Consider the following 230686-nt stretch of genomic DNA (forward strand, 5'->3'; position numbering starts at 1 on the left):
AACGTATGAAGAGTGGGTGAAAGAGAACCCGTTCGACCAGGGTGTCGGTTGGGCAGGTGAACCGTGGTCGCAACAGGAGATGGACGTATCGGATGAACTCGTCGACCAAGCTGCGCAGGAGTCAGATGTTGCCCTCATCATGATAGGTCGTACGGCAGGGGAAGACCGTGACAACACGGCTGACCCGGGCAGTTACTTATTGACGGATATCGAACACGCGATGATCGAGCGCGTGACGAAGCGCTTCAACAAGACGGTCGTCGTGTTGAACGTTGGGAACATCATCGACATGAAGTGGGCGAATGAGCCGAGTGCCATCCTCTATGCATGGCAAGGAGGGATGGAAGGAGGAAAAGGACTCGTCGACGTGCTTGTCGGAGACGTGAGTCCTTCCGGGAAACTGACGGATACGATTGCCCGATCCATCGAGGATTATCCGTCGACAAAGAACTTTGGTCACGCGGATAAAGGGATTTATCAGGAAGATATCTATGTCGGTTACCGCTACTTTGAAACGTTCGCGAAAGATGACGTCTTGTATCCGTTCGGATTTGGATTGTCTTATACGACATTCCATACTGAAGTGAAGCGTACGGCAGAAGTCGATGGCGTTTTAACGGTTGAGGTGGAAGTGACGAACACGGGTGAGTGTGACGGGAAAGAAGTCGTCCAACTCTACATCGAGAAGCCGCAAGGAAAACTCGGAAATCCGCTCCGGTCTTTAGTTGCGTTTGAGAAAACATTGCTTCTTGAACCGGGTGAGCGACAAGCTCTTTCGTTTAACGTCCGCATGACTGATTTTGCGAGCTACGACGACTCTGGCGTGACGGGTCATGAATCGAGCTTCGTTCTCGAATCAGGAACATATCGCTTATATGTCGGAACGGATGTGCGTTCGGCTACACTCGCTTTCGAAGTCGAGCAGCAGGAGCAACGCATCCTCGAGACGTTAAGCGAAAATATGGCACCTGTCCTTCCGTTCGAACGGATGAAGCCGATTCAGAGCGAAAAAGGATGGGAAGTAGGTTACGAATCAACACCGCTTCGCGCCGTTGACGTCGAGACACGTTATTTGGAAGAACGCCCTGAGACGAGAGTGTTCACGGGTGACCAAGGTATCAAATTGAGCGATGTGTATCATGGAAAGGCGTCACTTGACACATTCTTAGATCAATTGACAGATGAGAATTTGGCGACAATCGTTCGCGGACAAGGGATGAACTCACCGCGTGTCACGCCGGGGACGGCAGCGGCGTTCGGTGGTGTGTCCGATCGATTGAACGAGCTTGAGATTCCAGCTGCGTGTTGTGCCGATGGTCCATCAGGCATTCGCATGGATATCGGGACGAAGGCGTTCGCGCTTCCGAACGGCACACTCCTGGCTTCTACGTTCAACGTTGACCTCGTTGAAGACTTGTTCGAGATGACAGGGCTCGAGATGCGGAAAAACCGGGTCGACACGTTGCTCGGACCAGGGATGAACATTCATCGCAACCCGTTGAACGGTCGGAACTTTGAATACTTCTCGGAAGACCCGCATTTGACCGGGAAGATGGCGGTCGCTCAATTGAACGGGATGCATCGTGTCGGTGTGACAGGAACGCTCAAGCACTTCAGCGCCAACAACCAGGAGGCGCATCGTCACGATATCGATTCGGTCGTCTCGGAACGGGCGTTACGCGAGATTTATTTGAAAGGGTTCGAGATGGCCGTGAAAGAAGGACGCGCATCGTCAATCATGACGACATATGGTGCGGTCAACGGGATTTGGACGGCCGGATTATACGATCAAAACACGCGTATCTTACGTGACGAGTGGGGCTTTGAAGGCATCGTCATGACGGACTGGTGGGCAAAAGTGAACTTCCGTGAGGACGAGTCGGCCAACCGTCAAAACACAGCGGCGATGGTCCGCTCGCAAAATGACTTGTATATGGTCGTCGACCGTCCGGACCTCAACTCGTTCGAGGACAATACGATGGCATCGCTCGAAGAAGGAGAGGTCACACGAGGCGAATTGTTGCGGAGCGCACGCAACATTTGTTCATTCATCTTGAAATCACCGGCGATGGAGCGTCTTCTCGGAATTCATGACGGTTCGGTCGAGGTGCTCGGTTTTGAAGATGAGACGAATCAACAAGACGCTTTCGAGTTGGACTATCAGCATCTCGAAAACGGGGAACACGTCGATTTGTCAGGAATCGACACATCGACCGGAAGCACGCACGTCTTCGCCATCTCGGTCGACCAAACCGGGACGTATGACATCACGTTGACGGCCCGTTCGAACGCTGGGGAGTTGGCGCAGATGCCGGTGACGTTGTTTGCGAACAATATTCCGGGTGCGACGTTCACGTTTAACGGGACGGACGGAGAATGGGTGACGCAGACGAAGCAGGTCTTCTTCTTGAACCAGCATAATTATCTCCAGCTCTATTTCGCATTGAGCGGACTAGAAGTGAAGGACGTGTCTTTCACTCTGGCAGATGAATTCAGTATGAAGAACGGATAATGGATGCAAGGACGTCTCAATGAGGCGTCCTTTTTCGATTTACAAAAAGCATACACATCTGTATTCATTCTGAAAATGTATCTTTACAAAAGTCCGTTAGGCTACAGAAGTAGCAAACATTCGGGAGGGTTTACAGATGAAAAAGACAATGAAAAAGTTCGTTCCACTCGCAGTCGTTTCGACGCTTGCACTCGGGGGCATCGTTGGCGTTCAGCAACAAAACGAAGCAGAAGCAGCAAAGGATTCAAAGAATCATAAGGCGAAAAACGTCATTTTTATGATCGGGGACGGGATGGGCGTACCGTATATGACGGCACTTCGTTACATGAATGACAATGAAGAGACGGTAGAAATGGAACCGACTGCGTTCGATTCACATTTGGTGGGGATGCAATCGACATATCCTGAGGACGAAGAAGAAAACGTAACAGACTCGGCGGCAGCAGCGACAGCGATGAGTTCTGGTGTGAAGACATACAACAACGCGATCGCTGTGGATAACGACAAAACAGACGTGAAAACGGTACTTGAACAAGCGAAAGAGAACGGGATGTCGACAGGACTTGTCGCGACGTCGGAGATCACGCATGCGACACCGGCATCTTATGGCGCGCACGAAGAGCAACGTAAGAGTGAAAATGCCATCGCTAACGATTACTATGATGATTTGATTAATGGCGAACACAAAGTCGACGTCATGCTCGGAGGCGGAACGAAATTCTTTGAACGCTCGGACCGAAATATTGCGAAGCAGTTCCAAGAAGACGGCTACAGCTATGTCACGTCTGCAGAAGAAATGAAGCAAGACAACAACGAGCAAGTGCTTGGTCTTTTCGCGGAAGTGGGCATGGATAAAATGATTGACCGTGACGAGGAACAACCGAGTCTTGCGGACATGACGACTTCGGCTCTTGATCGCCTAAAAGGGAACGATGATGGGTTCTTCCTCATGGTAGAAGGAAGTCAAATCGACTGGGCCGGACATGATAACGATGTCGTCGGTGCGATGAGTGAGATGAAAGACTTTGAGCAAGCGTTTGAGGTCGTTCGTGATTTCGCTAAAGAGAACGGGGAAACGTTGGTCGTCGTAACAGCAGATCACTCGACAGGCGGTATTTCAATCGGAGCGGACGGAAATTACAACTGGGATCCGACACCGATTCAAGCAGCGAAACGTACACCGGACTTCATGGCAAAAGAAATCGAAGGTGGAGCGGACGTGGAAGCCGTCTTACGTGAGAACATCGATTTGGAATTGACGTCTGAAGAGATTGCTTCTGTGAAGAAAGCGGCTGAAACGAATGACGTGACAGAAATCGATAACGCCATCGAAAAAATCTTTGATCAACGTTCGGGAACGGGCTGGACGACGGACGGTCACACAGGTGACGACGTACCAGTATATGCGTTCGGACCACAACAAGAGAAATTCGTTGGCATGAGCGACAACACGGATCAGGCGAAACGGATCTTCAACTTGTTGAAGAATAAAGGGAAAATCAAATAAGTAAGAATATACGCTAAGACTACGTGGGATTTCCCGCGTAGTCTTTTTGAACGTATCATCTTTCATATGCTTCTAGAGATTTGATTGCATGTCGCAATACATCGACCTCTTCGTTTTCCCACCCTAATCGGTCTACTGCATTGATGAACTGTCGTGTTGCTTTAATAAGAGCAACTTTCAATTCTTCAATTGAAACGATATCGATTTCTGTATCCATTTGACCATCTTTCATAAATGATAATTCGAGTTCAGACAAAGATATTTTTTTGGCTGATATCGAAAGGGGACCATCCATAAATGGAAACGTATGAACAGATTTAAGTGGAGCGTGTAAAATTGCGCGACAGCTATCAATCCACCATTTTAATAGGACAGCAACGAAATCAGACCAACCGACTCCCGGGAAATAATCATATGTATCAATGACAAAGTTGATTTCACCAATAATTTGATTAGAGTATGTTAATGAATCAAGATCAATCTCAATGTAAATTTGATGACACATCATTGCTCACCTCATCAATTTTGAAAGATTACTACTAAGAACATCTTACTCGAGCGATAAGAAGTATGAAAGAATGAGCTGAACTTACAGAAAGAATCGTATGATAGACAGACAAGTAATGATTCAACCAACGAGGGGGGAAACGAATGAAACACGCAGTCATTTTTGATATGGACGGAACATTATTTCGAACAGATTTGATTTTAGAGTTGGCACTCAATGAAACGTTTGATTACTTACGACAAAATGGAGAATGGACAGGATCGACACCGATTGACGAATACCGGAACATCATGGGGGTACCATTACCTGTCGTATGGGAGACGTTGCTGTCGAAACAAACGGTAGAGATTCGGGAAGCGGCAGATGCCTATTTCTTAAGACGACTCATCAAAAACATTCAAAACGGGAATGATGCATTATATACCGGGGTACTCGAGTTGTTTGAACAATTGAATCATAGGGGTTATCCAGTCTTCATTGCGAGCAATGGCTTGGTTGCCTATTTACAAGCGATTGTAACGCACTATGAATTGAATCATTGGATTACCGAAACATACAGTATTCAGCAAATCGATACGTTGGATAAAGGGGATTTAGTGGCTGAAATCGTGAATAAGTATGAACTACAGGATGGCTTCGTAGTCGGAGACAGATTATCGGATATCATGGCTGCACGAGCGAACGGACTTACTTCAATCGGCTGTCGTTTTGACTTTGCGCAAGAAGCAGAATTAAAAGAAGCGGATTACGTCGTGAATCACTTGTCGGAAGTGCTAGACATCGTTTTAAAGGAGACGGTTTCGCTATAAGTGAATCGATTTCGAGTTTGGGTTCGTACGTAAAGTACTACAACAAATCGGAGGGATCATTATGCACACGCTCTACATGAAACAAAAAGTGTTCAGTCTACGCGGCCGCTTCACCATTAAAGATGCGGACGGACATGATCAATATTTCATCGAAGGTAGCTTTATGAAGTTTCCGAAGTCGTTTGAAATTAAAGACGTGAATGGTCAAACGGTCACAACCATAACGAAAAAGACATTCAGTTTTTTACCGAAGTTTTTTGTAGAAGTGGATGGTACGGATATGATGACCATCTCAAAAGAGTTTTCATTCTTTAAACCGAAGTATTCGATCGATGCGGCCGGAATCGATGTCCAAGGGGACTGGTGGGACATGGATTTTGACGTGACGAAAAATGGACAATCGATTGGAAGTGTTCAAAAGAAGTGGTTCTCATGGGGTGACAGTTATGAGATTCGTGTCGAAGAACCAGAGATGGAGCACCTTCTCATCTCAATCGTCGTAGCCATCGATTGTGCGAAAGCAGATCAAGCAGCGGCATCAAGTGCAGCAACATAAAGGGGAGTATCTAATGGAATTTTGGGACGTCTATAACGTGGACCGAGAAAAGACCGGTCGCACATGGCAACGGGGAAGTCGTTTGCCAGAAGGAGAGTATCACCTTGTGATTCACGTGTGTATCTTTAACGAGAAGGGCGAGATGTTGATTCAACAGCGTCAACCGTTCAAGGATGGATGGGCTAATATGTGGGATATCACAGTCGGTGGAAGTGCCACGGTAGGAGATACGAGCCAACAAGCCGCGATGCGGGAGCTCGAAGAAGAGATTGGGCTCAAGCTTGATCTATCTCAGACACGACCGCACTTGACCATCAACTTCGACGAAGGATTTGATGACATTTACCTCGTCGAAGCGGAAGTGGATTTGAATGAGCTGACGCTTCAAGAATCTGAAGTGCAGGCTGTGAAGTGGGCGGATGAGGCGACGATTCTCCAGATGATTCGACAGCATGAATTCATACCGTATCATACGCCGATGATACCGTTACTGTTTGCCATGCGAGGACAATGGGGAGGGATTGATCGTCATGCATACGTACAAGTGGATAAATGAACCGAAAAGTGTGAACGGATTTGAACCGCTCACTTTCCGCACTTTGCCAGATACGGACTTTTGGCGAAATACACATTACGGATTTAACCGCATGACGGCGCATGCACGACTAACAGACGTCAAAGCCAAACGATTTACATGTCGGGCGACAATCCAAATGGAACCGAGCCATACATATGACCAGGCCGGGATCGTCTTATATGTGAATGATGACCATTGGATCAAGACGTCTGTCGAGTACATTCCGGACGGACCGTCCCATCTTGGCGCAGTCGTCACCTCGTTTGGCTATTCGGATTGGTCGACACGTGATTTTTCAAATGAGATGATTCATCAACCATTGACGTTTGAAATCGTGTATACAGATGGAGATGTGGAAATTTTTGTTGAGTATGATGATGATACGCGTGAACAGCTTCGCATTGCCCATCTTCATGACGTATCGACGTTACGCATCGGGCCGTATGCGTGCAGTCCGGATGTGAATGCGACAGGTTTTGACGTGACATTTTCAAATTGGGAACTGCGTGAAGCATCGACATGAGTCGGTGCTTTTTTATGTCATTTTGATTTCACTTCCGAAAAGTGGTTGAAGTTGGGATGGATAAAATTTTATAATAGCGTTAACGAAAGCGCTTTCGGAAATCGCTTTCAAAAGAACGGACTGATATATTGCCATCACTTATCCTGAAGGAGGACACATGATGAAGAAATGGGTTGCACTCGCACTTGGAACAGGTCTCGTCTTGTCATTGCCACAAGAAGTACCTGCTGAAAAGAGCTCAAAAGCAGACGACGCCAAGTGGAAACTTGTCTGGTCAGATGAGTTTAGTAAGGCGGAAATCGATCATTCGAAATGGAACTTTGAAACGGGGAACTGGATTGTCGACAAAGACGGAAATCCGGTCGCTGCCGGTTGGGGAAACAACGAGAAGCAATTTTATACGGACAAGAACGAAAACGCTTTCATAAAAGATGGGAAGCTCGTCATCCGTGCAAAAAAAGAGCAAGCATCCGATCAATTCGGCACATATGATTACACGTCGGCGAAGTTGACGACGAAGGGCACGTTCAGTAAGACATACGGTCGTTACGAGATGCGAGCGAAACTTCCAACAGGAAAAGGGCTCTGGCCAGCATTTTGGATGCTACCGGAAGAGGACCGTTACGGTGGTTGGGCCGCATCTGGTGAGATCGACATCATGGAGTCATGGGGCAGTCAGCCGGACAAAGTCGCTGGCACGATTCACTACGGGGAAACATGGCCGAACAACAAGTACACGGGGAAAGACTATCACTTCGCAGAAGGTGACGGCATCGACAAATGGCATACATATGCGGTCGAGTGGGAGCCGGGTGAGATTCGTTGGTATGTAGATGGTCAACTCTACCAGACTCAAAATGACTGGTATGCGAAAGAAGCGAACAAAGCATCGAAATATAGCTACCCTGCGCCATTCGACCAAAATTTCTATTTGATTATGAACTTGGCGGTCGGTGGATGGTTTGATGGGGACGTCGATGAGACGACACCATTCCCGGCAGAGATGGAAGTCGATTACGTCCGCGTCTTTGACTTGAAGAATGGGAAGTATCGCGATGCTGTCGAGCCGACATATTCGGATGAAGAAGTCGTATTGCCAGAAGGGGCGAAGCAACCTTTAGAAGACGGGAACCTCGTCTATGATGAAGACTATACAGAACCGATTACAACGGTGACGAACGGTGCACAGGAGCTCAACCCGACGTATTGGAACTATGTGGCGCTTCCTGACTTTGGTGGTGTCGGTTCAGTCGATGTAATCGATTTGGCAGGATCACGTTTTGCCGACATTTCGATTGATCAGGCAGGAAGTCAGCCGTACTCGCATCAATTGATTCAAAACGTATCGCTCGGACAAGGCGGGCACTATAAAGTGACGTTTGACGCCAAAGCGGACGCGGCGCGTTCGATCGCCGTTAAAGTCGGTGGTGGTCCAGACCGAGGCTATGCGAAATATTCAGATGAAGGGTCCTTCGATTTGACGACAGACGTCCAAACGTACTCGATGACATTCGATATGACAGAAGAGACTGACCTTGCGGCACGTCTCGAGTTCAACGTCGGACTCAGTACGTCTGGTGTCCAAATCGGGAATGTCCGTGTCGAGCAGACACCTCGTGAGGCGTTCGATCCGAATGCGACAAAACCGATGCTTGGAGACGGGAACCATGTATATAATGGTACGTTCGACCAAGGTTCGATGGATCGTATAACGTATTGGACGTTCGACCCAGGCGTCACAAAAGGAACAGGAACAGTGGATCCGGTAGAGCGTCTCTTCCGTTTCGAAACAAATAAGAAAAAAGGAGCACCGGCCACATTGGTGCAAAAAGGCATTCAATTACAAGAAGGACATGAATACGTTCTCCGCTTCAAAGCACGGGCAGAACGTGTAGATGGTCTTCAAGTAGGGTTGAACGGAGCGAATGGAGATGCCTATCTCCCACTCCAGCGTGTCGCTCTATCTGAAGCATTCGATACGTATGAAATTCCGTTCACGATGGAAGCCGGAACGGACCTCATGAGTCAGCTTCAGTTCATTCTCGGTTCTGAAAAAGGCGTGATTGAGATTGACGACGTCGAATTGCGCGATGTCACGCCGGTTTATATCGACCCGTCTCCACTTAAAAACGGAGCATTCACAGAAGGTCTCACACACTGGGGCTCTTATGTACACTTTGACGCACAGGCTGCCGTCGAAGCGGTGAATGAGGCAGCACGTATCTCGATTGCGCAAGAAGGGAACGAGGCGTGGAGTGTCCTCATGGAGCAAGGCGGTCTTGAGTTACAACAAGATCAAACGTACGTCGTACAATTCGATGCATCTTCTACAATCGCTCGTTCATTTGAAGTGACATTAGAGAACGCCGGATACTATCGCTATTTGAGCGAAGTCGTTTCGGTCACACCGGAAACGAACACGTACACGTTCGAAGTGACGATGCCGGTGACGGATATGACAGGATTGAAGTTCTTGATGGGACGCACGGAAGGGTCACCACTCGGTGCTCATGACATCACGATTGATAACGTGAGTGTGACGTTGAAATAAGATGATACGTAAAACAGGAATTTCTCCTCGTGAGAAATTCCTGTTTTTTAACGTTTGCGACTAATCAATCGCGCTGTCCGTAAGATTGATGGCAGTAGTTTACGACGTTGTCGGAACGCGAGATAACGCCCTTCCCATGACGGTTTGAACTTTTGTTTAAACTGCCTTAATCCGCTGAACGGATAGATGTAGCTGATGTTTTCAAAAATATCGGCGGCAACGCGCTCTGGCCAATGGGAGAACGTCTGCTCACCGACGGCGGCAAGTGGTGCCACGCCGAGTCCGACGTGTTCATAACCTTGCGCACGCGCCCATTCGATGATGTGAAGGATCAACACTTCGATTGCTCCAGATGGCGCTTCATTTTTCGAACGCATCAAATCGATTGAGATGGCCTCGTTTCCTCGAAGTAACGAAATGAAGGCGACGACGACACCATCCGCATCTCGTAACAGAGCAATCGGATAACGTCTCAATGTTTCGTAGTCGAAGAATCCGAGAGAAAATCCTTTCTCATTTCGATTCCCAATCCATTCGTCTGAGATATCTTTTAACTCCTCTAATAACAGGAGGCTCGGTTCACAGACAATCTCGAACGTAATTCCTTTCTTCTTAAATTGATTGTAAAGGGAGCGCGTATTTGCACGCTTCTTGCCGGACAACGTGAAGGTCGATACGTCAATCGTCGCCTCTTCCCCAAGTTTGAAGAACGTGAAGCCGGCATCATGAAGGCGCGGCATCCAATTCGGTGTGATTTGATAAAATAAAGGAATATACCCGATCCGGTCCGCATCTTCAATGAAACGCGTTAACAGTTCAGTTGCGGCCTGTCGTTCACCTTGGATGTCTCCAAGAACAATTGCGTGGTTCCGCGCTGTCGCAAATAAGAGACACGCGTTTCCAGTCTCGTTCATATAGAAACGCTTATCTGCCATATGGGCCAAGTCAAAGCTACTCGATGTGTGCTGTGTTGATTGAAACTGTCTGATTCGATCTTCATCGTATGCTTCGCCAAGCGCCGGACGCTTCCAGCGGTCGAACAAGAGCAGGAGTGCACTTGCTACGAGCGACGTGAAGAGGAGTAGTAACACCGTCAACCAACCAGCCTGATGCGATGTGAAGAACAAGTCGTCGGTACCTGCGAAAGATTGCAACAAGAGGGCGTGAGAGCCTACATACAGCAAGACATAGAACAGGTTTCGAATGAGACGACCGGTCGTTAAAATCGAGCGGTATCGAACGTGACGTTTTCGCGTCAACCAGACGAAAGCTGCGAAACCGATGACGACGAATGTTTCGAATAAGTTCAAGCCTCGAGCGATGACCCCGATGGACGCCCAGATGAATGCCGTATTGAGTAACCAGAGCGTTCGCTTTGTCCGCACATACATGCCATATACGGACAGGAACATGAGAAGTCCGGCACTCAATAAGAAGAGCGTTCCAATCCACTCGAACCAACGATTCACTTCATAGAGTGGTGTCACGCTCGGGAGAAGTGTCTGGAACCAAATCAATAGACTGCTCATCAAGGCAATAAGACTCCCGGTCAAGCGCCCAATCTTCGCGAGTGTCCGAGAAACGATACGCCATACGACGGTCCCAATCTCATAAGAAGATCCGATGATCGGTCGATATTCGATTTGTTTGACGACCTGGTCCCCGAACGCGATGGCCGCGAGAAACAGTCCAATCAAAAAAGGAACGACGAAATAGACGAATCGGTAGATGATCAAAGATGAGAGGACAATGTCTTGATGAATCCCCAATTGTGTCATCCCGACAAGATATAGTAAATCGAACGTTCCGGCGCCCCCTGGGACGAGGGAGACGACACCGACGACCGTTGCGACGATAAATACTCCAAAGAGTTGCACGAACGAGGCCGACCCGTCGAGTAACGATAACGCGTAGATGGCGACGAGCCCTGCGGTGACCCATTCAGCAAGTGAAGTCAGCGTGTATCCGATCAAAGTGGACCAACCGACGTTTGATCGGCGTGAGGTGACGAACAAGTAAAACGGGAGCATCGCACTCACCGCGAGCAACACCGGCCAAATCCAAGGTTTCGTCCCGACGAGTGCACCTGCTGGAAAAATTCCGAGAAGCACACCGATGGAGAGGATAGAAAGACCGCTGATGAGTGTCGGTGTCATCCAACCGATGGCACGGAGTAGGCGTTTCGTATCTGTGTAAGGACGGTACAGGGAAGTACGAAGGGCAATCCCGATCACTCCACCGAATCCGAGCATCCCGTTCATCGAGTTCGTGATCCATGCCGTTTGGACGACTTTTCGCTTCGGTAATTGAATGTGTAACGAGCGGAGCAAAAAGTAATCGTAGCCGGTCATCGTCAAGACAGCGAATCCGCCAAATAGGATGAGTGTGAACTGCTCCCATCCGGTCAATTGCTTTAGCGTCGTGAAGGCGGTCGCGAGTGAGAGGTCTTTCAACTCTTGTCCGCTCTGGAATAAAATCAGTCCGATTAACGCTATAGGGACGAGCCATTTTAATTGTTTCCATGAAAAACGAGTGCGCATGAGATTTTCTCCTTATCTGTCATATGACTGACAGCGTCTTCTAACTAAATCGTACTATAGGATACGACTGAAATCTGTAAAACGTTTCAAAAGAGGGGATTGTAAGCGCAAGAAAGAGGACGAAAAGTTGATTTTATATTTGCTACAGTGAGAGTAAGAGAGGGGTGTGGACATGCTGACATTTGAAGAAAAGTGGGCGAAAGTGCTCGCTTGTGACGCAACGTATGATGGGTTATTTTATACGGCCGTGAAGACGACAGGAATCTATTGCCGACCCTCGTGCCGTTCCCGCAAACCGAAAAAAGAGAATGTTGATTTTTACATCACAAGACAAGAGGCAGAAACGAACGGCTTCCGACCGTGCAAGCGATGCCAGCCGGAAGTCGAGCATGCCCCACACCGAGCGCTCGTACAACAAGTGACCGTGTATTTGATGGAACATTATAAACAGCCGATTCGCCTCGAACAGATTGCCGAACATGTCCAATTGAGCCCGTTCCATTTGGAGCGAACATTTACCCAAGCGACAGGAGAGACGCCAAGGCAGCTATTGGAACGACTTCGCATCGACAAGGCAGCTTATTTATTACGAACGACCACGATGAGCAACCTGACAGTCTGCTATGAGGTCGGGTTTCAAACGCCATCGAATTTTTACCGTGTCTTCCGTCAAGTGAAAGGGTGCACACCGAATATGTATCGAAAAGGAGGAGGCATATGAACAATCTGCTACTAGACGTTCCACAACCGTTTGATTTTCATGAATGTCTCGTCTTTTTAAGTCGGTCCGAACAAGAAGTGCTCCATGTCACAACGGACAGGGTAGTTCAAAAGCTGATGCGAATTGGGGAACGTCTCATATTAGTGGAACTCCAAGGAGAGCAAGACCACATTCGTATCCTGTTCCCGGTCGATGACGTCTCGGATACGGAAACAGAAAACATTGAACGTGAAGTGCGTGACTGGTTAGACCTTGATCGTGACCTCACACCGTTCGAGGCGATGGGGGCAGAGGATGAATTGCTGGCTCCTTTGATTGAAGCGCATCGTGGGTTACGAATGATCGGTTTCCCAAATTTGTTCGAGGCACTCACATGGGCCATCATCGGGCAACAAATCACGTTATCCTTCGCCTATACAATCAAGCGGCGGTTCGTCGAACGATATGGTGAACAACGAGTCGTCGAGGGAAGAACGTACTGGACGTTCCCACGTGCGGAACGAGTCGCCCTGCTTGAGCCGGAAGCGTTACGAGAGCTTCAGTTTAGTCGAAGGAAAGCGGAGTATGTTATTGATATTGCACGGGAAATAACAGGTGGGACGTTATCAAAATCGGCGCTACAGTCGCAATCTTCATCTGATATTCGTCAACGCTTGCTTTCCATACGAGGTGTTGGGGCATGGACGGCGGACTATGTATTGATGAAGTGTTTTCAAGACGCATCCGCCTTTCCGGTCGCGGATGTCGGATTGCATCAAGCGATTCAACATCGGTTAGGGGCGCCTAAAAAGCCGACGATTGAAGAAGTGAAACGATACGGGGAGCGCTGGAAAGGTTGGGAAGGGTACGCGACATTCTATTTATGGAGGTCATTATATGGAGACGTATAAATTGGACATGGAGACGCCGGTTGGCGTGATCGAAATCGTTGGAACCGAGAAAGTCATCCAGTCGATCTTATTCGTCGAACGCGAAGTGGCGCAATTACCTGTACTGAATGTACCTGATGTGTTGCGACAGTGTAAGGAAGAACTCGATGCTTATTTTCGAGGGGAGAGGATGACGTTCACCTTTCCTATTGAACAAGTGGGCACGCCGTTTCAGCGGGATGTGTGGAGTACGTTACAGACAATTCCATTTGCGGAGACGGCATCATATCGTGAACTCGCCGAACGTGTGAAACGACCTGCGGCTGTCCGGGCAGTCGGGGCGACGAACGGACGCAACAAACTGAGTATTGTCGTGCCTTGTCATCGTGTCATCGGATCGAACGGTAAATTGACGGGGTATGCCGGTGGATTATGGCGAAAAGAATGGCTCTTACACCACGAGAAACAAGTCGCACATCAAACCCAGTAAAAAAACATTTCCCCCTCCAAATCTGCTACACTAAAGGAGGTCCTATCGTGACGTCGGAATCGACGAAGTTATAGGATGATTCCCGTCACTACTGGAGAAGGTTTTTGGAGGAATGTATGATTAAATTACTAGCAGATTCAACGTGTGACTTATCAGATGCAGTGCTTGAACAGTACAACATCGGGGTCGCGCCGTTGATCATTACGATGAACAATATGTCTTACCAGGACCGGGTGGATATCCAGCCGGATGATTTTTACGGAATGTTGGAAGCGCTCCCGGAATTCCCGACGACGGCGATGCCGAGTCCGGCGACATTTTTAAAGTTGATGGAAGATGCGGTCGCGGCCGGGCATGAAGAGATTCTATGTATCTGCATGTCGAGTGGCACGAGCGGCTCGTATCAGTCAGCGGTCATCGGGAAAGAGTACTTCGAAGAGGCGCATCCCGAATCAACAGTGAAAATCCATGTCGTCGATTCCCGATCGATGAGTCACGGCAGCGGCTGGCTATTGCTCAAGAGCGCGCAGATGCGTGAAGCCGGTGCGACGTTCGAAGAGCTCGTCGATTTCAACGAGACGTATAAGACGAAAGTGAAGCATTTCTTGTCCGTTGATGACTTGGACCATTTGATCAAGAGTGGGCGCATCTCGAACGCGAGTGCCATCATCGGAAAACTACTCATGGTGAAACCGATTATGAGCATGAAGAACGGGAAAGGTGCCATTGTTGCCAAAGAGCGAGGCACACGTAAAGTGTTGAAGCATTATACGGACGAGTTCGTGAAGCGCGTGAATCCGGACATCACGAATTTCGTAATCATCGGGTACACATCCGATCAACGGATTGCCGAGAACTTAAAAGCGAAGCTTGAAACCGAAACAGATTTCACAGGCGAGATTTACCTCATGCAGATGGGGGTCTCGGTCGGGACACACGTTGGTCTCGGAGCCATTTCGATGTTCTTCGTGGAGAAATAATAAAAGCCGTCTCATGTCGAGGCGGCTTATTTATGTGGCCAAAGATGCTCGATGATGGGAGTACTGTCGTTAAAATCGAGGCGGTAGACGTCTGGGTTACGCATCGTACGCCATGTTTCAAAGTCATATTTAGGATCAAGCCGTTGTAAGAGGAGCGAAAGCAGATTACCGTGAGTCACGAGTAGTATCGAGCCATGTTGAGACTGGACACGCTCGATCACTTGCATGATTCGCTGAGTCGCTTCCTCACCAGATTCAGCACCAGGCAACTTGAACGTCGGGTCGATGAACGACTGACGTAGCGGTGTCAGCCAGTCTTCGAGCGGTTCGTGAGACAAAATGCGCTCTCTCAGTAACGGTTCACGCTCGATTGGGAGTTGGTGGGCTTCGGCAAGAGGTGTGACCGAAGCGACCGCTCGGTTGTAGTCGCTTGAGAGTATCCGGTCAATCGGGATTTCACGAAAGAAATCACGGAGCAAGTGTGCTTGTTCGTGACCCGCTTCCGTGAGTGGTGCATCAGGTTCTTGACCGGAGGCCGAGCAGTGGCGAATCAGACAGAGTGTGGACATGTGGATTCTCCTTTTTGAAATGCTCAATTACCAGCAAGATAAGCGTGTCATCGAGTCATTATGACTTGTGATGTATTCAATCTCCTCGAATTCATGCAAAAAAGCATTTTCGTAGAGGGAGTTGAGCATCTCTTGGTCTTTACAGTATATCGTCACGTACTGACTGTCCGTTACAAGTAGCACAAACTCGCACGTGCTATGTAAAAAATCTTCGTACGTTATGATTTCCGAGGAAATATTGGGTTGGAACGCTTTGATATCAACAAAAATTAAATAGTGTTCATGTTGAGTGATCCGTTCATTGAGTTGTCGACCATTGATGACAGTCGACTTCGGAAACAACAAACAGTCAAGTTGTCCATCTTTCACAATATAGGATTCCTCATCAATCACTTTCCATTGATATTGATTAAGGGGGATAGGGGTCAATATATCTTGTAAAAAATGACCGTATTGATTGGGGATTGTAAAACTTAGACCGCGTCTCAACAGAACACCTCCTTCGTTCCGAAGAATCATGACAATTTCATAAAAAGTTTCAGCACAAAAAATCATACATAACCCTTATCATTCATCACAAAAGAGTTATAATCGGTATAACGATTATAAAATATATGATTGAGGAATGGGGATTCTTCGGTTGTATGACAAAAAATTCAGGGGATAAGGATGGGGTTTTCATGAGCAGTACGCAAACGAGAACAGACGTCATTTTAATTGGGGCAGGCATTATGAGCGCAACGCTCGGTTCACTCTTTAAAGAGCTTGTACCGGAGTGGAACATCAAAGTGTTCGAAAAGCTCGATGCAGCAGGGGAAGAAAGTTCAAACGAATGGAACAACGCAGGTACGGGACATGCCGCACTTTGCGAATTAAACTATACAACGGAGAACGCGGATGGGACGATTGATATTTCCAAAGCGGTCAACGTCAACGAGCAATTCCAAATCTCACGCCAGTTTTGGGCACATCTCGTCAAGCAAGGATTGATTGAAAATCCGGGTGCCTTCATTCGTTCTATTCCACATATGAGTATGGTCCAAGGGGAGAAGAATGTCGATTTCTTGAAACGCCGTTTGGAAGCGCTCACAACGAATCCGTTATTTGAAGGCATGGTCTTATCGGACGATCCGAATCAGCTAGGGGAATGGTTCCCGCTCATCATGGACGGACGGACATCGGACGAACCGATTGCCGCGACGAAAATCGATTCAGGGACGGACGTGAACTTCGGCGCGTTGACACGGATGTTGTTTGACCATCTCACATCAAACGGAGTCGAGGTCAACTACGGCCATAGCGTCGAGGACGTGAAGCGTCTCGATAACGGTCTTTGGGAAGTGAAAGTGAAAGACTTGTCTGCGAACAAGATTGAGACGCATACGGCACCGTTTCTCTTCATCGGAGGCGGTGGCGGAAGTTTACCACTCTTACAAAAGACAGGAATTCCAGAGTCGAAACAAATCGGTGGATTCCCGGTCAGCGGGCTCTTCCTCGTTTGTAAAAATCGTGAGGTCATCGAGCAACATCACGCCAAAGTTTACGGAAAGGCGAAAGTCGGGGCACCACCAATGTCGGTACCGCACCTCGACACACGCTTTATCGATGGACGGAAAGAGTTGCTGTTTGGACCGTTCGCCGGCTTCACACCGAAGTTCTTGAAAACAGGTTCGAATTTAGATTTGATTCGTTCGGTCAAACCGAACAATGTCATCACGATGCTTGCGGCAGGAGCAAAAGAGATGCCGCTCACGAAATATTTGATTGAGCAGGTACTCTTGTCTCACGATAAACGGATGGATGAACTTCGTGAATTCATCCCGAACGCCAAGAACGAAGATTGGGAAATCGTTGTGGCCGGGCAACGGGTTCAGGTCATCAAAGATACACCGCAAGGAAAAGGGACACTTCAGTTCGGAACAGAAGTCGTCAGCGCGGAAGATGGTTCCGTTGCGGCACTTCTTGGTGCTTCTCCAGGCGCATCGACAGCTGTTCATGTCATGTTGAAAGTGCTCGAGCAGTGCTTCCCGCAACAGTTACCGGAGTGGGAAGAGAAAATCAAAGAGATGGTTCCGTCATATGGCTTGAAACTTTCGGAACATCCGGACCTGTTCAAGACGATTCACGAATCGACAGCGGTCACGCTCGGTTTAGAAGAAAAGGACATGGTCCATAACTGAAGAGAATGAGGCGAGTATACAATCGTATGCTCGCTTTTTGTATAGAAAAAAGCGACCATCATTCGGTCGCTTACACCATTTTAAGAAACGTCTTCGCCTGTTGTTCGAGTGTAGCGGCTGAATCCGCTAATTTCTCGAACTCTCGGACCGTCTGTTCGAGTTGTCCAGAGCTATCTTTCACTTTGTGAGAGATGCGTCCGATGCTCGTGGACACGTCATCAATCCGTTTGACGATTCCTTCGATATTGTGATTCACTTCTGTGATCGAGAGGGACACTTTATTCGACAGATTACGCACTTCCGTGGCGACGACATCGAACCCGCGCCCATGCTCACCTGCTCGTGCCGCCTCGATGGCCGCATTGAGTGCGAGCAAATTCGTTTGGGCAGCGATTTCGCGAATCGTTTGGACGATGTCCGTGATCGTCTTTGCCTCTTGTTGGAGTGCAAGAAGGTGTTCCCTGTTTTGAATCGATTCTGCTTCAATTTGTTTCACATTTTCTAGCACATGTTCTCCGTCCTGCTTACCAACCTTAGACTGTGCGGATAAGTACTCTGATGTTTCTTGAAGGTTGTTTGCTAGATGGAGAACATCCTGTTGACGTGATGTGATATCAGCTGCAATCTTAGAGACACCAATGACACGTCTGTTCGTATCATCAAAAATAGGCATATAGGTGGCTTCTAACCAAACCGTTCGACCATCTGCAGCAAGACGTTCGATTTTGTCATGATAACTGACTCCTTGCATCAGTTTTCGCCAAAACAAGTCATACTGCGGACTGTTTGCAAACTCCGGCAAGCAAAGGTCACGATGGTGTCGTCCTATCAATTGAGTAACTTCATAGCCCATCGTTCTGGCGAAAATCTCGTTGACGTAGGCGACGCGTCTGTCTTCATTGAATCGGATGATGGCCAAATTATTCTCGATGGCTCGAATCACATGCGTGTCGGTGACATGGGTCGTACTAGAGTGCAGTTGCATCCTAACATCCTCCCTATATCGTGTGAGTTATTTGTATTAGGATACCCCATAATTGTAAAAAAAAGTATATTATTGTGACAGAACAAAAAAAGACCTCTTCCACGTGGAAGGGTCAAGGTGTGAGTGTCGCCATGCTTTCATGTAAGTATTCACCGATTTGACGTTCGATGTCGCTTTCTGAACGTTCAAGAGCGAGCGAGAGTTCTTTCACCAAAATGGTTTTGGCGTTCTCTAAAATTTTACGATCTTGTTCGTACAGCTTTTTGTTTGCCTGTAACGCCTCGATTTGACGACGGCTCAACGTATTCACGACTTGAGCGATCTCGTGACGGTTCCCTGAATGGACAACATTTAAAAATTCACGATTGCGATTGTTCGAATGCGGATTCCATTCAACGCCAGGCGAGCGGAACGACTCTAAAATCTCTAATGCTTCGTCTGCTTCGAGCAACGTCAACATCATCACATTGTCATTATCGACCGGGATGCTAATCTGCAACTTCTGTGAGTTGTTGATGGGGTGAAGCGTATAGTACGATTTCGTTTCTCCTGCGACCGTTTTGTCTGAAATGTCGTCGATTCGACATACGCCATGGGTCGAGTAGATGATTAAGTCTCCAGCTTTAAACAAGTCGATCACCTCTTCCTTATCTATAAGCATAGTCATTCAGAAGGTGAAATGTCAACTCGGTTGACGTTTGGTGCAAGGTGTGCATATAAAAATCGTGACGAGTGAACCCGACACGATTATAGTTTCCAGTCCATCCGTAGAATGGTTTTCAGTTGATTGAACGCCTCTTGTCCGATGCTTTCTTGGATGCGTTGCTCGAGTTGCGCTTTGAGCGCCTCATTCTGTTCATAACAAGTGTGACCGAGAGAGGTCAGCTCGATGCATTTGTCCTTTCGATTTTGCGGATGGTCCGTCACGAGGACAAGCGCCTTACCTTCTAGATTCTTAATCAGTTTATGAATCGCTTGCCGCGAGATATGGACGTCTCTTGTGACCTCGGCAATGGTCGTTTTGGCTTGATAAAGTGTAGCGAGAATATACCATTCAGAGTTTGAGATGTGGATGTCACTCTGCTCATTCCAGGATTGTTCACTTATGCGTCGAACTTGATCGTTTCGTTCTGTCAGTAAATCAAGTAGACGGGTTGACGTTGATGGAGTCAAATCAAGTCACTCCTCTTTCGTTTCCAGGTTTTAGACGTTCCTAACTATACAAAAGCAACTATACCCCGTCAACGTCAATCTAGAACAAAACGAGGCACAAGGCCCCGTTTTTTACTGGCAATCTTTATTTTTGAAATCGATGACCATCCGTCCCTGAATTTTCCCTTGTTCCATCTCTTCGAACACGTCTTGCACTTCGTGAAGGCAACGCTTGTGAACGAACGGGACGACGAGTCCTTCGGCTCCGAACTGGAAAGCCTCCTCTAAGTCTTTACGTGTCCCGACGAGCGAGCCGACAACTTCAATCCCATCGAGAACGAGACGTGGGATGTTCAAATCCATCGTTTCAGAAGGAAGACCAACAGCCACGACTTTCCCGCAGGCTCGAACGGCGTTGACCGCTGAATTGAAGGCGACTTTTGAGACGGCCGTGACGACTGCGGCGTGTGCTCCGCCGAACTTCTCTTGAACGATGTCTGCCGCATCTCCCTCGTTCGAAGGGTTGATTGTCAAATCGGCGCCGCTCTCTTTAGCGAGTTCGAGCTTGTCGTCGTTCAAATCGACAGCGATGACGTGTGCATTGAAGACATGTTTCGCATATTGGATAGCTAGGTTGCCGAGTCCACCACAACCGTAGATGACGACCGTCTCCCCAGGCTTCACGTCCGCGACTTTGATGGCCTTATACGTCGTGACGCCCGCGCATGTGATGCTTGAGGCTTGCGCAGGGTCCAAGCCTTCTGGCACTTTGACGGCATAATCGGCCACGACGATACTTTGCTCGGCCATGCCTCCGTCCACACTATAACCGGCATTTTGAACATTTCGGCAGAACGTCTCACGTCCCGTCGTACAATATTCGCAGCGACCACATGCATGGTACATCCAGGCGATACTGACACGGTCGCCGACTTTTAGACTTTTGACATCGTCCGCAATTTTAGACACAATCCCAATCCCTTCATGACCGAGCACGCGTCCTTGAACATCCCCGAAGTCACCGGCCGCGACGTGAAGGTCCGTGTGACACACGCCACAGTACTCGACATCGACGAGCGCTTCCCCGGATTGTAATGGACGAATTTCCTTTTCCACGACTTCAATGTTGGCTTTGCTTGCTGAATTGACAACGACTGCTTTCATGTTTGAACACACTCCTTGTGAGAAATTAGCGAATCTGCCTAAACAACATTCTGAATCACACCGTCAGAATAGCACAAAAAATGGAATGAAAGCGCTTTATTTTTGAATAGTAATTGTCTTAAACATGAACTTTTGTCACATGAAGATTTAGGGAAATAGAGATGAATGAAGCAAACGAAAGGAGTGTCAGTTACATGACGCGGACAGAGTTATTTCACACATACAAATCAAAAATTTTGCAGTTATCAGATTTAGAGGAAGAGACGTTAAAAAGCAAAGAATTCCTGTTAGACCGTGATGAAAAGAAACAACTCGACATCTATTACGCACCATTCGAATACATTAATCCAAATGCGAAAGTCGTCATCGCGGGAATCACGCCAGGCTTATATCAGATGCGTCAGTCGTTCGAGGCGATTCGCGACTTGAAGGATGCGACAGACGAAGAGGCGCTTCGAGCCGTCAAACAACGTGGCAGTTTTTCCGGTCCGATTCGAAAGAACTTGGTGACGATGCTGGATGATTTAGAGCTACATCATCACTTAGGGATTGAGTCCTCCCTCGATTTGTTCGAATCAGCAAATCATCTCGTACAAAACACGGCGGTCCTCCCTTATCCGGTCTTTTATAAGGGTAAAAACTATAACGGGTCGAGCCCGGATATGATTCGAACGGATCTGTTTCGACCGTACGTGGAAGGAACTTTCGCTGAAGAGATGGCCCATCTTCAAGATGCTCTCATCTTACCGATGGGCGTCAATGTGAGGCGAGCTGTGGAATTGTTGGTTAAGCGAGGGCTCTTGGATCAGGATCGCGTAGTGAGCGGGTTTCCGCACCCATCTGGTGGGAACGGTCATCGCCATCGCATCTTCGCCGAAAATCGAGACGCCATGAAGCGACACATCGCCGAATATTTCAAACGACATCCACTCTGAACCGCACTGCGGTTCTTTTCGTGTGAGCACATGACCTGACATCGACTCTTTACTTCGCTAAAATGATAAACGGTTGACTCACTCACGAGATGTAGAAAGGATGTCCGCCATGATCACATTGTCGTCCGTCCATAAACGTTATGGACAAGAGATGGCCGTTCGCGATGTATCGCTTCACATTCGAAAAGGAGAGATTTACGGCATCATCGGCGCAAGCGGTGCCGGGAAGTCGACGCTCCTTCGATTAATGAATGTGTTGGAGCGACCCGATCGTGGAAGTGTCACGGTCGATGGCGACCAGTTGACCGAGCTCTCCAATCGGGAACTCCGCAAGAAGCGACATCGGATCGGTATGATTTTTCAACAATTTAATCTAGTCGCGAATAAGACCGTCTTTGATAACGTCCTCGATTCACTGAAGCTTGCCAAGCGCCCGAAAGCGTCATGGGAAGCACGCGTGATGGAATGTCTCCAGTTTGTCGGACTTGAAACGTATCGCGATAAATATCCTTCCCAGTTGAGTGGAGGGCAGAAGCAACGGGTCGCCATCGCTCGTGCACTCGCAAGCGAACCGAGCGTGCTCCTATGCGATGAACCGACCTCTTCCCTTGACCCGAACACGACGGCAGAAGTGCTACGTGTCCTCCAGTCAGTCAATGAACAACTAGGCGTCACCATCGTCCTCGTCACGCATGAGATGGATGTCATTCGTCAAATCTGTCATCGCGTCACCGTCATGGCAGAAGGAGCCGTTCATGAGACGATTGAACAAGAGCCGACGGGTGTGGTCGCCATCGATCAGAATCCGAGTTGGTTCGTCGAACAGCTACGGAAGGAGGGCGAACCGAATGCCTGACATCTTGTTGCGCTATCAATCTGAGATTTGGCAGTCCATCGCCGAGACGTTCATCATGGTCGGGGTATCGATTCTCGCTGCGATTCTAGTTGGACTTCCGTTAGGTACGTGGCTTTATCTTTCGCGTAAAGGACAGCTGTTAGAGAACCAAGTCGTCTTCTCTGTGCTCAACTTAGTCGTGAACATCGTCCGGTCATTCCCGTTCTTGTTACTCGTCGTGTTTTTGATTCCATTTACACGACTCATCATCGGGACAGCCATCGGAACAGCGGCAGCGACGGTGCCACTTTCCATCATTGCCATCGCGCATTATGCGCGCCTCGTCGAACAATCGTTGATTGATGTTCCGCGCGGGGTTGTCGAAGCGGCGCTTTCGATGGGGGCGTCGGTGAAAGATATCATCTTTAAGTTTCTTTACGTCGAAGCCAGATCCGGTCTCGTGCTCGGATTGACGACATCCATCATCAGCTTTATCTCGTACTCGACGATCATGGGGGTCGTCGGGGGCGGTGGCATCGGTGACTTTGCCATCCGTTATGGGTATCAACAGTTCCAGACAGAACTCATGCTCTATATGATTCTCATCATGCTCGTCTTCGTACAGCTGATCCAGTTCACGGGCACGACCGTGGCACGAATTATCGACAAACGCTAAACAGAAAGTAGGAAATGAATATGAAAAAATTGATGGCACTTCTTGCCTCGCTCACACTCGTCCTCGCGGCATGTGGGAACGACACAGAAACACAAACAGAACAATCGAACGAACCACAGACGTTGAAAGTCGCGTCACTCATCCCACCGATGACAGATATGCTTGAAATTGCGAAAGAACAGCTCGCAGAAGAGAACATCGAACTCGAAATCGTCGTCCTCGGAGACAACGTCCAACCGAACTCGGCACTTGCGGCGAAAGAAGTCGATGCGAACTTCTTCCAACACGTCCCGTACATGGAAGAGTTCAACCGCAGCAATGATGCAAATCTCGTTCCAATCGAACCAATCTATTTCGCAAACTACGGCGTATACGCGAAAAACTATGACAACATGGAAGACATTCCGGAAGGCGCGACCATCGCCATCGCCAACGACGTATCGAACATCGACCGTTCTCTCTCACTTCTTGCACAACATGATGTAATTGAACTCGGAGAGAAAGAAGGCACGTACTATACACAAGCCGATATCACCTCGAATCCGAAAAACTTCAAGTTTGAAGAAGTCGACTTGTTGATGCTCGCTCGTGCATACGATGATGTCGATGCAGTCTTGATGACACCGGCCTACGCGGCACCGCTCGGTTTGACACCAAAGAGTGACGCACTTCTGACAGAAGGTGTCGAGAACGACTTCGCGATCACCCTCGTCGCACGTGAAGACAACCAGGATGACGAAGCAATCCAAAAACTCGGTGAGGCGCTCACGAGTGATGAAGTTCGTGCATTCTTAGAAGAAAACTATGCAGAAACGGCGATTCCGGCGTTTGAATAAAAAAGATTGAGCCTCGTCGGCTCAATCTTTTTTAGTACTCTTCGTATTCTCTTGGATCTTGGTCATCGATGCGACCATCCGGCTTCGTCAACGCATTGAGCGTCTCCATCTCTTCGTCGGTCAATTCAAAGTTGAAGACATCGAGGTTCTCTTTCTGATGCAACTCGCTAGATGAACGGGCGAGCGGAATCACACCGAGCTGGATATGCCAGCGCAAGATAACTTGAGAGACACTCTTGCCTTTTTGTTTGGCGAGTTCGGTGATCTTCTCGTCATGGATGACCGTACGGGCGCGACTGAGCGGGCTCCATGCCTCTGTGATGATGCCGCGTTCCTTATCGGCTTGCCGCTGCTCGACTTGCGAGAAGTACGGGTGTAACTCGATTTGGTTGATGACCGGTGTTTCTCCCGTTTCTTCAATCAAGCGGTCAAGATGTTCCGGCATGAAGTTCGATACCCCGATGGAGCGGATCCATCCGTTTTTCTTCGCCTGAATCAAGGCACGCCACGCCTCGACGTACTTGTCTTGTTTCGGATTTGGCCAATGCAAGAGGAACAAATCCCAATAGTCGAGGTTCGCCCGAAATAGGGACTCCCGAATCATCTCGAGTGCTTGGTCGTAGTCATAATATTGCGCGCGCAATTTTGATGTTAAGAAAAGTTGTTCGCGCGGGATGCCGGATTGGCGAACCGCCTCACCGACTGTACCTTCATTATCATAACGAATCGCCGAATCGATGAGTCGATATCCGTTTCGGATGGCGCACGTAATGGCGTCGACCCCTGCTTCACCTTTCAAACAAACTGTTCCGAGTCCAATGGCCGGAATCTCATAACCGTCATGTAGCTTGATTGTTGGAATACCCATCAAATGCCTCCCCATTCAAAATCCGTTCTCTTCTCCGGTATTCCACTTTCCTCGGAAATGAAACGTTTGAATGTGAGGTCAACGACGGAACGCTTTGATCAAACCTTCAGCCAAATCGAGGATACACACGACGATGATCGTGAACAAAATACTCCATACACCCCAGCGACTGATTGTTTCGATGTCGATATTCGTTTGTTCAGCAATCAAAGAGAGCGCTTCGGTCGAAATTAGATCAGGTTGCAGTAAAATGAGTGCCGTGACGACAATCCATACGATATTGAAGAGGGCGTTCCACAAGGCGAGCGGCTTCGTCCAGTGTCGAACGATCCATTTGTAAATGGCGATCGCGATGCCAAAAACGGCCAAGGCAATGACAAATGGGAAGAATTGATTCAAGACGGACGAATTGAGTAGTGGATAGGATTCGCCATCCGTGACGACGCGAATCAACTGTTCGGCGTTGACGTACAATACGACCATCAAAACGGTGACGACAACATCAAACAAGATTGAACCAAGAGAGATTGAGGTCGAACGAGGTTTTACTTTCTTGAGTTGTTCAGGTTTCCAACTCGAGAAGGGGACTTCGCCCTCAGGTACAGCCCGTTCGATGATGAAGAACGTGAGAGTAATCCAGAATAGCGTTTGAACGACAACATTGAAGATGGCAGCCCCGGTTTGAAGGAATGCTTGAATCAAGAATTGACTCCAAGACGTGTCGTCGATGGGATTGGTCAAATAACCGATGATGGAAAGAATGGTGACAACCGTGACGGCAATCGGTAAGACGATTTTGATGATGTTCACGTACTGTGTGAAGAAAGCTGGTCCGATGAGATGAAGGGGACGATTCGCATAACGAGCAGCGAGAACATGAGGGTCGCCGAGTTCGCGCAACGCTTCAAATAAGGCAGCTTCAGACGGGTCATTTCCAGTCATGTCATCGATGGTCGATTCCAATTCAAGGGCGACATCTTGCCGCATCGATTCAGGGATTCGAGAAGTGACTTCATCGATATACACATCACGAAGATTCATGATCATTTCCTCCTTCAATGAGACGGGTCAATGTTTTCGACATGTTCATCCATTCCACGTACAACTCATTCAAAATATCCATTCCGTCTGGGCTGAGCACATAGTACTTACGAGGTCGACTCTCCGTCGTGTCCCAGGAACTCGTGACGAGTCCTTGTTTTTCAAGTCGACGCAGGAGCGGGTAGAGCGTACTTTGGTCAATGTTGATGTCGGCATCAAGTAATGCTTGGACGAGCGAGTAACCATACTGTGGCGTTTTCAACTGACTGAGCACCGCAATCGTCAACGTACCACGACGCAATTCCGTCACCAACGAGGCTTTGACATCGGACATTTTTTCGCCTCCTTCATTCGCTTATCTTTATACTGTATATCATACACTATAAGTCATCATACATCAATGTAGTTAATTATCTAAAAAACAAATTGAGTCTTTTCCTGATTTTGGGATAATGAAGGGGAGGTGATGTTCATGAAGTGGTGGTGGATAGTTGGCGGTATCGTAATTGTCATGTTGATGGAAGTGAACGTTCGGATATATGGTTGAGCCGCAACGTTCGGTGTGCCGATTGGGTGGATGATCACGCTATTGGTCATGACCCAGTTTCGAAAGCCGACATCAACTCGATGGGTTGTTGCGTTTGGGGTGATTAGCGTCAGTATCGGAATCGTGTTATCTGTACCGACTTATTCGGTAGCGGAAGCGGAAGAGACGTTGGACAAAACGTACAGTGATGTGACGTACATGGAAAGCGTACCAACGAGCGGGGGAGAATGGAATCCATTTACCCCTCGAAGGGGCTACCGATTTGAGACGGGGAGCGGAAAAGCGGTCTTATTCATCCCGGACTCCGGGAAAACATTTGAACTGTAAAAAAGACTCGCTCTCATGATAGAGGGCGAGTCTTTGTATTAGTTGCGAATCATGTAGTCGAAGGCGCCGAGTGCGGCTGTCGCACCAGAACCCATCGAGATGATGATTTGTTTGTAGGCGCTGTTCGTGCAGTCTCCCGCTGCGAACACACCTGGGACGTTCGTCGCGCCATGACGGTCGACAACGATCTCCCCGAAGTTGTTGCGTTCGACCGAGTCGAGCCAGTCTGTGTTCGGGACGAGGCCGATTTGGACGAAGACACCTTCGAGTTCGACATGGTATGACTCGTTCGTCTCACGAGACACATACGAGATTCCGTTCACTTTGTCCGTACCTGTGATTTCTGTCGTCTGAGCGTTCGTGATGACAGTCACGTTCGGGAGGCTGTGGAGACGGTCTTGAAGCACTTGGTCGGCCTTGAGTTCAGAAGCGAACTCGAGGACCGTCACGTGTTTGACGATACCAGCGAGATCGATAGCCGCTTCAATCCCAGAGTTACCGCCACCGATGACCGCGACACGCTTCCCTTCGAAGAGAGGGCCGTCACAGTGCGGGCAGTAAGCGACTCCTTTGTTTTTGAACTCCGCCTCACCTGGGACGTTTACGTTACGCCAGCGTGCACCAGTTGAGAGGATGACGCTCTTACTCTTCAAGACAGCACCGTTCTCGAGTTCGATTTCGACGAGGTCATTTTTCTCCAGACGCTTCGCGCGTTGGAGGTTCATGACATCAATCCCGTACTCTTTGACGTGCTCTTCAAGACTTGCGACAAGCTTTGGACCTTCTGTATAAGCGGTACCGATGAAGTTCTCGATGCCCATCGTGTCCATCACTTGGCCACCGAAGCGCTCCGCGATGATTCCGGTACGGATTCCTTTACGAGCCGCGTATACGGCCGCACTTGCACCAGCTGGACCGCCGCCGACAACGAGGACGTCGTACGGGTCTTTGTCCGAGAACGCAGACGCGTCAGGACCTGTACCGAGTTTCGCTAAGATCTCTTCGAGTGACATCCGACCGTTACCGAACGATTCTCCGTTCAAGAAGACCGTCGGGACAGCCATGATCTCTTTCGCTTCCACTTCATCCTTGAACGCGGCTCCGTCGATCATCGTGTGGGTGATGTTCGGGTTGAGGACGCTCATGACGTTTAGCGCTTGCACGACGTCAGGGCAGTTGTGGCAGCTGAGGCTGATGTATGACTCGAAGTGATACGTGCCTTCGATGTTTTGGATCTGTTTGATCGTGTCCGCATCAACTTTCGGTGCGCGCCCGCTCACTTGGAGGAGGGCGAGGACGAGTGATGTGAACTCATGTCCGAGTGGAATCCCCGCGAAGACGATTCCTGTCTCTTCAGACGGACGATTCACGCTGAAGCTCGGTGTACGCTCGAGTGTCGCGCGTTCAACCGAGATACGTGATGACATGCTGGCGAGTTCGTTGACGAGCTCGAGCATCTCGTTTGAGACTTTGTCTTCCCCAGCGCTCACACGGAGGACGACATCGCCCTCCATGAGCTGGAGATATTGGTCGAGCTGTTGTTTAATCGCTGCTTCTAACATGCAATCGCTCCTTACAATTTACCGACGAGGTCAAGGCTTGGGCGGAGTGTTTCAGAACCCTCTTCCCATTTCGCTGGGCAGACTTCGCCTGGGTTGTTGCGTACGTATTGTGCTGCTTTGACTTTGTTGACGAGCGTGCTCGCGTCACGGCCGATGCCGCCAGCGTTGATTTCGACAGTTTGGATGACGCCGTCTGGGTCGATGATGAACGTACCACGGTCTGCGAGGCCGTCTTCTTCGTTCAAGACGTCGAAGTTGCGTGAGATGACGTGTGATGGGTCACCAATCATGATGTACTCGATTTTTCCGATTTTCTCAGATGTTTCGTGCCAAGCTTTATGTGTGAAGTGTGTGTCTGTTGAGACAGAGTAAACTTCTACACCGAGGTTTTTAAGTGTAGCGTACTCGTTTTGAAGGTCTTCGAGTTCAGTTGGGCAGACGAATGTGAAGTCAGCTGGATAGAAGCAGACCACGCTCCATTTGCCTTTGAGGTCGTTCTCTGTAACTTCGAGGAATTCACCTGTTTGGAATGCTTGTGCTTTGAATGGTAGTACTTCTTTGCCGATTAATGACATGGGTTATGTCCTCCTTGTTTTTTACTCTAGCGTTTCTATCTCGACTAGAATAATTATAATGTAATACTAACTTCATATAACGAGCTGGAATTGTCAAGGCGTTTGCATGCTTTGAAAGTATAAGGCATATCAATAGATTGTCTGTATTTGGCTTAATGAAAGTAAAGAAAACGATTACATTCCAATTGGTATTTTTCTCTCGATTTTCTTATTTTGAAAAATGAACATCATGAGTATAGTTACTAATATTTTGGAAAGGGTTATACATTTTCTCGGCATGATTTGTGTGATTATCAATTACATCAATAAAATAACCTTAATCACAAGTAGCGATTAAGGTTGAAGAATTTTCTGTATAATCTTTTCTCGATACAAGGCACGATCTTTACTTTTCCGAAGTCGAGCATGACAGTTAGGGCAAGTAGCTATTACTTGTTCAGGGAGAGCCAATCCTTCATCGGATTCTTTATATAATGAGTAAAGTTCTAAATATGGCCCTTGTTCAGTATCAAATGGTGCGGCTTGACCACATGCTTCACAGTGATTATTTGCTCTCGCAAGTACGTAATAGTATAAGGCAGCTGTCTGTTCCCTCACTTGACGCTTTCGAATCGACATACTTAATCCAGTCGCACGCTTTGGGTCACGATTAGCAATTTGTTCGAGTTCCTCAATTGACTTGTATCTCATAGTTGTTGCATATTCGTGAGATTCTTCCTGTACGACATGGAGCGGTTCAAAAGCAAAAACGATGACTTCTCGCTGATTCTGATGCTTGTCGATTCCAAATTGAATATCATAACCAATCAAAACAAGTTGATCTACGAAGCGATAATTTCCTTTTCCAAGAGATTCAAATAAGTAAACGTCCTCACCATTTTCGATGTGGTGGAGAAGCGCTTTATTTCCGAAAGAAAAAGTTTGATTTCCTTCTTGACCTTCGCCGCTATAATAGAACAAGCCATCTTCTTCGCTCCAGCCATTCTTATAACCAAATTCTTGATCCATCCCACTATCGAAAATAAAAATAAGTTTATGCTTGTTAGGTGTACTGATTCCTCGTTGACGGCTTCCACCATATTGATCATGGATGAAGGAACGTCTATACACTTTATTTTTTTCGAACAGCATAAAGCACCTCATTTCCAGGTTTTTCTTTTAAATAGAGTGTAGCATGCTTTTTTGCTAAAAACGAAAAAGACAGAGGTCGCCCTCTGTCTTAACCGTCACTCCGCCATCAACGCACACACCGCATTCGAATACGCTACCGGATCTTCAATCGGTAACCCTTCAATGAGAAGGGCTTGTTGATATAAGAGGTCTGTATATTGTTTCGCTTTCGCTTCATCTTCTTTATACACACGTTGGAGTGTCTGGAAGATGACATGCTCAGCATTCACTTCGAGCACTTTCTCCGCTTTCATACCGCCGCCATTTGGCATCGCGTTCAAAATCTTCTCCATCTCAATCGAGACGTCACCTGCGACCGTCAAGCAGACTGGATGTGACTTGAGGCGTGTCGAGGCACGCACTTCTTTGACGCGGTCTCCTAGCTCTTCTTTCATGAAAGCAAACAGGTCTTCGTTGTCTTCGTTGAGCGACTTCGCTTCCGCGTCATCGAGACCGAGGTCGCCGCTCGCAATCGACTTGAACTCTTTGTCTTCATACGACTGAAGCATCTTGATTGCGAACTCGTCGATTTCTTCTGTGAAGTAAAGGATTTCATATCCTTCCTCTTTCAAGCGCTCTGCTTGTGGTAAGAGATCGATGCGATGAATCGATTCACCTGTCGCATAGTAGATATACTTCTGATCTTCTTTCATCCGCTCAACGTACTCTTTGAGCGAGACGAGCTTCTTCTCATGAGAAGAATGGAAGAGAATCAAGTCTTTCAATTCGTCTTTGGCTGCACCGAACTGGTCATACACACCGAACTTCAATTGACGACCGAACGACTCATAGAACTTCTCGTAGTCCTCGCGCTCGTTTTGGAGCATCTTCTCGAGCATCCCTTTGATTTTGGACTTCACGTTCTTCGCAATCACGCGAAGCTGGCGGTCTTGCTGCAACATTTCACGGGAAATGTTGAGTGAGAGGTCTTCAGAGTCGACCATCCCTTTGACGAAACCGAAATAGTCCGGCAAGAGGTCTGGTGACTTCTCCATGATCAACACACCGTTCGAGTAGAGCTCGAGCCCTTTCTCAAATTCTTTCGTGTAATAGTCGAACGGAACCGTTGACGGGATGTAGAGGATTGATTGATAACGAATCGTCCCGTCGACGTTCAAGTGAAGATGCTTGAGCGGCTCATCAAAACCGTAGCGCTTCTCGTGATAGAATGCTTTGTAATCTTCGTCTGTCAACTCGCTCTTACGCTTCCGCCAAATCGGCACCATGCTGTTGACGGTCTCTTCTTCCTTGTAGTCCTCATACTCTTCTGAGTCCTCTTTTTGACGATGTTTCGTCACATCGAGTTTGATTGGGTAACGGATGAAGTCCGAATGTTTCTTGATGAGCGAACGAATTTCATACTCTTCAAGGAATGACGAGTACGTGTCATCTTCTGTGTCTGCTTTCAAGTGGAGCGTGATTTCTGTACCGATATCCGCTTTGTCTGTTGGTTCGATTGAATAGCCGTCTGTACCTTCTGACTCCCATACGTATCCTTGATCACTGTCAATCGAGCGAGTCCGTACCGTCACACGGTCAGCGACCATGAACGCGGAATAGAATCCGACCCCGAATTGACCAATGAGGCTATGGTCTTCTTCCATCTTCGTTGCCTGTTTCATGGCGAGTGAACCGCTCTTTGCAATAATTCCGAGGTTCGTTTCAAGTTCTTCTTCTGTCATCCCAATGCCCGTGTCGCGAATCGTAATCGTCCGTGCCTCTTTATCGAGTTCGATTTTGACGAAGTAATCGTCTTTGTTGAACTCGATGCTCTCGTCGGAGAGGGCACGATAATACATCTTATCGATCGCGTCACTTGCGTTCGAGATGAGCTCGCGCAAGAAGATGTCCTTATGTGTATAAATTGAGTGGACCATCAACTCTAAAATTCGTTTCGATTCTGTTTGAAACTGTTTCTTTGTCATGATCGTTCTCCCTTTTTTGTCTGTATTTTGGCACTCTCTTATAAAGAGTGCTAACACTATTGATTATCCTAAAAATTAGGAAGATGTCAACCGAATTTGAAGAAAAGATTGACGAGGACGTAGGTTTCGCATATAGTTGAGTACATGCGATGAGCTGGTCTATGTAAGACGGCGGACATTCCCTTGAGGAGCACGTTGTGGAGCGTGGTCCGTCGCGGTAGACTTTCGAGAGCACCTCTAGTGAGAGGTGCTCATTTTTTGTATACGGGGGTAGAATGATGAACTTACATACGATTCACCACGTCGCAATCATTGCGTCGGATTACGATAAGGCAAAGCAGTTTTATGTCGAGGCACTCGGATTCGAAGTGATTCGAGAACACCACCGCCCGGAGAAACAGGATCACAAAATCGACTTACGCCTTGGTACATATGAGCTCGAGCTGTTCATCAAACCGGACAGTCCCGAGCGTCCAAATTTCCCAGAGGCTCGCGGTCTTCGGCACCTGGCGTTTAAAGTCGACGACATCGAGTCCGTCGTCGCCGAATTGAATGAACATGGAATTCCGACAGAACCGATTCGTCGTGATGATTTTACAGGAGAAAAGATGACATTCTTCTTCGACCCCGATGGACTACCGTTAGAACTACACGAATAAACCCCTTCACGAAGAAGGGGTTTTCTTATGCCCGAATGGATGCGAGCAACATCTCTTTTAATACGTTGATTTGCACAGCCGGTTCGATATCGTCCTCTAAATAACTGATATGCGACTTCAACATGATGTTGTTGCCGAACGTCCCGAATGCATTGATGATCGTAACAATTGTCACTTTCACATCGATATTTGGTCGGAACGAGCCATCACGCTTTCCGTCTTCGATCAACGGTTCAAGCGTCTGCATGATTCGTCGTTGTACGTCAATGTATGTCTCGATGCCAGGAAGGGGTGTGGCGACGAACGATGCATAGCTCTCGAACGCCTCACGAAAACGGGCGTGGTCCGTCCGCTCCAACTGCATCTCGAAAAAGTGGTTCAAGATGACCTCTAGCCGTTCATAGGCGGTGCCTTCCTCATCCACAAATTGTTCAAATCGCTCGAGTGTCGGCTGTAGATTCTTGACCGCCGCTGCGACAATCAATTGGTCTTTCTTCGGAAAATAGCGAAACAGTGTCGCTATCCCAATCCCTGCCGCATCCGCAATATCCTGCATTTGAACTTTCTCAAAGCCATTCTCTAAAAATAAGCGTTCGGCCTCACGGATAATCAGTTGAATCCGTTCTTCTTTGTTTTGTTGTCGTTTACTCAATTCCATCACCTCATTGTCTGTCCTTAGTATATCGTCTTCGAGCAGTTTCGTTGAGATTAATGTCACATCCAATTACAATTATGATAGTTAGACTATCATAATTTAATGAATGGAGCTGGGACAATGCGTTTACAGGGGAAAGTAGCGGTCATCACAGGGGCAGGAAGCGGTATGGGAGAGTCGACGGCACGTCTATTCGCCAAAGAAGGGGCGACGGTCGTCGCAACAGATATCAATGAGCAAGGGGTACAAAGCGTAGTCGAGTCGATTCGTGCACAAGGTGGGGAAGCCATCGCGGTGAAGCATGACGTGACCTCACGTTCAAGTTGGGAAGACGTGTTTGCAGAAGTGGAAGCGACGTGTGGAAAATTGGATATCCTCATCAATAATGCCGGAATCGCACTCGCGAAACCGTTCTTGGAACAGACAGAAGAGGACTGGGCGCGCACGTATCGCATCAACATCGATGGGGTCATGTTAGGGACGCAGTATGCGATTCCTCTCATGACAGAGAATGGCGGAGGATCAATCGTCAACATCTCCTCTATCTCAGCACTTACAGGTATGGCAGGTGCCGGGGCATACACGGCCTCAAAAGGTGCTGTCCGCTCTCTCACAAAAGCAGCGGCCGTCGATTACGGGAAGCAAAATATTCGGGTCAACTCGGTGCATCCGGGGTATATCGTGACACCGATGAGTGCGCCGCATATGGAACATCCGGACTATAAGCAGCACTTCTTGAATCAAATCGCTTTGCCGAATCTCGGACAAGCGGATGAGGTGGCGGCAGCCGTCCTCTTCCTCGCGTCAGACGAAGCGAATCATATTAGCGGGATCGAACTTCCAGTAGACGGTGGCGTGACGGCGAAATAATCGAGAGAGCATCCTGATGTGATGACACCTCGTGTTATATTAAGAAAAAGAGGTGAAGTCATGATTCAGTTTGAGATGGAACGAGTATGGATGGATGAAACGGAGCTGTTTTATCAAGTTCAGCTTCAACTTCGGTCTTCTGCCTGCACCAGTAATCAGTTGATTTATTTAGATGATGCGAGTCTTGAGGATCTTCATCAAAAGATCGATCAATTCAATCAAGCGTGGGGCAAAGAACCAATCACATGGAGACTGCTCGATGAAGAAGAGGATTCGGATGATTTGCAAGTCAATCTAACCTTCACGTTGATTGACCGCATCGGGACCATCCAAGTCGATATTTTCATTCATGATGAATGGCAGTTTGACTCATTTGACCACATTCATATGAAATGTAGAATGAGGACGACAATGGGCCAGCTCGATGACTTGAGCGCTCAACTCAAACGTTTCATTCGCCGTGAGACCGATCATGTCGCATCACTACGACCAGAATGAAAAACAAGCCTAGACGCGCGTCTAGGCTTGTTTTAATACCATTCTTTCGGTTCGTAATTCAATTCGCGGAACAACTGCTCACGCTCTTTTTTCGAAAGGTCGCGCCATTGTCCAGGCGGGAGTTTCCCGAGCGTGATGTTCATGACACGCACGCGTTGGAGGCGGAATACTTCGTAGCCGAGCGCCTCACACATCCGACGGATCTGACGGTTGAGTCCTTGCGTGAGGGTGATGTTGAAGTCGAATTTCGAGAGCGGACGGACTTTACACGGTAGTGTCTTCTGTCCGAGGATTTTGACGCCGGCTTCCATCTGTTCGACGAATTCGGGTGTGATTGGCTTATCGACTGAGACGATGTATTCTTTCTCGTGCTCGCCTTCTGCGCGAAGGATTTCGTTGACGATATCGCCATCGTTCGTCATGAGGATGAGACCTTCTGAGTCCTTATCGAGACGACCAATGTTGAAGATGCGGAGCGGGTGGTTGACCATGTCGACCAAGTTTCCTTTTACTTTCTTCTCTGTCGTACTCGTGATCCCGACCGGTTTATGGACGGCGATATACACGTTGTTTCGTGCGACACGTGCGACCGAACCGTTGACGAGGACTTCATCCCCCGGTTTTACTTGGTCGCCGATTTTTGCTTTTTTCCCGTTGATGGTGACGCGTCCCTCTTCGACGAGACGGTCGGCTTGGCGGCGGGACGCCTTGCCTGATTCACTGATAAATTTATTGATGCGCATGTGTACACGTCCTTTGTTTGGCTTCGTCCTCTCACTATAACGCATTTTATAAACTCTCGAAAGCGGGAAACGAACGGGAGAGGAGGGATGACATGGAGGCACTACGACTGTTACAAGACGCGATTCGATTTCAAGCAGTGTTATGTGAGACATCGTTTGGTCAAGAACTGATTCCAGAGGCATCACCTGTCCTTTGGTACGGTCGTCCTCATGCGAATCAATGGCTGACTATTGGGACGAACCCGTCACGCGGCGAGTTTTTACATCGAGACGGGACACCGAGAACGGGGAAAGCCCAAAAGTTCTATTGGCGGAACGCGCTCTCGTTTGAAGATTACCTCGGAAATGAAGAGGCGCTGCAAGAAACGATAGAACGAGCATCGTCCTATTTCGAATCGGGTCGCGCGACGACGAGCTGGTTCGGGAAACCGGGTGGCGCCAAACTTGAGGCGCTGTTGAACGGGATGGGGCGAACGTTTTATGACAATCCGGCCTCTGTCATCCACGTCGATTTTTTTAAACTTGCGACGTATGAACAAATGGGGAAGATGAAGGCCGGACGCGGCTGGATGGAGCATCCGACCTCGATCGAGTTATTAGAGCGCACAATTACATATATCAAACCGACACGGTTGATTGTGCTCGGGCGAGAGAATTGTCGTGCTTTCACAGGTTTCTCGACGACGGGGAGACTGGTAGCTTATCCTGCCATCACCTATGAAATCGGACGCCATGAATCGGGCATCCCGATGATTGGACTTCATATGAAACCGTCTGAAGTGTTCGTCGGGCTCGGGAACGGCCGTGATTCAAACGGGCTGCATTACGGGTCATATGCCAAGCGCGAGCATCTGTTACGAATCGGACAAGCGCTTGAAACGATTATGGACGAGTGGCTGGCGGATGGACGCGCGTGATACTTCCCCAGAAATTGAATTCGTTGAAATCGATGTAGCGCACGTCTTTTGAACGGTTGTCGAGCACGGCCAACAAGATGACGTCCGGAAAACCCCGTTTTTCAAACTGTAAATAACCGATTCCCGTGACGGAATGATTTTTATAAAAGCCGTTCGCCATATTCAACACAAACGGGCGACCCGCTTTCAGCTCACGCTCGAACGTCGACCATTTCCATAGATAGCGGGAACTGCCTCGACCGTCATACCCGTATCGCTTCCATAGCTTCGTGATGATGGTGGCGATTTGAGTCGGGGGTGTCCCTTTCTCATCTTTGAAATGATGCCTGAAGGCGATCTCGCGCACATCTTCTTGAATCTGTGTCACATCATCTGGGATATTCGTATACCCATGGTCTCGATAGAAACGAAAGATCGCGGTGATGGATGTCAACGTACAGTTGTTCTTTCCGTTCTCGAACTGGCATTGGAGCAAGACGGGCACGCTTTCAATCTGTACGGAGCGCTTTAATGTCCAGCGTCCGTGATAACGGTCGTTCACGTAAAGCTCCGGGTCGATGATTCCGGCATATCCGTTGTTTGCGACCTCGAGTTGTCCTGCAAAGTGGCGATTCATTCGAAAACCTCCCAATCATTTACTTAAAACGAAAAATAAATGTATAAAAAGATTTATATATTTACTAAAATTGTATTTATAAAAAAGATAAAAGGGGATTATTCGATGCAATTTGTGTTAGGTGTTTCATTTCTAATTATTGTTGTTATTCTAATAAAAAACTCAGCAGTTACTTTAAAAAGCTTACATTCTGCCTCATTAGTAATGAAAACAGGTGTATTTACACTAATGGCGGGATTGATTATCCAGTTTTCCGGAAGTATAATTGGCTTCGCCGAATTGCTAATTTTAAAACAAATTATAGGGCTACTTTTTTTAATTACTTTTTTATGTGTTGTTATTGGAATACTCTCATTCTTAAAAAACACGAATTTTTCATTAAATCGAAAAGTTGGATTTTTTAGTTTAACTGTCGGGTTCTTATCCACATTGTTTATAAATTATGTGCCAGTAATAACCACATTAATTCCTGTAGAATTTGATTATAGAATAATAGGAATTACTTTTTATGTGCTGTTTGTTTCGACTTTGTTAATTGAATTATATAAATTTATCTTTCGGAATTCATTATCTGAGAGTTAAAAGTAAAAAACGATTTGCCTTGAAGAATAGGCAAATCGTTTTGTTTTGTTTAAAAGACAAGATGCGCGATTCCGACGATGATCGGAAGCGTGATGAAGGTGCGTAACAAGAAGATCAAGACGAGGTCGAGGAATGAGATCGGTAGTTTTGAACCGAGCAACAAGCCCCCGACTTCAGACATGTAGATAAGCTGAGTGACAGACAGTGTGGCGATGACGAAACGTGTCAATTCGCTCTCGATGCCGCTTCCGAGGACGGCCGGCAAGAACATATCTGCGAAACCGACGACCATCGTCTGAGCGGCCTCTGATGCCTCAGGCACTTGCAGGAGCATCAGGATTGGTTCGAACGGCTTCCCGATAATGGTAAAGAAGGGCGTATATTCTGCGATGACGACCGCGATTGTCCCGACCGCCATGACGACAGGGAGAACACCGATCCACATATCGAGGACGTTTTTGAAGCCGTCTTTGAGTGTCTCTAGGAAACTTTTACTCGAACGTGACTTTTGTAGCGCTTGTATCAACGCCCACTTCCCGAGTGAAACGTCTGACGGCACCTCTTCTTCCGGTTTAAGTTCTGTCTTCTCATAAGCCGTATCTGCTTTTTTAGATAGTGGATAAATCCGCGGCATGATGAGCGCTGCGACCAAGCCGGATAAGACGATTGCCCCGTAGTACGGTAGGAAGTATTGATCGAGTTCGACATATTGTAAGACGACGATGGTGAACGTGATCGAGACGACGGAGAAGGTCGTCGCAATGATCGATGCTTCCCGTTTCGTGTAATAACCTTCCTCATACTGTTTGGTCGTCAGTAGAATCCCAATCGTCGCATCTCCGACCCATGAAGCGAGCGAGTCGAGTGAGGCGCGCCCTGGCAAGCGGAAGAGTGGGCGCATGATTTTCATTAAGAACGTCCCGACGAACTCGAGAAGCCCAAAGTTTAAGAGGAGCGGTAACAACATACCTGCAAAAAAGAATGTCGCAAACAAGATTGGAATCAAATCAAATAGGAGCAAACCTCCTGTGAATTCTGACGTAATCATCTCTGGTCCGAGTGTGAGTAGCGTCATGACACCGGCGATAAAACCGATGATGCGCATGATAAACCAAAACGGTGTCACGCTAAAGAGTGCGTTGATGGACGGTCGTTCCACCATAAAAGCAGGACGTGCCGTAAACAACAATAAAGATCCAGCAATCGAAATCCCCATCATGATGACAGCGAGTGTCGGGACGAACTCCCCAATCCACTCAATCAATAGATTGGATAAGAAAGCGACCGGAATCGTAAAGCCTTCTTCTGATGAGATTGGTACGATGAAAAACATGATGCCGATGAGCGATGGAATCAAGAACTTAAAAAAGTCTCGACTCGAAAAAGAAGGTTTCTTTCCGTCTTGTGTTGATGAACCATTCATGATGCATTCCCCATTTCCCCGAAGTGTTTGTACTGTCTATGTATCCCCATTACACATCCAGCCCTAATTAAAACGTATTTCTTTATTAGTATAAAAAATATGACCAGGTGCTATCAACCGAATGCGTAAATTTTCTGAAAAATATAAAGCAGACACTAGGCAAAACATTCGTATTCCCTTTAAGCATTTAGTATGATGACGGCGAGTCCAACAAATTCAAGATATTTAGAAACTTCATTATAGAGATAGGAGAATGCATCATGAGATTGAGTGTGTTAGATCAGGCGCCGGTCACGTCGGGTCATACAGGCGAGCATGCGCTGAACAGCGCGGTCGAGCTCGCACAAGTCGCAGAGGAGTTAGGATATTACCGGATGTGGATGGCGGAGCACCATGGCGGCATGTCGTTCGCGAGCTCGGCTCCGGAAGTCATCACGGCCTATCTGGCAGCTAAGACGAACAAGATTCGTCTCGGGTCCGGCGGCATCATGATGATGCACTATTCACCATTGAAGATGGCGGAAGTGTTCAAGACGCTCAGCGCCTTGGCACCAGGACGTATCGACTTCGGTGTCGGACGCGCACCAGGCGGGGACGCGAACGCCATCTATGCGATGTCACAAGGGCAGAAGCCGATGATGGACGGTCTATACGAAAAGCTCGATACGACGCTTCAATTAATCAAAGATGAAGCACCGGAAGAGCGATGGTATAAAAATACGCCGGCAGCACCGACGGGCGTCACGCTTCCGGAAGCGTGGTTACTTGGGTCGAGCGGGAACAGTGCCGTACAAGCCGGGCGAATGGGGCTAGGCTATTCCTTCGCACAGTTTTTCAACGGTCAATTGAGAGCCGAGACACTCGATACGTATCGCCACCACTTCACTCCGTCTGACTTTATGGAGAAGCCGGACATCAGCGTCACGTATTTGGTCACGACGGCAGAGACGGAGGAAGAGGCCGAATATTTGGCTCGGCCATCTGATTTGTCTCGACTCTTCTTGATGCGCGGACAGTTGAGACAATTATTGAGCCCGGAAGCGGCCCATGAGTATCCGCTCACGGAAGTCGACAAGATTCATATCGCCAACAACCGAGCTATTCACCTCGTGGGGACGCCAAAACAAATCGCGGAACAGTTGCGAGATGAATCGGAACGCTATGGTTTCGATGAAGCGATGATTTGTAGCATCCAGCATAAACAAGAGGATCGCTTGAACGTCTATCGCCTGTTAGCGAACGAGTTGCTTTGATTCGACGAACACCTTCTCAGATTGAGGAGGTGTTTTTGTATGAATGAAAAACGTTTTCCCATTTTTTCAAAGGTTTTCTCCCTAGTCGGAGCGAAACCAACTACACTATAAGAAAAAGGAACAGGTGGAGGTATACGATGCAACGGATGAAAGGCGACCCATATTATCTATTCGAGCTGTTCACACGCTTGTATCGAATGGTATTTCTAATGGAAGTGACGGATGAAGGCTATCGTTATGTTCATGTGAGCGATCAGGGGAAAGTTGCTTCCTCACTTCCGGATGATGTGGAAGGTCAGTATTTACACGAGATGTATCGCTCAGAAGTGGCGAATGAATTGATTGGACATTACGATGCGGTCGTCGAGACAGGGGAACCCGTCTATTTCATGTCAAAAATGAATGTCGAATCCAATACGGCCCGATTCGCCTCCTCTATGCTTGTGCCGATCGAAGATGATTCGGGTGTCGTGCGCTATGTCCTCAGTTTGACGACAGATTTGTCAGAAGAGGCAGAAATCAAGCTGTTACGAAGTATCGAACATATGGACTATTTAACGGGGATGCCGAATTTGATGAAAGTCAAATTGGATCTTGATCAACTGTTTGAGCGCCAGAGCGCGGAAGAAACAAGTGTGATGCGCCTACATATCAATCGTTTCAAGATGATGATGTCGCTCCAAGGGGTGGAGCGCTCGAATGAATTGATAAAAGATATCACGCGTCAATTGGCGAATACGCTCCCGAAAGGTTCAATCATCGGTCGAGTCGATGGGGAAGACTTTATCGCGGTCTTGCCCCATGTCCCGATGAAGACGGCCTATATGTATGCTGAACATTTACTTGATGTCATCGCGAGTCATTCTTACAAAGTGGCCGATGCAGAATTTCCGTTATCAAGTTGTATCGGCATCAGTTCGGGAACTGCTGACGCCGATCGCGTTATCATGAACGCCTCAACGGCTTTACTCGAGGCACGTCAGAACGGTAACCAAACGATTCATCTATATGAACATGATGAGTATGTTCAACGTTATATTGATGAAATCATGATTGAAACGGAATTAGTGAAAGCTCTCAAACAAGATGAACTATATATGGTGTATCAACCGAAAGTGTCGATGGATGGGTCGATTCATTTCGAGGCGCTCATTCGTTGGAATAGTCCGGTACTTGGGTTCGTCTCTCCTGAAACGTTCATTCGTGTGGCGGAACAGTCATTGCTTATTGAAGACGTGACGCAGTTCGTCATGAATCGAGTCTGTCAGGACGTATCTACACATGCAGAGCAATTCGAAGGTCGTCGTGTCGCCGTGAATGTGTCACCGAATTTGTTTCATGAGCATCACATGAATGAATTGGTAACCATCATTTCGTCATATGACCTGAAGCCGGAGCAGTTTGAGTTCGAAGTGACGGAGCATACACTCATGCATGAACCGGTCGCTGCCATCAAAACGGTTGAATCGTTGAAGCAGCAAGGATTCCGATTGGTGATTGATGATTTTGGGGTGAGTTATTCTTCTTTAAATTACTTGAAGCTATTTGAAATCGATGGCATCAAGATTGACCGATCATTCGTTGCACAACTCGATCAAGAGAATGGGATGAAAGAATACGAAATCGTCAAACTGATTGTGTCACTCGCTAAAAAGTTAGAACTCGAAGTGACAGCAGAGGGCGTTGAAACGGAAGAACAGTATCGTATTTTACGTCAGCTCGGCTGTGATGAAATTCAAGGTTATTTCTTTAGTCGCCCGATGGCGCTCGAAAACCTAGATGAGGCACTCGAAATCTTGTATTCTCACCAGGCGGTCTTATCGAAAATTGAACAGCCGTCGCAGTTACTTCATCCTTCACTCGATGAACGCGAGATGAAGCGATTAAAGGCCATCTTACGATTGGAGATTTTGAACACGCCGCAAGAAGAACGGTTTGATCGGATCTCTCGCTTGGTCGCACAAACGTTGCAGATGCCAATCGCCTTCATCTCCATCATGACGACAGACCAACAATGGTTCAAGTCGTGTGTCGGGATCGAACTCGAATCTTCTCATCTTAAGCGGGAGTGGACGCTATGTACGCGAGTCGTCACGTCGGAACGTCCGATTGTGATTGAAGATGTGGCAGCTGAAGCATTGGAGAGTGATAGTCCGTGGCTGGATCAAGTCGGATTCTATGCCGGCGTGCCGCTCCGGACGAAACAAGGTCACGTCATCGGTACGCTTTGTGTGGTAGATGCTCAGGCGAGAACGTTCACTGAAGAGAATTTACATGCGCTCGAGTCGTTCACACACTGGGTCATGGCAGAGATTGAACATACAGAAATGTCACGGCGACAAATCAAACGCCAACAAGTCGTAGAGGCATTGTATGAAGCGACGGCACTTCGTATGCCGTTTCAAGACCAGTTGGCACGAGTTCAAGAAATCTTATTGGAATGGGTCGGTTACTCGCATGCGGTGATCTTCTCAAGTGAATCCTCACATCGTCTCTTGGTCGAGAACGGGGTGTCTCGTCTGATGTGGGAGGAAGAAGAACTGCGCACCCTCCATCAACTGACGACGGTCGGTTCACAAACTCTTCAAGAAGGAGAACTGATTGTAGATGGAATTGAGTTCACAACAATTGTCAGCTTCCCTTTGACACATAAACACCAAGTGTTCGGGTGGATTGTCTTATTGGCGGAGCAAGGCAATTTAAACGATCAACTCGACGAAGAAACCCTGCAAGAGTTGGCAGACACCATTCGGTTGCTTGCAAGATGGTTAGAGAACGGAATTCGGAAAGAGCGGAAACAACGCGAAATGATTCGAATTGCGACACAGGATCAACTAACAAAACTCTGTAATCGATATACACTCATGACCGATCTATATAGACAGATTCAGCGTTCACAAACAGTCACATTGTTGTTGATCGATATAGACGACTTCAAACGGATTAATGATCAATATGGTTACCTGATCGGAGATGAGTTATTGATTGAAATCGCACAACGATTGAGCGGATTCGTGGAAACGTTCGGAGGTCAAGTATATCGATTTTCAGCTGATGAATTCGTTGTCGTTCAAGAGGATGTACCTGTTGGCGTAAAGGAGATGAACAACGTTATTTCCCAGGGAATAAACGCGTCAAATGGTGAAACCATACGTCTTACAGTAAGTATCGGGGTCGCCACAATCCAATCTAACTCAACGATTGATTCGATTCTTCAGCAAGCGGATGCGGCTATGTATATTGCGAAGAACAATGGTGGCAACCAATGGTTTCAATACGATGGATATTCAGATGATGAGGGGTTTTAAGTATGGGGAAATTGTGGTTGATTGAGGGGTTGCCGGGAAGTGGAAAGTCCACACTTGCTGAAAAGATATGTGCGTTGAAAGAAGGTGTCTTCTATTCGGAAGTGGACGCTGCTCACCCCGTCGATCTGCATGAAATCTACTGGGTAACGGAACCACCTTCACATGGTACGATTCTTGATGAAATTGAAGGCGGATGGCTCGTTCGTTACGATGAAGGAGAAGAGCGCGTAGGAACGGATGTCTATGAGTTGCCCTTTGCACTCCACACACGAATCATGTGCGAACGATGGCGACGTTATGTAACGAAATTCGAGCAGGAAGAACGTGACGTCATCTTTGAATGTGCGTTGCTTCAAAATCCGTTTACGATTGGGATGGTCGCCCAAGACGTTTCGTTAGAGGCGATTGAAACATACGTTCAAGAGGTTTCATCGATTCTTAAACCAATCGAACCGACCATCGTCTATTTAGAGTTAAACGACGTCGCTCGCATATTTCCAGTCGTCTATGACGAGCGACCGGTTGAATGGCAACAGGGGTTTGTCGAGTATTACACGACAGGGTCCTATGCATCGAAACGTAACCTTGTCGGTGTATCGGGGACGATTGAGGTGTTGGCGGACAGACAGCGACTTGAGCTTACATTGCTTGATTGGATCCCGCTTCGTTACGTCCGAATCCAAAATGATGAGCGCTCTTCGTTTGAAGAACTAACCAAATTGATAGAAGAGGAGTCGAGCCGTTCATGCAAACCTTGATCAAACATTCGGAACGTTTTTGGTATATGACGCCGGTTGCGCATACGGACCGTCCGATTCTTGGTGCCGTTATTGGTGACACCCATACGTTACTCATTGACGCGGGCAACTCCGTGGCGCACGCATCATTCTTTTTGCAGCAGTTAAACGAGCGTGGCCTCCGTGCGCCTTCGATGGTCGCATTGACACATTGGCACTGGGATCACATCTTCGGGCTACCTGCCTTAGAAGGAGTGGTCTCAATCGCAAGCGAGGCGACAAAGCACGAGATGGAGAAGCTCGTCCCTTACGCTTGGGATGATGCATCATTGAATCAACGAGTTGCTGAAGGAATTGAAATCGAGTTTTGTGCCCAGGCGATCCGCGAAGAGTATGGTGATTCGCGAGACATTCAAATCGTTCTGCCGACACTGACGTTTCAGGAATCGTTGACGCTCGATCTAGGTGGAGTCCATGTCATATTGAGGCATGTCGGTGGCGACCATGCGAAAGATTCGGTCGTTATCTATGTCGTGGAAGAACGCGTCTTATTTTTAGGAGACGCATTGTATGCAAATTTGTATGCTCCGACATGGCGAATGACACCAGAGGAGACACTTCGATTGTTACATGTACTAGAGACATTTGATGCACAACAGATCGTCTGGTCACACGGTGAGATGATAAGTCGTGAAGCGTTCGCAGCAGATTGCCTTACTTTGAAAAGAATCGCCACGATTTCAAGCAATTTCCCGGGAAATATTGAAAAAATCACCCAATCATACGCTGCACTTGTCAATCGCGAATTGAACGAAGAAGAGCAGGAATTGATTACGTTTTTTGTGAATGGGACGGTGGAGAATTAATGCATACAATTGTACGAATCCATGAAGAAGACGAGTCATTTCAACAGTTTTTGACTAGGAAGCTACGTGATTATAATAATGTTCACTCTGCGCATCATCGCGAGATTCGCGAGGCGATTGTACCGGCCATTCAATTGAAAATCGAGCAAGAAGGACGGATCATTGCTGGCTTGTACGGGAGTGTGTATTGGGGATGGTTCGATTTAGACCGTTTATGGGTAGATTCGAACGTTCAGGGACAGCGGCTCGGGAGTCGGTTGCTTGAAGAAGGGGAGACGATTGCGAAGTCGCTCGGTGCGACGCGTGTGAAGTTGACGACGTTCTCGTTTCAGGCGAAATCATTCTATGAGCGCTTTGGCTATACGGTCGCCGGTGTGCTACCGGACTACCCACCTGGATCTGACTATTACATGATGATGAAGGAACTATAAAAGGCGACACGAGGTCGCCTTTTTTTAGTATACTTTATCCCCATTGAAGATTGAGTTTTTCACCATGACATAGTCTACCGTGCGCAATGCTTCGAGACTGTCGCCACCCGCGTAAGAAATCGCCGACTGGAGATCTTGCTCCATCTCGGTCAATGTATCTTGTAATGCCCCTTTGTGTTCGACAAACATCTTTTTCCCCTCGACGTTTTTTCGCTCACCTTTTTGGAACTCGGAAGCAGAGCCGAAATACTCTTTTAGTTGCTTGCCGTCTTGCTCGAATGTTTCCCCTGGAGATTCGTCATGGCCAGCGAACAATGAACCGATCATGACCATCGAAGCGCCAAAACGAATCGACTTGGCAATGTCCCCATGTGTACGGATTCCCCCATCCGCGATGATCGGCTTCGTCGCTGCCTTGGCACACCAGCGGAGCGCCGCCAATTGCCAGCCGCCCGTGCCGAATCCCGTTTTGATTTTCGTGATGCATACTTTCCCTGGTCCGATTCCGACTTTCGTCGCATCCGCTCCGGCATGTTCCAATTCACGAACGGCCTCTGGCGTCCCGACGTTCCCTGCGATGACAAATGAACCAGGAAGATGGTGCTTGATATGTTGAATCATTCGGATGACCGCGTTCGAGTGTCCATGTGCGATATCGATCGTAATAAATTCTGGTGTATGACCAGTCGACTGAAGCATCTCGATAAATGCATACTCCTCTTCTTTCACCCCGACGCTGATGGAGGCATAGAGACCTTTCTCGTGCATGTCCTGGATAAACGCGAGACGCGTCTCAGGATTGAAGCGATGCATAATGTAAAAGTAACCATTCTCGGCCAACATGAGCGCCACTTTCTCATCAATAATCGTTTGCATGTTAGCCGGGACGACCGGTAAACGGAACGTGAAGCCCCCGAGCTCGACGGTCGGGTCACATTCTGAACGACTATCGACAATACATTTTGCAGGAATTAATTGAATATCTTCATAATCAAACACTTTATCCATAAGTTGCACCCCTATTCACGAACATTAACATCTTGAACTATAAAAAAACTTCGCCCATTCGGTAATATAACGTGAACGACTCTCAAAGTCAAAGGAAAACTTCGTAAAAATGGTCTAAAAATGAATGTATTTAGATTATTAAGTATTAAATGTTCGTATTTAGGTGTTATACATATGTTTCACGTGAAAAAAGGACCTTGATTCACAGGTCCTTTGCGAGTATATATTGGTTTCGACCGTCTGCTTTCGCCTCATATAAAGCGAGGTCGGCGCGTTTCAACAGCTGTTTAGTCGACAATCCTTTTGTGTAACGAGCGCCACCGACGCTCGAAGTTGTGATGAATGTATGCTGGTCGATTTCCCAAGGTCGTTGTAATGCTTGGATAATCTTTTCGGCGACACGATGGAGAGAAGAAGGATCGGTGAATCGGATGAGGACGGCGAATTCATCGCCCCCGAGTCTTGCCACCATATCTTGTTTTCGGAGTACCGACGTCAATCGGCGCGCCAATTGCCGCAAAAGCTCATCCCCGACATCATGGCCGAACGTGTCGTTGATTTGTTTGAAACGGTCGACATCGAGCGCGAGAACGCCTAATTGCTCTTTCTCATATCTCGTCTCTTCGATGGCTTCTTCAAGATAGGCGAGGAAGTAGCGTCGGTTCGGCAAATCAGTCAGCGTGTCGTGATATGCCAAGTGCTTTAAGCGCTTCTCAAGCGCTTTTCGTTGCATGATTTCTCGGCTGACCGTCAAGTAGTGCAGAAGATGCCCTGATTCGTCATAGATAGCTTGAATTTTTGTCTCGAGCCAGATCCAGCGTTGGTCCGCGTGAAAGTGTCGGAATTCAAGAGTCAGCGAGACGTCTTGCTCTTTCAAGTCCTTCAATTGTGAACGGACGATTTGAATGTCATCTGGATGAATATAGTCGAGCGTATTCTTCCCTTCATAGTAATCGGCCGCAAAGCCGAGAACCGTACGATGAGAAGGGGAGGCGTAACGAACCGTCCCATCCCGTTCTAATATGCAAACGAGATCACTCATGTTTTCCGTGATCAGTCTGTATTGTAACTCACTTTGTCTCAAGGCCTGTTCCATTTCTCGTTTTTCCGTGACATCGCGCAAAATCGTCAATATGGCCAGCTGTCCTTCATAGTCGATGAGGAGACTGCTGATGTCCATATGAAGCCGGTCCCCGCTCGGCGTCACAACGACCATCTCGGTATCTTGAACAGGTCCACCTAGTTCAAGGGTAGCGAGACGTGTCCGAGTGGATTGGTGATATTCTTCTGCAATGAAAGAAAAGATGGATTCACTCTCGAGATAAGTCTCTCCAATCGTTTCGAGCGCCATTGCGTTCGCATATAAAATCTTCCCATCTTGATGAACGATGATGCCTTCCGGAATCGTCTCGATCAGTTGGCGATAGCGACGTTCACTTTCGATTGTGGCCCGTTCAGCGTTCTTCTCAGGCGTTAAATCGATGATGATGGCAAACAATCCGGTGATGTTGCCACCGACTTCGATCGGGATGTTCAACACAGACAAATCAAGCCGCTCCCCAGACTCATGAGTGGCGTAAACCGAATACTTGTGCGGAATGCCGGATAACGTGAACTGCAACCCTTTCCGTACACGAGAACGTTCGTCCTCGGGAAGCCAGTAAAGGAACGGTTGATGGAGCATCTCCTGCTCGGCATATCCAGTGATGCTCATGACGGCCGGATTGACCGATTTGATATTCAGATGATGATCAAGTACAAAAATGCCATGGGGCGAGTAACGTCTTAATGACTCATGATGATCTTTCAAAATGGACAATTCCAGTTCGCGACGCTTTCGTTCCGTCACTTCGCGGACGACCGAGACGATATGTGTACATTGTCCCTCGTCATTAAAAATAGGAGTCACTTCTGACTCGAAGTAATGAAGGGGAAGCGTCAATACATCATTTGCTTCTACCGTATCGGTGTAGAATGAGTCAGCAAGACGATAGTCTTCATAGACGACACTTTTTTTCGTTCGAATCGCTTCATCGTAATATGTTGTGATGAGCGCGGCCGTTTCAGCGGGGACGAGTTCGTCAATCTGTTTTCCGACATCTGCGTCCGACCAGTTGATCGCGCGTTTTGCGGGTTCATTCACAAAGACGTATCGATAAGCTGAACCATCGACTTCCATAAAGAACACATAGTCTGAAATTTTATCGAACGTCCGTAATAAAATCGATGCGTTGTATTGAAGTGTTTGGTCAGCCTTCATCTCGTCTCCCTCATTTCGTTCTATTTTTTACACGTCATTTTTATCTTAACGTATCCTTCAATAAAATGTGTGAACTTTCAAAAAAAGACAGGATGTAAGAACATCCTGTCAGGCAGCTTCTTTCAGTTGTTTTTGTTCGCTTCGACCGTTCATGAGGTAATACAAGAAAATGGTAAAGAGAACGACACCGGAAAGCATCAAGTATAGCGTCGAAAATCCAGTCAACGGAATGAGTAGACCGATGAAATACGGACCAAACCCGAGACCTGCATCAAGTGCGATGAAGAACGTCGAAGTAGCCATACCCATCCGGTGGGGTGGGGAAGCCTTGACGGCAATCGCTTGTGTACCCGACTGGATATTTCCAAATCCGAGCCCGATTAGAGCACCTGCGAGTAACAGCATCCAGCCGCTATTCGCTTGACTGAGCACGAGAAGCCCAACGGCGAAAATCGCGATTGCTGGATACATCACGACATTTGCCCCGCGCGCGTCCATCAATTTCCCGGTAATCGGACGAGACAACAGGACGGCGACGGAGTAGACGAGGAAGAAGATACTCGCCGCTTCAATCAAGTCAAGTTCACTCGCGTAAAAGTTGATATAGGACAAGACGCTCGAGTAGCTGAGCGCGGCCATCCCGATGATGAGTGCGATCGGTAACGCCTTCGGTTCAACGAATGATTTCAATGAGAAACCACGAACGACTTCCGGTGCGTCTACTTCTGGTACGTTCACGAAGAACGTACTCGCCAAACTGATCAGTCCGATCACGAAACAAAGTCCGAAAATGACGGTGAAACTCGTATATTGGCTGAGGAGCAACCCGACGAATGGCCCGATGGCTGTCGCCAAGGTAGAGCTCATACTGTAGTAGCCAATCCCTTCGCCTTTTCGTGTCGCAGGAATGACCTGTGCCACGATTGTTCCGGTTGCGGTACTTGATAATCCCATCCCGAGACCGTGTACGAAACGAGTAAGCAACAAGAACCCGACGCCCCAATGGACGAAGTACAACAAGATGGTGGCGGTGAAAAAGACGAGCCCAATATAAAGCGTCTTTTTCCGGCCGATCGAATCGATGAGTCGACCGATGAACAATCGTCCGGTCAACGTCCCGATGATAAAGATACCGGTGACGAGCCCTGCTTGACTCGTCGTCGCCCCGTACGACTCGACGGCATGTACCCCGATGGTGACCATCAATAAGAAAAAGATGAGCGTCAGGAAGAAGTTGATGAGCGAGATAATCAAAAAGTCTCTCGTCCACAGTTTTTGGATAGGTTGTTGCATCGAACACGACGCCTCCTTTTCTTCAAATTCGAATAGTTAATAAACATAACTAAAAGAGTATACCAAATCAAAACAAGATTGTCTGAGATGGTGCATTCCATGAGTTCATGGAGCAAATAAAAACTCGACTCGTGAATCGAGTCGAGTGGTATCGTTAAGCGCGGTCCCAGAAGCGGGCGGTCGCGATTCCGTCGATGAACGTATCGAATCCATCGAGGTTATGCGCATCAAACGTGAAGACGCCAGGCTGGTCTGTCTTCACGCGACATGTTGCGAGTGCTTCTTTATGATGCACGTGCAGGGCGAGCGGTTTATAGTGCTTATACGTATTCTCGATGAACTCGAGGACATCATCTTCGACCGAGGTTGCGGCACTCACCAAGAAGGCGGCGTCGAAGAGGCTCGAGTCGACCGTGTCGTACGTCTCTTTTACTTTCAAGTCACCGAGCATATAGGCTTTCTTACCGACGAGACTATAATTGACGTTGTGGTCGGCGAGTTGCTTCACCCATTGCTTCACTTGATGCGCATCCACGTCACCGGCGAGGAGAAGGGCGACGCTCTTCGTGTCTGGTTTTTTGATCGTGTTCGCCATCGAGAGGGCAGGGGACGTCTTGTCTGACTGGACTTCGTTATTTTCTTCAGGTACTTGCACGCCTAAATTGTCAGCGACGACCTCGGCGAGATGGCGATCGATCCGATTTAATAAATCGACGGCGTTCTCTTTCACCATATCCGACTCACATTTCCCGAGCTCGAAGCTGCAGGCGTCTTGAATGTGCTGCTTTTCGACATCGGTCATGCTGTTATAGAAGAGTTTCGCCTGTGAATAGAAGTCTAGGAAGCTGTCGCTGCGTCCCCGAATCTTATGTCCATCGACTTTCTCTTGATAATGCTCAAATCCGCCTTGGTCAGCTGGTACGGGTTCAGGCTGATTGTTATTGAGCGCATTTTTATGATAACTCGTCTGTCCTTTGTGGACGGCCATTTGATGCATGCCGTCACGCTGATTGTTGTGGAACGGACAAACGGGCTTGTTGATCGGAATCTGGTGGAAGTTTGGTCCACCGAGACGCGAGAGTTGCGTATCTGTATAAGAGAATAAGCGCCCTTGTAAGAGCGGGTCGTTCGAGAAATCGATTCCTGGAACGAGGTGTCCCGGATGGAAGGCGACTTGCTCGGTTTCAGCGAAGAAGTTATCGACGTTTCGGTTAAGTGTCATCTTCCCGACAAGTTTCACAGGGATTTCTTCCTCAGGCCACAGTTTAGTCGGGTCTAAAATGTCGAAGTCATAGTTGAACTCATCTTCTTCAGGGATGAGTTGGAGTCCGAGCTCCCATTCCGGATAATCGCCTTTGTTGATGGCTTCATACAAATCGACACGGTGGAAGTCCGCATTTTTCCCGACTGCTTTTTGAGCTTCGTCCCATACTTGTGAATGGACGCCGAGCTTCGGTTTCCAATGGAATTTGACGAAATGTGCCTTTCCTTCTGCATTCACGAGACGGAACGTATGGACCCCGAAACCTTCCATCATGCGTAGACTACGTGGAATTCCCCGGTCACTCATCGCCCACATGACCATATGAGCGGTCTCGTGGTTTTGTCCGACGAAGTCCCAGAACGTATCGTGCGCGCTTCCCCCTTGCGGCACTTCCGTATGCGGTTCAGGTTTTACGGCATGAACAAGGTCTGGGAATTTGATGGCATCCTGAATAAAGAAGACAGGGATATTGTTTCCGACTAGGTCGTAGTTCCCTTCGTCTGTATAAAACTTCGTCGCAAAACCGCGTACGTCACGGACTGTATCCGCAGACCCACGCGAGCCTTGGACGGTCGAGAAACGGACAAATACCGGTGTTGTCTTCGAAGGATCGTTCAAGAAATCAGCTTTTGTGATTTCGGCGAGCGGTTCATATACGTGAAACTCTCCGTGTGCCCCAACGCCGCGAGCGTGGACAATCCGTTCTGGAATCCGCTCATGGTCAAAGTGGGTCATCTTCTCCCGGAAATGAAAATCTTCAATCAAGGTCGGACCGCGACGCCCTGCCTTCAGTGAGAATTCATCTTCCGCCATCTTCAATCCTTGGTTCGTCGTCAAGCCTGCTTGTTGTTCGTTATCAATCGTATGTTGTTTTAACTGCTCTTCTTTCTTGTTCCCCATGTGATTGCCTCCCTTAAGTATGACTGACCGTTGTAAGTCACGTTTTGACCTACTGTATCGGTGTTCCCTAACCCAAATAAAAAAATCCCTCTTTTTTCAAAAAAGAGAGATTTCACACAAATGGGTAACTCACTTATAGCGCGGCCCATACGTGTTGCTTCAAAACGATTTGTTGCACGATTTTCGGGTCAAGATCATATTCACTGGAGACGATTCGCGTCACTTTTGATTTCACGTCCGGGTCGTCTGGATCCTGTTTCGTATATTGTTCCTGCCACAACGCCCAGATTTGAATCTCTTTTCCAGTCAGTTTCGTCGACCACTCTTTCTCACGAAGCTGCCAGCCGAACATCATCTCGTCTGTTTGACCAGGTTCGACCCAGTCGGCAAGCGCATAGTCGCCTTCAGGAGCGAATACGGCCTCACCGAGTGGGGGTTCTGTCCCGATATAGGCGGCGTCATCATAAAATCGTAACAAGGCGGCCTGGAATTGGTCGGACTGTTGGACGTTCTCGATGACGTCATGGCTAATGGATTGAAGTTCATCCGTATTTGGTTCACCATGCACCACAACATCATATTCATATCGAGTCACATCATCTTCTACAACGGGTGAACGCTTTTCGATCGTGTATATTTCCTCGGAAATAGAGACTTGTTCAGACTTTAATTGCGTGGTGGGTGTCGACTCGTTTGGCCAAAACCAGATGGCGCAGCCAAGAGGGACGACAAACACGATCAGTCGGCGAAACGTGTACACCCACCTTGCTTTTCTTTTTTTCTTCAATCCAAAAACACTCCTTCAATATGTAACAACCCCCAAGAATAGGGGTTACGTTCGATCTAGCCGAACGAGATCAGCGTCTGGATGATGCTGACCACGAACGAGGGCGCTCAGGATGCGAGAGCCGAGCATGCTGTACACCGTCCCATTTCCCCCATATCCGAGCAAGTAAAACAAATTCGGTCGATTCGGGTGCTCTCCGATGAACGGGAGTTGGTCTACCGATTCTCCAAACAAGGCGACCCAGGCATAATCGACTTCGAGGTCATACATCGGGAAGAGTTCTGCAATTTTCTCCTTCACCCGTTCAGCCCGGTCGTTCATGAGTGCCTCATCGTGAGGCGTCTCTGCCTTGTCTTCGTCGAGACCACCAGCGATAATCCGACCGTCCGGAGTCGTACGTAAATATAGGTATGGTCGTTTCGTCTCCCAAATGAGTGCGCGTCCTTCCCATTCGCTGAACTCTGCAATCGGATTCGTTGCGATGGCGTATGAACGGTTCAAATCGATTCGATGAGAATCAAGTAGGGGAGCAGGACCGTAACCTGTCGCAAAAATGACTTTGTTCGCTTTGAATGTACCGTTTGAAGTGAGGACAATCCATCCTTCGCCGTCTGAAACGACTTCATCTACTGATGTTTCTTCAAAAATCGGGACGTTTTGTTTCGATAAGTGACGAATGATTTGACGGCTGAGCGTGAGCGGATTGACTTCGGCATCACCTTTTGTGATCAAGGCCGCCGGTTTGTCGAATGGGAAACGTTCACGCAATGCATCGCGATCAAGCCATTCCACTTCAAAACCATGCTTCGAAAGCATCTCATACTCAAGTTTCAATTTGGAAACATCGGCCTCTTCACTCGCAAAACAAAGGCTATCCCGGCGAATATAAATATCGGATGCCCCGACATCTTCCGCTACCTGATCAAGTGATTCGACGGCATCGAGACAAAGACGATAGAAGCGTACCGCCGCGTCTTCTCCGATTTTTTCGGCGAGTTCATGTAACATAATGTCATTTGAATATTGAATAAGACCGGTGTTGGCCGACGTGCTGCCTGTTCCGACTTTTCGTCCGTCGAGCACCGCAAAATCCACACCATCCTGTTGCAACGTGTAAGCTGTCAGCGTTCCCGACATTCCGGCTCCGATGACGAGCACGTCATACTGCTCTTTTTTCTCAGGTTGTTGCAACACTACTTCATCTGATTCGGTCGTTGGCCAATATAAATCTCCGTTATACAATTCCATCAGTTTCATCCTCCATGATTCAGCATCTTCCTTTTTATCCCCGCTTCAAGGGAGCTGAAACCAAAAAAAACGCAGACGATGTGTCTGCGTTTCAACATGTTATTTCTTGATGATGATGGATGATGGGGAAGCACCTTTCGCATACGTGATGCGCTGGACATTTTTCGCCCCGCGGATCTCGGCAAGGTTTTTTCCGTCAACGATCACTTCTTTCACTGTTGCGCCTTTGAAGTCGATGATGGCACCGGCTTCTTTCGGTTTCACTTGAACGACGACGTTTTTCAACGTATCACCCGTCAATTCCGTGTAAGCGCCACGGACAAAGATTCCGTTTTTAAAGTTTGTTCCTTTTCCAATCGTCACACCGATAAAGTCCTCTTGAAGGACGAGACGAGCGGCTGGATGATTTTCTACCGTGTAACGCGTCAATTCCACTTCAGGTTCTGGAGTGAAGTCGATTTGTGCGAGAACCGGATCATGGTCACTCGCGCGACCTGACATCTCGGTGAAGTCCGCATTGACGTGAATCATGTCAATCTTCGTAGAAGCGGCCAAGCGGTTCGACACGAGGATGTGGTCGAGTACTTGTGAGTTTCCTTGATAGACATATGAGTAGCGGTCAACAGCAGGGACTTTCTCAACCATGTTCGTCATCAAGTCACCTTTAAAGATTTGAAGTGCATCCGAGAATTCGAAATCGTTAAAGTCTCCGAGTGCCACAACGTTCGCTTCAGGGTTTTTCGTCTTCACATCCGCCACGAAGTCGTGGACGACTTGTGCGATTTTCTTACGTTGTACTTCACTTCCGAGTACGACCGGCTGTTGTGAACCGAAGAATCCAGTATCGCCGCCTTTTGAGTTCCAATGGTTCGCGATGACGATCACGTTCTCGCCTTGGAAGTCGAATTGAGCTGCCAACGGTTTACGTGAGCGGTCGAACGCTTCGTTCGTCGGGTCGATGCGTCCCGGGTTGTGCGTCAACTTCCCGTCAACATATCCGACTGCCGTCGTCGCGTCACCAGCAGGCATTCCATCCGTCAACGATACACGCGCAGGGTCATACAAGAAACCGACGCGGATGTTGGCATCCGGTGCGCCACCGTCTTGGTTGTTCTCAGGGTCGATGTTGACGTACTTGTACGTTTTCCCGCCGACAGCGACGATGTTGTCGATCAAGCGTTGATAGCTTTGGTCAGCGGCAGAACCCGCACCTTTGTCTTGTCCATCGTTGTCCTGTACTTCTGTTACGCCGATGATGTCAGGGCTGTTCAATTCATTGACGAATGCTTTTGCCAATTTGAGCGCCTTCTCATCTGATGTTTCTTTAATGTTGTTCGAGAAGTTTTCTAAGTTGTAAGACGCAATCGTCAATTGATCTTCTTCCGCTTCGATGAACGTCTTCTCACGCTGCGCATCCCCTTTGACGAAGGCAGCTTTCATGTCTTCGAGCGACGCTTGAATCTTGTAGTTTCCGAATGAGTAACCGACGATACCGACGATTGGCCCGTTGAAACGGTCGCCTGTCGCCACATCGAAGTCACGCGCTTCTGCGTTCGGTTCGAGACGGAATTGAATGCGTTCCGGGTTTGCGTCGTTCTTTTTCAATAAGACACCACCATTGTAAGTCTCCGTTGGCGTATCTTCGAGCACGGTCACGAGGTCACCGTACTCTTGTGGTCCGACCGATTTCAAGTTGTTCGTTTGAACGCGCATGCCTTCGAGGCTTTCCCAGAAGTCAATCGCGTCCTTCTCCGGGTTGAAGACGGCGAGGTTATCACTATCGATAAACTCTGTCGGTAGGTTTGAAGCATCGATTGTAATCGGAGTCGGGAGTGTCACACCGCTCGCGACGACTTCGACTTTTCCGTTACGTGTATCGATTTGCGTCATCTTCATGTCCGTCTGTTGGCGATCGCTATATCCTTCAATCGCGTATTCGCTCACTTTCCCGTTCACCTTGACGAGGTCACCGACTTGAATACCAACGATTGAACGTCCACCGTAAAGGACGATCCCTTCAGATGTGCGTGCATCGTTGTCGGCTTCAGCATCCGGTGTCTGGATGAAGTAATACGTCGTCCCGCTCGAGACGAACGTAGACGTGACGATTCCTTCGACGCCCTCAACCGTCTGTCCGTTCATCGGAGCCGTATGGTTTGCTCCTTGGATGTCGTGAATGCGAATCTTATCTGTGATCTTATATGAGAACGTCGAGACCGCACTGAACGTGTCGCCTGTTTTCACGACCGTCTTCAGCGTCGTCGAGTTTTCGATTCGAATCGAACCTTCGTAACGATTCCCGTTCTCTTTCGGATCAGATCCATCGAGTGTATAGAAAATTTCGGCGTCTGCCGTCGTCGTTGAGAGCGTGACGTCTTGCGGTCCGACAAACGTGCCGGCACCTGGTTTTGCGACGGCCGGGCGAAGGACCGACGTATCGATGACCGTGTCCGATGGGTCACGCGGGATGATTTGATAAGCATCGTCAAACTGTTGAACGATTCCTGTGATAGATGAATAGTTCACGTCCGTCTGCAAATCGAGGATGCCCCGCTCGTCACGGACGATGAACTCTTTCGTTCCGTCCGTTGCCGTCAAGTTTTGACCGCTCCCTGTGAGCGTGACATTGTTGACGGTTACGAGTTCTGATTCGACGTCTTCATTGATTTGTTCTCCCGTTACTACTTGTGCAGTAGGAAGCGTCGCTGCTTGTTTCGAGACGACGACCGCGCTGTTCAATTGAAGGAGTTCACGATACGAACCGACGACGCCTGTGACGACGACTTCATCTCCAACGTTGACCGCAAGGGACGTCGGACGGATGGAAAGACCACCTGTCGCATCTTGAATCGAGATCGTGTTCGCGAGTTTTCCAGTGACGACTCCTTTTACAGTGACCGTCTCATTTTCTGCTTTTGTCCGTGCGTCTGCGATTGAAATCGGTGTGACCGGTGCAGGTGGTTCTGTCGTACCGCCATCGCCGTACTCGACGCCTTGGAACGTATGCACCCCGAGGTTATCGAATGAGTCTTGTGGTGTCGATGTCCATTCGACAGCAGGATCGAAAGCATCGCTTCCGTCACTGTCGCCACGCGTGACCGTATCTTTTCGGATGAGTGACTGGTCGGCAGTCGCGACGGTCGTTCCCCATTTCGTACCTGGGTCGACACCGAGTTGACCGAAGACGTCGAGAACAGTGTCTCCTTTTTTCAAGACAATCGTGTCATCTCCGTTGAAATTCGTCACAGCGCTCGTCGTATTCGATTTCGCTTTCAATGCGTCCGACGCACTACCGTTCACGATGACATATGTAGCTCCTGGTGCGAGTGTTCCCGTCAAATTCAATGTGTTTCCAGCAGTCGTGCCACCGTTTGAATAGAGTTCAATCTTGTAGGCAGAAAGGTCGATTGTCGCGTTCGTTCCGTTAAACAACTCGATGGCTTTATTGTTGCTTGACCCTTCTACATACTCTGATATGAAGAGGTCTGAAGCATTCAACGTCTCAGCATGTACATTTGCCGCGATCGGCGTCATGCTACTGACGATGAGTCCTGCCGATAAAGCGAGGCCAGTGACTGCCTTAAATGATTGTGTTGGTTTCCCCATGTGTAAGTCTCCCTTGGATGTAATTGTGTGATTCGATTTCCCCATTGTGCACCATCATAAATTGAGTATAAATACCCCTCCTTTTTATCAAAAAACAACATGATAACGCTTACATTACTTTCCTTTTAACGAATCACTTGAAAAATTATTCGTGTATTGTCAAAAATGACAAACACATTTCCCAAGTTTTTAACTACATGTTAAACATAACCAAGCAGACGTCAGAACTCAATCCACTAAATACGAAGTTATGATTACAGTTTGATGACAAGGTAAACGAAACATGAAGAACTTGACGGTTGGGTCGATAACTTTTACACTCTTCTAATACGAATTAATTGTATCGGTTAAGTGGGTATTAAAAGGAGGCAGTAATGAGAGTAATCAACTATCCAGTCATTCCTGGAGCAGGCGCATTTTATTATGAAGGAAACGAAATTGGTATTTTGCTTTGTCACGGATTCAATGGAACGCCTCAGAGTGTGCAAGACGTCGGAATCGAACTGATGAAACAAGGCTTTACGGTGTATGCTCCGCGTTTAAAAGGACACGGGACAGACCCGGAAGATTTTCGATGTTCGACTCATCGATGTTGGTATAAGAGTGTGGTTGAAGGTATCGACCGATTACGTGAATCGTGTCGGACGGTCATCGTCGTCGGTCAATCAATGGGCGGGACGCTAGCGCTCAAAGCTGCGCTTGAAGAAAAGGCAGATGCCATCGTCACAATCAATGCAGCCTTGTCCGTACCTGGGTATGCGTGTCATGCGTCAGATACCGAGTGTCGATTCATCGATGAAGACGCGCCCGACATTCTAGCAGAGGATGTATACGAGATTGTCTACGACCGCGTGCCAACAAAGGCGATTCGGGAATTGCTTTCATTGATTGACGAGGTACGCCCGCACGTCGGGTCGGTTGATGTGCCGACATATGTCATCCATTCGGCAGTCGACAACGTCGTGCCACCGACCGATTCGATTTGGTTGTTCGATCAATTGCAAGGTACAAAAGAATATGCGGTGCTCCCGAACTCGTATCACGTCGCGACGATGGACCATGATTGGAAACACTTATCGAAGCTCATCGCTACTTTTTGTGAACAAGTTGGGGCGCTTCATTCAAATGCAGTGTAAACTGCATTTTTTTGTGAGCTGATTCTTTGCAAACGCTTGCACTAGTGCTATGGTAGATGTGAATCATACCTTATTGTAGGAGGCACGTGCCGTATGGAGACGTTGTTCAGCCAAACAAAACAAACAGAAGTGAGCCGCGCATGGTGGAAAGAGGCGATTGCCTATCAAATCTATCCACGAAGTTTCAAAGATTCGAATGGGGATGGAATCGGAGATTTACGTGGGATTATCGAAAAGCTCGATTACTTAGAAGACCTTGGCATTGACGTGATTTGGATTTGTCCGATGTATAAGTCGCCAAACGATGACAACGGATATGATATTAGTGACTATCAAGATATTATGGAAGAGTTCGGGACGATGGAGGATTTCGATGCGCTATTAGAGGCCGTACATGCACGTGGCATGAAACTGTTGCTCGACCTCGTCGTCAATCATACATCGGATGAGCATCCGTGGTTCCTTGAATCGAAAAGCTCTAAAGATAATCCAAAACGGGATTGGTACATTTGGCGAGATGGAAAAGACGGTGCGCCACCGAGCAACTGGGCAAGTATCTTTGGCGGCTCTGCTTGGGAATACGATAAAAAGACCGATCAATATTACTTACACGTCTTCTCGAAGAAGCAACCGGATCTGAACTGGGAGAACCGTGAAGTTCGGACGGCTATCTATGACATGATTAACTGGTGGCTCGATAAAGGGGTGGACGGATTCCGTGTCGATGCGATCAGTCACATTAAAAAGATGCCAACGGGAACGATGCTCCCATCGCCTGACGGCAAGCCGGTCGTCACGGCGTTCTCGATGTACTCGAACATCGACGGCATCCATGACTATCTTCAAGAGATGAAACGGGAAACGTTCTCGAAATACGATATTATGACAGTCGGTGAAACGAACGGGATTGAGCCGGAAGCAGCAGATCTTTGGATGGGTCCAGAAAACGGCGCAATGAATATGGCGTTTCATTTTGATCATGTCGACATTATGCGGCGGTCACGTCTGGCCCCACTCGATGTCGTCGAGTTGAAACGAATCTTCGATAAGTGGCAACAAGGTTTACGTGAGACGGGTTGGAACGCGCTATATATTGAAAACCATGACATGGTGCGGGCGGTCTCGCTCGTTGGGGATGAGCATCATTATTGGCGGGAGAGTGCGACCGCGCTCGCGATGATGTACTTCTTTATGCACGGGACACCGTTTATTTACCAGGGACAAGAGATTGGGATGAAGAACGTACCGCTTCCATCCATCCATGATTACGATGACGTCGCGACGAAGAATGAATACTTCGAACGGATTGCGAACGGGATGAGTGAAGTCGACTCGATGCAGCAAGTATGGGGCATATCCCGTGATAACGTGCGAACGCCGATTCAATGGGATGCGTCACCGCATGCCGGCTTCTCGACGACAACCCCATGGATGCCGATTCACGAAGAGTATGAGACACTCAACGTCGAGGCACAGCAAAACGATCAGCACTCGATTCTCTCGTTCTACAAGGAAATGATTCGTCTTCGCCGGGCCGAAGATACGTTTACGTACGGTCGTTATCGTGATGTCTTGCCAGAGCATAAGCAGGCTTTCGTCTATGAACGTACATTTGAGAACAATCGATTCTTCGTGGTCGTCAACTTGACCGCGAACCCGGCAGAAGTAACCATCCCGGAGATTGCGGGTGCGACGCTTGTCATGACGAATGAAATCGATCCGGAGACGATTGATACCGAGACATTCATGCTACGACCATTTGCAGCGCGATTATATCGTTTATGATAGAGGGGTACCTTCCTAGGGAGGTACCTCTTTTGAATGAGGGGTGAGGTGAGGATGCATACGATTGAATTTTCGAATGGGAATGATTCTGTATACGTCGTGATCGAAAGTGCCACTCGTGAACGATTAACCTTAAAAATTGAGGAAAGCTGGATTGTAACATCCGTGACAGCGTACCTCAGTTTTGCGGAAGCGTTCTCGGAAGCTTTTCATGCTCTTCAAGGAACAGCGACACTTCGCGATATAGACGGAAACGAGGTTATTGATGTCATCTTCTCACATCGGGGAGTCCGTATTGTGCTCCATGATCCGCTTCCGGAGAAGACGCTGCAAACCGATCAAAGTTATATGACGGAACCGATGCGACAAATCGGGATCTGGAATAGGCTGTGACAAATAAGGGAAAAGAGCATATGATAGAGATTGACTAAATGGAAAGGGGTGTCGGGTATGGATGGAACGAAACGTGCTGACATTCGCCCAGGGCTCCATGTCCAAATCGTTTTGAAACAAGATCAACGAAGCGGGAAGCTGACGAAAGGCGTCGTTCAAGATATATTGACGAACTCGCCACGTCATCCGCACGGAATCAAAGTGCGTTTGAGCGATGGACAGGTCGGTCGTGTGAAAGTGATCGAAGCTGGAGGTGAGTAAGATGAGTGAGAAAAAACTATCTTTTCAAGAAGCGATGAAACAAAAGCTGGCAGAAAAGAAACAGAACCAGACAAAGGTTCCGACGGGTTTACATGGTACAAAACAAAAACCGTTGACGAGCCAATTGACGAAAAAACCAAATAACCAGAAGAAACGTACTGGTATTTAAGACGACAGCTACTCGAAAAGAGTGGCTGTTTTTTTGAATATGCGTTTCATTATCAATGAATATAAATATGATTTAATATTTCTAAACATTTTTATGTAAGCGCTTTAAGTGCTTATAAATAAGGAATCTTGCTTAAAACATGTGAAAAAATAGTGAAATCACCTATAAAAAAATTATTGATAATTGTCAGAATCTTTGTATAATTCAGAACTAAGACATCATAAAAAATTCTCAACTTCAGATTCACACAACAGGGAGGAACTTATTCATGGAAGCGATTCAAGGTTTGTTACAGGGAAGCGTCGACTTTTTGAACAACATTTTATGGTCGTACGTATTGATCGCCGTGCTCGTCGGGGCTGGGATCTACTTCACGGTCAGAACACGATTTATGCAGTTCCGTTACTTAAAAGAAATGTTCCGGACGATTACAGATAAATCGGACGTGACGCCAGCAAAAGATGGAAAGAGTATCACACCAATGAAATCATTCTTCATCGGTGCTGCGACTCGTATCGGTACAGGTAACCTTGCAGGGGTTACGGTAGCCGTCACACTCGGTGGACCGGGAGCGGTCTTCTGGATGTGGATTGTTGCCCTTCTCGGTGGAGCAACAGCCATGATTGAAAGTACATTGGCTCAAGTATACAAAGTGAAAGACGATGTTGCGTACCGTGGTGGTCCGGCTTACTACATCGAAAAAGGATTGAACAACCGTGCACTCGGAATCGTATTCGCGGTTCTCATCGCCGTCACATTTGGTCTCATCTTCAACTCAGTTCAATCGAACACAATCGCTGCAGCATTCGATAACGCGTTCGGCGTCGATGCAGTCATCGGTGGAGCAGTCTTAGTCGTCCTTACTGGTCTCGTCATCTTTGGTGGTGTACAACGTGTCGCGAACTTCTCGGCAATCGTCGTACCTGTCATGGCTGTCTTGTACCTTGCAATCGCACTCTACGTTGTTGTTGTAAACTTCGCTGAACTTCCAGCTGTGTTCGCGATGATCTTCCAAAGCGCATTCGGTTTAGACGAAGCGGTCGGTGGTTCAATCGGTGCTGCAATCTCAATGGGTGTCCGTCGTGGACTCTTCTCGAACGAAGCTGGTATGGGTTCTGCACCAAACGCAGCAGCTGCTGCTGAAGTATCGCACCCAGCGAAACAAGGTTTCCTTCAAGCTCTCGGTGTATTCTTGGATACATTGATCGTTTGTACGGCAACTGCAGCAATCATCCTTCTCTCAGACAGCTATGCTTCAGGGAACGGTGAAGGGATCGTCCTTCTTCAAAACGCTTTGACTGAACAAATCGGGGCGCTTGCTCCAGCATTCATTGCTATCAGCGTCTTCTTGTTCGCGTTCAGCTCAATCGCAGGAAGCTACTACTACGGTGAAACGAACATCGAATTCATCAAGAAGAGCAAAGGTGCAGTCCTCGGATTCCGTCTCGCAACAATGGCATTCGTCTTCATCGGAGCGGTCGCAAGCCTCGGATTCGTATGGAGCCTCGCTGACCTCTTCATGGCAGGGATGACATTGATCAACATCGCGGCCATCACATTGCTCGGTGGCGTTGCCTTCAAAGTTCTTAAAGACTACGAAGAGCAACGTGCTCAAGGTCTCAACCCACGCTTCTCTGCTCGTAAACTCGGCATCGAGAACACAGAGTGCTGGGACGTGGAAGAAGACGAAGTGGCACAAGGTTCTGTTCAGGCAGCCGCTGCTGATTCTTCAAAATCTTAATTCGTAAAATGCAACAAACAGGGACCCTGCTAATCGGGGTCCCTGTCTTTTTATGCGCGTTGACGCATCGGTTTGACGGCTTGATCCGTCTCCGATTTATTCAAATATAAGTAACTTCCGGCAATGAACAACGCACCACCGACAATATTACCGAGTGTAGCGAAGAACAGATTGTAAAGGGCACCACTGAAGTTAATAAAGTCCGACGGTACATAGTGAAGCGCAAGCGCGAAAACGCCCATGTTCGCAATCGAGTGCTCGAACCCGGCAGCAAAGAATACGACGACTGGAATCATCGTCAGCATGATCTTCGCAACATCGTTGTTCGTTTTGAGCGGCATGAAGATGGCCAAACAGACGAGCACATTACACAAGATGCCTTTCAGGAAAATCGCGAGGGCATCTCCACCGATTTTTTTCGCGGCGACGACAGCTAGTAGGTGGTCACCCGTCACTTCTCCCATGCTATGGGCACCGATGACGAGAAGCGACAGGATGACGGCACCGATCAAGTTACCGAACCAACTGAGTCCCCATATTTTTGCTAAGTCTAACCAGGCGACACGACCCCGTTTCGCCCCGGTGTAGAGATACATCGTGTTACTCGTAAACAGTTCTCCCCCCATCCAGACGATGAAGACGAGCGCGACCGAGAAGCTCGCGCCGGCGATGAGCATCGTGCCGGGCACATCGATGAACATGTTTCCGACCGTGAACGAGAAGACGACCCCGATCCCAATCAAAAACCCAGCGATGATCGAACGTAACATGTATTGCGAAAATGATTGCTGAAGCAATGACGTTTTTTTAAATGCGGCTTCTTCCATATAGTCGATGACTTGCTTTTCCATGAGAAGACCTCCTTTAGACATTTTCAGTCTAGGAGGTTGGTCAAAAGTTTGCAATTGTTTTCACAAACTTTCAAGAAGTTCTCACGAAACCGTTCACATCGTTGCCACGAGTTCGACTTTGATGCGGTCCGGGTCTTCAAAAAACAGTGCTGTATAGTTCGGACCACCTGCGTGAGGAAAGCGGTCAGCATACAACTCACGAAAACCGTGTGACGCGAGCTGTTGTCGGATTTCTTCTAATTGTGTGAGCGATGAGGCATGAAACGCCAAGTGATTGAGTCCGGTCTTTTTTCGATGGTAGGGCGGAGTGAGGTGGTCTTCCTCTGTCTGAACGAACACGAGATATGTATCGCCGTAACGATAGCTTCGACCTTCTGGCCACGACTGATAGAGCGTGTACGCTAGCTGGTCACAGAGGAGCCATTCCCAAGCACGTATACTGTCATTTAGGTTGGATACGTATAGTTCAACATGGTGTAGCATGAGAATCATCCTTTCGATGGACGTTTGAAGTTGCCCCATTCGGTATAATTGAACTATACAACGAATAGGGGAGGAAGCATATGGATCGGACAGGGCTCGTCTCGAATATTTTGATTGCCGGGAAAACTGGCGTCGGAAAGAGTGCGTTCATCAATTATATATATGGACATGACGTCGCCGAATCGCGTGCCGGAAGTCCGGTCACTGCAGAAGGGCTTCATGAATATGAGTATTACGATTTAGAGCGGGGGATCTTGTTTCGTTTCTTTGATACGTGGGGGCTCGAGGCAGACCGTTCCGAAGAGTGGCATCAAGCCATCCTATCCATCGTTCATCAGCGCGAAGGGGCGCTCGATATCGCAGAATGGTTTCACACCATTTACTACTTGTTATCCGTGCAGTCAGGACGTGTCGAGGCATACGAGCTTGAGGCGATTTTAAAGCCGTTATATGAACGGGGGAGCAACGTCACCCTCATTCTGACCAACTTCAATGAAGAAGACCCGATGAGTGTGCAGAAGGCAGAAGCGATGGAACGGGTATTGTTACGTGAACTGCCAATCGATGAAGGGGACATCATTCGTGTCAACAGTGTCGAGAAGAAGTTACTGACCGGGAAACGTGTTCCGGTAAGAGGCTACGAAGACGTATGGAAACGGAATCGGACGAACCTTTGGAAAGACATCGAACGAAAACTTCCCATCAATCTGACGAATCATCTTTTAGAAGAGTTGGAAGATTGGAGGATTCGAAGTATCGATTCGGCAGAAAAAATCCGTATGCTCACCCCACAGGCGATGATCAGTTGGAAAGCCCGTCACATTGAAAAGGATCTAGAGAAAACACTCGAGCAGGCGGCCGTGACGACAGAAGATGCGATGGCAGAAGGGGTACGTCACTATATCCAACTCATGCAACGGTACCCATTAGTCGGTGAACAAGCAGACCATCTATTTAGAACGAGACGAGTCGAACTCGGATTTGACTATTCGTTCGGAAAAACGGTCCGAAAGATGGTTCTCGGCATGATTCCTGGGGTGCATTTCATTTATTGGGCATTCAAGCGCCGAACAGCAGAACGAGGCATCAAAAAGGCCATCGATCAACAATACACATCTGTGAAACAAACGATTGAAGAAGAGATTCGACGTGGCTTTGAGCGCGAGATGCGTCAACTTGGACAGACGCTCAACTCATAAAGGGGGAAACGAGAATGGAATCGACAAAGCGGTTTGATTTTAAAGACTATGATTTGAAAGCAGAACTTGAGCGACTTCGTGGAAATGTAAAAAAACCAAACATCCTCATCGCAGGGGCGACGGGCGCGGGGAAAAGTTCGGTCGTGAACCATGTGTTCGGTCGGGATTTGACAAAGGTGGCGGCAGGGGAGCCCGTCACTCGGGGAATCCATCAATATAAGAGTGACGATATCGCGGTCACGTTGTTTGATAGCGAAGGGTACGAGATCGGGAGTGCACGCCAACAACATTACGAGGAAGAAGTCATCGGGTTTGTGGAGAACGCAAAGCAACAAGAAGCATCCGAACGAATCCATCTCGTTTGGTACACAATCAACGCCGCGACAAAACGTGTCACGCCACTCGACAAGGCGCTCATTCGTCGTCTTCGTGAATCGACTGCTGTCGCTGTCTTATTTACACAAATCGATCAGGTCGATTTAGATGAACTGACAGCATTGCGAAATGAACTGGATGGGGTCATATCGGAGGAATCCGTGTTTCAGGTCAGTATCGCCTCGGAAATACTGAACGATGAAACGTTACGACAGGTTGTCGATTGGGAACGATTGATTGTATGGTCGGTTGAACAGCTAGACGCTTCTTTGCAGGAAGGACTCCTGATGGAGATTCAAGCAGAGAGTGAGACGATGCTCAAGTTGAAACGGAAGAAGGCCAATCGAATCATTTCAGGGTATGTGGCGAGCGCAGGAACGGCCGCTGCAGTCCCGCTTCCGTTTGCAGATGCCGTGGCCTTGACACCGATTCAAGTGACGATGAGCGTCCATCTGTTTCGCTATTGGGGCGTGAAGGCGAGTGATGATTTACTGAAGACGCTCATTGGAAGCACGATTATCCCACAAATCGGACGTACGTTATCGAAAACGATTCTATTGAATGTCATGAAGTTCTTCCCGGGAGCGAATGCGGCAGCCGGTGTCATCAATGCGACAGTTGCCTCAGGGATCACGTGGGCGATCGGACTCGCCATCAACGAAATTGCCTATCGAAATGCGATGGACTCCTCAAAAACAATCGAGCAGTTGTTGAATCAAGAGTTCGGTTCGTTGTTTGAACAGTTCTTGAAACAAAATCCGAAGTCGAATCAACCATCCTGACGACTCCCTTTTGTTAGACTACAAGTAATCGTAGAGAGGGGGAGAAAGATGAAAAAACGAATCTATATTACGCGACGCTTGCCGGAAGAAGCGGTCGCGCCGCTTCGTGAACACTATGACGTGCGTATGTGGGAACATGAAGGGCAGAGTGTTCCTCGTGAGGTGCTTCTAGAAGAAGTCTCATCTGCGCATGCGCTCTGGACGATGCTTAGTGACACGATTGACCATGAAGTGCTTGAGCGTGCACCGCATTTAGAGGTCGTTTCCAACTTGGCTGTCGGCTATAACAACATCGACTTGAAGGCAGCGAAAGAGAAGGGTGTCATCGTGACCAATACACCGGACGTCTTGACGGAAACGACAGCGGACTTGACGTTTGGACTCATGATGATGACGGCGCGACGTCTCGGTGAAGCCGAGCGTGATTTACGTGCCGGTGAGTGGAAGTCGTGGCTTCCGATGGGGTATGTCGGCATGGATCTCTATCAAGCAAAGCTCGGCATCATCGGGATGGGACGAATCGGTGAAGCGGTCGCACGACGAGCGCGAGGGTTTGACATGGACGTCCTATATCATAATCGGACGCGTCGTCACGAGTCGGAGTCGATGTATGGCTTCACCTATGCGGAGCTCGATGAACTGTTGACGCAATCTGATTTCGTCGTCGTTCTCGCGCCGCTCACGGACGAGACGCGTGGAATGCTTGGGGCCGAGGAGTTTGCCAAGATGAAAGAAACGGCGATCTTCATCAACGTGGCTCGTGGAGAAATCATCGATGAACAGGCGTTGTATGAGGCGCTCAAATCGAAAAAGATTTGGGGTGCTGGGCTCGACGTGTTCACGAAAGAACCGGTCGACCTAGATCATCCGCTATTGACGCTTCCGAACGTGACGACACTACCGCATATCGGGAGTGCCTCAATTCGGACACGTCTGGCGATGATGGCGTTGAATCGAGACGCCATCGTGAACGTGCTTGAAGGAAAAGAACCGAAGAATCGTTTGACATAACAAAGAGCCTGACGCGCGCGTCAGGCTCTTCTTACAATTAAAAGCGTCGGATGTTATCTGGGTCTTCGACGTCATTTCGATACGCACGATCATCGAGACCACGTAGTTTTTCTTCTCGGTCAGGTTTCTTCGTTTCTTCATCTAGTTTATCTTGCTCCGGATCTACCGGATGACTTGAATCGACGGTCTGGGCCTCGTGATATGGTTTCGAGTCGATTTCCAAACCATCGTCCGTGTGATTCCCGAGATGGGTAGATGATGCGTCTTGATACGGTTTCGCGTCGACCGTCACCCCATCTTGATGGCGACGCTCAAAGTCTTCATCGACATAGACAAGAATCTTACCGGCTTCAACGTCGTCATAGTGACGTTTTACTTCCTCTTCGCTGAGTCCCATGTTTCGTAAGCCGGCATGAACATCTTCATGACCACTCAAGAAGGCGCGAACTTTATCGAACCAACTTGCATGGTGTGCAGCTTCTGTATGAACATCCGTGTCCCGTCTCAAAATCGATACGTTGTCTTCATGTTTTGTGACGACATAAATGTGTGAGTCTTCGTACCCTTTTGCCCGCAACTCTTCGATTTTTCCAAGCGCCGCGTCTTGTGTATCGTGCATACTGATGAATCGTTTCTCGTTCATAGTAGTTCCTCCTTATAGTCGTCGATGGTCTTCTAAGCCAGAATGTCCACGAACGATCGGGTCATCCTTTGTCCCTTTTGGTTCCTCGTCATGATCATTGAACGGCTTTGCATCAAACGCGATCCCATCTGCCTTCTCACCTTTGTCATGATCGAGTTCACTATCTTTTTTGTACATGTTCGGGTAGCGATCATAAGAATGACGATCGACATAGAGTAAGATTTGACCTTCGTCGATGGCATCATAGTATTGCTCTGCCTCGGCGTCGCTGAGCCCCATGTTGCGAAGTTCATCGCGGATACGGTCACTTCCATGTAGGAATGCTTTCACGCGATCGAGCAAATTTACGTCTCGAACTCCAGCCTCGGCGTTTACATCCGTATGGTCACGCAATGCGGAGATTTCCCCATCTCGCTTGGCAACGACATGCATATTCTTTTCGGCTTCCCCTGCAGCCCTCAACTCGTCTACTTTATGCATGACTTCCTGTTCCGTTTGAAACAGACCAATCATTTTACGTTCTGACATCGAATACCCCCTTAAATTTGGCCAACCTTCAATTAGCGTCACAATAGGAGTAATTTCCGTTCTATCCACAATTGAAACAAAAAACGCCATCTCCTAATAGGAATGGCGCAGATTAATAATAAAGCATGAGCGTGTCGTCCCCGAGTGAACAACGTGTACTCTTCCAGACGAACTCAATCAACGTCCAAATGGCCATAAAACCACTGATTGCTAACAAAATGAGCGCATACAGTGGGGTCAATTGAATGATGAACGACCAACCAAGTGTCATGAGGAGCGGTTGAATCAAAAAGATGGACGTGACATAGACGACCACGATGAGTAAAGCGAAGGCGATCCGTCGTCCGAGCGTATGAATATGGTGCCGAAAACGGGTCAATATACCAAAGATCGCACCGGTCACGAGGACAGGTAACAGGAAGGCTAGATAGTCGATTGGATATGTCGAAATCGGTGCAGTGAACAACCGTCCGCTGAATACATCATCGATGACGAGCAGTAAGTTGGCGTAAGAGAATGCCAAAATCATACCGAGTAACCAGCCGAAACGGTTCCAAATCGTACGTGATGATTTGAGCGCTTCTATTTTCGTATAAGCGAGGAATGCAAGATCACGTACTTCAATCTCTTTCAATGAGAGTTTGGCTTCGTCCAGTTGATTGACCGCCCAATCGAAATCTCGATTCGCTTGAGCTTTTTCATGAGGTTTTAATTCATCCGAGGCATCGATCAAGACGTGGTAGCGACGGCGATATTCTTCATTTGTTTCTGGTTGTTCGATGAGGAAACGAGCGTACTCATGCGGATCTTGGTTTAAGAGACTATCTAACGACTGTCCACTTTTCTCCGCATGGCGGATATAGCCGGCGAGTGCCAGCAAGAGGCGATCCGCTTCCGCCTCATCTCCAATCAGTTCAATCAAGCGCTTGCGCACTTCGTTGAAAAACTGTTGGACGTTCGGGTCATGAATCATATTCGGTTCCAGGGAGATTCCTCTCCTTTCTTGGTTTGTCATGGTCATGCAGGTGGTTCGTCATTATGAGAAAGTTTAAGCGACTCGAAATCACCTTGTTCGATGCTTCGAATCAAAATCTCGCTTCCTCCCATATTTGTCGAAAGGGGGATGGAATACACGTCACAAAGACGCATCAATGCGCTCACGTCTGGTTCGTGAGGTTGGGCAGTCAATGGATCCCGGAAGAAGATGATCATATCCATCTCACCGCGTGCGACGGCAGCTCCAATTTCTTGGTCCCCTCCAAGAGGTCCTGAACGGAAACAATGCACCGGTAACCCGGTCGCTTCCGCAATCCGCTTACCGGTTGTACCTGTTGCGAACAATTGATGCTTTTCTAGAATATGTGCATACGTTTTAATGAGAACAATCAAATCGTCTTTCTTTTTGTCGTGAGCCACTAAAGCGATGTTCATTCGAATTCCTCCTAAAATGACTTCTCATGTTATTCGTATCATATCTCGCGGGATTTGACACGATTTCTCTCTTACTTACGTACCCATTTCCATTGAATCGTAATAGTGATGTGAAAGAGTTGTCATATGCATGATGTTTGATGATTTTGAAATATAGGTATTTAAGAAGTAGCACTGTTAAGGAAAAGCAATCATTTCATAAAAAAAGGAGGAAGATTCAATGAACAATACAACGTATAACTTCAATTCGTTCATGTCATGGCTACCAGAACTTTTACTAGCAATTGTTATTCTCGTAGTCGGTTATATCTTGGCGAAAGTATTGGAAAACGTGACACGAAAAGCATTGAAGAAAGCACGACTCGATGAGCGGGCCGGTATTAAAAAAGAGGGGGAAAAAGGAGATAAGTGGACACCTGAACGCATTATTGCAAAAGTGGTGTTCTTTGGAGTCTTACTTCTCGCATTCCTGATTATCTTTGAATTTATGAACGTTCCTGCAATCACAGAGCCATTCAGTCAGATTTATGAAGGATTTTCTGGGTTGATTATCGGTGTGATTAAAGCAGGTTTAATTTTACTCGTTGCGTGGGTCATCGCTACCCTTTTGAAAAAAGGGATTCAAATGGCGGGACATCGCTTGAACTTAAGCAAGTTGATGGAAAAGACGGGACAAGAATCGACAAGTGTCAACCAAACGAAATGGGTCGATACGGTCGCGAATATCGTCTTCTACCTCGTCCTCTTATTGGCGTTACCGGCTGTACTTGACGCACTTGGACTTCGTGGGGTCAGCGGACCATTCGAAGACTTATTAAACAGTTTCCTTGGATTTATTCCGAAGCTTGTGGCGGCAGCGCTCATCTTCGCAATCGGTTATGTCGTCGCGAAGATTGTACGTGATATTTTGACGAAGTTCCTTGAAGCGGCAGGATTAGATCGATTGGCAGAGCGATTCCACCTTTCTGATTATGTGAAGGGATCGAGTCTTGCGAAAGCAATCGGTACAATTGTCTTCATCTTCATCATGATTCCGGTCACGATTTCGGCACTTGAAGCGCTTGATATTCGAGGCATCTCGGAACCAGCGATTGCGATGCTTAATGATGTCCTTGTCATGATTCCAGACATCCTTGTCGCAATCGTCCTCGTCCTCGTTGGTGTGTTCGTGGCAAGATGGTTGAAAGGTGTCGTTGTATCGCTCCTTGAAAACCTTGGCGTCAATTCATTGGCTCATAAAATGGGCTTCGGGGAACGAGCATCTTCGATGTCGATCGCCCAAGTGGTCGGTGTCGTTGTACAAGTGATTGTCATCTTACTCTTCGTATCTGAAGCACTTCAGGTGGCGAATCTCGAGTTCATGGCGTCTCTCGCCACTGCGATCTTCGCTTACTTGCCAATGGTGATTGCGGCACTCATCATCTTGGCAGTTGGCTTCTGGTTAGCTAATATGGCAGAACGTTTGGTCGGAAGTGTACTTGTCGATGGCGCAGGACAACCGAGCGCGCTTCGCTACGTAGCGAAATATGCGATTCTCGGACTCGTCTTCTTCATGGCCATCAGTCAACTCGGCATCGCGCCGATGATTGTCAATACGGCCTTCCTCCTCATTCTTGGAGCCGTTGCTCTCGCCTTCGGTCTTGCATTCGGTCTTGGCGGTCGCGAGACGGCAGCGCGCTACTTGAAAAAAGCGGAGCACCGTATTGATGAGACGGAAGTTTCAAAAGAAGGACTCGAGAAAGAAAAGGAACAGATGAGTCGTGAAGCGGAAGCTGCGAAACAGCAAGCTAAACAAGGTGTTGAGCAGTCGAAGCAGGAAGCGGAACAATCGAAGAACGAAGTGAAACGAGACGTTCATGATTCAACAGGCGATCACGTAGACGGACCGGAACCAAATCCGTTCCACGACAATATCACTCCGGATCAAGACAATCGTTCACTAGACGACAACGATGGCCCGTTACGCCCTTAAATGATTCTTTTACGGATCTCCCATGTGGAGGTCCGTTTTTTGTGTTCAACTTAGAAAGGAATCTGGTCGATAGATAAAGAAAAGAGTGACAGAGGTGAGAGGGATGTTTGAACGATTTCAACGTACACTCGTTGTGAACTATGTGATTGGCTCAGGATTAGCGGTTTTTGGTGTGGGGGGCGTCTTCATTTTTCAGACGCTTGATTTGTCAGTTCGTGAAATCGGACTGCTTCTGACCATTATGCTCGGTTCAGGAATAATCATGATTACGTCAGAACTTCTTTTGTATCGTAAACATATTCGACCAATCCGACGATTTTTTAAAGCTGAGTCTCCAACGAGCCAAGAATTGACGTCAGCGTTCGAACAAGCGAGCCGATTCCCAACTTTAACGGTACAGCGAATTTTAGGTCCTCATTTATTTGGACTATCCATTCCGTCAATCGCTTTGACGACCATATGTATTTACAATGACTGGATTGATTTACCGTATCGTTTGATTGGTCTCGCTGCCATCGGTGCCGTCATGATTGCCGTGTTGCACGCATTGATTGAGTACTTTTTGACGGTACGGTCGGTGGAACCGTTACTCGTGTATATGAAAGAAAGGCACTTCGAACTGTATCATCAGCCTATCCATGCAACATATCGTTCATTCAGTGTCCGAACTAAATTATTGATCAGCATGCTCATTACGGGTGTCTTTCCTATCATGCTGTTCATGTTGGCCTCGAGCGTTCAATTGTCGACCTCGACTCGGACGGATACATATTGGAATTGGGCGTTCGTGATTCTTGTCATTATCGTTGGGATTGCAGTGTTATGTAGTTTCTTACTCTATGACAATATCAAACGTCCGATTGGGCTTTTGACGTCAGGAATCGAACAGATGGAATCAGGGAGACTTCAGAAAATCGAAAATCCCTATTTAGATGAATTCGCTCAATTGATTGGGGGCTTCAACCAAATGGTCGAGACGGTGAACGCTCGTGAACAAGAGAATGCGCAACTGCTGGACAGCCTCTTCATCTTATTCGCGGCAACGCTCGATGCACGTGACCCTTATACGGCCGGTCATTCAGAACGTGTGGCGATGTACTCGGTAGAACTTGCCCGTGCGCTTCATTTGCCAAAGGAACAAATCGATTTACTCAATAAGTCTGCACTCCTTCACGACATCGGAAAAATCGGGATTCGTGATGATGTCTTGCTGAAGGAAGGGAAGTTGACAGACGAAGAGTTTTCAAAAATTCAGGAACATCCGACGATTGGCATTCATATATTGAGTCAAATTCATTTACCGGCATCCCTTCAACCGATTTTGGCCGGGGTTCGGTCGCATCATGAACGAATCGACGGCAAAGGGTATCCGGACCGCTTAAGTGAGGTCGATATTCCATTGTTCGGAAGAATCATGGCGATTGCCGATGCTTATGACGCCATGACGTCTGATCGGCCTTATCGCTCTGGGATGCCGATGGAAAAGGCACTCTCTATTTTAGAGAGCGGTCGTGGCACGCAATGGGACGCCGAATTTGTAGACGTATTCGTAAGGCTTCGTCGACAAGCGATATCTGCATAAAAAAGGAGCGGCACCTCGTGTGCGGCTCCTTTTAGGATAGGGTTTGGAATGCGTACACACCGAATACGGCTCCGATGACGACAATGACGAGATTGACCCGGAGTAGTGCGAGCGTCGTAGCAACCACTCCTCCGAACAAGGCGGACGTCGTAGTGGTCGTTGAAGACAAGACTCCTGGAAAAATTAAACTAGCCAATACAGCATACGGTATGAAAGAAAGAAATCGTTTCATATATGCCGGTAACGCCAATTCCTTTAACCAGAGTAGCGGGACGAGGCGAGGAAGATACGTGACAAGCGCCAATCCTAGGACGAGCAAAAATAAGGACATCATGAGACCTTTTCCCCCTTAAATAGAAAAGCACCGATTCCGGCTGCGACAACAGTTGCGATGATGATCCGAATTCCATCTGAAATCGGAAAGAACGGCGTGATGATCCAGTGAAGCACCGCTTGCATGACGATGGCGAAACTCGCAACGACGAAGACAGGCCGAGTCGTCAAGGACGGGACGAGTAACCCGATGAACATCGCATATAGCGCAATGCCCATGCTCGCTTGTAACGTGCTTGGAAGACCGAAAGCGAGGAAGACACCAATCCATGTACCGATGTTCCAGGCGAGAAAGGCAATCGTATTCAACCCGAGAACGAACAGACCAGAACGTGCCTCTTTTCGGGTGGAAGCGATACTGAACGTTTCATCGGTGACACCGAACGCGATGGCAGCCAATAGTTTTCTAGATGTACTTTCAATCCGTTGGGATAGCGAGGCGGACATTAAAAAATGACGAGAGTTTAGAATGAACGTCGTCAGAATGATTTCCCAATACATCGAACCGGTCATCAGCAATTGTACGGTGATGAACTGACTCGCCCCTGCAAAGATAAAAAACGACATGGATAACGTGATCACGTTTGGCAGATCAAACGATTTTGCCAAAAGGCCGAAGGCGATGGCAATCGGAATATATCCAATGGCAACGGGAATACCTGCTCGAAGTCCCGCACGAAATGTTGACTGTTGTGAAGATGGGGATGTGGATTGAACTGAAGTCGCCATGACAGCCCTCCTTGATGGATCAAGATGATTTCTATGTCATTCGGGATGAATGGACGGTTTCCTGCTCAAATGATGAAAAAGAGGGTATACATGTATCGTTAAGGAGGGTGGTCACATGAGTCGTGCTGAAGAATTTTTGGCGTCCTATCATCGAATCGAGGACTACTTGAGTCGAGAGATGGGAGACGGACAGCATTTCAGTTTTAGCAACATGGTGAATCGGTTAGCGAAACAAAATCCAATCATCGATCGATATAAAGAAGATTTACATCAGATGAGTCAATTGCGAAATGCGATCGTCCATGAGCGGCGTGAACCCGATTTTATTATCGCGGAGCCTCACGAGTCGCTCGTCGAATTGATTTTAGAGGTGGAACGGGAACTGCTTCATCCACGTCTCGTCATCCCATTGTTTGCGAAATCAGTGGTGACGTTTCAGTCCGAAGATTTTTTGACGGAGGTGCTCCGAGAGATTCGCGATAAAAATTACTCACAATTTCCCGTATATCACGACAACGGCTCTTGGTGTGGTCTTCTGACGAAAAAAGGAGTGACCAGTTGGTTGGCCGAGACAATCGACGGAACCAACTTGTCACTCAAAGGAGTTCGCGTGAAGCATGTACTCCATCATGACCCGCATATGCATCGGTATCGATTTATTCGAAAAGATGCGACGGTGATCGAGGCACAACACTGCTTCACGCAAATGAAAGAGGGCGCACGATACGACGCCCTCCTGATCACGGAGACTGGTAGTCCAGATGAAACACTACTCGGAATCATCCGTCCTCAAGATCTATTAAACGCGCTCCGTTGAGGCGAGGTGTTCAATCGCGACCTCATATTGGGTAACGGTGTTACCGAGGACAATCGGTTTTACTTCCGACGTCCCGTCATCTCGTTTCTTATGGGCGTGCTTGTAGGCATTGCTGTCGCGCCAATTTTCAAAGCTTGCCGCATCACGCCATGTGGTCATGATGACCACATGGTCCATTGCTGCATCGGACGTATCCGTCAACACTTGCATCCGAACAAAGCCATCCATCGCTTCGATTCCTTTTGTCGTCTCGAAACGCGCTTTGACCGCATCGACTTTTCCTTTTTCAACGTCTAGTTTATTCATGACAATCCACATCCGGCATGTCCCCCTATACGAATAAGATGATTCCATTATACCGTGAATAGGGAAATGCCTGAAAAAGGATGCTCACTCAACGTTTGCTCCACCATTCTTCAAACGCCCAGTTCTTCTGCTTCATCGTCGTCGCTTCGGTTATCCCGACATAGCGCAAATGCCATGGTTCATAATTATAACCAGTGATGTTTTCTTTTCCTTTCGGATAACGGACGATAAAGCCGTAACGATGGGCGTTTTGAATCATCCACTTTCCTTCGGGCGATTGGTCAAAGGAGGCGTATAACCCTAGACGCATACGTTGACTCGTCATATCCACCGCTAGACCGGTTTGATGTTCACTGTGTCCGGGACGGGCGACATATTTTGAAGCGTATGCGACCCCGCGTGTATTGACCCAGTAGGTATATAGAGATTTTTGAGTCGAATAGGAGCGATAGGCGCTGAGTGCGTATAACGTATGACCTTGCTTTCGACCTGCATAATACAGTTTCGCTAGCGCGTAAGCGGCTTCCGCTGTCATCAATGTCCGTTCGCTTCCTTTTTGATAAACAGTTGGGACGGTTAAGGTCACAAGTTGTGAGGAACGATAAGTGGACGGGAGCCCATTTGTTTTATTGACGAGTCGTAATCGGTCGGCCGTTGGCATTTTCGGGATACCAGCTTTCAGGTTTGCGGTCGGAGTGAAGTACTTTGTACTCCCGATATAGACATTGGACCAGCTTCGGTTATACGTGGTGTAGCGAACGGGGATATTTGTTCGCAACGTCTTCAACACAGGAGAAGATTGCATCGCTCGACCATATAGATAGGTTGTTTTGATGGTATAACCTGGTTGTGGGGACGATGATGCCGCTGTCACCGGCGAAGCTTGCAACAGGAGCAGACAAATGATCAAGATACGCAGGGACTTCATGGCAAAACGCCTCCTCGTGAGTTAGATGATGTTCCTTTTCCCGTTTTCTTGACGGAGTGAGCATCTTTTATCCATCCTTGGGTCGGATGAGGATACAGCTTGGGTCCGATGAAGCGAGGAGTCAAATCGGATACAATAAACATAACGAATGAGATCGTAGAAAGGAGTGAGCGAATGGAAGTCTTATTTGGATTACCACTGTTGTTGCTCGTCCTGTTCTTTGCCTTTTTGTACTTTAATATTAAAGGGCTATCGAATATGTGGAAGGACTACAATCGAACGAAATCGATGATTCCGCTCGGATTCTTCATCGTCGGGATTATCGGAATTTTTACAGGAGTGTGGACGTGGCTTGTCATTTTGATTTACTATGTCGTCCGCCCGAAAGACTAAACACTGTATGCAGACGCATACGGTGTTTTTGCTATACTAAGGACGAGGTGTTGAGATGGAGAAGTTAATAAAAGCATGGTTTATCGTGACGTTGATCGCGTTTGTAATCTTTAAGCTTGGTGAAGTGATGACAACCCCGTATTCGGAAACGCCGAATGAAGGGAATGTATACTGGATCGTGCTCTTGATTGGGTGGCCGTTTTTGTTATTATTCATTTGGATTACAGTCCGTATGACACGTCGAGTCACAGCATCAGTGCGACCGATTGGGAGAGTCGTATTAGGTTTGGGTAGTCTCATCATGGCCGGGATTGCCTGGGTGACCAATCAATCGCAAGCGACGTCTCTTCGGGAAGGGATTCGTTTATCTACGAATGAGTCTTTCGCAGAAGGATGGAACCAGTTCACGAATATCATCTATATGAACCAGCTGACTTTCTTTTTCCTGACAGTCAGTTGCATGGGAGTGGGGATTGTCCTTTCGTTCATCCCGACCAAAAAACAGCGAGAAGAAGCCGTGTAAGCTTCCTCTCGCTATTTTTATAACCGTTCTTGATAAAGACGGGCATATCGATCGGCTGCGATGATGGCGTCTGCAACTTCTTCTGGCGTGACATCAAAACCGCTATGAATCGTTTCGCCTTCTGCCGTGGCGGCTTTTCCGACTTTTAAGATATCTTCTCGAGATGCATCTTTCAATTTGATATCTTCGAGTGTGACCGGCAAGTCGAGTGCCATATAAAAGGCAACGTACTGCTCGAATTCTTCTTGAGGACGTCCTTCGAGTGCGAGTTGCACAAGTGTCCCGAATGCAACTTTTTCACCGTGCGTCAAATGGTGGATGTCCCCTTCTAACGCAGTGAATCCATTGTGAATGGCATGGGCTGCAGCCAAGCCACCACTTTCAAAGCCGAGACCGCTCAATAGGGTGTTGGCTTCAACGATGGCTTCGAGCGCAGGTGTAACGACTTTTGCCTTGACGGCTTCATACGCTTGAATACCATACGTGAACAATACTTCTTCACAACGTTCGGCGATTGCTTCCGCCGCAAGCGTCGGGACACCACCGGCCATCGTCTTTCCTCCGAATGAAAGGACACTTCGCACTTCGACCCAGGTCGCCAAAGCGTCGGCAATGCCTGATGCAAGGAAGCGTGGCGGTGCCTGTGCAATCAACTCGGTGTCCACCAGAACGAGATCTGGATTCTTTTTATAAAAACGGTAACTTTCGAAATTACCTTCATCTGTGTAAATAACTGACAGGGCGCTCGTCGGTGCATCTGTCGAGGCGATCGTCGGTACAATGACGATGCGCGCATCCAATTCATCTGCGACCGCTTTTGCTGTATCAAGCGTCTTACCGCCACCGAGACCAATCACGAACGCTGTGCCACTTTCTTTGGCATCTGTGGCGATTCGAGTGATCTCATGCTTTGATGCTTCTCCGACAAAATCTGCTTTCGTCGCTTCAATATTGCTCGCCTGCAGTGAATGTGTCACACGCGAACCGACCAATTCCCAGACGACGTCATCCGCAATGAGTAAAGCGTTTGAACCGAAGTGAGCGACATACTCTCCGATGCGATCAATCGTTTGTTTCCCTTGCACATACTTAGCCGGACTGATGAAAATACGTTCTGACATAGTAAACTTCATCCTTTCCTATCGGGTTTAGTGTAAGTGCTTACAACGACATCATACTACAGTTTGTGAAGGAATACCGTGAAGATTACATGAAGATTGGCAACTGACCGAGCACAAGCAACAAGATGATGATGGCGACAACAATGAGAAACCCCCAGTCATTCATTCGTTTCGTCATACGAGATATCCCCTTCATAGGTCTAAGTGTCGATTCATCTACAGTATAAAAGGGTGTTGAAATAAAGGCAGGACGAATAAATCACCAGGTTAAAAATAGACATACCTTATGACGTCGAGACAGCTCATCAGGTTTAACGGATGATGAATCGGGAACAATAGTGTCGTATGTTCATTATTGAAGGAGGAATTGAGTATGTCGAAACATGTACTGATTGTCACGACGTCAGCGAATCAATTATCAAATGGCCACGCAACGGGACTTTGGCTTGAAGAGTTTGCCGTTCCTTACTTGTTGTTTGAAAAAGAAGGATACAAAGTGACGGTCGCGAGTATCGAAGGTGGAGACGTGCCAATCGATGCGAATAGTTTAGAAGATGGCTTGTCAGAAGACATTCTAAATACACGCGAGTTGCTCAAAGACACAGCGCGACTTGATCAAGTCGCAGACGAGTCATATGATGCAATTTATTTGCCAGGTGGCCATGGGACAGTCGTCGATTTCCCAGGAAATGAAACGCTACAACGCGTTATTCGTAACGTCTATGAGAGTGGAAATATTGTCGGTGCGGTGTGCCACGGACCGATTGGATTGGTCAACGTGAAACTGAGCAACGATGAGCCACTCGTCAAAGATAAACAAGTGACAGGGTTCACCGATGCAGAAGAAAAAGAAATGCAACTCGATTCAGCTGTACCGTTCTTACTTGAGACGGGACTACGCAATCAAGGTGGACAGTTCAAAGGAGCTGACAATTGGGCGGTGAATGTGGCAGTCGACGAGCGACTCGTCACAGGTCAAAACCCTCAGTCTTCTGAAGCGGTCGGAAAAGAACTTGTCAAATTGCTAGGATAAACACATGAAGCAACTTCGGTCATTCGAAGTTGCTTTTTATTTTTGGACATATGTCCTATTCAAGCGGTCATTCTTTTTGTACAGTCAGACGAAGAGAGAGGGGAATGACATGGGAATTCTATTTGCCATACTATCTGGCACGTTTATTGCTTTACAAGGAATCTTTAACGCCAAACTAGGAGATGCGGTAGGGGCATGGATGTCCGTCACAATCGTCCATTTTGTCGGACTTTTGTTGGCGCTCATTATTTACTTTTTCAAACGAGATGCAGACATGACGGCCTTCAAACGTGTGCCTTGGTATTATAGTCTAGGTGGACTATTCGGTGTATTCGTCGTCTTCGGCGAACTGACAGCGATTCAACAACTTGGTGTAACATGGGCAATCTGCGTGTTGCTTGTGGCACAATTGATAGGAGCCTTTATCATCGATTTGAATGGCTGGTTTGGTGTCAAACGGAAGCCGATGAATACGGGACAGGTCATGGGACTCGTCTTAATGGTCGTCGGGATCGGAATTTATACATTCGCGTAAGGAGTTCAATTCTCATGATGAATATGATGGATGCACTGACACGACTGCAGTGGAATCACCTTTTTTCTAACGAAACGCTTGAAGCTTCTTCTTTAGTCACTTATGAATCTGGTACAATGCTTTGTTCGAACAATCAACACATTGAATCCTTGTTCGTCGTTCTCGAAGGACGTGTCAAAATCTATACACTCAGTGAAGAAGGGAAGTTGCGCTTGCTTCGTTTGAAAGCTGCACCGACGCTCATTGGAGACATCGAATATGCGAGTGGTCGTAACGTATTGCATACTGTCGAGGCAGTTGGATTGGTAACCTGCTTACGGATTCCGTTCGAGGTACTTCGTCGTCATAATCGTACGGTCGAATTCACGGAACATCTATTGCGTGGGGTGTCCGAAAAGCTGTTCATCGAGGCGAACGCCTCATCCAACCATCTCATGTCGACACTTGAAGAACGATTGGCGGGCTATTTGATTTCTCTTAGTGAATCGGGTAATGAGCTGTTTCAAGCTGAAATGAGTCAACTGAAGCGTAAAGAAGTCGCCGAATGGCTTGGGACGAGTTATCGTCATTTGAATCGGACGTTGCAGGCGTTCGTCGATGAAGGATTGGTCACGCGAACGAGAAAAGAAGTTGTCATATTAAATAGTGAGCGATTGAAAGAACGTGCGAACGGCATGTTTTATGAGTAAGGAGAGATTATATGATTTTTGGAATCATCTGTTCAGCAGTGGCTGGAGCATTCATTAGTGTCCAGGCGGCAGTCAATGCAAAAATGAATACAAATTTAGGAGCCTGGGCGACGACGGTATTAGTTTTTATCGTCGGTTTGGTCGGTTCGATCATCCCGTTACTGTTATTCGGAGGCAATCTTGCCGGATTCCGTGATGTGTCACCGATCTATTGGCTTGGTGGGTTACTTGGGGTCGGTGTCGTGTATTGTGTCATGCGGAGCATCCAGCTACTTGGACCGACTTTGTCCGTGTCACTCATCCTCGTTTCACAACTCATTTGGGCATTACTCGTCGATTTGTATGGCGCTTTCGGGATGCCTCAAATTACATTATCAGCTGGACAAGTCGTTGGGCTTACGGTCCTGCTCGTTGGGGTTATTCTCTTTAAACAGTCTCAGACGGCGGCTATCGCCAAACAAGCTGTCAACGAAGCCACTTCATAAGGAGTGGCTATTTTTTCGAGCAAAACGGGTACAGGTTGGTAACGATTTTTTGATAAAATGAAGCAGTATGGTTTTAAAAATAGCTGAGGTGATGAAAAAAGTGGATTCTTCCATAGTGATTGATTTGTTGATTGTTTTGTTTTTGATTGTGTTGAACGGGATTTTTGCGATGACAGAAATTGCGCTCATCTCATCGAAGCCTGCAAAACTTGAGGTTGAAGCAAATCGAGGGAAACGAAGTGCCAAGATTGCGCTTCATTATTCGAAAGACCCGACAGATTTGTTGTCGACCGTTCAAGTCGGAATCACATTGATTGGGATTATTAACGGGGCATACGGGGGCGCACGCTTCTCGGCACCGCTCGCATCGGCATTTGAACAAGCCGGAATGAGTACGCAGTATGCCGGAACCGTTGCTTATGTGGCCGTCGTTACGATTATTACGTATCTGTCGCTCATCATTGGTGAATTGGTCCCGAAACGGATTGCGCTCGTCTCGCCTGAAAAAGTCACGATGGCAATCATTCCGTCGCTCGATCTATTCAGCAAGTTGATGCGCCCATTCATTTGGATTTTATCGAAATCAACGCTCTTCTTATTCAAGCTCCTTGGATTAAAGGCAGAACAAACGAGTGGAGAGACTGAGCTTGAGATTAAACAGCTTCTCTTTGAGGGGGCTCAGCAAGGTCAGTTCGCCCATGAAGAAGTGCAACAAGTCGAACGCGTCTTTGCGTTCCACGATCAATTGATTTATGAGCTCATGCAACCTCGGACGACGCTTGAATGGGTCGACTTAGAGGATGACATGGATGACATGAAAAAATCTATTTACGAGAGTAAGCATAACAAGTTACCAGTCGGTCGCGACTCACTCGACGACTTTGTCGGATATATCGATGTGCGTGACATTTTGACGTTACCGACATTGCGTGAACCGTCACAAATTTTAAAACGTATCAAGCAACCACTGATCGTGCCAAAGCAACGTGAAGCGAGCCAAGTGCTTCAGATGATGCAGAAAAATGGTGTCGAGATCGCATTCGTCTTAGATGAATACGGCGGATTCCTTGGGATGGTCACATTGTTCGACATTTTAGAAGAAATCGTCGGAGAAGTGATGATTGAAGAAGATACACCGGAAGTGGTTCGTCGTGAGGACGGATCGTATTTAGCGGACGGGTTACTCGGGATTGAGGATTTGAAGCGAACGTTCGAGATTCGGGATGACCGATTCGATGAAGGGCGCAATTCGTATCATACGCTCGCCGGACTTGTCATTTACGCATTAGGTGATTTTCCGAAGCGGGGTGACGTGGTCGAAGCGTACGGTCTTCGTTTCGAAGTCGTCGATATGGACGGCAAACGAGTTGACCAAGTGCTCGTTTCTGAATTAACAGAACCAGTCAAAGAAGAGGATTGATGCGAATCGCATCAATCCTCTTTTTCATGTGTCATCCATGTTCGTTGTAAAGCGCCTAGCAAAATGTGAGCCGTGTGGAGCATCGCTCGTTCATCCACATCGAAACGAGGATGGTGGTGAGGGAAAATCGCTGAAAGTTCAGGGTTTCCAGCGCCTGTGAAAAAGAAGCTGCCCGGTACTTGTTCTAAATAGTAAGCGAAGTCTTCTCCGACCATGAGTGGTGCCATCTCGATGACACCGTCTTCGCCGACGGTCTCTTTCGCGCTTTGGCGGACGAATTCTGTTTCTCTCACATGGTTGACGACGGCTGGATAACCTTTTATATAGTCAAGCGCATACTCGGCATCGCTCGCAGCGCAGACAGAACGAATCATACGTTCCATATCCGTGATGATTTTATCTTGCGTCCCTGAAGTGAACGTACGCACGGTTCCAGACAACTTGGCCTCTTCGGCAATCACATTGAACGCTTGACCGGAATGGAGAGTCCCAATGGTCAAAACGGCTGGTTCGAGCGGGTCGATGCGTCGACTGACCACTTGTTGGAGGTGGTTCGCCACATTCACGGCGACCATGAGGGCATCGACCGTATGTTGCGGAATCGCACCATGACCACCTTTTCCTGTGATGGTCAATTCAAAGCGATCGGCTGCCGCCATGGCGGGACCTGTTTTGACGCCGACTGTTCCGAATGGGAGGGGTGTCCAGATGTGCGCACCATAAATATAATCCACATTGTCGAGACAGCCATCCTCAATCATCGGTTTAGCGCCACCGGGAGCCAATTCTTCGGCGAACTGGTGAATCAGCACGACGTCTCCCGGAAGGTCCATCTCGGTCAATACTTTCGCGAGGACGAGAAGCGTCGCTGTATGGGCATCGTGTCCACAAGCATGCATGACCCCGTTTACTTTTGAACGATACGGAACGTCTTTCACATCTTGGATGGGAAGCGCGTCAAAGTCGGCCCGTAACGCGATGGTCGGACCATCACCGCCTTTGATTCGACCGACGACCCCATTACCGCCAACGTGTTCACGTACTTCAATCCCAAGTTCGCGGAGATAAGAGGCGATCATCTTCGGCGTTTCGACTTCTTGAAAAGATAGCTCTGGATATTGGTGAAAATGGCGTCGTAAAGACACCATCTCTTCGAACAACTCGGTCAAACGTACTTCGGCATTCGTGACAACCATTGCGTACACTCCTTTGTGATCAACGCATTAAGAATTGCAACCATTTGCTAATTTTTATGAAAGTTAAGCTTATCTTATACGAGTAAAGGGAATTAATACAGGAGAAAATGAAGAAATGAGGTGCCAACATGGGGTGGATTATTGCGATTGTAGCGGTTGTCGTGCTCGTACTCATTTATTTTTCGATGTACAACGGGCTCGTCAAATATCGAAACTGGGTAGATGAGGCATGGGCTCAAATCGATGTACAGTTGAAGCGGCGCTATGACTTGATTCCAAACTTGGTCGAGACGGTGAAAGGGTATGCGAAACACGAGCAGGAGACGCTTGCGAAGGTCGTCGAACTGAGAAATCAGCTTGGTGAGAAGTCGAATCGTCAAGATCAGATGGCGGTGAACGACCAACTGAGCGGGGCGCTGAAAAATCTATTCGCGCTTCGTGAAGCGTATCCGGATTTGAAGGCGAACGAGAACTTCAAGATGTTGCAGGAAGAATTGACGCAGACGGAAAACAAGGTCGCATACTCGCGTCAGCTCTATAACAACACGGTCATGAAGTACAACACAAAAATCGAATCGGTACCGACGAACATCATTGCCTCTGTGCACCATTTTGAAAAGCGCGATATGCTCGAGGCGCGTGCCGAAGAGCGCGAGAACGTTCGCGTCTCGTTTTGATGAATCGAGGTGGCAGCTATGCTCCTCTATGAACAGATTCGAAAGAATAAAGTGAAGACGGTCTTCATCGTCACAGGGTTTGTGTTGTTCGTCCTTCTCGTCGGAGCGGCCATTTCCTATGTGAACTATGGAGACGCAGTCCCAGGTTTGATTTTCACACCAATCTTCTCCTTGTTTTATGTCGGAATCGTCATCATGTCGAGCACGAATATCGTCATGAAGATGAATCGGGCGCGAGAGGTGACATCGGTGGAAGAACACCGATTTTTATGGCATACGGTCGAAAACATGGCGATGGTCGCGCGAGTGCCAATGCCCCGTATCTTTATCATCAACGATCCGTCACCGAACGCATTTGCAACCGGACTGAAACCAGAAAAGGCGGCCGTCGCCGTCACGACGGGGCTACTAGAGCGATTGTCTCGTGAAGAAGTGGAAGGTGTGATTGCGCATGAGGTCGCACACATTAAAAACTATGACGTGCGTCTCTCGACGGTCACACTCGCACTCGTCTCGGTCATCGCCATTATGAGTGATATCGGTTCACGGATGTTATTTTTTCGAAGCATCAGTGGGGGACGACGTGACCAAAATCAGAATCCCATCTTCCTCATCATCGGACTTGTTTTATTGGTGTTGGCTCCGCTCATCGCGATGCTGATCAATATGGCGATTTCACGTAATCGCGAGTTTCTAGCAGATGCGAGTGGAGCGGAACTGACCCGTAACCCGGATGCCCTCGCCTCAGCGCTTGAGAAGATTGCCAACGTCGAGACACCGGTCGAGCAAGCGTCGAGTGCCTCGGCCCCACTTTACTTCTCCGATCCACTTAAGAAGAAAGTGAGTGGTCTGTTCTCGACGCACCCTGATCCAGTCGAGCGGATTTCCCGACTTCGTCAAATGTAATCAGAGCCTGTCCGGTTGCGGCAGGCTCTTTGTGTTACACTGAACTGGGAAAATAAGGGGGTGAATGAGTTGGGTAAAAAGAAGTACATAGGGTTCGTCCTTGGATTTTGTGTCGTCATTTTCTTATCAGGTTTTGTATTGAATAATCCGATTTGGCAATTGATGCATGTCATTATGTGGCTTACCCAATACATCTTGCCATGGATTTTTCTCTATTACTTCATTCAATTCTATAAACACTATGCACAAAAACAAGAAAAGCCACCTGAATGAGGTGGCTTTCGACGTTTATCCGGCGCGGTGGCTACGGATTTTTTCAATCTCATCGAGGACGAACTGAACGTTTGTACCGACGATGACTTGGATATGATTCGGGCTGACGACTTTAACGCCAGGGATGCCGGCTTTCTTGATTTGATCTTGGTTGACAGTATCCATGTCTTTGACATCGACGCGTAGGCGTGTGATGCAAGACTCGATTCCTGTGACGTTGCTGTCACCGCCGAGACCGTCATAAATCATGTTCGCCATCGCTGAGAACTCGTTACCTGAAGCAGATGCGACCGGCGCCACTTTCGTTTCGCCATCTGTCGTTTCACTTGCGACTGCATCCACAACTTCATCTGGTTCACGACCTGGTGTCGCCAAATTGAGCTTCACAATCATGAAGCGGAAGATTGCGTAGTAGATGACTGCAAATACGAGACCTTGAACGAGTAACATGTATGGTTGGTTCGCAAGCGGCAAGCGTGAGCTCAACACGAAGTCAACCAATCCTGCACTGAATCCGAACCCGGCTGTCCACTGGAACGTTGCCGCGATAAAGAGCGAGATTCCTGTAAGGACTGCGTGTACAAGGTAAAGAACTGGTGCGAGGAACATGAACGAGAACTCAAGTGGTTCAGTTACCCCTGTAAAGAATGAAGCGAATGCAGCTGCAAGAAGAAGCGAAGCCGCTTGTTTCTTACGTTTTGTCTTCGCTGTGTGGTACATCGCAAGTGCTGCGGCCGGGAGACCGAACATCATGATTGGGAAGTAACCCGCTTGGTACATTCCCGTTACACCTTTCTCACCTTCACCAGACCAGAAATTCCCGATGTCGTTAATGCCTGCAACGTCGAACCAGAAGACCGAGTTGAGGGCGTGGTGAAGCCCGGTTGGGATCAAGAGACGGTTGAAGAATCCGTAAAGTCCGGCACCGAATGCGCCAAGTTTAGAAATCGATTCCCCGAATCCAACGAGGCCTGTGTAAACGACCGGCCAGATGAAGTAGAGCGCGACCGATACAAGAATCATCGAGAATGCCGTCATGATTGGAACGAGACGCTTTCCACTAAAGAACGCGAGGGCATCCGGTAATTTGACGTGACTAAAGCGGTTGTACATCGAAGCAGCGACGAGACCAGAAAGAATCCCGACGAACGCGTTGGCAATCTTCCCGAATGCCGGGTTGACGGCTTCGACATCCACACCTTGGAACAACGCGACCGTGCCAGCAGAGAGAAGTGTTGTGACGGTCAAGAAGGCGACGAGTCCGCTGAGTGCTGCAGAACCATCGCGGTTTTTAGCCATTCCGAGAGCGACCCCAACTGCGAAAAGAATTGGAATGTTATCGATAATCGCCGCACCCGCTTTGATTAAGAATGCAGCTGCAATGTTTTCGGATCCCCAGCCGACTGGGTCAATCCAATAACCAATCCCCATGAGAATCGCGGCAGCCGGAAGTACGGCAACCGGTAACATGAGGGAACGTCCGAGACGTTGGAAAAAGTTCATCATTTTTGATTTCCTCCTTTTTGGTGGTGTTGATCTTGTAGGCGTTGAATGTGGAGCGTAATATAGCCAAGTTCTGACTCGGGCAAGACGATGCCATATGTCTCTTCCATTTCTGTTGCGACATCAGATGCGCACGCATAAGCAGACGTGAATTTCGTCTGAATCATGCGGAGCATGTCTTCATCAATCGTGTGATGATCGTAATGGTTGACCCGATCCATGACGAACCGTAAATGTGTTAATAATCGTTGATAGGATAAGTCATCTTCTTCAATGGATACATCGAGTCGTCGTGAAATCGATTGAATCATGTCGCGGACAATCGTTGTCTGTTTGACCGTCTTGCGTAAATCACCTCCTTTCACTTTCATCGTATGGATATGAAGCGCGATGAACGCGGCTTCGTCTTTCGGCATTTGGACGTTCAATTTTTCTGCGATATGTTCAATCGCCCATAGTCCAATCTCGTACTCATTCCGATAAAGGATTTTAATCTCATTCAACAGTTTGTTCCGCAGTGAGATGCCTTCCATCTCCCGCTCAATGGCAAATGAGATATGGTCGGTCAGGACGATGTGGATATGTTCATTAAATGATGTCTCAAGCCGTTTTTCTGCGTACGAAATAATGTCCTCGGAAACGGTAAAGTGTTCAACGGGAATCCGACTCAACAACTGCTGGAACTTATCGTTTTCCGGCATGATGAACAATTTTTCGATTTTATGGGGATTGACGATGTCGTTCTTCGTCTTTTTAAAGGCGACGCCAGGACCAATCGCAATTTTTTCTTCCCCATCGTCCGAAACGATGACCGCATTGTTGTTCAAAATCTTTTTGATCTTAATCATGTGTCCTCCTTGTTCTGGAGTCACGCTTCCACTCGGGCGACAATCGTCTTACCCGGGACGGCTTCCTTCGTGAATGTGAAGGCGTAATGATGGGCAAGCGCGCCACCATTCGTCACGACCATTGGCGTGACCGTGTCTTTACCAGCTTGATAAATTTGGGACAAGTCGGCTGTCATTAACAGCTGTCCTGTTTTCACGTGGTCACCTACATCTACACGGAGATCGAACGGTCGACCTTCGAGTTCGACGGTGTCGAGTCCGACGTGAATCAAAATCTCAGCACCGTCCTCGGTCCGAATACCGATGGCGTGCTTGGTCGGAGCGATTTGTACAATTTCTCCGTCAGCTGGTGAGACGACTGCTCCGTCTGTCGGTGTGATGGCAATGCCATCCCCCATCATCTTTTCACTGAAGACCGGGTCCGCTACTTGATCGAGTGGAATAACGTCTCCTTCCATTGGCGAGTGCAGTGTCGGTTTGTGTCGATTCATTAACTTATTCCATAACATATCTTCTACATCCTTTCTTAACGCAAAACGAGGAAAAACAAAACAGGCATGGAGTATAGACGGGTGGCATGCACCGTACGTCTTACCCCATGCCTGATCGAATCAGTCACATGTGATCGCTATTCGTTTCTTCACGTTCAACATAACATGTGTGGATTTGAGACACAAGTCTTTTTTTGAAAGCGTTCTCTAAAATTTTACAAGGTGATGAATCTGTTGTATAGTAAGGGCGAATCTATTGAAGAAAGGTGTTGCATGTTGATGAGTGAGGTTGTATCTGCCTAACGAACTGAAAATTGTCGGATGATACGTCTTTTTGTCATGCCGTCATGTTCCGTTACAGATACCGCCCATCAAAAACTGCCAGACACCGGTCTGTCTTTTTGCGTTGGTCGTCATCGACCGACGCTTTTTTGTTTGCGCGGTATCTCGATTCTACAATTTGAGGAGAGACACACATGAACGAACAAACATTTGAAAAATTACAATACAACGAATTGATGACAAAAGTAGAGCGCTTCTGCATCAGCGGATTCGGAAGACGACTACTCAGGCAGCAACGTCCGACGAGCCATATTGCGACGGTGAAGAAGCGCCTGCAAGAAACGTCTGAAGCACGAGCGATTTTAGATGCGACGTCACATGTCCCATTCATCGGAGTGTCTGATATGGAGACGATCATCGGGAAACTACAACGCGGGATCCAACTCGAAGCAAACGAGCTCGAAGCGGTCGCCGAGTTTTTACGTGGCGCTCGCAAGCTGAAGCGATTCATGCTCGAACATGAATTTTTCGCACCACTCTTGTCCGCATATGCTGCCGGAATGGGAGAATGGCGAACGCTCGAAGAACACATCACGCAAGCGATTCGAGCCGGTCAGGTCGTCGATGAGGCGTCAAAAGAGTTGAAGCGGATTCGAAAACAAGTCGATATTCTCGAAGGACGGATTGAGGAACGGTTGGCCAAGTTTTTGAAGAGCGCCGCCAATCGTGAGATGATTCAAGACGGATTCGTCACGAAAAAACAGGACCGCTTCACCATCCCGATCAAAGCTTCATATAAGCATAAAGTGGCGGGTACGATTGTGGACACATCGAATCGCGGCACGACGGTCTTTATTGAACCGGAAGCCATTTCGAAGTTGAACGCTGAACTCGTCGTCAAACGGACGGAAGAAGCGGTAGAAGTGTATCAAGTACTAGCGACGTTGACGGGAGCCGTGGCAGAAGTTCTTCCTGACATCGAGGCGACGCTCGATGTCATTGCCCAGTACGATATGGTCTTCGCCAAAGGGAAGTACAGTCAGTCGATTGATGGCGTGACACCGCATGTGAATGCGACCGGTCGCATCCAATTGAAGCGAGTACGCCATCCGCTCTTAGAAAGCGCTGTGCCACTCGATTTTGCCATCGGTTCAGACTATCGCGGCTTGATTATCACGGGACCGAACGCCGGCGGGAAGACGGTCGTATTGAAAACGATTGGACTCCTCAGTCTCATGACGATGACGGGTCTGCATATACCGGCCCATCCCGATACGGTCATCTCGACATTCGATGAGGTGTTCGTCGATATCGGAGACAATCAGGATTTGGAGTCGGCGCTCAGTACGTTCTCGGCGCATATGCACAATGTGGCGAAAATCATGCAAACCGCTGGAAAACGGTCACTCTTGTTATTCGACGAAATCGGAAGTGGGACGGAACCGAATGAAGGGGCCGCTCTTGCGATTGCCATTTTAGAAGCGGCATATAAACGGGGCGCGATTGTCGTGGCATCGACGCATTATGGAGAAATCAAATCGTATTCTGAAGCGCATCCGGATTTCATGAACGCAGCGATGCAGTTTGACCCGGAAACGCTCGAACCGAAATACCGACTTCTCATGGGGCAGTCAGGCGACAGCAACGCCTTATTTATCGCTCGCAAGATGAAGTTACCGGAAGCGATTCTCAAACAGGCATCTCGTTACATGAACGAGAAAACGTATGACACAACGAAAGTCGATGAATCTAAAATAACGCGAGAAGTGGAAGTGGTACCACTTGAAGAAGCAGAGCGTTTTGAAAAAGGTGACCGTGTTCGTCTACTCGAGACGAATCAAGTCGGTCTTGTTTATTCGTTTGATGCATCGCGTCGGCATGTACGAGTGTTCGTGGATGCAGAGTATATAGAGTTGCCGAGTCGTCGTGTCCGATTAGAAGCACGGGCAACGGAACTTTATCCAGCTGACTATGATTTGGATACGTTGTTTACGACGTATCAAGAACGAAAGGAAGCCCACGACTTTGCACGAGGATCGAAAAAAGCGTTACGACGAGTGGAGAAAGAGATTCGAGAAAGAAAGAAACAAGAGCAATCTAATCGTAAATAAAACGTACTACCATCCGTCATTCAAAAGGCAGCCACTTGCGGTGGCTGCCTTTTGACTTATAAGCTGTTGCTTTGATTTTCTACGTTGCTGTCGCTCTCTGTTGAAGCATCGTCATCTGAAGAGGATGAATCGCCGTGATGTGGACCGTGACCATGCCCATGGCGACCCCCTTCACGTCCGCCACGCATGCCGCGAGCATCTTCTAAATCATCGTAACTCGTCACATCGGCAAAACGTTCTTCGTGGTCCGCAAGGATTTGATCGGCTTCTTCTTGCGTCAAGTTTCCTTCTTCCACAGCGGTTGCGAGTTTTTCTTCATGCGACGTCATGATGGCATCGATGAACGCTTCGATTGAGATCCCTTTTTCTTCTGCAAGCTCAGGAAGTGATTGCCCGTTTTCGCGAGCAGCATCCACTTCTTCTTCTGTTAAACCGAGCGCTTCGATGAGAGCAGCATGCCCCGCTTCTCGTTCACCGAACATACCAGGACCCCGTTCACCACGTTCGCATTGTGTGGATGCTGTCGTTGTCGATTCATCTGTCGTCGTGTCATTCGTCGCGGCATATACGCCAGTGCCCGAGACGGCTAAAAGCCCCGCTAAGGCGATTGCTAGTTTTGTTGATTTCATGTGTATCTCCTCCTTTGTTACTTCAAGTGTAGAACTGAAGGCGTTAGAAGTTGTGAGGGAGTTGCAAGATTTCTGCAAATTGTCTTTGGGAAACGGTGGGACGTTCGATGTGTGCGATATAATGGATGTGGAGGCGATAGGAGATGAACGTACTCGTTGTGGAAGATGAACAAAAACTGGCGGACGGCATGTCCCGTTTTTTAACCTATGCCGGGTTTGAGGTGACCGTGGCGATGACCTTGAGTGAGGCGAAACAACAGTTGCATCAACGATTTGATGCGGTCTTATTGGACGTTCGCTTACCGGATGGGGAAGGGTGGACTTTGATACCGACATTGAAAGCGCAACAGCCCGCACCTGCCATCATCTTGACGACGGCGCGAGGCGAGGCAGATGATCGCGTATTCGGATTGGAGCTCGGGGCAGACGACTACTTGGTCAAACCGATTGTCTTGAAAGAGCTAGAGATTCGTCTGAAACGTCTCGTCAAACAGACCGATGTGATTCAATTCGGAGCGCTCACTATCGACATCAAATCGAGAATGGTACAGGAGAACGGTCATCCGCTTCGACTGACAAATAAGGAGTATGAACTACTTTTGTATCTATGGAAGCACGTCGGAGAGGCGTTGGACCGGAATCGCCTGCTCGACGACGTATGGGACTACGCGTTCGTCGGAGATACGCGTACGGTCGACACTCATATTAAACAATTACGTGATAAATCACCCACACTGAAAGAACAGTTGAAGACCGTTCACCGGGTCGGTTATCGCTTAGAGAGACTGTCATGAATCGGTTAATGAAGAAATTACTGTGGACGGCTGTTCTACCACTTGCTGTGATGGCACTCTTAACTTTCGGACTCACGTCATTATTGATCGGACGTTTCGCAGAAGACGAAACATATGCACAATTGGAGCGCGAGGCGGCGATTGTGTATGAGGCCGTTCAAGAGGGACGTGGGATTCCAGGTCAACTAGACGTGCTCCTATTTCAGGACGGACAACGGGTCGAGCTCGAACGTGGTGGACGGATGCATCGCATGATGCCGATCAGCCTTGACCCGAATGACTTAGCGGTTCAGGACGAAGTGAGTGTGAACGGCACCCGCTTCTTGACGTATTTACAAGAAGAAGGGGATATTCAAATCGTGACGTACAGCCCCGTACCGTTCTCGAATCCACAGTTTCAGCAAATCTATCTTATCCTAGCAGGTGGGTTTATCCTGGCACTGTTGGTTGCCATCGGCGTCACATTTTGGATGAGTCGTCGGCTCACGCAGCCGCTCGTGGAGTTGAAGCAAGCGACCGCATCGATCATGGAGGGACGACACGACATCACTCTACCGAATGTGACGAATGACGAGATTGGGGATTTGACCGTCACGGTCGGTCGTATGAATGAATCGCTTCAAGAAAAAGAGGTGCTTCAAAAATCATTTATATCCGGGGTGACGCATGATGTGCGTACACCACTCGCCATCGTTCGGAACGAGGCGGAGATGCTGGAGCTAGGTGTTGTGGAGACATCGGATATTTCGATGACCGGAAAAAGTATTACCGAGGAAGTGGACCGGATTGACCGACTCGTCAACCAGATGCTCGAATATTCAAAGTTGTCGTCCGGTACGATTCCGCTTGAAATAGAGTCGCTTCAACTAGATGACTTGATTCGTCGACTGACTTCACGCATGTCCGAGTGGTTCCGACAAAAAGACGTGACGCTCGATTTACAATTGGAGTCTGTAATGATTCAAGCTGACCGACTAGCGATGGAACGGGTTCTCTCGAACTTCTTGAGAAATGCGTATGAAGCGAGTCCTCCTCGGGGATGCATCACCATCAGACTGACGCCAAATCGATTAGAAGTGACAGATGAAGGGAAGGGAATTGACCCTACCATCCAGCATTCCATTTGGGATATGTATGTGAAAGGAGACCGCTCGAACGGACATGGCCTAGGTCTCGCCATCACGAAATTACTTCTTGAAGCACAAGGGCTTTCTTACGGGGTTAATTCAGAGAAGGGGGCGACATTTTGGATCGAATGGACATGACTTTGTTTTTGCGTGGGGTACGGTTAGAGAGGAAACGAATCCGTTCGACAGGCTATCCGTATACGTTACCGATTTTTCAGACACTCGATGAACTATCGTTTCATCATCCTGTCACGTTTCTTGTCGGAGAGAATGGGAGTGGGAAGTCGACATTGATTGAGGGGATGGCCGTGGCGGCCGGATTCAATCCAGAAGGCGGAGCACCTTCCTTCCAATTTGAAACAGAGTCGACGCATAGTTCCTTGTTTGAAGCGCTTCGTCCGATTCGAGGCCCGTATCGTCCGAAAGATGGCTTTTTCTTACGTGCCGAGACGGCATATCAGCTATCAAGTTATGTGGACGAGATGGCGAAATCAGGGCGAGATCCTGAACGATTTTATGAATCATACGGCGGACGTTCTCTTCATGAACAGTCACACGGTGAAGCGTTTCTCTCCCTCATGCTACATCGTTTTCGTGGAGACGGTCTCTACATTTTGGATGAGCCAGAGGCCGCATTGTCACCGATGCGTCAACTGACGATGCTCGCGCGCATGCATGAACTCGTACAAGCGGGAAGTCAATTCATCATTGCGAGTCACTCCCCTATCTTGATGTCGTATCCAGGTGCGATGATTTTGCAAGTGGAGACGGGGCTTACTCCGACAGCGTTTGATGATCTGGAACATGTAAAGGTCATGCGCGACTATTTGGATGCGCCAGAGCGGATGCAGCGGGTCTTGTTCGATGAATAAAACGGTCACGATGTAAGCGTTTTAATTTTATGTTGACGTCAAGATGTCTAGGGAGTATGCTTATATCGAAAAGAAGAAAATCCACTTTGGGATTGTTACTGGTGATGCAGGCAAAACCTAAATTGATGCCATGACTCCATATTGGACTCTGGTGTGAATTTAGGTTTTTTTCTTTTCAGTTCAGTTGAATGAGAGCGAGGTGAGGAGACCATGCATATTTCAAAAGTGTTCAACAACAATGTCGTAGCCATCGATGCGAACGGTCAAGAGCAGGTTGTGATGGGGCGCGGGATTGCGTTTCAAAAGCGACCAGGCGATCCAATTGACCAGACACGAATCGAAAAAATCTTTACGCTCGAGAGTAAAGAAAGCTATGAGCGTTTCGTTCACTTTTTAAATGAAATGCCGACAGATGAGATGGAAACGGTGAAGCAGATTGTCAGGTTGGCTGAACAACGATTGGATCAACCCATCCATGATTCGTTATATGTGACGCTAGCAGACCACCTTCATTTTGCACTCAGTCGGTATCAGGATGGAATCCAAATTCGAAATCCTCTCGTTTGGGAAGTGAAACGATTTTATGCTCCGGAGTTCGCTATCGGAAAAGAAGCGGTTAAACTGATCAATGAGCGGCACAAGGTCAAACTTGATGAAGACGAGGCAGTTGCGATTGCCTTACATCTCGTCAATGCGACGATGTCTGGTGTCAAAGGTGAAAACCTGCATCTTGTCACCGAGATGACGCGAGCTACGCAAGCGATTCTGACGATCATTACGTACCATTTTCAAATCGAATTGGACGAAGAGTCATACGCGTATGCACGCTTTTTGACACATTTAAAATATTTTGTGCAGCGCCTTGCATCTGGAGAGAAGGTCAAGTCAACGGGTGACGAAACCTTGTTCCTGATGGTGAAGCAGCGATACCCGGAAGCGTTTGAGTGTGTCGAAAAAATCGCCGGGTTGATCGCGACGAAATATCATTACGACGTATCAATGGACGAACGGCTGTATATGATGATTCATATCGAAAACTTAATGAAAGAACGCCGACCCTAAGGATGGTTACTGATGATGCAGGCCAAACCTAAATGACTACACAATTTGTTGTGTGGTGATTTAGGTTTTTCTTTTTACCTAAAATGATAAGGAGTGAACAAGATGGACCAATACAAACAACTGGCAGAAACGATTGTGCAACATGTCGGTGGTAAAGAAAACGTCAAAAGCGTCTTTCACTGTGCAACGCGGTTGCGCTTCAAACTAAAAGATGAATCAAAAGCGAGTGCGGCGACATTAAAACAACAAGATGGTATCATCACCGTCGTTCAAAGCGGCGGACAGTTTCAAGTCGTCATCGGAAACAATGTACCTTACGTCTACAAAGAGGTGGTTGACGTTGGTGGTTTCCAGACATCTTCAACCGAGGATGAAGAAAAATCAGGTGTATTCAACCGATTGATCGATGTGATTGCCGGAATCTTTACGCCGATCCTCGGACCGATGGCAGGTAGTGGTCTGTTGAAAGGATTACTTGCGATTCTCGTCGCGCTCGGATTATTAACGCAAGAGATGGGGACGTATGTCGTCTTAAATGCCGCGGCAGACGCACTATTTTACTTCCTACCAGTGATTTTAGGACATTCGGCTGCGAAGAAATTTGGTGGGAACCCGTATATTGGGATGATTATCGGGGGAGCGCTCGTTTATCCTTCGATTGTCGCTATTCAAGGAGCCGGTGAGTCGTTAACGTTCCTCAATGTACCAGTCGTCTTGATGAGTTATGCGTCTTCGGTCATCCCGATTATCTTGGCGACATATGTGTCTTCAAAAGTAGAAACATTCTTCAACCGTCATACACATGAGGCCGTCCGAAACTTCACGACGCCGATGATGGCATTGTTACTCGTTGTTCCGCTAACGTTTTTAGCAATCGGACCGGTCGCAACGTATGCGAGTCAAGGATTGGCGAACGGATACTCATTCTTATATGACTTGAGTCCTACAATCGCCATCGCATTCATCGGTGCGTTCTGGCAAGTGCTCGTCATGTTCGGGCTTCACTGGGGTCTTGTGCCAATCATCATCAACAACTTATCAGTCGTCGGTATGGATACGATCGTTGTCGGTGTATTGATGGCGACATTTGGTCAAGTAGGTGCGGTTCTCGCGATTACCTTAAAAGCCAAAAACCCGAAAGTGAAAGGGTTAGGAACATCTTCCACAATCGCAGGTGTGTTTGGAATTACGGAGCCGGCTATCTATGGCTTGACGCTTCCGCGTAAAAAACCATTTGTGTTTGGAGTAGTTGGTGGAGCGGCTGGTGGTGTAGTAGGAGGTTTGTTCGGTACAGCAGCTTATGCGATGGGAGGACTCGGAATTTTTAGCATTCCGGTCATGATTCCTCCAACGGGTGTCGATTTAGCATTTTACGGAGCATTTATCGGAATGGCGGTAGCAACGGTGGTCGCTCTCGTGTTGACAATGGTCTTCCACAAAGAAGAAGCGACGGTCGAGTCGCAAGAACAAGAGGTCGCCCAGTCTGTATCTGAGCAGGTAGGCTTTCCGGTCTCAGCTCCATTGAAAGGAGAAGTCGTGTCGCTTGAAACGGTTCGAGATGAAGTATTCTCAAGTGGGGCGATGGGGAAAGGGATTGCCATCATGCCTTCAGAAGGTACCGTGTATGCTCCGTTTGACGGCGAAATCGTCACGGTTTACCCATCAAAACATGCAATCGGTCTTCGATCTGATACAGGTGTAGAAGTATTGATTCACATTGGTTTAGACACGGTTAAATTAAACGGGAAGTACTTTGAAACACTTGTGACGGATGGACAGAAAGTGAAAGAAGGAGATTCGCTCGTCCGGTTTGATATGGATGCCATCGCTCGTGAAGGATATGACACGATCACACCAATCATTGTGACGAATACCGATCATTATTTAGACGTATTACCAACTTACACAGGAGCGGTAGAAGCGAATCATGGCGTATTGCGCGTCATTGTATAACAAAGGAGGAGACAATATGAAACAAGTATCGAGTGAATTTTTATGGGGCGGGGCCACTGCGGCCAATCAACTAGAGGGCGGTTATCAGGAAGGTGGTAAAGGACTTTCGATCGCTGACGTGATGCCTGGTGGGAAGCACCGAATGAAGATCATTCATGACCCAACGTTTGATTTTGAATTACATGATGAATATTCGTATCCGAACCATGAAGGGATCGACTTCTATCATCGCTACAAAGAAGATATCGCCCTCTTTAAAGAAATGGGATTCAAGACATTCCGTATGTCGATTGCCTGGTCACGAATTTTCCCGAATGGAGATGAAGTTGAACCGAACGAGGAAGGTCTTCAATTCTACGATCGCGTCATCGATGAGTTGGTCGCACAAGGCATTGAACCACTCGTCACGATTTCTCACTATGAGATGCCGTTGCATCTTGCAAAACATTATGGAGGTTGGCGTGATCGCCGCCTCGTGGAATATTTTGAACGATATAGTCGCGTCTTATTCGAACGTTATCGAGGTAAGGTCAAATATTGGTTGACGTTTAACGAAATCAACGGAGCGCAATTTATGCCAATGCTCAGTCTAGGAATCGCGGTTCGAGAAGAGGAAAATACATTACAACTCACGTATCAGGGACTTCATCACCAACTGGTCGCAAGTGCACTCGCAACGAAAGCGGCACGCGAGATTGACCCAACGATGCAAATTGGATGTATGCTCATTGCAGCTCCAGTCTATCCATACAGCTCAAACCCGGACGATGTGTGGTTTGCACACGATGCTGAGCGGATGATGAACTTCTTCTGCGGGGATGTCCATGTACGTGGGAAATATCCAAGTTTTGCGAAGCGCTTCTTCCGGGAGAACGGCATTGAACTCGAAATGGAAGATGGTGATCTTGAAATTCTAAAAGAAAATACAGTTGATTTCTTTTCGCTCAGTTACTATATGTCGCGTACTGAAAAGGCAGAAAAAGACCAAGATGAAGCGGAAGGAAATATCATGAGCGGGGTCAAGAATCCATATTTACAGGCGAGCGATTGGGGATGGGAGATTGACCCGACCGGACTTCGCGTCATCTTAAACAAGTTATATGAGCGTTATGAGCTCCCGTTGTTCATCGTCGAGAACGGATTAGGTGCATATGATCAAATCGAGTCGGATGGAACAATTCATGATCACTATCGGATTGATTACTTACGCGACCATTTAAAAGGGATGATGGATGCAATCGAAGACGGGGTTGAAGTGATGGGGTACACGAGTTGGGGCTGTATCGACTTGGTGAGTGCCTCGACAGGTGAGTATAGCAAACGGTACGGTTTCATTTACGTAGACCGACATGACGACGGTACCGGGACGTTAGAACGAAAACGAAAAGAATCGTTCTTCTGGTACCAAGATGTGATTCGTTCACAAGGCGCGAGCTTATATGAAGAAGAATCAGTCAAATGAGAAAAGCGGCCTCGGCCGCTTTTTTCATGCTTTCGTAATCTTTCGCAATAAGATGATCGCGAGGCTAACGCCCCCGGCAACCAACATGTATAAGACAATCTCCATCCACGTGCTCATTCGTCGTCTCCGTCAGCAAACACAGCAAGCTCACCTTGCGGCATCGCGACCAACAGATAGGCGTCTCCGCCGAGCGGTCGCGCGTCACCTGCTTGCCAACATTCAAATTGTTCTTGAAATCCATTGATGAATAGGAGAGAACCTGATTCAAATTCGAGTTCGAGATGGGGATGTTCGTGACCGAGTCGTACGTGATGGATGCGCTCACGACGAAGCCGCATGAGTTGTTCGAGTTGTTCACCTTCGTCGAACGTACTTTGCGTCGCATGGACATGCCATGGTCCCTCAATGGAAATCCAAGATTCCAATCCTTGGCGACTGAAATAGAGGAGATGATGGTTCGGACCCGATCCGAAGTCGATTCCGACAAATGATGAGGCGGTAAAGAGGTGATGCAAAATAGATGTCGCTTGTTCGTGCTCTGTGTTAGACACACCGTCACCTCACTTTAAAGAGTTGGTATCATTATCATTTCACGTTACCACGCTAAAGTAAACGAATCTAACTCAATCTAGAAAAGAAATCGCAAATGATTCGTAAAGTATAATGTTGATTTATTTTTCATTTCTGTATACGGAAAAACGGACATTCACGATGAACGTCCGTTTTTCAAATTTCATTATGCTTCGACAAAGGCAGCGCCAATCACGCCCGCATCTCCTGACAATTGAGTGAGGCATAGACACGTTTTTCCACTAGCATGTGGATACATTTTATTCGAGACTGCTTGTTGTAATTCGTTCCAAAATAATGAGGCCGACATCATGACGCCGCCCCCTAATACAATCACATCAGGATCGACGGTATGAATGATATTAGCTAGTCCGCTGGCCAGTTCCTCGACGAAGTGATGGCGGTACTCATCATCTAATAATAGCGAAGGGACGTTTGTATACCCCTTTTCGCTTGCGCGATTCATGAGCGCCGTACCACTAGCGAGTGATTCGAGAGAGCCTCGATTCAGTACAGGGTGAGCTGGTCCGTTCGAACGGATAATCATATTTCCGATTTCACCGGCACTGCCGTTCGCCCCTCGAATGACTTGATGTTTATAGACATATCCGCCACCAATCCCTGTGCTGACTGTTACATAAAAAACAGAATCGAATCCTTTCCCTGCCCCAAATTTGGCTTCTGCGAGAGCTGCCGCATTCGCATCGTTTTCAAGGGTGACAGAATAGCCGAGACTCTGTGTTAAAGGCTCAACGATTTTTTGATTGTGCCAATTCGGAAGATTTGGAGGAGTTAAAAACATTCCCTGTTTCAAATCGAGTGGACCGGGTGCCACAAGCCCGACATGCTGTATATCGAATTCAACATTGAATTGATGAATCGCAGTCTCGATAGATTGTAATGCTTCTTCAAAAGGAAGGTGAGGCTGCGTGTTAAACGTAAGTTGTTTTAGTACTTCACCTTTGAGTGAAACAGCCGCAATCCGAGTGTTCGTCCCTCCTAAATCGATCCCGATTCGGACGACTTGCTTCTCATCGGAAGGAACACCAGTCACTAAACAAGTCGCTTCTCCCTCAATCAAGAACGACTCATTGGCCGGGAGAAGGAGTGTACCTCCCGTAGGTACTTCCATCTCATCAATGATTAATGTTCCTTGCACGACAGATAGTAACCGAAACGTGTCGGTCGAAATCTTTTCTTTCGCTGTAACGTGCCATTTTTCCACGAAGAAGAATGGATTCTTCGTCAAACGTGTTCGAAAGTGATCGAGTTGACGGATTGGTTCGCTATAGCCAAGGTGAGGGACGAAAGAAGCGAGGACTCCCTTCTCTACATGAAGCTCACGAGGACGACCGGTCGTCACATCTACTCGCTCGTAATCGTATAGACGATAGGTTGTGTCCGAACTTTGTTGAATTTCCAGTACGCATACCCCTTTTGTCAACGCATGCACCGTTCCAGCTGGGACATAGAAAAAATCACCGGCATGAATCGGTTTTCGTATCAAGCCGTTTTCCAAATCGCCTGTTTCAAGCGCTTTGTTGAAATTTTCCAAGGTGGTATAGGAGTGACCGTAAATGAGTGTCGCATCTGCCGGAGCATCGAGAATGTACCAACATTCATTTTTTCCATATGGTTCATTTTCGAGTCGGTTTGCCAACAAATCATTCGGATGAACTTGAATAGACAAATCATCGTTTGCATCAATCCATTTAATTAATAGCGGAAACACATCCGAGCTAATTTGAAACAACTCTGGATGTTGTTGATAGAGTTCATGCAAAGAAAGACCAATGTAAGGTCCAGAAGCAACGGCTGAACTGCCTTTTTCTAATGCAGAAGCCGTCCAGGCTTCACCAATCGAAGGGTCATTGAATTCGAAACCAAATCGCTTCAGACGCTCCCCTCCCCAAAGTCGGTGTTGATAGTGTGGTTGTAAAAGAATAGCGCTCATATTCCATCCTCCTATTATTTAATATACACTTATGAATTTAAAAACTAAACAAAGTTTAAATCAAGTATAGACATGAAATAAATCATGTGTATAATAAAATATGTAAACGATTTCAAATAAGGAGTGAGGACACATGAAGAAAATCTTATTAGCGTGTAGTTCAGGGATGTCGACGAGTTTACTCGTGACGAAGATGAAGGATCACGCCACATCAATTGGGGATGAGGCGAAGATTTGGGCAGTTGGTCAAGATCAGGTTGTAACCGAGATGGACGAGGCAGATGTGATTTTGATTGGTCCACAAATGCGATTCCTATTGGATAAATTGAAAGCACAAACATCAACGCCGATTGAAGTAATCGATATGATGGCGTACGGCACGGCGAACGGAAAAGCTGCATACGAGCAAGCCATGAAATTAATGGGGTGAACAACGTGGAACAGGTAGATGAGTTAACTTTGGAACAAATGGCGTTCATGATGATTTTGCACAGTGGCAATGCGAGAAGTACGATTCAGGAAGCGATTCAACTGTATAAAACGAGTTCTTATGAAACGTTCGAAGAAAAGATTGGCGAGGCACGCGAACAATTAAAAGAAGCACATCAAACACACTTTTCACAAATTCAGAGAGAAGCGAATGGAGAAAAAACAGACGTATCGTTATTGCTTCTTCATGCAGAGGACCATTTGATGTCTACGCAAACGATGCTTGATTTGACAGCGGGTTTGGTCGAAATGGTCGAACAAAAGATTGTAAATCCTAATCAAGAAGGGTGAATCATATGTCACAGGACAATAAAATGTTCAACATGATCAGTAAACTGCTCATGCCGATGGCGACCTATTTAAACAACAGTCGCTACTTACAAGTATTGCGAGATGCATTCATGCTCGCTTTCCCAATTACCATGTTTGGGTCAATCATCGTCGTCATTGCAAACCTGCCGTTCCTCGACCGTTTCATGTCCGAAAGTACACTCAGTGTATTTAAAACATCACTCGGAAACGCACCATCTGCAACGATGGGGATTATGTCTATCTTTGTCGTCTTCGGTATCGGGTATTATCTATCGAAAAGTTATCAAGTCGAGGCTGTGTTCGGGGGAGCGATTTCGCTCGTGTCATTCCTTCTCTTAACGCCGTTCTTGATTGAAGTGGACGGCATGTCAGAGGCAGTCGGAAATGTCCTTCCATTGGATCGTCTTGGAGCAAAAGGGATGTTCCTTGCGATGATTACAGGATTCCTGTCCGGTGAGATTTATCGATTTGTCGTTCAAAAGAACTGGACGATTAAGATGCCGGATGGAGTACCGCCAGCTGTTGCGAAATCATTCTCAGCACTTGTTCCTGCATTGTTAACCCTGACTGTATTTTTAACATTCAACATCATCGTAACGAACTTATTCAATACGAATCTTCATGACGTCATTTTCAACGTCGTTCAGCAACCGCTTGTGACATTAGGAAATGGTCTCATTCCAACGTTGATTGCAATCTTCTTCGTTCAGCTATTTTGGTTCTTCGGACTCCACGGTCAGGTCATCGTCAACTCGGTGATGGACCCGATTTGGAACACATTATCTGTGGAAAACTTGACGGCTTATACCTCGACTGGAGATGTTCCGAACATTATCAGTAAACAGTTCATTGAAATTTACACGGTAGGGCTTGGTGGTTCCGGAACTACACTGGCTGTCGTCGTGGCCATCTTGTTGTTCTTGAAATCGAAACAGTTGAAACAAATCGGGAAACTATCCCTCGGACCTGGACTATTCAATGTAAACGAGCCGGTCATCTTCGGACTTCCGATCGTCATGAACCCGCTCATCATGATTCCTTGGATTGTCGCACCGCTCGTGACGGTGACGGTCACATACTTCGCGATGTCAACAGGCTTAGTCCCACCACCAACTGGTGTTGCGGTTCCATGGACTGTCCCGATGTTCTTGAGTGGTGTCATGGCGACGAACTCGCTTGCAGGAGGTCTTCTTCAAATCGTGAACTTCTTCATTATTTTGGCGATTTGGTTCCCGTTCTTGAAATTTATCGACCGAATGAATTTGAAAAAAGAATTAGAAGAATCAACAGATAAACAAGAAGCAGTGTAAACATATAGAGAAAATACAAATAAGGGAGAGATAAATAATGACGAACCCGACACAAACACGTATGAGAGAGCAAAAGACCTATCAATTTCCGACAGACTTTTGGTGGGGAACGGCTTCTTCAGCTACACAGATGGAAGGTGCTGCTTTTGAAGGTGGAAAAGGATTGAACATCTGGGATTACTGGTACATGCAAGAGCCGAACCGCTTCTTCAATGGCGTGAGTGCAACAGAGGCCTCAAACTTCTATCATTTGTATGAAGCAGATATCGCATTGATGAAAGAACTCGGGCATAACACGTTCCGTTTCTCCATTTCATGGTCACGTCTTTTTCCACAAGGTGTCGGGGAAGTAAATGAAGAGGCAATCACATTTTATAACAATGTCATCAATTGCTTAATCGATCATGGTATCGAACCGTTCATCAATCTGTATCACTTTGATATGCCGATGGCGCTTCAAGAACAAGGTGGTTGGGAGTCACGGGAAGTCGTGAAGGCATATGTCACCTTTGCGAAGACATGCTTTGAGTTGTTTGGTGACCGCGTCGAGAAGTGGTTCACGCATAATGAACCGATTGTACCGGTAGAGGGTGGATATTTATATGATTTTCATTATCCAAACGTTGTTGATTTCAAGCGAGCTGTCCAAGTAGCGTACCACTCGAACTTATCGAGTGCGATGGCAATCGAAGCGTATCGTGACATGGGACAATCAGGGCAAATCGGAATCATCTTAAATCTGACACCCTCATATCCGAGAAGTCAGCACCCAGCTGATTTGAGCGCAGCGCGCATTGCTGATGCGATGTTCAATCGCTCGTTCCTCGATCCATCTGTTTTAGGTACGTTCCCTCAAGAATTAGTAGATGTGCTGAAGTCGGAAGATGCGATGCCACAGATGAAAGCAGGTGATCTTGAACTCATTCGCGAACATACAGTCGACCTGCTTGGCATCAACTATTACCAGCCGCGTCGCGTGAAAGCAAAAGCATCGCTTCCGAATCCGGACGCACCATTCTTACCGGAAAACTTATTTGATTTCTATGAGATGCCTGGACGTAAAATGAATCCGTATCGTGGATGGGAAATTTACGAAAAAGGAATCTATGATATTTTAATCAATCTAAAAGAAAACTATGGTAATATTCCGTGCTTCATTTCAGAGAATGGAATGGGTGTCGAGGGTGAAGAGCGTTATCGTGACGAAAACGGAAGTGTCCAAGACGATTATCGGATTGATTTCATTCGTGAACATCTGAAATGGATGCACCAAGCGATTGAAGAGGGTTCGAACGTGAAAGGCTATCATCTTTGGACCTTCATGGACAATTGGTCATGGAGCAATGCTTATAAAAATCGCTATGGATTTGTAGGCATTGATTTAGATACGCAACAGCGTACTGTAAAAAAATCAGGACACTGGTTTAAACAATTGATTGAAGCGAAAGGTTTCACAGAATAATGAAGCGAGCTGACAAAGGCTACTCTTTGTCAGCTTTTTTTGATATATTGTACATATATGTCTATACATGAGGTGCTATATGTCTACTAAGAAAAAACCGAAATATGAAACCATTGCTGATGAAATTCGTAAAAGAATTATTGAACACGTTTATCCGCTAGAACATGCACTACCCGACGAAATCCATTTGGCCCAAGAGTTTGGGGTGAGCCGAATGACGATGAAACGTGCGCTTGAGATTCTCGTCATGGAAGGTCTGATCTATCGTAAACGTGGTAAAGGAACATTCATTTTACAGTCAAGCTTCCAAAAAGATCGCATCAACGTGATTAGCAAAGAAACGAGAGGGCTGACTCAAGTAATCGGAGATCGCTCGTTACGAAGTGAAGTCCTCAATTTCGAGGTGAAGTTTCCGAGTCAAGAAGTCGCCGATCATCTCATGATTGAGCTGACAGAACCAGTCTATGAAATACGTCGTGTGCGTTACGTAGACGAGGAGCCGTATGTCATCGAATTGACGTACATGGTTGCTAACCTCATTACAGGAATCACACGTGAAATTTTAGAAAAGTCCGTGTACGCGTATATTCAAGAAGATTTAGGCTATACGATTACAAGCTCGCACAAAGTGATTCGAGCAGATAAACCGGATGAGTACGATCAAGCTTACTTGAAGAATGATATCACTGAACCGATTATCGAAGTCGAGCAAGTTGTCTATTTGAGTAACGGGAAACCGTTCGAGTATTCGTTTGCCCGTCACCGATACGATAAATTTGTGTTTTCATCGGTCAATATTGTGAAGTGAAAGTCGCCGCGATGGCGACTTTTTCGTAAGGAGGACCCATCGTGGATGTGAGAATTGAACAAGCAGGATATGAGGTAAACGAGCCCGTCATTCAAGGCATTTCGTTTGATGTGCGGTCGGGCGAGATTTTAGGGATAATCGGGTCGAACGGTGCAGGAAAAACGACTACAATCGCCTGTCTGACAGGAACGATTCCATGGATGAAAGGAACCGTCGAGATGGAACGCTATGCGTACATCCCGGAGCAACCGGTTTACTACGATTATTTGACACTATCGGAACATATTGCGCTCGTTCAAGAATTGACGGGTGTCGAGTCGACAGAAAAGACGGAGGAGTTGCTGCAGCTTTTCCGACTTGATCATGTGACAGACCGGTATCTCTCCTCTTTTTCAAAAGGGATGAAACAAAAAGCGATGATTTTATTGGCGCTCATTCAAGAAGCGCATGTATTGATTGTCGATGAACCGTTTATCGGATTAGATGCAACGACCACCATCCAATTACTTCGATTGTTAGAAGCGGAGCGCACGAGGGGAGCCGCTGTTTTACTAGTCACACACGTTCTTGATACGGCCGAGCGGTTGTGTGACCGGTTCGTATGGATTGATGACGGGGAACTCTTGGCGAGTGGGACGAAAGCAGAGATTCGTGAAGCACTCGATACAGAGGGGATGACCTTATTTGACATGATGGAAGATGTGGCGCTCCGATGATTGCGAAACGATTGTTTTGGATGCGTGTCTCCCGTTATATGAAACAACAGTGGAAGACGGTCCGATTGATTGTCGACTGGACGATTTTCTTATACGGCGTCATTCCTCTTCTCATATGGGCAGGCTATTCCTACTGGCTCGTATGGGAAGGGAATATCGATTGGTTGCGTGATGTGCCTTACCTGTTATGGGCAATCCTGTTCGGATGGGTGATGTGGCAGGACCGCATGTTTGTATGGATAGAGCGCGCCGACCTCATCCTCGTAGCTGATCGTCATCTCATTCGACAGTTGAAATGGTACTCCGTCGTATATCAGATGACTCAACACCTGATTCAATACGGATTCTATCTTCTATTGATCGCACCGATTCTACATGTAGAGGGAAGAACCACTGTCGAGATCCTCGCATTCGGAGCCGCGCTTTTCTTACTCTCCTGGTGCCATGCATGGATTCAGTATCAACTTCGCCTCCGACACGTCCATCTCATGAAACGATTATTGATCGTGTTGATTGCTTTTGTAGGCGTGTATGCGCTATTGATTGAGTCGGTGTTACTCGGTGTGTTGATCGGAAGCATGATGGTCACATTTGCGTTATACGTAGGGGAAGGATGGGTGTCGAAACATCCGAATATCGGTCGCGAGATTGAAATCGGGGAACGTGAGCGTGCCTCATTCGACCGAGTCCTGCTGACAACCTCAGGTGCCATCGAGAAGACGAGTGAGCGGACACGTCCACTATATCGACCGAAACCGAATCGCTTTGGCACCGTCAGACGGACGATGGCAATCCTAATCTATTTCAGGACGCCGAGCCACCGAAATTTGTGGTTTCGACTCATTCCACTTGGCGTGACAAGCTTCATTTTACTTCCAAGCTGGTTTAAAGTGTTGGTTCCGATTTATGTCATGTATGTCGCCTATCAGGAACAGACGTCATTTACGAAAGAGATGGAGCGGCATCCATTCTTCCAATCTATTCAAGAAAGAGGTTCATCATGAACGAACAGCAATATGAACAACTCCTACAGATCGAGACGGCCAAACTACAGCAAGGATTTCCATCTTCGGCGGAATATCATCGTTATGAACCGACTCCTTACGAGGCACTCGATTTGCTTCGGGACGCGTATCCGTTAGAGTCCACAGATACGATTGTTGATTTCGGTTCGGGCAAAGGACGTCTGCCGTTTTATTTAGCGTATGCGTTTCGCGTGCGGGCAATCGGTGTCGAGATGGACGGTGGATTTCACGAGGAGGCACTCCAGAATTGGGTGCGCTATACGAAGAAACATCGTAATCGGGGAAGTGTTCAATTGGAACAAGGACTCGCGGAGGAATTCACGATTCCATCGGATGCGAATCGATTCTACTTCTTTAATCCGTTCTCCGTGAACGTCTTCCGCCAAGTGATTGCCAACATCATCGAATCTGTTGAAATAGATCCTCGCCCGGTCGATGTGATTTTATATTATCCGGCGGATGAGTACCTCCATTATTTAAACGACGAGACACCTTTTCAGTACGTACAAACGGTGCGATTGCCGCTGAAGAATCTTCATGAGCGATTTTTGATTTATCGGTTTGATATGATGGAGTCATCTTGGTAATGGAGGAGTGAGCACGATGAAAAAGAAAGACATTTTAGAAGCGTATCGTTGGCGTCAAGCGACGAAAGCATTCGATGCGGATCGTAAAATCAAAGAAGAGGACATGGAGTTCATTTTAGAGACGGGACGTCTTTCGCCGAGTTCATTCGGATTCGAGCCATGGCAATTCGTCGTGGTGCGTCGGGAAGATTTGCTCCAAAAAATTAAAGATCACGCATGGGGAGCGCAAGGTCAGGCTTTGACTGCGAGCCACTTCGTGTTGATTCTCGCAAGAACACCGAAAGCGATGCGTTACGATGCGGACTATATTCGTCATATCGTGACGGGTGTACAGGGCCGGACGGAAGAAGAATACGCGCAACGCGTGAAACGGGTACAGGAGTTCCAGGAGAACGACTATCGTCTCTTGGATGATGAACGTGTCTTCCAGGAATGGATCAAGCGTCAGACATACATTCCACTCGGGAATATGATGACGGCCGCTGCACAAATCGAAATTGATTCATGCCCGATTGAAGGGTTCAATCAAGAGGAAATCGATGAGTTGCTCATCTCAGAAGGTGTGATGGAACGAGGCGAATGGTCACTTTCGGTCATGGTCGCATTTGGGTATCGGGCGCGTGATTTCGCACCGAAAACACGTCGTGACTTCAACGAAGTCGTCAAATATATCGGATGAAAAAAAGGTTCAATCGCTGAGGCGATTGAACCTTTTGAATTATTTCCAGTCTGTGATGCGGTCGACTGGGAAGCGTACTGATGGGTACCCTTCTTCTGCTGCTTTCCCGATTGAGAGAAGCATGACTGGAAGGTAACGTTCTTTGTCGAGACCGAACGCTTCAGCGATGTTCGCTTTGTCGTATCCGCCGATTGGGTTTGTGTCATATCCGTGCGCACGTGCGACGAGCATGAGTTGCATCGCAACAAGACCTGAATCGAGCATGATGCTGTCTTTGACCATTTCTTTCGGTGCGTCTTTGAAGATGCCTTTGATCATGTCGACTTGACGGTCGCGGACCTCAGCCGGCATCATACCGCGCTCTACTGCTGTATCAAAAATCTCTTCTGTGTAATCTGCCATTTGATAGTCAGCGAAGAGTGCGATGACAGCTGAAGATGTTTCCACTTGGCGTTTGTTGAAGCTTGCGAGTGGAAGGAGCGTTTCTTTTCCTTCTGCGCTATCGATGACGACGAAGCGCCATGGCTGTAAGTTAAGTGATGAAGGAGCTGTTGTCGCTTCTTCAAGGATTTGGGTCATTTCTTCTTTTGAGATTTTGACGTTCTCATCGTACACACGAATCGAGCGGCGTCCTTTGACAATCTCCATAAAGTCTTTTTGTGTAGCAATGTTCATATTGTTGTCTTCCTTTCATGGTCAATTGTATCTTGTAACATCGTTAGGGATGCTAATAACTGTTGTTGATCCTCTACCTTCATGTTGACAAAAAGTCGGTCCGTTAAGCACTCTTTTTGCTCAGTCCAATGTGCAATTTGCTCACGACCATCGTCTGTCAACTCGACATAGATGACACGGTTGTCTTGTTCACAGCGTCTCCGCGTAATCAGTCCTTGTGTCTCCAATTGTTTCAGATGTCGGGTGATGGCGGCATGGTCGACATCGACGCGCTGTTGCAATTCACGTTGTCGCAATGGACCGACGTGATACAGGTTGCTTAAAATGTCGTAGCGACTCAAGCTGAGCCCGTCCATTTCAGAGTCGAATAATTGCCCCAATTCTTTTTGTACGGTGATGATGTGATAGAGAATTTGATCACGGAGCGAGCAAGAATCTCGCATGCACATCGCCTCCTCGAATCGTTGATGACTCAATCATTGATGGGTCACACAATGTATAGTAAACCCATTCTGATGAGATTTCAAATAAAAAGTTTTAAAAAATGGGTTGTCAAACTGTTATATAATAGTCTATATTGTAATCAACTGATATATAACAATGATTAAAGGAGGATGTGAACGCTTGGAACACTATGAACGACTAAATACGTATCATGTTCATGAGAAACTGGTTGAATTTATGAATGAAAACGTACTTGAACCCCAAGAAATCAACGTTTTTTGGGAAGGCGTCGAATCGCTTCTAGAGCGTTTCATTCCAGTAAATCAGACACTTCTGGAGCAGCGCATGACATATGAGCGATTGTTACAGGAGTGGTACAGTCGCCAAGAAGAAGTCGATCCAATCGAATATGAGACATTTTTAACGTCAATCGGCTATATCGAACCGATTGTCGAAGATTTTAACATCGATGTTTCGGGTGTCGATCGTGAAATCGCGCATCAAGCGGGGCCGCAACTCGTCGTACCGTTAGACAATGCCAGATATGCACTTAACGCCGCCAATGCCAGATGGGGAAGTCTCTACGACGCCCTTTATGGAACAGATATGATTGAAGAGGCGGACGGTATGGAAAAGGGACGGGGATATAATCCCGTTCGCGGTAATGAAGTTATTCGGTTGGCGAAACAGTTTCTAGATGACACGTTCCCGCTACCGTCAGGGTCGCACAAGGAAGTGACACGATACGTCGTTCGTGACGATGTCGCCTATGCGGTAATCGGGGATGACGAGCATTCGTTCGCAGATGATTCTTTCATCGGTTACACCGGGGAACCGGACGAGTTGAAGACGTTGATGCTCAGACACCATGCCTTGCACGTTGAACTGCAATTTGATCGCGAACATCCGGTCGGAAAAGTCGATCCTGCTGGACTGATGGACATCGAGCTCGAATCAGCCCTATCCGCAATCGTGGATTGTGAAGACTCGGTCGCAGCCGTTTGTGCGGAAGACAAAGTTCATCTGTATCGTAATTGGCTAGGCTTGATGGATGGGACGCTTGAAGCCTCGTTCCAAAAGAACGGGAAGCGACTCTCTCGACGTTTAAACGAAGATAAGCGTTTGATTGGAAAAGGTGGAGTGGAAGTTGTGCTCCCAGGACGCGCACTCTTATTCATTCGAAATGTCGGACACTTGATGACGACGGACTTGATCCTTGATGCAGAAGGTCGTGAGGTACCAGAGGGGATCGTTGATGCCATCTTCACTTCATTGATCGCGAGTCGCCATCTACATCGCCGCCTCAACTCTCGGGAAGGATCGATCTATATCGTCAAACCGAAAATGCACGGGTCTGAAGAAGTAGCATTCACCAATGACTTGTTTGACGCTGTAGAAGATCTATTGAACCTTCCGCGCCATACGTTAAAAGTCGGCGTGATGGATGAAGAGAGACGAACGTCACTCAACTTGAAAAATTGTATCGCTCAAGTGAAAGAGCGGGTCGTCTTCATCAATACGGGCTTCCTCGACCGGACGGGGGACGAGATTCATTCCTCGATGACACTTGGACCAATGCGTCGAAAAGGAGAGATGAAGACGTCTCCTTGGCTCGCTGCATACGAACGATTGAATGTGTCAACCGGTCTCGAGAGCGGGTTCCATTATCAAGCACAAATCGGGAAAGGGATGTGGGCGATGCCTGATCAGATGCGGGACATGATGCGTGAAAAAATTGCGCACGTACGGTCCGGGGCGACAACGGCGTGGGTGCCTTCCCCGACGGCAGCGACGCTCCATGCGATGCACTATCATCAACTCGACGCTTTTGCTGTGCAGCGACAATTGATGCAGCAACCTGCTTTGGAAAATGAACGACAACAGCTCCTCGACATTCCGCTCGCGACACGCATCTATTCGCAAGACGAGATCAAAGAAGAGCTCGAGAACAATTTACAAGGATTGCTCGGATACGTCGTTCGTTGGGTCGAACAAGGTGTAGGTTGTTCGAAAGTGCCGGATATTCACCATATCGGACTGATGGAAGACCGGGCGACACTCCGGATTTCGAGCCAACACGTGGCCAACTGGTTGTATCATGGCATCTGTTCAGCAGATCAAGTCGAAGTCACACTCTATCGAATGGCACAGGTCGTCGATGAACAAAACGAGGCAGATCCAAATTATCGACCGATGACACCGAACGTCGATCAATCGATCGCTTATCAAGCTGCCCATGAACTCGTGTTTCATGGGTTGAAACAACCGAACGGATACACAGAACCGATCTTACATCGCCGTCGCCGTGAATTTATGAAACGACAAACTATGGAGTTAAACCTTAAAGGAGGAACCTCATCATGACTACGAAAAAAATGGAAAGCGAACAGTTGATTGAACGTTGGGTCGTCCGCCGCATCGTATCTGGAGAATCGACAGCATCACTTGCGAATACAGCATTCGTATACGGGAACGACTTGATGCGTCTCGTCTTGGACCGGGCAGATGGATCACTTCAAATCATGAAGGAACCGATTGAGGAAGTCGTCGTCTTCCGCAAACCGGAAGATCGGGACGAAGAGAACGTCTGTCGTTGCTGCGGGATGGAGCATTCGACGTTCAAAGCAGCGTTGGAGTGCTGTGCTTACCTTGACTAACCCATTTATTTTGCACTATCTGTTATATAACAAATTGAATTTATTAAAATTAATATAATACAGGAGGGATTATTGATGAAACAACGCGAACAATTGATGGATAGCTGGAAGTCGGAACGATTTGAAGGGGTAGAACGTCCATACTCCGTAGAAGATGTTATGAAATTACGAGGATCGATTGTGATTGAACAGACGCTCGCGACAAAGGGAGCGGAACGCTTATGGCAATTGATGCACGAGCGTGACTACGTGCATGCACTTGGCGCGTTGACAGGCAATCAGGCCATTCAGCAAGTAAAGGCAGGACTTGAAGCGATTTACTTGAGCGGCTGGCAAGTAGCGGCGGATGCGAACCTATCGGGTCATATGTACCCAGACCAAAGTCTATATCCGGCCAACTCGGTTCCGAGTGTCGTCAAACGAATCAATCAGGCACTCCAACGTGCCGATCAAATTCAAACGGCGGAAGGAAAGGGCGACACACATTGGTTCGCACCGATTGTCGCGGATATGGAAGCCGGGTTCGGTGGGGTGCTTAACGTATTCGAATTGACGAAGGCGATGATCGAAGCAGGGGCTGCCGGCGTTCACCTCGAAGACCAGCTCTCGTCTGAGAAGAAATGTGGTCACCTCGGTGGGAAGGTGTTACTCCCAACTCAGACGGCTGTGAAAAACTTGATCTCGGCTCGACTCGCGGCAGACGTCATGGGTGTCCCGACCATCATTGTAGCGCGGACAGATGCGCACGCGGCGAACTTGATCACGAGCGACATCGATCCAATCGATCATCCGTTCATCATTGGGGAGCGTACACCGGAAGGCTTCTATCGTACGGAAGCCGGCATCGAGCAAGCGATCGCTCGTGGACTCGCCTATGCACCATATGCAGACCTCGTCTGGTGCGAGACGTCTGAACCGGACTTGGCGGAGGCACGTCAATTTGCCGAAGCGATTCATGCGAAGTATCCAGGAAAACTCCTTGCGTACAACTGTTCACCGTCGTTCAACTGGAAGAAGAAGCTATCCGACGAAGAGATTGCGACGTTCCAACAAGAAATCGGTGCGATGGGATACAAGTTCCAGTTTGTCACACTCGCTGGATTCCACGCGCTCAACTTCGGGATGTTCGAGCTCGCACGCGGGTACAAAGACCGTGGCATGGCAGCGTACTCGGAGTTACAACAAGCAGAATTTGCGGCTGAAGTACATGGTTATACGGCGACACGTCATCAGCGTGAAGTCGGGACGGGGTACTTCGATGAAGTTTCACTCGTCATCTCAGGTGGGCAATCATCAACGACTGCATTAGCTGGATCGACAGAAGCAGAGCAATTCACAAATTAATCACACTCTGGAGACGCCAATTTGTTGGCGTCTCTTTGTTTATGTGAAAATGTGTGGAGTAAGTCCTGAAATATATGAAAAAAAGATGAATTAAAGTTCATTTTGACTTCTCTATATCGACGAATAGTTGTCACAAATAGTAAGAATAAAACGTTTCCATCCCTTGTATACTCAATCTGTTCACAAGTTGGACACAAAAAATAAGGGGGAAGCGTTATGCAAGGGGAACGATTGAACAAACGCAACGCTTGGTATCAAGCGATTTGGCGTTGGCACTTTTATGCAGGTCTTATATTTGCACCGATTTTCATTATCTTGGCTGTGACAGGAAGCATTTATTTATTTGAACCACAAGTAACGAAGATGCAATACAAAGACATGATGACGGCATCTTTCACGGAAGAACAGCCGATAGAAATCCAAAAAGAATCATTCATGACAGAATATCCGGATGCGATGATTACATCGATTCGATTGCCGGATGAAGGTGAATCGACTCGAATCGGTTGGATGAACAATGACGAGATGATGTATACATATATTCATCCAGAAACTGCCGAAGTTTTAGGGACACGAACTGCTGAAAGTAGTATGGATTTGTTAGTTGTGATTCATGGCACACTATTAGGCGGACAAATCGGGAACTGGATTGTCGAGCTCGCAGCGTCATGGGCGATTATTCTACTCATCACGGGAACGTTCTTATTCTGGCCACGTGGGAAAAATCCGGTTCGGATGCTCATGCCGAAGCTCGGGAAAGGTCGGCAATGGTGGAAACAAATGCACGGTAGCGTCGCTTTATGGTCATCGCTAGGCCTCGTCATCATCATCAGTTCAGGTCTTGCCTGGTCATCCGTGTCAGGGGCTATGTTGCAGTGGGTCTCCTCGTCGACAAATACGGGAGCACCGATGTATGCCTATGCGTTTGGCGCTAAACCGGAATCAACTGTGACCACAAAAGATGTGGCAGAAGACGTACCTTGGGCAACACAAGCAGATCTTGTACCGGCATCTTCACCAAGTACACTGTTGCCAATTGACTTGAATCAGGTCGTGAACAATACGTCGATCAATCGACCGTACACAATCTCGCTTCCGGAAGGCGAAACAGGCGTCTATACCGTCACATCAGCAGCAGGACACCCGTTCAAAGAAGCAACGGTGAACTTAGATCAATATAGCAGTGAGACACTTAGTTCTGTAACGTATGCGGATTATGGGATTCTTGGAAAACTAATTACGGTCGGAATCGCCTTCCACGAAGGTCGTTTGTTTGGATTACTGAATCAATTGGTCGGGGTTGCACTTTGTCTAAGTCTCATTTTTGTGGTCATCAGTTCGTTTGTGATGTGGCGCAAACGAAAAGTCGGGTCCATCGAACAGATGAAGCGGTTCGAAGACGAACGGATCAAACGAATCGTTGGTATCTCGATCTTACTGCTCGGTGTGACATTACCGCTTGCGGGAATCAGTATCCTTATCGTTCTCGTATTTGATTGGTTGGTCGGACGCCGGAAGTTGAAAGCGGAGGTGGCAGCATGAGACGATTCAAAACAGTCCTTCCTGTCATCCTAGCGACGATTTGGTTAGGCGCGTGTCAGCTTCAACCGATTGAACGCACCATTGATCCGATTGGGATTCAATTGATTGTACCTGAACGCGTGGAAGTCGGATTGACGACACTTGCGATGAAAGTAGCGAATGACGAACGCGTGACAGAAAGCCATATTCAAGTCACACCTTATGCCACCGAGGACACACGGACATACGAAGTGACGGAAAGGGATGGCTACCTCGTAACGAGCGTGAAGCTCGATCAAGGAATTTATCGAGTGAACGGCATGGTGCATGAAGGGCAGAAAGTGTATACCCCAACTGCATGGATGATTGTCGGCGATGTACCACAAGACCAAATCGACCAGATTGAACAATCGACAGTTCAGTCACATGATCACGATGGTGGACATCATCACTAAAAATAACCGCTGCACGCGCAGCGGTTATTTTTGTTTGAAGCGTGACCCGATTTCTCCGATGAGAATAGCGATTCCCATAAAACCTGCACCAAGTATGGCCATCTGATTCTGATTGGCCACCCCGACCTCGTTTTCGAATTGATAAATGTCACGAGTGAAGAATTGGATCGGTTCACCGGATGTGAGTGCTTGTTCATAACCGAGCCAAATCAAAATCGAGAATGTGGCAATGGAGACACCAAGTCCGATGAGTGCAGCGATACTAACGCGGATTGCGATTCGAGTCATAGTGATTCCTCTTTTCCTGTTTGCATACGATACGTCACAAGTAGAGGAAAAGATTCACGGTTCACTCATTTCGGAATGGTCAACACTTGCCCGACACTGATGAGATTGATGTTCGTGATGTTGTTAGCCGCTGCAATTTTCGCGACGGTCGTATTGTACATCGTCGCAATCTTATAGAGTGTGTCGCCCGATTTTACGGTATACTTCACGGTCGTTGTAGGTGGTGGAGTGACGGTTGTTCCAGGAATGATGAGCACCTGTCCGACACTGATGAGGTTGATGTTTGTGATCTTGTTGGCGGCTGCAATTTTCGCGACGGTCGTATTGTACATCGTCGCAATCTTGTAGAGCGTGTCGCCCGACTTTACGGTGTATTTCACGGTCGTTGTAGGTGGAGGTGTGACGGTTGTTCCAGGAATGATGAGCACTTGTCCGACATAGATTAAGCTATAGTTTGTGATATTGTTAGCTGCCGCTAGAGCGGATACCGTGACGCCATACGTCCGTGCGATGCTGTACAACGTGTCATCGGACTTCACAGTATACGTTTTGTTCGTTGACGTGTTTTGATAGGCGAGTAATTGCGAGACCGTGACGAATTGGTACCCTTTTGCTTTCAGTTGCGAAATCATCGTTGGCAATGCGAGTGGTGTACCCGGTGCACCCGCACCAGTATGCATTAAGACGATTGAACCCGGTTTAATATTGGTTTGTACTTTCGTATTGATTTGGCTCGCGGTCAATCCTTTCCAGTCAATCGTATCGATATTCCATTGAATCGTGTAACCATATCCGGCAGCACCGACGCCGTTCAACACAGTACTATTGACGGCTCCGAACGGTGCTCTGAAAATCGGTTTTGTCGTTTTTCCGGTCAATGATTTAATCAAGGCTTCCGTGCGGTCGAGTTCGGATTTCATTTGAGTGGCAGTTAGTTTCGTGAAGTCAGGATGTGTATACGAGTGATTACCGAGTTGATGTCCTTTTGCGGCGATATTTTTAATGTATTGGGGATGGTTGTTTGCACCCGATCCTGTCAAAAAGAAAGTGGCTTTGACGTTGTTTTTTGCCAAAATGTCTAAAATCTTGTTCGTGTTCGCTCCGTCTGCCCCATCATCGAACGTTAACGCAACGACTTTGTTTGTCGTGTTCACGCTCGTGATAAATTTTGAAGCGGCAGCACTGACGGAAATCGATTGTGTGATCACCATTGCCAATAAGATGAACAATGCCATCGCCCCACGAATGACCCTACGTTTCATCTGAATTCGCCTCCATTCATGATGTCATCCTCTTGATGTTAAGACTTTCCAAATGTACGCCTATATATATATATTTTATATACCCCTTTTTAGAAATGATGGACTAATATTCGGAAATGGATAAAACAAATTTTGATTCAACTATATGTGTGAAATTTGTGAGAACGTATCGTGGGATATCTCACAGAATGCTCACACTCTTTTTGGAAAGAGATGGTATCATGAACAATGTGTGAATGATGTAAGCGATTTATAAGGAGGATTTATGATGAAAAAGATGATGACACGGTTTGGGGTCGTGTTTGGACTCATCGGCCTATTCGCACTCGGTGCGTGCGGCACGGAGAAAGAAGCGGAAAGCGCAACTATTCCACAATCGATGGAGCCGGTAGAGGCAGAGTTGACGGTGGCTGCGACGGCAGATCAAGGAGAAGTGGTACCATTATCTGTTCGCGTCACCCAAGATGGTCAGCCCGTAGACGATGCGGATGAGATCAAGTTCGAAGTGTGGAAGAACGGTGCGAAAGAAGAGAGTGACATGATTAAGGCGTCACTCACGAAAGACGGTGTCTATGAAGCAGAGACGACGTTTGCGGAAGAAGCGGTCTATACGGTCCAAGTTCACGTGACAGCGCGTTCGATGCATACGATGCCGACGACGAATGTGACGGTTGGACATCCAGAAACAGCAGCTGAAGCTGAGGAAGATAGTGATCATCATCACCATGCAGGAGCGGACATTACGCTCGATTCGAAAGAGGCGACAGCAGGTGAGGAACAACCGTTCATGGTACACGTCATGATTGAAGACGAGATGTTAGCGGGGGCAGACGTACAACTCGAAATCTTCCAAGACGGGGCAGAGAAGCATGAGTGGGTGAAGTTAGAGGAAGCAGATGCTGGGATGTACAAAGGGATACATACCTTTACTGAATCTGGTGCATACAACGTTCAAGTCCACGTCACGAAAGGCCATGACATTCATGAGCATGTGATGGAGACGGTAGACGTCAAATAAAAATGATCGGCTCACGCGAGCCGATCATTTTTATTATGCATTTTGATAGAGAGATTCAACTTGTTGTTGGAGCGCTTCGTTCTCCAAGTACTCATCATAAGTTGCTTCTTTATCCACGATGCCATTCGGTGTCACTTCGATGATGCGTGTCGCAATCGTCGATATGAGCTGATGGTCATGTGAGCTGAAGAGGAGTACGCCTTTGAATGACTCGAGACCGTTGTTGAGTGCTGTGATCGATTCGAGGTCCAAGTGGTTCGTCGGATCGTCGAGGACGAGCACGTTCGAGTTTGAGAGCATCATCTTCGAGAGCATGCAGCGTACTTTTTCTCCCCCTGAGAGGACAGACGCCTTCTTCATGACTTCTTCGCCTGAGAAGAGCATGCGGCCAAGGAATCCGCGAAGGAACGTATCTGACTCATCGGCTGGTGAGAATTGACGCAACCAGTCGAGGATGCTCTTTTCCGAGCCCTCGAAGTATTCCGAGTTGTCTTTCGGGAAGTACGACTGAGTCGTCGTCACGCCCCATTTGACCGAACCTGTATCTGGTTCCATCTCACCCATGAGAATTTTGAAGAGTGTCGTGATCGCAACGTCAGAACGACCAACGAATGCGACTTTGTCCGTCTTGTTAAGTGAGAACGTGACGTTGTCGAGCACTTTTACGCCATCAATCGTTTTCGAAACGTTGTCGACATAGAGAACATCGTTCCCGATTTCGCGTTCCATCGTGAATCCGACGAATGGATAACGACGTGATGACGGACGAATGTCGTCGAGTGTGATCTTATCGAGCAACTTCTTACGTGACGTCGCTTGACGCGCTTTCGATGCGTTCGAGCTGAAACGTGCGATGAAGTTTTGAAGCTCTTTGATCTTCTCTTCTTTCTTCTTGTTCTGATCTGCCGCCATACGTGTAGCAAGTTGGCTTGACTCATACCAGAAGTCGTAGTTCCCGACATACAATTGGATTTTTCCAAAGTCGAGGTCTGCCATGTGTGTACAGACTTTGTTCAAGAAGTGACGGTCGTGGGAAACGACGATGACTGTGTTTTCAAAGTTGATTAAGAACTCTTCTAACCATTGAATTGCTTTGAGGTCAAGTCCGTTGGTCGGCTCGTCTAAAAGCAAGATGTCTGGCTTACCGAAGAGTGCTTGGGCAAGAAGGACTTTGACTTTCTCGCCACCTGTGAGTTCGCTCATTTGTTTCTGGTGAAGCGCTTCTGTGATCCCAAGACCTTGAAGAACCATCGACGCTTCTGACTCTGCTTCCCAACCGTTCAACTCAGCGAACTCACCTTCGAGTTCAGCTGCGCGCATTCCATCTTCGTCTGAGAAATCTTCTTTCATATAGATGGCGTCTTTTTCTTTCATGACGCTATAAAGACGCTCGTGACCCATGATGACGGTCTCGAGAACAGCACTGTCCTCATACGCGTAGTGGTCCTGTTTGAGGACCGCGAGACGCTCACCCGGTGTGATGCTGACATCACCCGTCGTCGTATCTTGCTCACCTGATAAAATCTTTAAGAATGTCGATTTACCGGCACCGTTCGCACCGATCAATCCGTAACAGTTGCCTGGTGTGAACTTGATGTTCACGTCTTCGAACAACTTGCGACCGCCAAATTGTAGGCTGACGTTATTTACTGTAATCATGTATGGTATCCCTCGTTTTTCTGATTAGTTTACGACGTGTATTGTATCACGTTTTTAAAAATCGCGCAGTGTCACGTCATGATTCACAAACGTTAAAGAAAAACTTGTGCATTAGGATAAAGGATTCTACACCGTAAGATGGAAATATTATGTAGAACAGAAATGCACGTGAATCAAATGGGGGGTACTATGAAACAAATTAGACTCTGGCTGATCATCATATTCATTGCGGTCAGTTCAAGTATCGTGAATTCGCTATTGAAGAATGAACTTCAAACGTTTGAGGTAGGGAAGTTTGAGTTTGGGAAATATGATGATTTTGACGAGGCATTGGCTAAAGGTCTAACTTATGACATGAATAAATTGATTTATATAACACGACACGATGGGGTGACCATCGTCATGTACACGACGATTCCGGATCCTACAGAATTTCAAGATGTCATGGAGTTTCAAGATGATATTGATTTTCAAAATGAGATGGAGGCATTAGTCGTCCAGTTCTTTGAGGGGAATGATGAAGAAGGATGGGAAGTTTTAGGATCGACAGGATGGACCCACTATGAAAATGACAACCTCACCGTGTACGACACCTTTTTAAGAGACTATGACGATGAAGGCAACGTCGAATATGCTTTCGATGTGACATTTGGAGAAGTGAACAATCCAAAAATCGATACAGTTGAAACGAAATCCCATCACGACACTATGTTCACCGAGGCAACGATGATTCGAAAGGGTCTGGGTCGATATTATTTTCAAATCGGGCAAGGAGCGATTGTACGAGGGATTTCTGTGGACGGTGAGATCATCGATCAACAAGGTAGCTGAACACTTCGATGCACAGAAAAAGCCATCATCATGATGGCTTCAGTCGACTCGTACAACAGTCGTATTCAATTCGAACGCCACATTTCCTGCGAGCGCGCGTGAAATCATACATTGATCTTTCGCTTTTTTCGCAATGCGCTCGACTAGCGTAATCTCTCGGTCGGTCATCTCTGCAGGTACTTGAATCGTTGTCGCATAGCGAATCGTCTCGTAGGTGAAGATGCCGTTCGTCACATCGACGATTCCTTCTGCGTCAATCGTGATGCCACGGTGAGTCAGGTCGCTTCGCCCGAGTACGGCTGCGAGTGTGATGATATAACACGTGGCCGCTGCCCCGAGTAACATTTCATCCGGATTCGTGCCGACTCCGGGACCGTCCATTTCGGGTGGAATCGAAATCTGTGTCTTTAATCGCTCAGCCTCGAGGGTACCGACGTCATTTCGTCCGCCATCCCAGCCGAGGTTCATGCTAAATGTATGTTTCATCAAAAATCGCCTCCAATGTCTCTAGTGTAAAAGAGAACGATTGGAGGCGCATGTGTTATGCTTGTGCACGCTTCGCGAATGTGCGAAGTGTTTCGATAATGACCGTTGTTGCTTTTTCCATGTTGTTCACAGAGATATATTCGAACTTCCCGTGATAGTTCTCGCCACCCGTGAAGATGTTCGGTGTCGGAAGACCCATGTAAGAAAGTTGCGATCCGTCTGTCCCACCACGAATCGGTTCAATCTTCGGTTCGATGCCAAGGTCGCGCATGACGTCAGCAACGGTATCGACGATGTGTTTCACCGGTTCGATTTTCTCGGCCATGTTGTAATACTGGTCTTCCATTTTGAGTTCAATCCGCTCTTCCCCGTATTTTTGCTTCCATTCGAGAACAAGTTTCTCCATCAACGCTTTACGCGCTTCGAACTTCTGTTTGTCGTGATCGCGGATGATGTATTGAAGTGTCGTCTTTTCCACATCCCCATTAAAGCCGTTCAAATGGAAGAATCCTTCGTAGTTGCTCGTACGTTCCGGTGCCTCATCAGCCGGTAAACGGTTTTGGAACGCCATCGCGAGCTTCATCGAGTTGACCATCTTGTTCTTGGCGCTACCCGGGTGAACGTTCGTGCCGTGGAAGGTGACGGTCGCACCGGCTGCGTTGAAACTTTCATACTGTAACTCTCCGAGCGGGCCACCATCCATCGTGTAAGCAAAGTCCGCGTTAAAACGGGCGACATCGAATTTATGTGGTCCACGTCCGATTTCTTCATCCGGTGTGAAAGCAATGCGGACCGGTCCGTGCGGAATCTCAGGGTGAGCCAATAAGTATTCGACGGCTGTGACGATTTCGGCGATTCCTGCTTTATCATCCGCACCAAGGAGTGTCGTTCCATCCGTTGTCATGAGCGTATGTCCGACATACCCGTCAAGTTCTGGGAAGTCTTTTGGTGATAAGACGATATTTAAGGATTCGTTCAAGACGATGTCGCCGCCTTCATAATGCTCAACGAGTTGAGGGGAAACGTTCGTACCCGTGAAATCGGTTGCCGTATCCACATGAGCGAGGAAGCCGATTGTCGGGACGTCATGATCGACGTTACTCGGAAGTGTGGCGAAGAGATAGCCGTATTCATCCGTCTCGACGTCTGTCAGCCCGAGTTCTTTCAGTTCTTTCTCCAAATGACGAATCAAATCCCATTGTTTGGCCGTCGACGGTGTTGTCGTACTCGTGAAGTCAGACTGTGTATCAATCTTCGCGTATGTCATTAAGCGTTCAATTAGTTTCTCTTGCATGGATTGCCCTCCTCTAAAAAGTTTCATCTTCATTAGTTTATCACGCGCGCTCGAAGTCGAAACAAAAAAGTCACGCCCATCGATGAAATGAGCGCGACCTGTTCAAAAGAGAAACGGGTATAGAATGGGCAAGATGAATGAGGTGAAAATGGCCGTCAATCCCATCGCGGCTCCACCTGTGGCACCAGACAACGGATGTTCCGTCGCTGCCTGAGCGGTTCCAATCCCGTGACTGATGGTGCCGAGCGTAAGTCCACGCGTGAAAGGGTCGTCTATACGAATCCATGTTAAGAGTACCGGACCGAGCATCGCACCTAAAATACCGCAGGCGACGGCAATCGAAGCGGCAAGCGTTGCATCCCCTTCTAGTTGTCGAGCCAATTCAAGGGCAATCGGGGACGTGGCCGATTTGACCGATAGCGCAATCAATACGTTTTCGGTGAATGAAAACAATTTGCCGAAAAGGACAGCCACAAAAATTGTGGACAGTGACCCAAGTACGATGGCACTCAGGGCTCGTTTTGCCCGGGCGAGTAACACGGGTAAGTTGCGATAGAGCGGTAACCCGAGCGCGACTGTCGCCGGACCGAGTAAGATGGTGATGAGATCGGTAGCCGGTTTATACGTATCATAGGACTGTCCTGTCACGAGTAACAGGAGAATCAGAACCGCTGTACTTAAGAAGACGACATTGGTGAACGGGGATGCCCATTTTTTAGAGAGTTGACGACTGAGCGAATACACGAGAATCGTCAATCCAATCCAAACGTATGTCATGACGCCTCACCTTCTTTCCCGGAAACAAACGCTGTCACGACCATACCGACCGCCATGCTGATGAGTAACGTCACGAGAAGAGGGATGCCGGCGGCTTTTAACAACGTACCGTACGCCATGAGACCGACAGCAATCGGGATGAAGAAGAATGCGAGGTGCTTCGTCAAAAATCCAGCGCTGTCTTCAATCCATTCCACGCGGATGACTTTTGTTACTAAGAGGACGAGCAACAGCACCATGCCGATGACGCTGCCTGGTACTTTCCACGAGAACGTCTCAACCACCCAGTTGCCGAGCGTGCTCAATCCAAACAAGAGTGAGAGCCCAATCATCCATTTCAATAATTTCATCTATAAGACTTCCTTTCGCATCATTCAAAACGTATGCATCTTCTCAAATTCATCCTCATCGGTCAAGAAAAGGGTATAACAAAAAAGATAATGGGTACATACGTTCGGCATGCTATACTACATCTATCATAAACAAGCGGGGTGTCGAGATGGAACTAAAAACGATTGAGCAATTTATTGAAGAGCATGGATTACAAAACGGGGAAGACATTTTACGTGCGTTCACGAAGCGGGTCAATTTGACGCTTGTACCACGAACCACACGAGAAGAAGTTCAAATCGGCCATTCAAAATTCGGTGGGCATCCTGATTTGCCACATGCTGACTTGCACCCTGGGGAGAATATGACGTTTTTAGCTCAGTTCCGTTTAAGTGATTTAGCTGAGTTTGAATCCGTGGATGCACTCCCGAAAGATGGCTTGTTGTCTTTCTTCTATGACTTGGAAGAACAACCTTGGGGAGATGAGGACGAGCGTCATCTTTGGCGTGTCGTGTATACGGAAGAAACACAGCTTGAACGAGTGCGAGTTGGAGAAGCATTGAATGAGCGTGCCGTTTCTTTCAAAGAGAGCTATGCGGAGAATGGGTATGATTTGTACGATTTGCTCGGTGACGACCTGTACGAAACGCTTGTCGAACAATTCGAACAAGAAGAACTCCACGCAATTGGTGGACATCCGAATGAAGTGCAGAATGACGTGTTTGAAGAAGTAGAAGAAACATATGGGGAACGATTCGATCATCCTTTCCTGCTCTTTCAAATGGATTCTACTGAAGAATTAGATGTCATATTTGGGGATGTTGGCATTCTTTATTTTCTTATTTCAGAAGATGCCCTCCGCGCCAAACGATTTGAAGAAACCGAAATCATCATGCAGTGTTATTGAACGAAAAAAGAGAGTCGACTTGTCAAAGTCAACTCTCTTTTGTTTACGCTTGTTTTTTCTTACGGAATCGTGCGAAGAACTCATAGACGATCGGTACGATGAGCAACGTGAGAAGCGTCGAACTTGTAAGTCCGCCGATCACGGTGACTCCGAGACCTTTCGAGATGAGTGCCCCGCCCTCGAGACCGAGTGCGAGCGGTGCGAGTGCACCGATTGTCGCGAGTGCGGTCATCAAGATTGGGCGAAGGCGTGTGCCTGCTGCCTCAAGTAACGCTTCACGTGTTGATAAACCAGCTTCTTCTTTATGAATGACGCGGTCAATCAAGACGATGGCGTTCGTGACGACAATCCCGATTAACATGAGTGCCCCGATCAAGGCAGAAACCGAAATCGTTTCACCAGTGATGAGGAGGGCGACAAGTCCCCCGATAATCGCATACGGGAGTGAGAACAACACGACGAATGGTGTGAGTGCCCCTCCGAATGTGATCACGAGAACCAAGTATACGATAGCGATTGCAGCGAGCATCGCAAGACCGAGCTGTGTGAACGATTCTTGAATCTGTTCCGTTACACCGCCGACATCATACGATACGCCAGACGGGAGCTCGATTTCTGATACGCGTTCTTCGATCGCAGCCGACGCTTCCGTCGCTTTATCCGTGCTGAGTTCGACACTTACTTGTGCGAGCAGCTTTCCGTCGCGCTCGACGAGTGTGTCCGGCGTTGTGCCTTCTTCGATTTCAATGAAGTCTGAAATCGGGCGTGGTCCGAACGGTGTCGTGATTTCTTGTGCTTGCAGGTCATCGACACTATCATACGTCACTTGCTCGTTCGGGATGACGACGTCTAACTGTTTGTCATCCACCGTCACGCTCGCGAGTGGGCTTTCTGGTGCCTGGAATTGGCTGATGACTTGTGCGATTTGACCTGCAGATACACCAGCTTCCGCTGCGGCTTGTTGGTCGACGTTGAACGTATATTGTACATACGATTCACGTAAGTCTGACGTTGCCTGACGGACGTAATCCGTTTCTTCTTCAATCGTTTCGATGAAAGTCGGCACGATGGCTTCTAAATCTTCAAGCGAGTTGGCATAGACGTTATATGTCACACCGCTCGTTGCGCCGCCACCTGAGAAGTCTTGTTCTTTCCACTCCCCGTTTGAAGCGAGTTCGTTCAACTTCTCGATATCAGCCAACTTCACATCTGCGAAATCTTCTGTATCCGGGTCATACTGGACGATGAAGATTCCTTGTTTATTGTTTCCTGGGTTCAGCGGGTTCTCTCCACCGACCGTGAACTGAACGTCCGTTGCGTTAGGTTGTTCTACCATGAAGTATTCTTCTGCCACTTCTGCCGCGGCAATCGAATCTTCAAGCGTTTGACCGGGTTCTGGGTCGAACGTGACGTACAAGGTCTTTTCTGAATCCTGATTTAAGAAGTTGACCCCAATCGCAGGGACAAGGGCGAAACTACCGATCAATAGGGCCGTTGCGAGTCCGAAGACGACGAGTTTGTGGTTCAGTGACCAGTTCAAGACGCCGCGATACCATTCCGCGAGCTTGCCTGGACCTTCTTCTGGCTTCAACTTGTCGCGGTTCTTAAAGAACGAGTCGGCCATCATTGGTACGACCGTGATCGCGACGAGTAACGAAGCAAGAAGGGCGAAGACGACCGTTAATGCAAATGGCAAGAACAACTCACCGACAAATCCTGTGACGAATCCGAGCGGCAAGAATACTGCAATCGTGACGATTGTCGACGAGGCGATCGGGATAAATACTTCTTTTGTCGCAGCGATGATCAATTCTTTACCGCGAAGTGGTTCGTTCGACCGTGTGAGTCGACGGTAAATATTCTCGATGACGACAATGGAGTCATCGACGACACGACCGATGGCGACGGTCATCGCACCGAGTGTCATGATGTTTAACGTGATTCCTAATTGTTTCAACACGATGAGTGCCATGAGAAGCGATAACGGAATCGAGATGACGGCGATAATCGTCGAGCGGAAGTTACGCAAGAACACTAAGATGATGAGGATAGCGAATAATCCACCGAGCAATGCTTTGGATAACATCGTCTCGACCGACTCTTCAATCGGTTGTCCTTGGTCGAGCGTGATCGATACATTCGCTGTGTCATATTCTGCCTCGAAGTCGCTCAACACTTCTTTGACAGCATTGACGACATCGACTGTGTTTGCATCTTGTGTTTTCGTGACTTGCAAACCGATTGAACGTTCACCGTTCGAACGAGAAATCGATTCTTCGATTCCCTTATCTTCAATCGTGGCCAGTTCACTCAACGCGACTGTCGGAACCGTCGTCGGTGTGTTTGGCGGTAATGCCGATGGCGTTTCCGATGGGACCTCTGTCGGCACGTCTGGTGTTTGACCAGGTGGCAATTCAGTCGGGGCAGACGGTGTCGTCGGCGTGGATTGTGCTGGTGAGTACGGAATTTGAAGGTCGCGGAACGCCTCGAGCGTCTCAGACTTCCCGTCGATGACGACAGCCTGTTCCGTATCGCCTAACTCATATAACCCAAGAGCAATCCGGGCATCGTTCGCTTGAATCAATTGTTTGACCGTGTCTTCTGTCAAATTGTATTCAGCGAGTGCGTCTTGATCGAATTGAAGTTCGACACGGCGAATTTCCTGTCCGGCAATTTGGACGGTTTGTGAGCCTTCCACTCCTTCAAGGGCAGGTTGCACTTCTTCCTCGACGAGCTTCGTCAATTCAGCCAAGTCAAGACTTTCATCCGAAATGGCAGCCCCGATGACCGGGAAAGCGTCGAAGCTGAGACGCGACACTTGGGGTTCTTGTGCCGATTCAGGTAGTTCGACGTTGCTTAACGCGTCTTTGACTTGCTGTTCCGCTTCTTCCATGTCCGTACTGAAGTCGTAGTCGATTTGGATGTTCGAAGCGTTTTGGAACGATGAAGAACGAACTTGTTCCACACCATTTAGACTTTGCAGGCGTTCTTCAAGAACGGTACTGACTTCTTCAAGCACTTGCTCAGGGGATGCACCTGGATAAATGGTTGTGACCGAGACGGTCGGTGTCGTGATGTCCGGTAACGTCTCGAGCTTCATCGTCAGACCGGCGAAAAGACCGGCGGCCGTCAAGATGATTGTCATCAACCAAACCGCAAACTTGTTGTTGACGGAGAAGGACGTGATTTTCTGCATGGGTTTTTAATCTCCTCTATATGTTGTTTTTTATGATTGGCTGTCGATGGCGTGTGCCCGTTCAATCAAGCGGGTAATGATTGCTTGTTTGAGTTCGGCAGGGGGAACACCGACCCCAAAATGTTCTGACATCATCATGCCTTCGAGTGCATAACGAATGATCATCGTTTCAACCGGGTCGGCTGTTTTTTGGAACTGTTCGAAAAACGTATCTAAATCATGCTTCCATCGATTCGCATACTCTTGGTCGACGGCAAACAGCGTGAGAAATGCGATCATTTTCTCGACGTCGATATGAATGGCAGCACGTTCGGGATGTAAATTCGTTTCATCGAACAGACGAACGAATGCTTCGACTGGACCGTGACCTTCCTGTTGCAGTGAGGCATACAACTCGTTTTGCTCTTGCTGTAACCGTTCGACGATTGCTGTCATCAATGCCTCTTTTGAAGCGTAATGATAGAGAAGTCCACCTTTTGAAACACCTGCTGTTTTGGCGACCTCATCTAACGTGAGTTGATGCACCCCTTGGTTCATGATGATGTCCGTTGCCGCATCCAATAGCTTTTGTTTCGTGATATTCGATCGGTTTGTCATATCTCCACTCCTTTCTGTACCGACCGGACGGTTTGTTTGATTTCACTATATCGTTCGCATTCTTTTGAAGTCAAGAAATGATGACCTCAAAACTGTCACAAATTAAGCATTCTTACTGATAGCGATTGCAGAAAACCCTTGACGTGAGAATGATTATCAGTGATGATAGGTACTGAGAGTAATTATCATTACCAGAGAGAAATCATTGAACGTGGGGGAATGACAGATGAACAAAAAATATGCAGCTTTAGGAATTTCAGCAGCGTTAACGACATCGCTCCTTGCCGCTTGCGCAAGCACAGATGAGACAACTTCAAATGAAGGCTCGGACGATTCGAACGTCGTCAATGTTTACTCGAGTCGCCACTACGATGTCGATCAACAATTATATAAACAGTTTGAAGAAGAGACGGGCATCAAGGTAAACGTCGTGGAAGGTAAGAGTGACGAACTTCTCGAGCGTTTAAACACTGAAGGAGAGAGCACAGAGGCTGACCTCTTCATTACGGCAGATGCCGGAAACTTGTACCAAGCGAAAGAAGCGGGACATCTCCAAGCGGTCGATAGCGATGAGCTTGAGTCAAACATTCCTGCAAAATATCGTGACACGGACAACGAATGGTTCGGTTTGACGAAACGTGCACGTGTCATCGTTTACTCGAAAGATCGCGTGAAACCAGAAGAATTGTCGACGTATGAAGCATTGACAGAAGAACAATGGAACGGCAAAGTACTCGTGCGTCCGTCTGAAAACATGTACAACATCTCACTTCTCGCATCATTCATCGAAGTGAACGGTGTCGATGAAGCGAAAGAGTGGGCGAAAGGCTTAGTGAATAACATGGCACGCGACCCACAAGGGAACGATCGTGACCAAGCGAAAGCGGTCGTCGCCGGTGAAGGAGACGTGGCCATCATGAACACGTACTATATGGGTCTCATGTTGAATTCTGAAGACGAAGAAGAGAAGAAAGTCGCTGAGCAACTCGGTGTCTTCTTCCCAAACCAAGATACAACAGGTACACACGTAAACATTTCTGGTATCGCGATGACGAAAGCGTCGAAAAACACAGAAAACGCTCAAAAATTGATGGAGTTCATGTCAGAACCGTCAGCTCAAGAGAAATTTGCGAGTGTGAACTACGAATACCCAGTCAACGAGTCGGTTGAGCCAAATGAGCTTCTTCAATCATGGGGCGAGTTCAAAGAGCAAGACATCAACCTCTCTGCACTTGGAGAAAACCAACAAGAAGCAATCCGCATCTTTAACGAAGTAGGTTGGAAGTAAGATGACTTCGGCTTGAACGAGAGTTCAGGCCGGAGGTTTTTGCGTTTCATACACCCTAAGCGCTACACGGGACGCGTAGAAACTGATATGATGGGACAGGAATTGATTGTTTACAGAACGGGAGCGGTACGACATGAACTGGCACGCGGTAAAACGACAACTGAATGGATGGGCGATCCTAAGCTTTCTCGCGATTTTATTGATCGTCTTGCCGGGAATCGTCGTGCTCGTGGAATTATTTGCGCCAGTCAATGACAACTGGCAGCATATTCAAGAGTATTTGTTGCCCCGTTATGTACGGAATACGTTGTTCATCATGGTGGCCACTGGTCTCTTGACGACGGTGATTGGAACGAGCCTTGCTTGGTTCGTGACCGTCTATGATTTTCCGTTCCGTCGCTTCTTTAAATGGGCACTCATCTTGCCACTGGCAATCCCGCCTTATATCGGGGCGTATACGTATCACGGCATTTTAAATTACACGGGAGTGATCCAAACGACGCTACGGAATCAGTTCGGGATCACTGTCGATCAATCGTACTTCAATATCATGTCGATTCAAGGGACGGTGTTTATTTTCACCTTGTTCCTCTATCCATACATTTATACGATCACACGAGCGTTCCTGCATAACCAATCGTCCTCGATGATTGAGAACGCACGGATCCTCGGTCGTGGGTCATGGGATATTTTCTTCACCGTCGTCATTCCGATTTCCCGAGTCGCCATCATTGGCGGTGTCAGTCTCGTCTTGATGGAAGTACTCAACGACTATGGCGTCGTGAAATATTTCGGGATCCAGACGTTCAGTACCGCTATTTTTAGCACATGGTTCGGGATGAAGGATACGTCGTCGGCGCTGAAGCTGGCAGGTACCCTCATGATTCTCGTCATCGCCATCTTGACGATGGAGCGACTCGTGCGAGGACGGAAGCAATTCAGTTACGCTTCGACGAAAGTGAAACCGCTCAAACCGAGACCGCTTCAAGGCTGGCATCGCTACGCGGTATTCGCTTATGTCTCGATCGTCTTTGCCATCGCATTCGTCATTCCGTTCACGCAGTTGACGGCCTGGACGTTCCTGACGTTCGATACGGTCTTCACGGAAGAATTTTGGCAACTTGTTTGGAATACGGTGCGTGTCGCCTTTATCGCAACAGTGATCATCCTGTTGTTCGCACTCATCATCGCGAACTACACGCGGCTCTTCCCGTCGAACATGACACGCGTCATTTCAAAAGTGACGACGCTTGGATATTCGATTCCAGGGGCAGCGATCGCCATTGCGGTCATCACGCTCTTCTTATGGCTCGATGGCAAAGTGCTCGACATGGCTAAGGCGCTCGACTTGAGTCAGACGTTCGTGTTTCGGACGACGCTCATCATGCTCATCTTCGCCTATGTCATCCGTTTCCTCGCCATCGGCTACAACTCGATTGAGAGTGGGTTCGAGAAGGTCGGGAAATCGTTCACGGAAGCATCCCGCATGCTCGGATGGAACACGGTCCAAACGTTCTTCCGCGTGGATATCCCGATGATTAAAGGTGCTATCATGAGCGCATTTATCCTCGTCTTTATTGATATTATGAAAGAGTTGCCGTTGACGCTCTTTTTACAACCATTTAACTTTTCGACGCTTGCGACACAGGCGTTCAAATACGTGAGTGATGAGAAGATTCATGAAGCGGCACTCGCTTCCATCGTCATCGTCCTCATGAGTGGACTGTTGATATTCGTTTCCCACAAGGTGCTTGATAAGGAGGCCGACTAATGTTCGTTCAAATCAACGATTTACATTTTAGCTATAAAGGTGCACATGAAGAGACCATCAAAGGGTTCTCGATTTCGATCACAAAAGGCGAAATCGTCTCGCTTCTTGGGGACAGCGGTTCTGGGAAAAGTACGATTCTCCGATTGATCGCAGGGCTCGAGATGCCGAACCAGGGCGTCGTCGTTGTGAACGACTGCGTCTGTTGCGACGATTGTCAGTTCATGCCACCAGAAGATCGTGGCGTTGGGATGGTCTTCCAAGACTATGCACTCTTCCCACACATGACCGTTGAAAAGAACATTCGGTTCGGTCTTCATAAACTAAGCCGGAAAGAACGGAATGCGCGTGTCGAAGAGATGCTCGCGCTCGTCAACTTGACGGAGTTCCGCCACCGCTACCCGTACGAACTCAGTGGGGGACAACAACAGCGTGTCGCGCTCGCGCGTGCACTCGCACCGAAGCCGGCACTGTTGATTCTAGACGAACCGTTCAGTAACTTGGACACGTCACTTCAACATCGGATTCGTGACGATTTGCGCCGTCTCTTGAAGCAGACAGGTACGACGACGATCTTCGTGACACACGACGAGGAAGATGCAGAGGCACTCGCTGACCGCATCGTCTACCTCGGAGAAGGCAAAATTAAAAAGCAAGTCATGACGGAGAACAACAAGACGTTCAACCCGCAGATTCCTTGCTTTGTATAATAAAGAAGACCCCTTATTCACACATTAAAAGTGAGTAAGGGGTCTTTTGTCATTTGGTCATCTCGGAAGGTTTCGACTCATTTCCAAGTTGGTCGATCGCAGTCACGTAATAAGAAACACCTGTCTCATTTGCGACTTCGATACTCTTTCTCGCATGGGATGGGACGCTTTCGATATGAGTCGCTTTTCCGTCGACGACTTCATAGATGCGATATCCGATTACGCTCTCTTGACGCACGGCGTGCCAGGTTAACAAGTTTCCTTGTCGCGCGACTGCCGTTGGAATCTCGAGATCGATAGTTTCGTTCAGTTCGGTATCCACTAGCTCTGTATACACGACGAATCGTTCATCGTAGCCCCCGTCCCCGAACGTACCCGAACAGGTGATCAAATTTAAATTGCGATTTGATGTGGCACCGAAAATCTCTTCGATTGGCGCGGTTTTCGTATTATAGCGTTCTGTTTTTGTGACGCGGAAACGAAGTGTGTTTCCAACTTCGTCTCGAATCAGAACGTCATCGCCTTCTTTAAGTTGATCGAGTTGATAAAAGACGGCCGGACCGGTCTTGCTGTCGACGTGACCGGCGATCACGGCGTTTCCTTTACTTCCTGGTGTGACACCGGGTTCGAACCACCCGACCTGATTTTCATCTTCTGGTACACCCATCTGTCCGTTTTCCAGTACCCCGACTTGCTCGATAGCGGTATCGACATCGATTTTCGGAATTTGGATTTGAACGGGGGTGACGGCCTTAGCGTTTTCTTCTTCCTCTGCTAATCGTAACTTCTTCACCTCTTCCTGTAGAAGTGAGAATTCAGCCGTTAAATCCGGGCTCTCCTCTATTTGTTTTTCTTCTACAGGTGGTGACGACGATTCTTGGGCGCTCGTCCACGTCCAGAAGCTAAAACAAAAGAGAGAGAGCGCCAGAAACAAATGGCGCTTGTTCATGGGGCTCCCTCCTTATTGATTATTGTTCAGACACTTTACGTTTGCGAAGCGTTACGAAGGCGAGTAAGATTCCGCCAAGTACAGCTAATCCAGCGTAGAGCGTGTTCATTGATTGTTCTTGTGCACCACCGAGACCTGTTTCAGGCATCTCTTCAGGCATCATTGTTTCTTCAAACTTGTCAGGCATTTGTGTCACGATCGCGTTACCGAGTGTTTCACCAACACCGAACATGAACGCATATCCTTCACGGAATGACATCCAAGCCGCTTCTGCATCGCCTGCGACGTATTGATCGAATGTGTCGAGTACGAGTGTCTCATGCTGTTTGATGGCTTCTTCACCAGCAGCTTGTGGCAAGTTACCTTCTGTTGCTGCATCGAGGAATGTGCTGAAGTCGACAGCGAATGTGTCGAGGCGCATACGTGCTTCTTCAATCTTCGCTTCGTCACCTTCAAGTGTAGCAGCTACGATATCACCTTGTGCTGTGATGTGATCTGAGTTCCAAACTTTTTCGAACTGTGCAGCACCTTCGTCACCGTATACAGATGCGATTGCCGCTTTGAAGTCGAGTGTATTCTGGTCTTCTGCCCATGTGACGTAGTCATAGTCCTCTGCTTGGTCATATCCTTTTTGCATACCGATTGCAGCGAGGGCGAAGTGCTCACCTGCAAGACTGTTCAATGTTGAGCGGAGTTCAACAGCTGGTGTATCTGCTCCAGTCGTGAATTTGTCAGGCATTTGTGTGACGATTGCACCTGAGAGGGCTTTACTGATGTTGAACATGTGCTTGTAACCTTCACGGAACGTCATGTAAGCTTCTTCGTAATCTCCTTCGACATAGTTATCGAATACAGAGAGGACTTGGTCTTCATGAAGTTCAAGTGCATCTGCTGCCGCTTCTTTCGGTAAGTTCCCTTCCGTCGCTGCATCGAGGAATGTTGAGAATTCTTCTACGAACTCATCGACTTCAGCTTCAGCTTCCATGCGTAGTTCTTGGTTGTCTGATTTTGCAGCTTCTACGAAATCAGCTGAGTAGTCGTTATGACCACGGAAGATTTCTTCGAACTTCATGCCGCCTTCTTCCCCATAAATTGATGAGATGGCTGGTGTCATGTCGAGCGCGTTTTGATCGAGTGCTTTCATCGAAACTTCAGCATCTGCTGCCTCGTCGTATCCTTTCATCATCGATGTGACGGCTAATACGTAGTGCTCAGATAAGAGTTGATCGAGTGTGGCGCGAAGGTCACCTGCTGGTGTACTTGCTGTCGGTGTGTGATCCGCTGCCTGTGCGTTGACCGGTACGAGTAGTCCTAAGGCTAGTGCAGGTGCTACGATTTTGTTTAACGTCTTCTTCTTCATGTGTAATCGCTCCTTTTCGTAAGTGAGTGTTGTTGTCGTTATTTACACCCATCTAACGGAGCGGTTCAAAAAATGGATCACTCTTTTTTTATTTTTTTTCGTTTTTTTGTTGAAGAGTGCGATAAACCCCTGGTGCTACGCCATATTTCCGTTTAAAAATTCTGTGGAAATATGGATAACTTCGAAATCCAGACAGTTCCGCAATCGTTTCTAACGAATGTTTTGTATAGCGCATTTGCTCTTCGGCAAGCTGTAAGCGAATCGATTGTGCATATTCGATGATTGTCATCCCGGTCTCTTCTTTAAAGAGATGAACGGTCCGTGAAACGCTGAGTCCGACCTCTATAGCAACGTCTGCCACTTTAAAGTCATTGGTGACGTGCGATTCGATAAAGCGCATCATGCGAGAGACGACTGGCGGTCGCGCCTGGGAATGCACATCTTGAATCGAACGATCAAGCATGAGTAAAAGCGCTTTGACGAGAGTTTCAATTAGTACGGCACTTTGTTCAGATGGTGGACGGCGCACTTCCTCTGTAATGTGTTGCCATAGCGAAAGTAGGCGGGAATCGATGGTGATGGCATACTTTCGCTCCCGTGGCGTCGCATGCCACCATGTATCGATCGAATGTCCGGTACAGAAGATATGATAGTCTCCGCTCGCAGGTGTATCGACATGCATTTCATAGAAGTCACCCGGGCGGACAATCAATACGTCACCAGGTCGTGTGATCATCATTTCCTCATTGACGACGATCCGAGCCGTCCCCTCTGTCTGTAAGCGAATCAGATACGTATCGAGTAAGTTAGCGAATGGAAAAGTGTAGGTCGTTGTATGATACGAATAGCCACAAAAGCCGATTTCCATAATAGTCTCCTCATTTTATAGCAAAATTGTACATATCCTAATCATATCATGGATGGTCATGAATCCTTGAAGACAGTACGATGAAAGCGTTGAAACGGAAATGAACTTCAAGGAGGACGTAACATGAAACAATGGTGGAAAGAAGCAGTCGTGTATCAAATTTATCCACGTAGCTTCAACGATTCGAATGGTGATGGGATTGGTGACATCCAAGGAATCACGGAGAAGATGTCTTATTTGGCAGAGCTCGGGATCGACGTCATCTGGCTCTCGCCGGTATACGATTCACCGAACGACGACAATGGATACGACATTCGTGATTATCGTGCCATTATGGAGGAGTTCGGTACGATGGACGACTTTGATGCGATGCTTGAAGAAGCACACCGTCACGGGATTAAAATCATGATGGACCTGGTCGTCAATCACTCTTCCGATGAACACCAGTGGTTCATGGAGTCACGCTCTTCAAAAGAGAGTCCATATCGCGACTATTATATTTGGAAAAAAGGGAAAGATGGTCAACCTCCGACGAACTGGGGGGCTTTCTTCGGCGGCAGCGCTTGGCAGTATGATGAGGCGAGTGATGAGTACTACCTTCACTTATTCAGTAAGAAACAACCGGATCTGAACTGGGAAAGCGAAACGCTTCGTCGTGAAGTGTACGATCTCATGACGTATTGGCTCGATAAAGGGGTCGACGGGTTCCGGATGGACGTGATCAATATGATCTCAAAAAATCCAAGCTATCCGGATGGTCAAACGCAAGGAACAGGGTACGGTGACGGCACGCCATTCTTCTTTAACGGACCACGTATCCATGAATTCATGCAAGAGATGAATCAAGAAGTCTTATCGAAATACGACACGATCACGGTCGGTGAGATGCCAGGAGTCAGTGTGGAAGAAGCGAAATTGTATACAGGGGAAGACCGTAACGAACTGAACATGGTCTTTCATTTTGAGCATGTAGATGTCGGGAACGGTAGCTTCGGGAAATGGAATCCGACGGACTGGAAATTGACCGAGTTAAAGACAATCTTCTCGCGTTGGCAAGAAGGACTGGAAGAGGAAGGGTGGAACAGCCTGTACTGGAGTAACCACGACCAGCCACGAGCCATCTCGCGCTTCGGAAACGATTCACCTGAGTATCGTGTCCGTTCCGGGAAGATGCTTGCGACACTTCTTCATCTATTGAAAGGGACACCTTACATTTATCAAGGGGAAGAGTTCGGGATGACAAACGTCGCGTTTGATTCGATTGATCAGTACCGAGATATCGAAACGTTAAACGCCTACCGTGACTACACATCAAAAGGGTTGTTGACGCACGATGAGATTTTCCGTGGAATTCATGAGCGAGGACGTGACAATTCACGAACGCCGGTACAGTGGTCGGACGAAGCACATGGTGGCTTCACGACAGGAACACCATGGATTGGGGTCAACCCGAACTATGTCGACATCAATGCGGAAGCGGCACGGAAAGACCCGAATTCGCTCTTCCATTACTACCGTCAATTGATTGCGCTCCGTAAAGCCAATCCGCTCGTTGTCTATGGAAAGTATGAGCTGTTGTTACCGGAAGATGAGGCAATCTATGCGTTCACACGTTCGTTCGAAGGAGAGACATGGCTCGTGCTCTGTAACTTCTCAGGTGACACACAACAACGTGACTTACCATATGACGTAAAAGAACGCGTCATCGGAAACATGGAACCGATTGAACCGTTCACCCTTCGTCCTTACGAAGCACAAGTGTATAAACTGTGACGAAAAGCTCGCCAGACGGCGAGCTTTTTTGAATGGTCGCGTATCTTCTCTCGATGATTCGGGAATAGTGTAAGTAACGTCTGACATGAAAAGAGGGAACGACATGGGTACTTTAATCGCGTACTCTTCCAGATATGGGACGAGTGAAAAAGTGGCGTCTTTACTCGCTGAACGGTTATCGGGAGACGTTCATGTCCAAAATATCGTAGAAGAGCCGAACGTCATGTGGGAGACCGTGGATCACGTCATCGTCGGCAGTTCGATTCGGATGGGTACCATCCAGGACGAGATGAAGGAATGGTTGTCGCTTCATGAGGCACACTTGCTCGAGCATCCCCTTGCTCTATATTTGTGTGCCGGGACACCGACAGAATCGGAACGGATTCGCGAGCTAGAAGAAGCTTATTGTGACACGCTACGAGAACATGCCTATTTCGTCGAAGTTGTCGGGAGCGGGTATGACTTTGAACGAATGGGCTTTTTAGACAAAGCGATCGTCCGCATGATGGCCAAACAGAAAGAAAGCTCGCTTGAACTCGATGAGGACAAATTGGATCGGCTTGTCGAGGCGGCTCAAACGTCTGAACGTACTCGGTCCGAGAATCCGTAAGCGAGCATGTCTTTCGCATCGATTGGACTTTTCGTGGAGATGAGTACATCTCCGCTTTTTTTCTGTCCTTCGATTTGATGAAGTGCGATTTTCTCCAGCTGACGTCCTATTCTTAACGCGATTGGCGCAGATTCAAGGCATCGTAAGTTTTCGATGGTCACTTCATCGGTCCGATTATCCCCTCCGAACAGTTCGAGATCAGCTCTCGAGGTTGTAAATCCACGTACGGAGATGCGATGTAATTGAACGCGCCGAGACTTGTATTGAATCGCCAGTGCCGGATGTTTTTCGTAATCGTAAGTCGGGTCACCGATCGCGGTCAATCCATGGATCAAGACGTCTTGATAGGCCGATACGACCAGGCTTCGTGGCGAGGATTTCGCATATAGCGAGCTTCGGACCGGTTCGACGGATACTAAGTTCGTACCAGACAGAAAGCGTGCTGTCGCCGAATCGGGATCGTCTGCTAAATGATGACCAATGTGACGGAAGTTAAATGAGCGATTGTCATGAAGTGAAAGGTGTCCAAAAATATGAACGTCATGAGCCGCTGACGAGGTTCCATGTGCCTTTACTTCGATTCCGCCAAAACATCCTTCACTTTTATTGTTCACGAGTGTGACGTGCCGCGATCCATCGTCAATCTCAATGCCATTCGAGTTTGAAAATCCAACAGCATGCGTTCGACCATGAGGGTGATGACAATAACAGTTGGTGATATAAATGGCATCGCTATGGTGTGTCGTGATTCCGTCATCCCCATAGTTCGTCGCCTCAAGGTAATCAAGATGAATATACCGACTGCCGTTTGCGGCACGGAGGCCGTCCCCTAAGTAATGATAGTGTGGAGACGTGATGTCGAACGCATGAAGACCGGCATTTTTAGCCGTCACATGATGCACCCAGCCATACGTCACATGGGCAAACGTCAAGGCACTCGATGACGTGTCACCGCTCGTCGTTCGTTTCGCATCGCCTAATCGTGCAACGTTCCAATCGAGCGTCAGGTGACATACCTCGATATGATGGTTTCCCGCAAATGGGGTGGCGTTTCGTAACAATCTTCGATGCTTTGGGGCACAATCGGATAGTTTTAGAATGGTGACGTCCTGTCCGGCACCTTCTAACACGCAGTTCGAAGGAAGGCGAATGCCCCGAACGATATACACACCTGCCGGGACAAAGACACGGCGATTGGAGCGGAGGGCGAGACGAAAAGCGAGCGTGCAATCCGTTTGTCCGTCCCCGACAGCGCCATAATCTGTCACATCAACACGTTGTTTTGTGACCTGAAGCAGATTCAAATATTCCGCATCGAGGCGTCGCATCCAAACAGGACGAACCATTCCGTCCATTTGTTCGAGCGGGAGTGACGTTTGAACAGGCGTAATACGTTCTGTCATTGGAATTCGGCAAGGGATGGATTGTTGCTGCTCTGAGTAAGATGTCTCGCGAGTGACACGATGCCATTCGAGTGTTCGCTGGATGAGGTCTTCTTCCGACCAATCAGAATATGAGGTAATCATCGATGCGATTGATTGTGGGTCCTTTGCATTTTTCATAATAAATCCTCCTAGCATCATCTTCTCTAGCATGTACCCGTTTCACCTCGTTTTTTAGCAATCAGAAGTATTTACTAGACAGAAGCATCTAGTCGTGTTATATTCAATATGTGCTTAATTAAGAATAGCTGGAATCATAATTCACAAGTGCTTGGGATTATTTTTCGTTAGATAATCCAGAGGCTTGTATTTTTTTTGGTCAAGTTTTTTCTAGTAAGGCACTACTATAACGCATAGCGTTTATTTCAGGAGGGTTCATTCATGAACACAGGTAAAGTAAAATGGTTTAACTCAGAAAAAGGTTACGGCTTCATCGAAATGGAAGGCGGAGACGACGTATTCGTACACTTCTCAGCAATCCAAGGCGACGGCTTCAAAACACTTGAAGAAGGCCAAGAAGTAACTTTCGAAATCACAGACGGAGCTCGTGGACCACAAGCTTCTAACGTTGAAAAAATCTAATCTTCCTTTCTAAGGAATATGATACCTGCTCGCATCGGCGAGCAGGTTTTTTTGTGTTTAATCGTGTAGTTTGAGGGAACAGTATACGAGCGACAAATCATGAAGGAGGAATTTGGAATGAGTGCAAAAGAAACAGCTTTAAAAATCCTAGATTCAAGTGATGTAGGGACGATGGCGACCGTGTATAAAGTGAAGCCACATAGTCGTTACATGACATTTTTCCATGATGATTTTACACTCTACACAGCAACCTCGAACGATACAGATAAGGTGGAGGAATTAGAGAAGAATCCATATACGCATATTTTGATTGGTTATGACGGAGATGGAGTGGGGGACACCTACTTAGAAATCTTAGGGAAAGCGACTGTGTCAGACGATGAATCGATGAAAGAAAAAGTGTGGAACGACAAACTCGAGGGCTGGTTTGATGGTCCGGACGATCCGAAATTGGTCATTCTCAAAATCGAACCAGAATCGATGCGTGTGATGAATAAAAAAGGGCAGCCACCTCAAGAAGTAACGTTGTAAACTTCTCAAAGACGCCTCGAGTAGGCGTCTTTTTGCTGGATGTGAATAGAGTGTGACGTACATATGGACGAATCATGAACAAAGCAAAATACATATGTGAAATAGTGAACATAGGTGGTATATTGTGAATGTAATCACATTATTCATTTATTCAACTTCTTGAAAAGGAGGAATCATCATGTTCACGAAATTTTGGCAAAATCATAACATCGCTACGGCAATCTTGACGGTGTTACGTGTCTGGCTCGGTTATCATTGGTTAACAGCAGGTTGGGGTAAAATCACAGGTGGTTTTGGAACGGAAGGATTCTTAAACAACGCGGTGACACTCGCGACTGGAGAACATCCAGCCGTCGCAGGATGGTGGGCTGCATTCTTAGAAAACGTTGCGATTCCGAACGCTGGATTATTCGATGTCCTTATTCCTTATGGTGAATTTTTGGTCGGGTTGGGGTTATTGCTCGGAGCACTCACACGTAGCGCGGCGTTCTTCGGTCTTGTCATGAACATGGCTTTCTTGCTCTCTGGAACGGTCAGTACGAACCCAACGATGTTGATCGTATCCGTATTGATTTTGGTTGCTGGACATAACGCAGGGAAAATCGGAGTCGATGGTTTGTTCCTTCGCAACTTCGTCGAAACGAAAGTATTGCATCGTTCACCAAATCGTCAAATAGCTTCGTAACTTTTATGCACTCTCCTGTGACAAACCTCTCATGTTTCGGCTACGATAGATATAGCCTACAGAGATAAAGGAGAACGCATATGACTACGACTCATTTTAAATGGCTTGGCTACACAGAAGGTGTGTCCTTCTTGTTGTTACTGTTTATCGCGATGCCATTGAAGTATATGGCGGGTATTCCACTCGCGGTCAGCATCGTCGGCGCTGCACATGGTTTCTTGTTTGTGGCTTATGTGCTCGCAGCCGTCTACATGGCGTGGCGCTTCCGTTGGGGCTTCAAAGTTCTGACGCTTGCCGTCATGGCATCGGTCATCCCATTCGGACCATTTTTATTAGAAAAACGGGTACTCGCGTCAACAGAGAAGACATCGAACTGATTCGTTCGATGTCTTTTTTTGTTAGGATACTCGTTCAATTGACTGAGCTGCTGACCGTTCCGCTTGGATGTCATGGCGAATCCGATATGTGAGTGTGCAGGTACATAGGAGTAGGCCAATCATACATGCAGTGTATAGATGTGCGACTGGTACAAGATCACTCAATACCCCGAATAGAATAAAACCGATTGGCGTGATACCCATCGCAAGTGACTCGAGTACCCCAATCACGCGACCTAAATAATTCGGATCCGTATTCGTTTGTAAAAGCAATTGAATCGGAACGTTGACACGTACGATAAAGAAACCACTCAATAAGGCGAACATTGCGAAAAAGAAAATCGAAGTGAGGACGTTGAAGTTCAAATATAATGGAATGGCAGGGCCGACAAATAGAACACTGAGTATGGTCAGTGCAGATCGCATGGTCGACAGACGATGTTTGATTTTGAATAGTGGCAAGGCGTGAAGTAAAGAAGCGATTAAGAATCCAATGGCAACCATGCTTTCAAGTAGTCCAAACTGAAACGGAGACACGCCGACCTCTTGTAAAGCGGCTATCGGGAACAACACTTCTGTCGCGACGAAAAAGAAGTTCAAGAAGGCAGCTAGAACGGCGACTGTCCATAAAACTCGTTGCTGCTTCAAATAAGAGAGACCGGACCGTACATCTTCCCAGGTGGATTGTTCGGTTGGAGCAATCTCTTTCTGATGAAATGTGAGTCGAGAAGCAAGCAAGGCGGCAATCATGAAGAATAGGGCTGAGCTGAATAAAAAAGCTGGAATCGGTATGAGTTTAAACAGTGCTCCGGCAAGAAGCGGAGTGCCGATACTTGAGATGGAGATGATGCTCTGAATGAGGGAGTTGGCACGTTGAAGCTCTTCCTCTTCGAATAGAAGTGGGATCGAACTCGATAGCGTGACCGATAAGAAGGTAGAGACGATGGATAGGAAGAATGTGATGACATAAAAGGCAGGTGCTTCGAACGTCCAAAGCAAACTTGCAATCCCTGCGAGTAAAAACAGTCCTCCATTCAAAGACTCCATCTTGATGATGACTCGTTTTCGGTCAAGTTTGTCCGCATAAGCGCCGGCAAATGGTGACAAAAGAACGCGTGGCAATGTGCCTGCCAGTAAGACAAATGCGAATTGTAATCCAGATCCAGTCGTCGTCAACACCGTTAATCCTGCTACGAACGTAAATAAGTTGGATGCGAACAGTGACATGAATTTACCGAGTAATAAAATCGATAAATTGGAAGATAAGAATTTCATAGAGAACACTCCTTTGCAAATTAGTTAAATGTGATTTAACATTATCATAAAGGCAATCGAGTGAAATGTAAACATAAAGTTCAATATAATTTAACTTATAGAGGTGGCATATGATTGGTGAACGAATTAAAACGTTACGAAAACAGAAGAAAATGACCCAAACGCAGTTGGCGGAAGGGATCGTCACGAAATCGATGCTCAGTATGATTGAAAATGGGAAAGCGGAGGCATCGATGCGTAGCTTACGAGAACTCGCAAGTCGGTTAGATGTCTCGATGCAGCAGTTATTGACTGACCCGAAAGAAGCTGAATTACAGACGATGGTCGAGCAGTTAGAATATGAAGAAATGACACTCGTTTCGCGGCCAGATCAAGAAATACGACAGATGCTTTCCCCATACTTAAAAGAAGAAATGAACTCCGTGTGGCAAGGTAAAGCATACATGTTGTATGGGGATACGTACTTTCAAGAAGGAGAAAATGAGAAGGTATTGAACTACTACGATCGTGCCATTGAAATTTTTGAGAAGCTAGGTGAATCTGATGAATTGGCAATGGGACGAATTAGCCAGGCTTATTATTTATTGATGTGGAACCGATTTGAAGAATCGCTTGAACGGATTGACGCGATCGAACTTCTTGATGCGAAATACATGAAAACGAAAACGAGAACTGAGTACGTCATGTTGATTGTATTTAAAAACCTTCTTTGTGACGAGGATTTGGAAGATTCGATTCGACAGCTTGAAGACGTGCTCGAGTATATGAAACGAACAAGAATCTACTACCGTGCGGACGACGTGTATCGCACCATTTCGATTTGTGCGCTCTATTTGAACGATGAAAAGCATGTTCGTGAGTCTTTACAAAAGGCGAAGCAATACATTCAATTCACGGAAGACCGCTTGGCAGAAATCAAAGTGGCACTTTCCGAAGCGCTCTATGCGATGGAATATCGACATATTGATCTGTTAGGGGAAAACGTCAAGTTGATGGAATCACTCACGACAGAGGTTGAGCCGTTCATTGCGGCGATTTCGATGGCGAAAGGTGTGTACTACGCTTTTCGAGGGGAATCGGAAAAAGGAAGAGAGTGTTTATTGGCACTATGGGAAAACAGAGACGAGTGGAAAGCACATAGTTTAGTCGATATCGCGATTTACTACGAAGGGTTATTAAGGGGAACATTGAACGGATGCGGAGACGACTGGGTATCGGTCATCGAAGAACAAGTAGCGAAATTCCCGCAAGGACTGTTTCGCAAACGTTTAGAATTATTACTACAACAAATCAAGGGCTGACGCATCAGCCCTTGAACGTTTGAATCAATGTCCCTTGACCATGCTCGACTTGGACGGAAGCGTGGGCCCCATTGACGAGCGTCATCTGCGGCGGAACGTGTCCGAAATCGATATCGAAAAAGATAGGAACCTCTAACATGTGGTGGAGCTCCTCATACACCATCTCAGTAGTATAGTCTTGATGCACAGATGGGGCATCACTTCGTCCAAACAGAATACCAGACGTCTGATCGAACCAACCGGCCCACTTCATTTGAAGGAGGGTCCTTTTTAATGCGGGGACGTTCATCTCGGCATTCTCAAAATACCAAAGAATCGGTTCATCATTCAGGTAATCGTGTTGGAATGTCCTGACGTCGCCATACGGTGTCCCGATTGTATGTAAGAGCACATCGAGACATCCACCAAGCAATCGACCTGTCGCGTGTTGACCCCCAATCGCTTTCCATTCCGTTGTTTCACTCAAATGAAACAGGTGTGGCGTCGGATTTTCATGCTGCCATTCCTTTTGAAACTTCTCAGACGAGCGTTGGATGACCGTCTCGTCGACCCGCGTCGACAATACATCTAACCAGCGTGAACTCGTCTCATCCCAAATATCCGCACGTAAATCGACCAGGTTTGGACCATGGGCCGAGGCGATTCCGGTTTTTAATGTATAGACGAAGAGCAACAAACTCGTATCTGAATAACCGAGCATCCATTTTGCGGGTAAGGATTGCCACTCGATTTGGTCGAGGATCTCCATTAAAAGTTCTCCGCCCCAAGGCGGAATGATCAAGTCGACAGTGTCGTTTTGAAGGAGATTGGTCAATTCATTTACTCGTACGCGAGCCGGGGAGGACTTCCCGAATTGTTGTTTCCACGCATTTGGAGTAAATTGCAACGTGAACCCTCGATCAGAAAACTTATGTTCCGCTTGATGCAATAAATGGTGTAGTTCTGTTGGTATACCGGATGAGGGAGCGGTGACCCCGATTTGATGACCGGTGAACTGTGGATAACGAATCATGACGACCTCCTGTGGATAAGTGATAAATGAAATCGGTTAAAACGGTTATCCACATGTGGACAACTAGTTGGAGCGCATCCGTTCCGCGTGACGCATTCCCCATTCGTTCATCGCTTCGAGAATCGGGATCAGTGTTTTCCCATACTCGCTTAAGCGATAATCGACACGGGGAGGGACTTCTGGATAGACGGTCCGGATGACGATATCTTGTTCTTCTAAATCACGGAGTTGTGCGGTCAGTATCTTTTGACTGATTTTTGGTAACGCTCGTTTCAACTCACTGAAGCGTAACGTATCCCCATTGATCAGGACGAGGAGGATGGAGTGCTTCCATTTTCCTGTAATCAGTTCGAGTGCCGTATCGACTTCGCAGCTTGTTATCTTGGTCACATCGTTCTTCCTTTCCATTAGTATCGTTGAAGTAACTATACCACCTTTTTGTGCCTACTTCTGCAATGTGAGCCGAGCGGGTATAGTGAAGGTGAGGTGATTGTATATGAAAATCGAAAATATTGAACTAGGACCGGTGACGCTACGCGTCCGTGACATCGAACAGATGAAACAATTTTATGTAGACGTGATTGGGATGAGTGTCCTTGAAGAAACCGAAGAGCTTGCCACGCTCGGAACGAAAGAGCGTTCGCTCGTCATCTTGCACCATGTTCCGCAGGCGAAGACGAATCCGCGAGCGGCAGGGTTGTTTCATTTAGCGATTCTATTACCGGATCGTGTAGCGTTAGGAAGCATCTTGGCGCATCTTATCGAACAACGCATTGAAGTCGGGCAAGGCGATCATTTAGTGAGTGAAGCGTTCTATTTGAGTGACCCAGAAGGGAACGGGATCGAGCTATATGCCGATCGTCCGAAGGAACAATGGAGCTATGAAGCGAACGGGCATGTGAAGATGGCGACTGAACCAGTCGATTATGAATCGATGCTTCAAGCTGCAGTGAATCGACCATTCACTGGTTTACCGGTCGGAACGACGATGGGACATGTGCATTTTAAAGTCCGGTCGATCGAAGCAGCAAAACGCTTCTACCATGACCGACTCGGGTTTTCCATTACAACGGATTCTTATCCGGGGGCACTGTTCTTAGCGGCAGACGGGTATCATCATCACATCGGCACGAACGTGTGGGCACGTCCGAGTGAAGCTCTAGGAGTCGAAGCAGGACTCGAAGCGTGGACACTTCTTGTCAACGAAGAGACAAACCAGGCGTTAGGTGGAACATCGTCTGAATGGACGTTGACGGATGAAGATGGAATTACCGTGCATATAAAAAGAACGGGCGCATGAGCGGCCGTTCTTTTTAACGTGCGGATGTTTTCTTCTGACCTGCGTTGAAGGAGAGACGAAGTCCGCGTTTTTGATACGCTTGCTCGACTCGCTTCGGGTTGAGGCTGAGCTCGAGATGAGCCAACTTCAAATGGTCAAGTGCCGGCACCGTGACATCAAGACGAACGAGCTCCATGTTGCGCTCTGCTTTTTTGCGTGTTCGTCTCAAGTTACGGGGCACCTCCTCTGACGTCAGTGCCGCGATCGTTTCATTTACTTGTTGTCGTTTATCACCTTTGATACTCAAGGCAGAATACAGCTTATCGAGCGAACCGAATCGTTTGATCAGTTGGACCGATTGGTTTTCGTCAAGTCCCGCAACAGGCGGAATTCCGTCTGAACGGTCTCCCGTCAACGCTTTAACGGCTGACAGCTGTTTCGGTTTCAATCCTTCGTATAACGCCGCAATCTCTTCTGGTCGAATTTCTAAATGACGTTTGAGCGGTAACGGACGGTTATCACGAATATCACAGCGAGCTTGCATTTGCTGAAGCTCCTGTGTTTGCAACCAAACGGTGATTCGTGGACTGACAAGCTGTAACAAGTCTTTGTCTTTTGTCATGATGACCACAGGTGCACTGCAACTGAATTTACGTGCGATGTGGGCGATTAAATCTTCCCCTTCATAGCCTTCTACTTGGAATTGTGGAATTCCACTATCCTCAAGCAGTTGGCGCATGAGTTCCATCTGTGCTTTCAATTCAGGCGGTGTTTGACGTCTGCGGCGTTTATAGCCCGGGTAGAGTTCTCGACGCCATAATGTTTCACGTGAGACGTCCCAGACGACGACAAAGTGAGTCGGACGATGTCTACGTAGAATCGTCCGGATGAGGCCGGTCATTCCGATGACGGCACTCCGATCGTTTTTGGATACCTCGCGTCCTTTTTTCGTTCGGCTCGCGGCGGCACCATAATAAGCACTGGCCAGCATGGAGTTACCGTCAATCAAAAATAGTTTGCGTTCCATGCGTAACCTTCTTTCTATTTCTTTCTGTTTAAACCGAACATCTCGCCATGTTTCGGTGATGTTGTGTCATTGAGTGCGTGACACTCAAATAAGCAACATATGTGCAGTATATCACGGCAAGAGGCGAAAATATAGCGACAGTTCGGTTCACACATGAAAAACCCTTCTCCAAATCAAGGAGAAGGGTTTGACAGAAACCTTATTCTGAGAGAGGCTCTTCCTCTTCATGTGAAGCTAAAATCAGGTCGACGAAGACGATTCGATGGTTATCGACTTCACTGACAATCAATTCATGGTCGCCAGGTAAGAGGAAGCGTTCGCCCGTCCGAGCATTCGCTTTTTGCGATAAGACAAATCCGCCGACCGTATCGACATCATCTTCGATTTCGATCCCAAACCGTTCCTCAAGTTCTTGTGTTAACACAAGTCCGGAGAGACGGTAGTGTTTCGGAGCAATTTCAGTAATTTCTGCTTGTTCATCTCGGTCGAACTCGTCGCGAATCTCACCAACGATTTCTTCTAGGATGTCTTCAATCGTTAAGAGGCCGGCAGTACCCCCGTACTCATCGATGACTAAGCACATCATCGTCTGCGCGTTTTGCATCTTTACCATCGCTTCTTGAAGCGGCGTGAACTCGGTGACGAGTGGCAATTGATGAATGAACGACTCGAACGGTGCGTCATTTTTTGAAAGTTGAGCAGTGAAGAGTTGTTTTGCATTCACAAATCCGAGCACGTCGTCACGGTCGCCATCTCGTGTGACCGGATAACGCGTATACTGGTGCTCTTCGACAACTGAAATGATCTCTTCAATCGTATCTTCTTCATCGATTGTGACCATGTTCATACGTGGAACCATGGCATCCTTGGCGATTCGTTCGTCAAACGAGAAGATGTTTTGTACATATGCCAACTCGTTTTCGTTGATTTCACCACTACGGAAACTTTCCGTCATGATGATTTTCAGCTCTTCTTCTGAGTGTGCCGTCTCCTGAGCCGTCGTCTGCACCCCAAATAAGCGGAGGGTGAGACGTGCCATACTGTTCAAGGCACGAATGAACGGGTAGAAGATTTTCGTGAACACGTAGAGTGGGCGTGCGACAAGGAGCGTCAACTTTTCGGCTTCATGGACCGCAAGTGTTTTCGGCACAAGTTCTCCAATGACGACGTGCAGGAACGCAATGAGTAAGAATGCGATCAGGAACGACAAGAATGTCACGAGAGATGGCGATAAGTTTAGCTGGTCGACCAACGTGTGGATATATGTTTCGATTTGGTCGGCACCAATCCACCCGAGCCCGAGTGCAGAAAGTGTAATCCCGAACTGAGATGCAGAAAGGGAGTCATCGATATTCTCGATGACTTTTTTTGCGCTGACCGCTTTCTTGTTTCCTTCAAGCACGAGCTGGTCGAGTCGAGCGCCACGCACTTTCACAATTGAAAATTCGGCTGCCACGAAAAAGGCAGTCAAAAAGATTAAGAGCGCAACGATGAGTAAGCTGAGTAACATGGGACTGTCCAACAATTCCCCCAAAAATCGGGGAGTCACCTCCATTGAGTATAAGATCAAACGTCTTTCAGGCAGTTCCTGAAAACGAATAGTTTGTTTCAGTATAGTTGATTTGTTTCAAATATTCAAAATGCAGCCAATCATGTTTGATGAAGAGGGGAATGTGGGAACTAAAAACGAGAAGATGAAGGAGGAGTTCACATGGCAAACTATCCAGAATTAAAAGGAAAAGTCGCGGTCATCACGGGAAGCTCGAAAGGTCTCGGTCGAGCAATCGGTGAGCGTTATGCGAAAGAAGGGATGAACGTCGTCCTGAACTATCGTAGTAGTGAAAAAGAGATGGAAGAAGTCATCCGTGGCATCGAGGCAGGTGGTGGGAAAGCCGTCGCCGTAAAAGGGGACGTCTCGGAAGAAGGACTCGCGGAGAAGATGATCGAAAAAGCCATTGCTGAGTTCGGGAAAATGGATATTTTCGTGAATAACGCGGGCGTTCAAGTCGAGGCGAAAACACATGAGATGGAATTCGACAATTGGAAGAAGATTATCGACGTCAACTTGAACGGAACGTTCCTTGGTGTCCGTGCTGCCTTGAAGTACTTCGTTGAGAACAAAATCGAAGGCAATATCATCAACATGTCTTCTGTTCACGAAGTCATTCCACGTCCTGGTTATACACATTACGCAGCAAGTAAGGGCGGCGTAAAAATGTTCACGAAATCAGTCGCTCTCGAATATGCACCGAATCACATTCGTGTGAATGCGATCGCACCAGGGGCAATCGATACGCCAATCAACGAAGAGACGATGAGCGACCCAGAAGAGAAGAAAGGGTTAGAGGCACTCATCCCATCTCACGTCATCGGGAAACCGGAACAAATCGCCGCCGTTGCCGCTTGGCTCGCGTCGGATGAATCGTCATATGTCACAGGGACAACAATCTTTGCGGATGGTGGACTATCACTTTATCCATCATTTGGTCCAGAAAATAAAGTACAGTAAACAAGAGGGTGCGCAAACGCACCCTCTTGTTGTTTAACTACTCATTTGATTCGATACATCCTTTTTTGGAAGACTGACAGTAAAAATAGAGCCTTTACCGATGCTCGACGTAGCATGAATTGTGCCCCCATGACCTTCTGCAATCTCTTTACAAATCGCGAGACCCAGACCGGTGCCTCCGATTTTGCGGCTGGCGGAATTGTCGACGCGATAAAACTTGTCAAACAACTTCGACAGCGCGGTTTGAGGGATCCCGATTCCATGGTCTTCAATCGAAATATCAATCCAATCAGGTCGCTCACATGCGACACGGACATGGATGTCTCCACCATGAGGAGAATACTTCACAGCATTATGGAGTAGATTCATGAAGAGTTGATTAAGTCGCGTTCGGTCTCCATATACGTAAAGATCTTCCTGACAATCAAACGAAATATGATGATGTTGACTTGCTCCTTGATGCACCGCGATAGCCTGTTTCAGGATGTCGGACAGGCGCTCGAATTCGTTATGATACGTCTGTTGTCCTGATTCCATCCGTTGGACATCGAGCAAGTTGGAAATCAAATCTTCGAGACGCAATGTCTCTTGATGAATCATCCCTAAATATTTTTCGGAACGTTCGGCTGAAAGTTTTCGGAAACGGAGAAGCTCGGTGAATCCGATGATACTCGTGAGTGGGGTACGAAGTTCATGGGAGACAGTCGAAACGAGTTCAGTTTTCAAACGGTCGACCTCAGTCTCATGCGTGACATCACGGAAGACGAGCATCGTCCCGTGGCGTGTACCTCTCAAGTAAATCTTCTCCGCATACATTTGAATAAAGCGTTCTTCCTGATTCATCGAAAACGTGACGCTCTCTTCTTTACACTGTCCATCAAACGACCGCTCCATGAACGCGAAAAAGTCATCCTTTTGGTCGACCTGCAGTCCAAGTTCTTCGAGGCTGGCGTCTAAACGGTATAAGTCGACTTCGTTTCGCTTTGTGATGGGTTGGTTAAACAAGACGAAGAGTGCTTGGTTGGCCACTTTTTCGCTGGTTGCGTGCTCGACATAGATGACGGCATCGCGGATGGAGTGAAGGAGACGCGCTGTCTTCTCACGCTCTTCCTCAATTCGATGACGTTGTGTCGTAAGTGACGAAGCCATCTGACGAAATGAGGTTGTCAGTTGACCGACTTCGTTTTTAGATTGAACGGTGACCGGCGTGACCGGCTGCTTCTCTCCGGCAAGACGCTTACTGTTCTCAATCAACTCCTGAAGTTGACCCGTTAAGCGTCTGACGTAAGGTCGAGCGACGATGAAGAGAATGAATAGGACTCCGAGTAAGGAAAGGAGCCAGAGAGCTTGTGCCCATTTCGTATGTGTCGCAAGTTGAGCACGGAGCGCATCCTCTTCTGCGTTCAGTGAGTTCCGATATTCCGTGAAGACGCTCTCCATATCGACGATGCTCGCGCTCATATCTGCGGCACTTTTCGAGTTGATTTTAAATTTACGGTCTGCCGGCGGCTCTTTTTGAGGGTTTACTTTCCCGAGCGTCGGCATTTTTAAAAAGGGTTCGGTTACGCTTCCGTTCCGCTTTCCTTCTACATAACGTTCAAGGCTCGGCATGACGCGTTCTTGATAAGCAACAAACAGCGTACGGGCATCGCTCGCATACGTTTTTTCCTTATCGGTTACGGCGTTCTGTTCGAACCAAGTCGTCTGTTCGTCAATTAAAACTTGTTTATCTTGTACGCGCTCTAGCATCGCATCGTCTCCGAGGAGTACGTAGCCGCGCATTTCATATTGCATCGACTGCCATGTCTCAAACAATTCGGTCGCATTCGTGCGCCGTTCACTGATGTTTTCGAGCGATGACGTCGTCTGTTCGATTTGGTTTTCCGTATACACGTATACGGCAAGCGACGTGAGGAGGATCAGTCCGATGAATAAGTAGAAGACAAATAAAAACTGTCTTCCGATCCGTTGGTCAATCCATGACTTCATAAAGACCGTTCCTTCCTAGAATGATGAACATTCCGACTGTGACAAATATCCTACGAGTGTCGTTCTTTTATTGTACAGATTCACCTCCTCATAAGCTAGATATTGAGAAATCAGGGGAATGGCAGCTATTATATATTGAATAGTAGTAAATGATGTGCTATTGTTCTATGTATAGTAGGGGGTGGGATCATGAATCCTCAATTCAAGAAGGGCGTACTCAACCTATGTGTACTGGCGCTTGTAGCGGAACAAGACCGCTACGGCTATGAACTCGTCCAAGCGATTTCGGCCAAAGTAGCGATTTCAGAAGGTGCCGTCTATCCGTTGTTACGTCGATTGACGACAGAGGGCTATTTCACAACGTATTTAATGGAGTCCGGGGAAGGGCCTCCAAGGAAGTATTATCAGATCACGGAACAAGGGCGAACACATTTGGCTGAGTTACGAACGGAATGGGATGTATTCACGAACGGCGTCAATGACTTAATCCGAGGGGGAGACGACAGATGAATGAAGAACAGTATTTGTCAGAGCTTGAGCAATTATTGATGAACGTGAAGGTGAAAGATCGCCTCGATATTTTACGAGATGTGTCTGAGTACTTCACGAGCGGTCGATTAGAAGGAAGAAGTGATGAAGAGATGGCGCGCGAGTTAGGGGAACCGAGCGTGCTCGCATCGGAACTACTTGCCTCTGTCGATTTTGAAGTAGCGGAGTCGACACGACCGCCTGCAGTTGTCAAAAGTTCGACCGTCGCTTTCCAAAGCGTCCTCATTCAAGTTCAACATGCGCAGGTGTTCGTGACACCATCACAAGATGGGTATGCGTACGCGACACTTGAAACAGAGACCGACCATGGGGTAGTCATGGATATCGTCGGGGACACGTTAGAAATCCGGATTGAATCCGAACGTCGTTTCGGTCTGTCTGATTTGTTTTCGTGGTTTGGGTCAAAAGCACCGGTCCTTCGGGTCGAGCTACCTCATCATGCCTATCATCAAATTCAATTGAAGAATCGTCACGGTTCGAGTGATGTACAAAATCTTCAAGCGGAACGTTTACTCGTAGAGAGCGAGAATGGGCGAATCATCGCACATCACATTCAAGCACGTCATGGCGAACTTCGCACATCGAACGGGAAAGTGCTCGCATCAGACTGTCATGGTCACGATTGGGAGCTTCATTCCTCAAACGGTCGTGTTGAAGCGAAGCACTCTCAGCTAGAGCGCATCAACATCCATTCCTCGAACGGTCGAATCGATGTTGATCACGTCACAGGAGCCATTGATGCCAAGACTTCGAACGGCCGGATTGACTGCCTCGTTCAATCGATTCAAGCACCGATTCGTTTGAAGACCAACAACGGAAAGATTGACTTGCACGTCGATGAACGTCCGGAAGATGTGACGATTCGGGCGAAGTCACGGAATGGAAAAGTCAATGTGTTCGGAGAACGGTCGAAAGAGTGCGTGTTCGGTGAAGGATCTATTGAAGTGAAATTAACAAGCTCAAATGGGAGCGTCACGGTATCAGGATAAACGTAGCCCCTCCATCGATCGATGGAGGGGCTATACTTATAAATCATGTACCAACACATAGGCGACTCGAACAGGACCATGAACACCGACAATCAGATTCATTTCGATGTCGGCTGAGTTCGACGGACCGGAGATGAAATTGACACCGTTCGGGGAATGGAGACCATCTCGATCGAGTGCGGCAAGCTGTTGTGCCGTTTGCGTCATACGTGGAACAAGGACAGATTTCGGGATAATCGCAATATGGTCTTGCGGTAACAGACTGATTGTCCGTGATTTTCCAGGCTTCGCATATTGGACGATTGTTGCACTTTCCGCAAACGCTGCATCTGCTATCGTGATGCCGATGTCGGCACGTGCGGCGAGCTCTCGGCTCGTGTCCGGCTTTGTCGAATCCCACCATGCGAACGTCTCACTCGTGGAGGGAGCCCAAGCGGAAATTCGGTCATCGTTTTCCGCGAGGAGCCGTGTTCCTTCGTAACGTTCAATCAAGAGACGGAGCGTATCATCGAGATTCGCAGATTCACATTCCACCAAATCGGTATGGATTCGTGTCGCGACCATGCGAAACGTCTCGAGTAGCTCTTCTTCGCTCGCATCTTTTAACACGTCGTCTTGTGGGCGATGTTTGTACTCGCGTTTCGGTGGGGTGAGGTCGACCTCACGCCCGAGCTGTTTGGCGATGCGTTGTAAAAAGTCTTCACGGTTTGTGATTGTACCAGGATTCATCAGGCGTTCCCCCGTTTCTTGAACCAATCTCGGACAGTTTGTTTATTCGGTTGAGGCAAGTCTTTCGAGTCCGTCCAAGCCGGCAGTCCTTTTTCGATCTGACCGGATGTGGCGAACGGTGATGTCGCAAACGGTGCGACATGTTCCGCTGCTTCGAATAAGAACGGACTTGATGCTGTGACGGCAAATCCCTTCATCGCAATCCGTTCCACGAAAGGTGATTGTTTCTTTTCCTCTACGATGACGCGGCGGTGCTCAATCAACAGCTCGTGTAACGGAATCTTCACGGGGCATGCCTCTGTACAGGCACCACAAAGACTCGACGCATAAGGAAGTTCTTTATAGTTCTCGTAACCATCTAGCAGTGGGGCTAAGACGGCACCAATCGGACCAGGATAGATTGAACCGTACGCATGACCGCCGATGTGACGATAGACAGGGCAGACGTTGATACAGGCCGCACAACGTATGCATTGCAGGACCGATTGGAACTGTGTACCGAGAATGCCAGAACGCTTATTGTCGACGATGACAAGGTGGAATTCTTCAGGACCATCGACTTCACCGACCGCACGCGTCCCTGCGAATGTCGTGATGTATGACGTGAGGCGTTGGCCGACCGCGCTTCGACAAAGCATATTGACGAGTACTTCGAACTCTTCATAAGAAGGGACAACCCGTTCCATCCCCATGACAGAAATGACCGTGTCAGGAAGTGACGTCACCATGCGCCCGTTCCCTTCATTGGTCACAAGCCCGACGGCTCCACTCTCCGCAATGGCAAAATTACAGCCGGTGATGCCGACTTCTGCCTTTAAAAAGTCTTTTCGTAGTTCTTGTCGTGCATAGCGCCCGAGTTCGGTCGGATCGTTTGAACCGGCATAGCCGTGAGCGGTGAACGTCTCATGGACAGCGTTGCGGTCTTTGTGAAGGGCAGGGGCGACGATATGAGACGGTGGGTCTTCGTCGAGTTGCAAAATCCATTCCCCAAGGTCGGACTCGACGACGGTACATCCTTCTTCCTGGAGCGCCTCGTTTAATCCAATCTCTTCTGTGACCATCGATTTTGATTTCACGACATGTTTGGCTTGTTTCGAACGAACGACTTCCCGAATGTAACGGTTCGCTTCTTCTGGCGTCTCTGCGAAGAAGACGCTCCCACCTCGTTTTGAGACATTCTCGCTCAATTGATACAAGTAATAGTCGAGATGCTCGAGCACGTGTTGACGAATCTCTTCCGAGTGGTCGCGGAACGCTTCCCAGTCTCCGAGTTCACGCGCAGCATCCAACCGTCCATCCCGCAGCCGGTTTTGAGCTGAACTGACGGCTTGCCGCATGAACGCATCCTCAATCCCGTCCTTCCGACGGTCCTGAAACTTCTCATCTAACCGAATCCCCATGCTCATGCTTGCTTCACTCCTTCGTTCAAGACTTCGGCAATATGCATCACTTTAATCGGATGTCCTTGTTTATGAAGGCGTCCGCCGATGTTCATCAGACACGATGCATCCGCCCCGATCAAAATGTCTGCACCGGACTGTAAAATCGATTCGACTTTCTCATCCACCATCTGCACCGAAACGTCCGGCATCTTGACAGAGAACGTCCCTCCGAACCCGCAACAGTTATGTACGTTCGCGAGGGGGACCATCGTCAAGCCATCGACGTTTCCTAGCAACTTTCCAGGCGCCGCTTCAATTCCGAGAAGGCGGGTCATATGACAAGACGCATGATAGGTCGCTTTGGCGGAGAATTTGGCGCCGACATCAGTGACTTCGAGCACATCGACGATGAACTGCGTCAGCTCAAACGTTTTGGCGGCATGTGCCTCTGCCCGAGGACCCCATACCGGATCACCTTGGAACAAATGCGGATAGTCGCGCATCATCATGACACATGATCCCGATGGTCCGACGATATATTCCGCATCTGCTTGTTCGAACGTTTCAATCATATGCTTGGCAATCTTTTTCGTTTCCTCATGATAGCCGCTGTTATAAGCAGGTTGCCCACAACACGTCTGTTCAAAAGGGAAGGTCACCTCACACCCTAAATGTTCGAGCAGTTCGACTGTCGCTTGTCCGACGGATGGAAACAACGTATCAGATAAACAAGTGACGAATAAAGCTACATTCGGCATAGCCATTCCTTCTTTCTTCTCATGATAGCGATTTCACCGTCATTATTTCATAATACGTAGAAAAGTGACAGAAAAATGGGGAGAAAAACTGATTTATTTGTAAAATCCTGTCTAATTGATAATGTATCTCACTGAACAGATATTCATCTCTTTTCTGATATAAAACAGGAAGGAAGAACGTATAACAGAAAAAGACCCTCGTCATATGACGAAGATCTTGTGTCTAAATTATAGGAAGAACATTTCCAAGATGAAGAGTGCGCCGAACAAATAGATGAGCGGGTGAACCGTCTCTTTGTTCATCGCTTTGAAGATCGGGTACAAGATGAACCCGAATGCGATCCCGCGTTCGATACTTCCTGAAAGCGGCATGATCAAAATCGTCATGAAGGCCGGGAAGTATTCGCTAAAGTCGCTCCAGTCGATATAACGTACGTTCGTCAACATGAGCGCCCCGACGATGATGAGTGCAGGAGCTGTGATCGCCGCAACGCCAGAGATGGCACCGATGAGCGGGCTGAAGAAGAGCGTCAATCCGAACAAACCAGCGACGACGGCCGTTGTGAGACCCGTACGTCCACCTTGTGCGACACCGGCTGCAGACTCGATGTATGCCGTCGAAGGACTCGTCCCGACGAGTGAACCACCCATTGTGGCAAGTGAGTCGGCAAAGAGTGCACGGTGACCATTTTCAATCGTTCCGTCTTCTTTTAAGAGACCGGCTTGTTTCCCGACACCGACAAGTGTACCTGTCGTATCGAACAATGTGACGAGGAAGAACGAGAGGACGGCACCGAATAATCCATATTGAATGACATCACTAAATGCTGTTACCGGGTTGACCATGAGCCCTTCTGGAAGTGTCGGCATTGCCGTGACACCGTTGATTTGTAAGATGTCCATGAAGTAAGCCGCGATTCCGGTGAGTACCATCCCGATGAGTAAAGAACCGGGTACGTTTCGTGAGAAGAGAAGTGCCGAGACGATTAAACCACCGAGTACGAGTAACACTTCTGGTGAGGATACGTCACCGAGACGCACCAAGTTTGCCTCATCTGCGACAATCAATCCCGATAACTTCAATCCGAGCGAAGCGATGAAAAGACCGATTCCGGTCGTGATCGCATGTTTCAGCGAAGTCGGGATCGCTTGAATCAGTTTCGTCCGAATCGGAGAAAGCGACAAGATTAAAAAGAAGACGGACGAGACGAAGACGACGCCGAGTGCGGCGGATGGTGCGATTTGTTCTTGGGCGACGAGCGTGTAAGCGAAGAAGGCGTTGAGCCCCATCCCGGGTGCCACAGCAATCGGCAAGTTCGCATAAAATGCCATTAAGCCTGTCCCGATGAGGATGGCAATGATTGTCGCCGTGAAAGCTTGAGCAAATGGAATCCCAGCATCAGATAGAATGGCCGGGTTGACGACAGAGATGTACGCCATCGTCACGAACGTTGTGATTCCGGCTGTCACTTCTTGTTTAACATTCGTACCATGTTGTTTCAGTTGAAAAATATTCATCGATAAAACTCCTTATTTCGGTCTATTTCCGAACATTAATTGAGAAAAATGTTTAAATTAACGTTATCAACTTGATGACTATACAAAAATGTTTGATTCCAGTCAATTGTTTTGAGTAAAAAACATGAAAAATGAAATTTACGAATAAATAAACTTTTTTCAAAAAAGACCTTGCTCTGAAACGCGTTTCAGAAGATACGGTATAGACAAAGGGAGGGGAACCGATATGAAACCGACAACATGGAAGACATGGTGCAGTGGAATCGTATACGAACTCGTCATCAATCAGTTGTATACGCCGTTTGGAAAAATGTTGTGTACCCGTTTCCAGGAAGAGTTTCTTCATTTGCCGTTAGAGGAGCGCTTCCGTCTCGTTCAAGCGATTCGAAGTCAAGTCGTCGAAAGAGGTGACAGTCAGCAAGCAGAGTGGGTACACTATATGCAAAGACTGACAAGTTGAGGTGGGGCGAATGGCAAACATTCGAGATATCGCGAAGCACGCTGACGTATCGGTGACGACGGTCTCGCGCGTGTTGAACGAGCATCCGTATGTATCGAAGGAAAAACGGACCCGTGTCCATGCGGCGATGAAAGAACTCGGGTATTTGCGAAATCAACAGGCGTTGACGTTGTCGACGGGGAAAACACAACGCGTCGTCGTCATCTTACCTTATATGGATCATCCGTATTACGGTCTCTTCGTCAACGGGCTCGCGAAAGCGGCCCTCGAGCACGATTACCGACTCGTCATGTGGCAGACGGAGTATAAGCTGAGTGAGGAGCGACAAGCACTCGATTTATTGAAGCATCGCGAAGTCGATGGGGCGATCGTCTTGTCGCACGAAATGTCCTTTAAGGAAATGGAGACGTATCGTGCGTATGGACCGATTGCCGTAGCGACCGTCGGCGCACCGGAGACAATCTCATCCATCCATGTCGATCATTATGCGTCGTTCGTATCAGGTATTCATGTGCTACAGGAGCATGGATATGAAGAGATTGGAATCATCTTGTCAAGAAGCCATAGTCCGAGCTCCCTTGCGCGTCAGCAAGCCTATTTCGATGAAGTAGCGCATGCGCGTGAGCAATGGATTTGGACCGGTTATTTGACGAGTGAGGATGGTATTCGGTTAGCAGAAACGTTCCTCTCTCAAAAAGAGCGTCCTCGAGCGCTCTTTTTCTCGTCTGATTATGTCGCTCTTGGATTTTTAGGGGAGATGCAACGACGGAACATCTCCATTCCTGAGGAAGTCGCCATGCTAGGGTTTGACGGACATCCGATTAGTCGGGCATTCGGACTGTCGACGATGCTTTCTCCGAATGAACAGATTGGTCGTCAACTGTTTGAAACGACGCTCGCTGAAATGAACGGAGCCATTCCAGAGATTCACGGGATGACCGTCAGCTATCAAGCGGGAATGACACTTTAGGCAACATCCTCGCTCGACTCTTTTGAAACGTTTAGAATGAAAGAAGTAGTCGAGAGGAGGAAATGTTATGAAGATTCAAGTAACAGAAGAAGCGCTCCAATGGTTTAAAGAAGAAATGGAAGTCGAAGCGGGTCAAACGGTTCGTTTGTTTGCAAAATACGGGGGCTCGACAGACTTGACGCACGGTTTCTCCGTGGGAGTCATCACAGAAGACGTGAACAATGCGGCTGTTGAGACCGAAGAAGACGGCATTCGTTTCGTCGTGGCGGAGCAAGATGAGTGGTTGTTCCAAGGACAAGACGTGAAAGTCGAACTTCGCGGAGAAGAAATCGTCTTCGTTCAAGCCTGACGTTTCAGTTTGTTTACGTTTGATGAAATGTCGTTTGACGAAATCTGGCTTGGGGAACAGATTACGACAAGTCGGATTTTCGAAAGGATGACACGATATGTCAGACAAAGAAAAGCGTGAACAAGAAGAAAAAAAGAAGTTGAAACGAGATCAACCGGATATATCCCACGAAGAAGATTCAAAAGGAGATCATTCCGACCTCGAGGAGACAGATGAAGACGAACAATCATAAGAGCCGACACGGCTCTTTTTGTTTGGGGAATTGAAAGAAATGCCGTGGACGTTATAATGGATAAGGGAAAACTATTTAGTGAGGAGAATGAGATATGAGTACAGTACTAGTCTTCGGACATAAAAATCCAGATACCGATACAATCACATCAGCGCTCGCCTATGCCGAGTTGAAAAAGAAATTAGGGATGGACGTAGAAGCAGTCCGTCTCGGTGAAGTGAACGGGGAAACGCAATACGCACTCGATCACTTCCGCGTGAAGGCACCACGTTTGATTGAAAGCGTAACAGGTGAGGCAGAAGAAGTCATTTTAGTCGACCACAACGAGTTCCAGCAAAGTGCAGACGGCATCGAAGACGTGCGAATCCTTGAAGTCATCGATCACCACCGCATCGCGAACTTCCAAACGGCAGACCCGCTCTACTATCGTGCCGAGCCAGTCGGGTGTACAGCGACGATTTTATTGAAGTTGTATAAAGAGCACGGTGTCGAAATCGCATCAGACATGGCCGGTTTGATGCTTTCAGCCATCATCTCGGACTCACTTCTCTTCAAATCACCGACATGCACGGACGAGGATATCAAAGCAGCGAAAGAACTTGCTGAGATTGCTGGCGTCGATGCAGAAGCATACGGGCTTGAGATGCTCAAAGCCGGTGCAGACCTTAGCCAAAAAACGATTGAAGAGCTCATCTCACTCGATGCGAAAGAATTCGCAATGGGTGACTATCGTGTCGAGATCGCGCAAGTGAACGCGGTCGATGCGAATGATGTCTTGAACCGTAAAGAGGAAGTTGAAGCGGCGATCGCGAACACGGTTGCGGCGAAAAACTTAGACTTGTTCGTCTTCGCCATCACGAACATTTTGACGAACGACTCAGAAGCGATTGTCGTCGGACCAAAACCAGAACTCTTCGAACAAGCGTTCAACGTGACGCTTCAAAACGGATTGGCGACACTTCCTGGCGTCGTCTCACGTAAGAAGCAAATCGTGCCGGTTTTAACTGAAGCGGCAACAAAATAATGAATCGAACCGTTGCATGAGCGCAACGGTTCTTTTTGTATAAAAATGGTATAATTAGAGAGCGAAATGGTTTGAACACTTCATTCTGTAGAGAAGGGAAATTCTTATGAATCGTAAGCGTGTATACCTGTTACTTGCGTTACTCTTCACATGCGGTGTAGCTGTTTATTTTGGAAGTCTGATGACGACGCATCCGAAACAAATCTCAGGAAACGGAAATTTGGGATTAATCTTTTTACCTGTGTTGTTGCTATTCTTTCTGCCGATTGTGTCGGGGTGGACCAACCTGATCGAAGCTGTCGACCGACGATGGTTGGCGATTGGAGTTGTCGCTCTTCCCGTTTTGCTAATCAGTGGATATCGTTATCAACAAGATGAGTTTGAAAAATATAGAACATACGTTATCGATGTTGTAATGAACCAAGAAGGAAGAGGTGATTTGGCCTATGCCAAATCAATTACAAGTGACGTTTTCTCGACGTACATGAATAATCAACTCTTCAATTTGAACACATTTTTGATGTACAGCGGCTTAACCATTTGGGTCAGTATCCTTATTGTCTTATTTCAGAAGAAAAAATTGACTAATCCAAGTGAATCATTATTAAAGAAAAGGGATAAGCATTGAGCTTACCCCTTTTCTTTATAATGTGATTCATTGAGTCGTTTCTTCAAATAATATTGTTGATGCTCTACTGTCGGGTGGTGCTCGATCACCCCAACGACTTCATAACCGAGCCCGATATAAAAGTCAGGTGCCTGGAAACTGAACGTGTCGAGTTGTATGAGACCGCACTGATGCTCGATGGCGCACTGTTCAATACGCTTCATCAATTTCGTTCCATATCCTTCTCCCCGAAGCTGTTCGTCCACCCATAAGAAATGAATGTGCATCGTGTACCAAAATACCGTACCAGTCACCCCACCGACAATCTGATCGTCGTCATCTCGAACGATGAAACTCACATGTTCGACGGGGTGCTTCACTTCATCCGGTAATTGAGATGCATTATATTCAATCAATCGCTGTCGAATATATTCGCGATCTTCCTGATTCCACTGTTGAACAATCTTCATCCACTCACCCTTTCTACATTAAAATCCTTCATCAGAATAGCATGTGAATCTGGGATTTCCTACCTGTACAAAAACAGACCGGACAATGAAGTCCGATCTTAGGATGATTTCGTTTGTCTTCCATAAGTCCCTAAGCGCCATAGCTTCTCAAATGGTCCGTAACGGTGATGCTTCAGCCACCACATCGAGAAGAATGCCTGGACAATCAAGATTGCGATGCTGAGGAATAACCCTTCGGTTAAAGAAAGCGCCCCGTACGCACCGAGTGCGATCACCGGTAAGAACACGATCAGCGTATGCGTCAAATAATTCGTGAGTGCCATCCGTCCGAGCGCTTGAAGCGGCGCGAACGTACGACCTTTACGAACGGCTACTGTGAACAGGCAGACGTAAGTCGTGGCGAGTAACTTCCCGGAAATCAAGACGGCGAACAAGTTCAGCCAAAAGTATGCATACCCTTCACCGTAATGATACCAAATGATCACGCCGAAGAATGGAAGGGCGAGGACGGCACAGATGATGGCCGTTCGCATCAAGCCTTCTAAACGCCACGTCAGGAGTTTTCGTTCACGTCCGATATACAGTCCGAATAAGAATAGACTGAGAATCTCGAAACCGACCACGAACGAGTTGGAGAAGGCGTTAAAGATTTCGATGGAATATCGATAATCGAACCAGGCACCGAAGCCTTGATTGAATACATCAGGGAATGGGATGCCACCATAATAGCTTCCACCCATGCTCCATTCATTTAACGCGGAAGTTCCATACAACAGAAGGATACTTCCAATCAACAAGCCCCATGCCCACGTCAGAATGGCACGGTTGCTCAACTTATAGAAAAGTGGAAGCAATAAGCCCCACATCGCGTACGTATGGAGGATATCACCTGACCAAATCGCCAAGTGCGCGAGACCGAACAAGAAGAGGATCAAAATCCGGCGTATGTAACGACTGACCGATTCGCCACGAGCGTAAGAACGCTCGAGGAAAATCGAAAAGCCGATCCCGAATAACAGGGAGAAAATCGTATAAAACTTCGTCTGCACGAACAAGTCAAAGAGCGTGCGAACGAACAAGTCGCTCCCATAATAATCGGGACGACCAAACATCCAGTCGCTCCCGAGCATACTCGGGATATTGACGAGGAAAATGCCGCAGAGGGCAAACCCTCGGATAATGTCATACAAAATAATCCGTTCATTCGTTTGAATTGGGGTCGCCATACGACACGTCCTTTACTGAATTAAAATACTTTCGTTGTCCACGACTCACAGTTCCAGACGTCTGTGACGATATCTTCATAGAATTCTGGTTCGTGACTGATGAGGAGGACACTTCCTTTGTACTCTTTCAACGCACGCTTCAACTCTTCCTTCGCGTCGACGTCCAAGTGGTTCGTCGGCTCATCGAGTAAGAGAAGGTTTGTCTCGTTGTTGAGAAGTTTACAAAGACGAACTTTCGCTTTTTCACCACCACTGAGGACGGAGATCTTACTTTCGATGTGTTTCGTCATGAGTCCGCACTTCGCGAGCATCGCGCGTACTTGTTGTTGGTTGAGTGATGGGAACTCGCTCCAAATCTCTTCGATACATGTGTTGTTGCTCGTTGCTGCTTCTTGTTCGAAGTAACCCATCTCCAGAAACTCACCGCGTTCGACGGTTCCTTCAAGCGGATTAATCAATCCGAGCAAGCTCTTTAAGAGCGTCGTCTTCCCGATTCCGTTTGCTCCGACGAGGGCAATCTTTTGACCGCGCTCCATCTGAAGGTCGAGCGGACGTGAGAGCGGCTCGTCGTATCCGATGACGAGACCTTTCGCATCAAAGATGAGGCGTCCCGACGTGCGGGCCTGCAGGAAGCGGAATTCCGGTTTCGGACGCTCCGCACTCAATTCGATGACATCCATCTTATCGAGTTTCTTCTGACGTGACATCGCCATGTTTCGTGTCGAGACGCGTGCCTTGTTCCGTGCGACGAAGTCTTTCAAGTCAGCAATCTCGGCTTGTTGACGCTTATAAGCGGCTTCAAGTTGCGAGCGTTTCATCTCGTACACTTCCATGAACTTGTCATAGTCCCCGACGTAGCGGTTCAACTCTTGGTTTTCCATATGGTAGACCAAGTTGATGACGCTATTTAAGAACGGGATATCGTGTGAGATCAAGATGAAAGCATTGTCATAGTTTTGGAGGTAGCGTTTCAACCACTCGATATGCACTTCATCCAAATAGTTGGTCGGCTCATCGAGGAGCAAGATATCTGGCTTCTCGAGAAGCAACTTCGCAAGCAATACTTTCGTACGTTGCCCACCTGACAAATCCGTGACGTCCCGGTCGAGACCGACATCTAAAATACCGAGACCGCGTGCGACTTCTTCTACTTTCGCATCGATGATATAAAAGTCGTTCGAGTCGAGCGTCTCTTGAAGTTCACCGACTTCAGCGAGCATGTCTTCCATCTGTTCAGGTGTCGCGTCACCCATCTCCATGTAGAGTTCGCCGATGCGCGTCTCCATGTCGATCAAGTATTGGAAAGCACCTTTCAAGACGTCGCGAATCGTCATCCCGCGCTCGAGCACCGCATGTTGATCGAGGTAACCGACACGGACATTTTTCGCCCATTCGATTTTCCCTTCATCCGGTTGCAGTTTGCGTGTGATGATGTTCATGAACGTCGATTTTCCTTCACCGTTCGCTCCGACGAGACCGATGTGTTCCCCTTTTAAGAGGCGGAAAGAGACATCGTTCAAAATAGCGCGGTCACCAAAGCCGTGGCTCAAGTTTTGTACCGTTAATATACTCATAATTCGTTTTCGTTCCTTTCAAAGTAAACTACCCGATATTGTAGCATGAATCCAATCAAATTAGTACGCCAGTCCGACCGACTCCCGTACATGTTCATTCTCTTCGATGGCGTGAAGCATGAACTGGGCGACATCTGCCCGTGAGATGTGTTTCCCGTTATCCGGTACCTCGTCGATGGCCGTACGATACGTCGAGGTGCGAGGACCGTCCGTCAATTGCATCGGGCGCACAATCGTATAATCGAATGACGAGTTGCGCCATAGGTCCACGGCTGCCCGATGATCACGTAGCGGTTTCCGGAGCATGAACGTAATGGCTTTCCCTGCAAGTCCCGGGATCTCATTGTCGATCCCGGCTGAGGCCAAATAGACGACGCGAGAGATGCCGTTCGTCTTCATCGCGGGGACGAGCTTGTCCGTGACACTCGCTAAAAAGTCCGGATCGCTCAAATCCGTTCCGAGACAGCTGATGACCGCATCATGACCGTGCATCGCTTCTGTTAACGCATCGATGTCATATAAGTCGCCTTCGATGATTTCAAGTTGTGGGGTCCGAATCAACTTTTTCTGTTCACGTACGAACGCGGTGACGTCATGACCGTGCTCGATGGCTTGGTCGATGAATTGATGTCCGGTCCGACCGGTTGCGCCTAATACGAATAACTTCATAAGGGCAAGGCTCCTCTCTCATATCCAATACATACAGTATACAGCAGTTTCAGAAAAATCGAACATTTCGCCGTTTGATTGCAACCTATTGCATTTCTCGTCAGCTCGTCTACAATAAAGTTTATCTTAAATAAATAGATTCGCACTCGTATATCAGCGGAAATATGGTCCGCAAGTCTCTACCGAACTACCGTAAATGGTTCGACTACGGGTGGCGCTTGTCGTATGCTGTCGTTGATTTCCATGCGGTTCGTTGCCTCCCGATGAGGGGTGACGAATCGCATTTTTTATTGGAGGGAAAACAATGAAACAGTTAGAAGACAAAATCCGTGAAGAGGGTCGGGCCTTATCCGACCAAGTGTTGAAAGTCGACGCCTTCTTGAATCATCAAGTCGACCCAGTACTCATGCAAGCCATCGGCAAAGAGTTCGCAGAACGTTTCAAAGACGCTCAAATCGACCGAATCGTCACACTCGAATCGAGTGGGATTGCGCCAGCGATGATGACGGCGCTTGAGATGGGCGTCCCGTTTGTATTCGCGCGTAAGCGGAAATCGCTGACGCTCCAAGACGACCTCGTCGAAGCGGATGTTTATTCGTTCACGAAACAGGAGACGAACCGCATCAGCTTGAGCCGACGTTTCATCTTACCAGGCGAACGCGTTCTCGTCATCGATGACTTCCTCGCGAACGGGGAAGCGGCACTCGGGCTGACACAACTCGTCGAAGCGGCAGGTGCAGAAGTTTCAGGTGTTGGCATCGTCATCGAAAAATCGTTCCAACCAGGGCGCGATAAACTGATTGAGCGTGGTTATCGCGTCGAATCGCTAGCGCGCGTCGCGAAATTGGAGAAAGACCACATCTCATTCGTGGAGGTCGTTCGATGAATACATTTAAGACGGCAAGTCTCGGATTTCAGCATCTGCTCGCCATGTACACGGGAGCAGCCATCGTCCCGCTCATCGTCGGTGGTGCCATCGGGCTTGGTCCGACCGAGCTCGCCTATCTCGTGGCAATTGATTTATTCATGTGTGGGGTGGCAACGCTTTTACAAGTATGGACGACACGCTTTACGGGTGTTGGATTGCCGGTCGTCCTCGGATGTACGTTCACGGCGGTCGGTCCGATGATCGCGATTGGAAGCGCAAATGGAATTACGGCTATTTATGGCGCGTTGATTGCCAGTGGGTTCATCGTCATCCTCATTTCGGGATTTGTCGGGAAGCTCGCACGTTTCTTCCCGCCGGTCGTTCTCGGTTCGGTCGTGACGATCATTGGTCTCTCACTGATTCCGGTCGCCATTAATGACATCGGTGGCGGGATGCCAGGTGAGCCTGGATTCGCATCGATGCAGAATCTCGGATTAGGTGGTTTGACGATTTTACTCATTCTCATCTTGAACCGTGTCGGTACTGTCTTCACACGCGCCGCTGCTGTCCTCTTTGCCGTCCTCATCGGAACAGGGGTTGCTGCTTCGCTCGGTCTCGTGGACTTCAGTCCTGTCCGGGAAGCGGGTTGGTTCCAAATGGTTCAACCGTTCTACTTTGGGATGCCGACATTTGATGTGTCCGCCATCCTCGTCATGACGCTCGTCGCCATTATCTCGATGATTGAATCGACCGGTGTATTCTTGGCGCTCAGCGATATCACGAAAAAGCCGATTGGTGCGAACGAATTGACGAAAGGGTATCGTGCGGAAGGTGTCGCAACGATTCTCGGAGGGATTTTCAACAGCTTCCCTTACACGACGTTTAGTCAAAATGTCGGACTCGTTCAATTGTCAGGTGTAAAATCGCGCCGTGTCATCTTCTGGACAGGTGGGTTACTCATCTTGCTCGGTTTCCTTCCGAAAGTCGCCACGTTCACGACATTGATTCCAAAGCCTGTGTTAGGTGGGGCGATGCTCGTCATGTTCGGAACGGTCGCCGCTTCCGGCATTCGGATTCTGAGTCAGGTCGATTTTTCGAAAAACGAGAATTTGATTACCATCGCACTCTCGATTGGTGTCGGACTCGGCATCACCGCTAACCCGGCGATTGTCGCCAACATGCCGGAATGGCTTCAATTGTTCACAGATAGTGCCATCGTGGCAGGTTCGTTCACAGCGCTCCTGTTGAACGGATTTTTCCGTATGATGGACCGCTTCCGTCCCGCGACGATTATTGCCGAAGAACGACAAGTCAGCTAGACTGAAGGAAATAGTAGTCTAGGAGGAGTCACGAATGGGGAAAACTGCACTTGTCGTAGGCGCGACCGGCTTGATTGGCCGCGAATTGGTGGAACAGTTGTTAGAGAGTGACCGTTATGAGTCGGTCTGGATTGTCGTCCGTCGCTCGAAGCGATGGAGTCATCCGAAACTACACGAGGTCGTCGGATTCGAGGAGATGGATGCTTCACTTCCACACATCGATGACGTGTATTGTGCACTCGGCACAACGATCGCGGTCGCTGGCTCACAAGAAGCATTCAAACAAGTCGATTTAGAGCTGCCGCTTGAAGTCGCTCGTATCGCCAAGGCACATGGTGCGACACGCTATGCGGTCGTATCGGCACAAGGCGCATCGTTACGTTCGTCTTTCTTTTATAATCGGGTAAAAGGGGAGCTTGAAAACGGATTGCGCATTTTCAACTTCCATCATCTGATTATCGCGCGTCCTTCGTTGTTACTCGGCGAACGTGATTCATTCCGACTCGGAGAAAAAGCGGCTGAGGTCATCAGTCGCCCGTTCCAGTCACTGTTAGTGGAGAAGGCACCAGAAGTCGCACCGATTCAAGCGCTGCATGTCGCACGTGCGTTGATCATGGCGTCTGAAGAAGGCGAAGGGATCGAAGTGTTGACGTCGGGGATGATGCAGAGGATGAGCCGATGAACTCATTGACGAAGAAACGAACGAAAGCAGTCTTGATTGACAGTGTCATCGCAGGGCTCGTCAGCTATGGCGTGGAGCAACTCGTGCGAAAGAAAGTGAAAAGCGAGTTCATGCATGCAGTCGTCACACCGACACTGCTCACATACGCGATGGAAGCTTGCCAAATGAGTCGAGGCGGACAAACCATTGGCTATAAGTTGATGGGGCTCGAGTTGAAAAATGATGACGGCACAGCTGTCACGGCGAAACAGGCGCTACAGCGTGCCCTTTACCGTGATACGTTGTCGGGGGTGCGATACTGGAAAGACCGTGCGCATTTCGAACAAGAAGAAGGCGCCGTGTTACCGCACGATGCCCGTTACCATATGCATGTACGTGAAAAAAACTGACCGATATTGGTCAGTTCTTTTTTTAATCCTTGATTTTACTTAAGATAGCTGTCGTCAAAGCGACGATTGTTCCGAGGACGAGTCCGTTTGAGAAGACGGTCGCAAGGAGCGGTGGCAAATCATTCATCGAACCTGGTGGCAAGAGCATCGCCCCGGCACCGATGACGAGCGGGAGACCGACCGTAAGGGAAGCCGTCGATTGTTTTAATTCGAAGGCGGCCTCATTGATTCCGATGATGATCATCGTCGCGATAAGTGGTGTCACGATTGCATAGCCGACAGCAGCCGGGATGCTCGCAATCAACGAGACGAATGGTCCGATGAGTGCTAATCCCATCATGAGGGCGTGGGCAATCAAATGAGGGGCGCGCTGGACGCTCTCCGTCGAAGAGAGGAATCCGGCCGTCCCGGAGATCGCGACAGGACCCGGTGTCCCGAACAGACCGGCCACGATTTGACTGACCCCACTGGCGACACCAGACGCGGGAACGTTTCCTTTCACTTCTCGTTTTTCACGAGAGCTGACAATGCGTTCGATCAACTTGATGTTCGCGAGGACGTTCGTCATGAGAAGCAAGGTGATGACGAAAGCCGTCGGCAACAAGTTCCAATCCCATACCCAGTTTCCGAACGGAAGAAGTTCCGGTACGAGGAAGAACGATTCCGAGCGGACGATTGGATTTCCGAGGTCGAGCAAGTGGAATAAACCGAACCCGACGAACAGCGTCATGACGAGCCCGTATTGTTTAAAGCGACTTTGCTCGAGCGTGAGTGCAAACAAGACGAGACCAGCCGTCGCGACGGCCTGGACGATATTGATTCCGTCTTCCGTCACCCCGAAGCCACCTTTAATGACGGCCCCTGATAATTGAAGGACGAGCAAAATCATATAGACGCCGAGTACTTGAGGTGTAAACAGCGCAAGCATGCGTCTTAAGATACCGGTGACGGTCAGCAACACGCCAAGGATTCCGCTTAAGAACAACATAAATCCAAGTGCCTGCAACGTCTCTTGTTGACTTCCGTATAAGGCGGGTCCGATGGATGCGTATAAGGTGAAGACGCCCCACCAAATGCCGGCGGGTCCTTCAAGTATCGGGAGGCGATGTCCGAGCAACGTCTGAATGATGCTAAAGAGTGCGAAGATGAAGAGTGAGCGGGATATGAAGGTCATCGTCTCATCTGGTGACAGTTCAAACAAGGCGGCGATGGAGAGTGGTGGTACAATATTTGTAGCTAAAATAAAAATAAACCACTGAATCGTCGTGGTTACATTACTTCTGGTCATGGTGTCCCCCTGATCATGCTTTTTCTTATTAGTGTAACGTTATGAGGAAGTGGATGCAAATGGAGGCTATATAATGAAGATATTCTTCAAGTGGGCCGCACTCTCAATCGTAGGATTGCTTGTTGTCGCGGTAGCAGGCTTTTTGATTTGGACACAGTTCACGTATGGACCGACCAATGAAGCGACACAGTATGCCGAAGAGGGGAAAGTGGTCGACAACCGTCTCGAGTTTGGAGATCCGACGAGTGAGGTCGGTGTCATTCTTTATCCAGGGGCGAAAGTCGAGAAAGAGGCGTATGCCTATTACGGAACACGATTAGCGGAAGAGGGTGTCTTTGTCGCCATTCCGTCGCTTCGTCTCAATTTAGGTATTTTAGATATCGATGCGGCAGCTCCAATCATCGAAGCACATCCGGAGATTGAACGCTGGATCGTGGCCGGTCATTCACTCGGAGGTTCTGCGGCATCGGGGTATGCACTGGAGCATCAAGAATTGGTGGAGGGTGTCATTTTCCTCGCTTCGTATCCGATCAGTTCGATGGTCGATAGCGACTTACGTGTACTATCGATTTCCGGTGAATTGGATGGATTGGCTGTCCCGGAAGACATCGAGGCGAGTCGAAGCGACCTCCCTGAAGATAGCCAATTCGTACAAATTGAAGGCGGGAATCATGCAAACTTCGGAATGTATGGTCCACAAAAAGGAGATCAGGAAAGCCCGCTCACATCGAAAGAACAATTGGACGAAGTCCTATCAGCGATTCTCGAATGGTTATAAAAAACGTGTGCACCTCGATGAAGGTGCACACGTTTTAGCGTTGGTCGAGCGAATAACTGACTGCGGTCAATCCGGCTGTGACGAGGGCGACCAGACCGCCGACAAGTGCGAGCGTCATGATAGGGCTCGTCGCATAGACGACACCGCCGAGAGCGGAACCAAGTCCAATCCCGACGTTACTCGCCACGGGCATAAGTGACGAGGCGAGACCTTTGGCGTTCGGGTTGAACTTCTCTGCCAAATCGATCAAATAAATTTGAGTCGATGTCGTCAATAAAATCGCCATGAACGACATGAGTGCGATATTGAGAAGACCGAGCGTCACATTCGACGTTGTCACGAATAGCGCGGCCAAGACGAACGCCTGGACGAGAAAGACGAACCGTAAGCGTCCGATCGGATTGTGACTGGCGATCTTTCCGGCAGCGATATTACTGAAAATCGAAATGAATCCGTAGGCGAATAAAATCGGACTGACCCAAGCGACCGGTACCCCGAGGACATCTTTTAAAATCGGCACGAGATACGTATATACGACATACGTTGCCCCGAAACCGAACGCTGGAATCAGGAAGGCGATCAAGATACGCGGATTTGTCAGGAGTGCCATTTGTTCACGAAGTGATGCTTTTTCTTGAGACAATTGATTCGGCAAGACGCGGTATATGGCAATCCAGGCAACTGCACCGAGTGCAGTCGTTAACCAAAACGTGGATTCCCAACCTGCTTGTTGTCCGATAAATGTCCCGATTGGAACGCCGAACACGTTCGCCATCGTGAATCCACCGAAAATAAAGGACACGGCCATACCCCGTTTTGCCGGAGGGACGCTCTCGCTAGCGACGAGCATGGCAAGCGAGATCAAGACACCTGTGACAACGGCCGTCAGCATGCGCAAGACGAGTAACCACTCATACACGGGAGCGAGACTGCTTAATAAGTTCAGGACGGTGAAGAGAATCGTCAAGCCGAGCATCAATTTACGTTTTGGAAGATGGCTCGTCAAGGACATCGTGATTGGCGTGCCAACGGCAAAGCTGATGGCGAATGCCGATACGAGACTCCCGGCCGTCGCAATCGAGATGGATAATCCGTTTGCGATATCGGGCAAAATCCCGACGATGACAAATTCACTCGTTCCGAGAACGAAAGTTAATAAAGAGAGGGATAAGACTAGGATCCAGTCGCTTCGACTGAGCGAGCTTGTCTTCATATTCAAACACTTCTTTCTATCTCATTCTTTAGTAGTTAGACATCAGTCTTCTATCACGTTACAAGATTTTCTCCAAAAGAAAAACCCTTTTCTCCCAAGTAAGGAGAAAAAGGCGAATTAGCGCCAAAACACAGTGGCTTCAACACCGGCGTGATCGGAGACAATCGGTCCGTTCTCACCATCAAAGACGACCGCATGGCGAGAAACGTGAATTGGAGCGTTTGTCAGCATCAAGTCGATTCGGAGCGATTTTTTGTTTTCATCCCACCCGGCGATTTTTCCTTGGACCGTCGCATCGCCTTCCCGTTCTGTTGCGAGATGGAACAAATCTTGGAGTCCATTCTCCATCAAGTAATCGTATCCTTCTCCTCGAATGAAGGCATCGTTATTGAAGTCGCCGAGTAGAAGGGCATGGTCGTCATGTTCGACGCGACGAAGTAGTTCATCGAGTTGGTGTTTCACCGGTTCCTCTTCATCATGCCACCATCCGAGATGACACGAGTAAATAGTCGTTGGAGCATCTGCGCCTGCAATCACGGCTTTGACGATCTTACGAGACTTGTAGTTGTCTGGGTCCGTCGTCTTCGATACAAAGAACGATTCTGTTGATAGGAACGGTGTGCGCGACAGGATGGCGACGCCTTCCTCGTAAATATCGTATCCATAATGGGCAAAGTCCCATGTCATGTGATAGTGGACGTCCAACTCTTTTAAGCGCTCGACGAGGACGTGTGCGAAGTTGTTCTCACGGATGTTTCCGTAGATCAATGGGGCCTCTTTATGTTGATTGACTTCTTGAAGCGCGATGAGGTCGTACTCTTCACTCGCGATGCGTTCGACGATGGCGTCAATCTTTTCTTGTTGACGGTCTTCTAACCAGGCGTGACAATTGAGCGTTAAAATATTCACGATAGTCCTCCTTTAGAAAAAGGCCAACTCTCGAGCGAGTTGGCCAGTAGATTATGCACCGATGACGTCTTGAATGTCTGATTTCAATACGTCGGCTTTCGGGCCATAGATGGCTTGGACTCCACGGTCTTTCACAATGAGACCCATGGCGCCATTTTTCTTCCAATCTTGTTCGTCAGAGACGAGTGTGACGTCTTTAACGGTCACACGAAGACGAGTCATACATGCATCGACATCTTCAATGTTTTCTTCCCCACCGAGAAGGGCGATAATCCCCATGACTTGTTCGTTACCTGCCACAGATGACTTCTCTGTCGTCTCTTCCATGTAGTTTCCGTTACGTCCAGGTGTCGGCAAGTTCATCTTCTTAATGAAGAAATTGAACACACCGAAGTTGAGGAAGAAGAATGCTACAGAGACGAGAACGAAGTTGATCAAGTCTTGAAGTAGTCCCGCTTTGACAATCATCGGGATGCGCGTCAAGAGTTCAATCGCACCGAAGGCGTGGACACGTAGGTCGATGATATCTGCCAATGCGAAGGCAGCACCGGCCATAAGCGCGTAAACCACGTAAAGGACTGGCGCAACGAACATGAACATGAACTCGATTGGTTCTGTGACACCTGTCAAGAAGACAGCGAGTCCAGCTGACAAGAACATCGGCTTGTATTGTGCTTTTTTCTCAGCGTCGACGTTACGGTACATCGCATATGCGGCACCGATCAAAGCAGCGAATGACAAGATGACTTGACCGACTTTGAAGCGAGCCGGAACGACATCAGCGAGAAGGGCGTTGTATGCAGCCGTATCACCAGCGGCACGCAAGTTGACGAGGTCTGTTACCCATGCCAACCAGAGCGGGTCTTGTCCGGCAACGACTGACCCAGCTGTCGCGCCTGTTAAAATTGTGTACGTTCCACCAAGCTCTGTGTAGTTCATTGGAACAGTGAGCATGTGGTGTAAACCGAACGGCAAGAGGAGACGCTCGAGCGCACCATAAATGAACGGAGCGAGGACTGGAGCCGTGTTACGTGATGTAGCAATCCACTCACCAAAGCTGTTGAGCGCACCTTGGATCGTTGGCCATACAATCGATAGAACGATGGCAGCAACGACTGAACCAAGAATGACGACGAATGGTACGAAGCGCTTCCCGTTGAAGAACGAGAGGGCGTTCGGCAATTTGTTAAAGTTGTAGAAACGGTTGTATAGTGCACCACCAAGGAAACCGGCGATGATCCCGACGAACACACCCATGTTGAGGGCAGGTGAGCCGAGTACAGATGTGAAGTAGTCAGCGACGACAAGGTTTGCACCGAAGAGTGACTCGATTGTCGCTTCCGGATCTTGAAGCATGGCACCGTTAACACCGAAGATGGCACCTGTGACACGGTTGATCAAGATGAAGGCGAGAAGTGCTGCGAACGCACCACCTGCACGATCTTTTGCCCACGAACCACCAATCGCGACTGCGAAGAGGATATGTAAGTTGACGATGATGCCCCAACCTAAATCTTCAATGATGCGAGCTGTTGTTAGTAAAATACCGACATCTCCGGCTGACATTCCAATCAATTTACCGATGGAAATCATTAAACCGGCAGCTGGCATAACGGCGATGACGACCATCAAGGCCTTACCGAGTTTTTGCCAGAAATCGAATGAGATCAATTGTTTCATGCTATACGCTTCCTTCCTGTGAGGGAGTTTTATCTATTTTTGTGTTTGCCAATAGTGCAATCGCTTGCATAAATGATTGTAATCGATTGCATAAATTCATGCAACCGTTTTCGCTATTTTCATTTGTTTTCATTTTTTGATGGAAAACGACAGATATGAAGTGAACTTGTCAGTCGAATCGAATCTAGCTACAATATGATAGGTTGAAGGGAGCGAGAAAGATGGGTTGGAGACAGACCACATCTGCTTTGACGAAGGACGAGCAGATTGAATTAAAAGAAGAGTTATTGCAGAAGGGTGTATTGCAGGAGGACGATCTTCCTCTGTATGAGATGCTCATGCCAGACCGCATTAAACGGATGTATGAAGTGTTGAATACACGAACGAACCATATCACGATTTTGACGGAAGGTGTGGACGATCCGCACAACCAATCCGCCGTGTTGCGTTCAGCCGATGCGTTCGGGGTACAAATGTTGCATGTCGTCGAGGGACGGGCAAAGTTCAAACCGAACTCGATTATCGCCAAAAGCGCAGATCGCTGGGTGGACGTCGTGGAGCACGGATCGATTGAAGAAGCGATTGATGCTCTAAAAGAAAATGGTTACCAAGTATATGCGACGGCGTTAAGCGAGGAGGCGATCCCGCTTGAAGAAGTGGATGTGTCGAAGCCGACGGTTCTTCTATTCGGGAACGAACATAGTGGCGTCTCTGAGGCGGCGCTCAACAAGGCGGACGGGAACTTTGTCATTCCGATGCAAGGATACGTTCAAAGTTTGAACATCTCGGTGGCGGCTGCAATCTCTTTGTATGATGTCACGACACGGTCACGTCATATCGTGACGGATGGCTATGAACTGCCTGTCGAAGATCAAGCGCGCATCTTCAAAGACTGGATGGTCAAGAGCTTACCGAAGCGTACGCTCGGACTATATAAACAAAAAGGTGTCACAGCTTTCGAACGGGAGACAGGAAATTCAGAATGAACGGCGAAAAGAACAGACGTACGGAATCTTTGTCCAGAAACTGAAAGGGGATGGCACGATGAGTACGACGAGTTCATTTATCGTAAAAGATGTGACGAACAACTTTAAAGATTTTGAAGAGGACTTCTTCCGACTGTACCGCACGTTATACGGTGACCTCGATCAGCTGCGATTTAAAGAGCGCCTGTATCGACACGCCAATCCGTTAGTGCTGCTGGCTTTCTCTGAAGATCAGCTAGTCGGCTTTAAAATCGGTTATGAGGCAGAGCCTTATCGGTTTTATAGCTGGGCGGGCGGCGTACACCCAGACTTTCAAAAGCATGGCATTGGTCGCAAGCTGATGGACACGCAACTTGAGTGGGTCGAAGCGCAAGGTTTTCATTCGATTCGTACGAAAGCGCGTAATACGAACAAAGGGGTCATCATCTTGAACCTCCTTTGCGGATATGACATCATGGGCGCCTACACCGAAGACGGCGAGCCACGTATCATGATGGAGAAACAATTGAACAGTTGAATGGATGCCGCGGTCGAATGATCGCGGTTTTTTGATGAAACCGATTCGACTGAATGAACGTACATAAAGAAAAAGGGGGAATTTGAAATGTCAGTGTTTGGATTTGGCGGAGATCCGTTTAGTGACTCCATGGGGGACTCATTCTTTACCGGGATTGTGTCGATATTTCCTATCGTGTTCATGGTTATTTTCGGTCTGATTATTTTTGCGTTCGTTAAAACGATTTTTCAGCATTCCAAAACATCGAGCACGTTGAAAGACTTACAGCAATTCGCTTCGCAGCTCGCCGATGATCCGGACGATGACACGGCCGAGCGATTGGCCGAGTATTTACGAGGTGTCGATTCTTTCTCGATTGAACGGACACGGATGGAACCGTTTCGTGTCGCACTCGGGTGCTATCAATTGGTGATGGAGTCGAGATCCGTTAGCGAGGAGACGAAAGAGCGGGTCGATCGCCAATACAAGCGTCTCGGGATTTTGGACGGGGAAAAATTTGCCGATGAGGCTCCTCCGCGACGAAGTTCTTCTTCATCGAACCATCATGATATCCACCACAATCATCATGACCATATGTAAAAAAGCGAAGGGACTCCTTCGCTATTTTACATATATCGTGAAGCATCAAAGTCAATATCGGTCTGATAGCGGACGGCAAGGATAGTACTTTCGATTCGAATGGCTCGTTTTTTAATATCGCGTGCTTTCAAGCGATATAGCTCTGGGTCATATAAGGCGTGTTTGATCACGGAAACCCCGTGCACGTATTCCTTTTTCGGACGTAATGACAATTTCTCATAAAGACGTGCTTGGACACGCAATTGAATGGCGAGTTCGATTGCCTCTACGAGCGGGAGCGGACCGTCATGCGTTTCAACGACGGCTTGGACGTTCGCTTCTTGAATGAGACGGTCGAGCTGGCGTAAGTCCAGACGAATGTGCTCCAGTTCCATCTCGATATCTTGAAGGGAGCGGGACTGAATCGTCGGAATGGAATCGTTCACTTCGAGCGAGATGAAAGCCACATGCTCAATCTCTTCGGTCAATGTATCGATTTGCTCATGGAGCAACTGTTTTAATGTTAGGGCATCTGCAAGGTTCATATCGATTTCCTCCTTCTGCTTTCTCTAACCGTACCACATCGGGATGACTGAAAAAAGATGGATGACATCTCAGATTGCGGGAATAAAACCAAATAGGAAGGAGGGGGGACGATGAAAAAATGGAAGGTACAGTGGATGATTGCACTCGTCCTACTCCTGTTCGGAACAGCGACGTTCCTTTATCAATGGATCGATGTAAGTCCAGGAGACATCCGGGACTATATCATTCAATTCGGTTGGTTGGCCCCTTTGATTTATATTCTCTTGTTCACTGTTCGTCCACTCATCTTGTTTCCTACGTCCGTCTTATCGGTCGCCGGCGGTTTGGCGTTCGGGATGTTACCGGGTGTCGTCTATACGGTCATCGGGGCGACACTGAGTGCCCTCGTCGCATATTATGTGGCTGTTTATTTCGGCGACCGTTTCTTGCATCACTTCGAATCGAAGAACTATGAAGCCATTCAGCACAAAATCGAAGAGGACGGGTTCTTTTATGTACTCATCCTACGTCTCATCCCACTCGTCAATTTCGATTTGGTCAGCTATGCTTCCGGTTTGGCAAAAGTAAAAGTACCAGCGTATCTGTTTGCGACCGTCGTCGGTATGATTCCTGGCGCGTTCGCGAACAATTTTCTCGGAAGCAGCATCGCGAGCGGGGATTGGAAGCTGATTGCGTTGGCGTTCGGGATCATGCTCGTATTGACGCTCATCGCGACCGTGTTCCGTGAACCAATCAAGCGACAAATCCATCGCTATCAAAAAAAGTAGACGACTCCCATGGAGCGCCTACTTTTTGATTAACGGTTATCGACCGTCTCTGGATAGAGGTCATGATTGAACAGGCGATGTTCGGCCATTTTCTCATACTTCGTGCCAGGCTTTCCGTAATTGTAGTACGGATCGATCGAGATACCGCCACGTGGTGTGAACTTGCCCCACACTTCGAGATAGCGTGGCTCCATCAATTTGACGAGGTCCTTCCCGATGACGTTGATGCAGTTCTCATGGAAGTCACCGTGGTTACGGAAACTGAACAAGTACAACTTCAATGACTTCGACTCAACGAGTTTCTCATCCGGGATATACGAGATGTAGATCGTCGCAAAATCGGGTTGGTTCGTGATTGGGCACAACGATGTAAATTCTGGTGCGTTGAATTTGACGAAGTAGTCGTTCTCCGGGTGACGGTTCGGGAACGCCTCGAGGACGTCAGGTGTATATTCAAAAATGTAAGGGACGCTCTTCTGTCCGAGGAGCGAGAGGTCTTGTAAGTCTTCTGGTCTCATGTTCATTCTCCTTAGACGCCACGTTCGTTGGCGTACAGTAATGTGTGTAGTTGTGGCAGGACGCGGACGCTTTGCCATGAAGGATCGCGTGCGACATCTTCCCACAGTTGTTTCAAACGACGAAGCTGGGCATCGGTGATATCACCGTCAGCACCTGGCTCTGGGTTACCGGCGGATAAATACATGACGTCCGGTGCATAGCGTTGTTGTACTTCTCTCGCGTAGGCGAGGTCCACTTCATCAAAGACAGCGACTTTGAATGTCGTCTGCTCCGGGCGCAGCCGTTCGACGATGGCGTCGAGTTGTTCCCAGTTTGTCTTCATGCCAGATGAAGGAGGCTTCGGGCTGAGAGTCACGTCATCGATCTGTGTGAGCCACTCTTGATAGCGGCTACCTTGCGTCTCGACGGCGAGTGTGACGCCACGCTCTTTCAATTTCACGACGAGGTTCTCCATGGCCGCGATGAGGAGCGGGTTTCCACCCGATATGGTGACGTAATCGTACGCACCGAGTGCGTCAAGGCGATTGATGACCTCGTCGGCCGTCAGCATGTCCGGTTTTTCTGAACCGTCCCATGTGAATGCTGAATCGCACCACGAACAGCGATAATCGCAACCGGCGGTCCGGACGAACATCGTCTTCTGTCCAATGGCACGTCCTTCTCCTTGGAAGGTCGGTCCGAATACTTCTAAAACAGGGATTTTCACGATTCCACCAACCATTCACGGCGGAACTCTGCGTATGACGTCGGCGTTTCGTATAGGCGTACGAATTCGACGCGGACGTCGCGTTCATTTGGCAGGTGTGTCGCCAGTTGTTCAAAAATCCAATAGCACATGTTTTCTGCAGTTGTATTCATATAAGGGAGTGACTCGTTCAAATAGCGATGGTCGAGATATGGCTCAAGCTCTTCTTTGAAGATTTTTTTCAAGTCACCAAAGTCGAGCGTCATCCCGCGATTATCGAGAAAACCGCTGACACCCATCTGGAGCTTATACGTGTGACCATGAAGGGCACGACATTTGCCGTCATAATCAAATAAATGGTGTGCCGCGTCGAACGTCACTTCTTTGACGATTTGAACACGATGCGGGCAGTAGATGAGCGAGCCTTCTTGTTTCGATTCGACACTGGTTGGGGCGAGGAACGGAGCATGTTTCATACGCGCACCTCCTCGTAAGCTGTGAGTCCGTTTTGGCGAAGCTTACATGCCGGACATTCTCCACAACCTGAACCGATGACACCGTTGTAACAAGTGAGCGTACGTTCTTTGACGTAGTCGAAGGCACCGAGTTCGTCCGCGAGTGCCCACGTCTCTTTTTTATCGAGCCACATGAGCGGTGTGTCGATGACGAATGGATAATCCATCGCTAAATTGAGTGTCACGTTGAGTGATTTGATGAATTGGTCTCGGCAATCCGGGTAACCTGAAAAGTCCGTTTCACATACACCGGTCACGATGTGATGCATACCGAGTTGTTTGGCCATGACGGCCGCAAATGATAAGAATAGATGGTTGCGTCCATCGACGAACGTGTTTGGGACGTCCGCATTGTCGATGTCGAGATCGTGTCTCGTGAGCGCGTTTGATGTGAGTTGTCCGAGTAGGGACAAGTCGAGGATGTGGTGTGGGACATCGAGTTCAGCCGCGATTTCTTTTGCGACCTCGATTTCCGCATCATGGCGTTGACCATATGCGAATGTCACCGCCTCCACATGAGAGAATTTTTGTTTTGCCCAAAACAGGCAAGTGGTTGAATCTTGGCCACCACTGAAGACGACCAAAGCTTTTTCGTGTTGCATGAAGCACACTTCCTTTTCGCTAGTTTTGATGTCGGAGGAGGTTACGAACTCCGGAGGTCACCCTCAAGCATATAATTTATCATAAAAAGGCGTTTGACAGGGAGAAAGGAAGCGAGTATAGTAAAAAACATCACTGACTTGCTTTTGTGCATAAAAGCGTTTAAGCGGTTAGGCGAAATAATAAATAATTAGGATATAACGAAAGGAGGGGACGTCGATGCAGATGAAAGGAAAAGAAGCTGTATTCGTCGTGTTGATGAGCGGGATCACCTTGCTCGCACTGATGTTTTTGGCCAAAGCGACGCCGCATATGGCGATTTTTGGCACAATGGTAATAGTAGGTGGATACGCGTATTATCGTTCACGCGACTTCAAACAGATTGAGACGGCGATGATCAACGGGATTCGTGAAGCCATCATGCCGGTGTTGATTTTGTTGTTGATCGGGATGCTCATCGGAGTATGGCAAATGTCCGGGACGGTCGCGACGATCCTCTCCATCGGATTAAATACAATCTCTGCTGAATGGTTCTTACCAAGTGTCTTATTGATTACGATGATCGTCTCAACATTCACAGGAAGTGCGTTTACTACAGTCGGAACGGTCGGTGTCGCCTTGTTCGGAATCGGGACGGCACTAGGCATCTCGCCAGCTCTCGCTGCAGGTGCCATCGTGTCGGGTGCGCTCTTCGGAGACAAGATGAGCCCACTGTCGGATACGACAAACTTTGCGCCGGCAGTGGCGGGTGTCAAACTATTCGACCACATTCGCTTCATGATGGGGACGACGATTCCAGCGTTCATCATCACGTTAATTTTATTCACGTTCCTCGGACGTAGCGGTCAAAGCGCGGACACGACACAAATCGCGGAAGCACAAGCTGCGCTAAGCGGACGTTTCGACCTCTCATGGCTCACGTTGATCGCTCCTGTCCTTGTAGCAGTGCTTGCGTTCCGTCGGATGCCGGTCTTGCCGACGATGCTCGTTGGGATGTTCGCTGGTGTGTTGACGGCAGGATTCATTCAAGGCAACTGGAGCATCTCGAACTGGCTCGGTGTCATGCAGTCTGGATTCAAGTCAGGTGTCGAGAATGAGACGATTGCGACGGTACTCGATCGTGGTGGTCTTGAATCGATGCTTTGGTCGGTCAGCCTCGTCTTGATCGCTCTTGCATTCGGTGGCCTGTTACGTGAACTCGGTGTGTTCCAAGCGATCGTTGAATCGTTGCTCGAGCGCTTGAAGTCACCAGGAAGTTCGGTTCTATCAGTCGTCCTCAGCTCGATCGGTGTCAACTTGCTCGCAGGGGAACAGTACTTGTCGATTCTCTTGCCAGGACAGGCGTTCAAACAAGGGTTCATCGATCGCGGGATCGATCCACGCTACTTGTCACGTGCGCTTGAGGATGGCGGGACCGTGATCAACCCGCTCATTCCATGGGGTGTCTCCGGAGCGTTCTTCGCAGCGACACTCGGTGTACCTGTATTGGAGTACGCACCATTTGCGTTCTTCCTCTGGCTCAGCCCGGTCTTCTCCATCATTTTGGGATACGTCCGATTGGGGAAGCAACGTGAATCACTTAAAATCGCATCATAATATCGAGGTGTCCTGCCATGCAGGGCATCTTTTTTGTGTGCAGCATATGACTTTTGAGAAAATAGGAGAAACGGAGGTGGAACGATGAAGCGACTCGATCTAGCATTTTATGAACAACCGACACTCGAATTGGCACGCGCCTTACTCGGGCAATATTTGGTGCGGCGACATCCGGAAGGTGACATCATCGCGAAGATTGTCGAGACAGAGGCTTACCTTGGTGCCATCGACCGGGCGGCACATAGTTTCGGAGGGCGTCGAACGAAACGGACGGAAGTCATGTTCGGACAGCCTGGGCATGTATACACGTATCAAATGCATACACATACGCTCCTGAACGTGGTCAGTGGTCCGGTTGGTACACCGGAAGCCGTGTTGATTCGAGCCGTCGAACCGATTCAAGGACATGAATGGATTGCTTCGAACCGTCCTGGGGTGAAACGATATGACCAAACGAACGGACCGGGGAAGTTGACGAAAGCACTCGGGATCACGATGGACTTATATGGTCACTCGTTCCAACAAGACCCGCTCTATCTTGCTGAAGGTGAGACGGGAATGGTGATTGAGGCGGGTCCACGCATCGGCATTCCGAACACGGGCGAGGCGCGTGACTACCCATATCGCTTCTTTGAACGCGATAATCCGTATGTCTCGAAATTCCGTTGAATGCATGCAATGATGTTTAAGTGATTCATGCCAGTGGAACAGTCCCTATGTGCATAAAACAAACAGAGGGAGTGTTTAGAATATGGCAAAAGTAGCAACGCTCATTACAGATATGTTTGAAGATGTAGAATTCACGGGTCCCCGTGACGCATTGGTGGATGCGGGACATGACGTCGTGACGATCGAGAAGAAAGCAGGCAACACGGTAGAAGGGAAGCAAGGAGAGGCGAAAGTCAACATCGATCAATCGATTGACGATGTATCGCCAGAAGACTTTGACGCCCTTCTCTTACCAGGCGGATTCTCTCCTGACTTGTTGCGTGAGGACGAACGTTTCGTCTCGTTCGCGAAAGCTTTCATGGATGCGAAAAAACCTGTCTTTGCCATCTGTCACGGACCACAGCTGTTGATTACGGCGAAGACGTTAGAAGGTCGTGACGCGACCGGTTATAAATCGATTAAAGTCGACATGGAGTATGCCGGTGCCAAATATGCGGATAAAGAAGTCGTCGTCTGTCAGAACCAGCTCGTGACGAGCCGTCAACCGGATGACATTCCGGCGTTCAATCGCGAGATTCTCAACTTATTGAAATAACACGTCAACCACGAGAGGAATCTCGTGGTTTTTTTGTGTTTTCGGGAATAGACAAGTAAGGAGGAGATTCAAATGAGAAAACGAGCACGTTCACCTAGTTAAGTTCGTCGAAACGTTGTCCGATTAGGATGGATTCGTTGGTTTGAAGGCTTGATTCCCGCATACGTGATTGAACGGCTGTTCTGGGAGTCACGGGGCATCTCCATTCAGGAAGTCGTTTATTTAGAGATGGTGTATGCGCTCATCATCGTTCTGTTCGAAGTACCGACTGGTGTATGGGCGGATCATACGGCACGGCGTCGACTTGTTCAAATCGGTGTCGCGTTAGAATGGCTGTCGTTTATCGTCATTTTGTATTCGTTCACGTTCACGGGTTTCTTTGTCGCAATCAGCTGTTCGGCCGTTGGGTCGGTCATTCGAAGTGGGGCAGAGAATGCGCTGCTATACGAGTCCTTACAGGAAAGTCATGAAGCTTCGTCATTCGAACGGGTTCTTGGGAAGCTGAACGCGATTGGGATTGTGGCCGCTGTGGTGGCGGCATTGAGTGGCAGTATGTTGGCGCAGTACCTTCCCTTGGAGTGGAACTATGGAGTCTCGATTTTGAGTTTAATGATGGCGACACTATGTAGCGTATTTCTCGTTGAACCGACTCATCGAGAGCGGGAGGAACGTTTGACGTGGCGCCATTTGTTCAAAGGGTTTCAATTCATTTGGTCAAACCGACAACTTCGTTATGTCACAATCGGTTTTTTGGCAGCGGTATCCGCTTTTAACTTCATCGATGAATTTTGGCAACTGTACGCTCGCGATGTGTCCGTTCCGATTTATTGGTTCGGTGTCATTTCAAGCGGGTTGCTCTTGATCCAGTTACCTGGGCAACTGTTCGCAGGTACCATCGTGCGTATTGCGCCTTCTGAACGTTGGTTGAAGCAATTCGGATGGGTGATGGGTGGCGGGTTTCTCTTCATTGGTTTATTTCCGAGTCCAATCGGAATTGGTGTCATGGGATTGTTGGCACTTCTATATGGGGCGATGGAGCCGCTCTATTATGGACTTTTACACCATCAAGTTCCTTCATCCATTCGAGCGACGACGGAATCGTCTGTCTCGATGCTGTGGCATCTTGGCATTCTCGGATTAGGGGTTGTCTTTATTATAGGGACAACAGCGTCGCTATTTTTGGCGTATTCAATAATTGGGCTTGTTGTGTGGGTCGTTCATGCGACAGCTCGATAATCTTTACAGGCATGGATTATAAACCATGCCTGTTTTTACGTCTTAAGACGGACGCAAGATGGTGAGGAGAAGTGTATGATGAGAACAATCTAAAGGAATTACAGGAGAAACATCGTGGAATGGTATGAGTTATTCGTAGGTTTTTTATTAGGAGTCGTTGAGGGGCTGACTGAATTCGCTCCGGTCTCGTCGACAGGTCATATGATTCTCGTGGACGGGCTTTGGTTGAACTCGAGTCAGTTTTTAGGTCAGGAAGTGGCAAACACGTTTAAAATCGTCATTCAATTAGGTTCGATTTTAGCGGTCGTTGTCGTCTTTCAAGACCGATTCAAAGCGTTGCTGAATCCGAAGGCGCTATTCACAATAAGGCAAAACGAGACAGTACGCCAATTCAATCTGATACATATTTTGATTGGACTGCTTCCGGCCGGTGTCCTCGGTATATTGTTCGAGGACTACATCGATACACACCTCTTCTCGGTCAAGACGGTGTTGATTGGGTTAGTCATTGGGGCTTTCTTTATGATTGCCGCAGATTTATCAGGTGTGAAACGACAAACGACTGCAACGCTCGATGACATCACGTATAAGCAAGCACTTGGTGTCGGATTGATTCAATGCTTCTCGTTATGGCCAGGATTTTCACGGTCGGGCTCGACGATTTCAGGTGGTGTCCTCCTTGGGATGAGTCACCGAGCAGCAGCAGATTTTACGTTCATTATGGCGGTACCGATCATGTTTGGAGCGAGTGCGTTGTCGCTTTATAGCAAATGGACGTACTTTACGCTCGATACATTGCCGGTGTTTATCGTCGGGTTCATCAGTGCGTTTCTGTTCGCGCTTATTTCGATTAAGTTCTTTTTGAAGTTGATCAACAAAGTGAAATTGATGCCGTTCGCGGTCTATCGAATCGTATTGGCCATCGTGATTTACGTTCTTTATTTCTAAAAAAAACACGTGCGAACGGCACGTGTTTGAAACCAATGAATGGAATTGTTCGTATAGTCTAGAAGAGGTGAAAACATGGGACAAATCGTCGTAGTATTCGGAACGTTAATCGGTCTTGGGACCGTTGGGGCATTGCTTTATATGACCCGTCTAGCCTATGAATCATGAGAACGGATAATGATAGAAGCGCTCACGTTGGAGTAACTCCATGACGTGGGCGTTTTCTGCGTTGTCAATCGCGCGAAGTAGACCTTCCGTCTGAGAACGATGAGCAAAGAGAGAGTCTTTTTTCTGCTCGCTCTCTTCCGTCACATCGACGATCACGTGAGGTTGTCCGAGTTCTTCTTCTGTGCGGCGATCGAAGGCGACACCTAAAAACTCAGGGCGTGACTCTCCCATCTCCTGAAGTGCTCGTACGACAGCACGAGCTGTCGCTTCATGGTCCGGGTGGACGGCATATCCTGGATAGAACGAGATGACCGTTTCCGGTTTCACTTCGTCAATCAAGGCGCGGAAGCGACCAGCGAGCTCTGCCTCGTCCTCAAATTCAACGGTTTTATCACGAAGTCCCCACATGCGCAGGTCTTCGATGCCCATCATCCGACAAGCTTCTTCAAGTTCATGCTTTCGAATTTTAGGGAGCTCCTCACGCGTCGTAAAGATCGGGGAACCCATGTTGCGTCCCATCTCGCCGAGTGTTAAGCAGACATACGTGACCGGGAGTCCTTTTTGACGATGTTGGATGATTGTTCCGGCCGAGCTGAACGCCTCATCGTCCGGGTGTGGGAAAATGACGAGTAATGGTCCATTCATTGGTTCTCCACCTCCGATGCTCCTTGAGGGAGCGGTTTGATATCGATATGCAAGGCACACGCCAGTCGACCGAGACGATCGTGACCAGCGAGTAGTAACTGTTCGCCGTGCACCTCATAGTCGGTCAATCCTTCAACATAGAGCCAGCCGTGATCGAGCTTTAAGCCGACACGGTAAGGTCCGTTTCCTTTGATTTGACCGATGCTATATTCGATTTTGGCATTACGGATAAACATCCCGGCGTTATGGAAGTCCGGGTCGTTATGTGTCGCATAGGCACCATTTGTCGTCTCGACATGCACGAAAAGTGGTGTTGCGACGTGATTGTCTAAATATTGCTGAATGTGATCAGGTTGAATCGCTTTCACGTCTGTCCCTCCAATGGAAAGGATGACCCGAAACGTCACGTTCCGGGTCATCTGTTTACGATTGTGTTGCTACTTTTTTACGGTATCCCGTGTGGTTCGTCGGTCCAACGTATTGGTTGAGACGGAATGAGTGACGAACTGCTTCTGTGATAAATTCTTTTCCGATTTCAATCGCTTCTTCGACCGTGTGGCCGTTTGCGAGAGAAGCCGCGATGGCAGAAGAGAACGTGCATCCACCACCGTGTGTGAACGCAGGCTCGATTTTTTCACTTTCAAGCAGGCGGAATTCGTTTCCGTCGTACAAGACGTCGAATGCTGTATCGAAACCAAGTTTGCCACCGACTTTGACGATGACGATCTCAGCGCCGAGCTCATGGATCAGGCGAGCCGCTTCTTTGATTTCGTCCATCGTCGATGGTGTTTTATCGAGGCCAGCGAGCATACGCGCCTCGAATAAGTTTGGAGTGATGATTTTCGCGACGGGTACGAGATGTTGACGCATCGCGACCGCAACGTTCGGGTCAAGAATCTCATCCGCACCTTTACATGCCATGACCGGGTCGACGACGGCATTCTTGATTCCGTATTCTTTAATCTTACGTGCTGCGAGTTCGATGATTTCAGGTGTCGGGAGCATTCCCGTCTTCACTGCATCGACTCCGATCCCAGCGAGTACCGTATCAATTTGTTTCTCGATCAATGTCGTGTCGATTGGAAAGACTTCGTGGTTCCATGCGTTATGTGGATCTTGTGCCACAATGACAGTCAAAGCTGTCATACCGTACACACCGAGTTCTTCCATCGTTTTGAGGTCGGCTTGGATACCCGCGCCGCCGCTCGTATCAGAACCGGCAATCGTCAATGCTTTCTTCATCGTCATAATCGTCCATCCCCTTTGTCTGTTTGGATAGTTTCACTATAACGACTTTTTCGTATTCCGACAAATGCAAGGATTACAAGAAGTGTTCATAACTTTTCAGAAAAAGTATGCAGGATGTTCATCATATTTGGGGAATAATAATGAATAGGGTGTAGACCACTTTATTATTGGCTGGGAGGAAAACGCATGTTAGTGCATAGCTTATGTATCCCGAAGAAAGATGTTGTCACGATCAGTGAAAAGGCAACATTGCGGGAAGCGCTTCATACGCTTGAAGAAACAGGATATCGTTGTGTGCCTGTTTTAGACGAGACGGGGAAATTTTTCCGCGGTAACATTTATAAGATGCATATTTATCGTCATGGAATGAACGGGGAAAACATGGACGATAATGTGATGACGCTCATTAAAAATACGCAAAAATACGTTCATGAATCCGACGGCTTCTTCGAAGTCTTTTTCTCGATCAAAGAATTGCCATACATTGCTGTATTGAAAGATGAGAGCAATGAGTTTTATGGTATTCTTCCGCACGGGAAGATGCTTGGGATGCTCGAGGAAGCATGGAGTCGTGACACAGGTAGCTACGTCTTGACGATTGCCTTGAGCGAACAGGCAGGAGCGCTCGAGAAGATTACAAAAATCGTGAACAAGTATACGTCAATCGCAAGCTTGATGACGCTTGATGCAAAAAGTAAGGTGTTGCGTCGCGTACTCGTGACGTTACCACCGGATTGCGAAGAAGACATGAAGAACAAAGTTGTTGCCAAGCTTGAACAAAAAGGCTTCCGAATCGTCGAAGTCGAGAACTTGAACAACTAAGTCAAAGCCCTTTCACGTCACGTGAAAGGGCTTTTTAGTTGAGTCGTTTTTCCATTCGGATATCGGACCAAAATTGACCGTCCCAGTAAGTGAAGTGCTCGATTCGTCTGATTTCTTGATAACCGAGTTTCGAATAGAGACGATGGGCCGCGTGATTGAAGGCGAACACGCCGAGCTCCATGCGAGGCGTCCCCTGCGCCCGCAGCTTCTCCTCCAGCAAACGAAGGGACTCCGTGCCCACACCTTTGCCACGTCCTACGGATTCCCCGATGACAAACCCGAGCCACGCCGTACCAGGTTCTTGACGGTACAGATGAGGGGGGTCATACATGACGTTCATTTCACCGACGAGATGGTCGTCTGCATAAATGAGAAAAATATCATGTGTCAGAAGACGATCCTCTAAATCTTCGACCGTCATCTCATAATGAGCGGTCAATTCTTCTTCAGACCGACTCGGACGAATCAAATGCACGATTTGTGGGTCATTATTCCAGCGATTGAATGTCTCGACGATTTCGTCGGATGCTGTTGTAAGTTGAACAAGCGAGATGTTGATAGGTCATTCTCCTTTCTCGCTTGTTAACATTCGGTTTCGTTCATAAAAGTCCTTCTCTTATACGGGCTTCAATACGTTCAAATGACTCGGTAAAATTTCAAATGTAAATGGCAACGTTCCACCAGTGTCACCGTCTGCATTCACAGGAAGAGATTCAGGCGAGTGGACGCTCACCCGTGTCGTACAGAATGACGTGACACTGTCCGTTTCCTTTAATTTTCCGGTGAACAGGGCAGGCGTTAATTGAAGTGCATCTTTTAGACCGAGTTCTTCAAAAATATAGACGTGCAACAGACCATCGTTCAGTCGTGCGTCCGGTTCGAAATTCTCAAATCCTCCGACCGAGTTCGTCAAAGCGATGACGACGAGATAAGCTTCGCCATCAAATTGACCGTCCTCACTTTCGATCGACAACGCATATGGACTATGTTCGCGGAACGCCTTCACGCCTTCAATTAGATAGGCGAACGGCCCCCACTTTGTCTTTTCTTCCACACTCACTTCATCGACCGCCTCGGCAATGAGACCAATGGCAATGACGTTCATAAAATAGCCGTCCTCATATTTTCCGATATCCATCGGTGTCGGTTCAGCGTTACGAAGAGCTTCAATCGCTTTTTTTGGATCATTTGGTACACCAAGTGCGCGGGCAAGGTCATTGACCGTACCGAGCGGGATGATTCCAAAGTCGGGACGATGAGGCGCTTCCGCAAGTCCGGTGACCGCTTCGTTCAACGTCCCGTCCCCACCCATCGCAATGACGGCCTTATATTGTTTTTCTGCTGCTTCTCGTGCAAAGTTCGTCGCATCCTGTTCTTTCTCCGTGAAGCGGACATCGACGTGTCCATATCGCTCATGCAATACTTCCTCGGCATGTGTCGCGTGTTGTTCCCCCAATTCTTTCCCTGAGGATGGATTGACGATTAACATGACTGTGTCCATTCCAACATATCTCCTTTTCGGTTCGAATACTGTCCTTTATTCCCGTCTGCGAAATCGGTTACTCCTAAAAAATCCCCATGATCGTCAGCACTTTCGGCTGATCTTCATGGGGATTGGAACATGTCGTTCGTTTAATAATGACGGAATGCGGACATATCTAAATGACTCGCTTCAGACTCATCCACTGCGAGTTCGATACGCAGATGTTCATGAAACGGAGAAACGAGGGCGCCCATGCAGGCGACCGGTTCATGGTCTGGGACCGGTGATTTACGTTTCGTTTTGACGAATAAATAATCCGATCGCTTCAACGTCAACAAGAAACGTTCCACGGCGTGCGGTTCACGGGTCACGTTTGGCCAAGGTAAATGATTGAATAATAAAAAGACCGCGCCTTCCTTTTCGAGCGCATAGTCCGGTGCGATGCCTTCCCGATTCAACAAATCGATGACAGCATGCAAAAACTCCCGTTTAATCGTCAATGAAATTTCGTAATACTCACGCATACGGTCCACCCTTTCTTAAAATCACAATACTACCATTCTAAACGTTTCCGACATACGCGACAATGAAGAAGTTCCTTGACGAAGTATTTTTCCCGGCTTATACTGCATAAGTCCTGCTATACTAGTGATATATGATGAACGAATTGAGGTGAAACCGACATGATTGAATCCCTTGAATTGAAGGCGTGGGTCGTTCTCGCACGAACGATGGATGCCATCAGCGATCGTGTGAAAGAAGATTTGCGACGCCACCAGTTAAATTCAACAGAGTTCGGTGTTTTATCCGTTTTGTATAAACGAGGGGATACCCCGTTACAACAAATCGGGGACCAGATTTTGATTACGAGTGGTAGCGTGACATACGTGATTGACAAGTTGGAAAAGCGTGGGCTGATTGAACGAATCGCCTGTCCGTCCGACCGTCGCGTCACATACGCCTCGTTAACAGAGGATGGGAAGGCGCTCATGGATGTCGTCTATCCACAGCACATCGAAATCTTTAAAGATATATATGGACCGTTAAGTGATGAAGAGACGGAACAATTGATTTCGTTATTGAAACGAGTCGGTTATAACGCAGCGGGCAAATAAAGCCCGTTGCTTTTTTCATTAATATCTTGAAGTTAAAATAATTGACGATGAGATATACAGATGATATAGTTCTAACTGTTATTGAAAAAAATTAGAGATTACCCAAATGGAGGATTACACGATGACTAAAGTATTATATGTATCGGCTAACCCGAAACCAACTGAACTTTCATACAGCAAACAAGTTGCAGAAACTTTCGTATCCACACTCAAGGCTGAAAACGCATCAATCGAAGTAGAAGCAATCGAACTCTACGATGTCGATGTACAAGAAATCGATGGAGACGTGCTCAGCGCATGGGGCAAATTCGCATCAGGCGAAGCACTCACTGACGTGGAAGCGAAAAAAGTAGGCACAATGAGCGGCATGCTCGAGAAGTTCATGGAAGCGGACCTTTATGTATTCGCAACGCCAATGTGGAACTTCTTCTTCCCGGCACGCATGAAAATGTTCCTCGACAGCGTCCTCATGGCGGGTAAAACGTTCCGTTACACGGAGCAAGGTCCTGTCGGCTTGCTTGAAAACAAACAAGCAATCCACATCCAAGGAACAGGTGGGATCTACACAGGAACTGACCTTAACTTTGCAGACGCATACCTTCGCCAAGCGCTCGCGTTCGTCGGTGTGTCTGAAGTGACGACGGTAGCGGTTGAAGGGATGAACCAATACCCGGACAAAATCGAAGAAATCGTTGCAGACGCGAAAGCGAAAGCAGAAGCACTTGCGAAAGAAGTTGCAGGCGCAGTAACGGTATGATACGAAAGACGAGTCGATTGACTCGTCTTTTTGTATGCACGCATTTTGGGTATCATACAAAGGGAAAGGGGAGTATGCAATGGGAGAGCAGTTATCGAGTCGATTACTTGGAGATTGGACGGACATCATCCAAGACGAGATGAGTCAACCTTATTTCCAACAGTTGAAGCAATTCGTTGATCAAGCGTATGAGGAGACGATCGTTTATCCGAACCGTGAAGACATTTGGAACGCTTTTATCTATACCAAATTCAGTGACGTGAAATGCGTGATTTTAGGGCAAGACCCGTATCACGGACCAAACCAAGCGCATGGCCTCAGTTTTTCGGTACAGGATGGGGTGCGTTTTCCACCATCGTTACGAAATATCTTTCAAGAACTTAAAGACGACGTTGGGTGTGACATTCCGAAGAGTGGGAATTTAGAAAAGTGGGCGAAACAAGGAGTCCTTCTTTTGAACACAGCTTTGACGGTCGAAGCGGGGAAAGCAGGTTCACACCGCGGAAAAGGATGGGAACAGTTCACCGACTCGGTGATCGAGCGACTAGGGAGTCGTGAAGAGCCGATCGTATTCATCCTGTGGGGGAATGACGCGAAGAAGAAAATGAAATGGATTGGAGAGCAGCATCAAGTGCTTACGTCCGTTCATCCGAGTCCATTGTCATCCCACCGTGGATTCTTCGGTTCGAAGCCGTTTTCTCAAGTGAATGACGCTTTAAACGAGTGGGGACAGTCCCCGATTGATTGGTGTCTTTGACAGTCTACGAAAATTCGTAGACTGTTTTTTGTTGACGCGTCGAAAAACCTTTGGTACAGTAACTAACAAGACGTCACTTTAGTACTTAAAAGCATATATGCATAACAGCATAACTGTATAAAAGATAGAGAAATGAATACGTAGTAGAAGCGAAGAAGGAACCGAAGTAGAGACATCTTCCCTGGCTAAGAGAGCGTGTGGTGCTGCGAACACGCCCAAAAGATGAATCGAATTACAGTTCCCGAGCTCTCATGATTGAGCGGTCCCCCGTTATCGGAATAAGCGGCTAGATAATCTCTAGCAACCAGGGTGGTACCGCGGCTTTGTCGTCCCTATCGATTGAATCGATAGGGATTTTTTTGAATTTAAAGGAGGACTTCACATGTTGACACAATCGATTCCAGCACATCTTGCCCCACATATCTCACCGCAGTTTTACAATGAATACACACCAACGGATCACGCCGTGTGGCGCTTCGTTTTAAGCTTGAATCTGCATACGTTAGAAGGAAAGGCGCACCCGTTTTACATCGAAGGATTAAAACGGACGGGAATGGGACCAGACCGATTACCGAACGTCGAACAGATGACGGATGAGATGCGGGCAGCGGGATGGTCGACGGTCGCAGTGGATGGACTCATCCCAGGCGTTGCCTTCTTTGATTTCCAAGGAAACGGAATGTTGCCGGTCGCGACGGACATTCGAAAAGTCGAGAATATCTTATACAGTCCAGCACCTGACATCATTCATGAGGCAGCAGGTCACGCGCCGATGTTGATGGACCCGACGTTCTCGGCAATCGTCAAACGTTTCGGTCAACTAGGGGCGAAGGCGTTCATGAACCGAGAAGAGCATGCTTCGTTCGCGGCGTTGAAACGCTTGACGATCGTGAAAGAGAACGCCAACTCAACGGAACAAGACATCGAGGCGGCAGAACGAGCGGTACACGAAGCGAAAGCACAAGTGACCGGTTTTTCAGAGGCACAACAAGTCGCACGCATCTTTTGGTGGACAGTTGAATTTGGATTGATTGGTGACCTTGAGAATCCGATGATTTACGGGGCGGGCCTCTTGTCATCTGTCGGTGAAAGCCGTCACTGTCTGACCGATGCGGTCGTCAAGCATCCATTTGATTTGGAGCATGCGCTACAGACGAAGCAAGACGTGACGAATATGCAAAAAGAACTATTCGTCATTCCAGACTTTGAGACGCTTTCTTCCGTTTTAGATGAATTAGAGGGGAGAATGGCTATTCGAAAAGGTGGGGTTGAATCGGTCACAAAAGCATTGGCGTCGGGAAGTCAATCGACGATTCGACTCGAGGACGGTTCAGAACGTGTCGGCATCGTTCGCCACATGACAGAATCGAAGGAACATACGCTCATCCAATGGGATGAGTGCACAGTCGCAAAAAATGGTCAGTTGACGAAACGAGAACGTCACGGACTTCTCATTGTCCATGACACGGAATCTGCGCTAGACCGCGATGATCTCCTCGAGGACGGAATGACCCTTCGTCAAGCATGTGCATCGGACATGCTCGAAGGAGTGACCGTTCAACTAGAAGGACGGACGATCTCACTCGATTCACTCGAAGTACGCGTCGATTCACTTCCATCGGTATTCCCTGGAACGACGGTGGAAGAATTGACGATCATTGAAAAACCGGTGATCATCGAACGGGATGAACGTGTATGGACGAAGGATGACCCGATGTTCAATCGCATTCACCTCATGCGTGAACGCGGGGAATCGATTGATGGTCTCGTTCCTGATATTTTATCCGAGCATCCGGATGCGTGGTTGTTACACATTGAGTGTCTGGAGTTAGTAGAAGACGAGGAACTGAAGCAGGCCTTGATTGACCGACTTGAAGCACTTCGTCATACATCTCCTTCTCGAAATGAATTGATTGGACGCGCGTTCGAACTGTTGCGCTAACGAAAATAAGCGACGTTCTCCGAACAGAGAACGTCGCTTATTTTTTATACGGATTGATTCGTCGTTTCACGTAAGAACGTGATCAGACGGCGATACGTCGAATTTGCCGCCGGGCGGTCCATTTCAAAGTAATAGTTATGACCGAGTTCGTGTTCGTTCCGGTCATAAAATACAGTCGTCACATCCGTTCGACCTGAGAGAATTGTTGCAAATTCTTTCGCCTGATCTTCAAACGAATGGTCGTTTCCGTCAGCGATAAACGTCGGAACGAATGTGGCAGGTACGTTGACGAGTGGCGAAGCTTCAGCGACGACCGGGAGTGTTTCCCAGTTGTATGTGCCGAAATAAGCCCAACCGATGCGTTTGAACAAGAAGCGGTTCACAGATTTCGATGATTCGAGCCATGAACGTTTCAAGTCGAATGGTGCAGACAATAAGATGGTTCCAAGGATAGACGATTTCGGTACAACTTGTCTGACTTCGGCCGAAGGCGAGTAGTCGTCATTCAACTGAATCCCGACAAACTGTGCAACGAGCTGTCCACCGTTCGAATCACCCGCGAAAAAGACGCGGTCCAAATCGAGACGGAATCGATCGTTGTTTTCAGCGATGAATGCATACGCTTCTTCTATTTGCTGAAGTGGTGTCGGATACGTTACATCTGGCGCAAGCGCGTAGTTGATACTGACGACGTTGTAGCCGTTACTCGCAATCGAGGTGGCGTATTTTAAGACGTCAGATTTATCACCACCGACGAATGAGCCACCATGCACCCAAAAGATTGTTGGGACAGGTTTTCGGTCGCCTTCATAGCGAATCAAATCAAACGTCCCGTTGTCATAAGAAGACAAGTAGTCGATGTCTTTTCGGACAGACGTCTTTTGAACGACTTCCTCGAATCCCTTCATCTCCACTTCGTTCCCCCCTGCGAACGAAGTTTTGATTAAACGTGTTGCTGGTTTAGGTGAAAGGAACACATAAGCCGCTCCCGCGACCGCTGTTCCAATCAGCCCGACTCCAGCGCGTTTCAACCCTTTATTCATCTTACTTCCTCCCTTTCTCCAACCAGAAGCTTATTGCGTGACGAGTACGTCCGCCATGTATGTCTCGATGACATGCGCAATTCCGTCTTCGTTGTTTGACTTCGTAATGAAGTCTGCTTTCCCTTTGACTGTCGTATTGGCGTTACCCATCGCAACACCGAGACCTGCCCATTCAATCATCGTCAAGTCATTGTTTCCATCACCGCAAGCGATGACTTCTTTCTGGGCGATGCCGAGTTGATCTGCTAGGAAAGCGAGGCTTGTCCCTTTTGTGACACCGGCTTCCGTGAACTCTAGGAAGAACGGTTTTGAACGAGCGACGGCCAATTTTCCAGCCAACTCTTCTTGAAGCTTCGTCTCAATCGGAGCAAGTGTGTCACCATCGGCAAGCATCAAACATTTGACGACTGGTGCGGTCACGGCTTCTTTAAAGTTATCGACATGAACGACCGGCATACCTGTCAATTCACCTTCGATATCCGTATACGGGTTCGGGCGATCGGTTACGATTTCGTTACCGACGTACGTATGAATCGCGATTCCTTCCCGTTCACTGATATCATGGAGATGGGCGACTGTGTCCGGTTGAAGCGTACTCGAGAAAATTTCCTCGTTCGTTGCGCAATTGATGACCGATGCACCGTTGAACGATAAGATGAAGCTACCGTACTTCGCAAGTTCCAATTCACGGGCTGCATCCCACATCGCAAACGTTGGGCGGCCACTCGCGAGCACGACTTTATAGCCGCGCTCTTGCGCATCGAGAAGTGCTTCTTTTGTTTTAGGGGAAATCGTATGGTCGCTCGTGAGGAGCGTATCATCCATATCCAATACAATCATCTTGTAACTCATAGTAGTAGGGGGTCCTCCTTCAGAATCTAATGACTCCATCCTAAACCTTTTTAAGGTCAATTGACAACCTTGTCGCAAAAACGTAACTATAATGTAGAGAAGTGAACTCTAGAAGAGGTGTAAATATGAATCGAATTTTAGTAGCTGAGGACGAGCATGCGATTCGCAGCTTCATTATTGTAAATTTAAAACGAGCCGGTTTCGATGTGTTCGAAGCGACGAATGGACGAGAAGCGGTCACCGCATTTGACCGTGAACCGTTCGATGTCGTCTTATTAGATGTCATGATGCCGGAGATGGACGGATTCGAGGCGTGTGCGGCCATTCGAGATATCGATGAAAACGTCGGGATCATCATGTTGACGGCACGAACGCTTGAAGAAGATAAAATCGAAGGACTCGGAAAAGGCGCGGACGATTATATCGCCAAGCCGTTCAGTCCAGGCGAGTTGGTGGCACGCATTCAAGCGTTGCTGCGACGTGTGGAAAAAGTGAAACGAAAAGACTCGAAGCGGTTGAAGTCAGGCCCATTCGCGATTGATCTTGCGGCGAAGCAAGTGACGAAGTATGGTCAATCGATCGATTTGACGCCGACGGAGTATGACTTGATTTGTCATCTCGTTCAAAACGAAGAAATTGTTTTATCGCGTGATGCACTACTCGATGCGGTATGGGGCGTCAACTACTTCGGTGACCGCAAGACCGTCGACGTCAACATTCGTCGATTGCGTCAAAAAATCGAAGATGACCCGAGTCATCCGATTTACATTGAAACATTATGGGGTCACGGATATAAATGGCGGAGACATGAAGCATGAAACAACAGTTAGTCATTCGCATGATGATTGTCGTGACGATCGTCTTGCTTTTACTCGTCAGTGTCTTGTCTTATGGGACATATCGATACTATTACGAGTATGAGTCGGAAGCGTTACTCAGTCATGCGACCACGAGTGCATATTTATATCCTCAAGCCCAAGTCGGGTTTGAGACGCCGAGTGCCTTTTCCGTTCTCGTCCGGACATTCGGATATCCCGGAACCGATTTGACGATTGTCGACCAGAGCGGTTCCATCGTCAAGACGACCGGTCAACGGACGAGGCAGGCATCTTTTTCACAAGAACAATTACAAGAGCTGTCACGAGGGGAGTCGGTCGTTCAGGACTATGACGTCGGTGACGAGCATTACTTATCGGTCACCAGTCCGATTATGACGAACGATACGTCAGAGTTCGCGATTAGCTTTACACGCCCGCTCGAAGACCTAGACACGCTGATTCGTGAGATTTGGATGACCGTCGTCATGATTGGTGTCCTCATCTGGTTACTCGCACTCTACACGGTCATTCGCATTGCTGATCGTTTCGTCCGTCCGATTCGTCAAATCATCGAAACGGCGGATGAGATGGCTCAAGGTGATTTCGACGTCGCTGTGGAGTCGAATGAGAAACATGAGCTTGGGGCATTGGCTCGGACACTCACGTATTTAGGTGCGAAAGTACAGCAGCACCAGTCGACACGTAATGAGTTTCTCTCGAGCGTCTCCCATGAACTGCGGACACCGCTCACATCGATTAAAGGATGGACGGAGACGATTCGAGGTGGCGATGAGAAATTGTCTGAAGAAACGGAGCTTGGTCTGAGTATCATTCATTCGGAAACAGAGCGCATGATTGGTCTTGTAGAGCAGCTTCTCGATTACACGAAGATTGAAGAGAGTCGATTGGTCTTGTATCGTCAGGAACTCGATTTAGTCTCCTTGTTGCGAAAAGTGACGTTGCAGTTAAAGCAGTCGCTCGAAGACAAAGGCATTACACTCATCGAACGTTATCCTCAAAAATCAGTCGGGCTATTTGATGAGAATCGATTGAAACAAGTGTTCCTGAACATTCTTGAGAATGCGATTCGCTTTTCACCGGATGGCGGGACATTGACCATCCGTTTCGTTCAATCAGAACGTGTCGCCTTCATCTCGATCATCGATGAAGGTCCTGGTATCTCACGTGAGCATTTGCAGCGTATCACCGAAATGTTCTATCAGGCCCATGTGACGGAAGGGAGTAGCGGTCTCGGACTCGCCATCTCCAAAGAGTTGATTGAGGCACATGAAGGAAAACTCGTCATCGAGAGTGAGGTCGGACACGGGACGACCGTGACGGTTTTATTACCTCTCGACCCGAGCGAACTACATTAATAGGGTTAAACCTCCCGAATTCAGGCTACATATATAGATGTATGTAGAATGAGGGAGGTTTTTGTTATGGCCAATCAGTCATTGAAGCCGTTAAAAGGAAGTCCAAATGCCGTCTCGACGCAAACCTCGATTGAAGAGTTACGCATGTCTCCGCTCCCATATGCGGGTAGTCGCGGCCAATCAATTGAAGCGATCAAGATGGCAATGAACCAATTGCCACGGGCCGAACTGGTTAAAGAAACAGATGAGGGCCTTCATTATGTGGTGACCTCGAAAGTAATGCGTTTTAAAGATGATGTGAATTTTCTATTTGATGATTCCACTCAACAAGTCGAGTTTCGGTCTGCGTCACGTGTCGGCTATTCAGACTTTGGCGTGAATCGGAAGCGGATGGAAGATGTGAGTGAACGATACCGGAGGTTGATTCGATGAAGGACTATCAGTTGATTGTCATCGGCGGTGGTGCCGCTGGGATGACGGTAGCAGCAGGAGCAGCGAACTTAGGCGCGAAAGTCGCGCTTGTTGAAAAGAACAAACATTTAGGTGGCGACTGTCTGCACGTCGGATGTGTCCCGTCGAAAGCATTGATTGCCGCCTCGAAAGAAGCGAATGCGATGATGCGCGCGGCACGTGTTCTCGGAACGGAATTCAATGGAGGCGAGCATTATCAAATGTCGAAAGCACGAGTCGACAAGGCGCGGGCTATTATCCAAGACCATGATGGGACAGAACGTTTTGAAAAGATCGGGGTCGACGTTTATATCGGAGAGGCTTCTTTCCAAAGCCCGACAGAATTGAAAGTCGGGGACGATTTATTGATTGGGAAAAAATTCGTCATCTCGACGGGGTCGAAACCGACAGTCCCTCCAATCGACGGATTGGATCAAGTCCCATACTTAACGAACGAGACGGTTTTTGAAGAAGAGACGCTTCCGGAAAGCCTCATTGTCATCGGTGCCGGGACAGTCGGCCTCGAGCTAGCACAATCGTTTGTTCGACTCGGCTCGCAAGTTACGGTACTCGAGGCACAGGATGCGTTCTTGCCAAAAGAAGATGAAGACGTCTCAACTTACCTAAAATCTCAACTCGAGATGGCGATGCGCTTAAAAATCGGCGTGAAGGTCAACCGGGTCGATGAAGTCGACGGCCGCATTCGTGTCACGACAGAGGTGGACGGCGAGACAGTCGAATATGAAGCAGATAAACTGCTCATGGCGACAGGGCGTGTGCCACGCATCGACGCGCTTCGTCTCGATCGTGCAAACGTTCAAGTGACGAAAGGATACATCGATGTCTCTTCTTCGTATCGGACGTCACAACCGCATATCTTTGCGATTGGCGATACGATCAAGACGTTACCGTTCACACACGCGGCTGGCGAAGAAGGGAAAGCGGTTGTCGCAAACGCACTGTTTGGACTATGGAACAAGGTAGATTACAGTAAGCTTCCTTGGATCACGTTCACAGATCCCGAAGTATTTCACGTTGGGATGACGGAGAAAGAAGCGCGTGAGCGTTACGGGGATGACATCGAGACATATGAAGCGAAATTATCAGAAGTGGACCGTTTCATCGCCGAACGCCAAGAGGCGGGCTTTGTCAAAGTCATCACGAAGAAAAATGGAAAGATTATCGGGGCACATGCGGTTGGTGAATCAGCTGGCGACTGGATGCAAATCGTCGTCTATGCGATGCAACGCGGCGATAAGATCGGCAAGTTGTCACGAATGATTTACCCTTATCCATCGCGCAGTGAAGCGGTGAAGAAAGTGACGGATCTCTACTGGCGGAAACGCTTGTTTGAAAGTCCGCTCACAGAACTGGCGAGACGTTACTTCAAATTGACGCAATAACACAAATCACCCACTCGTTTGAGTGGGTGATTTTAGTTCGGTAAGGTGATCGTTTCAATCATTTTCGGTTCGCCCTCCGATAAGTCGACGAGCGGTTTAATTAACACTTCGACACGTCGGTTTTTCGAACGACCTTCTTCTGTGTCGTTCGTAGCGATTGGTTTGAATTCCCCGTAACTTGCGAGTGTAAACTGAGCCGGATTCAGTGCATCATTCGTTAATAATCCACGCATGAATGCCGTCGCACGTGCTGAACTGAGCTCCCAGTTCGATGGGAAGCGGGCCGTGTTGATAGGGATGTTATCCGTATGACCAGAGACGACAATTTCTCGCTTTCCAGCCTTCTCTAAGATTTGACTGATGTTTTGAGCCACATTTCGAGCATCGGCATCAAGTGTCGCTTCTCCTAAGTTGAAGAGGGCGCGGTCTTGAATCGTTAAGACGAGACCGCTCGAGTTGATGGTCGCTTTAATTTGGCTCTCTAACCCGTTCTTCTTAATGTATTGGTTCACATCTTCTTTCAACTCATCAAGCTGAGCGAGCTCGTACGTGCGTGGGTTGGCGGTCGTATTCGTGTTATCTGTCCGACTGATGTCGCTGTTTGAGGCGGTCGAAGCTTGGAAGACACTGACGCCTCCAGAGAATACTTGGTTGAACGAGCGCGACATTTTCTCGAGCTTCGTCTGGTCGATGTTACTCGATGCAAACAATACGATGAAGAGCGCGAGCAAGAGTGTCAATAAGTCGGCGTAAGGAATGAGCCAACCTTCTGGAATGTGTTCTTCATGATCATGCTTCTTTTTGCGTTTCATAGTCAGCTCGCTCCTTTGGAGACAAATACACAGACAGCTTATCTTCTAACGTTTTTGGAGATTCACCGCTTTGAATCGATAAAATCCCTTCAATCATCATTTCTTTGATGACGACTTCGCTCTTCGAATACTGCTTTAATTTATTGGCAAACGGGAACCAAAGTACGTACCCGGTGAAAATCCCGAATAGTGTCGCGACGAAGGCCGCCGAAATGGCGTGTCCGAGTTTTTCGATATCCGACAAATCTTTCAGGGCGGCGATCAATCCGATAACGGCTCCGAGTACACCGAGCGTCGGCGCATATGTCCCGGCCTGGGTGAAGATGTCGGCGTTCGCCTTATGACGCTGTTCCATGTTTTCGATGTCACGTGACATGACTTCCGCAATGTATTCAGAAGGTTGACCGTCGATGACCATCATCATGCCTTGGCGTAAAAATGGTTCTTCGACTTGTTCGAGTGCTGTTTCAAGAGATAATAGACCCTCTTTCCGAGCTTGCGTCGATAAGTCGACAAATTGTGTAAGCAATCCAGATTTACTTGGGAGTTCTTGTTTTTTGAACAAGATTTTAAATAACTTCGGTACATTTTGAAGCTGTTCTTTCGATACGGCGATACTGACCGCAGCAGCTGTACCGACGAAAATGATAACGATTGCGGCAGGGTTGATCAGCGGTGCGATACCCGCTCCTTTTAATAGCATTCCACCAACGAGGGTGAGGAACCCGAGTATGAGCCCGACTAACGTGACGACATCCATGTCTTTGTTTTCCACCTTTCCGAAATAAATCAGGACAAAAAAAGCGAGAGACGCTACTCGTCTCCCGCAACATGCGTTCCCGATGATTAAGCGCCGTTTTCATCAATCAGCATTTGAATGCTGATGTTTCGTTCTTCACGCTCTATATCGGTTAATACGTCGTATTTTTTTAACAATGCGTACAATTGATTCACGACTTCTTGCTCAAGTGACCAATTGAGTAACTCTTCTAGCTGAAAATAAAGGTGAGCGGGCATACATTGTGATTGTCGCTCCAACCTTCGCGAGACATCCTCTATCGAATGATCTACCGTACTAGGGTCCACGGTTTCATTCAACCTCCTCAACATTCTTAAAGTCTATCTCTCATAATACCAAAAAATCGAGGAAAGCGTTAGAGATACATTTTCTTGTTGGCATTTAGAAAGGCGAGGAGTAACATGAGGCTTAGAATAACAGAAGTGAAGGGGATGTCGTGATGCGACATAGACTGTCAGCGCGTGAGATGCGCTTGAAGCGAATCGAGGTACTTTATCGAGTCGTGTTTGAAAAACCTGCTCGCTTTATCGCGGGAGGATTTTTACTTGCGATTTTTATCGGGGCAACACTTTTATATATGCCATTTGCTCAAGAAGAACCAGTCTCTTGGATTGATTGTCTATTTATCGCAACTTCCGCGGGTACCGTGACCGGACTGTCGACAGTCGACATCGGTTCGTCATTCAACTTGTTCGGAGAATTGGTGATTGTCGCTCTCATTCAAATTGGGGGTCTCGGGTTCATGACAATCGCGTTGATGCTCCTCAGTGTATTAGGGAAGAAAATTGGATTGAAACAACGGATTCTTTTGCAAGAGTCGTTAAACTTAGCCGGACCCGGTGGAACGGTTCGTCTCGTGCGAAATATCGTCTTCACGACGGTCATTGTTCAATTTATAGGGATGCTGTTTTTGACGTTTGAGCTATATAGTACAGAGCGCTATTCTTTCGGTGCAGCTCTCTACTATGGCTTTTTCCATGCGGTCTCTGCCTTTAACAATGCAGGCTTCGCGTTGTTCCCGGACAGTCTGATGTCATTTGAACAAAACACGGCGATTGTCGTGACGATTGCCCTCATGATCATGATCGGGGGTCTCGGGTTCACGACGATTGCCGATGCGACAGAAGTGCGAGGATGGAAGCGTCTCGCCCTCCATTCAAAAATTATGATTCTGTCCCTATTGGTCATCAATGGGGTGGCATGGTTCCTGCTCATGATGTTTGAGTGGGTATCAAACGAAGGTTCTCTCTATGGGCGGTCCATCGGTGAGGCGCTACACGTGACCTTCTTCCAAGCCGTGACGACACGTACGGCCGGTTTTAATACGATTGATATCGCAACGATGGCGCCGGCATCAATCGGCTTGATTTTAATTTTGATGTATATCGGGGCTGGTGCAGCTTCGACAGGGTCAGGGATTAAAGTGACAACGCTAGCGGTCATCTTCGCGGACATGTGGGCGTTCATTGCGGGTAAGAAAGAAACGGTGATCATGGAGCGGACGATTGATGCGTTTCAAATCAAAAAGGCATACGTTGTCGCCATCTCGAGCTTCTTCTTCATCCTGATCATTACGACACTCGTCATTTTGACAAACGGTCACATTCCAGCGAGCGCCATTCTGTTTGAGACGGTGTCGGCGTTCGGGACGGTCGGGTTATCATTAGGCATTACTGCTGATTTGAATGCTGCCGGCAAAGGGTTCATCATGTTCATGATGCTCCTTGGACGTGTCGGATCGTTGACGATTCTCTTTACGGTCGCACGACAAGCCGACCGGAAGATTCGCTATCCGAAAGAGAAGATTTTGATTGGTTAAAAAAGAGCGTATGAAGAAAGAACGCATTTGGCTGCAATCCATGTATAGGGGATTGCAGCCTTTTTTAGGTCTATACTTATCAGAAAGCGAAATCATTTTTTATCAGCTTTTATCCTATTTAATCATTGGTATATAATGGATTTAAAAATAAGTAATCTGTCTGAATCGATCAAGGGGGTTTTAACTTGTTATCTTGGCTAGGTATAACAAAAGGAGAGGAAGAAGGACGTCCATTCTTCGGGGATGCATCAAAAAGAGCGGTGACGCTTGTTTTGCTCACCTCACTGATATTGATGAATGTGGTGAAGTCACTCTTCCTTTACCTGATTCCAAAAATATATTTGGAGGATGTGATTGTTGCTGTTCTACCTGGTATCGTGGGACTCCTTGTGGCGTTGGTCTATATCCTCGTCCTTGAGCGTATTCTACACGATCAAGCAGAGTCTCGTAGACACGCGGATGAAATCTAAAAAGCAAGTGTGCGCTCGTTCACAGCGCACACCTGCTATATCACTGTGATTCCAATCAAAGTTGAAGCCCTGAACGCATTCAGGGCTTTTCGTGTGTCATGAAATATTGGACGACCTCCGGTAGGTAATCTTGAAGATCCGGACAGACGATTCCAGTCCCATCGAGCGCACGAATCGTTTGCGTCGTATCGAAATGGACAGGATGTTTGAAATAGTCTAGCAGTTCGTGCGGAACATCCAGTTGTGCGGCGTTTTTCCAAGTCGTGAATGCGACATCTGCAACAGCATGGGGAACCGTGCCGCGAGGAGGACGGTGGAACATCGTCTCATGTAGCATGCGATACACTTCACGCGCACCATGCGGGAAAGGATCCGTCAAATGAAACGTCCGTTTCGACCCGACTGGCGAGTGTGCCAGGAAGGCGGTCGCTTCCACGACATAATCATAAGGAACTAAATTCACTTCGACGTTCGCACGCCCGATATAAGGGAGCGGTCGCATCTGTTGAAGTTGCGCCATCAATTTCAATACAAAATAGACACCGTCAAACTTCTTCGTTTCACCTGTTCGACTATGTCCAATCACAATACCAGGACGAATGATAGTGATTGGCATCGCTCCCATCTCGCGGGAGACGAGTGCTTCCGCTTCATATTTAGTCGCTTCATAATGATTTTTAAATCGAGCCCGATGCCAGAGTTCGTTCTCATAGACGGTCCCTTGCCTGCGACCGGCAATATAGGCCGTACTGAAATAGACGTACCGCTTTAACTGTTTCGACCGTTTGGCGAACGCCGTGACGTGTTTCGTACCGAGGATATTGATTCGATACCCCGTGTCATACGGAATGCTCAAGTCATAGGCCGCAGCTAGATGAAAGACGTAATGCACGTCACGCTCGATGACAGAGCGCATAATCGGATCGAGAATCACTTCCGGTAACGTGATGTCCGCCTCCACTAAGACGAGCTGGCGAGGCTCGAGGGATGTCGTAGACAGCAACGTGTCTCGTAGTTCTTCCGCTTCAAGCTGTTGGTTAGGGAGATGAAGCGCATAGATAGTTCCGATTTGATGAGGCAACGACGCAAGATGTTCGATTAACTTTCCAGCTAAAAATCCAGGGAATCCGGTAAAGGCATAATCGTTCATGATAGTTCCTCCGCTAAGTCTAGTGTGAATGTAAACGTCGATCCTTTTCCGACAGTCGATTCCACTTCGATGCTGCCGCCATGGGATTCGATGATTTCTTTACAGATGGACAAGCCAAGACCGGTCCCACCAATTTTACGTGTATCGGAGTTATCGACCCGATAAAACTTTGTAAAAAGTTTCTCGAAGGCGTGTTCAGGAATACCGATTCCGAAGTCACGAATAGAGACGTGGGCCTGATTGTGGTCGTGCCGGACCCGTACTTCAATTTCTTGTTCGTTCGGCGAATACTTGATTGCATTCGAAATTAAGTTGACGAGTACTTGTTCAATGCGGTCCCGGTCAGCAATCAAGCGTAGATCTTCATCAGCGTTATCAAAATGAATGGCATGGTCATTCGTTTCACGGAAGCGTTCAACCACCTCTAAGACGAGTTCATTCAATGAGAACTGATCTTGCTTGTATTCCTGATGACCACCCTCCATGCGTTGAATGTCTAAGAAGTCATTGAGTAACGCCGTTAACCGTGACGCTTCTCGTGACATCGTCTTCAAGAAACGTTCTCGCTTGTCAGGCGTCAAATCGCGAGCGAGCATCAACTCGATGTAGCCAGATAATGAAGAAAGAGGTGTCCGTAGTTCATGCGAGACCGTGCTCACCAGTTCGTTTTTAATCTGGTCCATCCGCTCTTCTTCCGTTCGGTTACGGAATACGAATAAGAAACCGCTGTCCATTCCGATTTGTCGTTTCGTATCCATCGTCGTGCCGTACATCTCGTAATATTCCTCATCTCGGTCGTTCGGTTGTGGGATGGAGAAACGCATGGACACTTCCCGAGCCGTTCCGTCTAACAGTTGATCCATCTTACGTAGCATCTCGCTTCGGTCACGTGGACGAAACGTGGAGAGGAGGGGGATCCGCTCTTGTATTTTATTCGGGGCGATCCCGGGTAAGTCCATGAGGCGTCGCGCATGGACGTTCATGAACAAGACACTCCCGTTCGACTCGGTCAAGACGAATGCTTCGTTTGACGCTTGTAAAATCGATTGAATGATGTCCCGTTGGCGGGCAATCGCATTTTTCTCTCGTTCGAGCATGCGTTCTATTTTTTTACGATCGCTAATGTCACGCATGACGGCGACTCGTAATGTTTGGCCTAGATACGTCACTTCTTTCGGGTAGACCTCCATCTCTAGAAACGTGCCGTCCGCTCGTCGTCCAATCACTTCATATGGTGTTTGGATATGGTTGCGGATTCGTCGCAACACATCTGCCCGATATCCTTCGGCAATAAATTCAACCGTTTGCCGACCGACCATTTGTTCAGCTGGAATTTTGAAGATGGATTCCGCCGCTTTGTTCGCATCAAGAATCATCCCGTCTTCGTGGAATAGGACAGCCTCGATGACAGATTCGGCAAACATCCGATAGCGTTGTTCCTTATAACGGAGTTCTCGTTTTAGTTCAATCTCAGGACTCACATCAAATACGAAGAAAAAGAATCCGATGAGTTGCTCTTGTTCATAGACCGGATGCATAAAGAGTTTTCCGATAAAATGTGTCCGGTCTTTACATTGAAATTTCCACTCACGGTCTCCTTTGTCGAGTGCGAGGCGTAACATTTGTTCGAACGAAAGCAACCGTTCTGTCTCATCTTGATAGGCAGAACGCTTTTCGCTCAGCTCTCTTGACTCGAACAAAGCGAACGGGGTCATCTCATATAACACTTCATGAGGAGCGTAGCCGAACAGTTCCGTCGCTCCCTGGTTAAATCGAGTGATCAACATATTGGCATCCGTCATGATCATCGCCATGTCGAGCTCGGAGTGCATCATCGCTTCAAACGCATTGTGTTGAATCGTCACGCGTGTATCGAGAGGGAGTGGTTCGATGGAGAGGATATAATGATTCTCCCAAGGGATGGCATGCACGCGCATCGTCGGCAGTTCATACATCCATGGAAGTCCCTGCTCCATTCGGCGAGATAATTCCATCGTCATCGGGGACTGGTTGACCATGTGAAAGAGGTTCGTGCGAGTCTGTAGATTCTCTGGAAACTTCTCTAAGAACGGTCGGTTCGCTTGAACGATTGTTCCATCTTTTTCTATTAAAGCAACCCCGTAAGGTAATGCATGTAATAACTCACTTTGGAGATTGGTGCGATTCTCCATGAACGATCATCCCTCCTTCGTGGTGTCAGACGAGCATATCTTCTATAACATTCGACAGATCCCCCTTTCATTTCCTGCCCTCGAAACGGTAAAGTGGGAGAGAGGACGTGGAAAGGAACGATGGGGATGATTGGATTACTTATTAGTATGGTCGGTGCTATTGGTCTATGGTGGTTCGGAGCACCACTTTGGAGCAGTATCTTACTACTCGTGTTAGGAATCGTGTGGTTCGTCTGGAGAGCCCGACTGTCGACAATCGACCGAATCGATCGGATGGATGGCCGAGAATTCGAACTGTTTTTAGAGAATGTGTTCACTGCGCTCGGATACACGGTTACCGTGACACCAGCCTCGCGTGACTTTGGGGCAGACTTGTTACTCGAGACACCCGATGGATGGTCGATTGCGGTACAAGCGAAACGGTATGAAAAGGTAGTCGGTCTTGAAGCGGTTCAACAAATTGCGGCTGCCGTTCCGTACTATCAGGCACATGAAGGATGGGTCGTGACGAACTCGACATTTACGGACAGTGCGTATGAATTGGCGGCGCCAAATCAAGTTCGTCTGATTGCAAGAATGGAGCTTGAAGAACTCTTAAAAGAAGCGGGATATAAGCGATAAGAATAGGCTTGTTCACAAGTTCGACAGAATCCAAAATGATGTCGAAAAAAAGGGCTTGTCTTTTTCTTTAATCGATGCAATAATCATCTTCGTCATATGAAATATGTAGTAGTTGAAACGAGATAAAAACTACACAGAGAAACGATTGGGGTTTCAAGAAATGCCCAACCGTACACATACAAACAATCACGGTTGGAACGTGCTAGGAGGAAAAAGCGGTGCGCAAATTAATTTATGTAAAAGGTTGCGTCTTTACGCAAGGCGAGGCGACCATTTATGATGAGACAAATGATGCGATCGGATCTGTTCACCGCGACGCGGAAGGCAGTGTCCAAGTGCACAATTTGTCTGGACGACAGATCGCTCACGGGAAGTATATCCCGAACTGCCAAAAATGGGTCGTGATGAACCATGACGGACAGGCGATTGGTCAATTGAAAGACAAGTTCTCGTTATTCGGGAAAAAGTGTGAGTACAACGTCTATGAACGCGGACTCTTCACGATTCAATACGATGTGGAACGTCATAAGTTCAGCGTCCGTGACAAAGCAGGTAAACTTGTCGCGGAGCTACGGAAACAAGAGGACGACACGTTCTGCTTAACGAAAGAAGCAGATCAGCTATCGATGTTCGAACTCCTTTCTGTCTTAAAAACGTTAACGGTTAAATCGCGGATGCCGCTCGCAGCATCTGTCTCATAACGATGACGAGCACCGGTCCTTGATCGGTGTTTTTTAATGCAAAAAAAACCGTTCCATCAAATGAAACGGTTCAAATACTGCTTGGCCTCGAGCTCGAGTGTGGTCACACGGTGTGCGTACAAACAGAGCTTTAGGACATGAATGATATTCGGATGTGTGTATTTCGTTTTTTCGAGAGAACGTTTGGCACGCGTATCGAGCAGGTCGATTGGACTCGTCGACTTCGCATACTCTGCGTATAATCGATAAAAATCAATCGGTTTGATGAAGTCGTCTTCGTCCCGGTCAGGGTTGTTGAAGATAAGTGCCAATAAGGAACTTGTCTCTTCAAGCGAGAAAAGATGTTTCAAGTCATCAAGAAGGTAGATGATGGCTGCTTGATGCAAGGAATACTTTTTACCGATTCGTGGGACTCCGATGATTTTGCGGACTTCACGCTTCGTCCAGTTTTGAATCGTCGTCGCCGAGAGATGTTCTCCGGTCAATGCGTTCGCAAGGGCGACGATTTGATTGATCGACAGACCGTTCTTTTCAATATGAAACAAGTGGATTTTTCGAAGCTCTTTTGGAAAATGTTCACGCACGTCTTCAGGGAAGAGGGCGATGGCTCGCTCGATTTCTCCGACCTGCATGAAGTGAAGGCAATCTGCCAAAGTTTGAATTGAAGTTGCGTCGCGCATACGGCCACCCTTTCTATCACCAACATCGTACGTTGGCTATACAGTCATTTGACCTCATTCTACCAAATGTTTGAAAAGTAAGCTAGGATGGGCACTGATTAAGGTATAATGACGGTATTATACACATCCTATACATAGAGGTGGTCAAGCAATGAATGAATGGATTAGTTCGATTCTTTCCATCGTGATTGTCCTTGTATTTCTCGTCGGTCTCGAACAAGTTGGAAAGCGTCTTGGGTGGACAGACGAAACGATTCGAAAAAGTGTACATATCGCAGTCGGACATTGGTCGCTACTAGCGGTCTGGTTAATGGATTCTTGGTACGTCGCGGCAGTCCCGCTCATCTTCTTCACCTTCGCGAACGCGGTCTTGTTATATAAAAGCCCATCACCGGTACATCAGACGGAACGGAAGTCTTTCGGAACGGTCTATTATCCAATCGCTTTACTCATCATTTTATACTTCTTCTTTGAGTCGGAACCGATTGCATTTTTAGCGGGATCACTCGTCCTCGCCTGGGGGGATGGAATGGCTGCATTGATTGGACGGAAGTATGGGACAGTCATCTATGATTTGTACGGTCAAAAGCGTTCCTTCCAAGGGAGCGTCGCCATGTTCTTAAGCTCGTATGCGGTCTTATTTTTATTGTTTTTGTGGAATGATGTCGTCATGTGGCAAGTGGTAACATATGGATTTATCATTTCCATCATCGCCACACTAACTGAAGCGATTTCATACCGAGATTGGGATAACTTTACAATTCCGATTGTAGTGGCTGTAGCGACATCGCTATTGTTATAAACTAATCATGACATTGTAAGAAAAACGTTGCTTGTCACGTCCGACAATCATTTGTATACTGTGTTTCGTACTGAAACCATTCAGTGACGTGCTCGGTACGAAGAAGATGTGATCGAGACACTTAAATAGAACGTAAAGGATTGAGTGAACGCATGAGCTTTTTACAGCAACTCCAGAGTATTATTCCGGCCGAGCGCGTCCTCCAAGACGAGCCGCTGTCGGCACACACGTATACAAAACTAGGCGGGAAAGCAGATTACTTCGTAGCCCCACACACGTACGAAGAAGTCCAAGCCGTCTTAGAACTAGCCCATCAGGAAGCAATGCCGTTCATGATTCTCGGGTTCGGTTCAAACTTGATTGTCCGCGACGGGGGAATTCGCGGAGTCGTTTTAAACTTGAATGAACTAAATACGATTCGTCGCGAAGGGAACCAAATCGTGGCACAGGCTGGGGCAGCGATTATCGATGTCTCACGTCAAGCGCTTGCGGAAGGTTTATCCGGTCTTGAGTTCGCCTGTGGGATCCCTGGAACGGTCGGTGGCGCCGTCTATATGAACGCGGGTGCATATGGGGGAGAAACGAAAGACGTCATCACGTCTGCGACAGTATTGACGTCGGACGGACAAGTGCTTCATTTGTCAAAAGACGAATTAGAACTCGATTACCGCACGAGCCGTGTATCAAAAGAAGGGTTCATCGTGTTAGAAGCGACGTTCGAGCTCGAACCGAAAAACTACGAATTGATCAAAGAAGTCATGGACGATTTGACGTATAAACGCGAGTCGAAGCAACCGCTCGAATATCCTTCGTGCGGAAGTGTCTTCAAACGTCCGCCAGGTTACTTTGCCGGCAAGTTGATTCAAGACTCTGGTCTTCAGGGCAAGCGAATCGGAGGAGCGGAAGTATCGCTCAAGCACGCAGGATTCATCGTCAACATTGCGGAGGCGACTGCGACGGAATATATTTCGTTGATCCGTCACGTGCAAGCGACCGTTAAAGAGAAGTTCGAAGTGGAATTAGAACCGGAAGTGAAAATCATCGGGGAAGATATCGCTGTCGAAAACGCATAATGAGAAGAAGGGACTGAGCGATTATGTTCAGTCCCTTCTTTTTTGTACGAAAAAGACGACGAGAACGGGCATCTCGTCGTCTTTCGATTACGCTTGTGTTTGTTTTGCAACTGCCTCATAGGCAGGGACGAACGGATACTCTAAATCGCGAGCGACCGCTTCGTATGTGACCGTCCCGTTGATGACGTTTAAGCCTTTGAGAAGGGCATCGTTTCCGAGGAGTGCCGGGAGCACACCTTTTTGTGCACATTCGATAATATATGGCATCGTTGCGTTCGTAAGCCCCATTGTCGATGTGCGTGGCACGGCACCTGGCATGTTAGCGACGGCGTAATGTTGCACACCGTAACGTTCATACGTTGGCGCATCATGCGTTGTGATATGATCAATTGTTTCACAAATTCCACCTTGGTCAATGGCAACATCGACAATCACCGATCCCGGTGACATGCGTTGTACCATTTCTTCTGTGACAAGTTTCGGTGCTTTTGCTCCAGGAATCAAAACAGCACCGATGACGAGATCACTCTCAGCTACTTGTTTGGCGATATTGTATTTGTTCGAGATTAATGTGTTGATTGTGTTTCCGAACAAGTCGTCGATTTGACGAAGACGAGCTGGGCTGATGTCCATCAAGGTAACGCTCGCCCCGAGACCGATGGCGATACGCGCTGCATTCGTTCCGACGACGCCACCACCGATGACCGTGACGTTCGCACGAGGTACGCCCGGAAGACCTGACATGAGGATTCCTTTTCCACCGTGCGGTTTTTCGAGAATCTGTGCCCCGATTTGAGCGGCCATACGACCTGCGACTTCACTCATCGGTGTGAGAAGCGGTAACGTCCGATCGACTTCGACCGTCTCATACGCGATAGCAGTGATGCCTGATTCGACGAGTGCTTTCGTTAATTCTGGTTCTGCCGCTAAGTGCAAATACGTAAAGAGCGTCAGATCAGGACGGAAGTATTGATATTCAGACGGCTGCGGCTCTTTCACTTTGAGCGCAAGTTCGACGCCTTCCCATACTTCTTTCGCCGTTTCGACGATTGTTGCACCGGCATCGATATATTCCATATTTGTGAAACCACTGCCGAGACCGGCATTTGTTTCGACGAAGACGTCATGACCAAGTTCCGTTAACATAAATGCACCCATCGGTGTCAAAGCCACCCGATTTTCATTGTTTTTAATCTCTTTTAATACCCCGATTTTCATGGAACATTCCCCTTTCATTCCGTTGACACAAATTGTTCACACCCCTAGTATAGACCCATTCGAAAACGCTGTCTTTATCATGGATTCTAAAAACGAAGACGCTCACTTTGTGAAAAAACACAAAGCGAACGTCTAGTCTTCTAATCGATATTGGCCGGCTTTAATCGCCAAATAAATCATGGACCGTTCGGGTAAGGAAACTTGCGTGATATTCGTCAACTCTTCGATGCGTCGAATCCGATACAAGACGGTATTCGGATGGATATGAAGGTGGGCGGCGACCCGCTTTACATTCCCATCGAAATAAAAATACCATTCGAGCGTTTTCACGAGTTCGGTCTGATGGGACGAGTCATAGTGTTGCAACCGTTCGACGGTCGGATGGGTTTCCAGTCGAAGTCCGATGCGACGTGCCAGTTCAGGGACGAGTTGGTAAATCCCGATCTGTTCGAAGGCGCGAGAAGTCGCGAGCTCAAGAGGGAACTTACGACGAAGTGTTGTGACCCGTCGCGCCTCTTCCGCTGCGGCGTACAGCATGTCACTCTCGAAAAAGCGCCGACTGATTCCGATTCGTGGTTCGGATTCGTTGAATTTGTCTTGAAGCAACTGTTCGAATCGTTCCGCCCAAGCGAGCAATTCCACTTCTTCATCGGAAAGTTCGGATTTCATGTAATGCCAGACGAGTAATTGCTGTCCATCGATGGCATGTAAGACCACTTCAATCGCCTCTTGGGTCGCAAGCACATAATGTAGACGTTCAGCGAGTTGTGGGGTGATCGGTTGAGCGCATTCAATGATCGTCAATCGACTGGCGACCGCAATGGGGGCGAGTTCGTTCAGTCGTTCGCGATTGGGATCGGAGAGTGTCGGGGAAGCGAGTACATCTAACAAGAAACGTTCAAGTTCCGCACTAATGCGCCGTTCGTGCATCGCGATTGTCATGAGCAACTTTTTGGCAATGGTCGCTCCTTCCTGCAAGATAGCTAATTCTTGAGTCGTGAACGGGTTCGTTCGAGCCAAGCTCCAAATATAGCCGAGTACTTCGTCATGTTGTTTGATCACGATGGCGGCACGCTCGCCGAGCCCGACAGCGAGCCGTGCTGGAATGACGACAGGCTCATCTTGGTCAATGACTTCTCGTAAAATTCCACTTTCCCACAAATCTTCAATAACGGCTTCTGGGACACGACGACCAATGATTGTGGCGATCCTGGCCGGGTCGGTCGAATCGGGATGGGTGCTATACGCTAGCAACTGGTGGTGGCGATTTTCAATCGTGATGGGTGCTCGAATCGCTTGACCGATTGCTTCGGCGAGTGTATCGAGAGACTCATAAGATTTCTGCAAAAAAGGCATGTCGATTCCTCCTCTCTCTGAGTATAACTTCTTCTTTGTGAAACTTCACAAAAAGAATCGAGAGTGTGAGAAATGACATACCTTTAGTGGATTACATCGGGAAAAACAATCCGACAGCGAGACCGAGCAACGCCCCAACGATGACTTGGAACGGCGTGTGCCCGACAAGTTCATTCAAAAGTGGAGTCTCGTGTTTGATCCCTTTGAAATAATCGTTCAATAGTCGGGCCTGAAAACCGACTGCTTGACGGACGCCGGTCGCATCATACATGACGATGGTGGCGAAGACGACAGCGAGAGCGAACATGCTCGAGTCGATCCCTTCCATCCGTCCGATTGCCGTAGCGAGCGCGACGACCGTAGACGAGTGTGAACTCGGCATGCCGCCTGAAGCGAACATGATTTCAATTTCAAAATCCCTTGTTTTAATGAGTTCGGTTACGAGCTTAGCTGCTTGGGCGATAAACCAAGCAAGAATCGCAGCGAGTAAAGGTTCGTTAAACATGCATCTATTCACTTCCTGTCTGACATAGTAACTTCACTATACCCGAAAGCGGGGCAGACTAGACGTTAAGATTTCGTCAAAAAAAGTGTCACGGACAGCTTGTCCATGACACCTTTTGGTCGATTTTTGTTACCCGACTACTCCTTCAGTTTCCTGAAGTTTCTCTGCAATGTTGTCGATGATATAACGGTTGCGTGGGTGTCCTTGACACTCTTTCGAGCATGAACGCATTTGTTTCGGTTCACACTCTTCACAACAGAAATGTTGCACATTACACTCCGGGTTTGCACAATTAACGTAACGAACCGTCTCGGTTCCACAGTGCATGCAGTGTGAAACAATAGTCGGGTTCACAGAGTTAACAGGGACGTTGATGCGCTCGTCAAAGACGTAAAGCTCACCATCCCAGTTTTCACCTTTCGTCGCTTCGTCTTTTCCATACATCGCGACGCCACCTTTTAAGTGGAAGATGTTGTCGTGACCTTGGTCACGCATATATGCTGTAAATTTCTCGCAACGGACGCCACCAGTACAGTACGTGAGCAGTGTTTTCCCTTCGTAGAGGTCTTTGTTCTCTTCGAGCCATTCTGGCATGTAACGTGAAGCCTCTACATCGATTTTGATCGCGTTTTTAAAGTGACCAAGTTCGTACTCGTAGTTGTTACGAACGTCGAGGATGACGACATCATCACGATTCATCATCTCTTTCCATTCTGCTGGTTCGAGGTATGCACCGTGTTGTTTCGGTACATCAAACTCACCATCAAAGCGCCACGTCACGAGCTCTTTCTTGTGACGGACAAAAATTTTCTTGAACGCATGCTCTTCGACTTCATCGATTTTGAACTCGATATCGCTGAAGAGTGGGTTTGCTTTCAAGTCGTTCATGTATTGCTCAGTCTGTTCCCAAGTACCAGAGCACGTCCCGTTGATTCCTTCGGAGGAAATCAAGATGCGTCCTTTGATGCCAAGGTCTTTACAATACTTCAAATGTTCTTGCGTGAGTGTTTCTGGGTCTTCGATGTTGACGTACTTATAGTACAGCAAGACCCGCATTGGTTTTGTTTCCATGTTGTGTTGCTCCCCTGTGTTCAGTTTTTTGCAGGAAAACGAACGTTGGGTTGTGTCGTTCGACGAATAGACTTGCCTGCAACCACAAGTCCATTATTATATGATAAATATCACGACGAATTTTCGCAAATGGTTTTTAATTTTTTTTGACGAATGCAGGGAGATGCGTCTTGAAAATCGAATTCGGGTATTAGAGTAGTAGTAACGAAAGTTGAAGGTGGAACGACTATGCTCACTTCTCTCCAACAGTACATCATCCAATTAATCGAATGGCTTCAAAGTTTGCCTGGCGGTCCTTGGGCCGGACTCGGCGCTCCGTTTTTAGAAGCGATCTTTCCGTTTTTGCCACTCGTTTTAATCATTTCAGCGAATGCGGCAACATATGGTTTTTTGTTAGGGGTCCTTTTATCATGGATCGGGAACTTACTCGGAACGATTGTCGTCTTCGTGGCGGTCCGATATGTGTTTCGTAAACCGATGACGCGCTGGCTCGAGAAACATAAAGCGGCGGTCTATTGGTTAGAACGAATCAACCATATGAGTCCGATCTCACTCGGGTTCTTGTATTCGCTCCCGTTCATCCCAGTCAGTTTGATCACCTATTTGCTGGCGCTCATTCAGATGCCGCTCCGTACGTTCATTTTGGCGGCGGGATTCGGGAAACTACTCGTCGTCGTCATTTTCTCGGTCATCGGGGATCAATGGGAAGAATTTATCCAAAGCCCGTTTCGTTTATCGATGCTCGGTCTGCTTTTGGTCGCATTGTGGGCCATCAGTCGAGGACTAGAAGAAGTGCTCAAACGACGCGCTTTCAAAAAACGCAACGAGCAATTGAAGCAAGAGATGATCACTAAACGACAAACACCCCTTTGAACAAGGGGTGTTTGTCGTTTAAGACTGCTTTTTAAAACGCGGGAAGTTGAATGCAATCGCAATTCCTCCACAAATAAAGAGGAGGAACGGATAAAACATGAACGGGACGAGGTCAGGCGAAGCGGTCTTCGTCAACTCTGCGGCGATGAGAAGTTGCGCTCCGTATGGGAGAATCCCTTGTACACCACATGAGAAGATGTCGAGTACACTCGCTGATTTTTTCCGTTCGATCTCGTATTCGTCCGCAATGTTCGCGGCGAGTGGTCCGGCTACGAGAATGGAAATCGTATTGTTCGCGGTCGCTACGTTCGTCGCACTGACGAGACCCGCGATACTCCACTCGGCACCAGCACGTTTTTGAATCCGTGACGTCAACGCATCACGCAAATACGTGAGTCCGCCGTTGTGCGAAATAAGTCCGACGAGGCCGCCCATGAGTAACGTCAAGAACGAGATTTCGGCCATACCGACCATACCATCGGCGATAGCGGTCACAAATGCTGTGACGGATAAGCTTCCGTCGAGAAGACCGATGATTCCGGTTAGCGTGATCCCGCCCAACAGGACGAGAATGACGTTCAGTCCCGTTAACGCCAGTCCGATGACCGCGAGATACGGAATAAGTTTATACCATTCGAATGCAGCGACATCAACCGTCGATTCACCGTTCGACAAGACGGCGAGTAAAATCGTCGTGATGATGGCAGCTGGTAGCACGATCCAAAAATTTGTCCGGAACTTATCGCGCATGTTCGTCCGTTGCGTCCTTACGGCAGCAATGGTCGTATCCGAAATGAATGAAAGGTTGTCTCCGAACATGGCTCCGCCGACAACTGCCGCGGCTGCGATGGCGACGTTCACACCACTTTCCTCATGTATACCGAGGGCAATCGGCGCAAGTGCCGCAATCGTCCCAGTCGATGTGCCCATTGCCATTGAAATGAAAGCAGCAATGACGAATAGTCCACTTAAGAGAAGCGATGGGGGTAAGAGTGTCAACGCGGCGTTAACCGTCGCGTCGATGGCACCGATTGATTCAGCTACCGTTGAAAAGGCGCCGGCCAGTAAGAAAATAAAAATCATAATGATGATTCCCGGATTTCCGGCACCTTGTGCGATGCGTTCCACGGTTTGTGTGGCGCTTCCTTTTGTCATGAACGCTGCGACCATCAATGCGATCATGGCTGCGACGAGAACTGGAAACTTATAAAAGTCCCCATAGTAGACACCCGCCCCGATGAAAAAGAGCAAGAAGACGAGTAACGGCAGAAGTGCCCACTTGTTTGCTGTTGGTTGTTCCAAAATAATCACCTCACTAAAAAATAAAAAGGACCTTTTTCTTGAGAAAAAGGTCCTTCGTGCGAAATACCCTTTTCATCTTTCGGACTGTTGTCCGCTGGATTTGGCACAGGTTCCCCGCTGCCGAGACTTCATAGGGCCAGTCCCTCCGTCTCTCTCGATAAAAAGTTAAGTTATCCTATTATCAAACACGTTCCCTAACGTACCTGTTTCAAATCCCGTTGTCAACCTAAAAACTCCCCAATTCGATGTGAGAAAGGGGAGTTTACGTCGTTAAATTGTTGAAGTGCGCTACACGGTTACGTCCTGCATATTTTCCGCCAACATACAGGGCACGGTCCGCATTTCGAATCGTATCATCGAGACGCTTGTTCCCGAACGCTTCAATTGTGTCGACCCCGATGGAGGCGGTGACAGAAATCTCATGGTGGTCAACATGAAACGGTTTCGCTTCGATTTGATGGCGAATCCGCTCCGTGATTTCAATCGCTTGGTGCATATCACAATGATTGAGCAATAAAATAAATTCTTCGCCACCATAACGTGCAGCAAAGTCGTCTGGACGGAGCACTTGACGGATTCGTCGTCCGAACTCTTGTAAGACATGGTCCCCGACCTGATGACCGTACGTATCGTTAATCTTTTTGAAAAAATCAATATCGAGCATGGCAACCGATATAGGATATACCGACATATCGGATATTTGTTGAATGCCATATTCATAAAATGCACGCGCATTAGCAAGAAGCGTTAAACTGTCCGTCCGACTCTCGGTATAGAGGCGGTCCCGTTCGTGACAACGGCTAATGGTTCGGTTGAACGATTTTAACAATTTGATGATTTCGTGCTGAATAATCTTTGGATAACCGTATACAGGTTCTCCCATCATAACAATCCAGGTGCGAATCTCTTCGATTTCCTCCGAACGAACAGAAACGAAGCTGTGGTAATCGTCGTGGAAAGCATCAGAAAGGGAAGTATCCCATTCAAAGCGCATCTCATAGTCGAGGACTTGCTCGATTGGCTGACTCATGTCAAGCAACGTAAAGACGATGGGTCGATCGATGGGCTGTCGCGTCTTTAAATCAAAGTACAGGGTGCGTTCAAACAATTTAAACTCGACATACCCTTCATCATAATGATTCAGCTGTTCGCATTGACTTAAAAATACTTCGATGGCTTGCGCCTCGCTCTGTGACAAGGAAACGGCCTCTTTCGCTTCATCGTATTGCTCAATCAAAGATTTGAATGCATCTTGTCGCTCTTTTTGAATGAGGAGACGTTTAATAAAGAATGTCAACGCAGCGGCGATGCTACTGACGACGAGTAAGTTGGTCTCTCGGAAAAACGCTGCCGCTAAGATGAAAATCAAACTGACGACGTACGTATAGAAGGCAATCTTCATAAAGTCGCTTAATGCGATGTCGACGCGGAACCACCATTTCACCTGATATTTTTGGAATACCGTGTTTAAGAAGATGGCAAGGAACAGTCCGGCAAGCGGCACGAACGAATCTTGCGAATAAAAGTCGAGACCAGTCTCCCCACCGAGGGCGAGATAAACCGCTGCCGGGATGACAATCTCTAAGTACGCCGTAATGGCATTCCACGGATACGTGAAGCGGAAGCGGCGAATAGCAACTTTCGGTTTCAAGTTGGCGAATTGAAAGACGAACAACCCGATTTGGTTGACGATGAGTGCTGTTTCAAATCCAAAGAATAAAAATAAAATTAAGACGATACTTTCAGAAAAAGTGAAGTACACACCTTTGACTTCGATCGAGTCGAGTTGAAAAATGATGACCAATAATGAAATTAAAATAAACGACAATGGATCAATCGTCGGGGCGTGTAGGACATCCAATGCAAATAATGCGATGGTGAAGATGAATAAGGCACTCCATATACTCCAACCGAGCACGGACATCTTACGAAAGTGGTTCATGCGTTCCCTCCTAGCATGGGACATTTCAAGATCTAATAGTAATGATTCGTCACGATTTCGTGTGAGTCCTGCTTCTGTCCAATGATGCTTGAATTCTAGCATTGAGTATACACGGAATATCCTCTATAATGAAATTGCTTTTCAACCGCATAGACGAATGTCGATGAAAAAGAGAGTAACGATGGTTTAGTCAACAAAGCGACCTGGGGATTGGTGAGAGCCCAGGCTGACAAACGTCGCGAAACGCACTTTTGAGATGCTATCCGAAACGAGAGTAGGCATAGCCGGAGGGAACCGTTATCACCATAAAGCGGTCTGCATCATGCAGGCAAGAAGAGTGGTACCGCGGGAATTCCCGTCTCTTTGCATCTATGCAAAGGGCGTTTTTTTTATGAGTTGTGATACGAAGAAGGAGGACATACAAATGAGTTATGAACGCAAGTACGCAGAAGCGTTATCACGTGTCATCGGAGACGAGCTCACGATTGACCAGATTGAAGCATTGATTGAGAAGCCAAAACACGAGGCACACGGTGACCTCGCGTTCCCATGTTTCCAATTGGCGAAAGCTTATCGTAAAGCACCTGTCATGATTGCGACAGATATCGCAAACGACTTGAATGATGAACTGTTCACAAAAGTCGAGGCGGCAGGACCTTACGTCAACGTGTTCTTGAGCCGTGACGTCGTGTCAAAAGAAATCATCAACACGGTACTCGATGAGAAGTCAGAGTACGCGACACATGCAACACGCAATGAAACGATTGTGACGGACTTCTCGTCACCAAACATTGCCAAGCCGTTCTCGATGGGTCACTTACGTTCGACGGTGATCGGGAATGCGATCAACCAAATCGCACGCAAAAACGGATATGATGTTGTCGGTGTCAACCACCTTGGAGACTGGGGCACACAGTTCGGGAAATTGATGGTCGCATACAAAAAGTGGGGCGATGAGGAAGCGGTACGCGCCAATCCAATCGCAGAACTCTTGAAATTATATGTTCACTTCCACGAAGAAGCGAAGACACAGCCGGAACTCGAAGACGAAGGTCGCGCGTGGTTCAAGAAGCTTGAGGATGGCGACGTAGAAGCGACTGAGCTTTGGCAATGGTTCCGTGACGAGTCACTTAAAGAGTTCCAAAAAGTATACGACCTCCTCGGTGTGAAATTCGAGAGCTTCAACGGTGAGGCGTTCTACAATGATAAGATGGGACGCGTCGTCGAGATGCTCGAAGAAAAAAATCTCTTAGTCGAAAGTGAAGGCGCGATGGTCGTCTCGCTCGAAGAAGAGAATTTGCCACCATGCTTAATCAAGAAGAAAGATGGCGCGACATTGTACGCGACACGTGACTTGGCAGCAGCGATCTATCGCTACGAAACGTACAACTTCGTGCAAGCAAACTATGTCGTCGGTGGCGAACAGGCGCTTCACTTCAAACAACTCTTCTCGGTTCTTCGTAAGCTCGGCTACGACTTCGTCGATGGCATGCATCACGTACCGTTCGGCTTGATCTTGCAAGAAGGGAAGAAGATGTCGACACGTAAAGGGCGCATCGTTCTTCTTGAGGAAGTGTTGAAAGAAGCAATTGAAAAAGCACAAGCGAACATCGCGCAGAAGAACCCAGACCTTGCGAACGCAGAAGACGTCGCACGCATGGTCGGTGTCGGAGCGGTCGTCTTCCACGACTTGAAGAACGAACGCATCAACAACATCGAATTCGATCTCGACAGCATGCTCAAGTTTGAAGGAGAGACAGGACCTTACGTCCAATACACGAACGCTCGTGCGAACTCACTCCTCCGTAAAGGGAACTACGATGGTTCACCGTTCGCTGGTGCAGACGATGACTACTCATGGGGTGTCGTCACGATGCTCAACGCGTTCCCACACGTCATCACGCGTGCACATGAACGTCGCGAACCATCTATCATCAGCCGTTATGTACTTGACCTCGCGCAAGCGTTCAACAAGTATTACGGTCATGTCCGTGTCTTAGAAGAAGATGCAGGCAAACAATCGCGTCTCGCACTCGTGAAGGCAGTGACACTCGTATTGACGGAAGGACTCCGTTTACTCGGTGTCGAAGCTCCAGAAGAAATGTAAGACAGACGAAAGGACCTCAAAAAAATGAGGTCCTTTTCCTATGCTCACACTTTCATACGGGTCACCGTTCGGGCTTCCGTGTCATAGAGACACCATTCCCGATCGAAGATGACGGCACCGACGTTGATGACATATCGCTTTTTCTTCAAATGGAACGGGGTCCCGATTTCCCACGGCAGGGATATCCCTTTCCGATAAATCCCGGCAATGTGGCTATGTCCAATGAAAACGAGTGGATATTTCCCTTTCTCAACAATCGGTTCCCAGTCTTCGTTCCATTTGACTTGATGCCCATGTAAAAAGCGTGCTTCGCCAAGAGTCGTCTGTTCCGGCAATAAAGAAATCCGTGTTTTCACGGGATGGTCGATGACGAGTACCTCGTCGATTCGCTCCTCTTGATTACCGCGTAGACTCGGGAACGTCAGCAATGCTTCGTAATTCGGATCATACGTCACGACGTCTTCCACATGATGAAAGCGCTCGTGACGTCGTTTTTTCCCGATGTGGCATTCATATAGGTCGCCGAGACAGAGAATATGCTCGGTTTCCCGCCGGACGTCATCGAGAACCGCCTTCAAATCATCAAACGAACCGTGTGGGTCACTGATGATCGCGAGTTTCATCGGAAGTTCGTGAATTGGGCATCAACAGACAACTCGAGCTCACGAACGAGCTGCATGACAGCTTGAAGGTCGTCACGCGATTTTCCGGTCACCCGGATTTGATCGTCTTGAATTTGCGATTTGACTTTAAGTTTTGATTCTTTGATGGCGTTGTTGATTTTTTTCGCGTCATCTTTGTCGATGCCACTCTTCAATTTCACACGTTGACGAACCGTGCCGCCGAGTGCGTTCTCTACTTTTTGATAGTCGAGGTTTTTTGTCGGAACGCCGCGCTTGATCAACTTCGTGATTAAGACGTCCTTTAATTGCTCGAGTTTGTAGTCGTCATCCGAGATGAGGACGAGGTCGCCGTTGTCGAGCGACATCTCACTTTTTGATCCTTTGAAGTCGTAACGGTTCAAAATTTCCTTCTCCGCGATTTGAATCGCGTTCTTCACTTCTTCAAGATTCATTTCGGACACGATATCGAAAGAATTGTCTTTTGCCATGTTTCATCCATCCTTTGTGTGGTTTTGTTATAATGATAGCAGATTTGAAGCAGTGAAGGAGTGAAGAGATGGAACGTACAATGGATCAACACACACAAGCAGACTTAGATCACGTTGCCTATCACGGGAAAGACCTTGGGGTGACGTTTAAAGGGGAACAGATTCGACTACGTGTCTGGTCTCCGGTAGCGGAACAGATGTCGGTCAAGTTATATCGCACAGCCCGTGCCCGCAAGTTTGATCGACTCGAACTCGAACCGGCTGAGAAAGGGACATGGGTCATTGAACTCGACCGTGCCTTGTTCGAAGGTCAATTTTATGTATTTGAAGCAATGATTGATGGGAAGAAAGTGGAATCACTTGACCCTTATGCAAAAGTCGTCGGAGTGAATGGGAAGCGTGGATGTCTGCTTGATCCGGCATCCTTGAACCCGGACCATTGGATTAAAGAACGTCCGCTATTCAATTCTTCACAAGAAGCGGTCATTTACGAAGCGCACGTTCGTGATTTGACGAGTCATCCGGAGAGCGGGGCCACACATCGTGGGAAGTTCTTAGGGATGACCGAGACGGGTACGACGACCACGAGCGGTTACCCGACCGGACTCGATTACATCACATCGCTCGGTATCACACATCTTCAATTGATGCCATTCTTTGACTATGGGTCGGTGAACGAATCACGCGAGAGCGAGGATAACTATAACTGGGGATATGATCCGGTGCATTACTTTGCGGTCGAAGGATCATACGCTTCGTCAGCAGACGATCCGGCGACACGAATCATTGAACTAAAAGCGATGATTCAAGCCCTCCACGATCGGGGTATCCGTGTCATCATGGACGTCGTCTTCAACCATACGTACGATGCGTTGACGACACCGCTCGGTCAATTCGTCCCGGATTATTACTATCGACTAAATGAGGACGGAACACTCGCAGACGGTTCAGCATGTGGGAATGACACGGCATCTGAGCGTGCGATGATGCGTAAGCTCATGGTCGAATGTGTCACATATTGGGCGAAGGAATTCATGATTGACGGATTCCGTTTCGACTTGATGGGATTACATGATGTGAAGACGATGAATCAAATTCGGAAGGCGCTTGATCGCGTCGATCCATCCATCCTTGTCATTGGAGAAGGTTGGGATTTAGATACGCCACTCCCTGTCCGTAAAAAAGCGAATCAACACAATGCGCACAAGATGCCACGAATCGCGCAATTTAATGATGGGATTCGAGATGGTGTCCGTGGAGACGTATTCATCGAAGACTTACCAGGCTGGGTGAGCGGCAATACAGATATGACGGCTGACGTGAAACGGGGAATCGCTGGCGGGATTACGAGCCAAAGTTTTGCCGATGAACCGAACCAGGTCGTCAACTATGTCGAATGTCACGATAACTTGACGCTTTGGGACAAGTTGTCCGTGACGAACCCAGAAGATGATGAGACGACACGCCGTCGCCGTCATCGTTTGGCGACATCCATCGTACTTCTCGGACAAGGGATTCCGTTTCTCCACAGTGGGCAAGAGTTCTTCCGCACAAAAGATGGGGACGAGAATAGCTTTAACTCAGGCGAAGTCATCAACCGTGTCGATTGGACACGTGCAGAACAAGAAGCGCCGAGTGTGGAATATGTGAAAGGTCTCTTGCGCCTGCGGAAACAGTATCCGCTCTTCCGACTTGAGAACACGGAACAGATTCGGAAACACTTACGCTTCTTCGATGAGGAAGAAGGCGTGATTGCATTCGAGTTGAGCCGCCACGTCGAAGGGTATGTAGAACGACATGTCGTGTATCATAACGCGTTAGAGGAAGCGGTCGAGATTAAACTTCCGTCCGGTAAGTTTGAAGTAAACGTGGAAGACCATACCGTCAATCTGACGGCTCCGCGTCAAATCGAGGACCGTCATCTGACAGTCGCACCACTATCGACGCTCGTGGTGACGGAACGTCGTCCGGATTACAGCAAATATGCTGTTGCCGGAGGTGCCGCACTCGCCGTGCTTGGTCTCTGGTATGTATCGAAAAAACGAAAACGTAAAGAACAGTAACTAAAAAGGAGACGTTAATCCGTCTCCTTTGATGTGTCTTCCTCTGCTTGAGATGCCTCGAGTTGCATCATTTTTTGAACGAGAATATGCTTCGGCATATGCATCAATTCTTCGAGCGGGACGTTCAACTTTTTCGCAAGCTCAACCGCGGTCTCTGGTGATAATTGTAATGGGCGCATCGGTATACTCCTTTCTGAACCATTCATCTATACCGACAGTATACAGGAAAATCGAAAATGTGTTGAACGAACACATTCAAAATCGAATTTCGCTTAGGTCGTTGCTAAGCTGAAATTAGGAAGTGATCAAATGTACAAACAAACAGCAGACTTTCAATTTCATCAAACGATCGAATGGTTAGAGCGTGTCGGTGAAGGTTGGATGTTGTACTTGGCGCAAACCGGATTTTTGTTCTTTGACGAGTCGTCCCAAATTCGCTGGGAGATTGACTGGGCTTGGACACCGTGCGCCCTATATGTGGAACCGAATGCGACGCGTGCCGTAGCATGGTTCCGAGAAAAAGGACTTTACGGAGTCATTGATTTACAAAAAGGACAGATGGAGACGCATGCGATTCCACAACGTTTTAACGGTGACTGGTTTAGCAATTTGCACTATTGGCAAGGCGATGACATCTTCTTATATTCAGCCGAATCAGATGTCGTGGCTTTGAACCTCCACGATCATACGTTTCGATATAGTCGCTACGAAGAAGTTCCGCTCTTTGGGAACATCATCGAGTTGGCGTATCAAGGGACGTATGATTTTGAACGATTCACACCTGAAACATGTGTGACTTTATTTGATGAAAACACGCATCACTTTTTAGTGGAGAATGTGAAAACGAATGAGAACTGGCGTATTCCGTATGAAGGGGACCGTGATACGGTCATCCTCGATCAAGTCGGCGAAACGACGGCAATCACTTCGACCGAAGCGTTCCAACTGTTTCGTCGAGAAGAAGAACTGTTTTGTTCGACTGTGTGCGCGGACAACCAATTGCTGAAGGTCATGCTGTTAGATGACCGAGGAGATCGACTCGTTGTTCTATCCGCACCACCACGATTTTGCCATAGTTGGCTTCAAGTCTTTGAACGACAAGAATCCTGAACCCGAAACAGGTTCAGGAATTTTTTGTGAAGTGATGATGAATGAAGAGAGAAACGGGAAGTAGATGGTTAGACAGGGAGGAGTGACGAGGATGGAATGGTTAGGTAGGCAGTTGGTTCGCTTTCGATATGGAGTACTACTCATTTGGACGATCTTACTCGCAGGGTCGGTCTATTTTGGGTTGCAGCTCCCGGGTGAGTTGAGAGGAAACGGCTTCGCGATTCAAGACGGGCGATTCCAACAAGTAGAAGATACGTTGAATGAACGGTTCGACCGTGCAGGTGCTTCGATGATCGTCTTGTTTGAAGGCGGAGAAATAGAAACGGTCATGGACGAACAACAGCAACGGTTCGAGGCAATTCGGTCGATTGATGGTGTCATTACGCCATCTGAGAATCCAGATGCTCGTTCAGGTGACGTTTCGTACTTCGTGCTTGAATTTGAAGACTATGAAGCAGCCGAATCTTCGATTGAGGCGGTTCGTGACGCCCTCATCACAGACACAGATACAGAAGTGCGGTTGACTGGGGAACCAGTCTTTGCAGACGACTTGAACGAGGCATCGAAAAATGACTTGATTCGAGCAGAGTTGATCGGGATTCCGGTTGCTCTCGTCGTATTGTTACTTGTTTTCGGAACGCCGCTCGCGGCACTCATGCCGTTGCTCGTCGGACTCATCACGTTCATCGTAGCGGCAGGCTCTTTATTCTTTTTTGCGCAAAACATGGAATTATCCATATTCGTCTTAAACGCCGTGGCGATGATTGCCATTGCGCTCGGGATTGATTTCTCATTGCTCCTCGTCAATCGGTATCGTGAAGAGTTGACACGTGGACAATCGAGAGAAGAAGCCATCGTCCGGACGGTGGCGACGGCAGGACGCTCGATTCTCTTTTCTGGACTATGCGTATTCGTCGGATTGGCCGGTCTACTCTTTATCCAGGTCGATGTCTTCCAGGCAGTCGCGCTCGGTGCGCTCATTGCCGTCGCGGGGGCTGTTTTGTCCGCACTGACACTCTTGCCGTCATCTCTTTACTTAGTAGGGGACGCTTTGAATAAAGGGCGGATCATCAAGTCTGACGAAACGAAGTCAGAAAAACGCTGGCAAAAGCTTGCCCGCTTCGTCATGAAGCGCCCTGTGACGATGACGCTCGTCGCGTTGTTGTTACTGTTACCGAGTCTTTGGTTCGTCCGTGATTTAGAACTGAACATTCCGGACGCAGATGCGCTCCCGACTTCGTATGAATCACGAGCGGCACTTGAACGATTTGACGATGTGTTCGGAGAAAATTCAACCGATGCGGTCATTTTGTTCGAAGCGAATGATTTGACGGACCCGATGATTTTAGAAGAACTGACAACGCTCACGGACGAGTTAAACGAAGTAGGGATTGTCGATAACGTCTCGACTTTTTTGACGACGTCCGGTTTGACGCCTGAAGCGTTCACGCAACTCGTGGAGGCGGCCCCGGAACAACTCGCTCCGCTTGAACGGTTCGTCACGCTTGATGGGAATACGGACCTCGCCCTCGTCAACGTGAGTTTCGATGTACCACCGAGTGACAAGGAAGCACAGGCATTTGTCCGCGATTGGCGAGACCAAGGATTTGAGGTCGGTGGACCGGCTGCTTTTAACGAAGAGATTTATGATGAGATTTACGACAGCATCCCATATGCAGTGATCACCGTCATTTTGGCGACGTTCTTCATCCTCATGTGGGCATTCCGATCTATCTTGATTCCAATCAAAGCCATTCTTATGAATGTACTCGGTCTCGGTGCGACGTTCGGCTTACTCGTCATCATCTTCGAATCCGGTTATGTATATGACGCGGAGACCATCAGTATTTTGACACCGGTCTTCATCTTCTCACTCGTCTTCGGATTGTCGATGGACTATGAGGTGTTTCTCGTTTCACGAATCGAGGAATACTACCGGGAGACAGGTGACAATGACTATGCGACAGAGATGGGACTGGCGAAAACGAGTAAGATCATTACCTCGGCTGCCATCATCATGATTGTCGTGACCGGTGCGTTTGCCTTTACGGGTGTCAGCCCGATTAAACAGCTCGGTGTCGGGATCGCCCTCGCCATCTTTATCGATGCGACGATTATCCGAATCCTGCTCGTTCCATCTCTTATGAAACTGTTTGGGGATTGGAACTGGTGGTGGTTCGGAAAGAAAGATTTACCGAAACGTAACATGCACTAAAGGTAAAATTCATGAACTGAATCAAAATGTGTGGTAAACTACGTACAAGATTACGCGCAATTTGAGAAAGGAAGGTCTTTATGGATACCGAGAGGACGTGGCCTCTGTTCCAACTTCCGGACTTCTAGCGTTGAATGATCACCATGACGTGTATCAATCAACAAACGGAAGATCGGAGATGGAACAGATGGAACCGCAGCTACGACTGAGGATCCTCCTCTCCGTCAAGAACGGGGAGGACAATCGGAATGAAACGAGTTGCTACCATAGTGCTCGGAACGCTGATCATGGCGTTCGGTTATTATTATTTGAATGAACAGTTTGGTTTGGCGGAAGGTGGATTCGTCGGGTTATCGCTACTCGGTCGCTATCTATTTGATATCGACCCGGCAATCTCGATGATCGTGCTCGACATCCCATTTTTTATCATCGCATTATGGTGGAAAGGATGGCGTTTTGTCGGGCAGGCGGTGTTAGCCGCTTCGTCCCTTTCGCTCAGTTATGCGATGTGGGACCGTCTCGATTTGCTCACGTTTGATATTCAAGTATGGCCAGCGACGTTATTCGCTGCCATCGCAAGTGGGATTGTGACCGGATATGGTCTCGGTCTCGTCTTGAAGTCAGGCGGAGCGACCGGTGGCGACGACTTATTCGCCCTCGGATTATCGAAATGGACAGGCGTGTCGGTCGGTACGATTTTAATTATCTTTGATGTGATCGTCCTTGGGATTTCACTCATTTATTTACCATTATCGAACGCATTTTATACGCTCGTCGCGGTGTCAATCGCCGGACGGGTCGTCACCAAGATGCTCGTCGTCGATGAGCCGAAAACGACACCTGTCGTACCAAATTGGACACCAAAAAACGATCTCGCGTGAGATCGTTTTTTTTAGTTCATCGAAGCCGCGATATCAAATAGATCCTGCTTCGAAAGTTGATGTCCGCGGTAATCGATTGCGTATTCGACGCTATCTCGTTGCCAGATGAGAATGGTGAGTTCATCGGATTCATTGAGGTATACCGGAGAACCTTGAACGGTTTGTGCGTACGGTTCCCACTCTGCGACATGGTGCCATCCGAGTTCCGTAGTCGCCCATATGCTCATAGACTCCTCTTCATTTTCATAGACGAGTTCGACTCGCCCTAGGCTGACCAGATGTGCATATTCGGTCTCAGCGGCAAAAGGGAGGTGCGTAGGAGTGTGAATCTCGAATGGAACAAA

Annotated in this window: 234 protein-coding genes, 2 riboswitches and 2 other annotated features (2 of these 238 only partly in view); of the genes, 128 read left to right on the forward strand and 106 right to left on the reverse strand. The window is 47.9% G+C overall.

Annotated features, from left to right (window positions below; all coding sequences use genetic code 11):
- Both ACQKD4_RS10760 and ACQKD4_RS10765 read left to right on the forward strand, forming a co-directional pair.
- Nucleotides 1-2512: the 3' portion of a glycoside hydrolase family 3 C-terminal domain-containing protein gene (locus ACQKD4_RS10760; RefSeq protein ID WP_427373324.1), read on the forward strand. 263 nt of this gene lie to the left of the window's left edge; 2512 of the gene's 2775 nt are visible here — the last part of the coding sequence; its start codon lies beyond the left edge, outside the window; its stop codon occupies nt 2510-2512.
- A 136-nt stretch (nt 2513-2648) separates the two neighbouring features.
- Nucleotides 2649-4019 (forward strand): alkaline phosphatase, encoded by a 1371-nt coding sequence (locus tag ACQKD4_RS10765; RefSeq protein ID WP_427373325.1) that lies wholly within the window; start codon nt 2649-2651, stop codon nt 4017-4019.
- Nucleotides 4020-4074: 55 nt separating this feature from the next.
- On the opposite strand, the gene ACQKD4_RS10770 is transcribed toward ACQKD4_RS10765, so the two are convergent.
- Complete coding sequence (locus ACQKD4_RS10770) at nt 4075-4524, reverse strand: hypothetical protein (protein WP_427373326.1); 450 nt, start codon at nt 4522-4524, stop codon at nt 4075-4077.
- 146 nt (nt 4525-4670) lie between these two features.
- Here ACQKD4_RS10770 and ACQKD4_RS10775 point away from each other — a divergent pair, with 146 nt between their 5' ends.
- The 5 genes from ACQKD4_RS10775 to ACQKD4_RS10795 all read left to right on the forward strand — a co-directional run bounded on the left by ACQKD4_RS10775 (nt 4671) and on the right by ACQKD4_RS10795 (nt 9543).
- Nucleotides 4671-5336: an HAD hydrolase-like protein gene (locus ACQKD4_RS10775; protein WP_427373328.1), complete on the forward strand. Its 666-nt coding sequence runs from the start codon at nt 4671-4673 to the stop codon at nt 5334-5336.
- Nucleotides 5337-5397: 61 nt separating this feature from the next.
- Entirely contained in the window at nt 5398-5892 is a 495-nt protein-coding gene (locus tag ACQKD4_RS10780; RefSeq protein WP_427373329.1) for an LURP-one-related/scramblase family protein, read from the forward strand.
- Between the two features lie 13 nt (nt 5893-5905).
- A complete protein-coding gene (locus ACQKD4_RS10785; protein ID WP_337874333.1) occupies nt 5906-6448 on the forward strand; it encodes an NUDIX hydrolase in 543 nt (180 codons plus the stop codon).
- On the forward strand, nt 6423-6992 hold the full coding sequence (locus tag ACQKD4_RS10790) for a DUF1349 domain-containing protein (protein ID WP_427373330.1): 570 nt from the start codon (nt 6423-6425) through the stop codon (nt 6990-6992). Before ACQKD4_RS10785 ends, ACQKD4_RS10790 begins: the two co-directional genes overlap by 26 nt.
- Before the next feature lie 160 nt (nt 6993-7152).
- On the forward strand, nt 7153-9543 hold the full coding sequence (locus tag ACQKD4_RS10795) for a carbohydrate binding domain-containing protein (RefSeq protein WP_427373331.1): 2391 nt from the start codon (nt 7153-7155) through the stop codon (nt 9541-9543).
- A 47-nt stretch (nt 9544-9590) separates the two neighbouring features.
- Here ACQKD4_RS10795 and mprF read toward each other — a convergent pair whose 3' ends face one another.
- Entirely contained in the window at nt 9591-12083 is a 2493-nt protein-coding gene (mprF, locus tag ACQKD4_RS10800; RefSeq protein WP_427373332.1) for a bifunctional lysylphosphatidylglycerol flippase/synthetase MprF, read from the reverse strand.
- Nucleotides 12084-12255: 172 nt separating this feature from the next.
- On the opposite strand from mprF, the gene ACQKD4_RS10805 reads away from it, so the two are divergent.
- The 4 genes from ACQKD4_RS10805 to ACQKD4_RS10820 all read left to right on the forward strand — a co-directional run bounded on the left by ACQKD4_RS10805 (nt 12256) and on the right by ACQKD4_RS10820 (nt 15143).
- Nucleotides 12256-12804: a bifunctional transcriptional activator/DNA repair enzyme AdaA gene (locus ACQKD4_RS10805; RefSeq protein ID WP_337874328.1), complete on the forward strand. Its 549-nt coding sequence runs from the start codon at nt 12256-12258 to the stop codon at nt 12802-12804.
- Nucleotides 12801-13694, forward strand: coding sequence for a DNA-3-methyladenine glycosylase family protein (locus ACQKD4_RS10810; RefSeq protein ID WP_427373333.1), 894 nt, complete (start codon nt 12801-12803; stop codon nt 13692-13694). Before ACQKD4_RS10805 ends, ACQKD4_RS10810 begins: the two co-directional genes overlap by 4 nt.
- Nucleotides 13681-14163 (forward strand): methylated-DNA--[protein]-cysteine S-methyltransferase, encoded by a 483-nt coding sequence (locus tag ACQKD4_RS10815; protein ID WP_214696621.1) that lies wholly within the window; start codon nt 13681-13683, stop codon nt 14161-14163. Before ACQKD4_RS10810 ends, ACQKD4_RS10815 begins: the two co-directional genes overlap by 14 nt.
- Nucleotides 14164-14279: 116 nt before the next feature.
- On the forward strand, nt 14280-15143 hold the full coding sequence (locus ACQKD4_RS10820) for a DegV family protein (RefSeq protein ID WP_427373335.1): 864 nt from the start codon (nt 14280-14282) through the stop codon (nt 15141-15143).
- A 26-nt stretch (nt 15144-15169) separates the two neighbouring features.
- Here the strand turns inward: ACQKD4_RS10820 and ACQKD4_RS10825 are convergent, their stop codons facing one another.
- A complete protein-coding gene (locus tag ACQKD4_RS10825) occupies nt 15170-15712 on the reverse strand; it encodes a histidine phosphatase family protein (protein ID WP_427373336.1) in 543 nt (180 codons plus the stop codon).
- Between the two features lie 27 nt (nt 15713-15739).
- Nucleotides 15740-16267, reverse strand: coding sequence for a DUF2691 family protein (locus ACQKD4_RS10830; protein ID WP_427373337.1), 528 nt, complete (start codon nt 16265-16267; stop codon nt 15740-15742).
- A gap of 125 nt (nt 16268-16392) precedes the next feature.
- Here ACQKD4_RS10830 and ACQKD4_RS10835 point away from each other — a divergent pair, with 125 nt between their 5' ends.
- On the forward strand, nt 16393-17892 hold the full coding sequence (locus ACQKD4_RS10835; protein ID WP_427373338.1) for a malate:quinone oxidoreductase: 1500 nt from the start codon (nt 16393-16395) through the stop codon (nt 17890-17892).
- A 70-nt stretch (nt 17893-17962) separates the two neighbouring features.
- Here the strand turns inward: ACQKD4_RS10835 and ACQKD4_RS10840 are convergent, their stop codons facing one another.
- The 4 genes from ACQKD4_RS10840 to adhP form a co-directional block, all read right to left on the reverse strand.
- A complete protein-coding gene (locus tag ACQKD4_RS10840; protein ID WP_427373339.1) occupies nt 17963-18877 on the reverse strand; it encodes a methyl-accepting chemotaxis protein in 915 nt (304 codons plus the stop codon).
- 112 nt (nt 18878-18989) lie between these two features.
- Nucleotides 18990-19517, reverse strand: a complete 528-nt coding sequence (locus ACQKD4_RS10845) for a CarD family transcriptional regulator (protein WP_271305830.1) — start codon at nt 19515-19517, stop codon at nt 18990-18992.
- A 107-nt stretch (nt 19518-19624) separates the two neighbouring features.
- On the reverse strand, nt 19625-20050 hold the full coding sequence (locus tag ACQKD4_RS10850) for a MarR family winged helix-turn-helix transcriptional regulator (RefSeq protein WP_339963505.1): 426 nt from the start codon (nt 20048-20050) through the stop codon (nt 19625-19627).
- 111 nt (nt 20051-20161) lie between these two features.
- Nucleotides 20162-21193, reverse strand: a complete 1032-nt coding sequence (gene adhP / locus ACQKD4_RS10855; protein WP_427373340.1) for an alcohol dehydrogenase AdhP — start codon at nt 21191-21193, stop codon at nt 20162-20164.
- Nucleotides 21194-21387: 194 nt separating this feature from the next.
- Here adhP and ACQKD4_RS10860 point away from each other — a divergent pair, with 194 nt between their 5' ends.
- The 4 genes from ACQKD4_RS10860 to ACQKD4_RS10875 all read left to right on the forward strand — a co-directional run bounded on the left by ACQKD4_RS10860 (nt 21388) and on the right by ACQKD4_RS10875 (nt 24475).
- Nucleotides 21388-22128, forward strand: a complete 741-nt coding sequence (locus tag ACQKD4_RS10860; protein WP_427373341.1) for a hypothetical protein — start codon at nt 21388-21390, stop codon at nt 22126-22128.
- 109 nt (nt 22129-22237) lie between these two features.
- Nucleotides 22238-22984: a methionine ABC transporter ATP-binding protein gene (locus tag ACQKD4_RS10865; RefSeq protein ID WP_427373342.1), complete on the forward strand. Its 747-nt coding sequence runs from the start codon at nt 22238-22240 to the stop codon at nt 22982-22984.
- Nucleotides 22977-23639 (forward strand): methionine ABC transporter permease, encoded by a 663-nt coding sequence (locus ACQKD4_RS10870; RefSeq protein ID WP_214696647.1) that lies wholly within the window; start codon nt 22977-22979, stop codon nt 23637-23639. Before ACQKD4_RS10865 ends, ACQKD4_RS10870 begins: the two co-directional genes overlap by 8 nt.
- Before the next feature lie 20 nt (nt 23640-23659).
- The gene (locus ACQKD4_RS10875; RefSeq protein ID WP_427373344.1) at nt 23660-24475 is read left to right on the forward strand and encodes a MetQ/NlpA family ABC transporter substrate-binding protein; all 816 of its coding nucleotides are present in this window, start codon (nt 23660-23662) and stop codon (nt 24473-24475) included.
- Between the two features lie 31 nt (nt 24476-24506).
- On the opposite strand, the gene ACQKD4_RS10880 is transcribed toward ACQKD4_RS10875, so the two are convergent.
- The 3 genes from ACQKD4_RS10880 to ACQKD4_RS10890 all read right to left on the reverse strand — a co-directional run bounded on the left by ACQKD4_RS10880 (nt 24507) and on the right by ACQKD4_RS10890 (nt 26718).
- Nucleotides 24507-25343 carry an aldo/keto reductase gene (locus ACQKD4_RS10880; protein ID WP_427373345.1) on the reverse strand — a complete coding sequence of 279 codons (837 nt, stop codon included), beginning with the start codon at nt 25341-25343 and terminating at the stop codon, nt 24507-24509.
- A gap of 78 nt (nt 25344-25421) precedes the next feature.
- On the reverse strand, nt 25422-26384 hold the full coding sequence (locus tag ACQKD4_RS10885; RefSeq protein ID WP_427373346.1) for an HAAS signaling domain-containing protein: 963 nt from the start codon (nt 26382-26384) through the stop codon (nt 25422-25424).
- Nucleotides 26371-26718, reverse strand: a complete 348-nt coding sequence (locus tag ACQKD4_RS10890; RefSeq protein ID WP_015880292.1) for a PadR family transcriptional regulator — start codon at nt 26716-26718, stop codon at nt 26371-26373. The genes ACQKD4_RS10885 and ACQKD4_RS10890 overlap by 14 nt, the downstream gene beginning before the upstream one ends.
- 243 nt (nt 26719-26961) lie before the next feature.
- On the opposite strand from ACQKD4_RS10890, the gene ACQKD4_RS10895 reads away from it, so the two are divergent.
- A complete protein-coding gene (locus ACQKD4_RS10895; protein WP_427373347.1) occupies nt 26962-27258 on the forward strand; it encodes a hypothetical protein in 297 nt (98 codons plus the stop codon).
- A 38-nt stretch (nt 27259-27296) separates the two neighbouring features.
- Here the strand turns inward: ACQKD4_RS10895 and ahpF are convergent, their stop codons facing one another.
- The 4 genes from ahpF to htpG all read right to left on the reverse strand — a co-directional run bounded on the left by ahpF (nt 27297) and on the right by htpG (nt 32490).
- Complete coding sequence (gene ahpF / locus ACQKD4_RS10900; RefSeq protein WP_427373349.1) at nt 27297-28820, reverse strand: alkyl hydroperoxide reductase subunit F; 1524 nt, start codon at nt 28818-28820, stop codon at nt 27297-27299.
- Nucleotides 28821-28831: 11 nt separating this feature from the next.
- The gene (ahpC, locus tag ACQKD4_RS10905; RefSeq protein ID WP_015880295.1) at nt 28832-29395 is read right to left on the reverse strand and encodes an alkyl hydroperoxide reductase subunit C; all 564 of its coding nucleotides are present in this window, start codon (nt 29393-29395) and stop codon (nt 28832-28834) included.
- 333 nt (nt 29396-29728) lie between these two features.
- Nucleotides 29729-30526: an HNH endonuclease gene (locus ACQKD4_RS10910; protein ID WP_427373350.1), complete on the reverse strand. Its 798-nt coding sequence runs from the start codon at nt 30524-30526 to the stop codon at nt 29729-29731.
- A 95-nt stretch (nt 30527-30621) separates the two neighbouring features.
- On the reverse strand, nt 30622-32490 hold the full coding sequence (gene htpG / locus ACQKD4_RS10915; RefSeq protein WP_427373351.1) for a molecular chaperone HtpG: 1869 nt from the start codon (nt 32488-32490) through the stop codon (nt 30622-30624).
- 278 nt (nt 32491-32768) lie between these two features.
- Here htpG and gloA2 point away from each other — a divergent pair, with 278 nt between their 5' ends.
- On the forward strand, nt 32769-33149 hold the full coding sequence (gloA2, locus tag ACQKD4_RS10920; RefSeq protein ID WP_427373352.1) for an SMU1112c/YaeR family gloxylase I-like metalloprotein: 381 nt from the start codon (nt 32769-32771) through the stop codon (nt 33147-33149).
- Between the two features lie 25 nt (nt 33150-33174).
- On the opposite strand, the gene ACQKD4_RS10925 is transcribed toward gloA2, so the two are convergent.
- The gene (locus ACQKD4_RS10925) at nt 33175-33801 is read right to left on the reverse strand and encodes a TetR/AcrR family transcriptional regulator (protein WP_427373353.1); all 627 of its coding nucleotides are present in this window, start codon (nt 33799-33801) and stop codon (nt 33175-33177) included.
- 123 nt (nt 33802-33924) lie between these two features.
- Here ACQKD4_RS10925 and ACQKD4_RS10930 point away from each other — a divergent pair, with 123 nt between their 5' ends.
- Nucleotides 33925-34674, forward strand: coding sequence for an SDR family NAD(P)-dependent oxidoreductase (locus tag ACQKD4_RS10930; protein ID WP_031424198.1), 750 nt, complete (start codon nt 33925-33927; stop codon nt 34672-34674).
- Nucleotides 34675-34734: 60 nt separating this feature from the next.
- Complete coding sequence (locus tag ACQKD4_RS10935; RefSeq protein ID WP_214761324.1) at nt 34735-35172, forward strand: hypothetical protein; 438 nt, start codon at nt 34735-34737, stop codon at nt 35170-35172.
- A gap of 32 nt (nt 35173-35204) precedes the next feature.
- On the opposite strand, the gene rluF is transcribed toward ACQKD4_RS10935, so the two are convergent.
- A complete protein-coding gene (gene rluF / locus ACQKD4_RS10940; RefSeq protein ID WP_015880301.1) occupies nt 35205-35915 on the reverse strand; it encodes a 23S rRNA pseudouridine(2604) synthase RluF in 711 nt (236 codons plus the stop codon).
- Nucleotides 35916-36007: 92 nt separating this feature from the next.
- Here rluF and ACQKD4_RS10945 point away from each other — a divergent pair, with 92 nt between their 5' ends.
- A complete protein-coding gene (locus tag ACQKD4_RS10945; protein WP_427373354.1) occupies nt 36008-36832 on the forward strand; it encodes a hypothetical protein in 825 nt (274 codons plus the stop codon).
- Here the strand turns inward: ACQKD4_RS10945 and ACQKD4_RS10950 are convergent.
- A complete protein-coding gene (locus ACQKD4_RS10950; protein ID WP_427373355.1) occupies nt 36798-37448 on the reverse strand; it encodes a C39 family peptidase in 651 nt (216 codons plus the stop codon). The genes ACQKD4_RS10945 and ACQKD4_RS10950 overlap by 35 nt on opposite strands.
- A gap of 105 nt (nt 37449-37553) precedes the next feature.
- Between ACQKD4_RS10950 and ACQKD4_RS10955 the strand changes: the two genes are divergently transcribed.
- On the forward strand, nt 37554-38030 hold the full coding sequence (locus ACQKD4_RS10955; RefSeq protein WP_427373356.1) for a hypothetical protein: 477 nt from the start codon (nt 37554-37556) through the stop codon (nt 38028-38030).
- 49 nt (nt 38031-38079) lie between these two features.
- On the opposite strand, the gene ACQKD4_RS10960 is transcribed toward ACQKD4_RS10955, so the two are convergent.
- Nucleotides 38080-39453, reverse strand: a complete 1374-nt coding sequence (locus ACQKD4_RS10960) for a YjiH family protein (RefSeq protein WP_427373357.1) — start codon at nt 39451-39453, stop codon at nt 38080-38082.
- Between the two features lie 260 nt (nt 39454-39713).
- On the opposite strand from ACQKD4_RS10960, the gene ACQKD4_RS10965 reads away from it, so the two are divergent.
- From ACQKD4_RS10965 to ACQKD4_RS10985, 5 genes are all read left to right on the forward strand, one after another.
- On the forward strand, nt 39714-40706 hold the full coding sequence (locus ACQKD4_RS10965) for an LLM class flavin-dependent oxidoreductase (RefSeq protein WP_427373358.1): 993 nt from the start codon (nt 39714-39716) through the stop codon (nt 40704-40706).
- A 137-nt stretch (nt 40707-40843) separates the two neighbouring features.
- Entirely contained in the window at nt 40844-44014 is a 3171-nt protein-coding gene (locus ACQKD4_RS10970) for an EAL domain-containing protein (protein ID WP_427373360.1), read from the forward strand.
- Between the two features lie 2 nt (nt 44015-44016).
- On the forward strand, nt 44017-44772 hold the full coding sequence (locus ACQKD4_RS10975) for a hypothetical protein (RefSeq protein WP_427373361.1): 756 nt from the start codon (nt 44017-44019) through the stop codon (nt 44770-44772).
- On the forward strand, nt 44760-45617 hold the full coding sequence (locus tag ACQKD4_RS10980) for an MBL fold metallo-hydrolase (RefSeq protein WP_427373362.1): 858 nt from the start codon (nt 44760-44762) through the stop codon (nt 45615-45617). Before ACQKD4_RS10975 ends, ACQKD4_RS10980 begins: the two co-directional genes overlap by 13 nt.
- The gene (locus tag ACQKD4_RS10985) at nt 45617-46048 is read left to right on the forward strand and encodes a GNAT family N-acetyltransferase (protein WP_427373363.1); all 432 of its coding nucleotides are present in this window, start codon (nt 45617-45619) and stop codon (nt 46046-46048) included. Before ACQKD4_RS10980 ends, ACQKD4_RS10985 begins: the two co-directional genes overlap by 1 nt.
- Before the next feature lie 24 nt (nt 46049-46072).
- Here the strand turns inward: ACQKD4_RS10985 and guaC are convergent, their stop codons facing one another.
- From guaC to ACQKD4_RS11020, 7 genes are all read right to left on the reverse strand, one after another.
- Entirely contained in the window at nt 46073-47056 is a 984-nt protein-coding gene (guaC, locus tag ACQKD4_RS10990) for a GMP reductase (RefSeq protein WP_074036799.1), read from the reverse strand.
- A 202-nt stretch (nt 47057-47258) separates the two neighbouring features.
- Nucleotides 47259-49316, reverse strand: coding sequence for a PAS domain S-box protein (locus ACQKD4_RS10995; protein ID WP_427373364.1), 2058 nt, complete (start codon nt 49314-49316; stop codon nt 47259-47261).
- Nucleotides 49317-49424: 108 nt separating this feature from the next.
- Nucleotides 49425-50609, reverse strand: a complete 1185-nt coding sequence (locus tag ACQKD4_RS11000; protein ID WP_214695632.1) for an MFS transporter — start codon at nt 50607-50609, stop codon at nt 49425-49427.
- Nucleotides 50610-50763: 154 nt separating this feature from the next.
- A complete protein-coding gene (locus ACQKD4_RS11005; RefSeq protein ID WP_427373365.1) occupies nt 50764-52773 on the reverse strand; it encodes a catalase in 2010 nt (669 codons plus the stop codon).
- Nucleotides 52774-52906: 133 nt separating this feature from the next.
- Nucleotides 52907-53560 carry a hypothetical protein gene (locus tag ACQKD4_RS11010; RefSeq protein ID WP_427373367.1) on the reverse strand — a complete coding sequence of 218 codons (654 nt, stop codon included), beginning with the start codon at nt 53558-53560 and terminating at the stop codon, nt 52907-52909.
- A gap of 45 nt (nt 53561-53605) precedes the next feature.
- The gene (locus ACQKD4_RS11015) at nt 53606-54808 is read right to left on the reverse strand and encodes an NAD(P)/FAD-dependent oxidoreductase (protein ID WP_427373368.1); all 1203 of its coding nucleotides are present in this window, start codon (nt 54806-54808) and stop codon (nt 53606-53608) included.
- Between the two features lie 99 nt (nt 54809-54907).
- Complete coding sequence (locus ACQKD4_RS11020) at nt 54908-58414, reverse strand: lamin tail domain-containing protein (RefSeq protein WP_427373369.1); 3507 nt, start codon at nt 58412-58414, stop codon at nt 54908-54910.
- A gap of 374 nt (nt 58415-58788) precedes the next feature.
- Here ACQKD4_RS11020 and ACQKD4_RS11025 point away from each other — a divergent pair, with 374 nt between their 5' ends.
- From ACQKD4_RS11025 to ACQKD4_RS11050, 6 genes are all read left to right on the forward strand, one after another.
- Nucleotides 58789-59550, forward strand: coding sequence for an alpha/beta hydrolase (locus ACQKD4_RS11025; RefSeq protein ID WP_427373370.1), 762 nt, complete (start codon nt 58789-58791; stop codon nt 59548-59550).
- A gap of 129 nt (nt 59551-59679) precedes the next feature.
- Entirely contained in the window at nt 59680-61335 is a 1656-nt protein-coding gene (locus ACQKD4_RS11030; RefSeq protein ID WP_427373497.1) for a glycoside hydrolase family 13 protein, read from the forward strand.
- Nucleotides 61336-61389: 54 nt separating this feature from the next.
- Nucleotides 61390-61728 (forward strand): hypothetical protein, encoded by a 339-nt coding sequence (locus tag ACQKD4_RS11035; RefSeq protein ID WP_214876083.1) that lies wholly within the window; start codon nt 61390-61392, stop codon nt 61726-61728.
- Nucleotides 61729-61785: 57 nt separating this feature from the next.
- Nucleotides 61786-61989 carry a YwbE family protein gene (locus ACQKD4_RS11040; RefSeq protein ID WP_015880320.1) on the forward strand — a complete coding sequence of 68 codons (204 nt, stop codon included), beginning with the start codon at nt 61786-61788 and terminating at the stop codon, nt 61987-61989.
- Nucleotide 61990: 1 nt separating this feature from the next.
- Entirely contained in the window at nt 61991-62158 is a 168-nt protein-coding gene (locus ACQKD4_RS11045) for a hypothetical protein (RefSeq protein ID WP_015880321.1), read from the forward strand.
- A 268-nt stretch (nt 62159-62426) separates the two neighbouring features.
- Complete coding sequence (locus ACQKD4_RS11050) at nt 62427-63899, forward strand: alanine/glycine:cation symporter family protein (protein WP_214876089.1); 1473 nt, start codon at nt 62427-62429, stop codon at nt 63897-63899.
- A 50-nt stretch (nt 63900-63949) separates the two neighbouring features.
- Here the strand turns inward: ACQKD4_RS11050 and ACQKD4_RS11055 are convergent, their stop codons facing one another.
- Nucleotides 63950-64750, reverse strand: coding sequence for a formate/nitrite transporter family protein (locus ACQKD4_RS11055; protein WP_427373371.1), 801 nt, complete (start codon nt 64748-64750; stop codon nt 63950-63952).
- A 93-nt stretch (nt 64751-64843) separates the two neighbouring features.
- Nucleotides 64844-65233 (reverse strand): VOC family protein, encoded by a 390-nt coding sequence (locus ACQKD4_RS11060; protein ID WP_214695655.1) that lies wholly within the window; start codon nt 65231-65233, stop codon nt 64844-64846.
- A gap of 80 nt (nt 65234-65313) precedes the next feature.
- Here ACQKD4_RS11060 and ACQKD4_RS11065 point away from each other — a divergent pair, with 80 nt between their 5' ends.
- From ACQKD4_RS11065 to ACQKD4_RS11075, 3 genes are read left to right on the forward strand one after another with little or no spacing between them, the layout of a single operon-like run.
- Nucleotides 65314-66432, forward strand: a complete 1119-nt coding sequence (locus ACQKD4_RS11065; protein ID WP_214695657.1) for a GTPase — start codon at nt 65314-65316, stop codon at nt 66430-66432.
- A 14-nt stretch (nt 66433-66446) separates the two neighbouring features.
- Complete coding sequence (locus ACQKD4_RS11070; protein WP_427373372.1) at nt 66447-67589, forward strand: YcjF family protein; 1143 nt, start codon at nt 66447-66449, stop codon at nt 67587-67589.
- A 48-nt stretch (nt 67590-67637) separates the two neighbouring features.
- Complete coding sequence (locus tag ACQKD4_RS11075) at nt 67638-68600, forward strand: 2-hydroxyacid dehydrogenase (RefSeq protein ID WP_427373373.1); 963 nt, start codon at nt 67638-67640, stop codon at nt 68598-68600.
- A gap of 37 nt (nt 68601-68637) precedes the next feature.
- Here the strand turns inward: ACQKD4_RS11075 and ACQKD4_RS11080 are convergent, their stop codons facing one another.
- The 4 genes from ACQKD4_RS11080 to ACQKD4_RS11095 all read right to left on the reverse strand — a co-directional run bounded on the left by ACQKD4_RS11080 (nt 68638) and on the right by ACQKD4_RS11095 (nt 71202).
- Entirely contained in the window at nt 68638-69243 is a 606-nt protein-coding gene (locus ACQKD4_RS11080; protein WP_427373374.1) for a general stress protein, read from the reverse strand.
- A gap of 12 nt (nt 69244-69255) precedes the next feature.
- Nucleotides 69256-69771, reverse strand: coding sequence for a general stress protein (locus tag ACQKD4_RS11085; protein WP_214695665.1), 516 nt, complete (start codon nt 69769-69771; stop codon nt 69256-69258).
- Nucleotides 69772-69883: 112 nt separating this feature from the next.
- Nucleotides 69884-70792, reverse strand: a complete 909-nt coding sequence (locus tag ACQKD4_RS11090; protein ID WP_427373375.1) for a hypothetical protein — start codon at nt 70790-70792, stop codon at nt 69884-69886.
- On the reverse strand, nt 70789-71202 hold the full coding sequence (locus tag ACQKD4_RS11095; RefSeq protein ID WP_026824646.1) for a methylglyoxal synthase: 414 nt from the start codon (nt 71200-71202) through the stop codon (nt 70789-70791). Before ACQKD4_RS11095 ends, ACQKD4_RS11090 begins: the two co-directional genes overlap by 4 nt.
- Nucleotides 71203-71422: 220 nt before the next feature.
- Here ACQKD4_RS11095 and ACQKD4_RS11100 point away from each other — a divergent pair, with 220 nt between their 5' ends.
- Together ACQKD4_RS11100 and ACQKD4_RS11105 are read left to right on the forward strand one after the other, a co-directional pair.
- Entirely contained in the window at nt 71423-73174 is a 1752-nt protein-coding gene (locus ACQKD4_RS11100; protein ID WP_214695667.1) for a mechanosensitive ion channel, read from the forward strand.
- A 103-nt stretch (nt 73175-73277) separates the two neighbouring features.
- Nucleotides 73278-74756, forward strand: a complete 1479-nt coding sequence (locus tag ACQKD4_RS11105) for an HD-GYP domain-containing protein (RefSeq protein WP_427373376.1) — start codon at nt 73278-73280, stop codon at nt 74754-74756.
- Between the two features lie 31 nt (nt 74757-74787).
- Here the strand turns inward: ACQKD4_RS11105 and ACQKD4_RS11110 are convergent, their stop codons facing one another.
- Together ACQKD4_RS11110 and ACQKD4_RS11115 are read right to left on the reverse strand one after the other, a co-directional pair.
- On the reverse strand, nt 74788-75090 hold the full coding sequence (locus ACQKD4_RS11110) for an AzlD domain-containing protein (RefSeq protein ID WP_427373377.1): 303 nt from the start codon (nt 75088-75090) through the stop codon (nt 74788-74790).
- A complete protein-coding gene (locus ACQKD4_RS11115) occupies nt 75087-75818 on the reverse strand; it encodes an AzlC family ABC transporter permease (RefSeq protein WP_427373378.1) in 732 nt (243 codons plus the stop codon). Before ACQKD4_RS11115 ends, ACQKD4_RS11110 begins: the two co-directional genes overlap by 4 nt.
- Nucleotides 75819-75933: 115 nt before the next feature.
- On the opposite strand from ACQKD4_RS11115, the gene ACQKD4_RS11120 reads away from it, so the two are divergent.
- Nucleotides 75934-76635, forward strand: a complete 702-nt coding sequence (locus ACQKD4_RS11120; protein WP_427373379.1) for a CBS domain-containing protein — start codon at nt 75934-75936, stop codon at nt 76633-76635.
- Here ACQKD4_RS11120 and ACQKD4_RS11125 read toward each other — a convergent pair.
- Nucleotides 76618-76953: an antibiotic biosynthesis monooxygenase gene (locus tag ACQKD4_RS11125; protein ID WP_074036751.1), complete on the reverse strand. Its 336-nt coding sequence runs from the start codon at nt 76951-76953 to the stop codon at nt 76618-76620. The two genes, ACQKD4_RS11120 and ACQKD4_RS11125, sit on opposite strands and share 18 nt — an antisense overlap.
- A gap of 76 nt (nt 76954-77029) precedes the next feature.
- A complete protein-coding gene (locus ACQKD4_RS11130; RefSeq protein WP_427373381.1) occupies nt 77030-77869 on the reverse strand; it encodes a M15 family metallopeptidase in 840 nt (279 codons plus the stop codon).
- 174 nt (nt 77870-78043) lie between these two features.
- Between ACQKD4_RS11130 and ACQKD4_RS11135 the strand changes: the two genes are divergently transcribed.
- Nucleotides 78044-78262 (forward strand): hypothetical protein, encoded by a 219-nt coding sequence (locus ACQKD4_RS11135; protein ID WP_074036747.1) that lies wholly within the window; start codon nt 78044-78046, stop codon nt 78260-78262.
- 55 nt (nt 78263-78317) lie between these two features.
- Nucleotides 78318-78785, forward strand: coding sequence for a hypothetical protein (locus tag ACQKD4_RS11140; protein WP_427373382.1), 468 nt, complete (start codon nt 78318-78320; stop codon nt 78783-78785).
- Between the two features lie 17 nt (nt 78786-78802).
- On the opposite strand, the gene ACQKD4_RS11145 is transcribed toward ACQKD4_RS11140, so the two are convergent.
- Nucleotides 78803-79906 (reverse strand): glycerol dehydrogenase, encoded by a 1104-nt coding sequence (locus ACQKD4_RS11145; RefSeq protein ID WP_214746693.1) that lies wholly within the window; start codon nt 79904-79906, stop codon nt 78803-78805.
- Nucleotides 79907-80279: 373 nt separating this feature from the next.
- On the opposite strand from ACQKD4_RS11145, the gene ACQKD4_RS11150 reads away from it, so the two are divergent.
- The 5 genes from ACQKD4_RS11150 to ACQKD4_RS11170 all read left to right on the forward strand — a co-directional run bounded on the left by ACQKD4_RS11150 (nt 80280) and on the right by ACQKD4_RS11170 (nt 84068).
- Nucleotides 80280-80939, forward strand: a complete 660-nt coding sequence (locus ACQKD4_RS11150; protein WP_274664205.1) for a type 1 glutamine amidotransferase domain-containing protein — start codon at nt 80280-80282, stop codon at nt 80937-80939.
- Nucleotides 80940-81048: 109 nt separating this feature from the next.
- On the forward strand, nt 81049-81474 hold the full coding sequence (locus tag ACQKD4_RS11155; protein ID WP_274664204.1) for a DMT family transporter: 426 nt from the start codon (nt 81049-81051) through the stop codon (nt 81472-81474).
- Between the two features lie 14 nt (nt 81475-81488).
- Nucleotides 81489-82163, forward strand: coding sequence for a Crp/Fnr family transcriptional regulator (locus ACQKD4_RS11160; protein WP_427373383.1), 675 nt, complete (start codon nt 81489-81491; stop codon nt 82161-82163).
- A gap of 11 nt (nt 82164-82174) precedes the next feature.
- Nucleotides 82175-82648 carry a DMT family transporter gene (locus ACQKD4_RS11165; protein WP_427373384.1) on the forward strand — a complete coding sequence of 158 codons (474 nt, stop codon included), beginning with the start codon at nt 82175-82177 and terminating at the stop codon, nt 82646-82648.
- Between the two features lie 91 nt (nt 82649-82739).
- Entirely contained in the window at nt 82740-84068 is a 1329-nt protein-coding gene (locus ACQKD4_RS11170) for a hemolysin family protein (RefSeq protein ID WP_214695701.1), read from the forward strand.
- Nucleotides 84069-84079: 11 nt separating this feature from the next.
- On the opposite strand, the gene ACQKD4_RS11175 is transcribed toward ACQKD4_RS11170, so the two are convergent.
- The gene (locus ACQKD4_RS11175) at nt 84080-85264 is read right to left on the reverse strand and encodes an amidohydrolase (RefSeq protein ID WP_427373385.1); all 1185 of its coding nucleotides are present in this window, start codon (nt 85262-85264) and stop codon (nt 84080-84082) included.
- Between the two features lie 128 nt (nt 85265-85392).
- Between ACQKD4_RS11175 and ACQKD4_RS11180 the strand changes: the two genes are divergently transcribed.
- From ACQKD4_RS11180 to ACQKD4_RS11190, 3 genes are all read left to right on the forward strand, one after another.
- Nucleotides 85393-85941 carry a LemA family protein gene (locus ACQKD4_RS11180; protein WP_015880351.1) on the forward strand — a complete coding sequence of 183 codons (549 nt, stop codon included), beginning with the start codon at nt 85393-85395 and terminating at the stop codon, nt 85939-85941.
- An 18-nt stretch (nt 85942-85959) separates the two neighbouring features.
- Complete coding sequence (htpX, locus tag ACQKD4_RS11185; protein WP_427373498.1) at nt 85960-86847, forward strand: zinc metalloprotease HtpX; 888 nt, start codon at nt 85960-85962, stop codon at nt 86845-86847.
- 69 nt (nt 86848-86916) lie between these two features.
- Complete coding sequence (locus tag ACQKD4_RS11190) at nt 86917-87120, forward strand: hypothetical protein (RefSeq protein WP_427373386.1); 204 nt, start codon at nt 86917-86919, stop codon at nt 87118-87120.
- Nucleotides 87121-87135: 15 nt separating this feature from the next.
- Here ACQKD4_RS11190 and nagE read toward each other — a convergent pair whose 3' ends face one another.
- From nagE to ACQKD4_RS11205, 3 genes are read right to left on the reverse strand one after another with little or no spacing between them, the layout of a single operon-like run.
- Entirely contained in the window at nt 87136-88626 is a 1491-nt protein-coding gene (nagE, locus tag ACQKD4_RS11195; RefSeq protein WP_214695709.1) for an N-acetylglucosamine-specific PTS transporter subunit IIBC, read from the reverse strand.
- Complete coding sequence (locus ACQKD4_RS11200; RefSeq protein ID WP_251126982.1) at nt 88623-89471, reverse strand: PRD domain-containing protein; 849 nt, start codon at nt 89469-89471, stop codon at nt 88623-88625. Before ACQKD4_RS11200 ends, nagE begins: the two co-directional genes overlap by 4 nt.
- A 20-nt stretch (nt 89472-89491) precedes the next feature.
- Nucleotides 89492-89980, reverse strand: a complete 489-nt coding sequence (locus ACQKD4_RS11205; protein WP_427373387.1) for a PTS sugar transporter subunit IIA — start codon at nt 89978-89980, stop codon at nt 89492-89494.
- Nucleotides 89981-90438: 458 nt separating this feature from the next.
- Here ACQKD4_RS11205 and ACQKD4_RS11210 point away from each other — a divergent pair, with 458 nt between their 5' ends.
- Nucleotides 90439-92355, forward strand: a complete 1917-nt coding sequence (locus ACQKD4_RS11210; protein ID WP_427373388.1) for an endonuclease MutS2 — start codon at nt 90439-90441, stop codon at nt 92353-92355.
- A gap of 56 nt (nt 92356-92411) precedes the next feature.
- On the opposite strand, the gene ACQKD4_RS11215 is transcribed toward ACQKD4_RS11210, so the two are convergent.
- Nucleotides 92412-92984: a hypothetical protein gene (locus tag ACQKD4_RS11215; RefSeq protein WP_427373389.1), complete on the reverse strand. Its 573-nt coding sequence runs from the start codon at nt 92982-92984 to the stop codon at nt 92412-92414.
- A 143-nt stretch (nt 92985-93127) separates the two neighbouring features.
- Between ACQKD4_RS11215 and ACQKD4_RS11220 the strand changes: the two genes are divergently transcribed.
- The 6 genes from ACQKD4_RS11220 to ACQKD4_RS11245 all read left to right on the forward strand — a co-directional run bounded on the left by ACQKD4_RS11220 (nt 93128) and on the right by ACQKD4_RS11245 (nt 100254).
- The gene (locus ACQKD4_RS11220) at nt 93128-93778 is read left to right on the forward strand and encodes a response regulator transcription factor (RefSeq protein WP_427373390.1); all 651 of its coding nucleotides are present in this window, start codon (nt 93128-93130) and stop codon (nt 93776-93778) included.
- Entirely contained in the window at nt 93775-95043 is a 1269-nt protein-coding gene (locus tag ACQKD4_RS11225; RefSeq protein ID WP_427373391.1) for a HAMP domain-containing sensor histidine kinase, read from the forward strand. Before ACQKD4_RS11220 ends, ACQKD4_RS11225 begins: the two co-directional genes overlap by 4 nt.
- Nucleotides 95034-95777, forward strand: a complete 744-nt coding sequence (locus ACQKD4_RS11230; protein WP_427373499.1) for an AAA family ATPase — start codon at nt 95034-95036, stop codon at nt 95775-95777. The genes ACQKD4_RS11225 and ACQKD4_RS11230 overlap by 10 nt, the downstream gene beginning before the upstream one ends.
- Nucleotides 95778-95987: 210 nt before the next feature.
- Nucleotides 95988-96839, forward strand: a complete 852-nt coding sequence (licT, locus tag ACQKD4_RS11235; RefSeq protein ID WP_214746742.1) for a BglG family transcription antiterminator LicT — start codon at nt 95988-95990, stop codon at nt 96837-96839.
- 102 nt (nt 96840-96941) lie between these two features.
- Entirely contained in the window at nt 96942-98792 is a 1851-nt protein-coding gene (locus ACQKD4_RS11240) for a beta-glucoside-specific PTS transporter subunit IIABC (protein ID WP_214746745.1), read from the forward strand.
- A 16-nt stretch (nt 98793-98808) separates the two neighbouring features.
- The gene (locus tag ACQKD4_RS11245) at nt 98809-100254 is read left to right on the forward strand and encodes a glycoside hydrolase family 1 protein (protein WP_427373392.1); all 1446 of its coding nucleotides are present in this window, start codon (nt 98809-98811) and stop codon (nt 100252-100254) included.
- Nucleotides 100255-100367: 113 nt separating this feature from the next.
- Here ACQKD4_RS11245 and ACQKD4_RS11250 read toward each other — a convergent pair whose 3' ends face one another.
- Entirely contained in the window at nt 100368-100805 is a 438-nt protein-coding gene (locus ACQKD4_RS11250; protein ID WP_214876173.1) for a hypothetical protein, read from the reverse strand.
- A 185-nt stretch (nt 100806-100990) separates the two neighbouring features.
- A complete protein-coding gene (locus ACQKD4_RS11255) occupies nt 100991-102778 on the reverse strand; it encodes a type I phosphomannose isomerase catalytic subunit (RefSeq protein ID WP_427373394.1) in 1788 nt (595 codons plus the stop codon).
- Nucleotides 102779-102911: 133 nt separating this feature from the next.
- Between ACQKD4_RS11255 and ACQKD4_RS11260 the strand changes: the two genes are divergently transcribed.
- From ACQKD4_RS11260 to ACQKD4_RS11300, 9 genes are all read left to right on the forward strand, one after another.
- Nucleotides 102912-103208: a PTS sugar transporter subunit IIB gene (locus ACQKD4_RS11260; RefSeq protein ID WP_015880368.1), complete on the forward strand. Its 297-nt coding sequence runs from the start codon at nt 102912-102914 to the stop codon at nt 103206-103208.
- Between the two features lie 5 nt (nt 103209-103213).
- On the forward strand, nt 103214-103558 hold the full coding sequence (locus tag ACQKD4_RS11265) for a PTS lactose/cellobiose transporter subunit IIA (RefSeq protein WP_353047925.1): 345 nt from the start codon (nt 103214-103216) through the stop codon (nt 103556-103558).
- 23 nt (nt 103559-103581) lie between these two features.
- Nucleotides 103582-104889: a PTS cellobiose transporter subunit IIC gene (gene celB / locus ACQKD4_RS11270; protein ID WP_427373501.1), complete on the forward strand. Its 1308-nt coding sequence runs from the start codon at nt 103582-103584 to the stop codon at nt 104887-104889.
- A 61-nt stretch (nt 104890-104950) separates the two neighbouring features.
- Complete coding sequence (locus tag ACQKD4_RS11275; RefSeq protein ID WP_427373502.1) at nt 104951-106351, forward strand: glycoside hydrolase family 1 protein; 1401 nt, start codon at nt 104951-104953, stop codon at nt 106349-106351.
- Between the two features lie 79 nt (nt 106352-106430).
- The gene (locus tag ACQKD4_RS11280) at nt 106431-107159 is read left to right on the forward strand and encodes a GntR family transcriptional regulator (RefSeq protein ID WP_427373395.1); all 729 of its coding nucleotides are present in this window, start codon (nt 106431-106433) and stop codon (nt 107157-107159) included.
- Nucleotides 107160-107200: 41 nt separating this feature from the next.
- Nucleotides 107201-107875 carry an ABC transporter ATP-binding protein gene (locus ACQKD4_RS11285; protein ID WP_427373396.1) on the forward strand — a complete coding sequence of 225 codons (675 nt, stop codon included), beginning with the start codon at nt 107201-107203 and terminating at the stop codon, nt 107873-107875.
- A complete protein-coding gene (locus ACQKD4_RS11290; RefSeq protein WP_427373397.1) occupies nt 107872-108879 on the forward strand; it encodes an ABC transporter permease in 1008 nt (335 codons plus the stop codon). The genes ACQKD4_RS11285 and ACQKD4_RS11290 overlap by 4 nt, the downstream gene beginning before the upstream one ends.
- The gene (locus tag ACQKD4_RS11295; protein ID WP_427373398.1) at nt 108876-109487 is read left to right on the forward strand and encodes an SAM-dependent methyltransferase; all 612 of its coding nucleotides are present in this window, start codon (nt 108876-108878) and stop codon (nt 109485-109487) included. Before ACQKD4_RS11290 ends, ACQKD4_RS11295 begins: the two co-directional genes overlap by 4 nt.
- A 16-nt stretch (nt 109488-109503) precedes the next feature.
- Nucleotides 109504-110166: an NAD(P)H-dependent oxidoreductase gene (locus ACQKD4_RS11300; RefSeq protein ID WP_015880376.1), complete on the forward strand. Its 663-nt coding sequence runs from the start codon at nt 109504-109506 to the stop codon at nt 110164-110166.
- A gap of 39 nt (nt 110167-110205) precedes the next feature.
- Here ACQKD4_RS11300 and ACQKD4_RS11305 read toward each other — a convergent pair whose 3' ends face one another.
- On the reverse strand, nt 110206-110841 hold the full coding sequence (locus ACQKD4_RS11305) for a nitroreductase family protein (RefSeq protein ID WP_427373400.1): 636 nt from the start codon (nt 110839-110841) through the stop codon (nt 110206-110208).
- Entirely contained in the window at nt 110838-111284 is a 447-nt protein-coding gene (locus ACQKD4_RS11310) for a MarR family winged helix-turn-helix transcriptional regulator (RefSeq protein WP_078146066.1), read from the reverse strand. The genes ACQKD4_RS11305 and ACQKD4_RS11310 overlap by 4 nt, the downstream gene beginning before the upstream one ends.
- A 181-nt stretch (nt 111285-111465) precedes the next feature.
- On the opposite strand from ACQKD4_RS11310, the gene ACQKD4_RS11315 reads away from it, so the two are divergent.
- The 5 genes from ACQKD4_RS11315 to ACQKD4_RS11335 all read left to right on the forward strand — a co-directional run bounded on the left by ACQKD4_RS11315 (nt 111466) and on the right by ACQKD4_RS11335 (nt 117262).
- The gene (locus ACQKD4_RS11315) at nt 111466-113649 is read left to right on the forward strand and encodes a malate synthase G (protein ID WP_427373401.1); all 2184 of its coding nucleotides are present in this window, start codon (nt 111466-111468) and stop codon (nt 113647-113649) included.
- Nucleotides 113646-113942: a hypothetical protein gene (locus ACQKD4_RS11320; protein ID WP_214876193.1), complete on the forward strand. Its 297-nt coding sequence runs from the start codon at nt 113646-113648 to the stop codon at nt 113940-113942. Before ACQKD4_RS11315 ends, ACQKD4_RS11320 begins: the two co-directional genes overlap by 4 nt.
- 75 nt (nt 113943-114017) lie before the next feature.
- Complete coding sequence (gene aceA / locus ACQKD4_RS11325; RefSeq protein WP_074036681.1) at nt 114018-115286, forward strand: isocitrate lyase; 1269 nt, start codon at nt 114018-114020, stop codon at nt 115284-115286.
- Between the two features lie 216 nt (nt 115287-115502).
- Entirely contained in the window at nt 115503-116828 is a 1326-nt protein-coding gene (locus ACQKD4_RS11330) for a PepSY-associated TM helix domain-containing protein (RefSeq protein ID WP_427373403.1), read from the forward strand.
- Complete coding sequence (locus ACQKD4_RS11335) at nt 116825-117262, forward strand: hypothetical protein (protein WP_271305899.1); 438 nt, start codon at nt 116825-116827, stop codon at nt 117260-117262. Before ACQKD4_RS11330 ends, ACQKD4_RS11335 begins: the two co-directional genes overlap by 4 nt.
- A 24-nt stretch (nt 117263-117286) precedes the next feature.
- Here the strand turns inward: ACQKD4_RS11335 and ACQKD4_RS11340 are convergent, their stop codons facing one another.
- Both ACQKD4_RS11340 and ACQKD4_RS11345 read right to left on the reverse strand, forming a co-directional pair.
- Nucleotides 117287-117550 carry an LlsX family protein gene (locus ACQKD4_RS11340; protein WP_427373404.1) on the reverse strand — a complete coding sequence of 88 codons (264 nt, stop codon included), beginning with the start codon at nt 117548-117550 and terminating at the stop codon, nt 117287-117289.
- Between the two features lie 65 nt (nt 117551-117615).
- Nucleotides 117616-118812 (reverse strand): LysM peptidoglycan-binding domain-containing protein, encoded by a 1197-nt coding sequence (locus tag ACQKD4_RS11345; RefSeq protein WP_427373406.1) that lies wholly within the window; start codon nt 118810-118812, stop codon nt 117616-117618.
- Between the two features lie 268 nt (nt 118813-119080).
- On the opposite strand from ACQKD4_RS11345, the gene ACQKD4_RS11350 reads away from it, so the two are divergent.
- Entirely contained in the window at nt 119081-119830 is a 750-nt protein-coding gene (locus ACQKD4_RS11350; RefSeq protein WP_427373407.1) for a FixH family protein, read from the forward strand.
- 33 nt (nt 119831-119863) lie between these two features.
- Here the strand turns inward: ACQKD4_RS11350 and ACQKD4_RS11355 are convergent, their stop codons facing one another.
- The gene (locus ACQKD4_RS11355) at nt 119864-121489 is read right to left on the reverse strand and encodes an ABC-F family ATP-binding cassette domain-containing protein (protein ID WP_214695756.1); all 1626 of its coding nucleotides are present in this window, start codon (nt 121487-121489) and stop codon (nt 119864-119866) included.
- 189 nt (nt 121490-121678) lie between these two features.
- On the opposite strand from ACQKD4_RS11355, the gene ACQKD4_RS11360 reads away from it, so the two are divergent.
- Nucleotides 121679-122320 (forward strand): hypothetical protein, encoded by a 642-nt coding sequence (locus tag ACQKD4_RS11360; protein WP_427373408.1) that lies wholly within the window; start codon nt 121679-121681, stop codon nt 122318-122320.
- A 39-nt stretch (nt 122321-122359) separates the two neighbouring features.
- On the opposite strand, the gene ACQKD4_RS11365 is transcribed toward ACQKD4_RS11360, so the two are convergent.
- The 4 genes from ACQKD4_RS11365 to ACQKD4_RS11380 form a co-directional block, all read right to left on the reverse strand.
- Entirely contained in the window at nt 122360-122809 is a 450-nt protein-coding gene (locus tag ACQKD4_RS11365; RefSeq protein ID WP_427373410.1) for an SACOL1771 family peroxiredoxin, read from the reverse strand.
- A 52-nt stretch (nt 122810-122861) separates the two neighbouring features.
- Nucleotides 122862-124100, reverse strand: a complete 1239-nt coding sequence (gene pepT / locus ACQKD4_RS11370; RefSeq protein WP_427373411.1) for a peptidase T — start codon at nt 124098-124100, stop codon at nt 122862-122864.
- 102 nt (nt 124101-124202) lie between these two features.
- Nucleotides 124203-124877, reverse strand: a complete 675-nt coding sequence (locus ACQKD4_RS11375; RefSeq protein WP_427373412.1) for an LrgB family protein — start codon at nt 124875-124877, stop codon at nt 124203-124205.
- Nucleotides 124874-125227 (reverse strand): CidA/LrgA family protein, encoded by a 354-nt coding sequence (locus ACQKD4_RS11380; protein ID WP_427373413.1) that lies wholly within the window; start codon nt 125225-125227, stop codon nt 124874-124876. The genes ACQKD4_RS11375 and ACQKD4_RS11380 overlap by 4 nt, the downstream gene beginning before the upstream one ends.
- A 149-nt stretch (nt 125228-125376) precedes the next feature.
- Here ACQKD4_RS11380 and ACQKD4_RS11385 point away from each other — a divergent pair, with 149 nt between their 5' ends.
- Entirely contained in the window at nt 125377-126114 is a 738-nt protein-coding gene (locus ACQKD4_RS11385; protein WP_427373414.1) for a YwqG family protein, read from the forward strand.
- Between the two features lie 43 nt (nt 126115-126157).
- Here the strand turns inward: ACQKD4_RS11385 and ACQKD4_RS11390 are convergent, their stop codons facing one another.
- Nucleotides 126158-129310: an efflux RND transporter permease subunit gene (locus tag ACQKD4_RS11390; RefSeq protein ID WP_427373416.1), complete on the reverse strand. Its 3153-nt coding sequence runs from the start codon at nt 129308-129310 to the stop codon at nt 126158-126160.
- 30 nt (nt 129311-129340) lie between these two features.
- The gene (locus ACQKD4_RS11395) at nt 129341-129907 is read right to left on the reverse strand and encodes a TetR/AcrR family transcriptional regulator (RefSeq protein WP_214695772.1); all 567 of its coding nucleotides are present in this window, start codon (nt 129905-129907) and stop codon (nt 129341-129343) included.
- A 226-nt stretch (nt 129908-130133) separates the two neighbouring features.
- Between ACQKD4_RS11395 and ACQKD4_RS11400 the strand changes: the two genes are divergently transcribed.
- The 3 genes from ACQKD4_RS11400 to ACQKD4_RS11410 all read left to right on the forward strand — a co-directional run bounded on the left by ACQKD4_RS11400 (nt 130134) and on the right by ACQKD4_RS11410 (nt 133673).
- Nucleotides 130134-131195 carry a Fe(3+) ABC transporter substrate-binding protein gene (locus ACQKD4_RS11400; RefSeq protein ID WP_214746803.1) on the forward strand — a complete coding sequence of 354 codons (1062 nt, stop codon included), beginning with the start codon at nt 130134-130136 and terminating at the stop codon, nt 131193-131195.
- 133 nt (nt 131196-131328) lie between these two features.
- The gene (locus tag ACQKD4_RS11405) at nt 131329-132966 is read left to right on the forward strand and encodes an ABC transporter permease (RefSeq protein WP_214695776.1); all 1638 of its coding nucleotides are present in this window, start codon (nt 131329-131331) and stop codon (nt 132964-132966) included.
- Entirely contained in the window at nt 132966-133673 is a 708-nt protein-coding gene (locus ACQKD4_RS11410; protein WP_214695778.1) for an ABC transporter ATP-binding protein, read from the forward strand. Before ACQKD4_RS11405 ends, ACQKD4_RS11410 begins: the two co-directional genes overlap by 1 nt.
- 49 nt (nt 133674-133722) lie before the next feature.
- On the opposite strand, the gene ACQKD4_RS11415 is transcribed toward ACQKD4_RS11410, so the two are convergent.
- From ACQKD4_RS11415 to ACQKD4_RS11425, 3 genes are all read right to left on the reverse strand, one after another.
- A complete protein-coding gene (locus tag ACQKD4_RS11415) occupies nt 133723-134622 on the reverse strand; it encodes a sortase domain-containing protein (RefSeq protein ID WP_427373418.1) in 900 nt (299 codons plus the stop codon).
- A gap of 19 nt (nt 134623-134641) precedes the next feature.
- The gene (locus tag ACQKD4_RS11420; RefSeq protein ID WP_427373419.1) at nt 134642-135982 is read right to left on the reverse strand and encodes a copper amine oxidase; all 1341 of its coding nucleotides are present in this window, start codon (nt 135980-135982) and stop codon (nt 134642-134644) included.
- 88 nt (nt 135983-136070) lie between these two features.
- On the reverse strand, nt 136071-136850 hold the full coding sequence (locus ACQKD4_RS11425) for a helix-turn-helix domain-containing protein (protein ID WP_427373420.1): 780 nt from the start codon (nt 136848-136850) through the stop codon (nt 136071-136073).
- Between the two features lie 123 nt (nt 136851-136973).
- Between ACQKD4_RS11425 and ACQKD4_RS11430 the strand changes: the two genes are divergently transcribed.
- Together ACQKD4_RS11430 and ACQKD4_RS11435 are read left to right on the forward strand one after the other, a co-directional pair.
- On the forward strand, nt 136974-138623 hold the full coding sequence (locus ACQKD4_RS11430) for a glycoside hydrolase family 13 protein (RefSeq protein WP_427373422.1): 1650 nt from the start codon (nt 136974-136976) through the stop codon (nt 138621-138623).
- A gap of 103 nt (nt 138624-138726) precedes the next feature.
- Nucleotides 138727-139233 carry a flavodoxin domain-containing protein gene (locus ACQKD4_RS11435; protein WP_427373423.1) on the forward strand — a complete coding sequence of 169 codons (507 nt, stop codon included), beginning with the start codon at nt 138727-138729 and terminating at the stop codon, nt 139231-139233.
- Here the strand turns inward: ACQKD4_RS11435 and ACQKD4_RS11440 are convergent.
- Nucleotides 139197-140795, reverse strand: a complete 1599-nt coding sequence (locus tag ACQKD4_RS11440; RefSeq protein WP_427373424.1) for a glycoside hydrolase family 55 protein — start codon at nt 140793-140795, stop codon at nt 139197-139199. The two genes, ACQKD4_RS11435 and ACQKD4_RS11440, sit on opposite strands and share 37 nt — an antisense overlap.
- 261 nt (nt 140796-141056) lie before the next feature.
- Between ACQKD4_RS11440 and ACQKD4_RS11445 the strand changes: the two genes are divergently transcribed.
- The 4 genes from ACQKD4_RS11445 (at nt 141057) to ACQKD4_RS11460 (ending at nt 142850) form a co-directional block, all read left to right on the forward strand.
- The gene (locus ACQKD4_RS11445; protein WP_015880427.1) at nt 141057-141257 is read left to right on the forward strand and encodes a cold-shock protein; all 201 of its coding nucleotides are present in this window, start codon (nt 141057-141059) and stop codon (nt 141255-141257) included.
- A 117-nt stretch (nt 141258-141374) separates the two neighbouring features.
- A complete protein-coding gene (locus ACQKD4_RS11450; RefSeq protein ID WP_214695810.1) occupies nt 141375-141788 on the forward strand; it encodes a pyridoxamine 5'-phosphate oxidase family protein in 414 nt (137 codons plus the stop codon).
- A gap of 178 nt (nt 141789-141966) precedes the next feature.
- The gene (locus ACQKD4_RS11455) at nt 141967-142473 is read left to right on the forward strand and encodes a DoxX family membrane protein (protein WP_074034146.1); all 507 of its coding nucleotides are present in this window, start codon (nt 141967-141969) and stop codon (nt 142471-142473) included.
- An 80-nt stretch (nt 142474-142553) separates the two neighbouring features.
- Nucleotides 142554-142850, forward strand: coding sequence for a DUF3817 domain-containing protein (locus ACQKD4_RS11460; protein ID WP_427373425.1), 297 nt, complete (start codon nt 142554-142556; stop codon nt 142848-142850).
- Between the two features lie 21 nt (nt 142851-142871).
- Here the strand turns inward: ACQKD4_RS11460 and ACQKD4_RS11465 are convergent, their stop codons facing one another.
- Nucleotides 142872-144125: an MFS transporter gene (locus ACQKD4_RS11465; protein ID WP_427373426.1), complete on the reverse strand. Its 1254-nt coding sequence runs from the start codon at nt 144123-144125 to the stop codon at nt 142872-142874.
- Nucleotides 144126-144235: 110 nt separating this feature from the next.
- Here ACQKD4_RS11465 and ACQKD4_RS11470 point away from each other — a divergent pair, with 110 nt between their 5' ends.
- The gene (locus tag ACQKD4_RS11470; protein WP_427373427.1) at nt 144236-145426 is read left to right on the forward strand and encodes a helix-turn-helix domain-containing protein; all 1191 of its coding nucleotides are present in this window, start codon (nt 144236-144238) and stop codon (nt 145424-145426) included.
- Between the two features lie 4 nt (nt 145427-145430).
- Here the strand turns inward: ACQKD4_RS11470 and ACQKD4_RS11475 are convergent, their stop codons facing one another.
- Nucleotides 145431-146438: a S66 family peptidase gene (locus ACQKD4_RS11475; protein ID WP_427373428.1), complete on the reverse strand. Its 1008-nt coding sequence runs from the start codon at nt 146436-146438 to the stop codon at nt 145431-145433.
- 63 nt (nt 146439-146501) lie between these two features.
- Nucleotides 146502-146828: a winged helix-turn-helix transcriptional regulator gene (locus ACQKD4_RS11480; protein ID WP_214790236.1), complete on the reverse strand. Its 327-nt coding sequence runs from the start codon at nt 146826-146828 to the stop codon at nt 146502-146504.
- A 106-nt stretch (nt 146829-146934) separates the two neighbouring features.
- Here ACQKD4_RS11480 and ACQKD4_RS11485 point away from each other — a divergent pair, with 106 nt between their 5' ends.
- Nucleotides 146935-147738 (forward strand): VOC family protein, encoded by an 804-nt coding sequence (locus ACQKD4_RS11485; protein WP_427373429.1) that lies wholly within the window; start codon nt 146935-146937, stop codon nt 147736-147738.
- A 13-nt stretch (nt 147739-147751) separates the two neighbouring features.
- Here ACQKD4_RS11485 and ACQKD4_RS11490 read toward each other — a convergent pair whose 3' ends face one another.
- Together ACQKD4_RS11490 and ACQKD4_RS11495 are read right to left on the reverse strand one after the other, a co-directional pair.
- Complete coding sequence (locus tag ACQKD4_RS11490; RefSeq protein WP_074034157.1) at nt 147752-148744, reverse strand: 5'-3' exonuclease; 993 nt, start codon at nt 148742-148744, stop codon at nt 147752-147754.
- A gap of 199 nt (nt 148745-148943) precedes the next feature.
- Nucleotides 148944-150266, reverse strand: a complete 1323-nt coding sequence (locus ACQKD4_RS11495; RefSeq protein ID WP_214695824.1) for a hemolysin family protein — start codon at nt 150264-150266, stop codon at nt 148944-148946.
- Nucleotides 150267-150455: 189 nt separating this feature from the next.
- Here ACQKD4_RS11495 and ACQKD4_RS11500 point away from each other — a divergent pair, with 189 nt between their 5' ends.
- Nucleotides 150456-151253, forward strand: coding sequence for a glucose 1-dehydrogenase (locus ACQKD4_RS11500; protein WP_214695826.1), 798 nt, complete (start codon nt 150456-150458; stop codon nt 151251-151253).
- A 33-nt stretch (nt 151254-151286) separates the two neighbouring features.
- Here the strand turns inward: ACQKD4_RS11500 and ACQKD4_RS11505 are convergent, their stop codons facing one another.
- Entirely contained in the window at nt 151287-153242 is a 1956-nt protein-coding gene (locus ACQKD4_RS11505) for an ATP-binding protein (RefSeq protein WP_337874245.1), read from the reverse strand.
- Nucleotides 153243-153431: 189 nt separating this feature from the next.
- On the opposite strand from ACQKD4_RS11505, the gene ACQKD4_RS11510 reads away from it, so the two are divergent.
- Both ACQKD4_RS11510 and ACQKD4_RS11515 read left to right on the forward strand, forming a co-directional pair.
- Nucleotides 153432-153752 (forward strand): PadR family transcriptional regulator, encoded by a 321-nt coding sequence (locus ACQKD4_RS11510; RefSeq protein ID WP_074034162.1) that lies wholly within the window; start codon nt 153432-153434, stop codon nt 153750-153752.
- On the forward strand, nt 153749-154780 hold the full coding sequence (locus ACQKD4_RS11515) for a DUF4097 family beta strand repeat-containing protein (RefSeq protein ID WP_274665405.1): 1032 nt from the start codon (nt 153749-153751) through the stop codon (nt 154778-154780). Before ACQKD4_RS11510 ends, ACQKD4_RS11515 begins: the two co-directional genes overlap by 4 nt.
- A 36-nt stretch (nt 154781-154816) precedes the next feature.
- Here ACQKD4_RS11515 and ACQKD4_RS11520 read toward each other — a convergent pair whose 3' ends face one another.
- The 4 genes from ACQKD4_RS11520 to ACQKD4_RS11535 all read right to left on the reverse strand — a co-directional run bounded on the left by ACQKD4_RS11520 (nt 154817) and on the right by ACQKD4_RS11535 (nt 159161).
- A complete protein-coding gene (locus ACQKD4_RS11520; RefSeq protein ID WP_427373430.1) occupies nt 154817-155509 on the reverse strand; it encodes a LutC/YkgG family protein in 693 nt (230 codons plus the stop codon).
- A complete protein-coding gene (locus tag ACQKD4_RS11525) occupies nt 155509-156909 on the reverse strand; it encodes a LutB/LldF family L-lactate oxidation iron-sulfur protein (RefSeq protein ID WP_427373503.1) in 1401 nt (466 codons plus the stop codon). The genes ACQKD4_RS11520 and ACQKD4_RS11525 overlap by 1 nt, the downstream gene beginning before the upstream one ends.
- 2 nt (nt 156910-156911) lie before the next feature.
- The gene (locus ACQKD4_RS11530) at nt 156912-157649 is read right to left on the reverse strand and encodes a (Fe-S)-binding protein (RefSeq protein WP_337874243.1); all 738 of its coding nucleotides are present in this window, start codon (nt 157647-157649) and stop codon (nt 156912-156914) included.
- 228 nt (nt 157650-157877) lie between these two features.
- Nucleotides 157878-159161: an NCS2 family permease gene (locus ACQKD4_RS11535; protein WP_214747100.1), complete on the reverse strand. Its 1284-nt coding sequence runs from the start codon at nt 159159-159161 to the stop codon at nt 157878-157880.
- 232 nt (nt 159162-159393) lie between these two features.
- Here ACQKD4_RS11535 and ACQKD4_RS11540 point away from each other — a divergent pair, with 232 nt between their 5' ends.
- The 6 genes from ACQKD4_RS11540 to ACQKD4_RS11565 all read left to right on the forward strand — a co-directional run bounded on the left by ACQKD4_RS11540 (nt 159394) and on the right by ACQKD4_RS11565 (nt 162830).
- A complete protein-coding gene (locus ACQKD4_RS11540) occupies nt 159394-159627 on the forward strand; it encodes a hypothetical protein (protein ID WP_214876283.1) in 234 nt (77 codons plus the stop codon).
- Between the two features lie 10 nt (nt 159628-159637).
- Entirely contained in the window at nt 159638-160597 is a 960-nt protein-coding gene (locus ACQKD4_RS11545; RefSeq protein WP_214695838.1) for a LacI family DNA-binding transcriptional regulator, read from the forward strand.
- Nucleotides 160598-160664: 67 nt separating this feature from the next.
- On the forward strand, nt 160665-160946 hold the full coding sequence (locus tag ACQKD4_RS11550; RefSeq protein ID WP_074034990.1) for a HesB/YadR/YfhF family protein: 282 nt from the start codon (nt 160665-160667) through the stop codon (nt 160944-160946).
- A gap of 97 nt (nt 160947-161043) precedes the next feature.
- Nucleotides 161044-161178: a hypothetical protein gene (locus tag ACQKD4_RS11555; protein WP_427373431.1), complete on the forward strand. Its 135-nt coding sequence runs from the start codon at nt 161044-161046 to the stop codon at nt 161176-161178.
- A 94-nt stretch (nt 161179-161272) separates the two neighbouring features.
- Nucleotides 161273-162202: a manganese-dependent inorganic pyrophosphatase gene (locus ACQKD4_RS11560; RefSeq protein WP_427373432.1), complete on the forward strand. Its 930-nt coding sequence runs from the start codon at nt 161273-161275 to the stop codon at nt 162200-162202.
- Nucleotides 162203-162308: 106 nt separating this feature from the next.
- Nucleotides 162309-162830, forward strand: a complete 522-nt coding sequence (locus ACQKD4_RS11565) for a hypothetical protein (protein ID WP_427373434.1) — start codon at nt 162309-162311, stop codon at nt 162828-162830.
- A 2-nt stretch (nt 162831-162832) separates the two neighbouring features.
- Here the strand turns inward: ACQKD4_RS11565 and ACQKD4_RS11570 are convergent, their stop codons facing one another.
- The 4 genes from ACQKD4_RS11570 to ACQKD4_RS11585 all read right to left on the reverse strand — a co-directional run bounded on the left by ACQKD4_RS11570 (nt 162833) and on the right by ACQKD4_RS11585 (nt 166748).
- Nucleotides 162833-163279: a GNAT family N-acetyltransferase gene (locus tag ACQKD4_RS11570; RefSeq protein WP_427373436.1), complete on the reverse strand. Its 447-nt coding sequence runs from the start codon at nt 163277-163279 to the stop codon at nt 162833-162835.
- Nucleotides 163280-163377: 98 nt separating this feature from the next.
- Nucleotides 163378-164505, reverse strand: a complete 1128-nt coding sequence (locus tag ACQKD4_RS11575; protein WP_427373438.1) for a DUF418 domain-containing protein — start codon at nt 164503-164505, stop codon at nt 163378-163380.
- Nucleotides 164506-164525: 20 nt separating this feature from the next.
- Entirely contained in the window at nt 164526-166079 is a 1554-nt protein-coding gene (locus tag ACQKD4_RS11580; RefSeq protein WP_074034179.1) for an ABC-F family ATP-binding cassette domain-containing protein, read from the reverse strand.
- A gap of 60 nt (nt 166080-166139) precedes the next feature.
- On the reverse strand, nt 166140-166748 hold the full coding sequence (locus tag ACQKD4_RS11585; protein ID WP_214695843.1) for an NAD(P)-dependent oxidoreductase: 609 nt from the start codon (nt 166746-166748) through the stop codon (nt 166140-166142).
- A gap of 126 nt (nt 166749-166874) precedes the next feature.
- Nucleotides 166875-166976, forward strand: a riboswitch (purine riboswitch).
- A 76-nt stretch (nt 166977-167052) separates the two neighbouring features.
- On the opposite strand from ACQKD4_RS11585, the gene ACQKD4_RS11590 reads away from it, so the two are divergent.
- From ACQKD4_RS11590 to ACQKD4_RS11605, 4 genes are read left to right on the forward strand one after another with little or no spacing between them, the layout of a single operon-like run.
- Nucleotides 167053-167634 (forward strand): xanthine phosphoribosyltransferase, encoded by a 582-nt coding sequence (locus ACQKD4_RS11590; RefSeq protein ID WP_427373439.1) that lies wholly within the window; start codon nt 167053-167055, stop codon nt 167632-167634.
- The gene (locus ACQKD4_RS11595; RefSeq protein ID WP_427373440.1) at nt 167631-168935 is read left to right on the forward strand and encodes a nucleobase:cation symporter-2 family protein; all 1305 of its coding nucleotides are present in this window, start codon (nt 167631-167633) and stop codon (nt 168933-168935) included. Before ACQKD4_RS11590 ends, ACQKD4_RS11595 begins: the two co-directional genes overlap by 4 nt.
- A gap of 34 nt (nt 168936-168969) precedes the next feature.
- Nucleotides 168970-169617, forward strand: coding sequence for an NAD(P)H-binding protein (locus tag ACQKD4_RS11600; protein ID WP_074034187.1), 648 nt, complete (start codon nt 168970-168972; stop codon nt 169615-169617).
- Entirely contained in the window at nt 169614-170006 is a 393-nt protein-coding gene (locus tag ACQKD4_RS11605; RefSeq protein ID WP_214695849.1) for an RDD family protein, read from the forward strand. Before ACQKD4_RS11600 ends, ACQKD4_RS11605 begins: the two co-directional genes overlap by 4 nt.
- 22 nt (nt 170007-170028) lie before the next feature.
- On the opposite strand, the gene ACQKD4_RS11610 is transcribed toward ACQKD4_RS11605, so the two are convergent.
- Entirely contained in the window at nt 170029-171294 is a 1266-nt protein-coding gene (locus ACQKD4_RS11610; protein ID WP_214695851.1) for a purine/pyrimidine permease, read from the reverse strand.
- A 73-nt stretch (nt 171295-171367) separates the two neighbouring features.
- On the opposite strand from ACQKD4_RS11610, the gene ACQKD4_RS11615 reads away from it, so the two are divergent.
- Nucleotides 171368-172072 (forward strand): alpha/beta hydrolase, encoded by a 705-nt coding sequence (locus ACQKD4_RS11615; RefSeq protein WP_427373441.1) that lies wholly within the window; start codon nt 171368-171370, stop codon nt 172070-172072.
- 34 nt (nt 172073-172106) lie between these two features.
- On the opposite strand, the gene ACQKD4_RS11620 is transcribed toward ACQKD4_RS11615, so the two are convergent.
- The 3 genes from ACQKD4_RS11620 to ACQKD4_RS11630 all read right to left on the reverse strand — a co-directional run bounded on the left by ACQKD4_RS11620 (nt 172107) and on the right by ACQKD4_RS11630 (nt 175874).
- A complete protein-coding gene (locus ACQKD4_RS11620) occupies nt 172107-173285 on the reverse strand; it encodes an MFS transporter (protein WP_427373443.1) in 1179 nt (392 codons plus the stop codon).
- A 117-nt stretch (nt 173286-173402) separates the two neighbouring features.
- Complete coding sequence (locus tag ACQKD4_RS11625) at nt 173403-174194, reverse strand: endonuclease/exonuclease/phosphatase family protein (RefSeq protein WP_427373444.1); 792 nt, start codon at nt 174192-174194, stop codon at nt 173403-173405.
- A gap of 51 nt (nt 174195-174245) precedes the next feature.
- Nucleotides 174246-175874 (reverse strand): PTS transporter subunit IIBC, encoded by a 1629-nt coding sequence (locus tag ACQKD4_RS11630; RefSeq protein WP_214785592.1) that lies wholly within the window; start codon nt 175872-175874, stop codon nt 174246-174248.
- A gap of 221 nt (nt 175875-176095) precedes the next feature.
- On the opposite strand from ACQKD4_RS11630, the gene ACQKD4_RS11635 reads away from it, so the two are divergent.
- The 3 genes from ACQKD4_RS11635 to ACQKD4_RS11645 all read left to right on the forward strand — a co-directional run bounded on the left by ACQKD4_RS11635 (nt 176096) and on the right by ACQKD4_RS11645 (nt 177956).
- Nucleotides 176096-176860, forward strand: a complete 765-nt coding sequence (locus ACQKD4_RS11635; RefSeq protein ID WP_427373445.1) for a TrmH family RNA methyltransferase — start codon at nt 176096-176098, stop codon at nt 176858-176860.
- A gap of 58 nt (nt 176861-176918) precedes the next feature.
- Complete coding sequence (locus ACQKD4_RS11640) at nt 176919-177377, forward strand: GNAT family N-acetyltransferase (RefSeq protein ID WP_274665052.1); 459 nt, start codon at nt 176919-176921, stop codon at nt 177375-177377.
- Nucleotides 177378-177464: 87 nt separating this feature from the next.
- Nucleotides 177465-177956, forward strand: coding sequence for a hypothetical protein (locus tag ACQKD4_RS11645; protein WP_427373446.1), 492 nt, complete (start codon nt 177465-177467; stop codon nt 177954-177956).
- A gap of 26 nt (nt 177957-177982) precedes the next feature.
- Here ACQKD4_RS11645 and ACQKD4_RS11650 read toward each other — a convergent pair whose 3' ends face one another.
- Nucleotides 177983-178480 carry a hypothetical protein gene (locus tag ACQKD4_RS11650; protein WP_427373447.1) on the reverse strand — a complete coding sequence of 166 codons (498 nt, stop codon included), beginning with the start codon at nt 178478-178480 and terminating at the stop codon, nt 177983-177985.
- A 111-nt stretch (nt 178481-178591) separates the two neighbouring features.
- On the opposite strand from ACQKD4_RS11650, the gene ACQKD4_RS11655 reads away from it, so the two are divergent.
- Nucleotides 178592-179248: a TVP38/TMEM64 family protein gene (locus tag ACQKD4_RS11655; RefSeq protein ID WP_339962566.1), complete on the forward strand. Its 657-nt coding sequence runs from the start codon at nt 178592-178594 to the stop codon at nt 179246-179248.
- A gap of 29 nt (nt 179249-179277) precedes the next feature.
- On the opposite strand, the gene queF is transcribed toward ACQKD4_RS11655, so the two are convergent.
- The 4 genes from queF to queC are packed head-to-tail and all read right to left on the reverse strand — an operon-like array spanning nt 179278 to nt 181569.
- Nucleotides 179278-179766 (reverse strand): preQ(1) synthase, encoded by a 489-nt coding sequence (queF, locus tag ACQKD4_RS11660; protein WP_015880473.1) that lies wholly within the window; start codon nt 179764-179766, stop codon nt 179278-179280.
- 11 nt (nt 179767-179777) lie between these two features.
- Nucleotides 179778-180488, reverse strand: coding sequence for a 7-carboxy-7-deazaguanine synthase QueE (gene queE, locus ACQKD4_RS11665; RefSeq protein WP_427373448.1), 711 nt, complete (start codon nt 180486-180488; stop codon nt 179778-179780).
- Nucleotides 180470-180928, reverse strand: a complete 459-nt coding sequence (gene queD, locus ACQKD4_RS11670; protein WP_015880475.1) for a 6-carboxytetrahydropterin synthase QueD — start codon at nt 180926-180928, stop codon at nt 180470-180472. The genes queE and queD overlap by 19 nt, the downstream gene beginning before the upstream one ends.
- A complete protein-coding gene (gene queC, locus ACQKD4_RS11675) occupies nt 180925-181569 on the reverse strand; it encodes a 7-cyano-7-deazaguanine synthase QueC (RefSeq protein ID WP_427373449.1) in 645 nt (214 codons plus the stop codon). The genes queD and queC overlap by 4 nt, the downstream gene beginning before the upstream one ends.
- Before the next feature lie 217 nt (nt 181570-181786).
- Here queC and nhaC point away from each other — a divergent pair, with 217 nt between their 5' ends.
- The 5 genes from nhaC to ACQKD4_RS11700 all read left to right on the forward strand — a co-directional run bounded on the left by nhaC (nt 181787) and on the right by ACQKD4_RS11700 (nt 186611).
- Nucleotides 181787-183163 (forward strand): Na+/H+ antiporter NhaC, encoded by a 1377-nt coding sequence (gene nhaC / locus ACQKD4_RS11680; protein WP_427373450.1) that lies wholly within the window; start codon nt 181787-181789, stop codon nt 183161-183163.
- Nucleotides 183164-183247: 84 nt separating this feature from the next.
- On the forward strand, nt 183248-183832 hold the full coding sequence (locus ACQKD4_RS11685; RefSeq protein ID WP_271305939.1) for a DNA-3-methyladenine glycosylase: 585 nt from the start codon (nt 183248-183250) through the stop codon (nt 183830-183832).
- A gap of 82 nt (nt 183833-183914) precedes the next feature.
- Nucleotides 183915-184427, forward strand: a complete 513-nt coding sequence (locus tag ACQKD4_RS11690) for a type 1 glutamine amidotransferase domain-containing protein (RefSeq protein WP_026824537.1) — start codon at nt 183915-183917, stop codon at nt 184425-184427.
- 165 nt (nt 184428-184592) lie between these two features.
- Nucleotides 184593-185663, forward strand: a complete 1071-nt coding sequence (locus ACQKD4_RS11695) for an MFS transporter (RefSeq protein ID WP_427373451.1) — start codon at nt 184593-184595, stop codon at nt 185661-185663.
- Nucleotides 185664-185777: 114 nt separating this feature from the next.
- Nucleotides 185778-186611, forward strand: a complete 834-nt coding sequence (locus tag ACQKD4_RS11700; protein WP_274665482.1) for an undecaprenyl-diphosphate phosphatase — start codon at nt 185778-185780, stop codon at nt 186609-186611.
- A 162-nt stretch (nt 186612-186773) separates the two neighbouring features.
- Here ACQKD4_RS11700 and bshB2 read toward each other — a convergent pair whose 3' ends face one another.
- The 3 genes from bshB2 to pdxK are packed head-to-tail and all read right to left on the reverse strand — an operon-like array spanning nt 186774 to nt 188672.
- Nucleotides 186774-187424 carry a bacillithiol biosynthesis deacetylase BshB2 gene (bshB2, locus tag ACQKD4_RS11705; protein ID WP_074034220.1) on the reverse strand — a complete coding sequence of 217 codons (651 nt, stop codon included), beginning with the start codon at nt 187422-187424 and terminating at the stop codon, nt 186774-186776.
- The gene (locus ACQKD4_RS11710; RefSeq protein WP_214695888.1) at nt 187421-187792 is read right to left on the reverse strand and encodes a YojF family protein; all 372 of its coding nucleotides are present in this window, start codon (nt 187790-187792) and stop codon (nt 187421-187423) included. Before ACQKD4_RS11710 ends, bshB2 begins: the two co-directional genes overlap by 4 nt.
- A gap of 55 nt (nt 187793-187847) precedes the next feature.
- The gene (gene pdxK / locus ACQKD4_RS11715) at nt 187848-188672 is read right to left on the reverse strand and encodes a pyridoxine/pyridoxal/pyridoxamine kinase (protein ID WP_427373452.1); all 825 of its coding nucleotides are present in this window, start codon (nt 188670-188672) and stop codon (nt 187848-187850) included.
- A 186-nt stretch (nt 188673-188858) separates the two neighbouring features.
- Here pdxK and cbpA point away from each other — a divergent pair, with 186 nt between their 5' ends.
- Nucleotides 188859-189494 (forward strand): cyclic di-AMP binding protein CbpA, encoded by a 636-nt coding sequence (gene cbpA, locus ACQKD4_RS11720; protein ID WP_214695898.1) that lies wholly within the window; start codon nt 188859-188861, stop codon nt 189492-189494.
- Between the two features lie 34 nt (nt 189495-189528).
- Here the strand turns inward: cbpA and ACQKD4_RS11725 are convergent, their stop codons facing one another.
- From ACQKD4_RS11725 to ACQKD4_RS11735, 3 genes are all read right to left on the reverse strand, one after another.
- A complete protein-coding gene (locus tag ACQKD4_RS11725) occupies nt 189529-189969 on the reverse strand; it encodes a GNAT family N-acetyltransferase (RefSeq protein WP_427373453.1) in 441 nt (146 codons plus the stop codon).
- Nucleotides 189970-190110: 141 nt separating this feature from the next.
- Nucleotides 190111-190995, reverse strand: a complete 885-nt coding sequence (locus ACQKD4_RS11730) for a diacylglycerol/lipid kinase family protein (RefSeq protein WP_427373454.1) — start codon at nt 190993-190995, stop codon at nt 190111-190113.
- A gap of 131 nt (nt 190996-191126) precedes the next feature.
- Complete coding sequence (locus tag ACQKD4_RS11735; protein WP_074034233.1) at nt 191127-191501, reverse strand: hypothetical protein; 375 nt, start codon at nt 191499-191501, stop codon at nt 191127-191129.
- A gap of 159 nt (nt 191502-191660) precedes the next feature.
- Between ACQKD4_RS11735 and ACQKD4_RS11740 the strand changes: the two genes are divergently transcribed.
- The 4 genes from ACQKD4_RS11740 (at nt 191661) to ACQKD4_RS11755 (ending at nt 195548) form a co-directional block, all read left to right on the forward strand.
- Nucleotides 191661-192092 (forward strand): MarR family winged helix-turn-helix transcriptional regulator, encoded by a 432-nt coding sequence (locus ACQKD4_RS11740; protein ID WP_214746962.1) that lies wholly within the window; start codon nt 191661-191663, stop codon nt 192090-192092.
- Nucleotides 192093-192213: 121 nt separating this feature from the next.
- Entirely contained in the window at nt 192214-192849 is a 636-nt protein-coding gene (locus ACQKD4_RS11745; protein ID WP_015880490.1) for an FMN-dependent NADH-azoreductase, read from the forward strand.
- Nucleotides 192850-192928: 79 nt separating this feature from the next.
- Entirely contained in the window at nt 192929-193606 is a 678-nt protein-coding gene (locus tag ACQKD4_RS11750; RefSeq protein ID WP_214746968.1) for a uracil-DNA glycosylase, read from the forward strand.
- A gap of 143 nt (nt 193607-193749) precedes the next feature.
- Nucleotides 193750-193943, forward strand: a binding site (T-box leader).
- Between the two features lie 45 nt (nt 193944-193988).
- Nucleotides 193989-195548 carry an aromatic amino acid hydroxylase gene (locus ACQKD4_RS11755; RefSeq protein ID WP_427373455.1) on the forward strand — a complete coding sequence of 520 codons (1560 nt, stop codon included), beginning with the start codon at nt 193989-193991 and terminating at the stop codon, nt 195546-195548.
- Nucleotides 195549-195592: 44 nt separating this feature from the next.
- Here the strand turns inward: ACQKD4_RS11755 and ACQKD4_RS11760 are convergent, their stop codons facing one another.
- Both ACQKD4_RS11760 and ACQKD4_RS11765 read right to left on the reverse strand, forming a co-directional pair.
- Nucleotides 195593-196591 carry an alpha/beta hydrolase gene (locus tag ACQKD4_RS11760; protein WP_427373456.1) on the reverse strand — a complete coding sequence of 333 codons (999 nt, stop codon included), beginning with the start codon at nt 196589-196591 and terminating at the stop codon, nt 195593-195595.
- A gap of 30 nt (nt 196592-196621) precedes the next feature.
- The gene (locus ACQKD4_RS11765; RefSeq protein WP_271305945.1) at nt 196622-197443 is read right to left on the reverse strand and encodes a Cof-type HAD-IIB family hydrolase; all 822 of its coding nucleotides are present in this window, start codon (nt 197441-197443) and stop codon (nt 196622-196624) included.
- A 125-nt stretch (nt 197444-197568) separates the two neighbouring features.
- Here ACQKD4_RS11765 and ACQKD4_RS11770 point away from each other — a divergent pair, with 125 nt between their 5' ends.
- From ACQKD4_RS11770 to ACQKD4_RS11785, 4 genes are all read left to right on the forward strand, one after another.
- Nucleotides 197569-198261 (forward strand): response regulator transcription factor, encoded by a 693-nt coding sequence (locus ACQKD4_RS11770; protein ID WP_026824524.1) that lies wholly within the window; start codon nt 197569-197571, stop codon nt 198259-198261.
- Nucleotides 198258-199637 carry a sensor histidine kinase gene (locus ACQKD4_RS11775; RefSeq protein ID WP_214695920.1) on the forward strand — a complete coding sequence of 460 codons (1380 nt, stop codon included), beginning with the start codon at nt 198258-198260 and terminating at the stop codon, nt 199635-199637. Before ACQKD4_RS11770 ends, ACQKD4_RS11775 begins: the two co-directional genes overlap by 4 nt.
- A gap of 66 nt (nt 199638-199703) precedes the next feature.
- Nucleotides 199704-200069: a DUF1499 domain-containing protein gene (locus ACQKD4_RS11780; RefSeq protein WP_214790343.1), complete on the forward strand. Its 366-nt coding sequence runs from the start codon at nt 199704-199706 to the stop codon at nt 200067-200069.
- Nucleotides 200066-201490 carry a dihydrolipoyl dehydrogenase family protein gene (locus ACQKD4_RS11785; protein ID WP_214746981.1) on the forward strand — a complete coding sequence of 475 codons (1425 nt, stop codon included), beginning with the start codon at nt 200066-200068 and terminating at the stop codon, nt 201488-201490. The genes ACQKD4_RS11780 and ACQKD4_RS11785 overlap by 4 nt, the downstream gene beginning before the upstream one ends.
- Nucleotides 201491-201522: 32 nt before the next feature.
- Here ACQKD4_RS11785 and ACQKD4_RS11790 read toward each other — a convergent pair whose 3' ends face one another.
- The 3 genes from ACQKD4_RS11790 to ACQKD4_RS11800 form a co-directional block, all read right to left on the reverse strand.
- A complete protein-coding gene (locus ACQKD4_RS11790) occupies nt 201523-202302 on the reverse strand; it encodes a flagellar motor protein MotB (RefSeq protein WP_274665042.1) in 780 nt (259 codons plus the stop codon).
- Nucleotides 202280-203062: a flagellar motor stator protein MotA gene (gene motA / locus ACQKD4_RS11795; RefSeq protein WP_074034258.1), complete on the reverse strand. Its 783-nt coding sequence runs from the start codon at nt 203060-203062 to the stop codon at nt 202280-202282. Before motA ends, ACQKD4_RS11790 begins: the two co-directional genes overlap by 23 nt.
- An 86-nt stretch (nt 203063-203148) precedes the next feature.
- Nucleotides 203149-203340 (reverse strand): hypothetical protein, encoded by a 192-nt coding sequence (locus ACQKD4_RS11800; RefSeq protein ID WP_224862903.1) that lies wholly within the window; start codon nt 203338-203340, stop codon nt 203149-203151.
- A 200-nt stretch (nt 203341-203540) separates the two neighbouring features.
- Between ACQKD4_RS11800 and ACQKD4_RS11805 the strand changes: the two genes are divergently transcribed.
- Nucleotides 203541-204920: a TrkH family potassium uptake protein gene (locus tag ACQKD4_RS11805; RefSeq protein WP_427373457.1), complete on the forward strand. Its 1380-nt coding sequence runs from the start codon at nt 203541-203543 to the stop codon at nt 204918-204920.
- A 185-nt stretch (nt 204921-205105) separates the two neighbouring features.
- Complete coding sequence (locus ACQKD4_RS11810) at nt 205106-205390, forward strand: hypothetical protein (protein ID WP_427373459.1); 285 nt, start codon at nt 205106-205108, stop codon at nt 205388-205390.
- A 79-nt stretch (nt 205391-205469) separates the two neighbouring features.
- On the opposite strand, the gene ACQKD4_RS11815 is transcribed toward ACQKD4_RS11810, so the two are convergent.
- Complete coding sequence (locus ACQKD4_RS11815; RefSeq protein WP_427373462.1) at nt 205470-206540, reverse strand: SDR family oxidoreductase; 1071 nt, start codon at nt 206538-206540, stop codon at nt 205470-205472.
- The gene (locus ACQKD4_RS11820; protein ID WP_427373463.1) at nt 206537-208711 is read right to left on the reverse strand and encodes a PAS domain-containing sensor histidine kinase; all 2175 of its coding nucleotides are present in this window, start codon (nt 208709-208711) and stop codon (nt 206537-206539) included. Before ACQKD4_RS11820 ends, ACQKD4_RS11815 begins: the two co-directional genes overlap by 4 nt.
- A gap of 126 nt (nt 208712-208837) precedes the next feature.
- Between ACQKD4_RS11820 and ACQKD4_RS11825 the strand changes: the two genes are divergently transcribed.
- Together ACQKD4_RS11825 and ACQKD4_RS11830 are read left to right on the forward strand one after the other, a co-directional pair.
- Nucleotides 208838-209332, forward strand: coding sequence for a restriction endonuclease (locus ACQKD4_RS11825; protein WP_074034330.1), 495 nt, complete (start codon nt 208838-208840; stop codon nt 209330-209332).
- A gap of 218 nt (nt 209333-209550) precedes the next feature.
- Nucleotides 209551-210033 (forward strand): hypothetical protein, encoded by a 483-nt coding sequence (locus ACQKD4_RS11830; protein WP_015880506.1) that lies wholly within the window; start codon nt 209551-209553, stop codon nt 210031-210033.
- A 56-nt stretch (nt 210034-210089) separates the two neighbouring features.
- Here ACQKD4_RS11830 and ACQKD4_RS11835 read toward each other — a convergent pair whose 3' ends face one another.
- Nucleotides 210090-210713: a DUF1836 domain-containing protein gene (locus ACQKD4_RS11835; protein ID WP_274665037.1), complete on the reverse strand. Its 624-nt coding sequence runs from the start codon at nt 210711-210713 to the stop codon at nt 210090-210092.
- Between the two features lie 151 nt (nt 210714-210864).
- Here ACQKD4_RS11835 and ACQKD4_RS11840 point away from each other — a divergent pair, with 151 nt between their 5' ends.
- Both ACQKD4_RS11840 and murB read left to right on the forward strand, forming a co-directional pair.
- Nucleotides 210865-211515 carry a diacylglycerol/polyprenol kinase family protein gene (locus ACQKD4_RS11840; protein WP_074034266.1) on the forward strand — a complete coding sequence of 217 codons (651 nt, stop codon included), beginning with the start codon at nt 210865-210867 and terminating at the stop codon, nt 211513-211515.
- Between the two features lie 152 nt (nt 211516-211667).
- Complete coding sequence (gene murB / locus ACQKD4_RS11845; RefSeq protein ID WP_214695939.1) at nt 211668-212588, forward strand: UDP-N-acetylmuramate dehydrogenase; 921 nt, start codon at nt 211668-211670, stop codon at nt 212586-212588.
- 87 nt (nt 212589-212675) lie between these two features.
- On the opposite strand, the gene ald is transcribed toward murB, so the two are convergent.
- The 4 genes from ald to ACQKD4_RS11865 form a co-directional block, all read right to left on the reverse strand.
- Nucleotides 212676-213806, reverse strand: a complete 1131-nt coding sequence (ald, locus tag ACQKD4_RS11850) for an alanine dehydrogenase (RefSeq protein ID WP_214695941.1) — start codon at nt 213804-213806, stop codon at nt 212676-212678.
- Between the two features lie 132 nt (nt 213807-213938).
- A complete protein-coding gene (locus tag ACQKD4_RS11855; protein WP_274665035.1) occupies nt 213939-215162 on the reverse strand; it encodes a PucR family transcriptional regulator in 1224 nt (407 codons plus the stop codon).
- Between the two features lie 91 nt (nt 215163-215253).
- The gene (locus ACQKD4_RS11860) at nt 215254-215679 is read right to left on the reverse strand and encodes a divergent PAP2 family protein (protein ID WP_214790366.1); all 426 of its coding nucleotides are present in this window, start codon (nt 215677-215679) and stop codon (nt 215254-215256) included.
- Nucleotides 215680-215796: 117 nt separating this feature from the next.
- Nucleotides 215797-216738: a rhodanese-related sulfurtransferase gene (locus ACQKD4_RS11865; RefSeq protein WP_427373464.1), complete on the reverse strand. Its 942-nt coding sequence runs from the start codon at nt 216736-216738 to the stop codon at nt 215797-215799.
- Between the two features lie 228 nt (nt 216739-216966).
- On the opposite strand from ACQKD4_RS11865, the gene ACQKD4_RS11870 reads away from it, so the two are divergent.
- Entirely contained in the window at nt 216967-217611 is a 645-nt protein-coding gene (locus ACQKD4_RS11870) for a TVP38/TMEM64 family protein (protein WP_214695949.1), read from the forward strand.
- An 18-nt stretch (nt 217612-217629) separates the two neighbouring features.
- Here the strand turns inward: ACQKD4_RS11870 and ACQKD4_RS11875 are convergent, their stop codons facing one another.
- Nucleotides 217630-218913 (reverse strand): Na+/H+ antiporter NhaC family protein, encoded by a 1284-nt coding sequence (locus ACQKD4_RS11875; protein WP_427373465.1) that lies wholly within the window; start codon nt 218911-218913, stop codon nt 217630-217632.
- A gap of 69 nt (nt 218914-218982) precedes the next feature.
- Nucleotides 218983-219077, reverse strand: a riboswitch (SAM riboswitch).
- Nucleotides 219078-219175: 98 nt separating this feature from the next.
- Nucleotides 219176-220855, reverse strand: a complete 1680-nt coding sequence (locus ACQKD4_RS11880) for a GGDEF domain-containing protein (protein WP_427373466.1) — start codon at nt 220853-220855, stop codon at nt 219176-219178.
- A gap of 154 nt (nt 220856-221009) precedes the next feature.
- Nucleotides 221010-221221: a binding site (T-box leader), on the forward strand.
- 58 nt (nt 221222-221279) lie between these two features.
- Between ACQKD4_RS11880 and argS the strand changes: the two genes are divergently transcribed.
- Nucleotides 221280-222962 (forward strand): arginine--tRNA ligase, encoded by a 1683-nt coding sequence (gene argS / locus ACQKD4_RS11885; RefSeq protein ID WP_427373468.1) that lies wholly within the window; start codon nt 221280-221282, stop codon nt 222960-222962.
- Between the two features lie 44 nt (nt 222963-223006).
- On the opposite strand, the gene ACQKD4_RS11890 is transcribed toward argS, so the two are convergent.
- Both ACQKD4_RS11890 and ACQKD4_RS11895 read right to left on the reverse strand, forming a co-directional pair.
- The gene (locus ACQKD4_RS11890) at nt 223007-223585 is read right to left on the reverse strand and encodes a metallophosphoesterase family protein (RefSeq protein ID WP_214695957.1); all 579 of its coding nucleotides are present in this window, start codon (nt 223583-223585) and stop codon (nt 223007-223009) included.
- Nucleotides 223582-224073 (reverse strand): YajQ family cyclic di-GMP-binding protein, encoded by a 492-nt coding sequence (locus ACQKD4_RS11895; protein ID WP_015880519.1) that lies wholly within the window; start codon nt 224071-224073, stop codon nt 223582-223584. Before ACQKD4_RS11895 ends, ACQKD4_RS11890 begins: the two co-directional genes overlap by 4 nt.
- Before the next feature lie 68 nt (nt 224074-224141).
- Between ACQKD4_RS11895 and pulA the strand changes: the two genes are divergently transcribed.
- Complete coding sequence (gene pulA, locus ACQKD4_RS11900; RefSeq protein WP_427373469.1) at nt 224142-226136, forward strand: type I pullulanase; 1995 nt, start codon at nt 224142-224144, stop codon at nt 226134-226136.
- 14 nt (nt 226137-226150) lie between these two features.
- Here the strand turns inward: pulA and ACQKD4_RS11905 are convergent, their stop codons facing one another.
- Nucleotides 226151-226315 (reverse strand): YycC family protein, encoded by a 165-nt coding sequence (locus ACQKD4_RS11905; protein WP_074034284.1) that lies wholly within the window; start codon nt 226313-226315, stop codon nt 226151-226153.
- A 130-nt stretch (nt 226316-226445) separates the two neighbouring features.
- On the opposite strand from ACQKD4_RS11905, the gene ACQKD4_RS11910 reads away from it, so the two are divergent.
- The 3 genes from ACQKD4_RS11910 to ACQKD4_RS11920 all read left to right on the forward strand — a co-directional run bounded on the left by ACQKD4_RS11910 (nt 226446) and on the right by ACQKD4_RS11920 (nt 230342).
- Nucleotides 226446-227246 carry a hypothetical protein gene (locus tag ACQKD4_RS11910; protein ID WP_214695960.1) on the forward strand — a complete coding sequence of 267 codons (801 nt, stop codon included), beginning with the start codon at nt 226446-226448 and terminating at the stop codon, nt 227244-227246.
- A 91-nt stretch (nt 227247-227337) separates the two neighbouring features.
- The gene (locus ACQKD4_RS11915) at nt 227338-229461 is read left to right on the forward strand and encodes an MMPL family transporter (protein WP_427373470.1); all 2124 of its coding nucleotides are present in this window, start codon (nt 227338-227340) and stop codon (nt 229459-229461) included.
- A gap of 248 nt (nt 229462-229709) precedes the next feature.
- On the forward strand, nt 229710-230342 hold the full coding sequence (locus ACQKD4_RS11920; RefSeq protein WP_427373472.1) for a YitT family protein: 633 nt from the start codon (nt 229710-229712) through the stop codon (nt 230340-230342).
- 11 nt (nt 230343-230353) lie between these two features.
- On the opposite strand, the gene ACQKD4_RS11925 is transcribed toward ACQKD4_RS11920, so the two are convergent.
- Nucleotides 230354-230686, reverse strand: the 3' portion of a protein-coding gene (locus tag ACQKD4_RS11925; protein ID WP_427373473.1) for a hypothetical protein. Its footprint extends 123 nt past the window's final position; 333 of the gene's 456 nt are visible here — the last part of the coding sequence; its start codon lies off the right edge, out of view — the gene reads right to left on this strand; its stop codon occupies nt 230354-230356.

This window comes from Exiguobacterium sp. NPDC077395, assembly GCF_050269125.1.
Classification (GTDB): domain Bacteria; phylum Bacillota; class Bacilli; order Exiguobacteriales; family Exiguobacteriaceae; genus Exiguobacterium; species Exiguobacterium aestuarii_A.

Coding starts and splice junctions, on each gene's coding strand:
- ACQKD4_RS11555 (WP_427373431.1), top strand. CDS start 161,044: ATGTCAGACAAAGAAAAGCGTGAACAAGAAGAAAAAAAGAAGTTGAAA.
- ACQKD4_RS11220 (WP_427373390.1), top strand. CDS start 93,128: ATGAACGTACTCGTTGTGGAAGATGAACAAAAACTGGCGGACGGCATG.
- ACQKD4_RS11780 (WP_214790343.1), top strand. CDS start 199,704: ATGGCCAATCAGTCATTGAAGCCGTTAAAAGGAAGTCCAAATGCCGTC.
- ACQKD4_RS11165 (WP_427373384.1), top strand. CDS start 82,175: ATGATTTTTGGAATCATCTGTTCAGCAGTGGCTGGAGCATTCATTAGT.
- ahpF (WP_427373349.1), bottom strand. CDS start 28,820: ATGTTAGAAGCAGCGATTAAACAACAGCTCGACCAATATCTCCAGCTC.
- queD (WP_015880475.1), bottom strand. CDS start 180,928: ATGAAACATGCTCCGTTCCTCGCCCCAACCAGTGTCGAATCGAAACAA.
- ACQKD4_RS11595 (WP_427373440.1), top strand. CDS start 167,631: ATGAATACATTTAAGACGGCAAGTCTCGGATTTCAGCATCTGCTCGCC.
- ACQKD4_RS11485 (WP_427373429.1), top strand. CDS start 146,935: ATGAAAATCGAAAATATTGAACTAGGACCGGTGACGCTACGCGTCCGT.
- ACQKD4_RS11095 (WP_026824646.1), bottom strand. CDS start 71,202: ATGAACATCGCTTTAGTGGCTCACGACAAAAAGAAAGACGATTTGATT.
- ACQKD4_RS11225 (WP_427373391.1), top strand. CDS start 93,775: ATGAATCGGTTAATGAAGAAATTACTGTGGACGGCTGTTCTACCACTT.
- ACQKD4_RS11180 (WP_015880351.1), top strand. CDS start 85,393: ATGGGGTGGATTATTGCGATTGTAGCGGTTGTCGTGCTCGTACTCATT.
- ACQKD4_RS10780 (WP_427373329.1), top strand. CDS start 5,398: ATGCACACGCTCTACATGAAACAAAAAGTGTTCAGTCTACGCGGCCGC.
- ACQKD4_RS11245 (WP_427373392.1), top strand. CDS start 98,809: ATGAAACAAGTATCGAGTGAATTTTTATGGGGCGGGGCCACTGCGGCC.
- ACQKD4_RS11105 (WP_427373376.1), top strand. CDS start 73,278: ATGTTTGAACGATTTCAACGTACACTCGTTGTGAACTATGTGATTGGC.
- pulA (WP_427373469.1), top strand. CDS start 224,142: ATGGAACGTACAATGGATCAACACACACAAGCAGACTTAGATCACGTT.
- ACQKD4_RS11075 (WP_427373373.1), top strand. CDS start 67,638: ATGAAAAAACGAATCTATATTACGCGACGCTTGCCGGAAGAAGCGGTC.
- ACQKD4_RS11815 (WP_427373462.1), bottom strand. CDS start 206,540: ATGAACGATTATGCCTTTACCGGATTCCCTGGATTTTTAGCTGGAAAG.
- ACQKD4_RS10835 (WP_427373338.1), top strand. CDS start 16,393: ATGAGCAGTACGCAAACGAGAACAGACGTCATTTTAATTGGGGCAGGC.
- ACQKD4_RS11635 (WP_427373445.1), top strand. CDS start 176,096: ATGGGTTGGAGACAGACCACATCTGCTTTGACGAAGGACGAGCAGATT.
- pepT (WP_427373411.1), bottom strand. CDS start 124,100: ATGCAAGAGAAACTAATTGAACGCTTAATGACATACGCGAAGATTGAT.
- ACQKD4_RS11200 (WP_251126982.1), bottom strand. CDS start 89,471: ATGATTAAGATCAAAAAGATTTTGAACAACAATGCGGTCATCGTTTCG.
- ACQKD4_RS11445 (WP_015880427.1), top strand. CDS start 141,057: ATGAACACAGGTAAAGTAAAATGGTTTAACTCAGAAAAAGGTTACGGC.
- ACQKD4_RS11210 (WP_427373388.1), top strand. CDS start 90,439: ATGAACGAACAAACATTTGAAAAATTACAATACAACGAATTGATGACA.
- ACQKD4_RS10865 (WP_427373342.1), top strand. CDS start 22,238: ATGATCACATTGTCGTCCGTCCATAAACGTTATGGACAAGAGATGGCC.
- ACQKD4_RS11350 (WP_427373407.1), top strand. CDS start 119,081: ATGAAAAAGATGATGACACGGTTTGGGGTCGTGTTTGGACTCATCGGC.
- ACQKD4_RS11060 (WP_214695655.1), bottom strand. CDS start 65,233: ATGCTACACCATGTTGAACTATACGTATCCAACCTAAATGACAGTATA.
- ACQKD4_RS11755 (WP_427373455.1), top strand. CDS start 193,989: ATGTTGACACAATCGATTCCAGCACATCTTGCCCCACATATCTCACCG.
- ACQKD4_RS11145 (WP_214746693.1), bottom strand. CDS start 79,906: ATGTCAGAACGTATTTTCATCAGTCCGGCTAAGTATGTGCAAGGGAAA.
- ACQKD4_RS11880 (WP_427373466.1), bottom strand. CDS start 220,855: ATGAACCACTTTCGTAAGATGTCCGTGCTCGGTTGGAGTATATGGAGT.
- ACQKD4_RS11340 (WP_427373404.1), bottom strand. CDS start 117,550: ATGACTCGAATCGCAATCCGCGTTAGTATCGCTGCACTCATCGGACTT.
- ACQKD4_RS10935 (WP_214761324.1), top strand. CDS start 34,735: ATGATTCAGTTTGAGATGGAACGAGTATGGATGGATGAAACGGAGCTG.
- ACQKD4_RS11310 (WP_078146066.1), bottom strand. CDS start 111,284: ATGCGAGATTCTTGCTCGCTCCGTGATCAAATTCTCTATCACATCATC.
- ACQKD4_RS10895 (WP_427373347.1), top strand. CDS start 26,962: ATGATCACGCTATTGGTCATGACCCAGTTTCGAAAGCCGACATCAACT.
- ACQKD4_RS11305 (WP_427373400.1), bottom strand. CDS start 110,841: ATGAACATTGCTACACAAAAAGACTTTATGGAGATTGTCAAAGGACGC.
- adhP (WP_427373340.1), bottom strand. CDS start 21,193: ATGAAAGCAGTCGTTGTCAATTCAGCAAGCAAAGCCAACATTGAAGTC.
- ACQKD4_RS10930 (WP_031424198.1), top strand. CDS start 33,925: ATGCGTTTACAGGGGAAAGTAGCGGTCATCACAGGGGCAGGAAGCGGT.
- ACQKD4_RS11790 (WP_274665042.1), bottom strand. CDS start 202,302: ATGAAACGCAAAAAGAAGCATGATCATGAAGAACACATTCCAGAAGGT.
- ACQKD4_RS11545 (WP_214695838.1), top strand. CDS start 159,638: ATGGCAAACATTCGAGATATCGCGAAGCACGCTGACGTATCGGTGACG.
- licT (WP_214746742.1), top strand. CDS start 95,988: ATGCATATTTCAAAAGTGTTCAACAACAATGTCGTAGCCATCGATGCG.
- ACQKD4_RS11045 (WP_015880321.1), top strand. CDS start 61,991: ATGAGTGAGAAAAAACTATCTTTTCAAGAAGCGATGAAACAAAAGCTG.
- ACQKD4_RS10955 (WP_427373356.1), top strand. CDS start 37,554: ATGCAATTTGTGTTAGGTGTTTCATTTCTAATTATTGTTGTTATTCTA.
- ACQKD4_RS11150 (WP_274664205.1), top strand. CDS start 80,280: ATGTCGAAACATGTACTGATTGTCACGACGTCAGCGAATCAATTATCA.
- ACQKD4_RS11765 (WP_271305945.1), bottom strand. CDS start 197,443: ATGAGTTACAAGATGATTGTATTGGATATGGATGATACGCTCCTCACG.
- ACQKD4_RS11065 (WP_214695657.1), top strand. CDS start 65,314: ATGGATCGGACAGGGCTCGTCTCGAATATTTTGATTGCCGGGAAAACT.
- ACQKD4_RS11085 (WP_214695665.1), bottom strand. CDS start 69,771: ATGTCAGAACGTAAAATGATTGGTCTGTTTCAAACGGAACAGGAAGTC.
- mprF (WP_427373332.1), bottom strand. CDS start 12,083: ATGCGCACTCGTTTTTCATGGAAACAATTAAAATGGCTCGTCCCTATA.
- ACQKD4_RS10970 (WP_427373360.1), top strand. CDS start 40,844: ATGCAACGGATGAAAGGCGACCCATATTATCTATTCGAGCTGTTCACA.
- ACQKD4_RS11430 (WP_427373422.1), top strand. CDS start 136,974: ATGAAACAATGGTGGAAAGAAGCAGTCGTGTATCAAATTTATCCACGT.
- ACQKD4_RS11130 (WP_427373381.1), bottom strand. CDS start 77,869: ATGAAGTCCCTGCGTATCTTGATCATTTGTCTGCTCCTGTTGCAAGCT.
- ACQKD4_RS11170 (WP_214695701.1), top strand. CDS start 82,740: ATGAAAAAAGTGGATTCTTCCATAGTGATTGATTTGTTGATTGTTTTG.
- ACQKD4_RS11230 (WP_427373499.1), top strand. CDS start 95,034: ATGGACATGACTTTGTTTTTGCGTGGGGTACGGTTAGAGAGGAAACGA.
- ACQKD4_RS11530 (WP_337874243.1), bottom strand. CDS start 157,649: ATGCCGAATGTAGCTTTATTCGTCACTTGTTTATCTGATACGTTGTTT.
- ACQKD4_RS10880 (WP_427373345.1), bottom strand. CDS start 25,343: ATGGGTATTCCAACAATCAAGCTACATGACGGTTATGAGATTCCGGCC.
- ACQKD4_RS11895 (WP_015880519.1), bottom strand. CDS start 224,073: ATGGCAAAAGACAATTCTTTCGATATCGTGTCCGAAATGAATCTTGAA.
- ACQKD4_RS11460 (WP_427373425.1), top strand. CDS start 142,554: ATGACTACGACTCATTTTAAATGGCTTGGCTACACAGAAGGTGTGTCC.
- ACQKD4_RS11400 (WP_214746803.1), top strand. CDS start 130,134: ATGAACAAAAAATATGCAGCTTTAGGAATTTCAGCAGCGTTAACGACA.
- ACQKD4_RS11260 (WP_015880368.1), top strand. CDS start 102,912: ATGAAGAAAATCTTATTAGCGTGTAGTTCAGGGATGTCGACGAGTTTA.
- ACQKD4_RS11540 (WP_214876283.1), top strand. CDS start 159,394: ATGAAACCGACAACATGGAAGACATGGTGCAGTGGAATCGTATACGAA.
- murB (WP_214695939.1), top strand. CDS start 211,668: ATGAGCTTTTTACAGCAACTCCAGAGTATTATTCCGGCCGAGCGCGTC.
- ACQKD4_RS11125 (WP_074036751.1), bottom strand. CDS start 76,953: ATGTGGATTGTCATGAATAAACTAGACGTTGAAAAAGGAAAAGTCGAT.
- ACQKD4_RS11275 (WP_427373502.1), top strand. CDS start 104,951: ATGAGAGAGCAAAAGACCTATCAATTTCCGACAGACTTTTGGTGGGGA.
- ACQKD4_RS11240 (WP_214746745.1), top strand. CDS start 96,942: ATGGACCAATACAAACAACTGGCAGAAACGATTGTGCAACATGTCGGT.
- ACQKD4_RS11335 (WP_271305899.1), top strand. CDS start 116,825: ATGAGACGATTCAAAACAGTCCTTCCTGTCATCCTAGCGACGATTTGG.
- ACQKD4_RS10785 (WP_337874333.1), top strand. CDS start 5,906: ATGGAATTTTGGGACGTCTATAACGTGGACCGAGAAAAGACCGGTCGC.
- ACQKD4_RS11410 (WP_214695778.1), top strand. CDS start 132,966: ATGTTCGTTCAAATCAACGATTTACATTTTAGCTATAAAGGTGCACAT.
- ACQKD4_RS11300 (WP_015880376.1), top strand. CDS start 109,504: ATGAAAAAGAAAGACATTTTAGAAGCGTATCGTTGGCGTCAAGCGACG.
- ACQKD4_RS11420 (WP_427373419.1), bottom strand. CDS start 135,982: ATGAAGAAGAAGACGTTAAACAAAATCGTAGCACCTGCACTAGCCTTA.
- ACQKD4_RS11685 (WP_271305939.1), top strand. CDS start 183,248: ATGAAGCGACTCGATCTAGCATTTTATGAACAACCGACACTCGAATTG.
- ACQKD4_RS11840 (WP_074034266.1), top strand. CDS start 210,865: ATGAATGAATGGATTAGTTCGATTCTTTCCATCGTGATTGTCCTTGTA.
- ACQKD4_RS11655 (WP_339962566.1), top strand. CDS start 178,592: ATGAAAAAATGGAAGGTACAGTGGATGATTGCACTCGTCCTACTCCTG.
- ACQKD4_RS11630 (WP_214785592.1), bottom strand. CDS start 175,874: ATGAAACAATTGATCTCATTCGATTTCTGGCAAAAACTCGGTAAGGCC.
- ACQKD4_RS11115 (WP_427373378.1), bottom strand. CDS start 75,818: ATGGCGACTTCAGTTCAATCCACATCCCCATCTTCACAACAGTCAACA.
- ACQKD4_RS11455 (WP_074034146.1), top strand. CDS start 141,967: ATGTTCACGAAATTTTGGCAAAATCATAACATCGCTACGGCAATCTTG.
- ACQKD4_RS11040 (WP_015880320.1), top strand. CDS start 61,786: ATGGATGGAACGAAACGTGCTGACATTCGCCCAGGGCTCCATGTCCAA.
- aceA (WP_074036681.1), top strand. CDS start 114,018: ATGAAACAACGCGAACAATTGATGGATAGCTGGAAGTCGGAACGATTT.
- ACQKD4_RS10870 (WP_214696647.1), top strand. CDS start 22,977: ATGCCTGACATCTTGTTGCGCTATCAATCTGAGATTTGGCAGTCCATC.
- htpX (WP_427373498.1), top strand. CDS start 85,960: ATGCTCCTCTATGAACAGATTCGAAAGAATAAAGTGAAGACGGTCTTC.
- ACQKD4_RS11440 (WP_427373424.1), bottom strand. CDS start 140,795: ATGAAAAATGCAAAGGACCCACAATCAATCGCATCGATGATTACCTCA.
- ACQKD4_RS11775 (WP_214695920.1), top strand. CDS start 198,258: ATGAAACAACAGTTAGTCATTCGCATGATGATTGTCGTGACGATCGTC.
- ACQKD4_RS10885 (WP_427373346.1), bottom strand. CDS start 26,384: ATGAATCTTCGTGATGTGTATATCGATGAAGTCACTTCTCGAATCCCT.
- ACQKD4_RS11110 (WP_427373377.1), bottom strand. CDS start 75,090: ATGATGTCCTTATTTTTGCTCGTCCTAGGATTGGCGCTTGTCACGTAT.
- ACQKD4_RS10815 (WP_214696621.1), top strand. CDS start 13,681: ATGGAGACGTATAAATTGGACATGGAGACGCCGGTTGGCGTGATCGAA.
- ACQKD4_RS11500 (WP_214695826.1), top strand. CDS start 150,456: ATGGCAAACTATCCAGAATTAAAAGGAAAAGTCGCGGTCATCACGGGA.
- ACQKD4_RS11395 (WP_214695772.1), bottom strand. CDS start 129,907: ATGACAAACCGATCGAATATCACGAAACAAAAGCTATTGGATGCGGCA.
- ACQKD4_RS11570 (WP_427373436.1), bottom strand. CDS start 163,279: ATGAAGATTGTTCAACAGTGGAATCAGGAAGATCGCGAATATATTCGA.
- ACQKD4_RS11760 (WP_427373456.1), bottom strand. CDS start 196,591: ATGAATAAAGGGTTGAAACGCGCTGGAGTCGGGCTGATTGGAACAGCG.
- ACQKD4_RS11600 (WP_074034187.1), top strand. CDS start 168,970: ATGGGGAAAACTGCACTTGTCGTAGGCGCGACCGGCTTGATTGGCCGC.
- ACQKD4_RS10960 (WP_427373357.1), bottom strand. CDS start 39,453: ATGAATGGTTCATCAACACAAGACGGAAAGAAACCTTCTTTTTCGAGT.
- ACQKD4_RS10985 (WP_427373363.1), top strand. CDS start 45,617: ATGCATACAATTGTACGAATCCATGAAGAAGACGAGTCATTTCAACAG.
- ACQKD4_RS11565 (WP_427373434.1), top strand. CDS start 162,309: ATGAATCGTAAGCGTGTATACCTGTTACTTGCGTTACTCTTCACATGC.
- ACQKD4_RS11140 (WP_427373382.1), top strand. CDS start 78,318: ATGGAGAAGTTAATAAAAGCATGGTTTATCGTGACGTTGATCGCGTTT.
- ACQKD4_RS11520 (WP_427373430.1), bottom strand. CDS start 155,509: ATGAATCCTGGTACAATCACAAACCGTGAAGACTTTTTACAACGCATC.
- ACQKD4_RS11255 (WP_427373394.1), bottom strand. CDS start 102,778: ATGAGCGCTATTCTTTTACAACCACACTATCAACACCGACTTTGGGGA.
- ACQKD4_RS11375 (WP_427373412.1), bottom strand. CDS start 124,877: ATGACATACGTTTGGATTGGATTGACGATTCTCGTGTATTCGCTCAGT.
- ACQKD4_RS11135 (WP_074036747.1), top strand. CDS start 78,044: ATGGAAGTCTTATTTGGATTACCACTGTTGTTGCTCGTCCTGTTCTTT.
- queE (WP_427373448.1), bottom strand. CDS start 180,488: ATGGTTGGTGGAATCGTGAAAATCCCTGTTTTAGAAGTATTCGGACCG.
- ACQKD4_RS11080 (WP_427373374.1), bottom strand. CDS start 69,243: ATGAACGAGAAACGATTCATCAGTATGCACGATACACAAGACGCGGCG.
- ACQKD4_RS11855 (WP_274665035.1), bottom strand. CDS start 215,162: ATGCCTTTTTTGCAGAAATCTTATGAGTCTCTCGATACACTCGCCGAA.
- ACQKD4_RS11690 (WP_026824537.1), top strand. CDS start 183,915: ATGGCAAAAGTAGCAACGCTCATTACAGATATGTTTGAAGATGTAGAA.
- ACQKD4_RS11510 (WP_074034162.1), top strand. CDS start 153,432: ATGAATCCTCAATTCAAGAAGGGCGTACTCAACCTATGTGTACTGGCG.
- ACQKD4_RS10795 (WP_427373331.1), top strand. CDS start 7,153: ATGAAGAAATGGGTTGCACTCGCACTTGGAACAGGTCTCGTCTTGTCA.
- ACQKD4_RS11825 (WP_074034330.1), top strand. CDS start 208,838: ATGATTGGATTACTTATTAGTATGGTCGGTGCTATTGGTCTATGGTGG.
- ACQKD4_RS11215 (WP_427373389.1), bottom strand. CDS start 92,984: ATGAAATCAACAAAACTAGCAATCGCCTTAGCGGGGCTTTTAGCCGTC.
- htpG (WP_427373351.1), bottom strand. CDS start 32,490: ATGACAAAGAAACAGTTTCAAACAGAATCGAAACGAATTTTAGAGTTG.
- ACQKD4_RS11475 (WP_427373428.1), bottom strand. CDS start 146,438: ATGATTCGTTATCCACAGTTCACCGGTCATCAAATCGGGGTCACCGCT.
- ACQKD4_RS11750 (WP_214746968.1), top strand. CDS start 192,929: ATGGGAGAGCAGTTATCGAGTCGATTACTTGGAGATTGGACGGACATC.
- ACQKD4_RS10825 (WP_427373336.1), bottom strand. CDS start 15,712: ATGTCCACACTCTGTCTGATTCGCCACTGCTCGGCCTCCGGTCAAGAA.
- ACQKD4_RS11205 (WP_427373387.1), bottom strand. CDS start 89,980: ATGTTATGGAATAAGTTAATGAATCGACACAAACCGACACTGCACTCG.
- bshB2 (WP_074034220.1), bottom strand. CDS start 187,424: ATGAATGGACCATTACTCGTCATTTTCCCACACCCGGACGATGAGGCG.
- ACQKD4_RS10890 (WP_015880292.1), bottom strand. CDS start 26,718: ATGTCCGATGTCAAAGCCTCGTTGGTGACGGAATTGCGTCGTGGTACG.
- ACQKD4_RS11330 (WP_427373403.1), top strand. CDS start 115,503: ATGCAAGGGGAACGATTGAACAAACGCAACGCTTGGTATCAAGCGATT.
- ACQKD4_RS11550 (WP_074034990.1), top strand. CDS start 160,665: ATGAAGATTCAAGTAACAGAAGAAGCGCTCCAATGGTTTAAAGAAGAA.
- ACQKD4_RS11740 (WP_214746962.1), top strand. CDS start 191,661: ATGATTGAATCCCTTGAATTGAAGGCGTGGGTCGTTCTCGCACGAACG.
- ACQKD4_RS11465 (WP_427373426.1), bottom strand. CDS start 144,125: ATGAAATTCTTATCTTCCAATTTATCGATTTTATTACTCGGTAAATTC.
- ACQKD4_RS11120 (WP_427373379.1), top strand. CDS start 75,934: ATGAGTCGTGCTGAAGAATTTTTGGCGTCCTATCATCGAATCGAGGAC.
- nhaC (WP_427373450.1), top strand. CDS start 181,787: ATGCAGATGAAAGGAAAAGAAGCTGTATTCGTCGTGTTGATGAGCGGG.
- ACQKD4_RS11560 (WP_427373432.1), top strand. CDS start 161,273: ATGAGTACAGTACTAGTCTTCGGACATAAAAATCCAGATACCGATACA.
- ACQKD4_RS11615 (WP_427373441.1), top strand. CDS start 171,368: ATGAAGATATTCTTCAAGTGGGCCGCACTCTCAATCGTAGGATTGCTT.
- guaC (WP_074036799.1), bottom strand. CDS start 47,056: ATGGATAAAGTGTTTGATTATGAAGATATTCAATTAATTCCTGCAAAA.
- ACQKD4_RS11280 (WP_427373395.1), top strand. CDS start 106,431: ATGTCTACTAAGAAAAAACCGAAATATGAAACCATTGCTGATGAAATT.
- ACQKD4_RS10770 (WP_427373326.1), bottom strand. CDS start 4,524: ATGTGTCATCAAATTTACATTGAGATTGATCTTGATTCATTAACATAC.
- ACQKD4_RS10980 (WP_427373362.1), top strand. CDS start 44,760: ATGCAAACCTTGATCAAACATTCGGAACGTTTTTGGTATATGACGCCG.
- ACQKD4_RS11005 (WP_427373365.1), bottom strand. CDS start 52,773: ATGGGGAACAAGAAAGAAGAGCAGTTAAAACAACATACGATTGATAAC.
- celB (WP_427373501.1), top strand. CDS start 103,582: ATGTTCAACATGATCAGTAAACTGCTCATGCCGATGGCGACCTATTTA.
- queC (WP_427373449.1), bottom strand. CDS start 181,569: ATGCAACACGAAAAAGCTTTGGTCGTCTTCAGTGGTGGCCAAGATTCA.
- ACQKD4_RS11415 (WP_427373418.1), bottom strand. CDS start 134,622: ATGAACAAGCGCCATTTGTTTCTGGCGCTCTCTCTCTTTTGTTTTAGC.
- ACQKD4_RS11735 (WP_074034233.1), bottom strand. CDS start 191,501: ATGCGTGAGTATTACGAAATTTCATTGACGATTAAACGGGAGTTTTTG.
- ACQKD4_RS11905 (WP_074034284.1), bottom strand. CDS start 226,315: ATGCGCCCATTACAATTATCACCAGAGACCGCGGTTGAGCTTGCGAAA.
- ACQKD4_RS11870 (WP_214695949.1), top strand. CDS start 216,967: ATGCTCACTTCTCTCCAACAGTACATCATCCAATTAATCGAATGGCTT.
- ACQKD4_RS11015 (WP_427373368.1), bottom strand. CDS start 54,808: ATGGAATTGTATAACGGAGATTTATATTGGCCAACGACCGAATCAGAT.
- ACQKD4_RS10965 (WP_427373358.1), top strand. CDS start 39,714: ATGAGATTGAGTGTGTTAGATCAGGCGCCGGTCACGTCGGGTCATACA.
- ACQKD4_RS11035 (WP_214876083.1), top strand. CDS start 61,390: ATGCATACGATTGAATTTTCGAATGGGAATGATTCTGTATACGTCGTG.
- ACQKD4_RS10830 (WP_427373337.1), bottom strand. CDS start 16,267: ATGATTTTTTGTGCTGAAACTTTTTATGAAATTGTCATGATTCTTCGG.
- ACQKD4_RS10840 (WP_427373339.1), bottom strand. CDS start 18,877: ATGCAACTGCACTCTAGTACGACCCATGTCACCGACACGCATGTGATT.
- nagE (WP_214695709.1), bottom strand. CDS start 88,626: ATGATGAACTTTTTCCAACGTCTCGGACGTTCCCTCATGTTACCGGTT.
- ald (WP_214695941.1), bottom strand. CDS start 213,806: ATGAAAATCGGGGTATTAAAAGAGATTAAAAACAATGAAAATCGGGTG.
- ACQKD4_RS10950 (WP_427373355.1), bottom strand. CDS start 37,448: ATGAATCGCCACTTTGCAGGACAACTCGAGGTCGCAAACAACGGATAT.
- ACQKD4_RS10995 (WP_427373364.1), bottom strand. CDS start 49,316: ATGAAGGCTGACCAAACACTTCAATACAACGCATCGATTTTATTACGG.
- ACQKD4_RS10805 (WP_337874328.1), top strand. CDS start 12,256: ATGCTGACATTTGAAGAAAAGTGGGCGAAAGTGCTCGCTTGTGACGCA.
- ACQKD4_RS11000 (WP_214695632.1), bottom strand. CDS start 50,609: ATGCAACAACCTATCCAAAAACTGTGGACGAGAGACTTTTTGATTATC.
- ACQKD4_RS11385 (WP_427373414.1), top strand. CDS start 125,377: ATGGAACTAAAAACGATTGAGCAATTTATTGAAGAGCATGGATTACAA.
- ACQKD4_RS10945 (WP_427373354.1), top strand. CDS start 36,008: ATGGAGGCACTACGACTGTTACAAGACGCGATTCGATTTCAAGCAGTG.
- ACQKD4_RS11785 (WP_214746981.1), top strand. CDS start 200,066: ATGAAGGACTATCAGTTGATTGTCATCGGCGGTGGTGCCGCTGGGATG.
- ACQKD4_RS10875 (WP_427373344.1), top strand. CDS start 23,660: ATGAAAAAATTGATGGCACTTCTTGCCTCGCTCACACTCGTCCTCGCG.
- ACQKD4_RS11490 (WP_074034157.1), bottom strand. CDS start 148,744: ATGGAACGCAAACTATTTTTGATTGACGGTAACTCCATGCTGGCCAGT.
- queF (WP_015880473.1), bottom strand. CDS start 179,766: ATGAGACCAGAAGACTTACAAGACCTCTCGCTCCTCGGACAGAAGAGC.
- ACQKD4_RS11290 (WP_427373397.1), top strand. CDS start 107,872: ATGATTGCGAAACGATTGTTTTGGATGCGTGTCTCCCGTTATATGAAA.
- ACQKD4_RS11155 (WP_274664204.1), top strand. CDS start 81,049: ATGGGAATTCTATTTGCCATACTATCTGGCACGTTTATTGCTTTACAA.
- ACQKD4_RS11915 (WP_427373470.1), top strand. CDS start 227,338: ATGGAATGGTTAGGTAGGCAGTTGGTTCGCTTTCGATATGGAGTACTA.
- ACQKD4_RS11805 (WP_427373457.1), top strand. CDS start 203,541: ATGCGACATAGACTGTCAGCGCGTGAGATGCGCTTGAAGCGAATCGAG.
- cbpA (WP_214695898.1), top strand. CDS start 188,859: ATGTTAGTGCATAGCTTATGTATCCCGAAGAAAGATGTTGTCACGATC.
- ACQKD4_RS11920 (WP_427373472.1), top strand. CDS start 229,710: ATGAAACGAGTTGCTACCATAGTGCTCGGAACGCTGATCATGGCGTTC.
- ACQKD4_RS10975 (WP_427373361.1), top strand. CDS start 44,017: ATGGGGAAATTGTGGTTGATTGAGGGGTTGCCGGGAAGTGGAAAGTCC.
- ACQKD4_RS11730 (WP_427373454.1), bottom strand. CDS start 190,995: ATGGACACAGTCATGTTAATCGTCAATCCATCCTCAGGGAAAGAATTG.
- ACQKD4_RS11450 (WP_214695810.1), top strand. CDS start 141,375: ATGAGTGCAAAAGAAACAGCTTTAAAAATCCTAGATTCAAGTGATGTA.
- ACQKD4_RS11835 (WP_274665037.1), bottom strand. CDS start 210,713: ATGCGCGACGCAACTTCAATTCAAACTTTGGCAGATTGCCTTCACTTC.
- ACQKD4_RS10765 (WP_427373325.1), top strand. CDS start 2,649: ATGAAAAAGACAATGAAAAAGTTCGTTCCACTCGCAGTCGTTTCGACG.
- ACQKD4_RS11175 (WP_427373385.1), bottom strand. CDS start 85,264: ATGGTTGTCACGAATGCCGAAGTACGTTTGACCGAGTTGTTCGAAGAG.
- ACQKD4_RS11405 (WP_214695776.1), top strand. CDS start 131,329: ATGAACTGGCACGCGGTAAAACGACAACTGAATGGATGGGCGATCCTA.
- ACQKD4_RS11470 (WP_427373427.1), top strand. CDS start 144,236: ATGATTGGTGAACGAATTAAAACGTTACGAAAACAGAAGAAAATGACC.
- ACQKD4_RS11320 (WP_214876193.1), top strand. CDS start 113,646: ATGACTACGAAAAAAATGGAAAGCGAACAGTTGATTGAACGTTGGGTC.
- ACQKD4_RS11390 (WP_427373416.1), bottom strand. CDS start 129,310: ATGCAGAAAATCACGTCCTTCTCCGTCAACAACAAGTTTGCGGTTTGG.
- ACQKD4_RS11295 (WP_427373398.1), top strand. CDS start 108,876: ATGAACGAACAGCAATATGAACAACTCCTACAGATCGAGACGGCCAAA.
- ACQKD4_RS11380 (WP_427373413.1), bottom strand. CDS start 125,227: ATGAAATTATTGAAATGGATGATTGGGCTCTCACTCTTGTTTGGATTG.
- ACQKD4_RS11590 (WP_427373439.1), top strand. CDS start 167,053: ATGAAACAGTTAGAAGACAAAATCCGTGAAGAGGGTCGGGCCTTATCC.
- ACQKD4_RS11360 (WP_427373408.1), top strand. CDS start 121,679: ATGAAACAAATTAGACTCTGGCTGATCATCATATTCATTGCGGTCAGT.
- ACQKD4_RS11050 (WP_214876089.1), top strand. CDS start 62,427: ATGGAAGCGATTCAAGGTTTGTTACAGGGAAGCGTCGACTTTTTGAAC.
- ACQKD4_RS10810 (WP_427373333.1), top strand. CDS start 12,801: ATGAACAATCTGCTACTAGACGTTCCACAACCGTTTGATTTTCATGAA.
- ACQKD4_RS11160 (WP_427373383.1), top strand. CDS start 81,489: ATGATGAATATGATGGATGCACTGACACGACTGCAGTGGAATCACCTT.
- ACQKD4_RS11020 (WP_427373369.1), bottom strand. CDS start 58,414: ATGGGGAAACCAACACAATCATTTAAGGCAGTCACTGGCCTCGCTTTA.
- pdxK (WP_427373452.1), bottom strand. CDS start 188,672: ATGACGATGAAGAAAGCATTGACGATTGCCGGTTCTGATACGAGCGGC.
- ACQKD4_RS11745 (WP_015880490.1), top strand. CDS start 192,214: ATGACTAAAGTATTATATGTATCGGCTAACCCGAAACCAACTGAACTT.
- ACQKD4_RS11865 (WP_427373464.1), bottom strand. CDS start 216,738: ATGGAAACAAAACCAATGCGGGTCTTGCTGTACTATAAGTACGTCAAC.
- ACQKD4_RS11820 (WP_427373463.1), bottom strand. CDS start 208,711: ATGGAGAATCGCACCAATCTCCAAAGTGAGTTATTACATGCATTACCT.
- ACQKD4_RS11505 (WP_337874245.1), bottom strand. CDS start 153,242: ATGAAGTCATGGATTGACCAACGGATCGGAAGACAGTTTTTATTTGTC.
- ACQKD4_RS11435 (WP_427373423.1), top strand. CDS start 138,727: ATGGGTACTTTAATCGCGTACTCTTCCAGATATGGGACGAGTGAAAAA.
- ACQKD4_RS11610 (WP_214695851.1), bottom strand. CDS start 171,294: ATGACCAGAAGTAATGTAACCACGACGATTCAGTGGTTTATTTTTATT.
- ACQKD4_RS11640 (WP_274665052.1), top strand. CDS start 176,919: ATGAGTACGACGAGTTCATTTATCGTAAAAGATGTGACGAACAACTTT.
- ACQKD4_RS10790 (WP_427373330.1), top strand. CDS start 6,423: ATGCATACGTACAAGTGGATAAATGAACCGAAAAGTGTGAACGGATTT.
- ahpC (WP_015880295.1), bottom strand. CDS start 29,395: ATGTCATTAATCGGCAAAGAAGTACTACCATTCAAAGCACAAGCATTC.
- ACQKD4_RS11100 (WP_214695667.1), top strand. CDS start 71,423: ATGAACAATACAACGTATAACTTCAATTCGTTCATGTCATGGCTACCA.
- ACQKD4_RS11025 (WP_427373370.1), top strand. CDS start 58,789: ATGAGAGTAATCAACTATCCAGTCATTCCTGGAGCAGGCGCATTTTAT.
- ACQKD4_RS11515 (WP_274665405.1), top strand. CDS start 153,749: ATGAATGAAGAACAGTATTTGTCAGAGCTTGAGCAATTATTGATGAAC.
- ACQKD4_RS11650 (WP_427373447.1), bottom strand. CDS start 178,480: ATGAACCTTGCAGATGCCCTAACATTAAAACAGTTGCTCCATGAGCAA.
- ACQKD4_RS10860 (WP_427373341.1), top strand. CDS start 21,388: ATGACGCGGACAGAGTTATTTCACACATACAAATCAAAAATTTTGCAG.
- gloA2 (WP_427373352.1), top strand. CDS start 32,769: ATGAACTTACATACGATTCACCACGTCGCAATCATTGCGTCGGATTAC.
- ACQKD4_RS11585 (WP_214695843.1), bottom strand. CDS start 166,748: ATGAAGTTATTCGTATTAGGCGCAACCGGTCGGACCGGACATCAATTC.
- ACQKD4_RS11425 (WP_427373420.1), bottom strand. CDS start 136,850: ATGGAAATCGGCTTTTGTGGCTATTCGTATCATACAACGACCTACACT.
- ACQKD4_RS10775 (WP_427373328.1), top strand. CDS start 4,671: ATGAAACACGCAGTCATTTTTGATATGGACGGAACATTATTTCGAACA.
- ACQKD4_RS10820 (WP_427373335.1), top strand. CDS start 14,280: ATGATTAAATTACTAGCAGATTCAACGTGTGACTTATCAGATGCAGTG.
- ACQKD4_RS11070 (WP_427373372.1), top strand. CDS start 66,447: ATGGAATCGACAAAGCGGTTTGATTTTAAAGACTATGATTTGAAAGCA.
- ACQKD4_RS10910 (WP_427373350.1), bottom strand. CDS start 30,526: ATGCTGTTCGAAAAAAATAAAGTGTATAGACGTTCCTTCATCCATGAT.
- ACQKD4_RS11090 (WP_427373375.1), bottom strand. CDS start 70,792: ATGACCATGACAAACCAAGAAAGGAGAGGAATCTCCCTGGAACCGAAT.
- ACQKD4_RS11580 (WP_074034179.1), bottom strand. CDS start 166,079: ATGAGTATATTAACGGTACAAAACTTGAGCCACGGCTTTGGTGACCGC.
- motA (WP_074034258.1), bottom strand. CDS start 203,062: ATGGATGTCGTCACGTTAGTCGGGCTCATACTCGGGTTCCTCACCCTC.
- argS (WP_427373468.1), top strand. CDS start 221,280: ATGAGTTATGAACGCAAGTACGCAGAAGCGTTATCACGTGTCATCGGA.
- ACQKD4_RS11575 (WP_427373438.1), bottom strand. CDS start 164,505: ATGGCGACCCCAATTCAAACGAATGAACGGATTATTTTGTATGACATT.
- ACQKD4_RS11890 (WP_214695957.1), bottom strand. CDS start 223,585: ATGAAACTCGCGATCATCAGTGACCCACACGGTTCGTTTGATGATTTG.
- ACQKD4_RS11055 (WP_427373371.1), bottom strand. CDS start 64,750: ATGGAAAAGCAAGTCATCGACTATATGGAAGAAGCCGCATTTAAAAAA.
- rluF (WP_015880301.1), bottom strand. CDS start 35,915: ATGCGCATCAATAAATTTATCAGTGAATCAGGCAAGGCGTCCCGCCGC.
- ACQKD4_RS11355 (WP_214695756.1), bottom strand. CDS start 121,489: ATGATTACAGTAAATAACGTCAGCCTACAATTTGGCGGTCGCAAGTTG.
- ACQKD4_RS11910 (WP_214695960.1), top strand. CDS start 226,446: ATGTACAAACAAACAGCAGACTTTCAATTTCATCAAACGATCGAATGG.
- ACQKD4_RS11345 (WP_427373406.1), bottom strand. CDS start 118,812: ATGAAACGTAGGGTCATTCGTGGGGCGATGGCATTGTTCATCTTATTG.
- ACQKD4_RS11605 (WP_214695849.1), top strand. CDS start 169,614: ATGAACTCATTGACGAAGAAACGAACGAAAGCAGTCTTGATTGACAGT.
- ACQKD4_RS11770 (WP_026824524.1), top strand. CDS start 197,569: ATGAATCGAATTTTAGTAGCTGAGGACGAGCATGCGATTCGCAGCTTC.
- ACQKD4_RS11525 (WP_427373503.1), bottom strand. CDS start 156,909: ATGGGGATTCGGTTAGATGAGAAGTTTCAGGACCGTCGGAAGGACGGG.
- ACQKD4_RS11620 (WP_427373443.1), bottom strand. CDS start 173,285: ATGAAGACAAGCTCGCTCAGTCGAAGCGACTGGATCCTAGTCTTATCC.
- ACQKD4_RS11645 (WP_427373446.1), top strand. CDS start 177,465: ATGTCAGTGTTTGGATTTGGCGGAGATCCGTTTAGTGACTCCATGGGG.